This window comes from Agromyces molybdatiresistens, assembly GCF_052748445.2.
In genome coordinates this window covers 3,233,027-3,455,277 of the sequence record NZ_CM188258.1, presented here as the reverse complement: position 1 = coordinate 3,455,277, position 222,251 = coordinate 3,233,027, and the positions used below count along the sequence as shown (strand labels likewise).

Genomic DNA, 222,251 nt, shown 5'->3' with positions numbered 1-222,251 from the left:
CATCCGCTCGTCGCCCCACGCGAACTCGGCGCCGTCCAGTCCGCCGCGCGCGGCGTACTCCCACTCGGCCTCGGTCGGCAGGCGTCGCCCCGCCCACTCGGCGTAGGCCGCGGCATCGGCATAGGCGACGTGCACGACCGGATGGTCGGCCCGCCCCTCGAGGTCGGAATCGGGACCGAACGGATGGCGCCAGTCGGCGCCCGGCACCCATCGCCACCACTGGCGCCAGTCGCGCAGGTCCACGGGGCCGTCCGTCGGCGTGAACACCAGCGACCCGGGTGCCCGCTCGGCCTCGGGGACGTCTTCGAACTCGTCGGGATCGAGCGGGCGCTCGGCGGTGGTCGCATACCCCGTCGCCGCGACGAATTCCGCGAACTGCGCGTTCGTGACCGGGTGCCGCTCGATCGCGAAGGCCGCGATGCGCCGCTCGTGCTGCGGCGCCTCCTCGGGGTAGTGGACGTTGCTGCCCATGCGGAACGTGCCGCCGGGCAGTCCGACGAGGTCGGTGAGGGCCATCCGATCAGGCTACCCGCGCGGTGGGCGGGTAACCGAGCCATCCGTCCGCGGCACCGCCGGCCGCACCCGGGGAGCGGTGCCATACTTCGGGCATGGTGCGTCACGATCCGGCGGTCGACGCCTGGTTCGAGCAGTACGACAATCCGCAGCGCGACCTCGTGATGGCGGTGCGCGACGCGGTGCTCGAGGCCGACGACCGCGTGACCGAGGCGATCAAGTGGCAGGCGCCGACCTTCGTGTACCGCGGCAACATCGCCTCCTTCTACCCGAAGGCGAAGGCGCACGCGAGCCTGATGTTCCACCGCGGTGCCGAGCTTCCCGACCCCGACGGGCTCCTCGAGGGCGAGGGCGACACGTCGCGGGTGGCGAAGTTCGCCGACGCCGACGACCTCGAACGCAAGCGAGCCGCGCTGCAGTCGCTCGTCCGGGCCTGGGTCGCGGCCCGCGACGCCGGCTGATGACAGAGGGCGCGGCCCACCGGAGCCCGAGTCGGCGTGGATGCGCGCCCCGGCTGCCGCGCTGACCGCCTTCTCGGCATCCGCTGGGCAGAACCCGAGAGCCGCGCTCTCGACTTGCACCCCCCGCGGGGCCGCCGCCTACGCTGGTGAACTCCGACTCGGAGGGAGCCCCCGTGCCCGACGCACCCGCCTGGGAGACCACGCTCGTCTTCGCGATCGCGCTCGTGGTCGCGGTCGTGGCGACGTTCATCGTCTCCGCCATCGCCTCGATCATCGTCCGCGCCGTCGCTCGGCGCCGCGACTGGGCGGGCATCCTCATCCGCCGCGCGAGGTGGCCGTTCCGCACGGTCCTGCTCACTGCGGGGGTGTGGATCTCGATCGCCCTGGCCTTCCCCGACGCCGGTTGGCGTCCCGCGGTCGACCACGCGTTCCTCATCGCGTTGATCGCCGCGGGCGCGTGGCTCGTGGCGCAGCTCTTCCTCTTCCTCGCCGACGTGGGCGTCAGTCGATACCGCATGGATGTCGCCGACAACCGCGTCGCACGTCGCGTGCACACGCAGTTCCAGATCGTGCGCCGGCTCGTGGTCGTCGTCATCGTGATCATCGCGGTGGGCGCCATCCTGCTCACCTTCCCCGGCGTTCGCGCCGTGGGGGCGAGCGTGCTCGCGTCCGCCGGCATCGCGTCGATCGTCGCCGGCCTGGCGGCGCAGACCGTGCTCGCGAACATGTTCGCGGGCATCCAGATCGCCTTCAGCGAGGCCATCCGGGTCGACGATGTCGTGGTCGTCGAGGGCGAGTGGGGCCGGATCCGGGAGATCACGCTCACGTACGTCGTCGTCGTGACGTGGGACGAGCGGACCGTGGTGCTGCCGTGCACCTATTTCACGACCAAGCCCTTCCAGAACTGGACGAAGTACGGCAGTGCGCTCATCGGCTCGATCGAGCTCGACGTCGACTGGCGCATCTCGACCGATGCCATGCGCGAGGAGCTCGACCGGGTCCTCGACGGCGAGGAGCTCTTCGACGGTCGCACGAAGGTCCTGCAGGTGACCGAGGCGACCGGCGGCCTCGTGCGCGTCCGCGTGCTCGTCAGCGCCGCCGACTCCGCTGCACTGTGGGACCTCCGCTGCCTCGTGCGCGAGGACCTCGTGGAGTGGATCCGGGAGCAGGATGCCGCGGCGCTCCCGCAGCAGCGCGTGCTCGTCGGCGCGGAGCCGGCGGAGCGGGCCGAGCGGTCGGCCGAGGCCGAGCGCTCCGAGCCGGGCGGCGGCGGCCCGGCGGCGGACGGCCGGGCGACCGATGGCGCGGGCGAGCGCTCGCCGGAGCCGAAGCCGGTCACCGGCTCGACGTCCCGCGCGGGCCTGTTCTCGGGGAGCGCAGACGGCGAGCAGCGCGCGTCGGAGTTCACCCAGGCGATCCCCGTGCAGCGCGCGGACGAGGCCGACGCCGTCGACGGCGATGCGGCATCGGGGGACGTATCCGATCCGCGGGACGATCGGCGTGCGGTGGAGGAGGAAGCAGGGACGCGCGTCCCTTGAGGAGCGGAGCCGCTTCTCCGTAGGCTCGCAGCACGCTCACGGGAAAACCCATTCCGGGTGATCCCGGGGCCGTGCCGCCTTCACCGGCACGTCGCACGACAGGGGGAGACACCGATGTCCACAGGCCCGACGCCGACGCACCACCGATCCCGAACCGCCCGCACCACGACGTTCGCCGCCGCCGCGGCCCTCGCCGTCGCGGGTCCGCTCGTCGCCGGCGCACCGGCGATCGCCGACGCGAACTTCCCCTCCACCGAGGGGGAGACCAGCACCGCCAGCATCGCGACCTACTCGGATCTGATCGCCGAGCTCGAGCGGCTCGAGGACACCGCTCGCTTCGGCGTCGACGTCCGCACGCTCGCCGAGGTGGGCACGGCGGTGTCCACGTCCGAGTCGGGTCGCGACCTCTACGTCGCGACCGTCGGCGACGGCCCCGAGGCCGTCTGGCTCCAGGGCCGCATCCACGGCAACGAGCCCTACGGCACCGAGTCGCTCCTCGCGGTCCTCAAGGAGCTCGGCACGAACGGCTCGCCCGATTGGACGCTGCTCCGCGAGACGTACACCTTCCACGTGATCCCGATGTACAACCCCGACGGCTCGGAGCTCAACATCCGGCACACGATCCTGCAGGACGGCTCGGACGCGCGGATCGACCTGAACCGCGACTGGGGCGTGGGGAAGTTCGCGGCCGCCGAGTCGGAGGCGTTCTACGAGTACTGGACGATGGTCGACCCGGCGTTCGCGGTCGACATCCACCACCAGGGCCTGAAGCGCGAGTACGGCACGGGCGACGAGGTCACGCTCTCGCTCGGCATCTCGCTCGCGCCCGGCGGGCCGACGCTTCCGGGCGTCGAGGGCGGTGCGTACGACGTGCTCACCCGCCAGATGCACGTGCACGTCTACGACGAGCTGCAGCGCGCCGGGTACGTCAACATGGACCGCTACCAGGTCGGCGGGAGCCTCGAGATCGACATCAAGGGCGGCGTCGTGTCGGCCATGATGCTCGGCCTCGACCACGAGGGGCTGAACCCCGAGGGCCACAGCAACCCGGCGATCTTCTTCGAGACGAGCGGCAACACCAGCGACGGCAGTCTCGGGCAGAAGGCGCGCGGCAAGTCGATCAAGCAGAACGTCGTCGCCCTGAGCGAACTGCTCGTCGGCATGGCGACCGGCGAGGTCCAGGAGGAGGACCCGGCGCGCTGGGAGGAGATCCCGCACGCGCCGGTCACCGGCTACCAGACCGACACCGGGGTCATCCCGATTCCGTAGGTCGTGCCGGTGAGGGCCGGGTCGCCGATGGCGGCCCGGCCCTCATCGCAGCACGCGTGCCCGGAGCGCGCCGGTCGGGGACACGGCGATCTCGACGACGCCGGGTCGTTCGTCGTCGGGGATGCGCCAGAGTTGTTTTGAACCACTCAAAACAACTGCTACGGTGAACGCATGGACGCCGAGACCCGCCACGATGACGCCGTCGGGCGCCTCCGCGCGGCCGGCCTCAAGGTGACCGCCCAGCGCCTCGCGGTGCTCGACGCCGTCGGCGGCCACGGCCACCTCGACGCGGAGGCCGTGCACTCGCGCGTCACCGGCTCGCTTCCGGGCACGTCGCTCCAGTCGATCTACAACGTGCTCGGCGCGCTGACCGACGCCCGCCTGCTGCGGCGGATCGAGCCTGCCGAATCGCCGGCACTCTACGAGAGTCGCACGGGCGACAACCACCACCACGTCGTCTGCACGAGCTGCCGCGCCGTGGCCGATGTCGACTGCGTCGTGGGCGAGCCGCCGTGCCTCGCGCCGTCCGACGCATCCGGCTTCGCCATCCACACCGCCGAGGTCACCTTCTGGGGCCTCTGCGCCGACTGCCAGCGGGAGGTCGCCGGCTAGCCCGGCGGCATCCGCTCGCGCAGGCGCGCTCGCGCGCCGACCGCCCGGACGGGGCGGTGCTCGTCGTGCCCGCACGCCGGTGCATCGTCGCGGCCGCGGCATCCCACCCATCGAGAAGAAGAAGGACGAATGTCGAACCCTACGACCCCGCCCGTGACGACCACCCAGACCGGCACGCCCGTCGCCAGCGACGCCCACTCGCTCACGGTCGGCGCCGACGGCGCGACCGTGCTGCACGACCGCTACCTCGTCGAGAAGCTCGCGCAGTTCAACCGCGAGCGCATCCCCGAGCGGATCGTCCACGCCAAGGGCGGCGGCGCGTTCGGCCGCTTCGAGTCGACGCACGACGTGTCGGCGTACACGCGGGCCGCGGTCTTCCAGCCCGGCGCCGAGTCCGAGACGCTCCTGCGCTTCTCGTCGGTCGCCGGTGAGCAGGGCTCGCCCGACACGTGGCGCGACGTGCGAGGCTTCTCGCTGAAGTTCTACACGACCGAGGGCAACTACGACATCGTCGGCAACAACACCCCCGTGTTCTTCATCCGCGACGGCGCGAAGTTCCCCGACTTCATCCACTCGCAGAAGCGCCTGCCCGGCTCGGGCCTCCGCGACGCCGACATGCAGTGGGACTTCTGGACGCTCTCGCCGGAGTCGGCCCACCAGGTCACCTACCTCATGGGCGACCGCGGCCTGCCGAAGTCGTGGCGCGAGATGCAGGGCTACGGCTCGCACACCTACCAGTGGATCAACGCCGCCGGAGAGCGGTTCTGGGTCAAGTACCACTTCCGCTCGCAGCAGGGCGACCTGCACCTGGATGCCGCGACCGCCGAGGCCATCGCGGGCGCCGACGCCGACTTCTACCGCCGCGACCTCCACGAGGCGATCGAGCGAGGCGAGTTCCCGAAGTGGGACCTGCACGTGCAGGTCATGCCGTACGAGGACGCGAAGACCTACCGCTTCAACCCGTTCGACCTCACCAAGGTGTGGCCGCACTCGGACTACCCGCTGATCCCGGTCGGCACGCTCACGCTCGACCGCAACCCGCAGAACTTCTTCGCCGAGATCGAGCAGGCCGCGTTCTCGCCGGCCAACACGGTGCCCGGCATCGCGATCAGCCCCGACAAGATGCTCATGGCGCGCGTGTTCAGCTACCCCGACGCGCAGCGCTACCGGGTCGGCACGAACTACAACCAGCTCCCGGTGAACGCGCCGCACGCGGCGTCCGTGCACACCTACTCGCAGGACGGCGCCGCGCGGCACCACTTCAACGCGCCGACCGCGCCCGTGTACGCGCCGAACTCGTTCGGCGGCCCGGTCGCGTCTGCGGATGCCGCGGGCGAGGGCGGCTGGGAGGCCGACGGGTCGCTCGTGCGCACGGCCTACACGCTGCGCTCCGACGACTCCGACTTCGGCCAGGCCGGCACGCTCTACCGCGACGTGTTCTCGGCCGAGGCGAGGGCGCGCCTCCTCGAGACGCTCTCGGGCCAGGCGCACGCCATCTCGATCGACGACATCCGCGAGCGGTTCTTCCAGTACTGGACGAACGTCGACGGCGACCTCGGCGCGGCCCTGCGCGCGGCGTACGCGGCCGGCGTGAACGCCGACGTGCCGCAGCAGCCGGAGGCCGCGGAGCCCGAGGTCGCGGCCTAGCCGGACGCTCCGGGCATCGGCGGGCGTCCGGGTCGCGTGGCAGCGCGGCTCGGGCGCCGGCCGGGCCCCCGTGCGACCGTGACTACGCCGACGCGGCGCCGGCCGCCCGATCGAGCACGCTCCGGGCGTGATCCGCGCGGCGCGCGAACTCCGCGCGCTCGTGCGGGTCGTAGTCCGCCGCGGCGACGCTCGCGACCAGGCGGTCGAGCTGCAGCCGCAGCGCGGCGACGTGCTCCGACCGAGTCGCCCGACGACCGACGTCCTCGATGAGGGCGAACAGACGGCCGACGACGTCCGGGTCGTCCACCCCGTATCGCCGTGCCTGCTGCACGCCGACCTCGAGGAGATCCGCGAAGTCGTGGCCGACCGGGACGACCCGGGCCGCCCCATCCTCGTCGGCATAGGCACCGGGTGTCTCGGGCAGCTCGGCGAGGTCGCCCAGCACGGCGGCGATGTGGCTCAGCGCGTGCACCGCGGTCGTCGGGTCGTTGACACCCGGAGAGAGTGCCTTGCTCGCGATGTCCGCCATCTGGCGCAGGCCGAAGCCGATGTCCTGCGGCGAGGTGCGCTCGTAGCCGACGCGGTAGGCCTCGACGATCGCGCCCTCGAGCGCCGACCGCTCGGCGCGCGACATCCGATCGGCCGCGACGTCCGTCGCCGGCGTCGTCGCCACCGCCGGAACGGCCGTGCCGGCCGCGCCCGCCGTGCCGGCCGCGCCCGTCGTGCCGGGCGCATCCGACTCGTGCGCCGCGCCCTCCGGCCACCACTCGGCGAGCGGCGCGCCCTCGATGACGCTCGCACCCACGTGCCGGAGTTCGCGCACCACCACGCCGTGGCTCCGCGCGGCCTCGATCAGGCCGTCCCGGTCGATCCCGGTCACGAAACCCGAGCGGCGCGCGAACACCGTGCGGGCGTCGTCGGGTCGATCCGGCGCCGGCGCCTCTGGGCGATCGTCGCCGCCGACGAGCGCGATCGTCCGGCCGGTCTCGCGGTGCACGTCGCGCAGCATCGTCTCGACCCTGAGCAGGCTCGCAAGGTGTGCGAGGAACAGCACGAGCATGATCACGCTCGCCAGCGTCAGTGCGAACGCGACCGTGATGGCGATGCGCGGCACCTGGTCGCCGGTGTCCGACACCGTGCGCAGCACCGTCAGGGCGTAGGCGAACGTGCCGATGAACGTCGCGAGCGTCACGTGCACCATCCGGTCGGATGAGAACGTGCGCAGCAGCCGCGGCGATGCCTGGCTGCTCGCGAGCTGGAGCGCGACGACCGTGAGCGAGAAGGTCAGCGACGTCGCGGTGATGAGCGATCCCGCGATGGTGGTGAGGACGGCTCGCGCGGCATCCGTGCCGCCGCTGAAGAGGATCGCGCCGAGCCACGGCGGCAGGTCCTCGTCGACGGCCAGGTCGAGGATCGGCAGCGCGATGCCCGCGATGACGGCGGCGATGATGGCGGCCACGGGCAGCGGCCAGATCCGGGACGAGATGGCCTCGGACAGGGTCGCCCACGAGCGGCGGGTTCCGTCGGCGGTCGGCATCGGCACCTCCAGGGGCCCCAGCCTACGGGAGCAGATCGGTGCCCGATCCAGCGGATCCCGGGTCGGCGGACCCCCGGGCGTCCAGCTCTCGGACCAGCCGCGCGGGCGCGGTCGCCCGGTTACGCCTCGACGAGGGTGCGGCGGATGACGCTCGTGAAGAAGCCGAGCCCGTCGACGCCCGAGCGCATCGCGGCCGCGGTGTCGGGGCCGAAGCCCGGCTCGACCGCGTGCTCGGGGTGCGGCATGAGGCCGACGACGTTGCCCGCGGCGTTGGTGATGCCCGCGATGTCGCGCAGCGAGCCGTTCGGGTTGACCCCGACGTAGCGGAACGCCACGCGACCCTCGCCCTCGAGCCGGTCGAGCGTCTCCTCCGACGCGATGAAGCCGCCCTCGCCGTTCTTGAGCGGGATGGTGATCTCCTGGCCGGCCTCGAACTCGCCGGTCCACGCGGTCGACGCGTTCTCGACGCGGAGCACCTGGTCACGGCAGATGAACGAGCCGTGGTCGTTGCGGATCAGGCCCCCCTCGAGCAGGTGCGCCTCGGCGAGCATCTGGAACCCGTTGCAGATGCCGAGCACGGGCATGCCGTGGTTCGCCGCGTCGACCACCTCGGTCATGATCGGGCTGAGCGAGGCGATCGCGCCGGCGCGCAGGTAGTCGCCGTAGCTGAAGCCGCCGGGGAGGATCAGGGCGTCGACGGCCTCGAGGTCGTGCGAGCCGTGCCAGAGTGCGACGGGCTCGCCGCCGGCGAGGCGAACGGCGCGCTGGGCGTCGCGGTCGTCGAGCGAGCCGGGGAACGTGATCACGCCGATGCGCATGCGCGGTCTCCCCGGCCTCAGTGCGTCTCGCCCGCGGGGGCGTCGTAGCCGTCGTGGTGCTCCGCGGCCTCGGCGGCCGCCTCGACGTTGGACTGCTCGTAGTGGATGCCCACGACGTCCTCGATGACCGAGTTCGAGAGCACGTTCTCGGCGAGTGCGGCGACCTCGGCCCGCAGTGCGTCGTCGACGGGACCGTCGACGGTCAGCTCGAAGCGCTTGCCCACGCGGACCCCGCTGATGGAGCCGTGCCCGGTGCGGGAGAGCGCGCCGGCGACGGCCTTTCCCTGCGGGTCGAGCAGTTCGGCCTTGGGCATCACTTCGACGACGATGGTGGGCACCGCGGTTCTCCGTTCGGTGTCGAGGGCGTGGATGCCTCGATTCTATCCGTCGCCCGGATGACGCTCGTCGCGCGACGTAGACTGCGGCCGTGGGCAGCCCGACGGCGCGGCGGGAACGGCTCTCGCCGGCCGACGCGTCGAACATCGTGCTCGACGCGCCCGATCAGGTGAACGCGTTCCTGATGGCGGGCGTGCTCGGGCCCGGCGGCCCGGTGAGCGCGTCGGGTCAACCGGATGTCGCGGCGATCCGCTCGGCGATCGACGGGCTCGTCGGGGCGTTGCCGCGGCTGTCCCAGCGCGTCGTCGCCGAGGGAGGCGGGTTCGCCTGGGAGCCCACGACCCTCGACCTCGAGCGGCACGTACGGCTGGTCGACGCCGTCGACGGGTCCGCTGGCTTCGAGGCGTTGTGCGCGCGCCTGATGGTGACGCCGCTTCCCCTCGACCGTCCGCTGTGGGAGCTGCTGCTCGTGCCCGGGGTCGCGCCGGGTCGGGTCGGGATCGTGCTCCGCATCCAGCACGCGATGGCCGACGGGCTGGCCGCGGTCCGGCTCGTGGAGGCGCTGCTGCACCCGGGCGGGTCGGCGCCGGATGTCGCTGCGACGGCGACCCGAGGCGTTCCGCCGGCGCGGCGCGCGCGCCGCACGTTCCGCTCCACGCTCCGGACCTTCGCCTCGGGCTGGAAGCGCACGATCACGGTATTCCGCCCGGTCGTGCCGCGCACGATCCTGCTCGGTCGCATCGGGTCGCGCCGCGGGGTCGCGTTCGTCGACGTGCCGCTCGACGCGGTCGAGACCGGTGCCGCGTCAGCCGGGGCGACGGTGAACGACGCGCTCCTGTCCGCCGCGGTCGCGGCCGCCGAGGCCGCGCTTCGGGCGCGCGGCGAACCGGTGCCGCCGGTGCTGCCGGCCAGCGTGCCGGTGGCGCTCGCGGGGCGCGGACGTTCGGGCAACGCGGTCGGCGTGATGCTCGTGCCGCTGCCGACCGGCGAGCCCGACGCCTCGACGAGGCTCCGACGCATCGCGGCGCTCACGTCGGAGCGGAAGGCCGACGCTCGCTCGCGCGGTTCCTTCGAGCTCACGCGCACCCGCGTCGGCACCCTGCTCTTCCGCCGGGTCGTGCGGTACCAGCGGCTCGTCGCCATGTTCGTGACGAACGTCCCCGGGCCGCGCCATCCGCTCGCCCTCGCTGGCGCACCGCTCGAGCGCGTCTGGCCCGTGGCGGCGATCCAGGGGAACGTGCGGCTCGGCGTCGCCGCGCTCTCCTACGACGGGATGCTGCGCTGCGCCGTGCACTGCGACGCGGATGCGGTCGAGGCATCGGTGTTCGCCGCCGCGCTCCGCGACGAGTTCGCGCGGATCGCAGGGCTCACCCCACCCCGACACGACTGAGCCCGGGCGCCGCTGACGCAGCGCCCGGGCTCCGCTTCGCTCAGCTGCGGGCGATGGCCCGGACGATCGCGCCGATGCCGACGAGGATCGCCACCCCGGCGGCCGCCGCGAGCCCGAGCACGAGCGCCGGGTTCTCGCGGTACTTCTCCTGGATCCAGTCCGAGGCGTCGTCGATGAACTCGGCGGCGTCGTCCGCGGCGTCCGCGGCGAGCGCCTTGGCCTGGCTCGCGGCGTCCGACGCCGCGGCCGTCGCGCGGCCGATCGCCTCGTTCGCCGAGCTCGAGAGGTCGTCGAGCACGCCGGACGCCTGGTCGGAGGCGGCATCCGCCGCGGCCTTGGCTCGCCCCACCGCCTCCTCGACGCGGTCGTCGAGGTCCCTGTTGTCGCTGTTCGTGGCGTCCGTCATGGCACCTTCCCCTTCCATCCAGTCCGCATCCGACCCCATCATGCTCCGGGGGCCGCGCCGCGGTCGAGTCATGCGTCGCGATCGGTGTCCCGGATCGCGTCGTCCTGGGCCGCCTCGTGCGGCTCCGCTGCGTCGGCCACCTCGGTGTCCATCGACGTCACGGGCGCCTTCGGGTCGGTCATCGGGCGGTCCGGGTCGCCGTACGACCCGCTCATCGCCGCCCGATCGCACGGGCGATCGCGCCGAGCACCACCACACCTGCCACGGCGGCGCCGATGACGACACCCGGACGCTTGCGGTACTCCTCCTTGACGCGCTCGGTCCACTCGCCCGTGACCCGCTTGGCGTCCTCGGTCAGGCGGTCGAGGTCGGCGTTCTCGGCGGCTTCCCTCACCTTCGCGGCGGCCTGCCGGGCCACGTCGGACGCGGCATCGGCGACCTGTCGGGCGGCGCCGGCAGCGGCGTCCGCGGCGGCGGTCATCGGCGTCCCCGAGGTCGCCCCCACCGAGTCGACGGCCTCGCGCTCGCCGTCCGGCCCCGGACCGGCCGGGGCGGCGCCGCCGGACGCGCGCTCGGTGGCGGACGTGTCCGTGTCCGACCCGGTCGAGGCGCTCGTGGGCGTCGAGCCCGATCCGCCGGTCGTGCCGACGGCCTCGGCGCCGACGGGCGGCGTGGGGGGCATGGTGGACGTTCCGGGCGTGGTCGTCGGCTCGTCGCGGCTCGTGGACTGATCGCTCATCTTCGTCACTCCTCCTGTCGTGGGGCGCCCGCGTGCACGGTGGTGCCGCATCGGGTGCCAGCAGTCTCGTCGAGCCCCGCGTCGGCGTCGAGGGCGTTGACACGCGCGCCGAGCGCGCCTAGCACGCGCACGCGTGGCGCCGGCACCCGCGCGCGGACCCGGTCACGGCCGCGTGGCCCCGGCCATCCGCACCCTCGGGGCGGGGACAGCCCCGATGCGGACGCCGCGGGCCCGCACGATGATGCGCCCATGAGTCCCGTCGCCCAGGTCCTCGCCGCGCTCCAGGCACTGACGCTCGTCGCGATCGGCGTGCTGGAGACCTTCTTCTTCCGCAGTCCCGCACTGCACCCGATCTTCCTCATCGAGCCGGACGAGTACGACGCCGTCGCGCTCTGGACGCGCAACGTCGGGGTCTACAACATGTTGATGGGCGTCGCGATCGTCATCGCACTCGTCCTGGTCCACCGGGCGATGCTCGCCGAGGGACGTGCGATCATCCTCACGGTCTGCGCGATGCACGTGGTCCTCGGCGCGTCTCTCCTCATCACCGCGCCGGAGCTCTGGCTCTCCGCCGTGTTCGAGTCGGGCCTCTCGCTCGCGGTCATCCTCGCGATCGTGCTCGGCGACCGGAGGAGTCCGGATCGCGCGGCGGCCGCGGCCCCGCCGGCTGACGCTAGCCCAGCCCGGCCCGCTCCGCGATCACCTCGCGAAGCACCTCGCGCGTGACGTCCAGCCCGCGGTGCACCTCCTCGAAGCTCGTCGAGAGCGGCGCGAGCCCGATGCGGAGGCCTCCGACGTCGCGGTAGTCGGGGATGACGTCGCGCTGCCAGAGCCGCGCGGTGACCTCGCGCATGGCGTCGTGCTGCAGGATCACGTGCCCGCCGCGCTCCTCCGCGTCACGCGGTGAACCGACCGTGACCCCGAGCGGCGCGAGCCAGGCATCGGCGAGCTCGATCGCGTACTCGGTGAGCGCGACCGACTTCGCACGGACCGCCGCCATCCCGACGTCCTCGATCATCGCGAGCGTCTCCTGCATCGCGATCATCGCGGTGATCGGCGAGGTGCCGCTGACGAAGCGGCGGATGCCGGGCGCGGGCACGTACTCCGGCCCCATCGCGAACAGGTCGGCGGTGCCGAACCAGCCCTGGATCGGCTGCCGCAGGACGGAGTGCAGGTCGTCCCGAACGTATGCGAACGCGGGGGAGCCGGGCCCGCCGTTGAGGTACTTGTACGTGCAGCCCACCGCGAGGTCGAACTCCCACTGGTCCGCGTGCACCGGCACCGAGCCGGCCGAGTGGCACAGGTCCCACAGGATGAGGGCGCCCGCGTCGTGCGCGATGCGAGTGAGTTCGGGCGCGTCGGCCAGGTGTGCCGAGCGATAGGACACGTGGTTGACGACGACGAGCGCCGTCTGCGGGCCGGCCGCCTCCGCGAGCTGTTCCGGCGTGACGCCGCGCTCGAGGTCGACGTCGATCCAGCGGAGGCGGCATCCGGTCTCGTTCGCGATGCCCTCGAGCACGTAGCGGTCGGTCGGGAAGTTGTCGCGGTCGACCACGATCTCGCGCCGCTGCGGGTCGCGCGCGACCTGGGCATCGACCGCGGCACGAGCGAGCTTGTAGAGCAGCACCGTGGTCGAGTCGCCGATGACCGTCTGGCCGGCCTTCGCCTCGATCACCGCACGGCCGATCCGGTCCCCGATCTCGTACGGCAGCTGCAGCCAGGACTCGTCCCACCCGCGGATGAGCCGACCGCCCCACTCCTCGCGCATGAACCGCTCGACCCGCTCGACCGCGGAGATCGGCGGGCGCCCGAGCGAGTTGCCGTCGAAGTAGACGAGGTCGGTGTCGGCGCCGACGAAGCGCTTGCGCAGGTGCGCGAGGCCGTCGGCTCGGTCCTGGCGGCGGGCGTAGGCGAGCAGCGCGTCCATGGTCAGCAGGGCTCCAGTTCCTCGGTGGGCACGAGTCGCGCCGTCGCGAGCCATCGGGCGACGGCGTCGGGGTCGATCAGGTCGGCGGCGGCGGGGGCGGGGTCGGGCAGGAAGGTCGCGACGCCGGCGTCGGCCCAGCCGGGCGTCGTCTCGGGCCACGGGTCGGCGAGCGCGTCGATGACCTCGGATGCCGCGAGCCCGGCGCGCACGAGCGCGGCGACCTCGACGCGATTCACGCCCGGTTCGAGGTCGCCGTTGCCCGCATCGGTGCCGTAGAGCAGGCGCCCGCCCGCCGCGTGGAAGCGGCGGACGTTCTCGATCGCGGTCTCGGCGACGGATGCGTCGTCCCGGACGTGGATCGCGAGCGTCGGGATCCACGCCTGGCCGGCCGCGGCGGCGCGCGCGATCAGGTCGTCGTCGAGTCGTTCGCTGAAGGGAGCGTGCACGAGCACGTCGGCGCCGGCGTCGATCGCGAGCCGGGCCGCGCCGACGCCCTCGGCGTGCACGGCGACGGGCAGTCCGGCCGCGTGCGCGGCGGCGACGACCGCGTCGAGCGTCGCCCGGTCGAACACCGGTCCGGCGGCCGAGTTCAGCGCGACCTTGACGACGGATGCCCCGAACCGGCGCTGCTCGTCGACCGCCGCCTCGACGGGACCGGTGAGCGCGTGGTGCCGGCGTTCGCGAAGGTCGTCGGCCTCGCCGCCCACGGCGTCGAGTTCGCGGACGCATCCCGTCGGCGCCCACGGTCTCCCCGAGGGATAGCCGCCTCGCGCGGTGAGGAACGCCCCCGCGTAGCGCACGTGCGGCAGCCCGTCGGCACGGGCGATCGATGCGATCGCCCCCGGGTCCGCGCCGAGGTCGACGACGGCCGCGATCCCGCGGGCCACCGACGGGCCGGCGTCGGCCAGCTGGAGGTGCACGTGATGGTCGATGAACGGCGGCAGCATGGTGCCCGTCTCGCCGGGGTGGTCGCCGTTCAGCGAACGCCGCACGCGCCGCGCGAGCGGGCCGAGCGGTGCGTCGGCGCCGAGCGGTGCGTCGGCACCGAGCGGTGCGTCGGCACCGGGCGGTGCGTCGGCGCCGAACGTCACGTCCGAACCGGCCGGTCCACCCCGTTCCGTCGCTCGGGGTCCGGCCGTCGCGTCCGCGGCATCCGTCATCCCACTCACCCCGGGATCTCGGTGCGGACTGCGTACAGCTCGGGGAAGAAGGTCAACTCGAGCGCCCGCCTGAGGAACGGCGCCCCGCTCGACCCGCCGGTGCCCGTCTTCGAGCCGATGATGCGCTCGACGGTCTTCAGGTGCCGGAACCGCCAGAGCTGGAAGTTGTCCTCGAGGTCGACGAGCTCCTCGCAGGTCTCGTACGCGGCCCAGTTGTGCTCGGGGTCGGCGTAGATCGCCGCGAACACGGGCACGAGCTCCTCGTGGAACGTCCACGCCGTCGTGACGTCGCGCTCGAGCACCTCGGCGGGGATGTCGTACCCGGCCCGCGCGAGCAGCCGCAGGAACTCGTCGTACAGGCTCGGCGCCTCGAGCGCGCGGCGCACGATCGCGCTCGCCGCGGCGTCCGCCTCGAAGACCTGGAGCATCCTCGCGTTCTTGTTGCCCAGCGTGAACTCGACCGCGCGGTACTGGTACGACTGGAAGCCCGAGGCGTTGCCGAGCACGCCGCGGAACTGCGCGTACTCGCTCGGGGTGAGCGTCGCGAGCACCGACCACTGCTCGGTGAGCGTCTTCTGGATGTGCTTCACGCGCGCGATGCACTTCAGCGCGGGGGCGAGGTCGTCGGCGCGCATGAGCTCGCACGCGGTCGCCAGCTCGTGCAGCACGAGCTTCAGCCACAGCTCGGTGGTCTGGTGCTGGATGATGAACAGCAGCTCGTCGTGGTGCTCGGGCCGCGAGATCGGCCGCTGCGCGGCGAGCAGCGTGTCGAGGTCGAGGTAGCCGCCGTAGCTCATGCGGTCGCTGAAGTCGGTGACGACGGATGCCTCGATGCGCCGGGTGTTCGCTTCGACTTCCCGGTCGTCGGTCTCGATGGCTCGGTCGTCGTTCGGTGCTGCCACGCGGCCAGCCTAGCCATCGGGCCGGTCCGCACGTCAGGGTCGCGGGGACGATCCGGTCCGGGGACCCGGACGTGAACCTCGGGCCTCGGCGGCCCTCGACGGCCCGCCCGGTCGCGCCGACCGCCCGCGCCGGGCCATCCGGACACGAGCGGTCGGACGGGAGTGCGCGGGCACGCCGGCGTCGGGGGCCGGGCGTAGGGTCGGCGTATGCGCGAGGAGTACCGGTTCACCGCCGTCGTCTACCGGTGGGAGGAGCGGGCCGCGGACTCGTGGTTCTTCGTGGACGTGCCGGCCGACCTGTCCGACGAGATCCGCGATCGCCCGCGGATGCCTCGCGGCTTCGGGTCCGTCCGGGTGTCGGCGACGATCGGCGGCACCACCTGGCGCACCTCGATCTTCCCCGGCAGGGAGCGGTACGCGCTGCCGCTCAAGCGCGCGGTCCGCGACGCCGAGGGCATCGAGCCGGGGGAGCCGGTCGACGTCCACCTCGAGACCCTCGAGTAGCGCACGGAGTCGCGACGGCGCACCGCGCCGGGCCCGGTGCCGAGGTGGGTGCGGCGGGCATCCCCCAGAGCAGAGAACCACCCCGTCGCCCGCCGCACCGGCGCCCCTCCCCCGAGAGGGCGCGCGTCCTCCGCCTAGGGAAGCGGAGTCGACACTCCGAATACTAGCCGATCCGGACACCGTCCTGCATCGCGGGCGTACGCTGGACCCGTGACCACGACCGTGTCGTCGCGCCGCGACGCCCGACGCAACCATGAGCGCCTGCTCGTCGAGGCGCGGCGCCTCTTCGCCGAGCGCGGCATCGACGCGCCGCTGGACGAACTCGCCACCCGTGCCGAGGTCGGCGCCGGCACCGTGTACCGCCACTTCCCGACGCGCGACGCCCTGCTCCGCGAGCTCTACGACACCGGCGTCGACGACCTCCGCGCCTTCACCGCCGAGATCGTCGAGGCCGAGAGCGGATGGCACGCCATCGAGCTGTGGCTCGAGGGCCTGTCGGCGTGGCTCATCGAGCGCCCGTACCTGCCGGCGGTCATGCGGCGCGTCGCCGAGCTCGACCCCGATCATCGTCCCGGCACCGAGCTGCAGGCCGTCGCCGACGGCATCGTGGCCCGGGCCCAGGCCGAGGGCGCGCTGCGCCCCGACGTCACGGCCGTCGACCTCAGCGTGCTCGTGGACATGCTCGGCTCGCTCGGCCAGTACGGCGGAACATACCTGCCGTTCTGGCGACGACAGCTCGCGATCGTGCTCGACGGGCTGCGTGCCCGCCCCCGGACGACGGAGCTGCCGGGCGCCGCGCTCGACTTCGGCGAGTTCCACGACATGTCGCACCGGAAGCGCCCGGAGGACTGAGCCCGGCCCGTCGCGGCGCGCGCCGCGCTACTCGGCGGAGCGGACCTCGACGACGTTCGCCCACGGGTCGTCGAAGGCGATCGCACGGCCGTCGTCACGCGTCGGGACGCGGAAGTGCGCCATCCGCTCGCCCAGCTCGCCGAGGTCGTCGGCCGTCGGCACCAGGATCTCGACCTTGCCGAGTCCGAGGGCGAGCTGCCGACGCCCGGCGCCTCGGCTCTTCCACGTGTTCATGGCCATGTGGTGGTGGTACCCGCCGGCGCTGACGAAGAGCGCCTGGTCGCCGTAGGTCGCGGTCTGGTCGAAGCCGAGTCGGCCGACGTAGAACTCGCGCGCACTCGCGACGTCGCCGACCGACAGGTGGACGTGTCCGACGCCGGCGCTGCCGAGCCCGGTGCCCGCGGCCGCGGCATCCGCCCCTCGCTCGGTGAGGTGCTCGCGGAGGTAGCCGTTCGGGTCGAGGAAGATCGTGGCCATCTCGACCGAGCCGTGCGTCCAGCTCCACGTCGAGCGGTCGCGGTCGAAGTACAGCTCGACGCCGTTGCCCTCGGGGTCGTCGAAGTAGAACGCCTCGCTCACGAGGTGGTCGGCGCTGCCCGTGAACGTGCCCGGGTGCTTCGACGCGACGGAGAGCAGTGCCGTGGCGAGCGCCTCGCGCGTGTCGAACAGGATCGCGGTGTGGAAGAGTCCCGCGCTGCGGGGCGACGCGTGCCTCAGCTCGGGGGCGTGCTCGAGGATCACGGAGGGCACGCGGCCGCGGCCCAGCACGGCGACGGGCCCGTCGTGGCTGAGGAGCTCGAGGGTGACGCCGTCGCGGTAGTACCGGATCATGGCGTCGAGGTCGGCGACGCGGAGGGTCACCGGCCCCATCGCCGTGTCCGCGGCGAGACGGTCGGGGGCGGCGCCGGCTGCGGCATCCGAATCAGTTGTAAGCACAACCAATACAACCACAGCCCCTCGGCGGGTATTCCCGGACTCGCCCGCGCCTACAGGCCGAGCGTCAGCCGCTCCACCAGCGCCCGGTATCGCTCGGCCGTCTGCTCGACGACCTCCGAGGGCAGCGTCGGCGGCTCCTCGGTCTCGGACCGGTCCCAGTTCGCGGCGAGCCAGTCGCGCACGATCTGCTTGTCGAAGCTCGCCATCCGGATGTCGGGGGAGGCGCCGGTCAGGTATGCCTCGAGGTCCCAGTACCGGCTCGAATCGCTCGTCAGCACCTCGTCGGCGAGCGTCACGATGCCGAGCTCGCGGTCGGCGCCGAACTCGAACTTGGTGTCGGCCAGGATCAGCCCGCGCTCCTCGGCGACCTCCGATGCGTGCCGGAAGACCGAGAGCGAGATCGCGCGCAGCTGCCCGGCGACCGTCTCGCCCACGAGCTCGACCGTGCGTTCGTACGAGATGTTCTCGTCGTGCTCGCCCATCGGCGCCTTCCACGCGGGCGTGTAGACGGGCTCCGGCAGCCGGTCGCCGTCCTCGAGCCCCTCGGGCAGGGGAATGCCGCCGATGGCGCCGGTCGCGGCGTACTCTGCGTAGCCGCTGCCCGTGAGGTACCCGCGCACGACGCACTCGATCGGGAACATGTCGAGCGAGCGGCACAGCATCGCGCGCTCGGCGACCTCGGCCGGGATCTCGGGCAGGTCGGCGTAGCGGTCGTCCTCGGCGTAGGCGAGGTGGTTCGGCACCTCGGGGAGCTGGTCGAACCACCAGCGCGTGAGCGAGGTCAGCATGGCGCCCTTGCCGGGGATGGCCGGCTGGAGGACGTGGTCGAACGCGCTCACCCGGTCGCTCGCGACGACGAGCACGACGGGCGACAGGCTGAGCGGGTCGCCCGTCCAGCTGTCGTCGTCGGTCATCAGCGCCGTCGGCACGTAGAGGTCGCGCACCTTGCCCGAGTACACGTGGGTCCAGCCGTCGAGGTCGCCCGTGGCGGTCATCCTCGTCTCCTCTCGAAACTCGCCGCGTCAGTCGGCGACGCGCGCGGCGATGTCGGTGCGGTACTGCCCGCCGTCGAGGCGCAGCTGCCCGATCGCCTCGTACGCGCGGCGCCGCGCCTCGGCGAAGTCGTCGCCGAGCGCGACCACGTTGAGCACGCGTCCGCCCGTGGCGATGAGGTGCGGCTCGGCGTCGTCGCGGGTCGAGCCGACCGCCGTGGCCGCGTGCGCGAGGTGCACCCCCGTGACGGATGCCGCGGCATCCAGCCCGTCGATGCGGCGGCCGGTCTCGGGGGATTCGGGGTAGCCCTCGCTCGCGAGCACGACGGTGACGGCGGCGTCGGGGCGGAACTCCGGCCGCGGCAGCTCGCCGAGCCCGCCGGTCGCGGCGGCGTAGAGCAGGCCGGACAGCGGGGTCGCGAGCCGGGGGAGCACGACCTGCGTCTCGGGGTCGCCGAAGCGCGCGTTGAACTCGATGACGCGGATGCCGCGGCTGGTCAGGATGAGCCCCGCGTAGAGCAGGCCGATGAACGGCGTCTGCTCCTCGGCGAGCTGCTTGACCGTCGGCAGCGCGATGGTCTCGATGACCTCGTCGACGAAGGCCTCCTCGCTGCCGAACCGCTCGTCGAGCCACGGCAGCGGCGAGTAGGCGCCCATGCCGCCGGTGTTCGGGCCCTCGTCGCCGTCGCGCAGGCGCTTGTAGTCCTGAGCCGGCGAGAGCGGCAGCACGTTCGAACCGTCGGAGAGCAGGAACAGCGAGACCTCCTGGCCGTCGAGGAACTCCTCGACGAGCACCGGGCCCTGCTGCAGGTAGTGCGCGGCGTGCGCGAGGGCGGCCTCGCGGTCCTCCGTGACCAGCACGCCCTTGCCCGCGGCGAGGCCATCGGCCTTCACGACGTACGGGGCGCCGAACTCGTCGAGCACTTCGGTCACCTTCGGCAGCGAGTCGACGAGGCTCGCACGGCCGGTCGGCACGCCCGCCGACTCCATGACGCGCTTGGCGAAGGTCTTCGAGCCCTCGAGCGCCGCGGCCGCCTTGGCGGGGCCGAACACCGCGATGCCGCGCGTGCGGAGCGCGTCCGCGACGCCCGCGACGAGCGGCGCCTCGGGGCCGACGACGACGAGCTCGACGTCGTTGTCCATGGCGTAGTCCGCGACGATCACGGGGTCGGTCGGGTCGAGCGCGATGGTCTCGACGCTGCCGCGAGCCGACGACGTGGGGGAAGCCGCGATCCCGGCGTTGCCGGGCGCCGCCACGATCTCGTGGCCGGCCTCCTCGTCGAGCAGGGCGAGGATGATGGCGTGCTCGCGCGCGCCCGAGCCGAGGACGAGGATTCTCACCCGCTCAGGCTACCGGACCCCCTCGGAGCGGCACGGGTCGATGACGCCGTCCCCGGCGTGCGGGAGGATGGCAGGATGCCACGCAGGATCGGAGACGTCGAGGGGCGCGACGCCGTCGCGGCCGTCGTGCGAGCGGATGCCGCGGCATCCGTCGATCGGAACACCCTCGCGCTCGCGGTGCGATACACGCTCCAGCTGCTCGCCGAGCGCGCGCCCGGCGGCACCGTCGAGGTGCGCGTCCCGCCGTTCGGGGCGGTGCAGTGCATCGAGGGCCCGCGGCACACCCGCGGCACGCCGCCGAACGTCGTCGAGACGGATGCCGCGACCTGGCTCGGCCTCGCGACGGGCTCGCTCGCCTGGGCCGACGCGCGCGCCTCGGGCCGGGTGCACGCCTCCGGGCAGCGCGCGGACCTCGAGGGCGCGGTGCCCGTCATCGACGCCGCGCGCCTCGGCTGAGCGGCTGCGCCCCGCGTGCGGGAGAATGGGCGCGTGAGCGATGCGAACCGTCCCGATCCGGCCGACCACGACGACTCCGGCGAGATCGCGCCGAGCGCGGGCGGTGCGTCCTCCGCCGAGCCCGAGCCGTCGATGGCCCTCGGGGAGGCGCTCGAGCACGTCGTCGATCGCGATGGCGGCTCCACGGACGCCCCGGACGACTCGCCGAAGGTCGAGCGGATGGACGTCGACCCCGACACGGGCGAGCACCTCGAGACCGAGGTCTCGAGCGACGCCGTGACCGTGCGGCGCTCGCCGCGGTACGGCAGCTTCCTCCTGCTCGGCGCGGCGCTCGGCGTCCTGGTCGCGCTGATCCTGACGTTCGCGTTCCCCGAGAACGCGCAGTTCGATCGCGGGCAGGTGTTCGGGTTCCTGCTGCTCTGGTGCGGTGCCGGCGGGCTGGCGCTCGGCGGCGTCGTCGCGCTCGTCATCGACCGCGTGCTCGCGAAGCGCCGCGGCACGGCTGTCGCCGAGCACGCCTCGACGCACTACGTCGAGGACGACCCGGAGGCCTGATCGGCACGAGCGGCCAGGAGCAGCCGTTCGACGGCGTCGACTCGTCCCGCCGCGCGCTCGAGGTCGGCCCGTTCGAGCACCGGACGCCACGTGCCGTTCGCATCGCGACCGAGCACGACCGGCAGCCCCGTGCGCTCGACGACGACGGAGGCCGCGGCATCCGTCACCTCGTTGCGGTGCCGCAGGACGAACGGCACGCCGAGCCGCTCGACCATCTGGTCCCACTCGGGCTTGCGCCGCCAGGAATGGGTGATGTCGCAGAGCGCGCACTCCATGGTGCCGAGGAGATGACCGACGAGGTACGCGAGCTCGCCGCGGACGCCGCCGTCGGCGTCGTAGATCCCCAGGTACTCGACGTCGCCCATGGGGAAAGCGTGGCAGGACCGGCCGAGTGGCCGCTGGGAGCGCCGGCGCTGCACCGACCCGGACGGCGGATCAGCTCAGCTGCGTGCGCTCGACCCAGTCGAGGTACTCGGGCGTGACCGTGCCGGTCACGTACTCGCCGGTGAAGCACGACAGGTCGAGCTGCTCGATCGACGTGCCCTCGGTGATCGCCGCCTGCAGGTCCGCGACCTCCTGGTAGATCATGTGGTCGGCGCCGAGCTCACGGGCGATCTCGGGGATCTTCCGGTCGTGCGCGACGAGCTCGGCCCGGCTCGGCATGTTGATGCCGTACACGTGCGGGAAGCGCACGGGCGGTGCGGCCGAGGTGAACGTGACCTTGTTCGCCCCCGCGGCGCGGGCCATCTCGACGATCTGCTTCGAGGTCGTGCCGCGCACGATCGAGTCGTCGACGATGAGCACGTTCTTGCCCTTGAACTCGGTGCCCATCGCGTTCAGCTTCTGCCGCACCGAGCGCTTGCGCGCGGCCTGCCCGGGCATGATGAAGGTGCGGCCGACGTAGCGGTTCTTGTAGAAGCCCTCGCGGTACTCGATCCCGAGCTTCTGCGCGACCTGCATCGCGGCGGGCCGCGAGGAGTCGGGGATCGGCATGACGACGTCGATGTCGCCCTGGTCCATGTGCGTGGCGATCGTGTTCGCGAGCCGGTCGCCCATGCGCAGGCGCGCCTCGTAGACCGAGATGCCGTTCATGATCGAGTCGGGGCGGGCGAGGTAGACGTACTCGAACGAGCAGGGCACGAGGCGCGGGTTCGCGGCGCACTGCCGCGAGATCATCCGCCCGTCGAGGGTGATGAAGACGGCCTCGCCAGGTTCGACGTCGCGGACGATCTCGTAGTCGCCGTTCTCGAGCACGAGCGACTCGGATGCCACGATCCACTCGTCCGTGCCGGCATCCGTGGTCCGCTTGCCGAGGATGAGCGGTCGGATGCCGAACGGGTCGCGGAACGCGAGCAGGCCGTAGCCGGCGATCATCGCGATGACGGCGTAGGATCCCTCGACGCGCTCGTGCACGTGCGAGACGGCCTGGAAGACCTGGTCGGGGTCGAGCTCGAGTCCGGTGATCTGGCCCTGCAGCTCGGTGGCGAGCACGTTGAGCAGCATCTCGGTGTCGCTCGTGGAGTTCACGTGGCGGCGGTCGATGCGGAACAGGTCCTGCGAGAGCTCGCGCGTGTTCGTGAGGTTGCCGTTGTGGACGAGGATGATCCCGTACGGCGCGTTCACGTAGAACGGCTGGGCCTCCTCCTCGCGCTCCGCGGCGCCCTTGGTCGTGTAGCGCACGTGACCGAGGCCCATGTCGCCGAGCAGCGAGCGCATGTCGCGCGTGCGGAACGCCTCGCGCACCTGTCCGCGCGCCTTGTGGATGTGGAACACCGGGCCGTCGGCCGTCGCGATGCCCGTCGAGTCCTGCCCGCGGTGCTGCAGGAGGAGGAGGCTGTCGTAGATCTGCTGGTTGACGGGCTCGGTGGAGACGATGCCGACGATGCCGCACATGCGAGCTAGGGCTCCTCGGGAGGTGGGTGAAGCGTCCGAGCTGGACGATACATCCTCGCATACGCGCGCGTGTGAGCCGGCTGAACGGATGGCGCTGCTCACGTGAGCAGAAGGGCCGTCCGGCGTGCGGAGGGCGGGAACCGAGCCGGCCCGAGCCGAGCCGGCCCGAGCCGAGCCCGTCCGGGCCAAACGATGAACCTACCCCGGCTGCGCGTTCCGTGGGAAGCATTCTGCGGATCCCTCGCCCGACTTCTCGATTTCCCCGAAGGATGGCCCGGGCTCTCCCCCCGAACGGGGGCCGTGTGCCACGCTTCCCGGCATTCGATATCTGCGGTGACGGCGACCTTGGGGGGACCGCTGCCGCCTGCTCAGAAAGGGCTCACTCCATGAAGCTCACCTCCTTCCGCGCCGCGCTCGCCGGCGCGGCCCTCGTCGCCTGCGGGCTCCTCGTCGCGCCGACCGCCGCGTCGGCCGCGCCGCCCTCGGTGCCGCCCGGCATCGACCAGCGCGCGGTGCCGGCGGCCGAGCGCGCCGCGGCCGCCGGCTACTGGACCGCGGAGCGCATGCGCGCCGCCACGCCGGCCGACGTGCTCCTCGCCGGCAAGGCGGCCTCCACTCCGGCGTCCGACGTCGCCGCGGGCGCGCCGGTCACCTACGGCAAGCCCGCACCTGCGCCCGAGATCGAACCGATGGCCGCGAGCGAGGCGCCGGTGCCGAACATCGGCAAGGTGTTCTTCACGCTGAACGGCCGCAACTACGTGTGCTCGGGCAACTCGGTGAGCTCGTCGAACGGCAGCGTCGTCGCAACGGCGGCGCACTGCGTCCACTCGGGCAAGGGCAAGTACGCGACGAACTGGACGTTCGTTCCGGCCTACGAGAACGGCTCGGCGCCCTACGGCCAGTGGGTCGCGACCTCGCTCACGGCACCGCGCCAGTGGACGAAGGGCGGCGACATCACGTACGACACCGCATTCGCGACGGTCGGCTCACTCGCCGGCAAGACCCTGCAGGCCACGGTCGGGGGGACCGCGATCTCGTTCAACCAGGCGCGCGGCCTCTCGTACGAGGCGTTCGGCTACCCCGCCGCGGCGCCGTTCAACGGCCAGACCCTGAAGTCGTGCGCGGGCACCGCGACCGCCGACCCGTACGGCCAGACGCAGTCGCAGGGCATCCCGTGCGACATGACCGGCGGATCGTCGGGCGGGCCCTGGTTCCTCGGCAACGGCTCGCAGAACTCGGTGAACAGCTTCGGCTACAACAACATCCCGAACGTGATGTTCGGGCCGTACTACGGCTCGGTCGCCCAGGCGACCTACGCCACGGCGGCCGCCTCCTGATCGCTCGACGAGGCCGCTAGGCGGCCGCCCGATCGCGAAGCGCCTCGCACCGAGGGACCGGTGCGAGGCGCTTCGTCGTGCGCGTTCGATGAACAGCGGACTTGCTTTTCAACTTTGTTTAGTTCTAAATTAACCCTCGAGACCCGCAGGACGACCTGCTCAACGGACACAGAGGCATCGATGGCGATCCACCCCACCAACCGAACCGACGTCAACCGCTCGGCGATCCTCGCCCGGCTCGGCGCCGACGGCCCTGCCTCGCGTGCCGAGCTCGCCCGTGTCCTGGCACTCTCACCCGCCCTCATCACCCAGCTCGTGAAGGACCTGCTCGCCGATGGCCTCCTCGTCGAGCTCGACCAGGCGCCTTCGAGCGGCGGCCGTCCCGCGCGGATGCTGGGCCTCGCCGCCTCGGCCGGGCACGCCATCGGCGTCAAGGTCGTCGCCGACCACGTCGCGTTCGTCGAGGTCGGGGTCGACGGTCGCGTGGTCCGCTCCGCGAGCGAGCCGTTCGACGCGACCGCGAGCACGTTCATCGCCGAGCTCGTCGAACGGATCCGCGACTTCATCGCCGCGGGGGACGGGACCACGGTGCTCGGCCTCGGCGTCGGCGTCCCGGGCAGCGTCGACCGACTCGGCAACGGCGTCGTCGACTCGGCCCAGCTGGGCTGGACCGGCGTGGAACTCGGAGACGCGCTGCGGCGTGCCACCGGTCTCCCGGTCGTCGTCGAGAACAACGTCAACGCGCTCGCCGTCGCGGAGCGCCTGTTCGGACTGGGCCGCTCGCACGACAACTTCCTCGTCGTCACGATCGGCACGGGCGTCGGCGCGGGCATCGTCATCGACGGCAACGTGCTCCGAGGCGCCTCCGGGGGCGCGGGCGAGATCGGCCACATCCCGATCGCCGACGACGGGCCGCGGTGCGGCTGCGGGAACGACGGGTGCCTCGAGGCGCACATCGGCGAACGCGCGCTGGTCCGCAACGCTCGCGAACGCGGTGCGATCGCGCCGGACGGCGGTATCGACGACCTCCTCGCCGCCGCGGACGGGGGCGACCCCGCCGCGACGGCCGTCTACCGCGAGGCGGGTCGGCTGCTCGGGCGGACGCTCGCGGGCGTCGTGCACTCCGTCGATCCGGCGCTCGTCGTCGTCCTCGGAGAAGGCACCGCCGGATGGCGGCACTGGGCGCCCGGCTTCGAACCCGCGTTCCGCTCGCACCTCCTGCGCCACCGGCGGAGCCTGCCCGTCGAGATCGAGACCTGGCAGGACGAGAGCTGGGCACAGGGTGCCGCGGCGCTCGTGCTCGCGATGCCGTTCGACGCAGCCGGATCAGCCGGCGATCAGGGCAGGCTGATCCGGGCCAGGCTCGTCGGCCAGGCGGTCGTCCGATGACCGCGCTCATCGGCGAGGCCGCGGCCGAGGTCGGCGCCGACACCCCTCGGACCGCACCGGGACGCGGCGATTCGCGAACCTCGGGCCGGAAGACCCGTCGTGTCCGGTACGCGCTCACGGTGCTCGCCTTCCTGCTGCCGAGCGCCGTCCCGCTGCTGCTCTTCGTGCTCGGCCCGATGGTCGCCGCGGCGTGGATCAGCCTCACCGAGTGGAACCTGCTCGCCCCCGCCGAGTGGGTCGGCTTCGCGAACTACGCGAACCTGCTCACCGACCCCGAGACGGCCGACGTGTTCCTGCACACGCTGTACTACATCGTCGGCTACCTGCCGCTCGTGTACGTCGGCGGACTCGCCATCGCGCTCGCGCTGAACACCGCGCTGCGCGGCCGAACGGTCCTCCGCGGCGTGTACTTCCTCCCCGTCATCACGAGCTGGATCGTCGTCGCACTGGTCTGGCGGTGGTTGCTCAATCCGTCGAACGGCGTCGTGAACACCGTGCTCGCCTGGTTCGGCATCGACGGGCCGGGCTGGTGGACCGACCCCGCCTGGGCGATGCCCTCGATCATCCTCGCCTCGGCGTGGAAGGACCTCGGATTCGTCATGGTCATCCTGCTCGCGGGCCTCCAGGCGATCGATCCCGAGCTCCTCGACGCCGCGCGCGTCGACGGCGCCGGCCGGTGGCGGCGACTCTTCTCGGTCACGTTGCCGCTCCTCTCGCCGGCGACCTTCTTCGTGATCGTGATCTCGCTCATCAACGGGTTCCAGGTCTTCGACCAGGTGTACGCGATGACCGGAGGCGGACCGGGCGGGGCGACGCAGGTCGTCGTGCAGCAGATCTACGACCTGACGTTCCGGTACGGCAAGGCGGGCGAGGCGTCCGCGCTCTCGTGGCTCCTGTTCGTCGTGATCCTCGCCGTGACGGTCATCCAGATCCGCGGCCAGCGCAAGTGGGTGAACTATGGCTGAGACGATGCTCGCACCGACGACGGCTCGAGCCGGAGGCATCCGTCGCCGTACCGACGCCGCGCGCGCGGCGCTCGCCCGGAGCGTGCTGCTGCACGTCGTGATGGTCCTCGGCGCCCTGGCGATGTTCTTCCCCTTCTACTGGACGGTCGTGACCTCGCTGACCCCGGGCAGCGGCCTGAACTCCACGCCGTCGCTCATCCCGGCCGACGCGAGCCTCGAGGCGTACCAGCGGCTCTTCGCCGACCTGCCGTTCGCCCGGGTCGTCGGCAACAGCCTCCTGCTCGCGACGATCACCACGCTCGCTCAGCTCTTCACGAGCGCGACCGCGGCCTATGCGTTCAGCCGCCTGCCGTTCCGCGGACGCACGGTCGTCTTCGGCATCTACCTCGCGACGATGATGATCCCGCTGCAGGTGCTCGTCGTGCCGCTGTTCGCGGAACTGCGCGCGTGGGGCCTCGTCGACACCTACCTCGGCGCGCTGCTGCCGACGCTCGCCGCCGCGTTCGGCGTGTTCCTCCTCCGCCAGGCGATGAACCAGGTGCCGTTCGAGCTCGACGAGGCGGCGGCGCTCGACGGGGCCGGTCACTTCCGGATCTTCTGGACCGTGATCCTGCCGAACATACGGCCGGCGCTCGCGACCCTCGCGGTGTTCGCGTTCATGGGCAGCTGGAACAGCTTCCTGTGGCCGCTCGTCGTCCTGCGCTCACCTGAGTTGCAGACGCTGCCGGTCGCACTCGCGGGACTGCAGGGCCAGTACACGACCCAATGGGACATCGTCATGGCCGGCTCCGTCGTGAGCATCCTCCCGATGCTCGCCATCTACCTGTTCGCCCAGAAGTACGTCATCCAGGGGGTCGCGAACACCGGCCTCAAGTGACGCCGACGGACGCGCCCCGGGGACCCGGACGACCCACCCGCACCATCCACCAACGCCTCACCCCTATCGAAGGAGATACGCACCATGAGGACCACAGCACTGGCCGGCGTCGGCATCGTCGCCGCCACCGCACTCGCCCTGACCGGCTGCTCGGCCGGCGACTCGGCGGGCGAGGCCGACGGCCCCGTCACGATCACCTACACGAACTTCATCTCGAACGGCGGCAACGAGGAGAACCTCCAGGCCATCGTCGACGCGTTCGAGGAGGAGAACCCCGACATCACCGTCGAGGTCACGACGCTGCCCTACGCCGACTACGGCACGGCGCTGCAGACCGACCTCGCCGCGGGCACCGTGTCGGACGTGTTCGACATCGAGTACGCGAACTTCGCGCAGTACCAGGCGAACGGCGTGCTCGCCGAGCTCGACCCCGACGACCCGTCGGCCTACCGCGAGAGCGTGCTCGAGGCCTACCAGGCGGATGGCGCGCAGTACGCGCTGCCCAGCTCGTTCTCGACCGTCGTGCTCTTCTACAACGCCGACCTCTTCGAGGCCGCGGGCGTCGACACCCCGACCGACGACTGGACGTGGGCCGACGAGCAGGCCGCGGCGGAGCAGCTCACCGACGAGGGCGCGGGCGTGTGGGGCGACCACCAGCCGGTCAGCTTCTACGAGTACTACAAGGTGCTCGCGCAGAACGGCGGCGAGTTCCTGAACGAGGACGGCACCGCGGTCGCGTTCAACACGCCGGAGGGCGTCGAGGCGGCCGAGTGGCTCGTCGGCAAGAGCGGCACGGTGATGCCGACGATCGAGGATGGCCAGGGCACGCCCGACTTCGACACCAACCTGTTCCTCGGCGGTGAGCTGGCGATGCTGCACACCGGCATCTGGATGTTCGGCGCCTTCGCCGACGTGCCGTTCGGCTGGGACATCGCGGTCGAGCCGGGCAACACGCAGCAGGCGAGCGCGCTGTTCTCGAACGCCGTCGGCGTCTCAGCCGGCTCGGAGCACCAGGAGGCCGCCGCGGCGTTCGCCGAGTACCTCACCTCGAGCGACGTCATGGTCCAGACCCGCCTCGACGCGGGCTGGGAGCTGCCCGCGACCTCCGACGAGGCCGCGCTCGACAGCTACCTGACGCTCGGCGACCCCGAGAACCGCCAGGCCGTGTTCGACTCGCTCGAGAACGTCGCGCTTCCGCCCGTGGTCGCCGAGGGCCAGCAGGAGATGCAGGACATCATGACCGAGGAGCTCGTCGAGGCGCAGGCCGGTCGCAAGTCCGTGCAGGAGGCGCTCGACTCGGCCGAGGAGCGCATCAACGCCGCCATCGGCGGCTGACGGCTCGCACCATCCCCGGGGTCGGGCGCCCGCGCGCCCGGCCCCGCCCATCCGCCACCACCACGAAGGCAGCACCACGATGACCTCTCCCACGACCGCCCGGCCGGACGTCGCGGCCCTCGCGACCTCGAGCGCCGACCTGATCGCCTCGCTCCAGGACGAGAGCGGCGCCTACCCCGCGAGCCCCACGTTCTCGGCGTACGCCGGCTACAGCTGGTTCCGCGACGGCGCGTTCATCGCCGACGCGATGTCGGCGTACGGCCGGGCGGAGTCGGCGGAGCGGTTCTTCGACTGGTGCGCGCGGGTGCTCGAGGCGCGTCGCGCGGAGATCGACGCGATCGTCGCCGCATCGCGAGACGGTCAGCCGGTCGGCGATGCCCACATGCTCCCCACGCGCTTCACCTTCGACGGTCGTGCCGGTGACGACGAGTGGTGGGACTTCCAGCTCGACGGCTACGGCACCTGGGTGTGGGCCGTCGCCGAGCACGTGCGCCGTCACGGCGCGGACGCCGCGCGCTGGGCGCCGGCGGTCGCGCTCACGGTCGACTACCTCGCGGCCTCGTGGAAGCGCCCGTGCTTCGACTGGTGGGAGGAGCACGCCGAGCACGTGCACGTCTCCACGATCGGCTGCATCGCTGCCGGCCTGCGCGCCGCGGCGGAGCTCGGCGTGCTCGATGACGCGCGCACCGCGCTCGCCGCGTCCGCGCTCGCCGAGGCCGACGCGCTCATCCGGTCTGCGGGCGTCGCCGACGGGCATCTCTCGAAGTGGGTCGGCTCGGCGGCCGTCGACGCGAGCCTCGCCGCGATCGTCGGCGTCATGGACGTCGTGCCCGCGGCATCCGACCTCGGTTCCGCCACGATCGCCGCGATCGAGCGAGACCTCACGGTCGACGGCGGAGTGCACCGCTTCGTCGACGACACCTACTTCGGCGGCGGCCAGTGGCCCCTGCTCTCCTGCTTCCTCGGCCTCGCGCACGTTCGGGCCGGCGACCGCGACCGGGCGCGCGAGCTGCTCGCCTGGGCGGCGTCGACGGCCGGACCCGACGGATCGATGCCCGAGCAGGTCGAGCACCACCTGCTCGCCCCCACCCGGGTGGAGGAGTGGGTCGACCGCTGGGGCACGTCGGCCGACCCGCTGCTCTGGAGCCACGCCATGCTCATCCGCCTCGCCGTCGAGCTCGACGGCCCGCCCGTGGCCGCCACCGCGCGCCCGTCCGCACCCGTCCACGCATCCGCCTCGCAGGAGTCCCCAGCATGATCCGCCACCGCCCGCTCGGCTCCGGCCACCCGTACTCGATCGACACCGAGCAGCGCTGGCCGCTCGATCCCGTCGCCGGTGAGCCCCTGCGGCTCGGCGTCCGTGCGACGCCCGACATCGAGTCCGTCGAGGTCGAGCTCGAGACGACGGATGCCGCGGGCTCGCGCCGCACCGACCGCCTCCCGCTCTCGGGCGTCGCGCGCACCTCGCGCGGCCAGGCCATCGACGGCGGCCATCTCGCCTCGGCGCAGGCCCGGCTCGCCCGCAGCGCGGGCGGATGGGCGGTCGAGTTCCCGGCGCCCGAGGCGGGCAGCGCCATCCGCTACCGCTTCGTCGGCCGCACTGGCGGGGGCGCGGCGCAACGGACGCGGCGATTCGAGACCGCCGTGTCGGGCTGGTCGGACGCGCCCGACGGTCCGGTGGCGACCGTCGGCGCGAGCCGCGTCATCCCGGGCAGTGTGCGCGTGCTGACCGACGGAGCACGCGTCCGCCGCATCCGCTTCGCCCTGCCGCTCGCCGACCGCGAGCACGTCGCAGGATTCGGCGAGCGCTTCGACGCGCTCGACCACCGCGGCACCGCGCTCGACTCGGTCGTGTTCGAGCAGTACAAGTCGCAGGGCGCCGAGCGGAAGACCTACCTGCCGATGCCGTTCGCGCACGTCGTGGGCGGCGATGGCTGGGGCTTCCACGTTCGGACCTCACGCCGCGCGTGGTTCGACGTCGGAGCGAGAGAACCCGACCGCCTGATCGTCGAGGTCGAGACGGATGCCGCGGTGGGCGAGCCCGCGGTCGCCGTCGCGTTCTACGACGGCACGCCCACCGCCGTGCTCGACGCGTTCCTCGCCGAGGTCGGCCGGCCCGAGGAGCTGCCCGACTGGGTGTTCCGGCTGTGGGCGAGCGGCAACGAGTGGAACACGCAGGCCGAGGTGATGCGCCAGATGGACCTGCACCGCGAGCACGACGTGCCCGTCGGGTCGGTCGTCATCGAGGCGTGGAGCGACGAGCGCACCTTCACCGCGTTCCGCGACGCCCGGTACGACGTGACCGAGGACGGCGCGCCCCATCGGCTCGCCGACTTCGCGTTCCCGGCGGATGGCGCGTGGCCGGACCCGAAGGGCATGGTCGACGAGCTGCACGCGCGCGACATCCGCGTGCACCTCTGGCAGATCCCGTTGCTGAAGGCGCGCCCGCACCCGACCGCCCAGGCGAAGGCCGACGCGCTCGCCGCCGAACGCGAGGGCGTCCTCATCCGCGAGCCGGATGCGCGCGGCGGGCTGCGCCCCTACCGCAACCGCGGCTGGTGGTTCCCCCTCTCGACGATGCCCGACCTCACCGACGAGCGCGCCGCGCAGTGGTGGACGGAGAAGCGCCGGTACCTCGTCGAGGAGGTGGGCATCGACGGCTTCAAGACGGATGGCGGCGAGCACGCCTGGGGTCGTGAGCTCGCGTACCTCGACGGCACGCGCGGCGACGAGGGCAACAACCGGTTCCCCGTCGCATACGCCAAGGCGTACGGCGACCTGCTGCGCTCGGCCGGCAAGGCGCCGGTGACGTTCAGCCGCGCCGGGTACACCGGCTCGCAGGCGCACGGCGCGTTCTGGGCCGGCGACGAGAACTCGACCTGGGAGGCGTTCCGCTGGTCGATGTTCGCCGGGCTCTCGGCGGCCGCGAGCGGCATCCTCTACTGGGGCTGGGACCTCGCGGGATTCTCGGGGCCGTTGCCGACCCCCGAGCTCTACCTGCGCGCCACGGCCGCGTCGGCCTTCGTGCCGATCATGCAGTACCACTCCGAGTTCAACCACCACCGTCGACCGGTGCGCGACCGCACCCCGTGGAACATCGCCGAGCGGTCCGGCGACGATCGCGTGATCCCGGTGTTCCGCGCGTTCGCGCACCTGCGCGAGCGGCTCGTGCCGTACCTCGCGGCCGAGGCGGCCGAGAGCGTGCGCACGTCGGCGCCGCTCATGCGCCCGGTGTACTTCGACCACCCGGCGCTCGAGTCGGCCTGGACGCATCCGCTGCAGTGGTTCCTCGGGCGCGACCTGTTCGTCTCGCCCGTCCTGGCGGAGGGCGAGACCGCACACGATGTCGCACTGCCGCCGAAGGAGGACTGGGTCGACGCGTGGTCGGGCGAGCCGGTCGCGGGCGACGCGGTGCTCCGCGTGGACGTGCCGATCGACCGCATCCCCGTGTTCGTCCGGAGCGAGGCGTGGCCGCGCCTGCGCGAGGTGTTCGAGGCCGGGTCGTGACGAACGATCGGCGCACGGCGTTCGAGGCGTTCCTCACTCGCGTCGAGTCCGGCCTCGACGGCCGGGCGGGGGTCGTCGGCCTCGTCGGCATGGGGTCCACGGCCGAGCGCGACCGGGTCGACGAATGGTCGGATCACGATCTCGCGGTGATCACGCGCGACGGGTCGCAGGACGAGTTCCGTGCGGCGGCGGCGTGGCTTCCCGATCCCGAACGGATCGCCCTCGAGGTCCACGAGCACCATGGCGGTGCGAAGGTCGTCTACGACGACGGCCACGTGGTCGAGTACGGTGTCGCGAGCCTCGATGAGCTCACCGGCTGGGCGGCGAACGCGTACGAAGTCCGCCTGGACTGCGGAGGTGTCGTCGAAGCCATGGCGGTCGTCGCCGCGAAGCCCGTCCAGATCGCGCCGGACGTGCAGCGCGACCTGGGCGTTGTCCTCACCGTCGCACTGATCGGCGTCGGACGTGCGCGCCGGGGCGAGCGGCTCAGCGCGAACACCCTGATCCGCGGCGCCCTGGTCGACGCCCTCGTCCGGGCGATCACGGCGGGACTCGAGCCGAGCGATGGCTCGCGTCCGGACTCCCTCGACGCGGTCCGCCGGTTCGAATCCGCTCAGCCGGCCATCGCGAAGCGGATCGACCTGCTGCTCGCGAACCCTGTCGAGGAATGCGCACGTGGCTTGGTCGACCTGGCCGTCGAGACGTTCGGCGTCGGTGACGGAGGGGTCGACGGGCGAGCGTTGGCGGCTGTGCGTCGTCGGCTCGGCTGGATGCCGGCAGAGTAGGGCATCGGGAGAATCGCACCGCGGGGTTCGTCCGAGCCGGACGTGCTACCGCGCGTACCGCTCCACGAAGGTGCGCAGCATCCGGCTCGGTTCCGACACCGGCGCGCGCGCGGCTGCGGCGAGCGTGAGCTCGAGCTCGTCGGCCGCGAAGTAGCCGTAGCTCGCGTAGGCGCGGATCCGCACGAGGATGCCCTCGAGGTCGAGCTCGGGATGGAACTGCGTCGCGTAGACGTTCGCGCCGACGCGGAAGACCTGCACCGGGCAGGTCGGCGATGATCCGAGCAGCGTCGCCGACGGCGGCAGCACGCGGATCGCCTCCTTGTGCCCGACGAACGCGTTGAACGCCGGCGGCAGGCCGGCGAGGAGCGGGTCGGCGGCGCCGGCTTCCGTGAGCGTCACGGGCACCACGCCGATCTTCTCGGCGTAGTGCGCGTCGATGACCGCGCCCTGGTGCGCACCGAGCGTCCCGACGCCGTAGCAGGCGCCGAGGAACGGGAAGTCGCGCGCGACGACCTCGTCGAGCAGCGTCGCGAACTCGGCCTCGACACGGTGCTGCACGGCCGACTTGCGGTCCGGGGGATCGGAGGCGTTGAAGGGACCGCCGCCGACGAAGATGCCCGACAGTCCTTCGAGGTCGAGCTGCGGCATCGGCCCGGCCTCGAGCCGGATGCGGATGAGGTCGCGCTCCTCGAGCCCGCTGCCGCGGAGGAACAGCGCGTACTCCTCGTCGGCGGGCACGTCCTCGGCACGCGTGGCGAGGAGGACGAACGGCTTCACGCCGACCACGATATCCGCGACGGTGCGGGTGCGGGTGCGGGTGCGGGTGCGGGTCGGACGTGCTCGCACGTCGGCACGGGTGATGGCGGCGCTGTCACCATCGGAACTGCTCGAGCCCCGATGCGAGGCCACCGGCCCGGCGGTGGAGGCCTTCACCATCCTCGGCCTGTCGTGTTCCGTCGTTCCGTCGGATCGAGCCTGGCCGTGAGGCCGGTGCGGAGCGGATCAGTACTGCGACGGCGTCGCGAGCACGGCCATCGTGCAGCGCGACACGCAGACGAGCCTGCCGGCCTCGTCGGTGATGCGGATGTCCCACACCTGCGTCGTGCGCCCGCGGGTGATCGGCCGCGCCTCGCCGTGGACCCAGCCGTCGGAGACGGGGCGGGTGTGGTTCGCGTTGATCTCCATGCCCACGCAGTAGAACCGCTCGGGGTCGACCGTGAAGCTCGAGCCCCAGCTCGCGAGGGTCTCCGCGAGCAGCACCGACGCGCCGCCGTGCAGCACACCGCCCGGCTGGCGGGTGCGCTCGTCGACCGGCATCCGGCCCTTGAGGGAGTCGTCGGTGATCTCGGTCATCTCGATGCCGAGCGCTCGGATGGCGGTGCCCTCGCACCGCGCGTTCGCCCACTCGACGCTGGGCTCGCCGAACCAGATGCTCATGACCGTCGAGTCTGCCACGCGGTGCGGCTCCGACGCGTCCCGCTCGATCACCCGGCCGGTGCCTACGCGAGCTCGGCGATGATCGGGTGGATCGCATCGTCGAAGGCCGCGGCATCCGACCGCAGCGAGTCGGTGACGGCGACGGTCTTCTGCCCGATCCACCAGATCCCGGATGCCGCGAGCGGCAGCACCTCGACGTTCAGCTCGAACGAGTGCGCGCGTCGGCCCACCTCGCGCTCGTGCTCGGCGATCGAGCCGGCATAGGCGCGGTAGGTGTCGCCCGACCGGGCCGCGGACGCGCTGCGGTACCGCTCGTGCGCCCACTCGGCCCAGGCCAGCCCGGCCTCGGCGTGCGGGCGGATGGCGGCGGCGAGCGTCTCGGCACCCGAGACGGGCAGCGCGACGGCCGTGCCGAACTCGTCGACGAGCTCGAGCGGCACGGGCGACGGATGCGCCTCGGGCTCGACGGTCATCGACCACCACTCGCGCCACTGCTTCTCGAGGGTGTCGTGCGCGTCCATGTCGCGAGACGATTCGGGCCCGACGCGACCGATGTCGCGCAGGCGCGGCAACTCGGCCGGCGAGGCGATGCCGAGCACCTCGCGGAGGTAGAGGGCGAGCAGGACCCCGGTGCTCGCGTTCTCGCGAATCACCCACGACGGCGTGGCTCCCGCGTGCATGCACGGATTCTATCGCCGGGCGCCGACAGCGGGCCCGAGCGCCGCGCCCCGCGCGGGTACCCTTGACGGGTGAGCGCGAACTCGTCCTATGCCGCTGCCGGAGTCGACACCGCCGCCGGCGATCTCGCCGTCGAGTTGATGAAGGAGGCGGTCGCGAAGACCCACGGGCCGAACGTGCTCGGCGGCGTCGGCGGCTTCGCCGGGCTCTACGACCTCTCGTTCGCGAAGGACTACACGCGCCCCCTGCTCGCGACCTCGACCGACGGCGTCGGCACGAAGATCGCGATCGCGCAGGCGCTCGACGTGCACGACACCATCGGCCAGGACCTCGTCGGCATGGTCGTCGACGACATCGTCGTGGTCGGCGCGACGCCGCTCTTCATGACCGACTACATCGCCTGCGGCAGGGTCGTGCCCGACCGCATCGCGTCGATCGTGACCGGCATCGCGCGGGCGTGCGCCGAGACCGGCACCGCGCTCGTCGGCGGCGAGACCGCCGAGCACCCGGGCCTCATGGGCGTCGACGACTACGACGTCGCCGGTGCCGCGGTCGGCGTCGTCGAGGCCGACCGCGCCCTCGGCGCGGAGCGCGTGCAGCGCGGCGACGTGGTCCTCGCGATCGAGTCGAGCGGCCTGCACTCGAACGGGTACTCGCTCGTCCGGCACATCCTCTCGAACGCGAACCTCCGGTACGAGGATGCCTCGCCCGACCTCGGCACCACGTGGGGCGAGGCGCTCCTCGAACCCACGCGGCTCTACTCCGGCCCGCTCGTGAAGCTGCTCGCGCACGACGACCTCGGCCCGGCCGTGCACTCGCTCTCGCACGTCACCGGGGGCGGCATCGCCGCGAACCTCGCGCGCGTGCTGCCGCAGGGCTCGTGGGTCGAGGTCGATCGCTCGACGTGGTCGCCGCAGCCCGTCTTCCGCGTGCTGAACGGCCTCGCGGGCACGAGCCTCGAGTCCACCGAGGGGACGTGGAACCTCGGCATCGGCTTCTTCGCGGTCGTGGCAGCGGACGCCGCGGCATCCGTCATCGCCGAACTCGGCACGCTCGGCCTGCCCGCCTGGCAGGTCGGCACGGTCTCGACCGCGGAGCGCGACGCCGCGGCATCCGGTTGGGAGCAGGGCGCGAAGGGCGTCGACGGCGGCGCGGTCCGCCTCGTCGGAGCCTACGCGAGCTGATCGCATGCGCGCCGCGGTCTCGATCGGTCTGCCCGGTACCACCGAGCTCGCGACGTTGCGCGCACTCGCACCGCGCCTGGAGCGGCTCGGGTTCGACGCGCTCTGGCTGAACGACGTGCCCGGCGGCGACTCGCTCGCCGGCCTGCGGGCGGTCGCCGAGGTCACCGACCGGCTGGGGCTCGCGACGGGGGTCATCCCGGTCGATCGCCGTCCGGTCGCGAGCCTCGATCTGGCGGGCATCCCGGTCGACCGCACGACGCTCGGCATCGGGTCGGGCGGCGCCCGCCACCCCGTGACCGTGATCGCCGCGGAGATCGCGGAGCTGCGAGCCCGCACCGACGCGGCGATCGCCGTCGGCGCGCTCGGTCCGCGGATGCGCCGGCTCGCCGCCGAGCACGCCGATGCCGTCGTGCTCAACTGGCTCACGCCGGCGGCCGCGACCGAGGCCGTGGCCGACCTGCGACGCGACGCCGGCGACCGGGCCGACCGGGTCCGCGGCGTGCTCTACGTGCGCACGATCGCCGACGGCGCCGCGCGGGCGGCCCTGCAGAGGGAGGCCGACCGCTACGGCTCGTACGCGTCGTACGCGGCGAACTTCACCCGGCTGGGAATCAGTCCGATCGACGCGACCATGAATCGCGCCGACGCGCTCCGCGCGTACGACGTGGTCGACGAGATCGTGCTCCGCGCGATCACGGTCGGCGGCACGCTCGATGAGCTCGAGCGGTTCGCCGAGACCACGGCGGGGTGGCGCGCCGAACCGCAGGGCGCCTGACCCGATCGCCTCATCGGGCATCCGATCGCCCCGGCCGGGCGCCCGACCGCCGGCCTGAGGGACCATCGACCGGTCCGCGGACGGCCCGCCCGCCTACGTTCGTGGCATGGACGACGCGACCGCCGTGCGCGGCGATCCCGCCAGGGCGACCGACACCTTCCGCCTCGGCCGCTGGGTGACGGGCACGGCCGTCGGCGAGGGCGTCGGATTCCTCCTGCCCGTCACGGGCTTCGCGATCGCCGACGCGCTCGGTCTCGCCGGGTGGTCGCACTGGCTCCTGCTCGTCGGGATCGGCGCGGGCGAGGGGGCGCTCCTCGGCCTCGGCCAGTCGCTCGCGCTGCGGGGCGGACCTGCAGCCGTGCCGACCGGGCGGTGGGTCGCCGCGACGGCGGCCGCGGCATCCGCTGCCTGGGCCATCGGGATGCTGCCGTCGACCCTCGCCGATGCCGGCGTCGCGATCGACTGGGGGCGGCCGACGACGTGGGTGCTCGTCGCGCTCGCCGGCCTCGCACTGCTCGCGAGCATTCCGCTCGCGCAATGGCCCGTGCTCGCGGCGGCCGGCGTCCCGCGCGCGTGGCGGTGGGTTCCGCTCGGCATGGCGGCGTGGCTCGTCGGCCTGCCGTTCACGTTCGCACCGTCGCCGATCGTCGATGCGGGCACGCCCGCGCCGGTCGTGTTCGCCCTGTTCGCGGCATCCGGTGTGCTCATGGCCGTCACGATGGCGATCGTGACGGGCTTGGGGCTCAGGCGGATGCTGCGGGGTTGAGGCTGCGGGGTCGCCATCTCGCGCACCGCGACAGCGCGCACCACCGGGACGCGGTGCGGTCGTGCGGACACGCAGGAACCCCCCGCGCGGCGACCTCTCGGGGTGCGCCGCTCAGCCGGGGATGATCAGGAGCGGTGGGACCCGTCGTCGTGGACGTAGGAGTCGTCGTCGGCGTATTCCGCCCACTTCGACATCTCCTCGTCGGTGTGGTCAGGATGCGAAGCCGTGAGCTCGCGCTCGAGCGCGCTGTAGTCGGTGGCCGGGCTGAAGTACTTCAGCTCCCGGGCGACCTTGGTGTGCTTGGCTTTCTGACGGCCGCGCCCCATGCGTGACCCCCTTACGACGTCTGGCCGGATGGGATGGACGTCACCCGGCTCTTTGATATGAACAATCCCGGCTGGTAGTTTACCACCGCCTCGGGGCCGGTTCGGATGCCACGGCGGCACTGTGGAGGCACCGCGAAGGCCGCTCCGTGGCCCGGAGCACCCCTCCGGACGTGGTGGGATGGTGGGGTGGATACGATCCCCGACCGCGTGAAGGTCGCGGTGATCGGTGCCGGACAGGCGGGGCTGTCTGTCGCCTATTACCTGCGACGCTTCGAACTCGTCGCCGACGAGGACTTCGTCATGCTCGATCGCGCCCCCGGAGCGGGTGGCGCGTGGCAGCATCGTTGGTCGTCCCTGCGCCTGGGCTCGGCGCACAAGGTGAACGACCTGCCGGGCATGGGGGAGCTCGGCATCAGCTTCGAGACCGCCGATCGCGCGCTCCCCGCCAAGGAGGTCGTCGCGGACTACTACGGCAGGTTCGAGGAGCACTACCGGCTGAACGTGCATCGACCTGTCGACGTGCGACGCATCACCAACGACGGCGTCGACCTGCGCATCGAGTACGAGGACCTCAGCCCGCAACCCGCCGAGGAGTTGAAGGGCCGAGGGTTCTTCGGCCGGCGCCGCAGGACGTTCGAGGCGGCGGCGCCACCGCCCGCACCGCGGGGCGAACTGCGCGCGCAGTTCCTGGTGAACGCGACCGGCACGTGGGGCTCTCCGTTCGTGCCCTACTACCCGGGAATGGGCGACTTCCGCGGTCGGCACGTGCACACGTCCGACTTCACCTCGGCCGAGGAGTTCCGGGACCAGCACGTCGTGGTGGTCGGCGGCGGCACCTCGGCGATCGGGTTCATGCTCGAGCTCGACGGCGTGGCATCCGGTCTCACCTGGGTCTCACGTCGGCCGATCGACTGGCTCGACCGGCAGGAACTCGACCTCGAGGGCGCGTCGGCCGCAGTGTCGAAGCAGGACGAAGCCGCCCGCGCCGGGCGCGCGCTGCCGTCGATCGTGAGCGGCACGGGAGTGCCGAAGAACCGGCGGATCGCCGCCGGCATCGAGCGCGGTCTCCTCGTCGCGAAGCCGATGTTCGAGCGCATCGAGGCCGACCGCGTGGTCTGGGCCGACGGCAGCGAGGCGAAGGCCGACGCCATCATCTGGGCGACGGGCTTCCGACCCGAGCTGCGCCACCTCGCGCCGCTCAAGCTCCGCGAGAAGGCGGGCGGGGTGAGCGTCGGCCAGGGCGCGTCGTGGCACGATCCGCGCATCTTCCTCGCCGGGTACGGGCCGCAGGCATCGACGATCGGCGCGAACCGCGCGGGGCGCATGATCGCGCGTCAGATCATGGCGATGATCTAGGGCCGGCCTAGCCCCGGACGAGCAGGTACAGTCCGAACGCCGCGCCGATCCCGAGCGCCAGGGTGACGAGCACGTTGAGGATCGCCGCACGCCACCGCCCGCCGTCGGCCATCTCGATGGTCTCGACGCACCACGTGCTGAACGTCGTGAGGCCGCCGCAGAATCCGGTGACGAGCACGAGCCGCACGTCGTCCGAGACGGCGGCGCGTTCGGCGAGCCCGATGACCGCGCCGGCGATGGCGGAGCCGACGACGTTCACGACGAGGATGCCGCCGGGCAGGTGCCCCGGGCGGACCGGGTACGCCCTCGAGAGCAGGTAGCGGATGACGGCGCCGACGGCGCCTGCGACGAGCACGACCGCGACGACGAGCGCGCTCACAGGGTCGCCCCGTCGTCGGTGACCTCGGTCGGCATCGGACGGTGCGCGAGCGACGAGCCGAGCTTCAGCCCGGCGGCCGCGAGGGCGAGCCCGGCGACGAGCGAGACGCCGAGGTAGAGCGCGGCGATCCCGGTCGCCTCCTCGCGATCGAGGATCGCGACCGCTCCCATGACCGCGGAGAGCGTCGTGAACGAGCCGATGAGTCCCGAGCCGATGCCCGCCTTGAGCCACGACGGGGTCGACGGGCGTGTCCACAGCCCGCCCGCGAGCCAGCCGAGCACGAAGGTGCCGACGAGGTTCGCGATGAACGTCGACCACGGGAAGCCGTCGTCGGCGTGCGGCAGGGCCGTATCGAGCGCGAGGCGCAGGCCAGTGCCGGCGAGGCCGCCGACGAAGACCGCGAGGGAGGGAGGCACCCGTCGAGGCTACGCCGTGCCCGCCTCGGGCGCGGGGAGCACCCACACGTTCGACTCGAGCCAGGTGCCCTTCGGGTACTCGAACTCCTCGACGCCCTCGAGCACGAACCCGGCCCGGCGGCAGAGCGCGTTCGACGCCTCGTTGCCGACCCGCGGATAGGCGCCGATCGGACGGCTGGCGTCGGCGGCGTGCGCCGCCTCGATGAGCAGCGCGAGCGCCGCGTGCGCGTAGCCCCGGCCCTGGTACGGGGCCTGCACGGCCCAGCCGACCTCGTACATCGGGCGGTCGCCCTCGTCGCGGGGCCAGAAGCCGATCGCACCGACGCCCTCGGGGTGCTCGGGCGTCACGATGGCGTACATGTGCGACGAGCCGTCGCGCCATCCGCGCAGGTATCGCGCATGGCGCGCGACGAGCTTCTCGTCGCTCTCCGGACCGCCCAGGTGCTCCATGAGCTCCGGCGCGTTGTTGCGCACGAGGAGGCCGAGGTCGTCCCTGGCCCAGGGGCGCAGCGCCACATCCGTCATGTCCTCATGCAAGCGGATGCCGCCGACATCCGCGACCCCCCCCGGGGCCCGCGCTCAGCGCTGCGCGAGTTCGCGCAGCACCTCGGCGCGCACGTCGGCCAGGCGGGAGCGCAGGAGCGTCACGGTGTCGGTCGAGACCCGGCCGCGGTGCGCGCGCGCCCGGAGCTCGGTCCGAAGCTGTTGACGGAACTCGTTCAGCACGAGGTCGGCCTCGTGCACGGCGCGGTTCGAGTCCACGTGGAGGTTGACGGTCGCGTCGGTCTCGGTCGCGGCCTTCTTCGCCTCGCGTGCGGCGGTCGCGAGCTCGGCCCGGAGGCTCCGCATGGCGGAGTCGACCTCGGCGCGCACGCCCTCGGCGAGGCGGCGGACCGAGTCGGTCACGTCCTCCTCGATGGCGTCGAGCTCGTGCCGGCGCGCATCCAGCTCGGCCCGGCCGGCGTCGGTGATCTCGTAGACGGACTTGCGGCCGTCGGTGCGCTTGGCGACGAGCCCCTCCTCCTCGAGCTTGGCCAGTCGCGGGTAGATCGTGCCCGCGCTCGGGGAGTACGTGCCGCCGAACCGGTCGGAGAGCGCCTGGATGAGCTCGTACCCGTGACGCGGCCGCTCCTCGAGGAGCGCGAGCAGGTACAGGCGCAGGTTGCCGTGGGCGAAGACCGGCGGGGTCATGCGGATGCCTCGGAGCCGCCGTCGTCGGCGCCGGCGCTCGCTGCGGCGGACTGGCGTCGGATCACGGAGATGTCGCCCGAGACGCTGTTCGCGCCGAGGTCGAGCCAGACGCCCTCGAGCTCGCCGGTCACGCGCTCGAAGCCCTTGCCGAGCGTGCCCTTGATCTGGGTGTCGTCGAGGAGCAGCGAGCCGCTCACGGTGTTGACGCGGTAGCGCGCGCCGCTGCCGGCGTCGAAGCGGACGGTCAGGTCGCCCGAAACGGTGTTCGTGTCGATGCGCGACGGCGTGCCGCGCACGTCGAGGACCATGTCGCCCGACACGGTGTCGGCCTTGAACGAGGAGACCTCGCCCGTCACGGTGATGTCGCCCGACACCGAGTGCGCGGTGACGCGGCCCCGGTGGTCGCCGACCGAGACCTCGCCCGAGACGGTCGAGCACTCGACGTCGCCGGCGTGGTTGTCGATCACGAGGTCGCCGTTGACCGAGCTGAACCGGCCGTCGTCGTCGAAGCCGGAGACGAGCGCCTCGCCCGAGACGATGCCGAGCTTCATCACGACGTGCCGCGGGGCGAGGATCGACACCTCGGCGCGCGCCTGGCTGCGGAACCCCTTGAAGACCTCGAGGAAGTTGTCCCACCGCAGCTGCGGGTGGTCGATCTCGAGCGAGTCGCCGTCGATCTGGATCATGAGGTCCTTGCCGCTGACGCTCGCGATCTCGACGCGAGCGCCGGGCTCGTCGTGCGCGATGACGTCGACCTTGCCCCCGATGAGGCTGACCTTGAGCTTGCGGACGAGCTCGAGGTCGATGACCCGGGACTCGCCGGGGTTCACGACCCACTTCTCGATGGCCATGTGCGTGCTCCTTCTGCTGGGTGTGCAACTCACGATATATCGCGTTGAGGGGATGGTCAAGATATATCGCGTTTCGAGATCGGCCCTGCTCGCGCACTCCACCCCCTTGACTTTGACGCTACGTCAAGTTCTACCGTGGTCTTCGAACCGGGAACACGAGAGGAGGGCACCCATGGACGAGTCGAACACGGACTGGTCGATCCAGGAGATCGCGAAGCTCGCCGGCACGACGAGTCGCACGCTGCGACACTACGACGACATCGGGCTGCTGCCGCCGAGCCGCGTCGGCGGCAACGGCTACCGGTACTACGACCGTCCGGCGCTCGTGCGGCTGCAGCGCATCATGCTGCTCCGCGAGCTCGGGCTCGGCCTGCCGGCGATCGCCGACGTGCTCGCCGGGCAGACCGGCGAGGCGCGGGCGCTGGAGGGCCACCTCGCGTGGCTCCGCCACGAGCAGGACCGGCTGGCGCGCCAGGTCGCGTCGGTCGAGCGGACCATCGAGGCATTGGAGGGAGGTGAGGAGATCATGGCGAAGGACATGCTGGACGGCTTCGATCACACGCAGTACCGCGAGGAGGTCGAGCAGCGCTGGGGTCGCGACGCGTACGCCGCAGGCGACCGCTGGTGGCGCGGCATGGGCGACGAGGAGCGCGCCGCGTGGACGGAGCGCACCGCCGAGCTCGGTCGAGACTGGGCTGCGGCCGCCGAGTCGGGCGTCGCGCCGGACTCCGCGGAGGCGCAGGCGCTCGCGAAGCGCCACGTCGAGTGGCTGACGGGCATCCCGGGCACGCCCGCGGGCTCGCCGGGAGGCGACGTCAAGGCCTACGTGCTGGGGCTCGGCGACATGTACGTGACCGACGAGCGTTTCGCCGCCAACTACGGCGGTGAGCAGGGCGCGACGTTCGTGCGCGACGCGCTGCGGGCGTACGCCGAGGCGAACCTGTAGGCGCGGCGTCGGCCGAGCCGGCCGGCGAGACCGAAGCGACACGACGGATGCCGCGGGGCACGAGCCCCGCGGCATCCGCTCGTCTCGACCTCGAGCGTTCGGGCTCACTCGTCGGGATAGCAGTCCTCCCAATGGACGAACCAGCCGCCGATGATGGACCCGAAGCTGCCGACGCCGAAGCCCTTGATCTCGGCGACCCGCGCCGCGATCGCGCCCGGCTCGCCGACCGCCTGTGGCTGGAACACCTGCCCGACGCAGGAGGCGTTCGGGCTGGGCCCGCGTTCGGCCGCCGTGGCCGGAGCGGCCAGCCCGATCGAGCCGACGACCGCGAGGCCGGCAGCGCCGAGGATGATCGTTCGTGCGTGCATGTCGTCCCCCTCTGGACCGTCGCGGGGCTCGCACGAGGTGTGGAGGCCGCTCTCGCGACGCTTGGGCGCAACGCTAGACCGGCGGCCGACCGGAGCACAGGTGGCGGATCCGCCACCTGCCGGCGCGCCTCGGCGTGGGGCGCCGGCCGTGCGCGAGCCCGCGGGACCGTGGTGCCGTCAGGCCTGCGCGGGCGTGGCGCCCGTGGCGGGCCGCGGGATGTCCCGGCCCCGCGCCCCTCCACGCACGGGTCGGGCCGCGGCCGGGCCGCGCCGGACCGCGAAGAGCGGGATGGTCCAGCCGCAGAGCGGGCCGACGAGCACCGCGAAGGCGAGCGTGCCGATGCCGACGTTGCCGCCGAGGAGGAAGCCCGCGATGAGCACCGTCACCTCGATGCCGGTGCGGACGATCCAGATCCTCCAGCCGGTGCGTCGGTGCAGGCCGGTCATCAGCCCGTCTCGCGGGCCGGGGCCGAAGTGCGCGCCGATGTAGAGGCCGGTCGCGACGGCGAGTACGACGATGCCGCCGAAGAGCATGACGATGCGCAGCCACAGGTCGAGCCCGGTCGGGATCATCCAGAGCGACAGGTCGGCGAAGGGCCCGACGAGGAGCGCGTTCATGAGCGTGCCGAAGCCCGGCCTCTGGCGGATCGGGATCCAGAGCAGCAGCACGATGCCGCTCGTGATGACCGTGATGAGGCCGAACCCGAGCCCGGTCTGCTTCGCGATGCCCTGCGTCAGCACGTCCCAGGGGGCGACGCCGAGTTCGCCGCGCACGATGAGCGCGATGCCGAGGCCGTAGAGGTACAGCCCGACGAGGAGCTGCACGAGCCGACGCCCGAACACGGGCGCGGAGTCGGTGGTGCGAGGGAGTCGGAACGGCATGATGGCAATCCAATCCCCGAATTGGCCTTTCGGCAAGAAGCCAATTCGCCTAAAGTGGCTCAGACCATGGAAGCTGCACTGAGCGCCCGCGCCCTCGAGACCCTCCTCGGCGCCTGGCGCGGCGACGGCGGCAGCGCGTACCGCGCGCTCGCAGACCGCATCCGCCTGCTCGTCCTCGACGGGCGCATCCCCGTCGGCACCCGGCTGCCGGCCGAGCGCCACCTCGCCGAGCGACTCGGGCTCAGCCGGACGACCGTCACCGCCGCGTACCGCGAGCTCCGCGACCAGCACCTGCTCCGCAGCATCCGCGGCTCGGGCAGCGTCGCGCGCCTGCCCGGTGCGCCCGCCGTGCTGCCGGTGCCGCCCGCGGCCGACTACATCGACTTCTCCAAGGCCGCGCTGCCCGCGCTGCCATGGCTTCCGGATGTCGCGCGCGACGCGGTCGAGGCCCTGCCCGGGCATCTCGGCGATTCGGGCTTCGACCCGATCGGCATCCCGGAGCTGCGCACGGCGATCGCCGACCGGTACACCGCGCGCGGGCTGCCCACCGACCCCGAGCAGGTCATGGTGACGCTCGGGGCGCAGCACGCCATCGCGTTGCTCTCCCGCGCGCTCGTCGGCCGCGGCGACCGCGCCCTCATCGAGGCGCCGACCTACCCTCACGCCTACGAGGCGCTCCGGGTCGCGGGCGCCCGGCTCGCGACCGTCGCCACGGCGCCGCACGATGCCGGGCCCGAGGGCTTCGGCGCCGCCGACGAGGCGGGCGACCTCGTGCGCGCGATGGGTCACGCGAACCCCGTCGCCGCGTATCTCATGCCCGACTTCCACAACCCGACCGGGCGGTCGCTCGACGCCGCGGCCCGCGAACGCGTGCTCGACGCGGCCGCCCGCCAGGGCACGGTCGTCATCGCCGACGAGACGACCGCCGAGCTCGACATCGACCGCGGGCTCGACCTGAAGCCGCTCGCGGCGTACGGCCCCGCGGTCATGGTCGGCTCGGTCGGCAAGACCGTCTGGGGCGGCGTCCGGGTCGGCTGGATCCGCGCCGATCGGTCGCTGATCCGCCGGCTCCTCGCCGTGCGTTCGCCGGGCGACCTCGGCACGCCGATCCTGGAGCAGCTCATCGTGACCCGGTTGCTCGACCGCATGGACGACATCCTCGACCTGCGGCGCGAGCAGCTGCGCGCGGGCCGCGACCACCTCGAGCGACGGCTCGCGGAGGCGTTCCCCGCCTGGCACGTGCCCCACGTGGACGGCGGTATCGCCACGTGGGTCGGCCTCGGCGCCCCGGTCAGCTCGCAGCTGGCGCTCGCCGCGCGCACGCAGGGCCTCATCGTCGCCGCCGGCCCCCGCTTCGGGATCGACGGCGCCTTCGAGCGCTTCCTCCGACTGCCGATCTGCTACGACGCCGAGACGACGGATGCCGCGGTGCAGGCGCTCGCGCGCGCGTGGGGGTCGCTCGCCCGCACACCCGTACCCGACCAGAGCGTGCTCGCCGCGGTCGTGTGAGCCGGTTCGGACGGCGAGCGGGGTCGAACGTTCACCCGCGGGTCATCCGCGGTTCGCGGGGCGCGACGAGAGTGATCGTCGTCCCGTGTCCCCAGACCGAAGGTGATCCATGCTCTCCACCCGCTCCCGCATCCGGCGCGCCGCAGCGCCGATCCTCGTGGGTGCGATCGCCGCCGGCTGCCTCGCCGCAGCCCCGGCATCCGCACTCCCGATCCGCACCGCGATCGTCGACGCCCCGGCCGGGGTCGTCGCCGACGGTGCCGCGCTGACCCTGTCTCCCGTCGGCACCTACGAGACGGGCGTGTTCGACGAGTCGGCGGCCGAGATCGTCGCCGCGTACGACGGCCGGCTCTACGTCGTCAACGCGCAGGCCGGGCTCGTCGAGGTGCTCGACGCGAAGAAGCCGTCGAAGCCGAAGAAGGTCGGAGAGGTGCAGGGCGACGGCATCGCCAACTCCGTCGCGATCCGCGCCGACGGCCTCGGCGTCGTCGCGATCGAGGACGCGGATGACAAGACCGCGCCCGGCCGCATCCTCTTCTTCGACGCCACCGGGAAGAAGCCGCGAGTGCTCGGCTCGGTCGAGGTCGGTTCGCTGCCCGACATGGTCGCCCTGTCCGCGGACGGCACGCTCGCGGTCGTGGCGAACGAGGGCGAGCCGGCCGACGACTTCTCGAGCGACCCCGAGGGCTCGGTCGCGGTGATCGACCTGCCTGCGACGGTGTCGGCCGCGACCCAGGGCGACGTCCGCATCGCGGACTTCCACGAGTTCGAGGTCGGCGGTTCGAAGACGCTGCCCGACGACGTGCGCGTGTTCGGGCCGACGCCGGAGGCCGACCTTCCGGTGTCGCGCAACCTCGAGCCCGAGTACGTCGCGATCGACGGCGACGCCGCGTACGTGGCGCTGCAGGAGGCGAACGCGTTCGCCGTCGTCGACCTCGACACGGCCGCGGTCGAGGAGATCCTGCCGCTCGGGTTCGTCGACCACTCCGCGGCGGGCCACGGCATCGATGCGTCCGACCGCGACCCGCAGGGTGCGCCGACCTTCGGCATCCGCACGTTCGCGGGGCTGAAGGGCATGTACCTGCCCGACGGGCTCGTCGCGTACGAGGCGGCCGGCGAGACCTACCTCGTGTCGGCGAACGAGGGCGACGCGCGCGAGTGGGGCGACTACGTCGAGCCCGCCCGCGTGAAGGACCTCGGCGACGACGGCCTGGCGCCGATCTGCGGGACGAGCCCGGCCGCCGCGCTCACGGGTGATGCCGATCTCGGTCGGCTGAACGTCTCGACCGCGATGGGCCTCAGCCAGGACGGCACCTGCTACGAGGAGCTCTACGCGTTCGGTTCCCGGTCGTTCTCGATCTGGACGACCGGCGGGGAGCAGGTCTTCGACTCGGGCGAGGACTTCGAGCGCCTCACGCACGCGGCAGCACCCGACTCCTTCAACTCGAACCACTCCGAGTCGAACCTCGAGGGCCGCAGCGACGACAAGGGCCCCGAGCCCGAGAGTCTCGCGATCGGCGACGTCGACGGCCGCACCTACGCCTTCATCGGCTTCGAGCGCGTCGGCGGCGTGATCGTCTACGACATCACCGATCCCGCAGCATCCACGTTCGTCACCTACCTCAACAACCGGGACTTCTCGGTCTCGGTGGAGGATGACGGCGTCGAGACGCTGTCCTCGGCCGGCGACCTCGGCCCGGAGGGGCTGACCTTCATCCCGGCGTCGGCGAGCCCCACCGGTGAGCCGATGCTCGCCGTGGCGAACGAGGTGTCGGGGACCACGACGCTGTTCGCGATCGACGCGATCTCGTAGTCGCGCGCAGGGCGCGAAGGGACGGGGCGGTGGGAGGAATCCCCACCGCCCCGTCTGGTCGCGTTCCCCGGGCGCGACCGGCCGTGCCGCGGCCCGAGTGTGCGGCACGGAGGATCGTGTGGGCGGAGGTCTCCGCCGGCCGGCGGACCCGGCGCCGGTAGGGCGGCGCCGGGCCGTCACCGGATCAGCGGCGGAGTGCGAACCGCCGCACGCCGACGAGCACGGCGCCGGTCAGCAGCAGGAACAGCGCGAGCCGCTCCCAGAACCCGGTGTCGAGGCCGGTCGACGCGAGCGCGCCGGCACCGATCGCGAGCGGGGCCGAGCTCGTCGCGGCCACCGAGGTGTCCGCGCCGTCCGTGCCCGTGCTGCCCGAGTCGCCGCCGTCACCGGGGGTGCCGGGCGTCGTCGGGTCGGTCGGGTCGACCGGGTCGGTCGGGTCGACCGGGTCCGTCGGGTCGACCGGGTCGGTCGGGTCCGTCGGGTCCGTCGGGTCGACCGGCGTGACGACCGTGGTCGAGCCGTCGGTCGTGGCGTCCCCGATCACGGAGACGGCGTTGCCGCCGATGGTGATCGGCGCCGACAGGTCGGGCAGGATCTGGGTGCCGCCGAGGATGGAGTCCTCGCCGGAGGTCCAGGCGTCCGTTCCGGTGCCGGTTCCGGTTCCGGTGGTGACGACCGTGGTGGCGTCCTCGGAGTGCGAGTCGCCGATCACGGAGACGGCGTTGCCGCCGATGGTGATCGGCGCCGACAGGTCGGGCAGGATCTGGGTGCCGCCGAGGATGGAGTCCTCGCCGGAGGTCCAGGCGTCCGTTCCGGTGCCGGTTCCGGTTCCGGTGGTGACGACCGTGGTGGCGTCCTCGGAGTGCGAGTCGCCGATCACGGAGACGGCGTTGCCGCCGATGGTGATGGGGGCGTCGAGCCCGACGAGCGCCTGCGTGCCGCCGAGGATCGAGTCCTCACCCGACGTCGAGGCGCTGCTCGCGTCGTTCGGCCCGGATCCCGTCGACACCTCGGTGGTGGCGTCCTCGGAGTGCGAGTCGCCGATCACGGAGACGGCGTTGCCGCTGATCGTGATCGGTGCCGACACGTCGATGATCGCCTGGCTGCCCGAGCCGATGCCGCCATCGCCCGAGGTCACGGCCACGGGCTCCGAGGAGCCCGCGTCGTCGGTCGCGACCACGGTCGTGGCATCCGTCGACTCGGAGTCGCCGACGACCGACAGCGCGTTGCCGCCGATGGTGACGGGCAGGTCGATCGAGATCCCGAGCTGCGTGCCGGAGAGGACGCCGTCCTCGCCCGTCGTGTCCGCGGCGTGCGCCACGCCGGCGCCGAGGAGCATGAGCCCCCCGGTGAAGAGGGTCGCGTACAGCGCCCTCGAGACGTACTTCTTCATGGTTGTACTCCTGACTGGTTGGGTGTGATTCCGCTCCCGTGCGGGAAGCGGCGACCGTGTCCGCCTGCGGGCAGGCGGAACGGCACCCGTCAGTCAGGGGTGGTGTCGGTCTCGTACACCGGCGACGACGGAAGATCGTCGTCGACCGAGGCGAGCGCGAGCGACGCGAGCGCGTCGAGCTGGAGGGCGGCGAACGTCGCGTCGGACCCGGACGCCGTGCCGGCGCCGGACGCGCTGCCGCCTGCGGGCACACCGGAGGATCCGCTCGGCGCAGCGGGCGTCGGCACGCCGCCGTCGAGCGGCGCCGCGGCGGGCGCGGAGGGCGTCGATGCGCTCAGGAGCGCGCCGCCGTCGGGCGGTGGGGCGCCGGAGATCGCGGGCACGGCCGGTGCCGGGGCGGGCGGGCCGCCCTGCGGGGTCGCCGCTTCAGCAGTGGCCCCGGCGGGCGAGTCGGGGAGGCCCGTCGGAGGCTCGACTCCGGGACCCGCGGGGTCGGGCTCGAGGCCCGGGACGGACGGCACCAGGCCGTCGTCGGGCAGCGGCCCGAGTTCGCCGACCACCGCGTCGAGGGTGCCGTCGACCACGTCGACCACCGGCCCGAGGACACCGCCGAGCGTATCGTCGCCGAGCACCGAGCCGACGATCGGCAGTGCGCCGACGACGTCGTCGAACGTGTCGACGACCGGGGTCGTGATCGCGCCGACCGCTCCGGAACCGACGACGTCGGAGACGAGCCCGCCCGTCTCGGCCACGGCCTCGGTGACCGCGGCATCGACGGTGTCGACCGTGCCGGACGCGGCATCCGTCGTCGTCTCGACCAGGACGGGCACGGACTCGGTGACCGGCCGGACCACCGGGTCCAGCGGCTCGGGAACGACCGGGTCGACCGTGTCGACCACCGTGGAGGTGGTCGGTACGACGGCCGAGACCACGGGTTCGAGCACCGGCTCGACCACCTGGTCGACCACGCCGTCCAGCGTGTCGTCGACGACGCCGACGACCGAGCCGACCGTGCCGAGCAGGCCGTCGGGCCGCTCCTCGGCGGAGGCGCTCGACGGCGAGGCGACGAGGCTCACGACGACCCAGGCGGCGGCGAGGCCGGTGCCGAGCAGCAGGGCGCGCACGAGCGGAGCCGTGCGGTCCACCGCGGCCGTTCGCATCCGCACCCCCAGGCGTCTCGGAAAAGGCGTCGTGGTTCGGACCATACCCCGAACGGGGGCCGGGGGTCCAGCACCGTCGCCGGTGCTTCACAGCTTCCCGTTATCCGGACGGACCCGTCCGCTGCGAGAATCGACCCCATGTCCCTCCTCGCGAAGCTCAGCATGCGCAACCGCGCGCTCATCGCACTCGTCACCGTGGTCGTCGCGATCTTCGGCGGCATCGCGCTCAACGGGCTCAAGCAGGAGTTGGCCCCCTCGATCCAGCTGCCGCAGCTGTCGATCATCACGGCGTACCCGGGCGCGTCGCCCGACGTCGTGAACGCGGATGTCTCGACGCCCATCGAGACGGCCATCCAGGGCATCACCGGACTCGAGTCCACGTCGACAACGAGTTCGACGGGCGTGTCGCGCGTCGTCGCGAGCTTCACGTTCGGCACCGACCTCGCCTTCGCCGAGCAGAAGCTGCTGTCGTCGGTCAACCGCATCGCCCCCACGCTGCCCGACGACGTCGAGCCGCAGGTCGTCGCGTTCAGCTTCGACGACCTGCCGGTGGTGGCGGTCGCCGTGACCGGGGCGGACGACGTCTCGACGCTCTCCGACGAGATCACCCGCACCACGCTCCCGGAGTTGCGCGACATCGACGGGGTGCGCGACGCCGCGCTGATCGGCGACCGCGGCCAGCGGGTGGTCATCACCCCGGATGTCGCCGAGCTCGCGCGGTACGGGCTGACGACCCAGGCGATCCGCGACGCACTGCAGCAGAACGGCGTGCTCCTACCCGCCGGGCAGATCACCGAGGGCGACTCGACCTTCGCAGTGCAGGCGGGCACGCGCCTCGGCAGCGTCGAGGACCTCAGCGCCCTGCCGCTCATCGGCGCCGCCGAGCAGCAGCCGGTCGTCGACGAGACGCTGCCCGAGGGCACGCTGCCCGACGGCACGCTGCCGGACGGAACGACTCCGGACGGCACGCTGCCCGACGGCACGGGAACGGACGGCACCGGGACCGGCACCGACGGCACCGGGACCGGCACCGACGGCACCGGCACCGGGACCACGATCCCCGGCCCGGACGGAACGACGACCACCGTCGCCGTCCCCGTCGCCCTCACCATCGGCGACGTGGCATCCGTCGAGCTGACCGAGAACCCCGAGACGAGCATCTCCCGCGTCGACGGCGAGCCCGCGCTGGCGATCTCCGTCACCAAGCTGCCCTCGGCGAACACCGTCGAGGTCTCGAACGCCGTCGCGGCGGCGCTGCCCGACCTGCAGGCGTCGCTCGACACCACGAACCCCGGCACCGAGTTCACCGTGGTCTTCGACCAGGCGCCGTACATCGAGCAGTCGATCGAGTCGCTCGCGATCGAGGGCACGCTCGGGCTGATCTTCGCCGTGCTCGTGATCCTCGTGTTCCTGATGTCGGTGCGTGCCACGCTCGTGACCGCGATCTCCATCCCGACGTCGGTGCTCATCACGTTCATCGGACTGCAGGCGGCCGACTACACGCTGAACATCCTCACGCTCGGCGCGCTCACGATCTCGATCGGACGCGTGGTCGACGACTCGATCGTCGTCATCGAGAACATCAAGCGGCACCTCGTCGCGGGCGTCGACAAGGCCTCGACGATCGTGCACGCCGTGCGCGAGGTCGCGGGGGCGATCACCGCGTCGACGATCACCACGGTCGCCGTGTTCCTGCCGATCGCGCTGGTGGAGGGCGTCACGGGCGAACTGTTCCGGCCGTTCTCGCTCACGGTCACGATCGCGCTGCTCGCATCGCTGCTCGTCTCGCTCACGATCGTGCCCGTGCTCGCGTACTGGTTCCTGAAGCCCGCGAAGCCGCGCAAGGGCCAGACCGAGGCGGATGCCGCGGCGGAGGCCGCCTTCGTCGACGAGGTGCAGGTCGAGTCCGCGGCCCCGGTCGGCGCGCGCGCCGTCGCGCCGGCCCCGCTCGCGAGCGACGAGGTCTGGCTCGCGCCCGAGCTGCGCGACGCCGACGGATCGACGGGGCTGCGTCCTGGACCCGCGGTCGCCGCTGCGCCGACCGCACCCGGCGCCGTCGCGGTCGCCGACCCGTCCACGGTGGCGCCGGTGCGCTCCGGGGGACCGCAGGACGAGCTCGAACACCCCTCGCGGCTGCAGAAGGGCTTCCTGCCGATCCTCTCCTGGACCCTCAGGCACTCGATGGTCACGATCATCGTCGCGGTGCTCATCCTCGGCGGAACGATCGCCCTCGCCCCGCTCATGAAGACGAACTTCCTGGGCGACAGCGGCCAGAACACGTTCAGCGTCGCGCAGGAACTGCCCGTCGGCTCGAGCCTGGAGTACCTCGCCGCGAAGGCCGAGCCCGTCGAGGCGGCGATCAGCGGCGTGGAGGGCGTGGAGACCGTGCAGGTCTCCATCGGCACCTCGACCGGTGGCGGGGCGCTCGCCGCATTCGGCGGGTCGGGGAGCACCATCACCTACAACGTGACGACCGACGAGGACGCCGACCAGACGGCGCTCCAGGCGGAGGTCCGCGACGAGCTCGAGGCGCTCGAGGACGTCGGCGAGGTCACCCTCACGACCCAGAGCGGGTTCGGCGCCTCGAGCGACATCGAGGTCGACATCACGGCATCGAACGAGGAGGACCTGCGGGCGGCCACCGACGCGGTCGTCGAGGAGCTGTCGGGCCTCGACTCGCTGACGCAGGTCACCTCGAACCTCGAGTCGTCGCAGCCGTACGTCGCGATCGACGTCGACCGGGCGGCGGCGGCCGAGGCCGGATACTCGGAGGTCGCGCTCGGCGGCGTCGTCTCGGCCGCGATGCAGCCGCAGTCGGCCGGCTCGATCGTGATCGAGGAGCAGACCCTCACGATCTACCTCGCCTCCGACGAGCCGCCCACCTCGCTCGACGCGCTCCGCGCGCTCGAGGTGCCGACGCCGGCGGGCCCGGTGCGGCTCGACACGCTCGCAACCATCGAGCAGGTCGAGGGACCGTCATCCGTCACCACCGTGCAGGGGCTGCGCAGCGCGACCGTCGCGGCGACCCCGTCGAGCGACGACCTCGGCACCGCGAGCGCCGAGGTGCAGGCCGGGGTGGCCGCGGTCGACCTGCCCGAGGGCACGTCCGCGTCGCTCGGCGGCGTCACCGCCGACCAGCAGGAGTCGTTCGCGCAGCTCGGGCTGGCGCTGCTCGCCGCGATCCTGATCGTCTACGTGGTGATGGTCGCGACGTTCCGTTCGCTGCTCCAGCCGCTGCTGCTGCTCGTATCGGTGCCGTTCGCGGCGACGGGCGCCATCCTCCTGCAGGTCGTCACGGGCATCCCGCTCGGCGTCGCCTCGCTCGTCGGCGTGCTCATGCTCGTCGGCATCGTGGTGACCAACGCGATCGTGCTCATCGACCTCGTGAACCAGTACCGCGACCGGGGCATGACGGTGCGGGATGCGCTGCTGCACGGCGCATCCCGTCGTCTCCGCCCCATCCTGATGACGGCGCTCGCGACGATCTTCGCGCTGCTGCCGCTGGCCCTCGGCATCACGGGCAGCGGCGGGTTCATCTCGCAGCCGCTCGCGCTCGTCGTGATCGGCGGACTCCTGTCGTCGACCGTGCTGACGCTGCTCGTGCTTCCGGCGCTGTACGACCTGGTCGAGGGCGGTCGCGAGCGTCGGCGCGCGAAGCGCGACGCGAAGCGCGCGGAGGCGGATGAGGCGGCGATGGTTCCGGTCACCGTCGGGGCGGCGACGGCCGTGCAGGCGGACGCGGCCTCCGCCGAAGGCGCCACCGACCCCGGCGACGAGCCCGGAACCAGCCAGGACTCCGACCCGGACTCGGACTCCGACCCGGACTCGGACTCCGACCCGGACTCGGACTCGGACCCGGAGTCGGACTCGGACCCGCACGGCGGCGCGCGCCCGACGCCGCTCAGCTGACGCGCGGGCCCGCCGGCGGGCCCGGCGCCCGAGCCGCCGCCGGCTCGAGCCGCACGATGACGGCCTTCGAGACCGGGGTGTTGCTCTCCTCGGCGGCGCTCGCGAGCGGCACGAGCACGTTCGCCTCCGGGTAGTAGGCCGCCGCGCAGCCCCGCGCGGTCGGGTACGCGACGACGCGCTGGTTCGGCAGGCGCCGGTCGGCCTCACCCGGCCACTCGCTGACGACATCGACGCGGTCGCCGTCGTCGAGTCCGAGCTCGGCGAGGTCGTCGGGGTGCACGAACACCACGTCGCGCCCCTTCCGGATGCCGCGGTAGCGGTCGTCCAGGCTGTAGATCGTGGTATTGAACTGGTCGTGCGATCGCAGCGTCTGCAGGATGAGCCGGCCCGCGGGTCGCTCGAGGTGCTCGAGCTCGTTGACGGTGATCACCGCGCGTCCGGTCGGGGTGTCGAAGCGCCGCTCGTCGCGCGGGCCGTTCGGCAGGACGAAACCGCCCTTCCGGCGCACATCCTCGTTGAACGACTCGAAGCCGGGGACCACCCGCGCGATCCGCTCGCGGATCAGGTCGTAGTCCCGAGCGAACGCGCGCCACGGGATGCCGTGGCGGTCGCCGAGGGTCGCCTCGGCGAGCCGGCAGACGATGGCGACCTCCGAGAGGAGCCCGGCGGCGACCGGCGGCACGGCGCCGTGGCTGGCGTGCACCGCGCACACGCTGTCCTCGACCGACACGAACTGCGGCCGACCGTCCTGCAGGTCGACCTCGGTGCGACCGAGGGTCGGCAGGATGATCGCCTCCTCGCCCGTGACGACGTGCGACCGGTTGAGCTTGGTCGAGACCTGCACCGTGAGCTTCGCGCCCCGCATGGCCCGCTCCGCGGCATCCGTGTCGGAGATCGCGCCGACGAAGTTGCCGCCCATCGAGACGAACACGTCGATCTCGCCCCGCTGCAGGCCCTGCACGGCCTGCACGGCGTCGACGCCGTGCGCGCGCGGCACGGGGAAGCCGAACTCGGCCTCGAGTGCGGCGAGGAACCGCTCGGGCATCCGCTCCCAGATGCCCATCGTGCGGTCGCCCTGCACGTTGCTGTGACCGCGGATCGGGGACGCACCCGCGCCCGGCCTGCCGATGTTGCCGCGGAGCAGCAGCAGGTTCACGATCTCCCGGATGGTCGGGACGGCCTTGCGGTGCTGCGTGAGGCCCATGGCCCACGTGATGACGACGCGGTCGGCGGCGAGGTAGTCGGCGGCGAGCGCATCGATCTCCGCGACGTCGAGTCCGGTCGCCGCGAGCACCGCCGCCTCGTCGAGGTGAGCGAGGTGGTCGCGGAACGCCTCGAGCCCGATCGTGTGCCGTTCGAGGAACGCGTGGTCGAGGACGGTGCCGGGCGCGGCGGCCTCGGCATCGAGCACGCGTCGCGACACGGCCTGCAGCAGTGCCATGTCGCCGCCGGATCGGATCTGCAGGAAGCGGTCGGCGATCGCGGCCCCCCGCCCGAGGATGCCGCGCACCTTCTGCGGGTTCCGGTAGCGGATGAGTCCGGCCTCCGGGAGCACGTTGACGCTCACCACCCGGCCGCCGGCCCGCTTGGTCTCCTCGAGGGCGGTGAGCATGCGCGGGTGGTTCGTGCCCGGGTTCTGGCCCATGACGATGACGAGGTCGGCCTTCGCGAAGTCGTCGTAGTGCACGGTCGACTTGCCGATGCCGATGGTCGAGAGCAGCGCCGTCCCGGTCGACTCGTGGCACAGGTTCGAGCAGTCGGGCAGGTTGTTCGTGCCGAACGCACGGACGAGGAGCTGGTACAGGAACGCCGTCTCGTTCGCGGTGCGGCCGCTCGTGTAGAACGCGGCGCGGTCGGGCGAGTCGAGCGCGTTCAGCCGGTCGGCGATGATCCGGAACGCGTCGTCCCACGAGATCGGCTCGTAGTGGTCGGAGCCGGCGGGCTTGTGCACGGGCTCGGTGAGCCGGCCCTGCTGCCCGAGCCAGTACTCCCCGCGATCGAGCAGCGAGGTCAGCGAGTGCTCGGCCCAGAACGCGCGGGGCACGGTGATCGGCGTCGCCTCCCACGTCGTCGCCTTCATGCCGTTCTCGCAGAACTCGAGCGCGTTGCGGTGGCCGGGGTCGGGCCACGCGCAGCTCATGCAGTCGAAGCCGTCCTCCTGGTTGATGGCGAGCGCGAGCCGCGCGGTGCGGGAGAGGCCCATCCGCGCCAGCGCCGGTTCCATCGAGTGCAGGATCCCCGGGACGCCGACGGCCCAGTCCTTCGGGCGCCCGACCTCGAGGTCGGGGTAGGGGTCGGCGGCGGGTCCGCCGCTCCCGTCCGCCATCAGCTCGCCTCCGCGCGTCCGACCGACGGGACGAGCCCACGCGTCCCGTCGGTCGCCGGTACGGTCGGCGCGTCGATCCGCTCGTCGCCGGCGTAGACCACCATCGAGTCGCCGCGCAGGAATCCGACGAGCGTGAGACCGGACGCCGCGGCGTGATCGACCGCGAGCGAGGACGGCGCCGACACGGCCGCGAGCACCGGGATGCCGGCCATCGTCGCCTTCTGGGCGAGCTCGAAGCTCGCTCGGCCCGACACCTGGAGGACCGCGCCGCGCAGCGGCAGCAGCCCCTCGCGGGCGGCCCACCCGACGACCTTGTCGACGGCGTTGTGCCGCCCCACGTCCTCGCGGAGCACGAGCAGCTCGCCCGTGCGTCCGTCGAAGAGCGCCGCCGCGTGCAGGCCACCCGTGCGCTCGAAGATCGCCTGCCCGGCGCGGAGCCGGTCGGGCAAGCCCGCGAGGAGGGCCGGATCGAGCCGCAGGTCGTCGCCGGCGACGTCGTACGCCGACCGCGTGCGGACGGCGTCGATGCTCGCCTTGCCGCACACCCCGCACGAGCTCGTCACGGTGAAGTTCCGTTCGGTCGAGGCATCGGGTCCCGGCACCCCCGGGGCGAGCGCGAGGTCGAGGACGTTGTACGTGTTCTCGCCCGGCGCGCCGCAGTGGACCGCGGCCGCGACGTGGTCGCCGCGCGAGACGACCCCCTCGGAGACGAGGAAGCCCGTGGCGAGGTCGACGTCGTGGCCGGGCGTGCGCATCGTGACGGCGAGCCGGCGTCCGCCGACCCGGATCTCGAGCGGCTCCTCGACCGCGAGGAGGTCCTCGCGCCGAGATGCCGTGCCGCCGACGGTGACCCGTGTGACCCGCGTCCTCGCGGTGATCCTGCCCATGCCCCCTGCCTATCACGCCGTCCTGCGCGGCGGCGCGGGATCTACAGTGAACGCGTGGACAGTGAACCCGTTGTCGTGATCGGCGCGGTGATCCTCATGGGCGGTCGCGCCGAGCGGCTCGGCGGCATCGTGAAGGGCGACCTGCGCGTCGAGGGCCGGACGCTGCTCGAGCGGGTCGTGGCCGCAGCGGGCCCGGCTCGACGACGCGTCGTCGTCGGCGAGGTCGGCGGGTCGGAGCTGCCGCCCGACGTCGTCGTCGTCCGCGAGGAGCCCGCGTTCGCCGGGCCCGCGGCCGCGGTGGCGGCCGGAGTGGCCGCGCTGCCCCAGGTCGGTGCCGCCGCGCGGACCGACGACGAGGCATCCGCCGTGCTGCTGCTCGCGGGCGACCAGCCGTTCGTCGGGGAGGCGATCGACCCGCTCGTCGCGGCGCTCGTCGCGTCCGACCCCGAGCACGTCGACGGCGTTCAGGCCGTCGACGGCGCCGGCCGCGCGCAGTACCTGACCTCGCTCGTGCGGCGCCCGGCCCTCGATGCGGCGATCGCTGCGACCGTGCCGCTCGAGGGGGCGTCGATGCGCCGATTGGTCGCCGCGTTGCGGCTGGTCGACGTGCCGCTCCGCGGACGGGCCACCATGGACGTGGACACCTGGGCCGACGCCCGCGCCGCGGGCGCGACCGGCGCGACGGAAGGAATGACGACATGAGCGACGAGGCCGACCTCCACCGCGTCCTGGCCGAATGGGCCGACCGCGTGCGCGAGGAACTCGACATCGCGGGCGCGCCGCTCGACCTCGATCGCGTGCTCGGCGTCGCGGGCGTCGCCGCGCACGCCGTGATCCGGCCGGCGGCGCCGGTCACGACGTACCTCGCGGGCTATGCGGCCGGGCTCGCCGCGGCATCGGGGGCCGATCCGGATGCCGCTGCGGCCGACGCACTCGATCGCGTCCGCCGACTCGCCGGCTCGTGACCGGCGCCATCCCCTGGTCGGAGGCGCGCGTCAGGGCACGCGCCGCCGCTCCCGTCGCACGGAGCGAACGCGTACCGCTCGCCGCCGCGATCGGACGGGTGCTCGCCGAGCGGCTGGTGACCGCCATCCCGCTGCCGCACTTCGCGTCGGCCGCGATGGACGGCTGGGCCGTGCGCGGGCCGGCGCCGTGGCGCGTGCTCGACCGCGGCGACCCGGTCCTGGCGCTCGAACCGGGTGACGCGTTCGAGATCGCGACGGGCGCCCCGGTCCCGGATGGCGCGGACGCCGTGCTGCGCGTCGAGGCCGGGCGCGTCGCCGGCGGCATGCTGGAACCGGTCGGCGGGACCGGCCTCCACGATGTCCGGGGTCGTCGGCACGTCCGGCCGGCCGGTGTGGAGGCGGCGGCCGGTGACGTCGTGCTCGAGGCCGGCGCCGTCCTGACCCCGCCGCGCATCGCCCTCGCGGCGGCGACCGGCGTCGACGACCTCTCGGTCGTGCGACGTCCCAGGGTGGCGCTGGTCCTCACCGGCGACGAGGTCGTCGAGTCGGGCGTCCCCCTGGTCGGCCAGGTGCGCGACAGCTTCGGGGTCGCGCTGCCCGCGACGCTCGAGGCGCTCGGCGCGGAGGTCGTCGCGACCCACCGGATCGGCGACGACCAGCAGGCCACGCGGAGCGCGCTCACTGCGGATGACGTCGACCTCGTCGTCACGACGGGCGGCACCGGCCGCTCGAGCGCCGACCACGTGCGCGCCGCGCTCGCCGCCGAGGGCGCCGAGCTCATCGTGCCCGGCATGGCGACCCGGCCCGCCGGCCCGACGCTGCTCGCGCGCGCCTCCGATCGGCTGGTCCTCGGACTGCCGGGCAATCCGCTCGCGGCGATGCTCGGGCTCGTCGCACTCGGTGCGCCGCTCCTCGCCGCCTGGACCGGAACGGATGCCGTGCCCCGCACGGTCCTCGCGGGGGTGGACCTTCCCGGCCGCGCGGATTCGACCGGCCTCGTCCCCGCGACGCTGTCGGGTGCGGTGGAGCAGGTCGCCGCCCCCGTCGCCCACGTCGGGTCGGGCATGCTCCGCGGACTCGCCGCGACCGATGTCGTGCTCGTGGTCCCTCCCGAGGGCGTCGAGGCCGGATCCGCCGTCGAGGCGCTCACCCTGCCCTGGCGCGCCTGACGCAGCGCGTCATCCGGGATCACCCCTCCCGGACGTCCGCGGCCGGTGCCATGATCGGGACATGGAACGCACCGACCGTGACGTCGACGCCGTCCTCGCCGCGCTCGACGGCGAGCGCGCCGATGCGATCCGCGAGCTCGACCGGGTCGTCTCCGCCGAGTTCGCCGGGCTCGAGCGCGCGCTCTGGGAGGGCGTGTTCTGGGGCGGCACCGAGCAGGCGATCATCGGGTACGGCGCCGTCACGCAACCGCGCCCGAAGGGCGGCTCCGTCGACTGGTTCCTCGTCGGGCTCGCCGACCAGGCCAAGCACCTCAGCATCTACGTGAACGCCGCCGAGGACGGCGCGTACCTGGTCCAGCGGTTCGCGCCCGAGCTCGGTCGTGTGAAGGTCGGCTCCGCCGCGATCTCGGTCACGAGCCTCGACCGTCTCGACCTGGACGCGTTCGTCCGGCTGCTCCGGCGGGCCCGGGAGGTGACCCCGGGCGTGCGCTGAACCAGGCGCGAAGCGGCGCGGACCGCCGCGGACCGCCGCGCGATCGACCGGACCGACCGCCGCCGGGGCGGTTCGCCCGCGGTTCACCGAAGCTTCACCGTCCCGTCGCATCGTGCCCACCCCGAGGCCCACGCCCACTCCGTACGGTCGTTGCATGTCCACCGAGGTGCCGCTCCACGAGCGGGTGCACGACACCCTCCGCGAGCGCATCGGGCGCGGCGACTGGTCCGCGGGCATGCGCCTGCCGAGCGAGGCGGCGCTCTGCCGCGAGTTCGGCACGAGCCGCGGCCCGGTGCGCCGGGCGCTCGCCGTGCTGCGCGAGGAGGGGTACGTCGTCGGCGGCCGCGGGCGTCCGCCCCTCGTCGGGCGCGTCGTGCCGACCCAGCCCTTCTCGACGTTCACGTCCTTCACCGAGTGGGCGCGGGCGATCGGTCGCGAGCCCGGTCAGCGCACCCTCGAGGCGGGAATGCGCCCCGCGCCGTCGACCGTCGCGGGCTTCCTCGGGCTCGATGAGGGTGCCACGGTGACGCAGGTCGTCCGCGTCCGACTGCTCGACGGCGTGCCGACGATGGTGGAGCGCAGCTCCTTCCCACCCGAGATCGGCACCCTCCTCGACGACCTCGACTGCGACCGCGGGTCGCTGCACGCGCACCTCGTCGCCCGCGGGGTCGACCTGCGCCGGGCGCGGCACACGATCGACGCGGTCGCCGCCAACCCGCTCGACTCCGAGGTACTCGAGGTCGGCTCGGGCAGCCCGCTCCTCCGCGAGCGGCGCATCACCTTCGACTCCGCGCGTCGTCCGATCGCCTACGCCGACGACCGGTACCGCCCCGAGCTCGCGACCTTCACGATCGAGAACGAGGTCGACCGCCGCACGCCGCTGACCCGCTCGCACCCTGCCGGGGCCCGGCCGTGAGCGCCGGCCCGGGCCGCGGGCGCTGCGCCGCATCGGAGGCCGCTCGATGATCACCCTGGCCGTGCTGGCGTTCGAGGGCGCGGTGATCCGGCGGTCGACGGATGCCGCGGCGCCGCCGCTGCTCGTCCGCGGCGTGGAGGCGTCACTCGCCGAACTGCGCCGACGCGGCGTGCGCGTCGTGCTCGTGTGCGAGGGTTCGCACGACGCCGCGACCCGACTGCTGGGCCGGCTCGGCTGGTCGGTGTCCGACGACCTCCGCGCACCGCACACGGTCGACGCCGTCGTGGCCGTCGACGACGTGGCATCCGCCCCGCCCGCGCCCTTCGCGGTGCATCACGCGATGGAGCTCACCGGCACGCTCGACGTGCGGCAGGTGCTGGTGGCCGGCGACTCGATCGTCATGCTCGAGGCAGGTCGGGCTGCGGGGGCCGGATGGCTCGTCGGCGTGCTGAGCGGATCCGCCCGCCGACCCGAGCTCGCGTCGGTGCACCACGACGCGATCCTCTCGGACCTCAACGACCTCGTCGCGCTCGCAGTGCCTGCGGCGCCCGCGCGCTGAACTCGGCGCGTTCGCCGATCGACGTCGCATTGATCGGGGGCCCGGAGGAGACCGACCTCGCGCAGATGACGGAGGCGGTCCCCCAGGACGGTTACGCCATCATCCAGGAGTTCATCGACGGATCCAGGGACGGCGATGCCCGGATCTTCCTGCTGGAGGGCCGCCTCCTCGAGCGCGACGGCAGGCCGGCCGCCCTCCGACGCGTGCCCACCGGCAACGATCCGCGCGCCAACATCAGCACCGGCGGTCGATCGGTGCCCCTCGAGGTCGGCGAGGCCGAGCTCGGCATCGTCGAGGCGATCGGCGACAAGCTCGTCGCCGATGGCATGTTCTTCGTCGGCATCGACGTGATCGACAGCACGGTGGTGGAGATCAACGCGGAAAGTCCGGGCGGGTTCCAGAGCGTCGAGCGGCTCTACGACATCGACATCGCCGAGACCGTCATCGAAGCCCTGGAGCGCCGTGCGACCCCGGCGTCCTGAGGTCCGAACGATCCCAGGTCAGCCGATGCGCGGCCCGAGGGGCGTGCCCTGGTGGAAGAGCATCCGCGGGCGGTCGCCGCTGATCCGCCAGAGCGAACTGCGCCGGCTGCGCATGCCGTCGGCGTCGAGCGTGTAGGTGAGCAGGGCGAGGTCGGATGCCACGAGCTCGACGTGCTCGCCCGTGACGACGGCCGACTGCACGTCGACGGCGTCGGGCCCGGTCATCACGTCGATGAGCTCGTCGCGCGTCCACAGCCGGCCGCTCCGGCCGATCTCGCGGAACGACTCGTCGAGCAGGTCCTCGAGCGCGCTCGGGTCGCGCCTGGTCTCGGGCTCGAGCAGTCGGCGTTCGGCCCCGGTCACGAGCACGGCGATGGACTCGTCTTCCATGACCGCGAGCCTACGCCGTCGTGCGGCTCGAGGGACGGGTCCGGCGGTCGACCGCCGGACCCGGTGCGGGCGTGCGCCTCACGCCCGCTCGAGCACCGCCTGCGTGGACGCCTCGGGCCGGAGGTCGAGCCGGCGCAGCAGCTGCGCGTTGGCCGCGACGATCACGGTCGACAGCGACATCAGGATGGCGCCGACCGACATCGGGAGGACGAACCCGATCGGGGCGAGCACGCCCGCCGCGAGGGGCACCGAGACGAGGTTGTAGCCGGCCGCCCACCAGAGGTTCTGCTTCATCTTGCGGTACGACGCCCGCGAGAGCTCGATGACCGAGAGCACGGACCGCGGGTCGCTCGAGGCGAGGATGACGCCGGCGGACGCGATCGCGACATCCGTTCCCGCGCCGATGGCGATGCCGACGTCGGCCTGGGCGAGCGCAGGCGCGTCGTTCACGCCGTCGCCGACCATGGCGACCGAGAGGCCCTCGCGCTGCAGCTCCTGCACCTTCGCGGCCTTGTCCTCCGGGCGCACTCCCGCAAACACCCGGTCGATGCCGAGCTCCTCGGCGACCGTGCGTGCGACGGGCTCGGCATCGCCCGTGATCATGACGACCTGGATGTCGAGCGCGTGCAGCGCCTCGACCGCCTCGCGGGACTCGGGCCGCACCTCGTCGGCGAGCGCGATCGCACCCGCGACCTCGTCGCCCACGACGACGTGCAGCACGGTCGACCCGCGCTCGGCCCAGTCGCGGGACCCGGGGAGCGGCTCGAGGCCCTCGCGCTCGAGCATGCCGGGACCGCCCACGTGCACCTCGCGGCCGTCGACCCGTGCGGTCACGCCGATCGCGGCGGACGCGGCGAAGTCCGACGCGGGCCGGAGGGCGAGTCCGCGGCGCTCGGCGTCGGCCACGATCGCCTTCGCGAGCGGGTGCTCCGAGTCGTGCTCCGCGGCTGCCGCGAGCCCGAGCACCTCGTCGAGGTCGTGTCCCGGCGAGGCCGCGGCATCCGTCACCGTCGGCTCGCCCCTGGTCAGGGTGCCGGTCTTGTCGAACAGGACCGCGCCGACCGTGCGCATCGTCTCGAGGGCGAGGCGGTCGGTGACGAGCACCCCGCCGCGCGCCGCGCGCTCGGTCGAGATCTGCACGACGAGGGGGATCGCGAGCCCGAGCGCGTGGGGGCAGGCGATCACGAGCACGGTGACGGTGTGGATGACGCCCTCGTCGGGCAGCCCGACGAGCGCCCAGACGATGCCGGTGATCGCCGCGGCGATGAGTGCGAACCAGAACAGCCACCCGGCCGCGCGGTCGGCGAGGCGCTGCGCGCGCGTGCTCGACGACTGGGCCTGGGCCACCAGGCGCTGGATGCCGGCGAGCGCGGTGTCGTCGCCGACCGCGCCGACGCGGACGCGGATCGCGGTGTCGGTCGCGACCGTTCCGGCCACGACGTGCTCGCCCGGGCCGCGGCTCACGGTGCGGGACTCGCCCGTGATCATCGACTCGTCCATCGCGGCGGTGCCGTCGACGACCTCGCCGTCGGCGGGGACCCGGCCGCCGGGGCGCACGATGACCGTGTCGCCGAGGGCGAGGTCGGCGGGCGAGACGGTCTCGACGCCCGCCTCGGTCACGCGTTCGGCCTCGTCGGGCAGCAGCGCCGCGAGCGCGTCGAGCGCCGACGACGTCGCGGCGAGCGAGCGCATCTCGATCCAGTGGCCGAGCAGCATGATGACGATGAGGAGCGCGAGCTCCCACCAGAAGTCGAGGTGGTGGGGGAGGAGGCCGAGGCTCGCGCCGAGCGAGGCTCCGTAGGCGACCGTGATCGCCAGGCCGATGAGCAGCATCATGCCGGGCGTGCGGGCCTTCAGCTCGGACCACGCTCCGGTGAGGAACGGCGAACCGCCCCAGACGTACATGACCGTGCCGAGCACCGGCGAGACCCAGGCGACCCAGGCGGCGTCGGGCAGCTGGTACCCGATGAGGTCGGCGAACATGCCGCTGAAGGCGATCGTCGGGATCGCGATGACCAGCATGATCCAGAAGAGGCGGCGGAACCGGCCGACGTGATCGCCGTGGCCGCCGTGCCCGCCGTGGCCCGACATGTCGTTGCCCGACATGTCGTGCCCCGTCATGTCGTGGCCGGCGTGCGCGCCGTGCGCTGTCGCGGAGGGGTGCTCGGAGTGCGCCGCCATCCGGAGGTCCTCGGCCGTCCCAGCGGCATCGTGCTCCTGCTCGTCGTGCCCGTGCCCGTGCCCGTGCACGTCGTGCCCTCGGTCCGTCTCACGTCCTGCGCGCATCTCAGGCCTCCCCGTTTCCGTCACCATACCCCTATGGGGTATCCACTACAACGCCCGAGCCCCGAATCCATTCCCCGCGTGCCCGCCCCGTCCACGCTTCACGGGCCGATCGCCCGTTGCGACCCGCCGTCGCCCGTGCACACGATGGACGCATGCCGACGCCTCGCGACCTCGACCCCGCCTGCGAGGATCCCGCCGACGTCGCCGGGCGCCTCGGCGTCGACCCGGAGACCGGACTCGCCGCCGCCGACGTCGACGAGCGGCTGCGCAGCCACGGCGCCAACGAGCTCAGGCCGGCCCGTCGCGTGCCCGTCTGGCGGCGGGTCCTCGCACAGCTCGCCGACCCGCTCATCCTGCTCCTCCTCGCCGCGGTCGTCGTCTCGGTCGTCGCCTGGATCGTCGAGGGGGCGCACGGCTGGCCCATCGATGCGCTCGTGATCCTCGCGATCATCGCGCTGAACGCCGTCCTGGGCCTCGTGCAGGAGTCCCGCGCCGAGCGGGCCGTGGCGGCGCTCGCCGTGATGACGCGCGCCCACTCGACGGTACTCCGCGACGGCGGGCTCCGCACCGTGCCGAGCGACGAGCTCGTGCCCGGCGACGTGCTCGCGCTCGCCGAGGGCGACCGGGTGGGGGCCGACGCGCGGCTCGTCCGGGCGAACGCCCTGCGCGTCGCCGAGGCGTCCCTCACGGGCGAGAGCGAGGCCGTGGAGAAGGACCCGGCGACGCTCGAGCATCGCGTGCCGCTCGGAGACCGCCGCGACATGGTGTTCGCGGGCACGGCCGTCAGCCGCGGCACCGGGCGCGCCATCGTCACCGGGACCGGCATGGCGACCGAGATGGGCACGATCGCGACCATGCTCGACGAGACGATCGAGGAGCCGACGCCGCTCCAGGTCGAGGTCGATCACCTGGGTCGGATGCTCGGCCGCATCGTCGTCGGGATCGCGATCGTCGTGATGCTGACGGTGACGATCGTCCAGGGGGTCGACACGGCCGAGGACTTCGTGACCGTGCTCCTGCTCGGCGTCTCGCTCGCCGTGGCCGCGGTGCCCGAGGGCCTCCCCGCGATCATGTCGCTCGTCCTCGCACTCGGCGTGCAGCGGATGGCGCGCCGCAACGCGGTCGTGAAGCAGCTCTCGAGCGTGGAGACGCTCGGGTCGGCATCCGTCATCTGCACCGACAAGACCGGAACGCTGACGACCAACGAGATGACGATCCAGCGCGTCGTCACGGCCTCGGGCACCGTCGACCTCGGCGGGGTCGGCTACGCGCCCGTCGGCGACGCGACCGCGACGGGCCGCGAACTCGCGGAGGGACCGCTCCTCTCCGAGGCGCGGCTCGTGCTCGGCGCCGGATCGCTCGTCAACGACGCGCAGCTCGCCCAGCACGACGGCCGCTGGGAGATCGAGGGCGACCCGACCGAGGCCGCCTTCCTCGTCGCGGCGCGCAAGGTCGCGGGCGCGGCCGAGGAGGCCGCGCAGTACGGCCGCGTGGGCGAGGTTCCCTTCAGCTCGGAGCGCAAGATGATGTCGACCGCGCACCGGCGCGAGGGCGGAGACCTCGTCGTGCTCAGCAAGGGCGCGCCCGACGTGCTCCTGCAGCACTGCACGCGCGTGCAGGTCGGCGACGGCGTCGTTCCGCTCGACCCCGTCCGACGCGCCCGCGCGCTCGCCGAAGTCGAGACGCTGTCGGAGGAGGCGTTCCGCACCCTCGCGGTCGCGTACCGGCCGGCGCCCGAACTGGCGGGCGGCGACGGGCGGCCGGATGCCGCGGGGTTCGACGAGGACGCGGAGGAGGATCTCGTCTACGCGGGGGTCGTGGGCATCATCGACCCGCCGCGGCCCGAGGTGCGGTCGGCCATCGCGGACGCGCACGCCGCCGGCATCCGCGTCGTCATGATCACCGGCGATCACCCGGCGACCGCGGCGCGCATCGCGCGCGACCTCGGGATCATCGGCGAGGACGGCATCGCCCTGCCCGGTGCACGCCTGGACGGCATGACCGACCGGCAGCTGCGCGACGCGGTCCGCACGGTCTCGGTCTTCGCTCGTGTCGCGCCCGAGCACAAGCTCCGGATCGTCGACGCGCTCCAGGCGGAGGGGCTCGTGGTCGCGATGACCGGCGACGGCGTGAACGACGCGCCCGCGCTGAAGTCGGCCGACATCGGCATCGCCATGGGCATCACGGGCACCGAGGTCACCAAGGAGGCGGCGAAGATGGTGCTCGCCGACGACGACTTCGCGACCATCGTGCACGCCGTGCGCGAGGGCCGGGTGATCTTCGACAACATCCGGAAGTTCCTCCGCTACCTGCTCTACTCGAACATGGGCGAGGTGCTCACGGTCTTCCTCGGCGTCGTCTTCGCGGGGGTCCTCGGCTTCGCCGGCGCCTCCGACGAGGCGGTCGTGCTGCCGCTGCTCGCGACGCAGATCCTCTGGATCAACCTCGTCACCGACTCCGGTCCCGCGCTCGCGATGGGCGTCGACCCCGAGGTCGACGACGTCATGGCGCGACCGCCGCGGGGCCTGCACGACCGGGCGATCGACCTCGGCATGTGGATCGGCATCGCGACCACGGGCATCGTGATCGCGATCGCGACGCTGATCACGATGGACGCCTTCCTGCCGGGCGGACTGATCCCGGGCGGCGCCGACACGTTCGAGGTCGCGAGGACGGCCGGGTTCACCACCCTCGTGTTCGCCGGGCTGTTCACCGCGTTCAATGCCCGCTCCGCGACGTCGAGCGCGTTCCGGTCCGTGTTCGCGAACCGCTGGCTGTGGGGCGCGGTCGCACTCGCCGTGCTGCTGCAGGTCGCCGTCGTCTCGTGGGCGCCCCTGCAGGTGGCCTTCGGCACGGCGTCGCTGGATGCCGCGCACTGGGCGGTGTGCGTCGCGATGGCGTCGTCGGTGCTCTGGGTCGAGGAGCTCCGCAAGCTCGGCATCCGGCTGGCCGGGCGTCGGCGGGCGGATTCCGCGTCCCCGCGGGTTCGCGCTGCGTGAACACGCGCCCGCCGTCGGATCGGGCGTGCTCTGATGGGCGCATGGACCTCCTCATCCTCGGCGGGACGCAGTGGCTCGGGCGCATGATCGCGACGGAGGCGCTGGCGCGAGGGCATCTCGTGACGTGTCTCGCACGCGGTGAGGCGGGCGCGGCGGCACCGGGCGCCGATCTCGTCGTCGCCGATCGCGACGCACCTGGCGACGTGGCCTACGCCTCGGTGGTCGACCGGGACTGGGACGCCGTGGTCGACCTCACTCGCCAGCCGGGCCATGCCCGCCGCGCCGCCGCCGTCCTCGGCCAGCGGGCGCGCAGGGTCGTGTTCGTGTCGTCCTGCAGCGTCTACGCGCGCCACGACGTGCGCGGCGCCGACGAATCGGCCGAGCTGCTGCCCGCGCTCGCCGGTGACGAGTCCACGCCCGAGACCTACGGCGAGGGCAAGGTCGCGTGCGAGGCGGCATGGCGCGCGGCGGTGCCCGAGGCCCGCCTGCTGGTGGTGCGGCCGGGGCTGATCGCCGGGCCCGGCGATCCGTCGGACCGCGCCGGATACTGGGTCGCCCGAGCTGCGCGCGACGACGAGCCCATGCTCGTGCCGGACATCCCGGATGCCGCGGTGCAGGCCGTCGACGTCCGCGACCTCGTCCGGTTCGTCCTCGACGGCGTCGAGCGCGGGCTCGCGGGCACGTTCGACGTGGTCGGCGAACGCACGACGTTCGCCGAGTGGCTCGCGATCTCGCGGGAGCTCGGCGGACATCGGGGCGACATGGTCGCGGTCGCACCCGACCGCCTCGCCGACCTCGGGATCGCCGAGTGGGCCGGACCGGACTCGATGCCGCTCTGGATCGCCGATCCGACCTGGGGCGCCTTCCTCGACCGCTCGAACGCGGCGGCCCGTGGCGAGGGGCTCGGCCTGCGCTCGTACCGCGAGCTGCTCGCCGACGTGCTCGCCTGGGAGCGCGAGGCGGGACTCGCTCGCGAGCGACGGGCGGGGCTCGCCCCGCCGCGGGAACGCGCGTTCCTCGAGGCCCTGGCGCGCTGAGGGCTGCGATTCCGCGATCCCGCCCGTGCGTCGGCGCGGGTACGTCCGGGATCGCAGACGGATCGCGTCGCGCGACCTGCCGCCGCGGCATCCGCTTCACTAGCGTCGAACCATGACGCTCTCGCGCGACCCGCTCTGGCCCCGGGCGGGCGGATGGCCCGGCTTCCACGATCTCGCCGCCGGCGCCCGCGTCGACCTCGCGATCCTCGGCGTACCCGCCTGGCGCACCTCGCTCTCGCCGACCGCGGCGCACGCGACGCCGGCGGCGATCCGCGACGCGCTGCGTCGGTACAGCGCGACGCTCGTGCCCGACCGCTCCAGGGACCCGTTCCGGGACCCCGCCGCCTCCGGGGCGCGGCCGCCGGGCGTCGTCGACCTCGGTGAACTCGCGATCGTGGATGCGGGCGACATCGACGAGCCGGACGGCGAGGCGGGCGAGGCGCGCACGCGCGCGCGGGTCGCCGAGGTGCTGGGGCACACCGGGGCGCCGGACGCGACGGGATCACCCGCTCACGCGGCCGCACTCGTGGCCCTCGGCGGCGACAACTCGGTGACGGTCGCGACCGCCCTCGGTGCGTGGGGCGCAGATCTCGGCACGGCCGGACTCGTGACGATCGACGCGCACTACGACCTGCGCGACGGCGTCTCGAACGGCTCGCCCGTGCGCCGCCTGATCGAGGCGGGGCTCGACCCGAGCCGCATCGTGCAGATCGGCATCCAGGACTTCGCGAACTCCGCCGCGTACGCGCGCCGCGCCGCCGACCTCGGGATCACCGTCATCCACCGCGACGAGCTGCACCACCGCCCGCCGCACCTCGTCATGGCGGAGGCGCTCGAGATCGCGGGCGCCGCCGGCGGACCGGTGCACCTCGACGTCGACGTCGATGCGTGCGATCGCTCGGTCGTGCCGGCGTGCCCCGCGTCGGTGCCGGGGGGCCTCGCGGCGTGGGAGCTCCGCGCGCTCGTGCGTGAAGCGGCCGGCGACCCCCGCGTCCGGAGCGCCGACCTCGTCGAGATCGACGCGACCGCGGATGCCGCCGACGGACGCACGGTCCGCCTCGCCGCGCTCTGCGTGCTCGAGTTCGCGGCGGGCCTCACGCGTCGGCTTGCGCCGGAGCCAGAGGAGCCGTCGGCCGCCGGCACGGCGTAGCCCGGCGCCGATCGCCGGACGGCGCTCCGGCCCATCGACTCCCCGCAGGCGCAGTGGCAGACTCGGGCCCATGAAGACGCTCGTGCTCGTGCGCCACGCGAAGTCGGCGTGGGGCGACCCGACGCTCGCCGACCACGACCGCCCGCTGAACGAGCGCGGCCGACGCGACGCACCCGAGATGGCGCGGCGCCTCCGTGACCGCGGCGTCGTCCCCGACGCCGTCCGCGCGAGCACCGCCCTCCGGGCGCGGACCACGGCCGAGGCGATGATCGCCGAGCTCGACCTGCCCGGCCAGTCGCTCGTGCTCGACGAGCGGCTCTACGGCGCGGGACCCGACCTGATCCTCGGGGTCGTCGGCGAGCTCGGCGAGGAGGTCGGCACCGCGATGGTCGTGGCACACGACCCGGGCATGTCCGATCTCGCCTACCGGCTGTCGGGCGAGATCGAGCACATGCCGACGTGCGCGGTCGCGGAGTTCCGGTTCGCGGTGTGGTCGTGGTCCGAGGTCGTGGAGGCCGACGCCGTCGAGGTCCACTTCGACACGCCGCGCTGAATCGGCATCCCTCGAGCGCGGCGCCCGCGCGCCGGATCACTCGGCCGGCGTCGCGAGCATCCGCCGCACGTACGCCGTGGCGGGCGCCGCGGCCAGGTCCTCGAGCGTGCCCCGCTGCGTCACGCGGCCGTCCTCGAGCACGAGCACGTGATCGGCGAGGGTCGCGGCATCCGCCCGGCTGTGGGTGACGACCACGGTCGCGCCGCCGAACTCGCGCACGTGCTGCGCGAGTTCGGCGCGCATGTCGTGCCGCACCTCGACGTCGAGCGCCGACATCGGCTCGTCGAGCAGGAGCACCTCGGGCTCGGCCGCGAGCGCCCGCGCGAGGGCGACGCGCTGCGCCTGTCCGCCGGAGAGCTCGCCGGGCAGCCGGTCGGCGAGCGGCGCCAGCCCGTACCGCTCGAGCCAGGGATCCGCGGACGCGCGGGCCGCCTGCCGCGATCCGCGCATGCGCGCCGCGAACGCGACGTTGTCGCGCACCGTGAGGTGCGGGAAGAGCACGTAGTCCTGGAACAGCACGCCGATCCGCCGCCGCTCGGGCGGGAGGCGGTCCACCTCGCGATCGCCGATCCGCACGTGCCCCGCGTCGACGGGAACGAGGCCGGCGATCGCGGCGAGCAGGGTCGACTTGCCGGCCCCGTTGGGGCCGAGGACGGCGAGCGGATGTCCCGGCCGGACGTCGAACGCGGCCTCGACGTGATGCGTGCCCCGCGTGACGGAGACGTCGGCGTGGAGCTCGGGGCGAGCGCGCGCGCCGATCACCCGCGCACCCCGGGCAGCCACCGGTCGCGGAGCAGCAGCAGCACGCCGACCGACACCGCGAGCAGCAGCAGCGCGAGCGCGATCGCCTCGTCGGGGTCGGTCTGCATCGCCAGGTAGCTCGCGATCGGGAGCGTGCGCGTCACCCCTGGCAGCGAACCGGCGAACGTGATCGTGGCGCCGAACTCGCCGAGCGCCCGCGTGAAGCACAGGACGGCCCCGGCGGCGACCCCCGGCGCGACGAGCGGGAGCGTGACGTGCCGGAACACCTGCCAGCGCGATGCGCCGAGCGTGGCCGCCGCCAGCTCGGTGCGCCGATCGGTCGAGCGCAGGGCGCCCTCGACGGCGAACACGAGGAACGGCAGCGCGACGAACACCTGCGCGAGCACCACCGCGCCGGTCGTGAAGGGGATCGTGATGCCGAACAGGTCGTCGAGGATGCCGCCGAGGATCCCGCGCCGGCCGAGCAGGAGCAGCAGCGCGATGCCCCCGACCACCGGCGGGAGCACGAGCGGCACCGTCACCGCCGCACGGAGCAACCGGCGGGCGGGCGTCGGCCAGGCCGCCGCTCGGGCGAGCAGTGCCGCGAGCGGCACGCCGAGCACGAGGCACGCGCCCGTCGCGATGATCGCCGTGCCGAGCGAGAGCACGAGCGCCTCGAGCACCGACTCGCGCGCGAGCAGCTCGCCGAGCTCGCCCCACGGCGCCCGCCCGACGAGCGCGACGAGCGGCAGCACGAGCACCGCGAGCCCGAGGGCGGCGAGCACGGCGACCGGCCAGGCGAGCCCGCCGTGCGGACGCGGCGCGCCCCGACGGGAGGTGCCCGGCCGGGTACCGCCTCGCCCGTCCGCGATGCCGGGCGACCCCGGCGCGCTCACGGCGCGCCGAATCCGAGTCGATCGAGCACGTCGCGGCCGTCGGGACCGGTGACGAACTCCGCGAACGCGTCGGCCGCGACGGGGTGCGGTGCGCCATCGAGGACGGCGATCGGGTAGCGGTTGACGACGGATGCCGCGGTGGCGACCTCCACGCCCTCGACCTGCGAGCCGGCTGCACGGACGTCGGTCCGGTAGACGAGCCCCGCGTCGACCTCGCCGAGCGCGACCTTGGTCAGCACGGCCTTCACGTCGGACTCGAGGGTGTCGGGAGCCGCGTCGACGCCCTCCAGTGCGAGGAGTTCGACGGCGGCCGAGCCGCACGGCACGCGCTCGTCGCAGAGCGCGATGCGGAGTTCGTCCCGCGCGAGGTCGTCGAGCCCGGCGATGCCGGCGGGATTGCCCGCGGGCACCGCGAGCTGGAGCGTGTTCGTCGCGAACACCGTCGCGTCGGCGGCCAGGCCGGCGTCGGCGAGGTCCGCCATCGGCGCCTCGGCCGCCGCCGCGAACACGTCCGCCGGAGCGCCGGCGATCACCTGCTGCGCGAGGGCGGCGCTGCCGCCGTGGTTCAGCACCACCTCGACCTCGGGGTGTCGTGCCTCGAACCGCTCGGCGAGCTCCTCGAACGCCTCGGTGAGCGACGCCGCCGCGAAGACCGTGAGCGTGCCCGACTCGAGCACGCCCGTCGACGGCGTTCCCCGCGCGCTCGCCTCCGCCGCCGCGCCACCCGCATCGCCCGTGCCGCCCGAGCACCCGGCGAGTGCGGCGATCGCGGCGACGGCGAGCCCGGCGCGCGCGGCGCGAGCACGCGGCATCCGCCTCACCCCTCGACGCCCGCGGGCAGCTCGATCGAGACGACCGTCGCCTTCGCACTCGCCGCGGCGAGCATTCCGGGCTCGAGCCCGAGCTCGTCGGCCGCCTCGCGACTCATGAGCGAGACGATCCGGAACGGGCCCGCGCGCAGCTCGACCTGGGCCATCACGCCGTCGCGCCGCACGGCCGTGACGAGCCCCACGAAGCGGTTGCGTGCCGACGCGCGAGCGAGCGGGAACGCCTCGGCGAGGGCGCCGCCCCCCGGCTCGTCGCCGAGCACGCGGACGATCTCGGTGCCGTCGACCATGCGCATGCCGTTGGGGCCGCGTTCGAGTTCGATCCGGCCGGCCTCCGCCCACCGGCGCACCGTGTCATCGCTCACGCCGAGCAGCGCCGCGGCCTCACTGATGCGGAACGACGTCACGATGCGATCCGCGAATGCGTTTCCATACTGCGAATCTATCCGCGGAAGCGGATGCGGTCCAGTGGGCGAGGGACTGCCGCGCCCGGCGTCACCGCGCGTGCAGCTCCCGGAAGCGTTCCGCATCAAGTGCCATGATCCGCGTCGTCCCGTCGTTCGAGACCTCGCGGAAGCCGAGCCGTTCCGCCAGCGCCTTCGACGCGGCGTTGCCGACCGTCATGTGCGCCTCGACCACCGCCGCGTCGAGGTCGTCGAAGGCCAGCCGGAGCATCGCGAGGCCGGCCTCGGCGGCGTACCCCTTGCCCTGCCACTTCGGTCCGATCACCCAGCCCACCTCGAGGCGACGGGCACCGGGATCGAGGGTCCGCAGGTGCAGCGATGCGTCGCCGATGAGGTGGTCGCCCTGGACCACCGCCAGCGCGAGGAAGTCGTCCTTCTGCTCGAGCCGGTTGTGGCGGGTCCGGTTGAGCAGGTGCACGAACGACTCGGCACGGGTCCGGAGCGGCCAGGAGAGATGCTCGACGACGGCCGGATCGGACTGGAGCTCGTACCAGGTCTCGGCGTCGGCGAGGCGGTGGGGCCTGAGGCGCAGGCGCTCGGTGACGATCACCGGGGCGCGGATGCCGTCCGGGATGCGCGGGCCGCGCAGGAATCGGGGGCGTTGCGGGATGAGGTCGCGGACCAGGCGCACGATGTCGGTCGACGCCCGGTCACCGGCGCCGGGCGGTGCTCCTGTCGTTCGGCTCATCGAGGCCCCCTCATCACGCTTCCGCATTCATCCGCGTCGCGCAAGCACTCGTGGATCGGTGCTCCGCGGCGGCGGACCGCAGCACGTCCCACCATGGCCCGTGTTCGACGGTAGGCGGCGTAGCTGTGAAGACGGCAGGGATTGCCTGGGCCGGGCCGATCGGGTAGCCGTGCTGCGAGAATCGAGCCATGCCCATCGATCCGGATTCCCCGCGATACGCACGTCAGCGTGTGCTCCCCGGTGTCGGCGGGGACGGCCAGCGCCGGCTCGCGGAGTCCCATGTGGTCGTCCTCGGCGCCGGCGGGCTCGGCAGCGCCGTCATCCCGGTGCTCGCCGCAGCGGGCGTCGGGCGGCTCACGCTCGTCGACGACGACGTGGTCGAGCCCACCAACCTGCACCGCCAGACCCTGCACCACGACGCCGACGTCGGTCGTGCGAAGGTCGAGTCCGCGACGGATGCCGCGGCGCTCCTCGCACCCGATGCGACGGTGCACGGGGTCCGCGCGCGGTTCGACGAGGGCAACGCCGGCGAGCTGCTCGCCGACGCCGACCTCGTGGTCGACGGCACGGACGACATCCTGACGCGCTACGTCGCCGACGCCGCCGCCGCGCGTGCGGGCATCCCGCTGGTCTGGGGGTCGGCGGCGCGGTTCTCCGGGCAGGTCGGGGTGTCGTGGGAGGCCCGCGGCGTCTCGTACCGCGACCTCTTCCCGGAGCCGCCGGCCGACGCGGGCCTGAGCTGCGAGATCGACGGCATCCTGCCCTCCGTCTGCACGGTCACCGGCGGACTCATGGCCGGCGAGGTGCTGAAGCTCATCACCGGCGTCGGCGAGCCGATGCTCGGCCGCGTCGCGGTGTACGACGCGCTCACCGGGCGCACGCGCGAGATCGCATATGCGCGGGCGACGGATGCGACGGATGCGACGGATGAGACGGCGACGTCGGCGCGGTCCGCCGCGCACGGCGCTGCCGTGGCGTCGGCACGCACCGCTCCCGAGCCACCGACCCGGCCCGCCGTGCCCGCCGTGCCCGCGGAGGTCGAGCCGGCCGCGCTCGCCGCGGAGCTCGCCTCCGACCACCCGCCGCTCCTGCTCGACGTCCGCGAGCCGTGGGAGGCCGACCTCGTCGCGATCTCCGGGTCGACGTTGATCCCCCTGCACGAGCTCGGCGGCCGCACGCGGGAGCTCGACCCCGCGACATCCGTGGTCGTGTACTGCCACCTCGGCGTGCGGTCGCGCATGGCCGCCGAGCACCTGATCGCCTCGGGATTCGCCGACGTGCGGAACCTGGCCGGCGGCATCGACGCGTGGGCGCTCGACGTGGACCCCGGATCGACGAGGTACTGATGACGCGCATCCCGTTCGACGAGCACGCCCGGTTCGTCCGGTCCCTCCTCGCCTCGCTCGGCGCCCGGCCGACCGAGCGGGTCGCGGTCGCCGACGCACTCGGTCGCCTCACCGCCTCGCCCGTGGAGTCCCCCATCGACCTGCCGCCGTTCCGGAACGCCCAGATGGACGGCTTCGCGGTGCGGGCGTCGGAGCTCGCCGGGGCTCCCGTCGAACTTCCGGTCGTCGGCGAGTCGGCGGCGGCGCCCGGCACCCCCGCGCCGCTCGCGGCGGGAACCGCCGTGCGGATCATGACCGGCGCGCCCGTGCCCGACGGCGCCGATGCGGTGGTCCCGGTCGAGGACACCGAGCCGGGCGCCGAGCCCGATCGCGTCCGCGTCCTCCGCGCCCGCACCGCGGGCGAGTACGTGCGCGAGGCCGGGTCGGATCTCGCCGCCGGCGACGACGTGCTGCCGGCCGGCATCCGCCTCGCGCCCCGCCACCTCGCGGCCGCAGCGGCCTCGGGCCTCACGGAGCTGCTGGTGCGCGAGCGCGTGCGGGTCGCGGTGATCAGCACGGGCAGCGAGCTCGTCGAGCCGGGCGCGCCGCTCGGTCCGGGCGAGCTGCCGGACGCGAACGGCGTCGCGCTGCGGTCCGCCGTCGCAGCCTGCGGTGCCGTCGTCGTGCACGCCGGGCGCGTCCGCGACGACGTCGAGCGGCTTCGCGCGGAGCTCGACACGGCGGTCGACGCGGGCGCCGAGCTCATCCTCACGAGCGGCGGGATCTCCCAGGGCGCCTACGAGGTCGTGCGCGAGCTCGTCGAGCCGCTCGGCGCGTGGGTCGGGTCGGTCGCGATGCAGCCGGGCGGGCCGCAGGCCACGGCCGTGTACCGCGGGGTCCCGCTCATCGGCTTCCCCGGCAATCCCGTGAGCGCGCAGCTCTCGTTCGCGCTCTTCGTCGCGCCGTCGCTCCGCGCGATCGCCGGGCTCCCGGCCGCGCCGACCGAGCGGATGCCGCTCGCCGAGCCCGTGCGCTCCGTCCCGGGGAAGCGTCAGTTCCTCCGCGGGCGCCGAACCGACGGCGGGCTCGCGCTCGCGGTGGGCGGACCCGGTTCGCACCTGGTCGCATCGCTCGCGGCATCCGAACTGCTCATCGTGATCCCGGAGACGGTCGAGGCGCTGGCGGCCGGCGACGAGGTCGATACCGTGTTCCTATGAGCGAGCGTCCCATGAGCGAACTCACGCACCTCGACGACGACGGTCGCGCACGCATGGTCGACGTCGGCGGCAAGCCCGTGACGCGCCGCGTCGCGATCGCCGAGGGTCGCCTCGACACGACCGAGGAGGTCGTCGGGCTCGTCCGCTCGGACGGACTGAAGAAGGCCGACGTGCTGCCGACCGCCCGCATCGCGGGGATCTCGGCGGCCAAGCGGACGAGCGAACTCATCCCGCTCGCGCACATCGTGCCGCTCGACGCGGTGTCGATCGACTTCGGCTTCGATGGCGCCGCGGTCACCATCCGTGCCACCGCGTCCACGACGGGCCGAACCGGTGTCGAGATGGAGGCCCTCACCGCGGTCGCCGTCGCGGGCCTGACGCTGCACGACATGGTCAAGGCCGTCGATCCGGCGGCGCGGCTCGGCGGCATCCGCCTCGTCGAGAAGCGCGGCGGCAAGCGCGGGCTGTGGCGAGCGGATGACGCCGGGCCGGCGCTCCAGGCGGACGCGGTGTCGCACGAGGTGTCCGGGGCGGTCCGCGCGCCCGGGCACGACGCGAGCGCCGAAGCGACGGATGCCGCGGCCTCGCGTCGTGCGATCGTGCTCGTCGCCTCGACCCGCGCGGCGGCGGGCGCCGCCGAGGACACGACCGGTCCGGTGATGGTCGAATGGCTCGGCTCGCGCGGCTTCGCGGTCGGGGCGCCGCGCGTGGTCGCGGACGCCGACATCGCGACCGCGCTGCGCGGGGCGGTCGAGGAAGGACCTGCCGTCGTCCTCACGACGGGCGGGACGGGCGTGAGCCCCACCGACCGCACCCCTGAGGCGACGCTCGCGCTGCTCGATCGCGAGCTGCCCGGAGTGGCCGAGGCGATCCGCGCGGCGGGTCGGGCCGCCACGCCCACCGCGGCGCTGAGCCGCGCGCTCGCCGGGGTCGCCGGTGGGACCGTCGTGGTCAACCTGCCCGGCTCGCGCGGCGGCGTCGCCGACGGGCTCGCCGTTCTCGACGACCTGCTGCCGCACCTCGTCGACCAGGTCGCGGGCGGGGATCATGCGCCGCGCGGGAGCCACGGGGACGACATGGTCCACGCGGGCGACACGGCCCACGCGGGCGACACGGCCCACGCTGGTGGCACCGCCCACGCGGGTGGCATCGCCCGAGCTGGTGGCGCGGTCCACTCGGCTGGCACGGCCCACGCGGGTCACGCCACCCACCCGCGCCACGGCGACCTCGACACCAGCGCCGCGCACGGCGCAGTAGGGGATCGCGGGCACGGCGCGACGGGCACGGCCGCACCGGAGGGTATGGACACCGGCGAAGCCGATCGCCTCGAGCACGGAGGCGCACCGCATGCCTGAACCCGACCACATCCCCGCACCGCCCGCCGACGGCGCACCCACCGTCTACGCGGTCGTCACCGAGGCACCGCTCGACCGCGTCGCCGTCGAGGCCTTCGTCCTGTCGCAGCGCGACGGCGCGCTCGTGACCTTCGAGGGCGTCATCCGCGACCACGACCACGGCGATCCGGTCTCGGCGCTCGACTACTCGGCGCACCCCGACGCGGAACGCTTCCTCCGCGCGACCTGCCTCGAGGTGGCTCGTGAGACCGGGCTGACCGTCGCCGCCGCGCACCGCGTCGGCGCGCTCGGTATCGGGGATGTCGCGCTCGTGGCATCCGTCGCCGCCCCGCACCGCGCGGAGGCGTTCGCCGCCTGCGCACTGCTCGTCGACCGCATCAAGGAACGCACGCCGATCTGGAAGCGGCAGCACCTCGCGGGCGGCACGACGGAATGGGTCAACCTCTGACGTGCTGGTGTCGCCCCTTGCAGGGTCGCGTGCCGATCACGGATCGACGGGTGACGGGGTGACGGGCTGACGGATCGTCCGGAGCAGTCCGGTCAGCCGCCCGCGAACGGCGGCAGCACGTCGACCTGCTCGCCCACGAGCGCAGCCCGGTCGCGCCGAACCACGCCGTCGACCAGGAACGACCCGTTCGCCGCGACCCGGGCCATCGCCGGCCCGTAGCGCGCGACGAGCAGGTCGGCGAGCGCGCCGACCGTCGCAGCGTCACCGCCGTCGCCGGTGATCTCGATCAGCTCCTCCTCGAGGCCGGCCGCCTCGGCGGCCGCCGCGAAGTACCGCACGAGCACCGTGCGCCCCGGTGCCGTCGACTCGGGCGCCGTCGGCACGGCCGGCGTCGGCTCGGCAGCCGTGGCCATGGGCGCCGTCGGCGCGCCTGCCGTCACGTCCGTCGACGCCGCCGCATCCGTCGACGTCTCAGCCACCGATGCCCCCCATCGTCCTGACCGGTCGCACGAAGTCGATGTCGTCGATGCCGTGGCCGGCCTTCTTCGCCCACATCGCCGCACGCCAGACGTCGGCGATCTCGTCGTCGCCCGCGCCCGCGCGGAGCAGTCCGCGCAGGTCGGTCTCGTCGTCCCCGAAGAGGCACGAGCGCACGGCCCCTTCCGCGGTCAGGCGCGTCCGGTCGCACGCGCCGCAGAACGGACGTGTGACCGACGCGATGACGCCGACGGTCGCGGGCCCGCCGTCGACGAGCCATTCCTCGGCAGGCGCAGCGGGATCCTCGCGGCCGACGGGAGTCAGCGCGAAGCGCGTGCGCAGCACGGCGAGCAGTTCCTCGGCGTCGACCATGTGGTCGCGGCGCCACGCCTCGTCGGCGTCGAGCGGCATCTGCTCGATGAAGCGGAGCCGGCACCCGTGCTCGATCGCCCAGGCGAGGAGCGCCGGAGCGTCGTGCAGGGTCTCGCGCATGAGCACGGCGTTGACCTTGAGCGGTCCGAGACCGGCCCGATGCGCCCCCGCGATGCCGGCGAGCACCGCGGGCAGCCGGTCGCGGCGGGTCAGCCGTGCGAAGTGCTCGCGGTCGAGCGTGTCGAGCGAGACATTGACGCGCGTCAGGCCCGCGTCGCGCAGGGCGTCGGCGCGCTTGTCGAGCCCGATGCCGTTCGTGGTCAGGGCGAGCGGGGTGCCGGGAGCGGCCTCGGCGCTCCGCCGCACGATCTCGACGAGGTCGCCGCGCGTCAACGGCTCCCCACCGGTGAAGCGCACCTCGCGGATCCCCAGGTCGCGCACGGCGATGCCGACGAGACGGCCGATCTCGGCCGCCGACAGGAGCTCGTCCCGCGGGATCACCGGCAGGCCCTCGGCGGGCATGCAGTACGTGCAGCGCAGCGAGCAGGCCGACGTGATGGACACCCTGAGGTCGTGCGCGATGCGCCCGTAGCGGTCGACGAGACCCGCGACATCCGGCCTGCCGTCGACGGACGGCGCGTCGGAAGGCGCCCGACGGACGGCCGGGATGCCGAGCGCGATGGCAGCCATGACCCAACCCTACGCAGCGCACGGGCGGTCCGCGCCCGTCGGACGTTTCGTGAAGGTGACGGTTTCCGGCGAGGTTCCCGGGGACACCGCGCGCGCCGCGGCGGATGACGCCGCATCGAGTGGGACACGAGCCGTCGACCGATCGGATGCCGCGTTCGGATCGACCGGTGACATCGGCCCTTCGCGTCACTATCGTGAGACCGTCGGGAGGGGGCGCCATGTCGTTCATCACCAGGGGGTTCACGGGTCGCGGTCGCGAGCGGGACGACCGATTGCCGCCCGGTCAGACCCTCGTCGGCGACTTCCCGGTGCTCTCGGCCGGGCCGACGCCCGACATCGACACGGCGGACTGGGAGTTCACCATCCGCACAGAGTCGGGCGAGCAGCACTCCTGGAACTGGGACCAGCTGATGGCGCTGCCGATCGAGGACGTCACGACCGACATCCACTGCGTGACGCACTGGTCGAAGCTGGGCACCGGATGGCGCGGAGTCGCCCTGGACACCCTCTTCGAGGGCGTCGACACCGAGTACTCGTACACGATGGCGCACAGCTACGGCGGTTACACGACGAACGTGCCGCTCGAGGACCTGCTCGACGGCAAGGCCTGGATCGCATTCGAGTTCGACGGCGAGCCGCTCGATCCCGAGCACGGCGGCCCGGCGCGGCTGCTGGTGCCGCACCTGTACTTCTGGAAGAGCGCGAAATGGGTGCGGGGCCTGGTGATGATGGAGGACGACGAGCCCGGCTTCTGGGAGCAGAACGGGTACCACCTCCGCGGGGACCCGTGGAAGGAGGAGCGGTACTGGTGAGCGACGCGCCGGTGCCGCCCGCCGCCGCGGGCTCGACGGGCGAACCGTCGGTCGTCGGTTCCGCCGCGCCGCCGGCGGGTCCGCCCCGCGTCGCGGTCCCGCGTGCCGGATGGCACGTGGCGACGGTCGCCCGCACGCGGCGTGAGACGCCGAGTGCCGCCCGTCTCGAGCTCGACGTCGACAAGTGGCCCGGCAACGCCGCCGGGCAGCACCTCGACGTGCGGTTGACGGCCGAGGACGGCTACACGGCGACGCGCTCGTACTCGATCGCCTCCTCGGGTGCGGGCTCACGGGTCGTGCTCGCGGTCGACGAGTTGCCCGACGGCGAGGTCTCGCCCTTCCTCGTCGAAGCGGTGCGGGCGGGCGACATGCTCGAGGTGCACGGTCCGCTCGGCGCGTTCTTCGTGTGGCGGCCGCAGGACGAGGGTGGTGACTCGCGTCCGGTGCAGCTCATCGCGGGAGGTTCGGGCGTCGTGCCGCTGTTCGCGATGGCCCGGGCGCATGCGGATGCCGACGACCCGACGCCGTTCCGGTTGCTCTACGCGGTTCGGACGCCGGAGGACGTGTACTTCGCCGACGAGCTCGCGGCGCTCGCCGCCGCGCGAGCGCCGTTCCGGCTCGACCTCGTGTACTCCCGGCGTGTCCCGGACGGCTGGTCGACCCCGCCCGGGCGGATCACCCGCGAGCAGTTGGAGGCCGCTGCCATCCCCTCGGCGGACCGGCCGATCGTGTACGTCTGCGGCTCGACCGGCTTCGTGGAGCGGGTCGCCTCGTGGCTCATCGAGCTCGGGCACGATCCTCGCGACATCCGCACCGAGCGTTTCGGAGGAACCTGATGACCGGACACGTCGACGGCAACGCGATCGCCGGACCGCTCGCCGACTTCTTCTCGTTCGACGTGACGACGGCGACGGGTCGCTGCCGTGCGTGCGGCACGATGGCCGAGCTCGCTCGGGCGATGGTCTACATGAGTGGTGCCGGCACCGTCGTGCGGTGCGCGACCTGCGATCACGTGCTCGCAGTGCTCGTCGACACTGGGGAGCGCGCCTGGATCGACCTGGGCGGCGTGACCGCGATCGAGGTGCGGCGCTGAGCTGACTGGACCGGCGCTTGCGCCGTCGGTCCGGCCCACCGGCCGTCGGCCCGGCCCGCACGCCGTCGGCCCGAGGAAGCCGGAGGGGTGCAGCCGTCCGCGGCCGCGTCGGTCCCACCGCCTGCGATATCAGGGCGCCGGCTTCGCGCAGGGCATCGCCCCGTTCCGATCAGAAGGGTGGCGCATCGTCCTTCGCCGAGGCGGCTGCGCGTGGTGGAGCACCGTCGGTCCGCCGTGGGTCGGTTGCGCCCTTCTCGCTTCGAGGGTCGCGACGCGACCGGTCCGGCGAGGGTGTCTGTGTCTGTGTCGGTGTTGGTGTCGGTGTCGGTGTCGGTGTCGGTGTCGCCGTGGGCGTGGGTGGTCGGAGCCGACTGGTCGCCGTCGGCTCCGAGGGCGCGACCGCTGGTGTCGCCGCTCCGACTCGCGCCCCGGCGACGGGAATACGCACCGCCGGCTCGGTGACGTGAACTCGCCCCGCGGGAGATCGCCACTCGAGCGCGCCGTCCGCTCGATGTCGAAGCGACCAGGACGTCTGGTGCTTGAGGTGGTGGTGCGCCGGGCACAGGTGGGCGAGGTTGTGGAACGCGGTGGGATTGCCGTCGGCCCAGTCCTCGGAGTGATCGATGTCGCACCCGACCGCGGCCCGGTTGCAGCCGGGGAACCGGCACGTCTGGTCGCGCACGCGCAGCCAGCGCGCGAGATCGGCGGGCGGACGATACGTCGTGCGGTCGACGTCGAGCACCGTGCCCGAAACCGGGTGCGTGAGAAGCCGGGTGAACGACGGCGCGTGCGCCGCGAGTTCGCGGGCGACGTCGGGCGAGATCGGCCCGTACCCGTCGAGCCCACCGGGCGAGAGGTCGTGACCGAGGAGTGTCATGACGGGAACGGTCACGTGCACCGTCGGCCGGATGGTCGCGGCTGCGACGTGGAACGCGTCGCCGACAGGAGGGACGCCGTTCAGCAGGAGGTCGCGCACGATATCGGCGCGCAGCTGATCTGGCGTGCGCGGGTCAGCATCGCTCGCCGTCCCGGCCTCTGAGCCGTCGACGGCCTCGACGCCGACATCCGATCGACCGGACGACGTCGTCGACCGACCGGATGCCTCGGCCGCGACTCGCACGAGGCGGTTGCGGATGAGATGGGCGTCTTCGGCCGGGAGGTAGACGTGCAACCACGCCATGCCGTCTCGGGCGGGTTCGAGCTCGACCCGGCGCTCAGCCCGGGCTCGGGCATGTCGTGACGCGAGCGTCTCGGCGAGCACCTGCTCGCGAAGGCGGCGAGCCGTGCGGCGCAGCGTCGGGGCGGTGACGGTCTCGGCACGCGTCGCGAGTTCCGCATCGAGCCGCGAGAGTGCCTCGGGGTCGTCGAGATCAGTGGTCTCGTCGACGACCACCCGCGCATGCGCCTCGTCCAGACGCCCCGAGCGGAGCGCGTCGAGCGTCGCGGGCAGTCGAGTCGACAGCGTCCACGCCTCCGAGACGAGTCTCGTCATCGTTCGCTCCGGAAGCCGGAGGGCGGTCGCCAGTTCGGCGATGACCGCCCGCCGCGCCATCTCGCGCCGCCCATCTGCATCGAGTCGAGAAGACGTGAACGCCACGGCGTTGCTCATGGCAACGTCGACGGCGAGGTTGATCACGTCGACGCGCATCGCCGCCTGCATCGCCTCGATTCGCCGCGTCGTCACGGCGGCGTCGACGAGGTCGGCGAGGCTCTGCTGGGCGCGCGCGTACGGGGAGAACTCCGGCGCGTGGGCCGCCGACTCGAGCTGATCGGCGAGTGCGGTGGCCATGCATCGAGCCTACCGAGATTCGAACATATGTTCTCGTGTTGTGGAGAACTCGCTGCACCAGGACCAGTCCGGGCTGCAGGCGAGTCGAACGTGCGACTGCCGACGGCCGCATGGTCGTGGAAGGCTGAAGGAGTGTGGATCGCATGGATCGAGTTCGACCTCCTCCTCGGCGACGTGCACTCGCTCAAGCAGAAGCGCTCGGTGCTCCGGCCGCTCATCGCGGAGCTGCGGCGGGTGACCGAGGCATCCGTCGCGGAAGTCGGCAGCCATGACCTGCATCGCCGCGCCGCCGTCGGGCTCGCGGTCGTCTCCGGCGATGCCGGCCACGCGACCGACGTGCTCGACCGTGCGGAGCGTCAGGTCGCCGCGCACCCCGAACTGACGTTGCTGTCCGCGCGGCGCCGGATTCGGCGCAGCGACGACGACTGACCACGGGCAGTGTCGACGAGTGGTGCGATACCGAAACCCGGATGTCGCGGCTCACGCCACGCGCATCCCGTCCTTCCACGTCTCGGCGACGAGCGGGACACCGGGTCGATACGCGAGATGGACGTGCGAGGGCGCATCGAGCACCGCGAGATCGGCGCGCGAACCCGGTCGCAGCGCGCCGACATCCGTTCGCCGGAGTGCTGCCGCACCGCCCGCCGTCGCGGCCCGCAGCGCCTCGGCCGGCGTCATCCCCATGTCGCGGACCGCGACGGCGATGCAGAACGGCATCGAGCTCGTGAAGCTCGAACCCGGGTTGCAGTCGCTCGCGAGCGCGACGGTCGCGCCGGCGTCGATGAGGCGCCGCGCGTCCGGGTAGGGCTGGCGGGTCGAGAACTCGACGCCCGGAAGCAGGGTCGCGACGGTCGACGACCCGGCGAGCGCCGCGACGTCCGCGTCGGTCAGGTAGGTGCAGTGGTCGACGGATGCCGCGTCGAGCTCGACCGCCAGCCGGACCCCCGGCCCGTCGCCGAGCTGGTTGCCGTGCACGCGCACGCCGAGGCCGGCGGCGCGGCCCGCCTCGAGGACCCGCCGCGACTGCGCCTCCGTGAACGCGCCGCGCTCGCAGAACGCATCGACCCAGCGGGCGTGCGGAGCGCACGCCTCGAGCATCTCGCCGACGACGAGGTCGACGTAGGCGTCGGCACCGGGCCCCTCGGGCTCGCGGAACTCGAACGGCACGACGTGCGCACCCAGGAACGTGACCTCGTCGGTGACCTCGGCCGCGAGGCGCGCGAGGCGCTCCTCGTCGGCCACGCTCAACCCGTAGCCCGTCTTGACCTCGAACGTCGTGGTGCCCTGGCGGTGCAGTTCGGCGACGAAGCCGGCGAGACGCGCCCGCAGGTCGGCATCGCTCGCCGCGCGCGTCGCCGCGACCGTCGACCGGATGCCGCCCGCCTCGTAGGCGCGCCCGGCCATGCGGGCGGCGAACTCCTCGGCCCGGTCGCCGCCGAACACCAGGTGCGTGTGACTGTCGACGAAGCCCGGGATGACGGCGCGGCCGCCGAGGTCGATCAGCTCGACGTCGGCGTCCCAGAGCGACCGGTGCTCCTCGCCATCGCGTCGGTGCTCGCGCTCGTGGCGCAGCTCGTCCTCGTGCGAGGGCACGTGCGCCTCGCGCCCGATCCACGCGATTCGTCCGTCCTCGACGAGCACGGCCGCATCCCGCACGATGCCGAGCGGCCCGCCCTCACGATCGGGAGCCGGGTCGTTCGTCACGAGTTCGCCGACGTTCGTCAGCAGCATCCGTCGCACCGCACCGCCGTCGCTCATGCGCGCCGCCTCCTGCATCGAGTCATGATTCCGATCGTTGCGGCGCCGGCCCCGGCCCGACTGCTCATGCCTCCATCATGGGCACGTTCAGCCCGCGCTCGCGCGCGACCTCTACGGCGCGGTCGTAGCCCGCGTCGACGTGGCGCATCACGCCGGTGCCCGGATCGTTCACGAGCACGCGCGCGATCTTCTCCGCCGCGAGATCGGTGCCGTCGGCGACGACGACCTGTCCCGCGTGGATCGACCGGCCGATGCCCACGCCGCCGCCGTGGTGGATCGACACCCAGGTCGCGCCCGACGCGGTGTTCAGCAGCGCGTTGAGCAGCGGCCAGTCGGCGATCGCGTCGGACCCGTCGGCCATCGACTCGGTCTCGCGGTACGGCGACGCGACCGAACCCGAGTCGAGGTGGTCGCGGCCGATCGCGACGGGCGCGGACAGCTCGCCCGAGGCGACCATCTCGTTGAACTTCAGTCCCGCGAGGTGCCGCTCCTGGTAGCCGAGCCAGCAGATGCGGGCCGGGAGGCCCTCGAAGTGGACCTTCTCGCCGGCCTGCGCGATCCAGCGCGCGAGCCCGGCGTCGTCAGGGAACAGTTCCATCACGGCGCGGTCGGTCTTCGCGATGTCCTCCGGGTCCCCCGAGAGCGCGGCCCACCGGAACGGGCCGCGACCCTCGGCGAACTGCGGCCGGATGTACGCCGGGACGAACCCGGGGAACTCGAAGGCACGGTCGAAGCCCCCGAGCTCCGCCTCGGCGCGGATCGAGTTGCCGTAGTCGAACACCTCGGCGCCGGCATCCTGGAAGCCGACCATCGCGGCGACGTGCTTGGCCATGCTGCCGCGGGCGCGGGCGGTGAAGCCCTCCGGGTCGCGCTCGGCCTCGGCGTGCCAGTCCTCGAAGGCGACGCCGACCGGGAGGTAGGAGAGCGGGTCGTGGGCGCTCGTCTGGTCCGTCACGATGTCGACGTGCAGGTCGCCCGCCTGATGGCGGAGCAGCAGCTCGCCGAACACCACCGCGGCGTTGCCGACGACGCCGACCGATCGGGCCACGCCGGCGTCCTTCGCCTCGACGACCCGGGCGATCGCGGCGTCGAGATCGGCGGCGACCTCGTCGAGGTAGCCATGCTCGACGCGACGACGGAGCCGCGTCTCGTCGACGTCGACGATGAGCACGGCGCCGCCGTTCATGGTCACCGCGAGCGGCTGCGCGCCGCCCATGCCGCCGCAGCCCGCCGTGAGCGTGAGCGTGCCCGCGAGCGTCGCGGTCGCGGCATCCGCCCCTCGCTTCTCGGCGAGCGACCGCGCCACTGCCGCGAACGTCTCGTAGGTGCCCTGCAGGATGCCCTGCGTGCCGATGTAGATCCATGAGCCGGCCGTCATCTGGCCGTACATCGTGAGGCCGAGCTGCTCGAGCCGGCGGAACTCGGGCCACGTCGCCCAGTCGCCGACGAGGTTCGAGTTCGCGATGAGCACGCGCGGTGCCCACTCGTGGGTGCGGAAGACGCCGACGGGCTTGCCCGACTGGACGAGCAGCGTCTCGTCGGACTCGAGGCCCTCGAGCGTGCGGACGATCGCGTCGAACGCCTCCCAGTTGCGGGCGGCCTTGCCGGTGCCGCCGTAGACGATGAGCTCCTCGGGGCGCTCGGCGACCTCGGGGTCGAGGTTGTTCATGAGCATGCGCAGCGGCGCCTCGGTCTGCCAGCTCTTCGCGCTGAGCTCGGTGCCGCGCGCGGCGCGGACGGTGCGGGGGCCGGCGACGGCGTCGGCCTCGGTGGGTGCGGCGGTGGTCATGTTCCGATCCCACACCCTCGGCGGCCGGTCGACAACGGATGCCGCGGGGCTCGCGTCCGGGATACCGGACTGGACGACCGGTGGGAGGTCGTGCCCGTGGCGGAGCAGCTGACGAGGAACGGTGCGCGAGCGGGGGGATGCGCGAGCGGGGGATGCGCGGGCGGGGGACGCGCGGGCGGTGGACGCGCGGGACGTCGATACGCGTGAGGGCGACGCGTGGGAGCTCGAGGCTCCGGCGCCGTGCGACGGGACCTCGTTCAGCCGAGGCTGACGCCGCGCGCGGCCATGAACGGGATCGCGTCGGTCGCGGTGCCGTCGAGCCGCACCTCGAAGTGCAGGTGGCACCCGGTGGAGGCGCCCGTGCTGCCGACCGCGCCGATGAGGTCGCCGGCGGCGACGACCTGACCCTCGGCGACGAGGATGCCGCCGTCTCGGAGGTGCGCGTAGCCCGTCGTGACGCCGTCGCCGTGGTCGATGAGGACCCAGTTGCCGTAGGTGCCGTTCGGGCCGGCCGCGACCACGACGCCGTCGGTCGCGGCGAAGACGCCGGTTCCGCACTGCGCGGCGACGTCGGTGCCGCGGTGGAACTCGTTCACGCCGGGGAGCGGCTTGTCGGGCCGAGGCCCGAAACCGTCGGAGACAGACCCGAAGACCGGCGACGCCCACCCCTGGTCGCTCAGCTGCCCGCCGTCGACCGGGATGTTCGCGAAGGTCGAGATCACGTCGGAGGAGGCGAGCCGCGTCTGCGCGCCGTTCAGCGCGGCGCGCGCGGCGGCGACGACGCCCTCGGCGACGACGACGTCGTTCTCGAACCGGTCGATCGGGATGGCGTCGACCGCCTCCCACGCGGCGGCCGCGCGATCCTCGGCCGCGGTCGCGTCGGCGTCGCGGCGCTCGGCGATCGCCCGCAGGCGCTCGGAGTCGCCGGCCAGCTTCTGCACGCGGTCCATGCCGGCGAGGCCGGCGAGCAGGTCCTTGCCCGAACCCATCGCGGCGGCCATCGACCGCATCGCGGCGCCGTCGCCCTCGACCGCGTCGAGGTAGACGCTCGCGGCCGTCTCGGCGGTGTGCCGGGCGTCGGCCGCCTGCTCATCGAGACGCTCGGCGACGGCGCGGGCGACGGCCCGCGTGCTCCGGGCGGACGCCAGCGCGGACTCGGCGCTGCGCAGTTCGGTCATCGCGCGGTCGAGCTTCGTCCGCAAACCGGCGAGCGATGCGGTTCGCGAGTCGGCGGTGCCGACCGTGGTCACCTGGACCATCTGCGCGACGGGTCCGTCGCCGACGAGCACGAACGGTGCCGAGACGCCGGGCGCGTACGGCGTGGACGTGGGCGTCGGGCTCGGAGTCGGCGTCGGGGTGGGCGTCGGCGTCGGCGTGGGAGTCGGCGTCGGGGTGGGAGTCGGCGTCGGCGTCGGGGTCGGGGTCGGCTCGGGAGTCGGCGTCGGCTCAGGTGTGGGCGTGGGCGTGGGCGTCGGCTCGGGAGTCGGAGTCGGAGTCGGAGTCGGCTCGGGCGAGGGCTCGGTCGCCGGCTCCTCGGTCGCCGGCGGATCGGTCGGCTCGGTGTCGTCGGAGGTGGTGGCATCCGGCGTCGGCTCGGCAGTCGGCTCGGACGTCGCGGTCGTGGCCTCGGCCTCGGTCGAGACGGAGCCCGTGCCGATCTCCTCGGCACCCGCGGGGGCGATGGCGGACATGCCGAACAGCAGGCCACCGGCGATCGCTGCGACCGCGGCGGGGCACCTCCGGGCGGGCCTCGCTCGGAACGGGTCTCGCTCGTCGACGTCTCGGGTGTGGAACATAGGGCTTCCTGGGCCGGCAACCGCGCCGGCACCCCCCAAGTCTGCCCTGTTCCCCGAACTGCGCACAAGCACCGGATCGGCCGGGGTGGTCCCCCGTTCGGGGCGCAGCGTGCGGACGCGTCAGGCGACGGCCACGACGTCCGAGGCGCGACGCAGGACGTCGCCCCCGCGGACCGCCGCGACGACGCGCTCGATCTCCGGCGACAGGAAGCGGTCCTCGCCGGGAACGGCGCCGCTCGCCGCGACGAGCTCGACGACCGCGGCGGTCGCGGCACCCGGCTCGAGCGGAGCCCGGAGCGCGAGGCCACGGGCGGCCGTCATGACCTCGATCGCGACGACCCTCGCGAGGCCGTCGAGGGCACGACGGAGCTTCCGTGCGGCCGCCCAGCCCATCGAGACGTGATCCTCCTGCATGGCCGACGACGGGATCGAGTCGACCGAGGCGGGAACCGCGAGGCGCTTGAGCTCCGAGACGATCCCGGCCGCGGTGTACTGCGCGATCATCAGACCGGAGTCCACCCCGACCTCATGGGCGAGGAACGGCGGCAGCCCGTGGTTGCGGGCCTGGTCGAGGAACCGGTCGGTGCGCCGCTCGCTCATCGACGCGACATCCGCCACCGCGATCGCGAGGAAGTCGAGCACGTAGGCGACGGGCGCGCCGTGGAAGTTGCCGTTCGACTCGACGCGGCCGTCGGGCGTGAGCACGGGGTTGTCGACCGCGCTCGCGAGCTCGGCCTCGGCGACGGATGCCGCGTGCGCGAGCGTGTCGCGTGCGGCGCCGTGCACCTGCGGCGCGCAGCGCAGCGAGTACGCGTCCTGCACGCGCGTGCACTCCGGTCCCTTGTGGCTCGCGACGATCGGCGAACCTGCGAGCAGGTTGCGGAGGTTCGCGGCCGAGACGGCTTGTCCGCGCTGCGGCCGGAGCGCGTGGAGGTCGGCCGCGAAGACCGCGTCGGTTCCCAGGAGCCCCTCGACGCTCATCGCGGCGGCGATGTCGGCGGTGGCGAGCAGCGACTGCAGGTCGTGGATGGCGAGCGCCAGCATCCCGAGCATGCCGTCGGTGCCGTTGATCAGGGCGAGGCCCTCCTTCTCGCCGAGCTGCAGCGGCGTGATGCCGGCGGCGGCGAGGGCGGAGGCGGCATCCGCGACGCCCGCGCCTCCGTCGGTCGAGCCCATCGCGACGCGCACCTCGCCCTCGCCCATGGCGACGAGCGCGCAGTGCGCGAGCGGTGCGAGGTCGCCCGAGCAGCCGAGCGAGCCGTACTCGCGGACGACGGGGGTGATGCCCGCGTTGAGGATGGCGGCGTAGGTCTCCGCGGTCTCTCGGCGCACGCCCGTGCGGCCGGTCATGAGCGTCGAGAGGCGCAGCAGCATGAGCGCCCGCACGACCTCGCGCTCGACCTCGGGGCCGGAGCCCGCGGCGTGCGATCGGACCAGGCTCGCCTGCAGCTGCGCGCGGCGGTCCTCCGCGATGAACGTCGTCGCGAGTGCGCCGAAGCCCGTCGAGATGCCGTAGTGCGGCTGCGGGTCGGCGGCCAGGTCCTCGATGATCGAGCGGCTCGCGGCGACCGCGTCGAGCGCGGCCGGGTCGAGCTCGACGACCGCGTCGTGGCGGGCGACGGCGACGACGTCGTCGATCGAGAGCGGTCCGGTGCCGACGGTGACGGATGCCGCGGTGCGGGCGGCGGCGGGCGCGATGGTGCTCATGGTCCGATTCCACACGGTCCGCGTGCGTGCCGGAACACGGGGGAGTACGCTGCCGTCCGGGATACCGGACGGGTGTCGCCGAGACGGCGGCCGGGCCGGACCCGAGCGCAGCTGAGGGAAGGAGCCCGCGGATGTCGGACGCGTCGAAGGTGCCCGCCGCCGACCAGGTGCTGCGGATGCTCAGCCACCTCGCAGCGCAACGCGGGCCGGTGCCGGCCGCGTCGATCGCGACCGCGCTCGGGCTGCCGCGCTCGACGACGTACCACCTGCTCGGCGTGCTGCAGGAGCGCGGCTTCGTCGTGCACCTGCCCGAGGAGCGCCGCTACGGCCTCGGCGTCGCCGCGTTCGAGCTGTCGAGCGGGTTCAGCCGCCAGCAGCCGCTCACCCGCCTCGGCCGCCCCCTGGTCGCCGCGCTCGTCGACCGGCTCGGCGAGTCCGGCCACCTCGCGGTCCTGCACGGACGCGACGTGCTCTACCTCGTCGAGGAGCGCGCGCCGCGGCGGCCCTCGCTCGTATCCGACGTCGGCGTGCGACTGCCCGCTCACCTCACCGCCTCGGGCCGGGCGATGCTGCAGGCGCTGCCGCCCGCGCAGCTCCGCGCGCTCTACCCCGACCGGGCCGCATTCGCGGACCTGCCCTCGACGACGGAGGCCGCGCCGTGGACGTACTCGCGGCTGAAGTCGGTGCTCGCCGAGGCCCGGACGACGGGCGTCGCGAGCGAGCACGGCGAGGTCACGCGCGGGCTCGCCTCCGTCGGCGCACCGGTGCTCGACCACCTCGGATGGCCCGCCGCGGCGATCGCCGTCACCTTCGCGGAGGATGCGCCCGCCGAGCTCGTCGAGGCGGCGACCGCGGGGGTGCAGGATGCCGCGGCGACGCTGTCGCGGCGGATCGGGGCGCGCTGAGCGGGGCGCGCTGAGCGGCGCGCTGAGCGGGGCCCGGCTTCGGCGTCGAGTCGGTCGGCGACCCCGATCAGCCCGCCCGCGACGGGACCAGCCAGCCCCGCAGCATCCGGGTCACCCGGGGCAGCACCCAGTAGGTCATGATCGGCGTGAGCACGAGGGTCGTGATGAGCACCCGGAGTGCGAGCGGGACGTCCTCCCACCACGGCGCGAACGCGATGAGCAGCGAGAAGGCGAGGTTCACCGGGAAGAAGCCGAGCCAGATGCTCACGGCCTGCTTCCACCGCGGCGGTGCGGGCGGCAGTGCCGGATCCCCCTGCCCCGGGGCATCCGTCACCGCCGGCACCGACCCCGTCGCCGGATCGTCGAACCAGCCCTCGATGCCCGTGCGGCGCTTCGCGCGCTCGGCGCGAACGAAGTCGCGACCCATCTCGAGCCACCACGTGCGCTCGGGCGAGCGCTCCCACGCCTCGAGGGTCTCCTCGTTCGCGAAGCGGTAGAGCATGTGCCACACGTCGGAGTCCTCGCCGGCGCGCACCCACCCCGAGCCGAGGAAGCCCGGGTAGCGGTTGGCGAGGTTCACGCCGGTCTGCACCCAGACCGTCGCCTCGGCGATGCGGGCGGGGTCGACCTCGCGGCGGATCGACACGGTGATCGGTTCGGCGGCCATGCCTCCATCACAGCGCATGCGCGTGTCGGGGAGGTTGCCGTCGAGGGTCCCGGGTCAGCCGAGGTGCGCGTGCAGGAAGGCCGCGACCCTCTCGCGGAGCGCCTCGTCGAGGATGCCGATCGAGTGCGCATCGCCCGGCACGACCGCGAGCTCGACCTCGACCGCCGACGCGCCGAGGGTGTCGGCCAGGCGCTGCGACTGCGCGAGCGGGATGATCTCGGACTCGGCGTGCCCGATGAAGAACGGCGGGTCGGTCGGGTCCACCCACGCCGTCGGGGACGCGTCGATCGCCTGCGGGCAGGATTCGTCGGGCATGCCCGGCTCGCAGGCGAGGAAGTCGCCGACGATGCCGCGGAACCAGTCGGACGCGGCGTCCGCATCGAGCTCGGGCAGGCCGAGGCCAACCGGGCCCGACAGCTCGGCGACCGCGGCCACGCGCGACCCGACGTCGAGCGGCCCTTCGCCGAGCGTGCCGAGGAGTGCGGCGAGGTGCCCGCCGGCCGAGCCGCCGAACACGCCGATGCGAGCCGGGTCGACGTCGAACCGAGCGAGCTGCCCGGGCTCGCGCAGCCACGCGACGGCGGCGGCGACGTCCTCGATCTGCGCCGGGTGCACCGCGTCGGGCACGAGCCGGTAGTTGACGGATGCCGCGACGAAGCCCTCGCTCGCGAGCCACAGGCAGACGTTCCGCCAGTCGGCGTTCGCCTTGTCGCCGCGCGCCCAACTGCCGCCGTGCACCGAGACGACGGCCGCGCTCGTGCCCGCGATGGCCGATGCGGCGGGGCGGCAGACGTCGAGGGTCAGGATCGTGCCGTCCTCCGCCACCGCGTACTCGAGGTCGGTGTCGACGCGAAGGTCGGCCGGAGCCTCGAAGGTGCGGATGCCGATGATCTCGTTGCCCGCGACCTCGCTCGAGGCCTGCCGCGCGTTCGGGTCGAGCTCGCGGAGCGGCTGGTGGAACGCGGAGGCCACGGCGGCGACCGCGAGCGCTGCGCTCACGGCGAGGGCGATCCGCACGGACCGGCGACGCCGGCTGCCGCGGATGCCGGAGAGTCGGGTCATGGGTGGGGGCTCCGGGTCGGGGGTGAGGTGATGCTACCTCACGACCGTCGTGGCACGGACACCGGACCGAACGGTGTCAACGCGCTCGCGTTCCGGCGGCGCGTTCCGTTCGTGCGTTCCGTTCGTGATCGATCAGTCCATCGGCTCGCCCGTTGCGGGATCGATGAGCACGGCGGCGTCCTCGTACGGGGCGCCGAGCAGGACGAGGACGCGGATCCGGCGCTCGCCGGAGTCGTCCGCGACGGGCGAGCGCTCGACCGACACGATCACCGAATCGGGGTCGGCGATGCCCGCGACCTGCTGCGCGGTGTCGATGAACTCCGGGATCCGCGAGAAGTCGACGTCGTCGACGTCGAAGAGCGCGGCGGCCGGGTCCTCGGGCTGGATCGGCTCCGGGTCGCCGTGCGAGGTGCGGTCCCAGCGGTACTCGTAGCCGTCGATCGTGAGCGCGCCCGGCGAGCTCGGCGCGGAGGCGAGCGCGTAGTCGGCGTAGAACCCGATGCGCACGAACTCCGTTCCGCCGGTCTCGAGCGCGAGCGCGTCGACGATCTCCCGGTGCCGGTCGCCGAGCACGACGCCGGCGGTCGACAGGTCGCCCGAGGCGACGGCGCGGGTGAGCCGGCCGATCGAGTCGAACGCCGGCACGAGCACTGCGACGGCCGCGGCGACGACCACGAGGGCGAGGAGGGCGGTGCGCCACGGGCGCGGGGCGCCCGAGCGCGATGCGGCCACGGATGCCGGCGGGGTGCCGCTTCCCGAAGCGGGACGACCCGTGCGTGCGCCCGTGCCACCGCCCGTGCCACCGCCCGTGCCACTGCCCGGGCTCGTGCCACCGCCGTCCGCCGGATCGCTCCACCTCGGCGCGTCCGCGGCCAGGGGCACGGTGCGCTCGCTGCCGCTGCGCAGCCGCTCGGCGTCGCGCAGGCGCGCCCAGTCGGGCTGGGGCGCGAGATCGAGGACGACGCCGGGCGCCGCGGCGTCCGGTCGGCGCACCACGATGATCGAACCGGGCTGGAGGTCGTCGAGGTCCGACGGCGCGACCGTCGCCCGGAGGGACGTGGCGTAGGCGGCTCGGTCGAGCGGTGCGACGGTCAGCTCGAGGTCGACGGGCGAGGGTGCACCGGATGCCGCGGTGCGCCGCTGCATCCGCTCGACCCGCGCGAGCGCCGGATCGCCCGCCGGCGACGCTGCGGCGGAGGCCCCGGCGCGGCCCGTCTCGCGGAACGACCGGCTCGCGCTCCGGAGACCGGCGAACACGGCGGCGACGATCGAGATCGGCAGCGCGAACGACCAGGCGATGACGTAGCGCGGATCGCCGGTCGCGATCGCGCCGATCACGCCGCCGATCGTGACGCCGGCCGCGACCGCGGCGAGCAGGGCGAGCATGCGGGGACCTCCCGGTTCTGGTGCGATCAGCATGCCCGGTCGGGCCCGCCCGGCGCACCCACCCGATCGGAGGGCATGCGGGCGGGTCGTCGTCGCAGCTCGTCGATCGCCGACCGGGGGGCTTCCCGACGGAGGAGCCCTCTCCGGCGCGCGCTACTCGCCGACGGCGAGCGGACGGTCGTCGAGGAGGTCGGCGCCGAAGCCGACGAGCGACTTGGCCATGCAGATGCTCGCGGGCACGCCGACGTACCGTCCGAACGGCTCGACCCGCCGGTACCCGTGCTTGGCGTAGAGCGCCTGTGCGGGAAGGTGCTGGGTGCCGGTCTGCAGCACCAGTTCGCGGATGCCGCGGGCGCAGGCATCCGTCTCGACGTGCTGGAGCAGCAGGCCCGCGACGCCGGTGCCGCGCGCGGACTCGTCGACGTACATGCGGGCGATCTCGGCCCGACCGGGTCCGTGCCCGTCGTCCTCGATCAGCGCGACCATGCCGACCGCGGTGCCGTCGCCGTCACGGGCGACGAAGACGCTGACCCCCGGTCGCGCGAGTTCCGCCGCGTCGAGCTGGACGCACCCGGCTCCGGCGGGATAGAGCCCGCGGGCGTAGGAGGAGCCCGCCTCGAGCAGGCGCGCGATGCCGGCCGCGTGCGGCGGCTCGACGGAGATCGACGGCGGTGTGGTCACGACGAGAGCGTACGTCAGGTGCGTTACCGCTCCGTTACGTTCCCGTGGCGGAATGCGACCGTGCGGCGGATTCACAGGAGGGTGTCCGGTATCGTTGAACGGTCGGTTCTGGACACCGTGCGCGATGCACGGATGGGTTTGTGAGTCCTGAGGGCCGGTTCCCCGCGCAGTCCGCGCGTGGATAGTCACCGTATGTGAACGGCCCCGGTCGACGAAGCTCCCGGGTTCTCAGTCGTGCCGCGCTCGCGCGGCCGGTTGCCATGTACACGCAATGCAACCCAGGAAGCACCGATGCCCAAGAACAAGAAGCCCGCAGGCGGCCGCCCCGCCAAGAACTTCGACCCCTCGTATGCGAAGAGCTCGCGCCGCAGCACTCCGCGCGCCGGCGGCGCGCAGAAGCCCGGCTCGCGGAGCCCGGGCCACCGCGGCCACCGCCCCGAGGAGGCGGAAGCCCCCAAGGCTCGGTGGAGCCGCGAGGAGCGCGTCGCGAGCGGCCGGGCGCCGCATCGCGCCGAGCGCGCCGGACGCGATGAGCGCGCTTCCGATGGTCGGGGAGCACCGCGGAGCGGCTCGTACCGGGACCGTGACGACCGTCCTTCGCGTCCGCACGATCGCGCCGAGGGCCGCGCACGTTCGTACGATCGTCCGGAGCGCCCTGCGCGTTCGTTCGACCGGGACGACCGGGGCCCCCGCCGGTTCGACCGGGACGACCGCCCTGCGCGTTCGCACGATCGGGACGACCGGGGCCCCCGCCGGTTCGATCGCGAGGACCGCCCTGCGCGTTCGTTCGACCGCGACGGCCGCGCGCCCCGCCGATACGACCGGGAGGACCGCCCCGCTCGCTCGTACGACCGTTCCGAGCGCCCTGCGCGGTCGTTCGACGACGACCGCGGCCCCCGACGGTTCGACCGTGACGAGCGCGCCCCGCGCCGGTACGACCGTGACGAGCGTCCCGCTCGCTCGAAGGACCGCGACGACCGTGGCGCGCGTGCACACGACCGCGACGCGCGCCCTGCGCGGTCGTTCGACCGCGACGACCGTGGTCAGCGCCGCAGCCGCGAGTTCGACCGTCCCGGCTTCCGCGACTCCGAGCGCCGGCCCTCGTCGTTCTACCCGGCCGGTGCCCGAGGCCCGCAGAACGACCGTGCCGGCCGCTTCGGTCCGGCCGACGACGTCGTGCTCGAGCGCCTCGAGGCCGACGCCATCGTGGCCGAGGAGGTCGACGGCGTCCGCTTCGCCGACCTCGGCCTCGGCGGCAACATCGTCCGCGCGCTGAGCGACCTCGGCGCCGAGTCGCCGTTCCCGATCCAGGCCGCGACGATCCCCGTCGTGCTCGAGGGCCGTGACGTCCTCGGCCGCGGCCGCACCGGCTCGGGCAAGACGATCGCCTTCGGCGCCCCGACCGTCGAGCGGCTCATGCAGGACTGGGCGATCTCGGGCCGGTCCGGCGGCAAGCGCCAGATGGGCCGCAAGCCCCGTGCGCTGATCCTCGCCCCGACCCGCGAGCTCGCCCTGCAGATCGACCGCACCGTGCAGCCGATCGCGCAGAGCGTCGGACTCTTCACGACCCAGATCTACGGCGGCGTCCCGCAGGGCCGTCAGGTCGGCGCCCTCCAGCGCGGCGTCGACATCGTGATCGGCACGCCCGGCCGGATCGAGGACCTCATCGAGCAGGGCCGCCTCGACCTCTCGGAGGTCATGGTCACCGTGCTCGACGAGGCCGACCACATGTGCGACCTCGGGTTCCTCGAGCCGGTGCAGCGCATCCTCCGCCGCACGCCCGAGGGCAGCCAGCGGCTGCTCTTCTCCGCGACGCTCGACACCGGCGTGGCCGCGCTCGTCGACGAGTTCCTCGTGAACCCCGCGGTCCACGAGGTCGCCGGCGAGGACCAGGCCTCGAGCACGATCGAGCACCGCGTGTTCGTCATCGACAACCGCGACAAGCGCGACATCGTGGCCCGGCTCGCCGACCGCAACGGCAAGACGCTCGTCTTCTCGCGCACGCGCGCCTTCGCCGAGGACCTCACCCTGCATCTCGAGGACGCCGGCATCTTCGCCGTCGCCCTGCACGGCGACCTCAACCAGGCCAAGCGCACGCGCAACCTCCAGCAGCTGACCAGCGGCCGGGTCGACGTGCTCGTCGCGACGGATGTCGCGGCCCGCGGCATCCACGTCGACGACATCGACCTCGTCATCCAGGCCGACGCGCCCGACGAGTACAAGACGTACCTGCACCGCGCCGGCCGCACCGGCCGCGCCGGTCGCGAGGGCCGCGTCGTCACGCTGATCCCCCGGAACCGCCAGCGTCGCCTGTCCGAGCTGCTCGGCCGCGCCGAGATCGAGGTCGACTTCGAGGACGTGCGCCTCGGCGACGAGCTCCTCGCCGACCTCGGCCCGATCCGCACCGCGGCGCCCGCGGCCGACGCTGCGCCGACCGCCGAGGCGATCCCGGCCGCGGACGGCGAGCCGGTCGAGTAAGCGCGCCGCCCCCGCGGCATCCGCCTGCCCCCACCGCGCGAAGGCCCCGATCATCCGATCGGGGCCTTCGTGCGCTCGTGCGCCCGGAGCAGGCGCTCCCCTGCGTGCGGGACCAAAGGCGCGTGTCCGGCTCACCGCGACGCAGTAGCCTCGCGGCGACACGCCGAGGCGGCCCGCTGCGGCGGTCGGGATGAGGGGTTGGCAGCATGAGCGACGATCACGTGCCGAGCGGTGACCGGCCGACGAACGACGACCGGGTGCCGTCGGGCGACGGACCGGCGGGTCCCCCTCCGGCCGCCGGCCCCGGCCGCGGATGGTTCATCGGGTTCGGCGCCGCGATCGTGGTCCTCTCGTTCGTCGCGGCATTCCTGGGCGCGTGGCTCGCGCGCTCGGCCCAGACCGTCGAGGCCGAGCCGGCACCCACCGAGACCGCGGCGGCGGTGGACTACGAGGAGGCGCTCGAGGAGATCCTTCCCGCCGGTTCGGCAGTGCGCGCGGGTACCGGAGCTCCCGAATCGGGCAAGGGCTACGAAGGCGACGTGTACATCGACATCGCGAGCGCCGACCTCTACCTCTTCCAGGAGGACTGGGTGCTCGTCGGCAACATCCGCGAGGCGGCGGCCGAGAACCTGACCGGCGAGCAGGGCGAGCAGGGCGAGCAGGGCGAACAGGGCGAGCAGGGCGAGGCAGGCGAGCAGGGGGAGCAGGGCGAGCAGGGCGAGGCGGGCACGCAGGTCACGCTCGGTGTCGGTGCCCCCGACCAGGAGCGCTGCGAGGCCGACGGGGATCTCTACATCGACACCGAGTCGCTCGAGTTCTACGAATGCGCGTCGGGTGACTGGGTGCGCTTCGGGCCCGACGAGTCGTCGACGACGACACCGGAGCCGACGACGGGAGCGACCGCGGAACCCGGCCCGGTGGCGACCGAGGAGCCTGACGAGGGCTGAGGCCCGGGCCCGCCGCGTGGCGGGACGCGACGGCTCCGACTGGCGGATGTCGCGCCGGTTCGGCATACTTACTGACTGAACGGTCGGTTGTGAAAGCAACCGGACACGGATGACGCGGACGCCGCCCGGCAGCGTGCGACGGTCCCGACAACGCGGTCAGGAGCAGGACATGGCGGAGGCGTATCTCGTCGGCGGAGTGCGGACCCCGGTGGGTCGATACGGGGGAGCGCTCGCGAGCGTGCGACCCGACGACCTCGCGAGCCTCGTCGTCGGCGAGGCCATCCGCCGTGCCGGACTCGAGTTCGACGCGCTCGAGGAGGGCGCGATCGACGAGGTCATCCTCGGCGCCGCGAATCAGGCCGGCGAGGACAACCGGAACGTCGCCCGGATGTCGGTGCTGCTGGCCGGGCTGCCGGACTCGGTGCCGGGCATCACCGTGAACCGGCTCTGCGCGTCGGGCATGTCGGCCATCACCATGGCGGCGCAGGCGATCCGCGCGGGCGACGCCGACCTCATCGTCGCGGGCGGCGTCGAGTCGATGACCCGTGCGCCGTGGGTGCAGGCCAAGCCCGAGAGGCCGTGGGCCAAGCCCGGCGACGCCTACGACACGTCGATCGGCTGGCGCTTCCCGAACCCGAAGCTCCTCGCGCGCGCCAAGGCGACCTTCTCGATGCCCGAGACCGCCGAGGAGGTCGCGCGCATCGACGGCATCACGCGCGAGGACGCCGACGCGTTCGCCCTCCGCAGCCAGCAGCGCGCCGCCGCGGCCATCGACGCCGGCCGGTTCGAGGCCGAGATCGTCGGCGTGCCGACCGCGCGCGGCGACGTGCTCGTCGACGAGGGTCCGCGGAGGGACACCTCGCTCGAGGTGCTCGCGGGACTTCGCCCGGTCGTGAAGGGCGGCTCGGTCGTGACCGCCGGCAACTCGAGCTCGCTGAACGACGGCGCGAGCGCGATCGTCGTCGCGAGCGCGGCGGCCGTCGAGCGCTACGGCCTGACGCCGCGCGCCCGCGTCGTCGTCGGCACGTCGGCCGGGCTCGCGCCCGAGATCATGGGGCTCGGTCCCGTGCCCGCGACCGAGAAGGCGCTCGAGCGCTCGGGCATCTCGCTCGACGAGATCGGTTCGATCGAGCTCAACGAGGCGTTCGCGACCCAGTCGCTCGCGAGCATGCGACGGCTCGGACTCGACCCCGACCGGGTCAACGCCGACGGCGGCGCGATCGCACTGGGCCATCCGCTCGGGTCGTCGGGCGCGCGCCTCGTCGTGACGCTCCTCGGCCGCATGGAGCGCGAGGGCTCGCGCTACGGTCTCGCGACGATGTGCGTCGGGGTCGGCCAGGGCAGCGCGATGATCGTCGAGGGGGTGTCATGACCGACGTGCAGCGCGCCGACGACGGGCGCGTCGACCAGCGGACGAGCGAGCAGGGAGCGGATGCCGCGGCCGGGCCGCTCCTCGTCGAGCGCCGCGCCGACCGCGTCGTCGCGACCCTGAACCGGCCGGACAAGCGCAATGCGATCGACCAGGCCACGATCGACGCGATCCACGCACTGTGCGCGGAGCTCGAGGCCGAGCCGCGCCTGCTCATCATCACGGGCACCGACGGCGTCTTCGCCTCCGGCGCCGATATCGCGCAGATGCGCGAGCGCACCGCAGCCGACGCGCGTGCCGGCATCAACGCGAACGCGTTCATCCGGATCAACGAGCTGCCGATGCCCGTGATCGCCGCGGTCGACGGCTGGGCGCTCGGCGGCGGTGCCGAGCTCGCGTTCGCCGCCGACATCCGCATCGCCACGCCCGACGCGAAGTTCGGCAATCCCGAGACCGGCCTCGGCATCATCCCCGCCGCGGGCGCCACGTGGCGGCTGAAGGAGATCGTCGGCGCCGCGCGCGCCGCCGAACTGCTGCTCACCGGACGTATCGTCGACGCCGCCGAGGCGCTCTCGATCGGGCTGATCACGGCCGTGCACCCGACGGGCGACCTCCTCGCCGAGGCGCACGCGATCGCCGACCGCATCGCGAAGAACGACCCCGCCGCGACCATGGCGACCAAGCGCGTGCTGCGCGCACCGCGCGCCGACCACCCGCACGTCGACCTCGAGGAGCAGGCCGTGCTCTTCGACAGCCCCGAGAAGCACCGCCGCATGACCGAGTTCCTCGAGCGGCGATCGAAGAGGAGTGCCGGATGACCGAGTCCAGCGAGACCACCGCGCCCGAGCGGGTCGGCGTCCTCGGCGGGGGCCGCATGGGCGCGGGCATCGCGCACGCGTTCCTGCTGGCCGGGTCGCGGGTCGTCGTCGTCGAGCGCGATGCGGATGCCTCGGAGGCGGCCCGCACGCGCGTGCTCGACTCCGTCGCGGCATCCGTCGACCGCGGCACGACCGACGAGACCGCCGACGCGCTCGGCGCCCGGCTCGCCGTCGCGACCGACGTCGCCGAGTTCGCGGACGCCGACCTCGTCGTGGAGGCCGTCCCGGAGGACCTCGACCTGAAGGTCGACGCGCTGACCCGCGTCGAGGCGGTCCTGGGTGCGGACGCCGCACTCGCGTCGAACACGTCGTCGATCTCGATCGACGAGCTCGCCGGACGGCTCGATCGGCCCGAACGGTTCCTCGGCCTGCACTTCTTCAACCCCGTTCCCGCGTCGGCGCTCGTCGAGATCGTGCGCGGCTCGTCGACCGACGGCGCGCTCGTCGAGGAGGCCCGCGGCTGGGTGGAGGCGATCGGGAAGGCGCCGATCGTCGTGCACGATGCGCCGGGCTTCGCGTCGAGCCGGCTCGGCGTCGCGCTCGGGCTCGAGGCGATCCGCATGCTCGAGGAGGGCGTCGCCTCCGCCGAGGACATCGACGCCGCCATGGTGCTCGGCTACAAGCACCCGGTGGGTCCGCTGCGGCTCACCGACCTCGTCGGACTCGACGTCCGGCTCGGCATCGCCGAGTACCTGGCGGGCGAGCTCGGCGAGCGATTCGAACCGCCCGCGCTGCTGCGCCGCATGGTCGCCGAGGGCAAGCTCGGCCGCAAGACCGGCGAGGGCTTCCACCTGTGGGACGCGCAGTGACGCGCGTCGCCGCCACGACCACGGCCGCCACGGCCACGACCGAGGAGAACCACATGACCGGCATCCTGCCCAGCTACGTCCGCGACGCGTGGTGGACGCCCGGCGACGCCGCGGCGGCATCCGCGACCGAGGTGCGCGACGCGTCGACCGGCGAGGTCGTCGCGCGCGTCTCGACCGAGGGCCTCGACCTCGCCGGGGTGCTCGAACACGCCCGCACGGTCGGGCAGCGCTCGCTCGGCGAGCTCACGTTCCACCAGCGCGCGGTGCTGCTCAAGCAGATGGCGCTCGTGCTCACCGAGCGGAAGGCCGAGCTGTACGAGGTCTCCGCGCGCGCCGGCGCGACCAAGCGCGACTCGTGGGTCGACATCGACGGCGGCATCGGCGTGCTCTTCACCTACTCGTCGAAGGGGCGCCGCGAGCTGCCGAACGCGAAGGTCGTCGTCGACGGCCCGGTCGAGCCGCTCTCGAAGGACGGCTCCTTCATCGGGCGCCACGTCTACACGCGCCTGCCCGGTGTCGCCGTGCAGATCAACGCGTTCAACTTCCCCGTATGGGGCTCGCTCGAGAAGTTCGCGCCCGCGTTCCTCGCCGGCGTCCCGACCGTCGTCAAGCCCGCGACCCCGACCGGCTACCTCGCCGAGGCGTTCGTGCGCATCCTCGCGGAGTCCGGCCTGCTGCCCGCCGGCTCGCTGCAGCTCGTGTCGGGGAGCGTCCCCGACCTGTTCGACCACCTCCGCGTCGGCGATCTCGTCGGGTTCACCGGGTCGGCCTCGACGGCCGAGCGCCTGCGGGCGCACGACTCGGTGCAGACCGGCGGCGTGCGCTTCACGAGCGAGACCGACTCGATCAACGCCTCCGTGCTCGGCACCGACGCCGAGCCCGGCACGCCCGAGTTCGACGCGTACGTCGCGCAGCTCGTCGTCGAGATGACCTCGAAGGCGGGGCAGAAGTGCACGGCCATCCGTCGCGCGATCGTGCCCGCGGCATCCGTCGATGCCGTCGTCGACGCCGTGCGGGCGCGCCTGGCCGACAAGGTCGTGGTCGGCGACCCGCGCACCGAGGGCGTCACGATGGGCCCGCTCGCCTCGCTCGCCCAGCGCGACGAGGTGCTCCGTCAGGTGCGGAAGCTGCAGGATGCCGGTGGCGAGCTCGTCATCGGGTCCGCAGAGGCGCCCGAGGGCGTCGACGCCGACGGCGCGTTCGTCCAGCCCATGCTCCTGAAGTTCGCGGATGCCACGGCTGACGCGGTGCACGAGGTCGAGGCGTTCGGCCCCGTGGCATCCGTCATCGCCTACGACTCCCTCGACCAGGCGGTCGACCTCGTCGCCCGCGGCGGCGGCTCGCTCGTGACGAGCGTCGCCACGCATGATCCGGATGTCGCGGTCGCACTCGCGTCCGGCATCGCGGCGATGAACGGCCGCCTCCTCTTCCTCGATCGCGACGACGCGCGCACGTCGACCGGCCACGGTTCGCCCGTGCCGCACCTCGTGCACGGCGGCCCCGGCCGCGCCGGCGGCGGCGAGGAGCTCGGCGGCATCCGCGCCGTGTACCACCACATGCAGCGCACCGCGGTCCAGGGCTCGCCCGCCATGCTCACCGCCCTCACCGGCGTGTGGCACGCGGGCGCCGCGGCCCGGCCCTACGCGGAGACCGGCGAGGCGCACCCGTTCCGGAAGTCGCTCGCGGAGCTCCGGATCGGCGACCAGGTCGCATCGCCGTCGCGCACCGTGACGCTCGAGGACATCGAGACGTTCGCGAACTTCACGGGCGACACGTTCTACGCGCACATGGACGAGGCGGCTGCAGCGGCGAACCCCTTCTTCCCCGGCCGCGTCGCGCACGGGTACCTGCTGGTGTCGTGGGCGGCTGGGCTGTTCGTCGACGCCGCGCCGGGGCCGGTGCTCGCGAACTCGGGCCTCGAGAACCTGCGGTTCATCACGCCCGTCTCGCCGGGCGACGAGATCCGCGTGGAGCTCACGGCCAAGCAGATCACGCCGCGCGAGACCGACGAGTACGGCGAGGTGCGCTGGGACGCGGTCCTGAAGAACCAGCGCGACGAGCTCGTGGCGACGTACGACGTGCTCACGCTCGTGGCGAAGGAGCGGGCGGCGGTGCCGGTCGGGTAGCCCGGACCTCAGCCGCGCAGCGCGAGCGCGAACGGCAGCACGCCGGTCGCGCCCGCCTGCCGGAGCGTGCGGGCCGCCACCGTGAGGGTCCAGCGGCTGTCGGCGAGGTCGTCGACGAGCAGGACGCCACCTTCGGGGACGTCGAGGCCGTCGGCCGAGAACCGGCCCCAGACGCCCGCGAGCCGGAACGCGCTGTTGCCTCCAGGACCGCCCGTCGGGCCGCCGTCGACCGGCGAGAGGGAGCCGAGGTAGGGGAGTCGACCGACCTCGGCGAGTCCGCGCGCGAGCGAGTCGACGAGCTGCGGGCGCGAGCGCGAGGGGACGGATGCCACGGCCACGGGCCGTTCCGACCACCCCCACTCGGCGAGCACGCGAACGCACGCGTCGAGCACGCGCGGCGGCACCGGGGCGTCGGGTGCGTTCGGCGCGAACAGCTCGCGGAGCGTCGACCCCCAGCCGAGGTCGGTGAGCCGCGCGAGCGCGCGGCCCTCGGCGGCCTGTTCGGCGGGCGCGATGCGACCCTTCACGGGCACCCCGAGCCGGTCGGCACCGGTCGGCCACGCACGGCGCGGCTCGATCGGCACGCCGACCCGGTCGAGGGCGCTCGCGGCGGCGGCCGCGGCATCCGCATCGACCTCGCCCGGGTACCACGCGCCCGCGCATCGGTCGCAGCGACCGCACGGCGCCGCCGTGCCGTCGTCGAGGGAACGCTGGAGGAAGGCCATGCGGCATCCGTCGGTCGCCTCGTACTCGAGCATGTGGCGCTGCTCGGCCTCGCGTTCCTCGGCGATGCGGCGGTAGCGCTCGGCGTCGTACGTCCATGACGCTCCGGTCGCCACCCACCCGCCCTGCACGCGGCGCACGGCGCCGTCGACGTCGAGCACCTTGAGCAGCAGCTCGAGCGGCGTGCGCCGGATGTCGACCCGCGCCTCGAGCGCGGGGGTGGAGAGCGGCACGTCGGAGAGCTCGTCGATGACCCGTCGTGCGCGCTCCTCGTCGGGCATCGACGCGGTCGCGAAGTAGTGCCAGATCGCCGGGTCCTCGCGGCCCGGAAGGAGCAGCACGTCGGCGTTCTCGCTGGCGCGGCCCGCACGACCGACCTGCTGGTAGTAGGCGACGGGCGACGACGGCGCCCCGAGGTGCACGACGAAGCCGAGGTCGGGCTTGTCGAAGCCCATGCCGAGCGCGCTCGTGGCGATGAGCGCCTTCACCTCGTTGCGCTTGAGCAGCCCCTCGGACTCCTCGCGCTCCTCGGGGTCGGTCTGGCCCGTGTACGCGCGCACGTCGTGGCCGCGCTCTCGGAGCACGCGCGCAGTGTCGACCGCCGCCGCGACCGTGAGCGCGTAGACGATGCCCGAGCCCGGCAGGTCGTCGAGGTGGTCGATGAGCCACGCGAGCCGGCCCGTCGAGTCCGGCAGGCGCAGCACGCCGAGCCGGAGGGAGGACCTCGCAAGCGGGCCGCGGATCGTCAGCACGTCGGTGCCGAGCTGCTCCGCGACATCCGCCACGACCCGGCTGTTCGCCGTCGCGGTCGTCGCGAGCACGGGCACGTCGGCCGGGATTTCGGCGATGAGGTCGCGGAGCCGCCGGTAGTCGGGGCGGAAGTCGTGCCCCCAGTCGCTGATGCAGTGCGCCTCGTCGACGACGAGCATGCCGAGCCGGCGCACGAGCGAGGGCAGCTGCTGCTCGCGGAACGACGGGTTGTTCAGGCGTTCGGGCGAGACGAGCAGCACGTCGACCTCGTCGGCGTCGAGGCGGGCGAGCACCTCCTGCCACTCGTGCGCGTTGGCGGAGTTGATCGACACCGCGCGCACGCCCGCGCGCTCGGCCGCGGCGACCTGGTCGCGCATGAGCGCGAGCAGCGGCGAGACGAGGATGGTCGGGCCACCGCCCCGACGGCGGAGCAGGAGCGTCGCGACGAAGTACACCGCCGACTTGCCCCAGCCGGTGCGCTGGACGACGAGCGCGCGCCGGTGGCCCGCGACGAGCGCCTCGATCGCCTCGAACTGGCCCTCGTGGAACTCGGCGTCGTCGCGGCCGACCAGCTCGCGGAGCGCGGCGAGGGCGTCGGCGCGGAGGTCGCCGGCGATGGCGCCTGCGCCGGCACCCTCGTCGGCGCGCGCGGCGTGCGGGTGGGAATCGGGCATGAGCCCAGCCTCGCGCATGCGGCCGACAGTCGGCTGCGCGTCGCGGTCCCGCCCGATGCCCGGGGCACGCGCCCCCCGGCGGGCGTGAGCGGGTTCGCGCGGTGCGTCAACCCCTCCCCTCCGGGGGATCCGAGCGTAGGCTTGAGCACATCATGATCCCCCAGACCATGGGACGACGACCGGGAAAGGGGACGACATGACGCAACGGATCCGATACGGCGGCGCGGAGTTCCTGGCCACGGATGCCACAGCGGATGCCGTCCTCGATTACGCGGACGGCCTGGCGAGCGGCAACTCGGTCGCGATCGCCGACATCCACGCACGTCGGAGGGACGGCTCGACCGGGCGGGTCAGGATGCTGATCGGCGCGGGGATCCCGATCTCCGTCGAGGCGGTGACCGACGATGTCCCGCCGGTGGAGGAGCCGGAGGCGTCCGGCGGGCCGGCGACGATCGAGCGCTTCCGCGGCCTCGCGGCGGTCTTCCGGCGGCGGCCGCTGCCGGACGGGGACGGTCGACCCGACGTTCGGGCCTACGGCCCGTGGGACGAGCTCTGAGCCGCAACCCTCGGCGGGCCGGCATGGAGAGGCCGCGCCGGTCCGCGCGACTCCGAGGCCGCGGCATCCGACGTTCTCGACTGCCGTGAACGTGTCGCCGGAAGGCCCGCGTCCGATCTCCTCGGAGGTCGGCCGAGGGCGCCCGGACGCCGGATGTCCGGATGCGGCCCGGTGATTCGGCGACATCGCGCGTCTGGGTTACCCTTGCTCCTTCACCGCCGATTCCGACGATTCCACCCCCCGGTCACGGGATCGTCCCCGTCCCAAAGGGCAGAGATGTCACCCACCTCGACGCGGCTCCATGCCCTCGACGGACTTCGCGGGGTCGCCGCGGTCATCGTCCTCGTGCATCACTCGCTGCTGACCGTTCCGGCGCTCGCTGCACCGTACTACTCGATCCACGTCGACGGATTCGCCGCGATCCTCGCGTACACGCCGCTCCACCTCCTGTGGGCCGGCACCGAGGCGGTCTATCTCTTCTTCGTCCTGTCGGGGCTCGTGCTCGCACTCTCGGTCGGATCTCCGAGGTTCAGCTGGGCCGCCTACTTCCCCTCGCGACTCGTGCGGCTGTACCTTCCCGTCATCGCCGCCGTGGCCTTCGCCGCCGTGGTGTTCGCGGTCTTCCCCCGAGACCTGGGAGCCGAGAGCATCTGGATCGAGCGTCGGCCGGACACGATGACCTGGGCCGCAGCGCTCTCGGACGTCACGCTCCTCGGCGGGGTCTCCGGGACGGTGAGCCCGCTCTGGTCGCTGCAGTGGGAGGTCCTCTTCTCGCTGCTGCTCCCGCTCTACATCTACCTCGCCCGGCGCACGCCTGCGTGGGTGCAGCTCGTCGCGTACGCGCTCCTGTCCACCGCCGGCGTGCTCGGCCAGAACGGGGCGCTCACGTTCCTCCCGATGTTCGGGATCGGTGTCGCGCTCGCCGGGGTCTGGGACGCGCTCGGCGAACGCATCCAGGCGGCAGGACCCCGCCGGCGGATCGGCTTCGCCGTCTCAGCGACGACGGCCGCCGTGCTCCTCACGAGTTCCTACTGGATGCTCCTCCCGGTTCTCGGCGCGAGCGCGCGGGCGGTGACCCTGGTGCCGACCCTCGCCGGCGTCACGATCGTGATCATCGCGGCGGCTCACGTTCCCGCGATGACGAAGATCCTGACGATGCGGCCGGTGCTCTGGCTCGGTGCGATCTCGTTCAGCCTCTACCTCATCCACGAGCCGATCGTCATCGCGATCGGGGTCCTGCTCGAACGCCCGGCATTCACCGTGCTCCTGGCCGTGCCGATCGCCATCGCCGCTGCGGCGCTGTTCCACCGATTGGTCGAGCGTCCGGCTCACTCGCTGTCGCGGCGCGTGCGGGCGGATGCCGCCGAGCGACTCGTCCTCGTCGCCTGAGCCGCGCCCGGGGCCCACGTCCGCATCAGGGGAGGTGCGCTTGGAGCGCCGCGGCGAATCGCGCCGCGAGGTACGCGTGACCCGCGTCGTTCACGTGGAGTCCGTCGCCCGAGTCGAATCGCGCTGAGTTGCGCTGGGTGAACCACGGCGAGGGCGACGCGGGATCGATGTAGACGGCATCCGACTCCTCGGCTCCCTCGCGGACGGCATCGGCGCGTGCACTGTGGCGGACTCCTCCGCCGAGCGGCTCGACGGGTCCGAAGATCACGATCGCCGCGTCGGGCCAGTGCTCGCGTGCCGCCTCGACCGCGCCGACGACCGTTGCGACCTCCGCCCGGTGCGGAACGAAGTAGTCGTTGAGACCGCCCTGGAGGACCACGAGATCGAAGTCGCGGTCCGAGGCACGGTGCGCGTCCATCCGCTGACGGAACGCGAGATCGGTGCGACCGTTCGCGATCGTTCCCTGCGCGAACCCGGTGCCGCCGACCGCGTCGATCGTGATGTTCCAGGAGAGCGTCTCCGCGACGATCCGCACCCAGCCTCGATCGGGCCGGGAGGCGCCGATGCCCTCGGTGTAGGAGTCCCCGATGACCAGCACGGCCGGTTCGGAGGGCAGGCCCGCGAGCGGGTTCACGCTCCGAAGATCCTCATCGGCGAGCTCGCTGGACGCGAGTGGATCCGGCGCCAGCACGACGCTGCCCGCGCCACCGAGAACCGCGCCGAGCACGATCGCGGCGGCGATCCTGGCGAGGGTCCGGGTGCGCGAGCGGACTGTACGAGACGCGTCGAGCACGTGTCGATGCTACGGGACGCTGCACGCGCCGTCCGACCTCTGCTGCGGGGACGGTGGATGCGATCCGCGGGAAGCGCAGGCAGGAGGCGCGTCCTCTCGCGCGTGCTTGCGGTGCGCAATGTTAGTGACTAACATTTCGGCATGGCCACACTTCCTCTCACGGGCCGGGGCGCGCGCACGCGGCAGCGCCTCATCGATGCCGGCCTCGAGCTCATCGAGCGGCAGGGCTATGACGAGACCCCGGTGTCCGAGATCGCGGCAGCCGCCGGCGTCACGGAGATGACGTTCTTCCGTCACTTCGCCGCGAAGGAGCAGCTCGTCCTCGAGGACCCCTACGATCCGATCCTCGCCGAGGGAATCGGCGACGAGCCGCGCGAGCTGCCGCCGCTGCAGCGCGCCGCGCGAGGCATCCGATCGGCGTGGCGAGCCCTGCCCGTGACCGAGCATCCCGAGATCCGCCTTCGGGTGCGGATCGCCTCGCGCACGCCCTCGTTGCGCGGTGCGATGTGGCGCAGCACCGGCAACACCGAATCGGCGATCGTGGAGCGGCTCGTCGCCGACGGTGCGCCGCCGTTCGAGGCGCGGGTCGCGGCGTCCGCCGTGATCGCCGCGCTCGTCACCGGCACGTATGCGTGGGCCGACGGCGAGATCGACACGCTCGACGCCGCGATCGAACGCGCGCTCGACGTGATCGAGGTGACCGCGTGAGCACGGCGCGCACAGCGGTGCCCCGCTTCGAGGCGCGGAAGGTCTCGCGGAGCTTCCGCGGCGGCGCCGGCGTGCACGGCATCGACCTCGACGTCGCCGCGGGCGAGATCCACGCGATCGTCGGGCTCAACGGCGCGGGCAAGACCACGCTCATGCGGGTGCTGCTCGGCATGCTGCGGCCCGACGCCGGCACGGTCCGCGTGCGCGGCGTCGACGTGGTCGAGGCGGATGCCGCGACCTGGGCGCGCGTCGGGCAACTCGTCGAGCACCCGCTCGCCTACGCCGAGCTGACGGGGCACGCGAACCTGGAGGTCGCCGCGCGCCTGCACGGCGTCGAGCGCGGCCGCGTCCGATCGGTCGTGGACCGAGCGATCCACGAGTTCGACCTCGGGCGCTACGCGGGCGTGCGCGCGAGCCGGCTCTCGCTCGGCAACCGCCAGCGGGTCGGAATCGCCGGTGCGCTGCTGCACGATCCCGACGCGATCGTGCTCGACGAGCCGACGAACGGCCTGGACCCCGCCGGGGTGATCGTGCTGCGCGAATCGCTGCTCCGGCGCGCTGCGGCGGGCGCCGGCATCCTCGTCTCGAGCCATCACCTGGACGAGGTCGCGCGTGTCGCCGACCGGATCACGGTCGTCAACGACGGGCGGGTCATCGGCGCCCTCGACCCCGGCGGCTTCGACCTCGAGCGCGCGTTCTTCGCGCTCGTGCACGCCGACGACGAGGCACGGAGGGCCGCGGCATGAGCGGCCCACGCGCCGGCGACCGGGTCCCGGGTCCCCGGGCCGCGGCCAACCGGCCCGAAGGCCCGTGGGGCACGGGCCTGCACATCGCGATCGCCGTCGAGGCGCGCAAGGCGATCGCCTCCCGCGTCATGGCCTCGATCACGGTGCTCCTCGTCATCGGCGTCGGCGTGCTCGCCCTCGGGATGCTGCTGGCCGCGGCATCCGGCGACGCCCAGGTGCTCGCCAAGCTCGGGCCCCTCGCCGGCGTGCCGGGCTGGGCCGGGCTCGTCGGCGTCGTGCTGCAGATCACCGCCGCGGCCGGCGTGCTCGCATTCGGCGTCGCCCTCAGCTGGATGTTCGGCCGTGAGTTCGCCGACGGCACCGTCGCCGCGCTCTTCGGCCTGCCGGTCTCGCGACCCGCGATCGCGTTCGGCAAGCTCGCCGTCTACCTCGCGTGGTCGGTGGTGGTCGCGGCCGCCCTCACCGGCGTCGTCGCGATCGCCGGGCTCGCGCTCGGTCTCGGGGCGACGGATGCCGCGGGCGTCGGCTCCCTCGCCCGGATCCCGGTGCTCGTGGTGCTCTCCGCTCTCATCGCGACGCCGGCCGCCTGGGTCGCGACGCTCGGGCGGGGACTGCTGCCCGGCATCGCCGCGACCGTGGTGGTCATCGTGGTCGCGCAGGTCGCCGCGATCGCCGACGTCGGGGCGTGGGTGCCGTTCGTCGCCCCGGCGCTCTGGGCGATCGCGCCCGGCACCGTGCCGGCGGCCGCGCTCCTCACGGTGCCGACCGTGCCGCTCGCGTCCGGCGCGCTGTGTGCGCTCGCGTGGTCGCGACTGCAGCTCGATCGCTGAGGGCGTCGGCCGCGACTTGACCGCCCGGACGCGGCCGGTCACGCTGGACCGCATGCCCCACCAGCACCCGCTCCACGCCGACGTCGACGTGCCGTGCCTCTGCTGCGGGAGTGTGCAGCGCTTCCGGTTCGCCTCGGCGTCCGACCAGGTGGTGTGCAGTCACTGCCGGTCGCATCTCGGCCCCGAGCGGGCGGAGCAGCGCGACCGGGAGCACATCGTGCTCTGGCGGGGCATCCTCGAGGCGCACGACCGCGACGCGCGCGGCGCGGCCGAGGCGGCGGTGGCGGCCGCCTCGGACTCGGCCGAACTCGTGGCCCGGCTCACGGCGGAGCGCGACCAGCTGCGGGCGGGCGCCATCGACACCGCGAGCGAGGTCGGTGCAGCGCTCCAGGACCAGCTGCGCGATGACCGAGTGCGGCGCGCCGAGCGCGCGACGCAGCTCACCGCGAAGCGGGTCGACACGGCGATGGTCGCCCTCTGGCGACTGCAGGCGTTCCATCACCCGGACCCGAAGAAGCCGGGAACGTGCACCTGCGGACGACCACTGCCCGCCTGCGGCGAGAGCCGGATCCTCGAGGGCGTGCGCCAGGAGATGCTCGACTGGGAGCGGCGCAACCTCGAGCTGCTCCGCGCGGGGAAGCGGCACGGGCTGCCGCCCGAGCACCCCGACGTCGCGGGCGCCGCGGGCCGTCGCTGAGCGCCGGTCGTCCTCGGTCCTCCTCGGTCGTCGTCACCATCGGCGGGTGCACGGCCGCCGTGACCCGACGATCCTGGCGACGACCGGGCGCGGCGCGGACGGATCAGGCGCGCGAAGCGCCGGACGGCACCCGCAGCCCGTCGAGCGCGACCGCGACGACGTCGTCGGCCAGCCGCGCGGCATCCTCCCGGCCGCCGGGCCGGTACCACTCGACGATCGAGTTGATCATTCCGAACAGCAGCCGCTCCACGATCCGCACGTCGATGTCGGAGCGGAGCGATCCCTCGGCCTGCGCCTCGGCGACGAGCGCCGTGACGCGCTTGTCGAACGCGCGCCGTCGCGCGAGCGCGCGCCGCTCGACCTCGGTGTTGCCGCGCACACGCAGCAGCAGCGTCACGTACGGCAGTTCGGCGACGAGCACCCCGACGGCGCCGCGCAGCACGGCGTCGAGCCGGTCGGCGGCGCTGCCGCCGGCGGCCTCGGTCTTGTCGAGCACGCCCTCGAGCGAGCCGAGCGCCTGGTCGAGCGCGCGCTCGAGGATCTCGTCCTTCGAGGTGAAGTGGTGGTAGATCGCGGACTTCGACAGGCCGAGCCGGTCGGCGAGCACGCCCATGGAGGTCGCGTCGTAGCCGTACTCGTTGAACGCGGCGACGGCGACCTGCAGGATGCCCTGCTGGTCGTAGCCGGGGCGTCCCCGTCGGAGCGTCGTGTTCCCTGACATCCGCTTCAGTCTGTCACCCGCGCGGGCCGCGACTCAGCGCGGCTCGCGCAGGTCGTAGACCCGCTTGTACTTGCCCTCGCTGCGCGGCAGCGTGCCCGGCTCCTCGAGGCGCACCACGACGGACGAACCGATGAACTCCTTGATGCGTCCGGCGAGCACGACCGTCGCGGCCTGGCAGACGTCGACCTCGAGGTCGGGGTGGCGCTCGATCCGCACGGTCAGGTCGTCCATGTGGCCGGTGCGCGTCAGCTCCAGGATGAAGTGGGGCGTCAGGTGCTCGATGCCGAGCACGAGCTCCTCGATCTGCGTCGGGAAGAGGTTCACCCCGCGCAGGATGATCATGTCGTCGTTGCGGCCCGTGATCTTCTCGATGCGGCGCATGCCGGGGCGCGCGGTGCCGGGCAGCAGCCGCGTCAGGTCGCGCGTGCGGTAGCGGATGACCGGGAAGGCCTCCTTCGTCAGCGACGTGAAGACCAGCTCGCCCTTCTCGCCGTCGGGCAGCTGCTCGCCGGTGTTCCCGTCGATGACCTCGGGGAGGAAGTGGTCCTCCCAGATGTGCGGGCCGTCCTTCGTCTCGACGCACTCGTTGGCGACCCCGGGCCCCATGACCTCGCTGAGGCCGAAGATGTCGACCGCGTCGATGCCGAGGCGCTCCTCGATGCGGCGGCGCATCTCGTTGGTCCACGGCTCGGCGCCGAGGATCGCGACCTTGAGGCTCGTCGAGCGCGGGTCGATGCCCGCCTCCTCCATGGCGTCGGCGATCGTGAGCAGGTAGCTCGGCGTGCACATGATCGCGTCGGGCTCGAAGTCGCGGATGAGCTGCACCTGGCGGGCGGTCTGGCCGCCCGACATCGGGATCACCGTCGCACCGAGCTTCTCGATGCCGGCGTGCGCGCCGAGGCCGCCCGTGAAGAGGCCGTAGCCGTAGGCGTTGTGCACCTTCATGCCCGGCCGCACGCCGCTCGCGCGGAGGCAGCGCGCGACGAGCGTCGCCCAGCGGTCGAGGTCGTCGTGCGTGTAGCCCACGACGGTCGGGCGCCCGGTGGTGCCCGACGACGCGTGGATGCGCGCGACACGCTCCATCGGCACGGCGAACATGCCGAACGGGTAGGTGTCGCGCAGGTCGGCCTTGGTGGTGAACGGCAGCTTCGCGACATCCGCGAGGCTCCGGATGTCGTCGGGGTGCACGCCGTGCTCGTCGAACTTGCGCGTGTAGAGCGGCACGTTCTCGTAGGCGTGGCGCACGGTCCACTGCAGGCGCTCGAGCTGCAGCGCCTCGACCTCGGCGCGCGTCAGGCGCTCCTCGGGGTCGAGCTCGTCGGCGGTCGCGGGCACGAGGCCGGAGACGGTGGGCCGGAGCTCGGCGGGGTTCTGCGGAAGGGTCGTCGTCGACACGGTGGCTCCCGGGGGTCAGATGGTGCGGTTGGTGGAGATCGAGCGGCCGCGGAACTCGGCGACCGCGTCGCCCTGCTCGTCGACGACCGTCACGTCGTAGAGGCCCGTGCGGCCGCTGCGGGTGCGGCGCACGGCGGTCGCGGTGAGCGTCTGCCCCGCGACCGTGGACTTCAGGAAGGTGATGTCGGCGCCCGCGGCGACGGTGACCCGGTGGTCCTCGTTGCAGGCGATCGCGAAGGCCGTGTCGGCCAGCGTGAAGACGAGCCCGCCGTGGGTGATGGCGAACCCGTTGGTCATGTCCTCGCGGACGCGCATCGACACGACGGCGTGACCGGGATCGTCGCGCTCGACGACCATGCCGAGCATCGCCGAGGCGAGGTCGCGCTGCATCATCGCGCGGTTGAGGCGGTCGGATGCCGCGGCATCCGCCTGCTCGTCAGTGGCTCCGCCCGCGTCGTGGCGTCCGGTCGCGACATCCGTCATGCGCTGCTCCTCATCGAGTGCGGGGGGAGTCGTCGCGGGAGTCGTTGCCGCGACGCTGGACCTCAGCATATACTAACTGAACGATCGGTTGGTAAAGTGGTCCCGGCACCGCGAACCGCACCGGTCCCGAGAGCATTGGAGTCGACGATGACCGCACCCGCTGACCTGAGCGTGGTCGAAGACCAGGCCGCGCAGGCCCGCTTCGACGACCTCATCGCCCAGGACTCGCGCATCGAGCCGCGCGACTGGATGCCCGAGGCGTACCGCAAGACGCTCATCCGGCAGATCAGCCAGCACGCGCACTCCGAGATCATCGGCATGCAGCCCGAGTCCAACTGGATCTCGCGGGCGCCGAGCCTCAAGCGCAAGGCCATCCTCATGGCCAAGGTGCAGGACGAGGCCGGCCACGGTCTCTACCTCTACTCCGCTGCGCAGACGCTCGGCATCGGGCGCGAGGAGATGACGCAGCAGCTCATCGAGGGCAAGGCGCGCTACTCCTCGATCTTCAACTACACGACCCCGACGTGGGCCGACATGGGGGCCATCGGATGGCTCGTCGACGGCGCCGCGATCTGCAACCAGGTGCCGCTCTGCCGTGCCTCCTACGGCCCGTACGGCCGCGCCATGGTGCGCATCTGCAAGGAGGAGTCGTTCCACCAGCGCCAGGGCTTCGAGATCCTGCTCGAGCTCATGCAGGGCACCGAGGCGCAGCGCGAGATGGCGCAGGACGCCGTGAACCGCTGGTACTGGCCGAGCCTGATGATGTTCGGGCCGCCCGACGACCAGTCGCCGAACTCGGCCCAGTCGATGGCGTGGAACATCAAGCGCTTCTCCAACGACGACCTGCGCCAGCGCTTCGTCGGCATGCTCGTGCCCCAGGCCGAGGTCATGGGCGTGACCCTGCCCGACCCGAACCTGAAGTGGAACGAGGCCGAGCAGCGCTACGACATGAGCGAGATCGACTGGACCGAGTTCCACGAGGTCCTCGCCGGCCGCGGTCCCGCCAACGCCGAGCGGCTGCGCCGCCGGCGCGAGGCCCACGAGGAGGGCGCGTGGGTCCGCGAGGCAGCCGCCGAGTACGCCCGCAAGCAGGCACTGAAGCAGAAGGCGGTGGCGTGATGAGCACCCCGGGTGAGACCGGCACCGAGGCCTGGCCCCTCTGGGAGGTCTTCGTCCGCGCGAACCGCGGACTGAGCCACGTGCACGTGGGGTCGCTGCACGCGCCCGACGCCGACATGGCCGTCCGCAACGCGCGCGACCTCTACACGCGCCGCAACGAGGGCGTCTCGATCTGGGTCGTGCCCGCCGACGCGGTCACGACGAGCGATCCCGACGCGAAGGGCGCGTTCTTCGAGAGCCCCGCGGGCAAGAACTACCGGCACGCGGTGTACTACACGAAGTCCGAAGGGGTGAAGCACCTGTGAGCGACCTCGATCCCCACGGCGCGGCCGACCTCGATCCCCACGGCGACGTCACCGTCGACCGCGTCGCGCTCGCCGAGGAGTACGCCGGCGAGTCGGCCGGCGCCGGCCACGCGGCATCCGCCGACGTCGCCGAGTACGCGCTGCGCCTCGGCGACGACGCGCTCGTGCTCAGCCAGCGGCTCGGCGACTGGATCAGCCGCGCGCCCGAGCTCGAGGAGGACGTCGCGCTCGGGAACATCGCCCTCGACCTGCTCGGCCACGCGCGCTCGCTGCTGCACTACGCCGGCACGCACGACGGCCGCAGCGAGGACGACCTCGCCTACTTCCGCGACGAGCCCGACTTCCGCAACGCCTGGCTCTTCGAGCAGCCCAACGGCGACTTCGCGCACACCATCGCCCGGCAGCTGTTCGTGTCGACGTACCTCGTCGAGCTGTACCGTCGGCTCGAGCAGTCGACGGATGCCACGCTCGCCGCGGTCGCGGCGAAGGCCTCCAAGGAGGTCGACTACCACCGCGACCACGCCGCGCAGTGGACCCTGCGCCTCGCGGGCGGCACCGACGAGTCGCGCCGCCGCATGCTCCGCGCGGTCGAGCAGACGTGGCCGTACGTCGACGAGCTGTTCCACGACGACGCGCTCGTCGAGCGGCTCGCCGCCGACGGCGTCGCCGTCCTGCCGTCCTCGCTCCGGCCGGCGTTCGACGCCGTCGTCGACCAGGTCTTCGCCGAGGCCGAGCTCGCCCGGCCCGAGGGGCGGCTCGCGTTCGTCGCGTCCGGCGGCGGACGTGAGGGCAAGCACACCGAGCACCTCGGTCCGATGCTCGCCGAGATGCAGGTCCTCGCCCGCGCGCACCCGGGAGCGTCGTGGTGACCGCCGCCGACGTGCGGACCGGCACGACGGGCGAAGCGGATGCCGCGGCATCCGTCGCACGCCCCGTGCCGTCCGACCCCGCCTCGCGCGCCGCGTGGGACGTCGCAGCGACCGTGACCGACCCCGAGGTGCCCGTGCTCACCATCGAGGACCTCGGGGTGCTGCGCTCCGTGGCCGTCGACGACGCCGGCGTGCACGTCGAGCTCACCCCGACCTACAGCGGATGCCCCGCGATGGACGCCATGCGGGACGACGTCGTGCTCGCACTCACGCACGCCGGGTACGACGAGGTCGACGTGCGGATGGTGCTCTCGCCCGCGTGGACGACCGACTGGATGAGCGAGTCCGGCAAGGAGAAGCTCCGCACGTACGGCATCCAGGCGCCCTCGGGCCACGCGCCAGTGCGCGATGCCGGGCCGATCCGCCTGCAGATGGCGGTCAAGTGCCCGCGCTGCGACTCCCTGAACACCCGCGAACTCGCCCGCTTCGGCTCGACCTCGTGCAAGGCGCTCTACGAGTGCCGCGACTGCCTCGAGCCCTTCGACTACTTCAAGGTGCTCTGATGGCCGCGATCAATCTGGGCTCCACGGGGGCCCCGACCACCGGTGCCGCCGTCGGCGCGCTCGAGACGGATGCCGCGATCGCCGACGCGTTCCTCGCGAGCGCGGTCGGCGGCGACACCGCCCCGAAGCGGCGGCGCGCGCGCTTCCACTCGCTCGAGGTCGCCGAGGTGCGCCCGCTCACCGACGACGCCGTCGAGGTGACCTTCGCGGTGCCCGACGAGCTCGCCGACGACTACGCGTACCTGCCCGGCCAGTACGTCGCGCTGCGCCGCGACTTCGACGGCCACGAGCTGCGCCGGTCGTACTCGATCTGCCGGCCGCCGGTGCGCGGCAGCGTCTCGGTCGCGATCAAGCGCGACCTCGGCGGGCGCTTCTCGACGTGGGCGAACACCGAGCTCGCGGCGGGCGACCGCATCGACGTCATGAGCCCGCAGGGCACGTTCACGTCGGGGCTCGACTCGCTCGACGGCAAGCACGTCGTCGGCATCGCCGCCGGCTCGGGCATCACGCCGCTCATGGCGCTCGCGCACACCGTGCTCGCCCGGTCCGACGACGCGCGCTTCACGCTCGTTTACACGAACCGGTCGACGCGCGACGTGATGTTCCTCGAGGAGCTCGCCGAGCTGAAGGACCGCTACCCGTCCCGGCTCGCGCTGCACCACGTGCTCTCGCGCGAGCAGCGCACCGCGCCGCTGCTCTCCGGCCGCATCGACGCCGAGAAGCTCGAGCGCATGCTCGACGCCCTCATCCCGCCGGCGACGGTCGACGAGTGGTTCCTGTGCGGGCCCTTCGAGCTCGTGCAGCTCGCGCGCGACACGCTCGAGGCGCGCGACGTGCCGGCAGGCCGGGTGCGCTACGAGCTCTTCACGACCGACGCCGACCGCGCGACCGAGCCCCGGCACGGCCGACCCGTCACGGTCGAACGCGGCGAGCCCACGGTCGCGATCGAGTTCACGCTCGACGGCCTCTCGTCGACGGTGGACAGCCCGGTCAGCGCGAACGAGTCGATCCTCAACGCGGCGCTCCGCGTGCGCTCCGACGTGCCGTTCGCGTGCGCGGGCGGCGTGTGCGGCACCTGCCGGGCCCGCCTGGTCGACGGGAGCGTCAACATGACCGAGAACTACGCGCTCGAGCCCGAGGAGCTGGAGCGCGGATACGTGCTCACCTGCCAGTCGCACGCGACCTCCGACCGCGTCGTGGTCGACTACGACGTGTAGGACCGGGGCAGAGGGTTGCCCCCGAGTGCGCAGTATCGCGACGAGTGCGCACCTCGGAGCCTGCGCGCTCGTCGCGTATTCGCGCACTCGATGAGGAGAGGACCGAAATGATCGAGCTCGAGATCCACGACGACGTGGCCGAGGTCACGCTGAACGCACCGGGCAAGCTCAACGCGCTGGACGAGCAGGCGCTCGCCGAGCTCGGCGACGCCTACGACAACGCCGAGTACGCCGGCGTGCGCGCGCTCGTGCTGCGCGGCGAGGGTCGGGCGTTCTGCGCCGGCCGGGACATCACCGGCGTCGACCCGAGGGACGACGACGTGCTCGGCTACCTCGGCGGGCGCGTCGAGCCGTTGCTGAAGCGGATGGCGCGCTTCCCGGCGCCGACGTTCGCCGTCGCCCACGGCGCGTGCCTCGGCGTGGGCCTCGGCCTCCTCATCGCGAGCGACATCGTGTACGTCGCCGACACCGCGAAGATCGGCTCGCCGTTCAAGAACCTCGGCGCGACCCTCGACTCCGGCGGGCACGCGCTCTTCGTCGAGCGCCTCGGCGCGCACCGCACGATGGACCTCATCGTGACCGGCCGCCTCATGTCGGGCGACGAGGCCGTCGCCGCCGGGCTCTTCTCGCGGGTGCTCCCCGCCGACGACGTGCTCGCGGCCGCGCGCGCCGCGGCGCGGGACGCGGCATCCGGGCCCACCCAGGCCTTCATCGCCTCGAAGCGGCTCGTCGCCGACCTGCGCGATCACCGGCACGGGCTCTGGGCGTCGATGTCGGACGAGAACCGCGCCCAGGCCGCGCTCTGCGACACCGACGACTACCGCGAGGGGTTCGCCGCGTTCCAGGAGAAGCGCACGCCGCAGTTCACCGGCCGCGGCTGAGCGGGCGCGTGCCCGATGGCACGTTCAGCGCGCCGGGTCGTCGTCGCGGTCGCGCGCGTCCTCGTGCTCGGCGATGTCGCGGCCCAGGTCGTCCTCGATGAGCAGGTCGCGACGCAGCGCGTCGGTGCGGTAGGCCGCGCGGCCGAGCATGTGCGCGGTCATCGGCTGGGTGAGCAGCTGGAAGGTCATGATGAGGACGACCGTCGTCACCACGCCCCACGCGGGGACGCGGAGGACGATCGCGAGGAGCACGACGGCGAGGCCGAGCACCTGCGGCTTGGTCGCGGCGTGGAGTCGCGTGAGCACGTCGGGGAAGCGCAGCGCGCCGACGCCGGCGGCCATCGAGAGGAAGGCGCTCAGCAGGATGAGGCCGCCGATGCCGATCTCGGCGAGGTTCACGATTCGTCCTCCTTCCCGATGAAGCGCGCGATCGCGATCGAGCCGACGATCGCGAACAGCGCGAGCACGAGCAGCACCACGAGCGTGTCGGTGTGGCGGTTGACCGCCATCTCGGCGGCGAGGCCGCACATCGCGATCGCGAGCAGCACGTCGGTCGCGAGCGCGCGGTCCAGGATGGTCGGTCCGAGGACGATGCGCACGATCGCGGCGATCGCGCCGACGCCGAACATCACGCCCGCGGCGAGCCCCATCACGTCGAGCGCGCTCATGCGTCGTCCTCCCGTTCGGCGAGCTCCCCGGGGTCGGGCCGGACGGCGGTGATCGGGTGGCCGGTCTCGCGCCGATGCCGTCGAGCCGCCCGGACCGCCTGCGCCTGCTCGTGCGTGCCGATCGCGAGCACGATGCGCTCCTCGGTCGCGAGCACGTGCCGGCGGGCCTCGTCGATGTCGGCCTCGGTCCGCGTGCCGAGCGCGTGCAGGTACAGCAGTCCGCGCTCCCGATCGATGTCGACGACGACGGTGCCCGGCACGACCGTGATCGCCTCGGCCGTGAGCGTGGTGACCAGATCGGAGCGCGTGAGCAGCTGCACGGCGATGATCGCGTTCATGGGCTTCCAGCCCGGCCAGACCGCACGCGTCGCGACCTGGACGGAGGCGACGGCGACGTCGCACATCATCCAGAGCCCGAGCACCAGTCCGCGCCACGGGTTGAACCGTCCGCTGAGCAGCACGGGCGGTAGGTAGAACGCCCGCGTCACCGCGACCGCGAGCACGACTCCGGTCGTCACGGTGAGCACGTCGACGTGGTCCCAGAGGAAGACCCAGAGGGCGACGAGGCCCGCGAGCAGCGGCAGCTGCCGCCACACCGCCTGCCAGCGGGTCAGGTCGGCGGCGGAGGCCGGGACCGGGGGGTCGGGAACCGGCGGAGCGGGCGGTCGATCCGTGGCATCCGTCATCGCACACCCCCCGGGAACACGAGCGAGACGTACACGCTCGCATCGCGCAGGTTCTCGGCCGCACGGCTCGACAGGTCGAACAGCGGGCCGGCGAAGACGGTGAGCGCGATCGTGAGCACGACGAGCGCGGACGTCGCCGCGAGCATGAGCACGGGCGTGGTGCGCGTCGCGATGACGGTCGCGCCAGGCGCCTCCTGCACCGAGTCGATGAGCCGCGAACGGTACCCCTCGAGCTCGGCCTTCGGCCGCCAGAACGCGAGGTTCCAGAACCGCGCCAGGGCGTAGAGCGTGACGAGCGAGGTCGCGGCGCCGATCGCGACGACCGTCCAGATCAGCCAGTCGGGGCCGGGGGAGGACGTGCCGAGCGTCTCGGTCGACGGGGTCGCGCCGCCCGCGGCATCCGCCCCGGACACGAACAGGCCCACCTTGCCGAGGAAGCCCGAGAACGGCGGGATGCCGCCGAGGTTCATCGCCGGCACGAAGAACAGCACCGCCAGCATGGGCGAGGCGCGCCGCAGCCCGCCCAGGCGCGTGATCGACGTCGAGCCGCCGAAGCGCTCGATGAGCCCGGTCGTGAGGAACAGCGTCGTCTGCACGCTGATGTGGTGGATGACGTAGTAGATCGTCGCCGCGAGGCCCGCCACGCTCGCGAGCCCGATGCCGAAGATCATGTAGCCGATGTGGCTCACGAGCGTGAACGAGAGCAGGCGCTTGATGTCGGCCTGCGTCAGCGCGCCGAGGATGCCGATCGCGAGGGTCAGCCCCCCGATCACGAGGAACAGTATCGACAGGTCGGATTCGGTGAACAGGACCGTCTCGGTGCGGATGATGGCGTAGACGCCGACCTTCGTGAGCAGGCCCGCGAACACCGCCGTGACCGGCGCGGGCGCGGTCGGGTACGAGTCCGGCAGCCAGAACGACAGCGGGAAGACCGCGGCCTTGATGCCGAACGCGATGAGCAGCAGCAGGTGCAGGATCAGCTGGATGTCCTGCGGGAGTTCCGCGAGGCGCACCGAGAGCTGCGCGATGTTCGCGGTGCCCGTCGCACCGTAGACGAGGGCGATCGCACTGAGGAAGAACAGCGACGACACGAGGCTCACGATGATGTACGTCACGCCCGCCCGGATGCGCTCGCCCGTTCCGCCGAGCGTCAGCAGCACGTAGCTCGCCGACAGCAGGATCTCGAAGCCGACGTAGAGGTTGAACAGGTCGCCCGCGATGAACGCGTTGAACACGCCCGCCGAGAGGATCAGGTAGGTCGGGTGGAAGATCGACACCGGCGTCTCGCGGTGCTGGTCGGCGATGCCCTGGCCGACGGCGTACACGAGGACGCCGAGCAGCATCAGCGACGAGATGATGATCATGATCGCCGAGAGCCGGTCGACGACGAGCATGATGCCGAACGGCGGTGCCCACCCGCCGACCGCGACCGCGATCCCCGAGCCCGACTCGTCGACGCGCGCGAGGAGCACCGCGGCGATCGCCGCGACCGCGGCGAGCACGAGGGTCGACACGAGCATCTGCGCGCGGAAGCGGCGGCCGAGCATGAGCGCCACGGCGGCGCCGATGAGCGGCAGCAGCACCATCAGGGGAACGAGCGCGTCGGTCATCCGCGGCCCCCGTCCTCGTCGCTCGCCTCGAGCACGGCCTGCACGGCCCGGTCGTCCTCCTCGGAGCTGCGGTACAGGTCCGCGGTCTCCTCGGCGTCCTCGGCCATCTCGTCCTCGTCGACGATGAGGTCGCCGCGCTCGCCGAGCTGTGCGAGCCACCAGCTGCGGTAGATGAGCGCGAGCATGAACGCGGTGATGCCGAGGTTGATCACGATCGCGGTGAGCACGAAGGCCTGCGGCAGCGGGTCGGAGATCGCGTCCTCGTCGACGCCCTCGCCGAGGATCGGTGCGAGCCCGGTCATCCCGCCCATCAGGAACATGAACAGGTTCACGCCGTTGCCGACGAGCAGGAAGCCGATGAGCACGCGCGTGAGGCTCCGCTCCAGCATGACGGTGATGCCCGTGCCGAAGAGCACGGCGGCGACGATCACGAGCGTGAGCGATGCGGTCATGCGCGCACCTCCGCGGGGTCGGCGGGCACGGCGTCGGGGCCGGCCTCGTCGATCTGGCGGTCGATCTCGGCGCCGAGGGTGCGGAGGATGTCGAGCACGAGGCCCACCACCACGAGGTACACGCCGATGTCGAAGAGGGTCGACGTGCCGATCGAGAGCGTGCCGAGCACGGGCACCTCGGTCTCGAACCAGGTCGACTCGAACACGGTGAGGCCGAAGACGAGCGAGGATGCCGCGGTGCCGGCGGCCACGAGCAGGCCCGTGCCGAGCAGCAGCCCCGCATCGATCGGCGCGGCCTCGCCGAGCTCGTAGCGTCCGCCCGCGAGGTAGCGCGCGACGAGCGCGAGGCCCGCGAGGAGGCCGCCCGCGAAGCCGCCGCCCGGTGCGTTGTGCCCGACGAACAGGAGGTAGACCGAGACCACGATGGCCGGGTGGAAGAGCAGGCGGACGAGCACCTCGATGAGGATCGAGCGGTTGCGCGGCGAGAGCGTGCGGCCGGCCAGCAGCCAGGTCTGGCGGGTGGCGGCCGCCTCGGCCGCGGCATCCGTCTCGTGCTCGACGTCGGCGAGCCGGCGTCGCGCGGCGCGGATGCTGTCCGCCTGCTCGGGCACGGGCAGGAAGCGCTCGCGGCGGTCGACGTCGGCCAGCCGTGGCGCGCCGCCCATGCGACCGGACACGAAGATGAGGCTCGCGACGCCCGTCGCGACGGCGACGAGCACCGAGATCTCGCCGAGCGTGTCCCACGCGCGGATGTCGACGAGCAGGGCGTTCACGAGGTTCTTCGCGTGCGCCTCCTCGGCGAGGGCGGGGATGCCCTCGGCGATGCTCGGCCGCATGCGGGCGCCGAGCGCGACGATGCCGACCACGGCCATCACGATGCCGGCGAGCGCGCCGAGCGCGACGCGCAGCGGCGCGCGGACGACGGCGCGTCGCCCGGTCACGCGGCGCGGCAGGCGGCGGAGCACGAGCACCACGACGACGATCGTGAGGGTCTCGACGAGCGCCTGCGTGAGCGCGAGGTCGGGCGCGCCGCCCATGCCGAAGATGAGCACCAGGCCGTAGCCGGTCGCGCCGACGAGGAGCACCGCGGTCAGGCGCTGCCGGATGACGACCGCGGCCGAGGCGGCGAGGACCATGGCGAGGCCGATCACGGGCTGCGACGGACCGTCGGCGAGGCGGATGCCCTCGGGCCACGTGCCGTTCGCCGCGGCCGCGCCGCCGAGGCCCAGGATGAACACCGCGACGATCACGGCGAGGTAGCCGGGGAGGCCGCCCGACTGGATCAGGGTCGTCACGCGCGCGGCGCCCCGGTCGACGGCCCCCACGACGCGGAGGTACCCGCGCTCGGCGTCGATCGTGTCGGGCACGGCGGCCTGCGCGCGGCCGACGGCCTCGCGCCGCCAGACGAGCAGCACGCCGACCCCGATGACCAGCGCCGAGATCGCGAGGGCCGGCTCGAGTCCGTGCCAGAGCGCGAGGTGGTACTCGGTCGGCCCCGGCAGCGTCGCCGCGTAGGCGTCGAGCAGCGGTTCGATGAGCGGCAGCGCGAACGCGGTCGCGAGCGAGGCGGCGGCGAGGACCCCCGGGGCGAACGACATGAGCGCGGGCTCCCGGTGCAGCGGCGTCGGCTCGGCGCCGGGGCGCGACCCGAACGCGCCGGAGACGAAGCGCCAGCTGTAGGCGAAGGTGAGCATCGAACCGATCACCGCGGCCGCGAGCGCGACCCCGGCCCAGGCCGAGCCGGGTTCGCCGGATGCCGCGGCCTCGAGCTGCGCGGTGAACACGGCCTCCTTGGCCACGAAGCCGAGGAGCGGCGGCAGCCCCGCCATCGACGCCGCCGCGACCGTCGCGAACGCCGCGAGCCACGGCATCCGCCGCCCGAGGCCCGACAGCCTGCGCTTGTCGCGCGTGCCCGCGGCGTGGTCGACGATGCCGATCGTGAGGAACAGGGCGGCCTTGAACAGCGCGTGCGCGAGCAGCAGCGCCGTGCCCGCGAGCGCCGCGTCGCGCGTGCCCTGGCCGACGACGAGGATCAGGAAGCCGAGCTGGCTCACCGTGCCGTAGGCGAGCACGAGCTTGAGGTCGGTCTGCCGGAGCGCGCGCCATCCGCCCACCAGCATCGTGAAGCCGCCGATGCCGATCACGATCGGATGCCACACCGCCAGCTCGGCGTACCCGGGCGCGAGCACGGCGACGAGGTACACGCCCGCCTTCACCATCGCGGCCGCGTGGAGGTACGCGGACACGGGCGTCGGGGCCGCCATCGCGGCGGGGAGCCAGAAGTGGAACGGCACGAGGGCGCTCTTGGAGATCGCGCCGACGAGCACGAGCGCGACGCCGACCTCTGCGGCGACGCCCGTCACGGGATCGGCGACGAGCTCGTGGAGCGAGGTCGTGCCGCCCGCGACCGTGAGCACGACGAGTCCCACGAGCATCGAGAGCCCGCCGAAGGTGGTCACGGTGAGCGCCTGCAGCGCGGCGCCGCGCGCCTCGCGCCTGGCCGCGTCGTGCCCGATCAGCAGGTAGGAGAGCACGCTCGTGGCCTCCCAGAACGTGAACAGCACGAACACGTCGTCGGAGGTGACGAGGCCGAGCATCACGCCCGCGAACCCGAGGAGCAGCGCCGCGAAGCGGTTGAGCGACGGCTCGTCGTCGCGGAAGTACCACGTGCAGTAGAGCAGGACGAGCGCGCCGATGCCGGTCACGACGAGCGCGAGCAGCAGGGAGAGCGGGTCGAGGCGGAACGAGAGCGCGATGTCGAGGGCGCGGATCCACTCGATGCGCTCGACGAGGACCTCGCCGCCCGCGACGGCCGGCACGAGCGTCAGGAGCCATGCGAACACGGCCGTCGGCACGAGCGCGATGACCGGGAAGATGCGGCGACCCATGACCCCTGCGGCGAACGGCGTGACCAGGGCCACCGCGGCGAACGCCACGAGGGAGAGGATCATCCGTGCTCCCCCCGCGTGCGTTCCGACCGTCCGACCAGTCTACCGAGGGGGCGGAGGCGGCCCCGCGGCGCGGATGCCGTGGCCCGGCCGGGCTGGGAGGATGGGCGCATGCCGATCCTCATCGACCCCGCCGACCTCGCCGCGCGGCTCGAGCGCGAGTGGGACGCCCCGGTCGGCGCGCCACGGACGAGGGTGCTCGACGTCCGCTGGACGCTCGCCGAACCCGACGGCAGCGGTGCATACCGCGATGGGCATGTTCCCGGAGCGGTCTACGTGGACCTCGACGGCGAGCTCGCCGACCACGCCGCGGTCGGCGAGGGGCGTCATCCGCTGCCGTCCGAGGCCGCGTTCCAGCGGGCGATGCGGCGCTGGGGCCTGCGCGACGGAGACACCGCGGTGGCCATGGACGACGCGTCCGGCATGTCCGCGGCCCGGGCGTGGTGGCTGCTCCGGCACGCGGGCTTCGGCGACGTCCGGATCCTCGACGGCGGACTCGCCGCATGGCGTGCGGCCGGGCTCCCGCTCGAGCGGGGCGACGTGGTGGCCGAGCCGGGTGACGCGACCGCGCGGTTCGGCGCGATGCCCGTCGTCGACCTCGATGAGGCGGACGCGCTGGGCGCCGCCGGCGGCGGCGTGCTGCTCGACGCGCGTGCCGGGGAGCGGTACCGCGGCGAGGTCGAGCCGATCGACCCGCGCGCCGGGCACATCCCGGGCGCCGTGTCGGCGCCCACCGCCGAGAACCTCGACGGCGGGGGGCGCTTCCTCCCGGCCGCGGCGCTGCGCGCCCGTTTCGCCGCGCTCGGCGTCGACGGGGCCCGCCCCGTCGCCGTCTACTGCGGCTCGGGCGTCACCGCCGCGCACGAGGTGGCCGCGCTCGAGCTCGCGGGCGTCGAGGCCGCGCTGTACCCGGGCTCGTTCAGCCAGTGGTCCAACCGCTTCGAGCGACCGGTCGCGACCGGTGGCGCGCCGGGCGGCGACGCGTAGCGGCTCAGGTGTCCGCGGCCGCGGCCTCCGGCTCGGCGTCGTTCTCCGGCTCGGCCTCGGCCTCCCGCTCGGCCTCGCCCGCCGGCTCGGCCTCGCCCTCGGTCTCCGGTCGTCGGCCGACCGCGACGAGCGTCGTGATGTCGACGGTGGCCACGCCGCGCTCCTCGATCGCCGAGAGGTACCGCCCGCGCACCCCCTCGATCGCCTCGTCGTCGAGGTCGCCCAGCATCGCCCGCATGCCCGTGCCGATCACGAGTGCCCACGCGATCTCGGGCGTCAGGTCGAGGTGGCGCGGAACGGCCTCCGCGCGCACGTCGGCGAGTCCGCGCTCGGAGAGCCAGTGCGCGAACCCGCCCGCCGTGCCCGCGCCGGGCACCACCGGGCCGTCGTCCTCGTCGAGGCTCGGAACGCGTTCGTCGTCGGGCAGCACCGACGCGAGCAGTCCGGGAAGCGGCTCGAGCGCGCCATCCGCCCACACGGTCAGGACGACCCGACCGCCCGGCCGTGCGCACTGCACGAGGTGCGCGACGCCCGCCGCGACATCCTCGAAGAAGAACACCCCGAGCACGCACTGCACGAGGTCGTAGCCCGTGTACGGCCACGTCGTCGCGTCGGCCTCGTGCACGCGGAGCCACGGGACGTGCGCACCCGCGCGCTCGCGCAGCGTGTCGAGCATCGCGCTCGAGCGGTCGACCGCGTCGACGACGCCGCCCGGGCCGACCAGCTCGGCGGTCGGCAGCGCCGAGGCGCCGGCGCCCGCGCACGCGTCGAGCACGCGTTCGTCGAACTGCGGGACCGCCCGCAGCACCGTCGCCCGCGAGATCGGATCCCACAGCACCTCGTCGAGCTCCGTGAACGTCCCGGCCGCGTCGGTGAACACGCTCGCGACGTCGGGCTGGATCCCCGTTTCCCCCATGCGCACATTGTCGCCCGGTCGCGCGCGTTCGGGAAGACTCAGGGAATCGAGACATCCGGCGTGCAGACTTGTGGTTCACGTCTGCATTCCGACCCTGAATCGAGTACCCCTCCATGAACCGTGCCCTGCGTCGTGGCGCGCCCATCGCACTCGCATCCGTGTCCGTCCTCCTGCTCGTCGGCTGCGCGGGCGGCGGCGAGGAGACGCCCGAACCCACGTCGACGGATGCCGCGGCGGCGTGCCTCGAGGTCGAGGCGGGCGAGCAGAGCGACGCCATCGAGGTGTCCGGCGACTTCGGCGGCACGCCGACCGCGACGTTCGACGCGCCGCTCGAGGCCGAGGAGCTGCAGCGCACCATCGTGACCGAGGGCGACGGCGACGACACCGCGCCCGGCGACCAGGTGAGCGCCCAGGTGACCGCGTTCTCCGGCACGACCGGTGAGCAGCTCTTCTCGCAGCCGGCCACGCTCGAGCTCGCCGAGGGCACGCTCTACGACGGCTTCCGCGCCGGTGCGGACTGCGTGGCCCTCGGATCGCGCGTCGTCACCGTCGCGCCCGCGTCGTCGATCTACGGCGACGAGGGCAACGAGGGCATCGGCGTCGAGCCGGGCGAGACCCTGGTCATCGTGACCGACGTGCAGGAGCTCGTCGAGCTGCCCGTGCCCGGCGAGTGGACGGAGGACGTCCCGACCGTCGAGTACGCCGAGGACGGCACGCCGACCGTGACCATCCCCGACGCCGAGCCGTCGGACGAGCTGCTCGTCGCCGTCCTCGAGGAGGGCGACGGCGACGTCGTCACCGAGGACGACACGGTGACCGTCGACTACCAGGGCGTCGTGTGGGAGACCGGAGAGGTCTTCGACCAGAGCTTCGGCAACGCGCCCGTGCCGTTCTCGATCTCGGGCGTCATCCCGGGCTTCGGCGCCTCGCTCGTCGGCCAGCCGGTCGGCACGAAGCTGCTCGTGACCATCCCGCCGGCCCTCGGCTACGGCGAGGAGGAGTCCTCGAACGGCCTCGGCGGCCAGACCCTCGTCTTCTACGTCGAGATCACGGAGACCCGCACCGACGGCTGATCCGTCGGGCGGCATCCCCGCAGCTCACGTCGCGCCCGCGGCATCCCCCATCGAGGGCGGATGTCGCGGGCGCGGCGGTTCCGGCATCGGGCGGGGCGCCCCGGCGCGGGTGACCGGCGGCCCCGCTCCCGGCTCCCGGCTGCCGGCTCCCGGCTCCCGGCTCCCGCGGGTCAGCGAGCCGGCTCTGTGCTCCGCCGTGCGGCGACCAGCGCATCGAGCTCGTCGGCGATGATCGCCGCGGTGTCGTACCGGGCGATGCGGCGGGCCATCTCCTCCGACCGCTCGCGGAACGACGGCTCGGAGAGCAGCCGGTCGACCGCGGCCCCGACCGCAGCCGGCGTCGGCGTCCCCGTCCGCAGGGTGAGGCCGGTGCCGCTCCACTGGACGCGCATCGCGACGTCGGGCTTGTCCTCGGTATCGCCCGCGGCGACGATCGGCACGCCGTGGCTGAGGGCGTACTGCGTGCCGCCGAATCCGGCGTTCGTGACGAACACGTCGGTCTTCGGCAGGAGCAGGTCGTACGGCAGGAACTCGGCGGCGCGGGCGTTCTCCGGCAGCGGCCCGAGCCCCGCGACGGGTCGGCCGCCCGTCGCGGCGACCACGAGCACGTCGCGGTCGGCGAGCGCGTCGAGGGTCGGGCGGATGAGCCGGCCGAAGTCCTTGTTGTCGATCGTGCCCTGGCTGACGTGCACGACCGGGCGGTCGCCGTCGAGCTCGTGCCACCAGTCGGGCAGCTCGGTCGGGCCCGGCGAGGCCGGGAGGACGGTCCCGACGAAGCGGACGTTCGGAGCGAGGTCGCTGCGCGGGTACTCGAACTCGGCGGGCGAGAGCTGCAGGAAGCGGTCGCACAGCTCGGTCGCGTCGAACAGGAACTGCGGGAGCGCGGGCCGGCCGAGCTCGCGCAGCGTGCGGTCGGCGAGCGCCTGGGTCTTCCGGAACACCACCTTCGTGATGACGGCGTTGAGCACGCGGTTCCGGAGCCGGCCCAGGGCACCGGAGCGCGGCGCCATCCCGAGCCCGCCCGGTGCGGTGTCGACGCTCTGCTGCGAGAGCGGGATGACCCCGACCGCGATGATCGGCGGCCGGGAGGCCGGATCGTCGAGCAGCATCGGCAGAACGCCCATGAACGCGGCCTCGACGAGGACCGCGTCGGGCGCGAGCTCCTCCACGAGGGCCTCGAGCGCACGGAACTGGGCGGCGAGCGGGTGGACGAAGATCCGCTGGACGTCGTACTCGACCTTGGCGATGCCGCGGTATCGGTCGCGGTCGGGCAGGTGGTCCTGGATCACCCGGTCGTCGAAGTCGGCGATGCCCGGCAGTGAGCGGTGCCGGGCGCCCGCGGCCTCGACGGAATCGCGGAAGCGCGAGCCCGTGAGCACGGTGACCTCGTGGCCGCGGGCGACGAGGTCGCGCGCGATGGCGATGACGGGGGCAGCGTGGCCCTGGATGGGGTTCGCGCAGAGCAGGTAGGCGGACATGGATCGGCGGTTCTCCCGGAACGAGGGGATTGCCCGGCTGGGGCGAGCGCCGACATGGTCGTCGGCTCCCGGCCGACGCTACGGACGCGCGCACGGCGAAGGATCAGGGAGAGCCATGGAGATCCACAGGGTCAGCACCGAGGCTGGGGAATGCCCCGGTCAGCACGGATGTTGTACCTGTATCCGGAACCCCTGTCCGGAACGGAATGGAGGACGAGTGGGCATCAGCTACGTCGAGTTCGAAGACGATGCCGGCATCCTGCGCCGCTACCGCAAGCACGTCAACGGTCGCGGCCTCGTGGCGACGACCGCGAAGGTGGATGCGTCGGCGTTCGTCGACCCGACCGCATACGTCGATCCCGGCGCCGAGGTGCAGCGGGGCGCGACCCTGTCGCACGGCGCCTGGGTGGAACAGGACGCGATCGTCGCCGAGAACGCGACGATCGGCGTCAACGCCCGTGTCGGCCGCGGCGCGGTCGTCGGCCGCTTCGCCGTCGTCGGACCGTACGCGGCCGTCGGCGCGGGGGCCCGCGTGCAGAACGGTGCGCGCGTGCCGCGCGAGGCGACGGTCGCCGCGGGGTCGGAGCACCGCGCCTCCGGCGACGACCTGCGGCGCCTGGGCCTCGCGGCCTGAGCCCGCTTCGACGACTCGCAGCAACCGGATGCCCCGGGCGGATGCCCGGGGCATCGTCGTGTCGCACGGCATCCCGGGGCCCGCTGCGCAACCCGGGACGCGCGCGTCCACCCCGTGACGCCGCGCGAACATCCTGCGAGGATCGGGGCATGGCGAACGAACGCGAGCCCAGGCATCCGTCGACCGCCCCGGACTGGTGGAAGTCCGCAGTGGTCTACCAGGTCTACCCACGGAGCTTCCAGGACTCCGACGGAGACGGCATCGGCGACCTCCGCGGCATCCTGCAGCGCCTCGACCACCTCGAACGGCTCGGCGTCGACGTCGTCTGGCTGTCGCCGATCTACCGGTCGCCGCAGGCCGACAACGGGTACGACATCAGCGACTACCGCGACATCGACCCGACGTTCGGCACCCTCGACGACTTCGACGAGCTGCTCGCGGCCATGCACGCGCGGGGCATCCGGCTCGTCATGGACCTCGTCGTGAACCACACGTCGGACGAGCATCCGTGGTTCGTGGAATCGCGGTCGAGCCGTGACGACCCGAAGCGCGACTGGTACTGGTGGCGCCCCCCGCGGGAGGGCCTGGCCGGCGGCGCGCCCGGCGCGGAGCCGACGAACTGGCGGTCCTTCTTCTCCGGCCCCACGTGGGAGTGGGACGAGGCGACGGGCGAGTACTACCTGCACCTCTTCGACGTCAAGCAGCCCGACCTCAACTGGGAGAACCCCGAGGTCCGGCAGGCGGTCTACGAGATGATGCGCTGGTGGCTCGACCGCGGCGTCGACGGCTTCCGGATGGACGTGATCAACCTCATCTCGAAGCACCCGCACCTGCCCGACGGACCCGTCCGCGACGGGCGCGAGTTCGGCGACGGCGGCGCGTTCTACACCAACGGTCCGCGGCTGCACGAGTTCATGCAGGAGATGCACCGCGAGGTGTTCGACGGGCGCGACGGCCTCATCACCGTGGGCGAGACCCCCGGGGTCACGGTGGACGAGGCGCTCCTGTTCACCGACCCCGCACGGCGCGAGGTCGACATGGTCTTCCAGTTCGAGCACGTCGGGCTCGACCACGGCGTCAGCAAGTTCCACCCGCGCCGGCTCGAACCCGGCGAGCTCGCGGCATCCCTCGCCAAGTGGCAGGAGGGCCTCGAGGAGGTGGGCTGGAACAGCCTCTACCTCGAGAACCACGACCAGGCCCGCTCGGTGAGCCGATTCGGCGACGCGGAGGAGCACTGGTACAGCTCGGCCACCGCGCTGGCGACCATGCTCCACCTGCTTCGCGGCACGCCGTACGTCTACCAGGGGCAGGAGCTCGGGATGACGAACGCGCCGTTCGCCGACATCGGCGACTACCGCGACGTCGAGTCGCTGAACGCCTACGCCGAGGAGGTGGCGAGCGGCACGGCGGCGGCCGACGCCCTGTACGGCCTGAGCCTGATGAGCCGCGACCACGCAAGGACGCCGATGCAGTGGGACGCCACGCCTGATGCGGGCTTCACGACCGGCGTGCCGTGGCTCGAGGTGAACCCGAACCACGCGACCATCAACGCGGCCGCGCAGGTCGGCGACCCGGGGTCGGTGTTCGAGTACTTCCGGCAGCTCATCGCGCTGCGGCACGAACGGCCCGTGGTCGCCCACGGGTCCTTCGAGCGGGTGGATGCCGGCCACCCCGCGATCTTCGCGTTCGAGCGCGTGCTCGACGACGACCGGCTGCTCGTCGTGGTGAACCTCGCGTCGACGGAGCACGACCCGGTGTTCCCGCCGGGGTTCGCGGACCGGTGGCGCGACTCGCTGCCGGTGCTCACGAACACGCTGCCCGACGCGCCCGGCGCCTTCGACGCGCCGCTCGCCCCGTGGGAGGCCCGCGTCTCGTCGCTCGCCCCCTGAGCGCGCGGCGCGCCCGCGCCGCCCGCTCCCGCGCGCTCCCGCCCGCCCCCGCGCCCGCGGGCGCGCGCGCGATGGAGTGCGATTTCTGCGGTGGAGTACGCGGGAACCCGTACTCGTACGCAGAAACCGCGCTCCAACGAGTCGGCATCAGCCGCGCGGATCGGACGATGAGGTCAGTCGTCGTCGCCGTCCGCGTCATCCGCGTCATCCGCGTCGTCGTCCTCGACCGCGACCACGCCGAAGTCCTCGTCGAGCGAGACCTCGACGTACGTGCCGGAGTCGAGCTTCACGTCGACCTCGTAGGCGACGACGCGGTCGCCCTCGCGGTCGTCCTCGCGCTCGGCCTCGACGACCTCGCCCTCGCCGGCCTCCGCCAGTGCGGCATCCGTCGCCTGCTCGAGGTCGGCACCGGTGAGCTGCTCGTTCGCCTCGTCCTCGGTTCCGGATTCCTGCGACGAGCCGGCCGGGTCCTCCGCCTCGAAGCCGTCGGTCGCGGCGTACGCGATCGCGGTGCCGCCGAGGGCGAGCACTCCGGCGGCCGCGGCGGACGTGATCCAGATGGTGCGCTTCTTCATGGTCGTGCCTCCCGTTCGTTCGGTTCGACACCAGACTCGCCGGGGTGCGCTGAAGCCAGCCTGAAGCGTCCTGAACGCGGTTTCAGCGAACCGCGGGCGCGCGGGGTCGCGTCCCGGCGCATCGGTGCGTCAGCGAGCGGATGCCGCGGCCGGCAGCTCCACGCGGAGGCGTGCGCCGCCCGACGGCGCGTCCTCGACGCGGGCCTCGCCGCCGTGTGCGCGCGCGATCTCGCGCACGATCGCCAGTCCCAGGCCGCTGCCGCCGGTGTCACGGGCCCGCGAGTCGTCGAGTCGGACGAAGCGCTCGAACACGTGCTCGCGTTCGCCGGGCGGGATGCCGTCACCGTCGTCGTCGATCGTGATCACGGCGCCGCTCGCATCTCCGCCGCTCGCGCGGTCAGTTCGGCCGGGCTCCGGGTCGACCGCGAGCACGATCCCGGAGCGCGCATGGCGGGCGGCGTTGTCGACGAGGTTGCGGACGAGCTGCGCGAGCAGCGCGGCATCCCCGCGCACCCTCGTCGCGTGCACGCTCGACGTGTCGACCGCGACCGCGCCGCCACCACGGATCCGGGCCGCCTCGGCGAGCAGCAGGTCGTCGAGGTCGACCTCCGCGGGATCGGGGCGCAACGCGCCCTCGTCGGCGCGGGCGAGCACGAGCATCCCCTGCACGAGGCGTTCGAGCCGATCGCCCTCGGCGAGGACCACCTCGCCGAGCTCCCCGTCGCGGACCCGCTCCGGGTGGGCGCGAGCGAGTTCGGCGTACTGCCGGATCGTCGCGAGCGGCGACTTCAGCTCGTGCGACGCGTCCGAGATGAATCGCCGCTGCGTCGCCTGCGCCGACTCGAGCCGGCCGAGCATGCCGTTCAGCGTCTGCGCGAGGCGCGCGATCTCGTCGCCGGTCGCCGGTTCGTCGAGCCGGTCGGCGAGCGTGGTCGCGGTCACCGCGTCGACCTGCCGCCGCATCCGCTCGACGGGGGCGAGCGCACGCCCGACCACGATCCAGGCCGTGAGCGCGACGAGCGCCACCAGGAGGGGCACGGAGACGGCGAGCAGTCGCGCCACGGTGCCGAGGGTCTCGTCCACCGACTCGGTGCTGCGACCCACGATCACGGCGACCTCGTCGTCGCCCCCGTCGGCGTCGCTCTCGGCGTCCTCGCGGGCGAGGACGTAGGTCTCGTCGTCGACGCGGACGCTCGCGCCGTCGCGCAGGCCCGCCGCGGTAGCGGGCGCCTCCTCGCTCGCGGCGACGATCGCGCCGCCGGCGACGACCAGCACGATGCGGTCGTCGTCGAGCTCGCCGAGGTCGCCGAGCGACGTCGCGCCGCCCGCCTCGACCTGCGCCGCCAGCGCCGCGGCATCCTGCTCGGCCGAGGCCCGCACGCCCTCGAGGAGCGACGCGCGCAGCACGATCCAGAAGATCACGGCGCCGATCACGAGCGCCAGGGCGACGACGGATGCCGCAGCGAGCGTGATGCGGCCGCGGACACCGGTGCGGTGCCGGCGGGGCCTGCCCGCGGCATCCGCTCGGCCGGCCGCCTCAGCCACCGTCGGCCGCCAGCCGGTAGCCCGCACCACGGAGCGTCTGGATGCCGTCGCGCCCGAACGGACGGTCGACCTTGTTGCGCAGGTGCCGGATGTAGACCTCGACGATGTTCGGGTCGCCGTCGAAGTCGAAGTCCCAGACGCCCTCGAGGATCTCGCGCTTGGACACCACCTCACCGGGTCGGCGCAGGAGGAACTCGAGCACCGCGAACTCGCGGGCGGTGAGATCGACGGCGGTGCCGCCGCGGCGGACGGCGCGCGAGGCGGGGTCGAGTTCGAGGTCGCCCGCCGAGAGCACCGCCGGGCGAGGAGCGGCGCCGCGCCGGATGAGCGCCCGCACGCGCGCGACGAGCACCGCGAACGAGAACGGCTTCGTCAGGTAGTCGTCGGCACCCGTGTCGAGCGCCTCGACCTGGTCCCACTCGCCGTCCTTCGCGGTGAGCATGAGCACGGGCGTCCAGTCGTCGGCCTCGCGGAGCGCGCGGCAGACGAGGTAGCCGTTCAGTCCCGGGAGCATGATGTCGAGGAGGATCGCCGCGTAGCGGTTCTCGCGGGCGAGCCACAGTCCGTCGGTGCCGTTCGCGGCGACGTCGACCGCGAAGCCCTCGGCCTCGAGCCCGCGCTTCAGTCCCTCGGCGAGGCGCGTCTCGTCCTCGACCACCAGCAGCCGCATCGATCACCGTCCTCCGTCGGGCCCATCCTCCCGGATGCGCGCTGAAGCGGGGCTGAAGCTCGCGGCGGCGGCGGCGCGTGCCTCGACGGAGTGCGATCTCTGCGGTGGAGTGCGCGGACAATCGCACTCGCACGCAGAAACCGCACTCGCACGCAGAAACCGCACTCGCACGCAGAAACCGCACTCGAACGGGTCGGCGGCTCCTCGCGCTAGGCGGCGAGGCGGTCGGCGAGCAGCTCGAGGGTCCGCACGCGGCCCGGCGAGGCATCAGCCGGCTCGTCGGCACGGCTGCCCGCGACGGGCGCGAGCATGACCTCGTCGATGCCGTGCCGCTCGGCCAGCGTGCGAACGGCGGATGCCGCGGCATCCGCCTCGCCGATCACCCAACGCGCGCGCATGCGCGAGACGACCTCGTCGGCGTCGGAGTCGCGCGGGGCCGCCTCGGCCTCCTCGACGGTCTCGAGCGGGCGCATCGGGCGATTCAGCCGCAGTCGCGCCATCGCGTGCAGCTGCGGCAGCGCGCGGGCCTCGGCTTCGTCGGTCGTGTCGGCGACGATCGCGTTCAGGGTGAGGATCGTCTGCGGCGACGGATGCCGCTCGCTCGGGCGGTACCCCGACCGGTAGAGCTCGAGCGCCTGCTCGAGGCCCTCGCCCGAGAAGTGGTTCGCGAACACGTACGGCAGTCCCAGCTCGGCGGCCAGCTTCGCGGAGTAGTCGGAGCTGCCGAGCAGCCACAGCGTGGGCACGTCCGTCGCGGCCGGCGTCGCCTGGATCGGGTACTCGCGCCCGCTCGTCAGGCGCAGCGTCGCGCCATCCGGTGACAGCAGGCTCAGGATGTCGGCGACGTGATCGGGGAACCGGTCGACGTCGGCCGTCGGGCCGGAGATCCTCAGGAGCTGCGTGATCACCGGGTCGCTGCCCGGTGCGCGCCCGATGCCGAGGTCGATGCGGCCCGGCGCGAGCGCCTCGAGCGCCGCGAACTGCTCGGCCACGACGAGCGGCGCGTGGTTCGGCAGCATCACGCCCCCCGAGCCGACGCGGATGCGCTCGGTGCGCGCGGCGGTCGCCGCGATCAGCACGGGCGGGGTCGTGGACGCGACCGACGGCATGTTGTGGTGCTCGGCGAACCAGTAGCGGGTGAAGCCCAGGCGGTCGGCGGCCTGCGCGAGGGCGACGGATGCCGCGAGCGCCTCTGACGAGGACTGGCCGTTCCGGACGGGGACGAGATCGAGGACCGAGAGGCGTGGCGAGAGAGACATCCCCTGCTGCAACCGGGGCCCCGAGAGCGCTATTCCGCGGAGGTCCCGGCCTGCGGTCCGACCGGCCGGTCGCGTCGGATGCTCGGGATAACCCTGAGTGGATCGGCGGGATCGTCCTGATCTCCGGCGTCGACGCAGGCCGTTGTATGGGAGTCGCGTCGTGAGCGCCCCCGGTGATCCGGGCGGCCGTCGGACCAGGCCGCAACGGCCGCCGCCCGGCCCGCGACCATCACCCCGTGAAAGGACCACCAGTGAACCCGCTCGCCTCCGAGACCGTCGCGGCAGAGACCGCGGCGGCCACCGATCCCACCACCACGGCGCCGTCGGCCGCTCCGGCCGAGAGCGCTGCGCCGGCCGCCATGTCGCTCCGCGAGTCGTTCGCGATCCTCGCCGAACGCCTCGACGGACGGCTCTCCCTGCCGGGCGACCCCGACTACGACGCCGACCGGCTCGCCTGGAACCTCGCGGTCGACCAGCACCCCGCCGCGGTCGTCGTCGCGGCATCCGTCGCCGACGTCGCCCGCACCGTCCGCGCCGCCCGCGAGCTCGGACTCGCGGTCGCGCCGCAGGCGACCGGCCACAACGCCGGCCCGCTGGCCGAGGGGCGCGGCCTCGCCGACGCCGTCCTCCTCCGCACGCACGAGCTGCGCGCGATCGAGGTCCGGCCGACCCAGCGCATCGCGCGCGTCGAGCCGGGCGTGCTCTGGGGCGACGTCGTCGCCGCGGCGGCGCCGCACGGCCTCGCCGCGCTCGCCGGATCGAGCCACGACGTGGGCGTGGTCGGCTACACGCTGGGCGGCGGCGTCTCGTTCCTCGGACGCGCGCACGGCCTCGCCGCCAACCACGTCACCGCGGTCGAGCTCGTGACCGCCGACGGCGAGTTCCGTCGCGTCGACGCGCAGCACGATCCCGAGCTGTTCTGGGCCGTCCGCGGCGGCGGCGGCGACTTCGGCATCGTCACGGCGCTCGAGTTCGCGCTGTTCGAGATCGAGCAGGTCGTCGCCGGGGCCCTGTTCTTCCCCATCGAGCGCACCGAGGAGGTGCTGCAGGCGTGGGCCGAGTGGACGCGCTCGGTGCCCGACACCGTCACCTCGGTCGGACGCGTGCTGCGCTTCCCGCCGATGCCGGAGCTCCCGCCATTCCTCTCCGGGAAGTCGTTCGTGCTCGTCGAGGCCGTCATCCAGGAGGAGCCCGCGCGCGCCGACGCGCTGCTCGCGCCGCTCCGCGCCCTGGAGCCGGCCATGGACACCGTGCACCCGCAGGCCCCCGCCGAGCTGCTCCAGCTGCACATGGACCCGCCCGGCCCGACGCCCGGTCACGGCGACGGCATGATGCTCGCCGAGCTGCCGGCCGAGGCGGTCCGCGCGTTCGTCGCCGCCGTCGGCCCCGGCGCCGACACGGCGCTGCTGTCCGCGGAGATCCGCCACCTCGGCGGCGCGTTCTCACCGTCGGCCGCGCTCGAGGTCGCCGCCGACCGCGGACTGCCCATCCCGGGCGCCGTCGGCGGGCTCGAGGCCGAGTACCTGGTGTACGCCGTCGGCATCGCCGTGCCCGAGACGCTCCAGGCGGTCGTCGCCTCGCTCGGGCGCCTGCTCTCGCGCATCGAGCCGTGGCGTGCCTCCGTCGAGTACCTGAACTTCGCGGAGCGCCAGACGACGGGCTCGCGGTTCTTCGGCGACGACGGCCGGCTCGCGCGACTGCGCGCGGTCAAGCAGGCCGTCGACCCCACGGGGGTCATCCGCTCGAACCACCCCGTCGGCCGCTGAGGCGGCGACGCATCCCGACGGGCCCGGCGACCGCGCCGGGCCCGTCGCGCTGCGGGCCGCGGGCCTGGCTTGCATCCGTCGACCTCACTCGCGCCGGGACGTCTGCCGAATGGGTCTGTCGGTTCGGCCTCGAGGTTCCTAGGCTGGGGGACACGCGACGACGTCGTCGCCGGACCTGGGGGAGGGACGTATGACGGTTCACCACGAGCTGCCCACCACGACCGATTTCGCGACTCTGGCGGGTGAGCACCACCCCGCGATCACCATCTACGCGGCCACGTCACCGGTCGTCAGTGAGCGAGAACGCGCCGAGGTCGCCGTCAAGAGCCTCTTCGACGAGGCCATCGACCGCATCCGCTCCGGCGGCGCCGAGACCTCCGAGGTCGACGCACTCAAGGTCGAGCGCGACGCCGTGCTCGGCGACCGTTCGCTGTGGGCCGGGCTCTCCCGCTCCCTGGCGATCTTCGTCGCGCCGGGCTTCACCGACGTCTACGTGCTGCCGAACCGCCTCGACGACGCGGTGCACGCGGGCTCGCACTTCGTGCTCGGGCAGCTGCTCCGAGCACCGAGCCAGGATCAGGAGGCGTTCGCCGTCACACTGTCCTCGAACGAGTGGGCGCTCTGGCACGCGCTCCCGACCGCCCGCGCCGAGCAGATGCCGCTCGACCCCGACCTGCCCCGTAACCTCGACGACGCCGCGAACCGCGAAGCCGGCGAGGGCTTGCGTCGCCGCGGCGGCGGACACGGCGATCGGGGTACGAACGAGGGCGACCGACGCCCCGAGATCCACGACATCTACGCCAAGCGCGTCGCCGATGCCGTCTGGCACGAGCTCCAGGAGCACGACCCCGATGCGAGGGTGCCCCTGTTCGTGTTCGCGGCCGAGCCGCTGCTCAGCTCGTTCCTCGACCGGGCGCACAACGGGCGCCGCGTGGTCGGTGTGCAGGGCGGTCCCGACCGGCTCGGCGCCGCCGAGATCGACGGCGAGCTCCGCCAGCAGCTCGCGCAGCTCAACGTGAACGAGGCGAAGACCGCACTCACGGGCCTCGCCGACGGCAGCGCCGGGCGCGTCGAGCGCGACCTCGCCGCGATCGGGCGACTCGCCGCCGACGGCGCCGTCGAGTGCCTGTGGTTCGACTTCACGACGTCGGTCAACGGCACGCTCGACCACGAGTCGGGTGCGATCGAGTTCGCGACCGACCACGGCAACGGCGACGCGCTCTCCGACGGCCGGCACGCCGGCGACCTCTTGCCCGAGCTCGCGATGCTCGTCATCGCCCGCGGCGGCAAAGTCGTCACGGTGCGGGGTGACGACCTCGAGGATTCCGTCTGGGACGGGCCTGCGATGGCCGAGCTGAGGTTCGCGCTCACCTGATCAGGGGCTGCGGCGCCGGCCTGCCCGGTCGGCGCCGGGCGGCGCCAAGCGGCGCGGTCGACGCGGCCGACGCGGAGCCGCGCGGCGCGGCCGGCGCGGTGCGGTGCGGTGCGCCCGCCGGACCCTGCGTCAGACCGCCACCGCGAACCGGGGCGTGACGCCCGAGAACGCGTCGCGCAGTGCGCCGAACGCGCGACGCGCGGCATCCGCCATCGAATGCGCACCCACGGGCAGCGCGCGACGGGCGACCTCGGAGCGCCGGCGCGTGGTCGCCCGCGCGCCCGCGCCGAACGAGTCGTCGGCCTCGAGGACGGGGAGCACGACGGCGGGCTGGCACTCGAGGTGCACCTCCACCTCGTGCGTGCGCTCGTCCTCGATGATCGCCTCGAACGGGACGCGGACGTGCCGGAACCGACCGCGACGGCGCGGCGCGGCGGATTTCAGGCCGATCGTGAGACGGCCCGGGCTGGTGCCGCCGAACGGCGTGCGGCCGACCGCGACGACGTCGACGCGCCACAGCTCGCTCGGGCAGGTCGCCACACCCGAGAGATGGATGACGCGGATGCCGCCGGACGTGACCGCGACGGCGGCGAGGTCGTCGACGAGGACGTGCGCGTGATCGATCGTGTGGGCCATGTTCGCCGACGCTACGGATGTCAAGGCCGGGCGACATCAGTGCTGACGCTGAGATCGCGACCGTAGGCTGGCGGGATGCGATTCGGATTCTTCGTACCCCAAGGATGGCGCCACGACCTCGTCGGCATCGAGCCGGCCGACCACTGGTCGACGATGCACGGCCTCGCCGAGTTCGCCGACCGCGACGGCTCGCCGTGGGAGTCGATCTGGGTCTACGACCACTTCCACACCGTGCCCGTGCCGAGCGAGTCGGAGGCGACGCACGAGGCATGGTCGCTCATGGCCGCGTACGCGGCGTCGACCTCACGGGTGCGCCTCGGGCAGATGTGCACGTGCATTGCCTACCGCAACCCGGTCTACCTCGCGAAGGTCGCGGCGACGGTCGACGTGATCTCCGGTGGGCGGCTCGAGATGGGCATCGGCGCCGGATGGTACGAGCACGAGTGGCGCGCGTACGGATACGGGTTCCCCCACGCCCCCGAGCGACTGCGGATGCTGCGCGAGGGCGTCGAGATCATGCACCAGGCGTGGACGACGGGCCGCGCGAGCCTCGACGGCGAGTTCACCCGGGTCGACGGAGCGATCGTGCAGCCGCAGCCGCTGCAGGCCGGCGGCGTCCCCTTGTGGGTCGCCGGCGGCGGCGAGAAGGTGACGCTGAAGATCGCGGCGAAGTACGCCTCGTACACGAACTTCTACGGCAGCCCCGAGGAGTTCAGCCACAAGAGCGAGGTGCTGCGCGGGCACACCGACCGGCTCGGTCGCGACTTCTCCTCGATCGTGCGGAGTGCGAACTTCAACACGGTCATCGGCGAGACCGAGGTCGACGTCGAGCGACGACTCGAGGCCATCGAGGCGCGGGTCGCGGGTTCGGCGGGCGAGAAGGCCGCGGCGAAGTTCATGCACGACTTCCGTTCGGACGAGGCGATCGCCGTGGGCACGCCGTCGCAGGTCGTGGACAAGCTGCTCGACATGCGCTCGCGCGGCCTCGGCTACGCGATCCACTACTTCCCGGAGGCGGCCTACGACCGCTCCGGTCTCGAGCTCTACGAGCGCGAGGTCATCCCCGCCCTCGCCTGACGCCCTCGCGGGATCCCGTTCCCGGAACTTCTCGCCGATCGCCACCGTTCTCAGGAGGGCGCGCCGCGGTCTCCGGCGACACGCCGAAGGACCCCTGAGAACGGTGACGAGGGTCAGGCGGCGGCGACGGTCAGGCCGCGGCGACCGTCAGGCGGCGTCGCTCTCGGCGGCGAGCGCGGCGTCGAGCTTCGCGGCCAGTTCGTGGTCGGTGGGCTCGGTGAAGTGCGTGCCGTCGGGGAAGACGACCACGGGGATGTTCGTGCGACCCGAGATCGCCTTCGCGCGGTCGGCGCCGTCGGCGACGGTCATCAGGTCGATGTACTCGTAGTCCACGCCGCGCCGGTCGAGCAGGGCCTTCGAGCGGCGGCAGTCGCCGCACCACTCGGCGCCGTACATGGTGATGCGGGCGGGGTTCAGGTCGGTGGGGGAGGTCATGCAGATAACCTACGTGGGTATCCTGTGCCGTATTCCCAGAGAGCGAGCGGATGCCGCGTCGCGGGGTTCCGCGCAGCCTCGACTGGTGCGAGGCTCGGGAGCATGCAGTTCGAGACCACGATGTTCCAGTCGGGGAACAACACCGGCATCGAGGTTCCGGCCGAGGTCGTCGAGGCGCTCGGCGGTGGGCGGCGCGCACCCGTCGTCGTGCGGGTCAACGGCTACGAGTACCGCAGCACGCTCGCCGTCATGGGCGGCCGTCACCTGATCCCGTTCAGCTCGGACAAGCGCGCGGCGACCGGGATCTCCGGCGGCGACGCGATCTCGGTGGAGCTCGAGCTCGACACCGCCCCGCGGACGGTCGAGCCGCCCGAGGACTTCGCGGCCGCGCTGGACGCGACGCCCGGCGCGCGTGCGGCGTTCGACCGACTGGCCCCGAGCCACCAGAAGGCGCACGTGACGGCGATCACCGAGGCGAAGACCCCCGAGACCCGGGCGCGACGCATCGCGAAGGCCGTCGAGAAGCTGGTCGGCGGCTGACGCGCGCTACCCGACGGGCTCCCGCTCCCACGCCGGGAGCTCGATGCCGACCAGTCGCGCGAACGCACTGAGCTGGGCGACTCCCTGCGGCGTGCGAGGCAGCGCGTCGAGCAGCCCCGGCGAGTGGACCAGGTAGGCGGCGACCTGCGCTCGCGAGATCGCGACGTTCAGCCGGTTCTTCAGCAGCAGGAACTCGACTCCCCGCGGCGCGGCGGCCGCCGACGACGCGGCGAGCGACACGATCGCGACCGCGGCCTCCTGCCCCTGGAACTTGTCGACGGTGCCGACCGGCACTGCCGCGAACCCGGCACGGTCGAGCGCGTCGCGGACGACCGCGAGCTGCGCGTTGTACGGCGTCACCACGATGAGGTCGCGCTGTTCCAGCGGGCGCGGGACGGCTCGAACCGGTTCGCCGTCGCCGGGCACGATGTCGGTGAAGGCCCGCCCGAGCAGCGATCCGACGATCCGGACGACCTCGGCGGCCTCCTCGACGGATTCGGTCGTGTTGCCCTCGTGCTCGATCGGCACGGGCGTGAGTCCCGGTTCGACCCCGTCGATCGCGCGCAGCGCGGCGCAGTCGTGCGACGCGAGTTCACCCTCGTACGAGAGGGCCGAGACGGACGCCGCGAGCGCCGGGTGCATGCGCCGGCTCTCGGCGAGGAAGTAGCCGAACTCGCCGGGCAGCACGTCGTGCCCGTCGGCGATCCAGCCGAGCGCCGACATGTCGACCGGCTCGGGATGGGTGCCCTGGCTCACCTGCGGCAACTGCTGGGGGTCGCCGAGGAGCAGCAGGCGCCGGGCGGCCACCGACGCGGCGATCGTCGAGGCGAGCGAGAACTGCCCGGCCTCGTCGACGACCAGCACGTCGAGCGCGCGCCGGCCGACCCGGTCGGCGTTCGCGAAGTCCCACGCCGTACCGCCGACGACGAAGCCGGCATCGCGGTTGGCCGAGATGAACGCGGACATGCCGTCCTTGTCGATGGGGGTCCATCCGCGCACGACGCCGTCGTCGCGGTTCTTCGGCGCCTTCGCGATGCGCCGCGGGTCGAGCCCGGCGCCCACCACCGCGTCGAGCAGGTGCTCGACGACCGCGTGCGACTGCGCGACGACCCCGACCTTCCAGCCGTGGTGGCCCACGAGCCGAGCGATGACGTGCGCCGCGACGTAGGTCTTGCCGGTGCCGGGCGGCCCCTGCACCGCGAGGTAGGAGTCGTCGAGGTCGCCGAGCGAGCGCACGACCGCGCCGACGTACTCGTGATCGGGCAGCGGCGCGAGCGTGCCCGACCGCGTGCGCGGCGGGATGCGCCGCAGCAGGTCGACCGCGGCGTCCTTCGGCCACGCCGGGTGACGATCGACGATCGGCCGCGCCCACTCGGCGATCGCCGCCTTCTGCCGCCCCGCGGGCGGCGGGTTGCCCGGCACGAGCGCGAACGGCAGGTCTCGCCAGGTCTCGTCGACGGTCGAGCGTTCCTCGATGCGCACGCCGTCGGGCGTCGACTCGATCACCGTCGCCTTCGCCCATGCGCGCGAACCGGGGCGCCGTGAGAACGAGGGGAACGGCGCGGGCCAGTCGTAGAGCAGGTACAGGTCGGCGCCCGCGCTGAACCGGGAGCCGGGCGCGATGCGGCCCCGGAGCAGCAGCTCGCGTCGATCGAACTGCTGCCGGCCCTCGCGGTACCAGTCGTGCAGCACGACCGTGCGCGCCGGGTCGACGACGAGCACGTCGCGATGATCCTCCCAGGCCTCGAGCGGCTGCTCGACGCGGAAGAAGTGGCCCCACCAGAACGTCTTGAGCTCGCGCTCGTGGTAGTCGATCGCGGCGGCCGCGAGCGCGAGCGCGGTGCGATCGGGGTCGCCGCGGCGTTCGTCGGCGCCGCCCGCGAGTGCGGACAGCTCGGTCGCGAGCGGGCTCGCCGCGTACTGCTTGGCGGTCGGTTCGACGAGGAGCAGCGCGGGCACCGGCTCGACGCCGTGCGACCGCGCCAGGCCGAGCAGCCAGTCGCGCAGGCGAAGCGTCGACACGCAGTCGTACTCGTTGTACTCGGCGAGGTCGTCGAGCACGAGCCGCGCGCCGGCGGCGTCGCCCGTGGCGGCCAGCTCGCGGGCGCGCACGTACTCGAGGATCGAGTCGCCGCCCGACTTCACGTCGGCCTTGCGCAGCCGCTCGCCCATGTACAGCGGCTCGAGCTTCTTGATCGAGTACGAGCGGCTGCCGACGCGCACCGCGCGCTTGACGATCGGGTAGAGGTCGACGAGCACGCCGTCGGCGAGCAGCTGGTCGACCTCGGCCTCGCCGACGCCGTGGCGTGCCGCGATCGAGGTGAGGTGCGTCCGCTCGTAGCTCGCGTAGTGGTAGATGTGCAGGTTCGGATGCCGCTCGCGGCGCTCCTTCACGAATGCGAGGAACTGCACGAGCGCCTGGCGCTCCTCCGCGAAGCTGTGCGCCCAGATGGGCGTGAAGCGCTCGTCGACGTCGATCATGCCGAACAGGTAGTCGAGGCCCCACTCGGTCGCCGCGCCCTCGGTGTAGAGCGGGTCGCCCTCGAAGTCGAAGAACAGGTCGCCCGCATCGGGCTCGGGGATCGCCGCGAGGGCGCCCGGCTCGCGCACCTCCACGGGCGGCGGCATCGGCGGATCGTCGGGCGAGCGGTCACCGGACGCCTCGGCCGCGCGCAGCTCGGCCTCGGCGACGAGCTGCAGCCGCGCCTGCACCCGCAGGCCCTCGAGCGTCGCCTCCATCACGCCGTCGACGGGGCCGGCGGATGCCGCGAGCTCGTCGATCGTCGTGATGCCGGCGGCATGGAAGTGCGCGCGCTGCGTGATGCGCAGGCCGGCGACGAGGAGCAGGTCGCGGTTCGCCTGCACCTCGAGGTCGCACGTCGGGCAGCGCCCGTCGAGGGCGTAGCGCGGGTCGCCCCACGCGACGGGCCGATCGTCGGCGACGCGCTCCTCGACGATCTGCCGGAGGCGCTCGCGTCGCAGCAGGAACACCGGCTCGATGTCCTCCAGGCGATGCGAACTCGTCGTGCCGTCGCCGAGCAGGAGTTCGACGGTGTCGGCGCGCGGCACGCCGATGCGGTCGAGCTGCGCTGCGTAGGCCGCGAGCTGCAGCAGCGCCGTCACCCGAGCGCGGCGCGCGAGCTTGGAGTCCTGAACGAGGTAGCGGCCGTCGGGCTGCCGCACGATGAAGTCGGCGAAGCCGACGAACCCGTCGTCGACGAAGGTCGCCTGGAACACGACGGGCGCGCCCGACTCGAACGCCTCCCGCGTCGCGGCGACGGCCGCCTCGAGCTGGTCGGGGTCGCGCAGGTCGGGTCGTTCGATCTCGACGACGCCGTCGCCGAACTCGGAGCGGTAGCGCTCGAGCACCCGGATCTCGTGCGCATCGCCGAGCCGGCCCGCGCGCTCGAGCATGGCGTCGGCCACGGGCTCGAACAGCGTCTCGCGGCCGAGCTTGACGTCGAGTTCGCGCAGGAACGCGAACTCGCAGTCGGACGCCTTCTTGAGGTCGCTCGCGCTCGTGACCACCGTGCCGCCGGCCAGGTACATCGGGCTCCCTCCGCTGTTCCGTCGAGACCACGCTAGCCGCGGCATCCGACATCGCCGCCGGGGCGCGGTGCATCGCGGCCCGGCGGGTCGGCCCGGCCCCGCCCCGTCCGCCCGGCCCCGCCCCGCCCGCCCCCGTCCGCCCGGCCCGCCCGCGCCGGTCCCGCCCGGCCTCAGCGCACTAGCACGACCTTCCCGATGCTCCGCCCGGACGCCACGAGCGCGTGCGCCTCGCGGAGCCCCGCGGCGTCGATCCCGGCGATCTCGCGCGCGAGCGTCGAGCGCAGCCGCCCGTCCTCGAACATCGCGGATGCCTCGTCGAGCAGCTCGTGCTGGCGGATCATGTCGGGCGTCTCGAAGACCCCGCGCGTGAACATGGACTCCCAGAGCCACGCGATGCTCTTGGACTTCAGCACCCGGGCGTCCATATCGGGGTCCTCGTCGATCGCGACGATCTCGCCGAAGGGTCGCAGGACGTCGGCGTAGAGGGGGAGCCGGCCGGCCGTCGACGGCGTGAAGACCCGGTCGATGCCGTCGGGTGCGATCTCGCGCACGGCCGCGGCGAGGTCGCCGTGGTGGTCGACGACGTGCGCGGCGCCCATGCCGCGCACCCAGTCGCGCGTCTCGGGCCGCGACGCCGTGCCGATCACGCTGACGCCGGTGAGCGTCGCGGCGAGCTGCGTGAGGATCGAGCCCACGCCGCCGGCCGCGGCGACCGCGAGCAGCGTGCCCCCGCTCGACGCGTCGAGCCGGAACCGGTCGAAGAGCGACTCCCACGCCGTGATCGTGGTGAGCGGCATCGCGGCGGCCTCGGCCATCGACAGGTTCGCGGGCTTCCGGCCGACGAGGCGCTCGTCGACCGCGTGGAACTCCGCGTTCGTGCCCTGCCGGGTGATGACGCCCGCGTGGTAGACCTCGTCGCCGGGGGCGAACAGCGTCACCTCGGAGCCGACGCCCACGACGGTGCCCGCGGCGTCGTAGCCGAGCACGATCCGCGGGGCGTCGGCGGGGCGACGCATCCGCGTCTTGACGTCGACCGGGTTCACCGACACCGCGGCGACTTCGACGAGCACGTCGCGCGGGCGGAGCTCGGGAAGCGGCAGGTCGACGTCGGCGAGCGCGCGCTCGTCGTCGAGGGGGACGGATCCGGTTGCGGCGACCGCGCGCATGGTGTTCGGCAGCAGGCTCATACGAGAGGCCAACGGCACGAGCCGGTCGGGTGTTCCTTGCGACTCGAGCGCCGGCGCGCGCTGGGACGCCGCTCAGCCGGGCACCCGGCGCCGCGCACCGGAGCCTCGCCGCGCAACCTGGACCGGCGTAGGGTGTGCCGCGTGATCGGGTGGGACGAGGTGCGCGGGGTGGCGATGGCGATGCCCGGGGCGACCGAGGCGGTCAGCTTCGGGGTGCCGCACTGGCGCGTCCGGAACACGGGATTCGTGTGGGAACGGCCGCTCCGGCGCGCCGACCTCGCGTTCCTCGGCATCGACGAGCAGCCGTGGCCCGTCCTCGGCGCACGCGTCGAGGACGAGGCCGTGAAGTTCGCGCTCGTCGAGGACGACCCCGACGTCTTCTTCACGACCCCGCACTTCGACGGCTGGTCGGCGATCCTCGTTCGGCTCGACACGATCTCCCGCCGCCGGCTCGACGAGGTCGTCGCCGACGCATGGCTCGCCGTCGCTCCGAAGCGACTCGCGGAGGAGTACCTGCGCACCTTCGGCGACTGAGCGGCGGCTCGGCGCGCGGATGTCGCGCGGTCAGCGTCCGCCGGCGAGCGCCCCGCGCTCGAGCCCGAGCATGCCCTCGACGGCGCCGTGGATCATCGACCCGCGCGCGCTCGCGTCGCCCCAGCGCACGAGCGCCTGCGCGTTGAGGCCGTCGATCATGCCGAGGAGCTGCCAGGCGGCGGCCGCGGCATCCGTCGTCTGGAAGCCCGCGGTGGCCGATCCGTCTTCGATGACGCCCTGGACGACCGCCTGCCAGGCGTCCATCTGCTCGCGGACGGATGCCGCGAGCGCCTCGTTGCGCCGGCCGAGCGCCCACGCCTCGACCCACACGATCGTGACGTCGTCGCGCGTGCCGTCGAGGAGGGTGTCGAGCAGCGTGCCGAGGCGTTCGCGGGGGCCGGGGAGCGCGGCGAGGAGGTCGGCGACCTCTTCGATCTCCTCGGCCACGACCGTCGCGAAGGCGTCGGCGACGAGGGTCTCCATGCTCGGGTGGTAGTGCGCCACGAGGGCCGGCGCGACGCCGGCGTGGGCGGCGATGGAGCGGAGCGTCACCGCTGCGAGGCCCTGCTCGAGCGCGATCCGGCGCGCGGCCTCGGCGATCTCGGCGGATCGCTCGGCGGGGCTCTTGCGTGCGGCGCGCGTGCGGACGGGTGTTGACATCGTGCAGACAGTCTAGGTAGTCTTCCACGTTATTGATCGCATGATCAATAATATCGATCGGGTCGATCGAACATCCCGCCGTTGAACGATGAGGTTCCGCACATGAGCATCCAGACCCCCGAGGAGACGCGCGTCGCCGCGAGGTCCTCCCGCGCGCCCGGCGCGCCCGCGACATCCGCCCCGGCCGCCCCGGCCGCCCCGGCCGCCCAGCCCGCCCACGCCGCCCCGGCCGCCGACCGCGTCGGCCACGTCGAGCAGCACGGCACCGAGCACGTCCCCGCCTCCGAACGGCACGGCCGCCCGTCGAGCCTCTTCTGGGTGTGGATGTCGGCGAACGTCGGATACCTCTACTTCGTCGTGGGCGGTGTGCTCATGCTCCTCGGCCTGCCGCTGTGGGAGGCGCTCGCGATCACCGTCGTCGGCAACCTCTGGTGGGCGCTCGTGGGCTGGCTCGCGGTCAGCGGTCCCGCCTCGGGCTCGCCGAGCGTGTCGATCATGCGCGCGATGTTCGGCATCCGCGGCAACAAGGTCTTCGGCGCCGGGCTCGGCGTGCTCATCGGCCTGTTCTACGAGATCATCAACGTGGCGTTCGCCACGCTCGGCGCGATCGCCCTGCTGGCGCAGTTCGGCATCGGCCTGCCGTCCGGCGGCGAATGGGTCGTGCTCCTCGTCGTCGGCGTGCTGAGCTTCGTCATCGGCGTCTACGGCCACGCGACGATCCTCGCGCTCGCCCCGTGGTTCTCGGCCGCGCTCGCCGTCGTGTTCGTCGTGCTCGCCGTGTTCGTGTTCGGCGCCGCGGACTGGACGTACGAGGTCGCCCCCATGCCCGTGGCCGAGCACTGGGCCCTCGTCATGCTCGGCTTCGCGATCGTCGCCTCGAGCCCGCTGTCGTGGGGCATCGGGGCCGACTACGCGCGATACCTGCCGGCGGATGTCTCCAAGAAGGCCGTCGCCTGGTACACCGCGCTCGGCGGCTTCGTGCCCGCCGTGCTGATCGGCGCGCTCGGCGTCATCGCCGGCACGGCGATCGACATGACCGACCCCGAGCTCACCATCGGCGAGATCGTGCCGGCCTGGTTCACGCCCATCTTCCTCGGCATGATCGTGCTCTCGAGCATCACCAACAACGTGCTCGTCGCCTACTCCACCGGCTTCTACGCGCAGGCGCTGGCCCAGCGCATCTCGCGCGCGGCGACGACGATCGTCACCGGCATCGTCGCGACGGCGGCCGCCGGGTGGGTGCTGTTCCTGTCCCCGAGCTTCCTCGACGCGCTGAGCGCCTCGCTCGAACTCGCCGTCACCGTCTTCGGCCCGCTCGTGTCGATCTACGCGATCGACATCGTGCTCCGCCGCAACCGCTACGACGGCGCCGCCCTCGACGACACGCGCCCCGGCGGCCCGTTCTGGTACCGCGGCGGCGTGTTCCTCCCGGGCGTCGTCGCGATGGTCGCAGCCATCACGATCGCGGTGCTCTCGGCGAACACGACCCTCTACGTCGGCCCGATCTCGAACGCCCTCGGCGGCGCCGACCTGTCGGCCATCGTCGGGCCAGTGCTCGGCGCCGGCATCTACGCGATCCTCTGGCTGACCACCAGCCCGTACCGGGACCCTGCGAAGCGGCCGGGCGCGGCATCCGGTTCGTCCGTGGCATCCGCCTCGGCCGAGGCATCCGCTGCCATCATCGAGACGGATGCCGCGGCATCCGCCCGCACGAACGGAGACCCCGCATGACCTGGCGCATGCCCGCCGAGACCGCTCCGCACGAACGCACCTGGATGGCGTTCCCCCGCGAGGGCCTGACCCTCGGCGAGGGCGACGCGCACCGCGAGGGGGGCTACGCGGCCTGGACGGCGGTCGCCCACGCGGTCGCCGAGTTCGAGTCCGTGACGATGGTCGTCGACCCGTCCGAGCTCGCGCGAGCCCGGCGGATGCTCGGCACCGACTCCGGCATCGAGATCGTCGAGGCGCCCCTCGACGAGTTCTGGATGCGCGACTTCGGCCCCACCTTCGTCGTCGACGACGAGCGCCCCGGCGTTCTCGGTGCGGTCGACTGGATCTTCAACGGCTGGGGTGCGCCCGAGTGGGCCGAGTGGAAGGTCTCCGCCGGGATCGCCCGGTTCGCGGCCGCGCACGTCGGCGCCGAGCTCGTCAGCTCGGTGCTCGTGAACGAGGGCGGCGGCATCCACGTCGACGGCGAGGGCACCGTGCTCCTCACCGAGACCGTGCAGCTCGACCCGCGCCGCAATCCGTACGCCGACCGCGCCCGCGTCGAGGCCGAGATGGCCCGCACGATCGGCGCGTCCAAGGCGATCTGGCTGCCCCGCGGCCTGACCCGCGACTACGACGACTTCGGCACGAACGGCCACGTCGACATCGTCGCGACGTTCGCCGCGCCGGGCCGCGTGCTGCTCCACCACCAAGCGGATGCCGCGCACCCCGACTTCGAGGTCACGCGCGCGCTGCGCGCCCAGCTCGAGGGCGAGACGGATGCCGCGGGCCGCCCGCTCGAGATCGTCGACCTGCCCGCGCCCGCGACCCTCCGCGACGACGAGGGGTTCGTCGACTGGAGCTACGTGAACCACCTCGTCGTGAACGACGGCGTCGTCGCGTGCGGCTTCGGCGAGCCCGAGGCCGACGCCCGTGCGGCGGAGGTCCTCGGCGAGGCGTACCCCGGACGCCGCGTCGTGACCGTCGATGCGCGACCGATCTTCGCGCGCGGCGGCGGCATCCACTGCATCACCCAGCAGCAGCCCGCGCTGGAGGTCGTGCGATGAGCCCGGCCCGTCTCCAGCGCCATCCGCGGTTCACAGGAGGATCGGCGATCCGCAGGACGGAACCCGGCCTCGTCATCCTGTGCATCGACGGATCTCCTGTGCACGGAATCGACGGAGTCGCACGATGAGCCCGCAGCCCGCCGCATCCGACCGGCCGTTCGACGTCGTCGAGGCGTCGATCGCCGACCTCCGGGCCGCGCTAGAGGACGGCCGCACGACCGCGGTCGAGCTCGTCGGGGCGTACCTCGCGCGCATCGACGCCTACGACGGGCCCGACACGGAGACCGCGTTGAACGCGGTCGTCGTCCGGAACCCCGACGCGCTCGCCGAGGCCCGCGCCTCCGACGAACGCCGCGCGCGCGGCGAGGTGCTGGGGCCGCTCGACGGCATCCCGTACACCGCGAAGGACTCGTACCTCGTGAAGGGGCTCACCGCGGCATCCGGGAGCCCGGCCTTCGCCGGACTCGTCGCGCAGCGCGACGCGTTCACGATCGAGCGCCTGCGCGGCGCGGGCGCGATCTGCCTCGGCCTCACGAACATGCCGCCCATGGCGAACGGCGGCATGCAGCGCGGCGTCTACGGCCGCGCCGAGAGCCCGTACAACGCCGCCTACCTCACGGCCGCGTTCGGCTCGGGCTCGTCGAACGGGTCGGGCACGGCGACGGCGGCGAGCTTCGCGGCGTTCGGCCTCGGCGAGGAGACCTGGTCGTCGGGCCGGGCCCCCGCGTCGAACAACGCGCTCTGCGCGTACACGCCGAGCCGCGGCGTCATCTCGACGCGCGGCAACTGGCCGCTCGTGCCCACCATGGACGTCGTCGTGCCGCAGACGCGCACCATGGCCGACCTGCTCGAGGTGCTCGACGTCATCGTCGCCGACGACGCCGAGACGCGCGGCGACTTCTGGCGTGCGCAGCCGTGGATCGCGCTGCCCGCGGCATCCGCCGTCCGCCCGCCCTCCTACCGGGCGCTCCTCCCCGAGGCATCCGCTCCGGGGGTCGGTCCGCGTCATCCGGCACCGACCGAGCCCACGCAGGTGGCGCAGAACGACCCCCGGGGCGGGGGCGACGCCGCACTCGCGGGCAAGCGGATCGGCGTGCCGCGCATGTACGTCAACGCCGACCCCGGGGCGGGGACGGCCGAGCCCGGCGGCACGGTCGGCATCGGCGGGTCGACGGGGCAGCGCATCGAGACGCGCGACACCGTGATCGAGCTGTGGGAGGCCGCGCGTCGCGACCTCGAGGCGGCGGGCGCCGAGGTCGTGCTCGTCGACTTCCCGGTCGTGTCGAACTACGAGGGCGACCGCCCGGGCGCGCCGACCATCGCGACGCGCGGGCTCGTGAGCCCCGAGTACCTGAGGCGCGAGATCGTCGACCTGTCGGCGTGGGCGTGGGAGGACTTCCTGCGGGACAACGGCGACCCGGCGCTGCCGTCACTGGCCGGCGTCGACGGGTCGCGCATCTTCCCGCAGCCCGAGGGCGCGCTGCCCGATCGGTACACGGGCTTCGACGACGACATCGCCGAGTACCCCGAGTGGGTGCGCGCGCATCCGGATGCGAGCTGGGACGACATGCCCGAGCTCGAGGGCGGCCTGCGCGGCCTCGAGGAGACCCGCCGCGTCGACCTCGAGCAGTGGATGGACGACCTCGGCCTCGACGCGGTCGCGTTCCCGGCGGTCGCCGACGTGGGCCCCGCCGACATGGACGTGAACCCCGACTCCGCCGACCTCGGCTGGCGGAACGGCGTGTGGGTCGCGAACGGCAACCTGGTGCCGCGGCACCTCGGCATCCCGACCGTGACGGTGCCCATGGGGCTCATGCGCGACATCCGGATGCCGGCGGGCCTCACGTTCGCCGGACGCGCCCACGACGACACGGCCCTGCTGGCCCTCGCCGCCGCGTTCGAGGCGCTCGCGCCCAGGCGTGCCGCGCCGCCGCGCACCCCGGCGTTGTGACCCGGACCTGAGGTCGGCCGGGGCTACGCTGGCGCCATGGCGGCCAGCCGGACCCGCTCGGCGGTGTACTCGCGACGACGGAAGCGTCGGATGGCGCGCGTCACGCACGACCTCGACGCCGCGCAGTGGGACGCGCTCACGGCGGAGTGGGGCGGGTGCGCCTACTGCGGCTCGACCGGCCGGGCGCTGCAGCGCGACTGCGTCCTGCCGATCTCGCGCGGCGGCCGCTACACGCTCGAGAACGTGGTGCCGGCGTGCGGGTCGTGCAACGCGAGCAAGTGCAACGACGAGGTCACGTCGTGGCTCCGGCGCAAGAAGCTCGACGAGCGCGCCTTCCTGCTGCGTCACCGCGAGATCGCGGTCGCGCTCGCCGCGCGATTCGCCGACCCGGACGGCGGGACGAGCTGATCCGAGCCCGAGGACCGGGCGCTCAGCCGACGTCGAACGTGCGCTCGTGCAGGCCGGTCGCGCCGTCGGGCGCGACCGGCGCGCGTTCGGCAGTCTGCACCTCGCCGTCGGCGGAGATCGCGCGAACGCGCACGGTGTGCGAGCCGGGTGCAGCGTCCCACTCGTATCGCCACTGCACCCACGTGTCGGCGTTGATCGCCGTCGCGAGCGTCGCCGGCCGCCACGGCCCGCCGTCGACCTGGACCTCGACGGCGGCGACGCCCGTGTGCTGGTGCCAGGCGACGCCCGCGACGATGACGGCGCCCGCGGAGACGCCCTGCCCGGCGCGCGGCACGTCGATGCGCGAGGAGAGCTTGACGGGGCCGCGCTCGCTCCAGCCGCGATCCGACCAGTAGGCGCGTTCACGGTCGAACCGGGTCACCTCGAGCTCGGTGACCCACTTCGTCGCCGACACGTACCCGTACAGCCCGGGCACGACCATGCGCACCGGGAATCCGTGCTCGACGGGCAGGGGCGTGCCGTTCATGCCCACCGCGAGCACCGCCTCCCGACCCGGGTCGGTGAGCACCTCGAGCGGAGTCGACGCCGTGAAGCCGTCGATGCTGCGGGAGAGCACCATGTCGGCGTCGGCACCGGGCACGGCACGCGCGAGCAGCTCGCGGATCGGGTACCCGAGCCACACCGCGGTGCCGATGAGGTCGCCGCCGACCTCGTTGGACACGCAGGCGAGCGTCGTCACGCTCTCGCCGAGCGGCAGGGCGAGGAGCTCGTCCCACGTGAGCTCGACCTCTCGCTCGACCATGCCGTGGATCCGCAGCCGCCAGTCGGCCGGGTCGACCTGCGGCACGGTGAGCGCCGTGTCGATCCGGTAGAACTCGGCGTTCGGCGTGATGACCGGCGCGAGGCCGTCGATGCCGAGCTCCGCGGATGCCGGCACTCGCGCCGACGTCGCGGGCGCCGGCAGCCGCAGCGCCTCGCGCACCGCGCTCACCGCGCGCGAACCCGCCGACAGTGCGGTGGACGCGACCGCGGCGAGCACGCCGACCGCGGCGGTGCCGCCGACCCAGGCGAGGAAACGGCGCCGGTCGACCTCGGCGATCGACCCGGTCGACGCGGATGCCGCGGGCGTCCGTGCCTCGACGTCCCGCTCCGCGGGCGGCCGCTCCGCGGGCAGCCGCGCGAGCAGCATCGACAGCGCGGCCATCGCCGCGAGCGCGCCGATCGACGCGGGCAGGATCGCGAGCAGCGACGCGTTCGCCCGGGTCGCGGCGGCGAGCGCGCCGAACACGCCGAGGAGCGCGAAGATCCCGCGGCCCCAGCGCGGATGCCGCGCCTCGACCACCCCGGCGAGGGCCCCGACCGCGACGAGCACCACGCCGACGCCGATGAGCAGGGCGAGCTTGTCGCCGGTGCCGAAGAGGGCGATCGCGGCATCCTTCGCCCACGGCGGTGCGAGATCGATGAGCAGGCCGCCGATCGACGCGAACGGCGAGGCGGTGGGCGCGATGATCGCCGCGGCGAGCTCGCCCGCACCGGCGCCGAACGCCGCGGCCGCGACGCCCGCGAGCGCGGGTCGCAGCCGCCGAACGGGCGGGCGGTCGGTCGGCATGACCTCAGGCTACGTCCGGCGGCGCGGCGCGGCGCCCTCGCGGTGGGGAGCGTAAGCGGTTCGTAAGGGTGCCGCATCGTTCCTCAGGACTCAAGGCCCGGCACGACCCGGCAGCCTCTGCCTACGGTGGGAGGGCGTGGCGACAGGCGGTACGCGCCATCCGTCACCGGATCGAAACGCAGGCGAGGAGAGGGAACATGGCAACCTACGACGTGTCCGACCGATCGGCGATCGTGACCGGAGCCGGCAGCGGCATCGGGCGTTCGATCGCCCTGCTCCTCGCCGCGAGCGGGGCTTCGGTGATCGTGAACGACCTCGACGGCGAGCACGCGACGTCCGTCGTCGAGGAGATCCGCGCGGCGGGCGGGACCGCGGAGGCGTCGGTCGGCGACGTCACCGACGCCGACTGGATCGCGGCCTCCCTCGACGCGGCGAACGCGCTGGCACCGCTGAAGCTCGCCGTGAACAACGCCGGCATCGGCGGTGCGGTGGCGCTCATCGGCGACTACCCCGTCGACAGCTGGGACAAGGTCATCTCGGTGAACCTCAGCTCGATCTTCCTCAACATGCGCGCGCAACTGCCCGCGATCGCCGCGAACGGCGGAGGCTCGATCGTGAACATCGCCTCGATCCTCGGGTCGGTGGGCTTCGCGAACTCGTCGGCCTATGTCAGCGCCAAGCACGGACTCGTCGGCCTCACCAAGAACGCCGCGATCGAGTACGCCGCCCAGGGCGTCCGCGTCACCTCGGTCGGCCCGGCGTTCATCAAGACCCCCTTGATCGACGCCAGCCTCGATGAGGCGACGCAGCAGGCCCTCGTGGGCCTCCACCCGATCGGCCGTCTCGGCGAGCCCGAGGAGGTCGCCTCGCTCGTCGCGTTCCTCGGCAGCGACGCGGCGAGCTTCATCACCGGCAGCTACCACCTCGTCGACGGCGGCTACACGGCGATGTGACGACACCGTCGCCCGGCCGGCTCGCGCCGGCCGGGCGGCATCCGCCCCTACGTCCAGGGCAGCGCCGGGAGCAGCTGGTCGGTCAGGAATGCGAACGACTGGGAGACGGCGGTCGCGACCCAGCCGAGCAGGATCCCGACCGCGGTCACGATCCAGGCGATCGTCTGCTCCTGGCGGGTTCCGATCACGCGCCTGCCGTCGGCGTCCTTCGCGGTATTCGTGAGCGTCAGCACCAGGTCGACGAGCCACCAGATGCCGAAGCCGCCGACCGTGAGCAGCTTCAGGATGCCGGTGCCGACCTTGCCGAGGTAGAAGCGGTCGACGCCGAGCACGCCGAGCAGCCAGGCGAAGAGCCATGTCGCGATGAACGAGCGGTCCGAGGTGGCGGCCTGCGCGGCCCGCGCGACCTGCGGGTTCGGGCCGGGCGCCGGCTCGGGCTGGTAGGCGGTCATGACGTTCCCCCTTCGTCACCGGCCACGATGCCGGGCGTCGCGGCTCGTGGGCGGGGTCCTAGGTCCCTCGGCTGCGGGACAGGGCGGCGTCGGGTGCGACGGCGCCGGACGGCGCGTGGCCGGTGCGCGCCCGTTCCGCATCCGGTCAGTCGTGCGCTGCGACGAACTCCGCGACGCGGGGCGCGAGGCCGGCGCCCACCTCGGCGGCGGGGCGCTTCGCACCCTTCACCTCGAGCGAGTGGTTCCCGCCCTCGATCCAGTCGAGCACCGCCGACGGCGCGAGCCCGGCGACGAGCCGGTCGAGCTGCTCGTTCGGGATCGCGAACGGGTCGTTGCGCCCCTGCAGGAAGAGCATCGGCACGCCCGCGAGTGCGGGGAAGTGCTCGTCGCGCGACGTCTCGGGGCGCCCAGGCGGATGCAGCGGGTAGCCGAGGAGCACGAGCCCCGCGGCATCCATGCCCTCGGCGACGGCCATCGACGCCATCCGCCCGCCGAACGACTTCCCGGAGGCCCAGACGGGCTCGCCGTCGGCGGCCCGGGTGCGCGCGGCGTCCATGACCGCGCGCCACGTGGCGATGGCCACCGGCGGACGGTCGGGGAAGCGGCGCCCCGCCGCGCGGTAGGGGAAGTCGAATCGCACGGTCGCGACGCCGAGCTCGCCGAGCGCACGGCAGAACCCCGTGAGGAAGGGGTGGTCCTTGCCCGCACCGGCGCCGTGCGCAACGACGATCGTGGCGGTCGCGCCGTCCGGCCGTCGCAGCACCGCGGGGACCTCGCCGACGCCCTCGCCGACGTCGATCGTGAGGGCCTGCTCGTCGCTCATGCGTTCCATCGTGCACGACGAGACGGGGCCGGGACGACCCGAAACGTCCCGGCCCCGCGTGCTGCGCCCCCGCGCAGCATCCGTCACCCCGTCCCGGCGGCCCCCGCCTGCCGGTCGCCGCGCGCGGAGCGGATCGCCCCGATGCGCGCCACGAGGGTGACCAGGAGTACGACGGCCGCGGCGATCGCCGCGGCGATGCCCGTCGCCGTCGACGACGGCTCGTCGGTGAGGCGCCCGACGGCGACCCACGCGAGCCCCCACGACAACGACAGCGCCGGCGCGATGCGCCCCCGGCCCCAGATCGCGAGCGCGATGCCGACGAGCGCCGCGGCGGAGATCACGCCGATCGCCCACGCCTCGGCGGGCAGCCCCCAGCCCTCGAACCCGGCGGCCTGCAGCACCGCGGTCGCGTTCGCGGCCGTCGCCACGATCACCCAGCCGAGGTAGAGCCCGATCGACCCGTCGGTCACGACCGCGTCGACCACGCCGCTCGGCGGCATGCGTCGCAGCTGCACGAACAGCCACGCGAGGACGACCAGGAGGACGACGATCACGGGCAGGCTGAGCCAGAGCAGGTCGAGCTGCACGACGCCGATCCAGACGGCGTTCAGCACCAGTGAGGCGGCGACGGCGTAGCCGATGCGGCGGTGCCGCGCGCTGGTCCGCTGCGCGGGAAGCACCTGCCAGATCGCGTACGCGAGCATGCCCGTGTAGATCACGCTCCAGATGCCGAACGCGGAGCGCGCCGGCGCGATGAGCGTGGAGTCGGCATCGAGCCAGCCGCCGGCGGCGTCCTGGATCGGCGTGCCGCCTGCGGCGCCCGACCCGATGAAGGCCGCGACGATCGCGAGGAGGGAGGTGACGAGCACGACCGCCTGTCGGGTCGTGTCGGCGGCGCCGCCGCGCCGGGTCGAATCGGTTCGGGCTTCGGTGCTCGGGTCGGTCGTCGAGGTCATCGGATGGCTCCTCCGGTCTCGTCCGTCGTACGGGGTCCCGCTTCGGCGTGCTGCCGTGCCGTCAGCGTACGAACCTCGCCCGACGGCCACGTCAACCGTTCGATTGAATCCGTCCGGAGTCGTCGGTGGAGCCGCGCAGGGAGGGGTCGGTGCGACCGATGAGCCCGGGGTGCGCGGCGCGGACCGCGGGACCGGAATGGCCGCCGTGCCCGGCCGCGCCGCCTCGGCCTCCCGGCCCCCCGTGCCCGCTGTGCGGCGCGTGCCGCCCGCCCGAACCCGCGGTCGTGCTGGGACGCGCCGTGATCGTCGCGGCGAACAGCCGTCGGAGGCCGGCGATCCCGGCGCGGTTCCAGGCGGCGAGCTGCCGCGCCGCGCCGGTCCCGTCGCGAAGCAGCCCGCCGATGAGCTCGTGCACGAGCTCGCGGTCGCCGGCACGCTCGAGCGGCTCGGCGAGGTACCGTTCGAGCCCGCGGACGACCTCGGCTGCCGGCGCGAGCCGACCCGTCTCGGGGTCGAACGCACCGCCCGACAGGCCCGCGTGCGCGGCGTGGAGCGTCGCCGCGCTGAGCAGTTCCGGCGGCACGTCGGGATCGGGATCGGGGTCGTCGACCGAGCGCAGCGGCCGGACGGCGCCGGGGTCGGCGCCGTACCGGGCGTACTCGTCGACGGCCCGCACGACGAGCGCCCGGCAGAGCGCCGCGACGAGCAGGGTGTCGTCCGCGGTGAGCTGGGCGTCCGCCATCCGGAACTCGATGGTCGGCAGGTGCTCGGAGAGCCGCACGTTCCAGGCGATGAGCGCGAGGTCGGCGAGGCCGCCGACGCCGAGCATCTGACGCGTGCGGCGGTCGTAGTCGGCGGCGTCGGCGAACCGGGGCGGGCAGCCCGCCGTCGTCCAGCGGCGCAGCTGCACGGTGCGCCAGCTCTCGTACCCGGTGAGGTACCCCCGCCAGAGCGGCGAGTTGCCGGTCATGGCCGTGAGCAGCGGCAGCCACGGCCGCACCGCGTTCAGCGCGGCCACCCCGTGCTCGCGGCTCGGGATGCCGACGTGCACGTGCAGGCCGCTCATCTGGTGGTCGGCGATGATGCCGGCCATGTCGCGCACGATGCGGTGGTAGCGATCGGTGTCGGTGATCGACGGGAACGGATGCGCGTCGGGCGACGTGCCGACGCTCGCGACGCAGACGGCGTGGCGGCCGGCGTCGGCGTCGACCTCGCGCCGGAACGCCAGGAGCCGGTCGGCGGCCTCGCCGAGGTCCTCGAACACGGGCGACGCGTACTCGACCTGCGAGGCGAGGAACTCGGGATGGACGTGCTCGCCCCAGGCCGGGTCGGCGGCGAGCCGACTCCGGACGTCGGCCGCGACATCCGCCGGCAGCATCGTCTCGGGGTCGAGGAAGATGAACTCCTCCTCGATGCCGAAGGTCGTCATCGTCGCTCCTGCCCCGGGCCGGTGGTCCGAGGTGGGTCCCGGCGCCTCATGATCGCAGCGTGCGCCGCCCGCGCGGCGGTGTCAAGGGCTACCGCAGGGGGCCCGCGTGTGCGTGCCGTGCGTCGCGCACGTCGCTCGTCGCAGTGGCCCGGGGCTCACCCGGACGCCGTCGCCTCGAACACCTCCACGGGCTCGGCCAGCCCTTTCAGGACGAGGGCGCCGGCCGGGCGGAACGACAGCGCGGGGTCCTCGTTCAGCTCGACGACCGCCCGCGTGACGAGGGTCTGCCCGGCCGAGGCCGCGCCGGAGATCCGCGAGGCGAGGTTCACGGCGCGTCCGAAGTAATCGCCGTCCTGCATGACCACCGGGCCGGCGGCGATTCCCGCGTGGGCGGGCAGGCCGATCGTCGGTGCCGCGTCCACCATCTCGAGGGTCGCACGCACCGCGCGTTCCGGCTGGCGGAAGTGCACCATGACGCCGTCGCCGAGCCACTTGACCGGAGTACCCGCGTGGTCGGCGACGACCCGCTCCACCATCGCGCTCAACTCCCGGGCGAGGCGCGCACCGGTGGCGTCGCCCTGCGCGTCCGTGGCGCTCGTGTAGCCGGCGAGGTCGATGAAGACGAACGCCGGCGGATGCGCCGGTGCGGCGTGCGGCAGGGTCGTCTCGATCGCCCGCTCGATGCCCTCGACGATTCCAGCGGTCCATCCCCGCTCCTGCTGTCGGCGGTAGAGCGTCAGCACCATCTGCTCCATGAGCGGGGTGAGCTCCGCGCCGAGGTGCGCCGCCTCCTCGAGCGCCTCCCCGAACTCCAGCCCCGATCTCATCAGTCCGCCGACGATGTACGTCTGGAACAGCTCGTTCTCGGCCTCGGTGACCCGTCGCATCCCGTCGACGTACACCCGGCCGATGCGGACCATCGCGTCGATGTCCGCAAGCGCCGCGACCATCCCGATCAGGCGGAAGATCGACTCGTCGTCCCGTCGTGACCGGTCGTCGGGCTCGAGTCGCCGGCCGATGAGGGCGCTGCTGGTCTCGCGGATCACGTCGAAGGGGATCCCGAGCCGTGCGGCCAGCCGTCCGTACGTCTCGGTGCCGAGCTCGGCCCAGGACCGGTACTGCGGGGCGTCCATGAACGTCAGCGGCAGCCGACCCGCCGAGACCGCCGCACCGATCGTCTCGGCGTCGAGGCCGGCGCGATCGCAGGCCTCGATGAGCCGTACCCGCTGGACGTCGCTCGGGCTGAACGTGCCGTCGACGGCGGGCGCGACCACCCCGAACGTCAGCAGCCGCTCGACGAACTCGCGGCCCACGCCGGAGCGCTCGACGAGCTCGTCGAGGGTGTACCGACCGATCGAGCCGTCCACGCGGCCGAGCCTATTCCCCGCCCGGGGCGGCCGGCAGTGCCGCGTCGGGGGGGCGGGCGCCGCTCGCGGCCCCGCCGATCACCAGCCCCCGCCGATCACCAGCCCCCGCCGATCACCAGCCCTCGGCGAGCACCCGGTCGAGCATCGCGACGAAGAAGTCCGCGCTCTCGCGCGTGACGACGAGCGGCGGCTTCACCTTGAGCACGTTCCGGTGGTCGCCCGTCGGCTGCATGATGACGCCGAGCTCGAGCAGCCGGTCGCAGATCGCCGCCGTCTCCTCCGTCGCCGGCTCGAGGGTCGCGCGGTCGCGGACGAACTCGACGCCGAGGTACAGCCCGAGGCCGTGCACGATGCCGATGAGCGGATGCCGCTCGGCCAGCGCCTCGAGCCGGCCCTTCAGGTACGCGCCCGTGTCGGCCGCCTGCTGCTGGAGCCCCTCGTCGCGGAACGCGTCGAGCACCGTCAGCCCGGCGACGCTCGACGCCGGGCTGCCGCCCGTGGAGGAGAAGAAGTACCCGCCCGTGCGGTACCGCTCGGCGATCTCGCGCGTCGTGATGACGGCGCCCAGCGGGTAGCCGTTGCCGGCGGCCTTCGCGACCGCGATGACGTCGGGCACGACGCCCTGCTGCTCGAAGCCCCAGAACCACTCGCCGAGCCGGCCGTAGCCGGCCTGCACCTCGTCGGAGACCGCCAGCCCGCCGACCTCGCGGACGGCAGCGTAGACCTCGGCCAGGTAGCCGTCGGGCAGCGGGATGCCTCCGGCGTTGCCGGCGAAGCTCTCCGAGATGAACGCCGCGGGCGGGCGGCCGGATGCCGCGAGCTCGCGGATCCTCGCGGCCGCCTCGGGCCCGTAGTTCCGCGCGTCCACGCCGCGATGCCGGCCGCGGAACGGGTTCGGCGCGTCGACCGGATGCACCCAGTCGGGACGGGTCGCGAGGGCGTTCGGGTTGTCGGCGACCGACGTGCTCACCGCGTCGGACGCGTACGTCCAGCCGTGGTAGGCCTCGAGCAGCGAGACGACCTCGCGTCGCCCGGTCGCCAGCATCGCGACGCGGATCGCCAGGTCGGTCGCCTCCGAGCCCGAGTTGACGAGGAACACGGTGTCGAGCGGGTGGGGTGCGAGCGCCGCGAGGCGCTCGGAGAACTCGACGACCGCGCCGTAGTTGAAGCGCGAGTTGGTGTTGAGCGTGCGCAACTGCTTCGCGACGGCCGCGGCGAGCCCCGGGTGCCCGTGCCCGAGCGGGGTCACGTTGTTGACCATGTCGAGGAAGACGCGGCCGTCGGTGCCGACGAGGTGCTCGCGCCAGCCGCGTTCGATGCGCGGGGGAGCGTCGTAGTAGTGCTCCTGCACGTCGGCGAACGAGCGGTCGCGCCGCGCGACGAGGTCTGCGGCGTCGCGCGCGGGGTCGGCGGGCGGGTCGCCGCCTCCGTCGGACGCGTCGGCGCGCAGCGGCGCATCGGGACCGGCCCCGCGCAGCCCCATCGCCGTCGCCGGATCGATCGTGACCGCGAGCCATCCCCGTGCCACCTCGGGCCGCACGAGGTGCGGCACGTGGTGCGGCGCGTCGGACGCCTCGAGCCGGATCCGAGCGCGCGTGCGCGCCGGGATCGTGCCGTCGAGGATCGTCATGCCGTCGGCGGCCTCGACCACGAGTCGGGGCGCGCCCTCGGTGTCGCCGCGTCCGGCGCCGCTCGCCGAGAGCCGCGTCGCCGACGCGAACCACACGTCGATCCCCGTCGGCACGGTCGCCGCCGACTCGGCCGAGTGCGTGCGGCTCCGCGTGAGCCGGGGCGTCGCGCGTTCGAGCCAGGCCATCGGCGCGCCCGCGTCGAGCGCGGCGAGCGCGAGGCGCTCCTCGAGGCCGGGGTCGAGCCAGGCGCCCGAGTCGACGTCGTCCGACGTGATCGAGACGTCGATGCGGGCGGCGGCCGAGAGGTCGATCGCCGGGGCGGTCCCGATACGCGTCGCCTCCGGCGGCGCACCTCGACCACCGAGGTCGACGCCGAGTGCGTCGGCGATGAGGTGCGTCATCACGACGGAGCGCACCGAGACGGCCTGCTCGAAGATCCGCCACTCCCGTTCGACGCCCTCGGCCGCGTAGGCGTTCGCGCCGCCGTCGATCTGCACCTGCTGCTCGCCGCTCACGACGAGCACCGCGCCCCGCAGCACGACGAGGGGCCACAGGGCCCGCACCTCGGCGGGCGAGAGCGGCCGCAGCGCGTGGAACGCCCGCACGGCGGGCAGCACCGACCACGGTTCGGCGCCCGCGTGGTGCAGCACCGACGAGATCGTGATCGCGAGCTCGGCGACCGCCCAGCTCCGGGTCACGTCGCCGAAGTCGATCATGCCGTCGGGCATCCGGGTGCCGCGCCCGGTCGTGCACACGACGTTGTCGTCGGTGAGGTCGAGGTGCACGGCCTGGAGCGGCAGCCCGTCGGCGACGGCCTGCACGTCCGCCCAGGCGCGAGCCGCGGCATCCGTCACCTGCTCGCGCTTCGCCGGATCGGGGTGGACGTGCGCGAGCAGATCCACGACGCGGTCGGCGTGGCGCGGATCCCACTGGAGCACGCGGTCGAGCCCGGGATGGTCGAAGTCCGCGAGTGCGAGGCTCGCGTGCGCGGCGATCTCGCCCAGGCGAGCGACCACGGCGGGCGAGAGGTGCGCCGGCCCGGTGAGCGTGCCGCCCGGGAGGTACTCGAGCACACGGATGGCGAGTTCGCCCTCGCTCGTCTCGGCGACGACCGAGCGCGGGGTGCCGTCGTCGGCACGGCTCGTGGTCGCGATGCGCAGGTGCGGGGCCATGGCGGAGATCCGGGAGGCGGCGTGGTCCTGCGCGTCGACCTCGTCGGCCGTGAACGCGGGATTCGCGATCTTCACGACGCCGATCGGCGTGCCGACCTCGCGCGCTGCGCCGCGCTCGCCGCGGCTCCGCGCGAGGAAGTTCTGGTCCTGCTGGCTGCCGAGCGGGTCGAGGTGGACGTCGAGTGCCCACCGCTCGCGCACGATCGCGGCGACCTCGTCGGCGGGCAGGGCCGGCGCGGGCAGTTCGCCCGCCGAGAAGAAGTCGAATCCACGGAGGTTCCCGGGCTGGCTCATGTGCGCCCCTTTCCGCCTCGACCATAGCCAGAGCGGATGCCGCGGGCCGAGCGCCGCCGTGTCGATCGCAGCGCCGATCGTCCACCGGTCGGGCGACGCGCGGCCCGCCTGACACGGATGTCGGCGGCCCCTCGTACCGTGATGGCCATGACGAACCAGCCGCTTCCGACGCTCGAGCCCGACGTGCTCGACGAGCCCTGCCTGCGCTGCGGCTCCGCCGCGGTGCGAGTCATCGTGTACGGCCCGCTCGACCTCGAGGTCGAGGCCGATGCCACGGCCGCCGGTCTCTCCGACGAGGCGCCGATCTTCGACTGCCGCGACTGCGGCTTCGAATGGGGCGAGGCGATCCGCGACCTGCTCTCCTGAGCGCCGCTCCGCACGCGTGCTGGGGCGCTAGCGGGTTCCTCGATCGATGCGATCGGCTCGCAGCAGCCGGACCGCGGCGAGGGCGACGAAGGCGGCCCAGGCGAGGAGGCCGAGGAGCTTCGCCCCGTCCTCGACGAGGACCGACGCCCGGGTGGGCGGGTCGACGAGCAGGTCGACGAACGCCGAGACGCCGAGGCCGGCGAACATCCCGGCCAGGAGCATCGGGTCGAGCCGCTCGAGGATCAGCTCGTGGAACCGGCCGACGTACGCGAGGAAGCCGAGGCCGTACGCGGCGACGAGCACCATGCCCGAGATCGGGCCGAACGCGCTCGCCTCGTGGAGCAGGAACAGGTCGTCCGCCGCGACGACGAGGCTCAGCACCGCGGCCCAGACGAGCAGTCGACGGCCGTCGTGGTCAGCTCGGACGACCGCGGAGGCCGCGAGCGCAGCGCCGGCGGCGAGGACCATGGCCATCACGCCGAGATTCGAGACGAGCCCGTAGGCGGGGCTCGCGTCTCCCCGCGTCGCGGCGACGACCTGGGCGTCCCGGACGAGATCCGTCGGCGAGAGCCAGGGCTGCGTGACCACGACCGCCATCACCACGGCGACCGCTGCGGCGATCATCGCGGGAAGCCAGTCGGGCGTGCGACGGAATGCGTCTCGGGTCCGGTGCGGCGTGCGGGTCTCGGTCGTCGCGGTGATCGTGGGCTCCTCCCGGCGCCGCGGTCGCGGCGCCTCGATCACGTGAGCGTAGACGCGGCGGCCGCGAGGCCCCAGTCCTTGACAGATGCGCCGTTCGACGGCAACGCGCGGGCGCGAGCCGGGCTCGGGCGCCCTCAGGAGGGCGGGCCGGTGTCGACCTCGTCGGAGAGGAGCTCCTCTCGGATGCGGCGGAGGTCCTCGAGGAGGGATCCCAGAAGGATCCAGTGCTCGGACTTCGGGGCGGCGACCTGGAGCGGCGCCGTGAGCGCCGGGATGACCGAGGTCAGGGGCTCGGGGTCCACCTCGGCGAGGTGCACCGCCAGGCGGATGTCGTGCGCGACGCGATGCAGCTGCTCCGCGATCGCACGGACCGTGGGTTCGCCCGCGAGGCCGTCGTCGTAGTGATCGACGAAGGCACGGGTCATCCCACCGACCTGCGTGACGATCGGGCTGAGGCGCATCAGCAGCCGGCGCTGCTCGGCCAGGTCGCCGCGGTGCGCCGAACGGCGCGGGTTGAGCGTGAGCGACTCCTCGGCGTCGCTGATCGCCGCGCCCGCGGCATCCCGCATCGGGCGCATGAGCCGGACCTCGAGCATGAGCTCGGTCAGGTCGGCCGGGCTCTGGGGTGCGAGCAGTGCGTCCCCGAGGCGGTCGACGGATGACGCGAGCTCGCTGCCGAGGCGCGAGAGCTGCTCCCGCGCCGGCGCGGTGAGGACCGGCGGCACGATGAGGGCGTTCACGACGATGCCGATGACGGCGCCGATGAGGGTCTCGAGCACGCGATCGAGCGCGTACTCGGGCGACGTGCCGCCGAGCGCGAGCACGAGCATCGCACTGATCGCGACCTGGTTGGCGGTCGGGGCGGTCATCCGGGCGGCCCATGCGGCCAGCAGCGCCACGAGGATCGCCGCGAGGATGACCCAGCTGTTGGGGCCGAATACGAGCCCGAGCGTCGACGCGATCACGACGCCCGCGATGACGCCGATGCTTCGCTCGATGGCCTTGCCGAGCGACTGGTTCACGCTCGGCTGCACCACGAGCAGTGCGGCGATCGCGGCGAAGACCGGCAGCGGGCCGGGGATCAGCCACCCGGCGATCAGCCACGCGGCGACCGTCGCCACGGCCGACTTCAGCACCTGCAGGATCGGCGCCCGCCGGGTGGCGCGGAACCGCTCGGAGAACCGCATGCGCCCCACGCTAGCGGGCGCGCATCCGCTCGACCTCGGCGCGGTTGACGTCGGCCGCCCGTGCGAGCAGGTCGTTGGCGAAGGCGAGCTGCTCGTCGGAGAGCGAGTCGAGCACCTCACCCCATCGCTCGGTCACCCCCGCGTACGCGGGGCCGACCGCGGCCGCGATCGCATCGGCGTCGGCGGTGACGAGCACCCGGCGACGGTCCTGCGGATCGCGCGAGCGGGAGACGAAGCCGGCACGCTCCAGTCGGTCGACGACGGCCGTGATCGCTCCGCCTGCGGTGAGTCCCGTGCGCGCCGCGAGCTCGCCCGGCGTCGCCGGCCCGCTCGAGAGGAGGAGCCCGACCGCCTGCAGGTCGGTGCCGTTGAGGCCGGCGGAGCGCGCCACCGCGTCCTGGAAGAGCACGGCATGGGCCATGAAGTCGCGCATGACCTCGGCGTTGCGCGCCAGGAGGGCGCGACGGGTTGACGGTGAACGCGGCATCCGATATTCTCTCGATCTTAGAGAGACTCGGATATCGAGACTCTCGTTGTCGGTATCAGTCTATCGCCCGCCTCACGGGTGGAAGGAGGAGCGCCATGCCCACCGCGCTCATCGTCGGCGGCGGCGTGGTCGGGCCAGCTCTCGGCATGTTCCTCGCCCGCGCGGGCTGGCAGGCCCGCATCCTCGAGGCGTCACCGGCGAGGAACGCCGACGAGGGGGCCTTCCTCAACCTCGCGACGAACGGGCTCGACGTGCTCGACCAGCTCGGACTCCGCGACGCGATCCTCGCAGAAGGGCATCGCGCCGGTCGCATGGTCATGCTGAGCGGTCGCGGGCGAGAGCTCGGGGTGGTCCCCAACGGTCCGGCCGGCGACCTCGAGCGGGGCGGCGTGGTCGTCCGTCGCTCGCACCTGCACGCGGTGCTCCGCGACGGCGCGGCGAAGGCCGGCGTGCCGATCGAGTACGACGCTCGCGTGACCGGCATCCGCTCGTCGCGCGATGCCGCGACCGCAACGCTCGCCGGCTCCCGCGAGCTGCGCGCAGACGTGGTCATCGGCGCCGACGGCATCGGGTCGCTCACGCGAACCTGGATCGATCCCGGCGCGCCCGCGCCGACCTACACCGGTCTGGTCGGCCTGGGCGGATTCGCCAGGGTTCCCGGCATCGCGCCCACTCCTGAGACGCAGGTGATGGTCTTCGGCGCGCGGGCGTTCTTCGGGTACCTCGTGCGCGATGACGGACTCGGGTACTGGTTCGCGAACCTCACGAGCCCCGAGCCGGATCGCCGCGCACTCGGCGCGATCCCGACCGCGTCCTGGCTCGCCCGACTCGCCGAGCTGCATCGCGATGATCCGTTCCCCGTCCGGGAACTCGTCGCGCACACGGTCGGCGCGGTCAGCGCGTACCCGATCCACGCGCTCCCGAACGTGCCGCACTGGCATCGCGACCGCGTCGTCGCACTCGGCGACGCGGTGCACGCCACGAGTCCGAGCGCCGGTCAGGGGGCGTCACTCGCCCTCGAGGATGCGATCACGCTCGCGCGCGCACTCCGCGATGCACCCGACCACACCACGGCGTTCGACGCCTTCGTGCGGATGCGCCGTCCGCGCGTGGAACGCATCGTCGGCTACGCCCGGGCCGTCGACCGCAACAAGCGCGTCACGCGGTCGCGCGTCGGCATCGCCATCCGCGACGCCATGCTGCCCCGCTTCCTGGCCCGCGCGATGGACGACCATCGCAACGACGACCTGTACGCATACCGCGTCGACTGGAATGCCGAGGGCGTGCCCGTCGGGTGACGGACACGCCCGTTCATGCTGCGACGAGTGTCAGCTCGCGGCGGACTCGGCCCCGGCGTTGCGCTTCGGCAGCTTCCAGTCCGGGCGCACGAAGTGGCACGTGTAGCCCCACGGCATGCGCTGCAGGTAGTCCTGGTGCTCCGGCTCGGCCTCCCAGAAGGCACCCGCGGGCGCGACCTCGGTGACGACCGGGCCGGGCCAGATGCCCGAGGCGTCCACGTCGGCGATGGTCTCGATCGCGGTGTCGTACTGGGCGTCGCTCGTCGGGTAGATCGCCGAACGGTAGCTCGTGCCGATGTCGTTGCCCTGGCGGTTCTTCGTCGTCGGGTCGTGGACCTGGAAGAAGAACTCGAGCAGGTCGCGGTAGCTCAGCTTCTCGGGGTCGAAGACGACCTCGAGTGCCTCGGCGTGCGAACCGTGGTTGCGGTAGGTCGCGTACTCGACGTCGCCGCCGCTGTACCCGACGCGCGTGTCGATCACGCCCGGGAGCTTGCGGACGAGATCCTCCATGCCCCAGAAACAGCCGCCCGCGAGGACCGCGGTCTCGGCTCCGGGAACGGTGGTGATGGCGCCTGGCGTGGTCATGCGGTCTCCTCGGTGGTGGTGGTGGCGAACAGGTGGCGGTACTCGCCGTAGCCCTCGGCCTCGAGGTCGTCGAGGTGCACGAAGCGCAGCGCGGCCGAGTTGATGCAGTAGCGGAGGCCGCCGGCATCCGCGGGTCCGTCGTCGAAGACGTGGCCCAGGTGGCTGTCGGCACCCGCGGACCGGACCTCGACGCGCTTCATGAAGAACGAGCGGTCGACCTTCTCGGTGACGGCGGTCTCATCGATCGGGCGCGTGAAGCTCGGCCAGCCGGAACGGCTGTCGTACTTGTGCACGCTCGCGAAGAGCGGCTGCCCGGAGACGACGTCGACGTAGAGGCCCGGATCGTGGTTGTTCCAGTACTCGTTGCGGAACGCCGGCTCGGTCGCGTCGTCCTGCGTGACCTTGCGCTGCAGCGGGGTGAGGCGGTCGACCGCCTCGGGAGTCCTGCGATAGTCGTGTGACACGGTTGCTCCTTCTCCGGCGGCTCCGGCTGGGCCGCCCGGACGGTGTCACCGGCTGGGCCGGTTACATATTCATCCATGAAGAAGAACCGCCGAGCGGCGGCGGATGTTCCGCAGGATGCGCCCGCCCGCTGTGGGTTCGCTGTGAGCGGCCGGAGTGCCGTCGTCGGGCGGTGGTGGGAGGATCGGCGCATGGCCGATCGACTGATGCTCCTCGACACCGCGTCGCTCTACTTCCGGGCGTTCTACGGCGTGCCCGACTCGCTGAAGCGCGCCGACGGCACGCCCGTGAACGCGGTGCGGGGGCTCCTCGACATGATCGCCCGCCTCGTCGCCGAGTTCGAGCCCACGCACGTCGTCGCATGCTGGGACGACGACTGGCGCCCGCACTGGCGCGTCGAGCTCATCCCGAGCTACAAGGCCCACCGCGTCGAGCAGGTCGTGCCCGCCGGGCCCGACATCGAGGAGGTGCCCGACCCGCTCGAGGCGCAGCTCCCGATGATCCGCGAGACGCTCGGGCTCCTCGGCATCCCGATCGTCGGCGTCGCGGCGCACGAGGCCGACGACGTCATCGGCACCCTCGCCACGCACGCGACCATGCCGGTCGACGTCGTCTCGGGCGACCGCGACCTGTTCCAGCTCGTCGACGACGACCGCGGCGTGCGCGTCATCTACACCGCGCGCGGCATGAACCGGCTCGAGCTCGTCACGAACGAGTGGGTCGTCGCCAAGTACGGCATCGAGGCGTCGCAGTACGCCGACTTCGCCACGCTCCGCGGCGACACCTCCGACGGGCTGCCGGGCGTCGCCGGGGTCGGCGAGAAGACCGCCGCGGGCCTGCTCGGCGACTTCGGCTCGCTCGATGCGATGCTCGCGGTCGCCTCGGGCGATCAGGATGCCGCGGCCGCCGCGCCCGCGACGATGTCGGCGTCGATGCGCGCGAAGCTGACGGGCGCCCACGACTACCTCGCCGTCGCACCGACGGTCGTGAACGTGGTGCGCGACCTCGACCTGCCGTCGGCGGAGGAGCTCGGGGCACGGCTCGCGCCCGTCACGGGCGCTCGTCGCGAGACGCTCGAGGACCTCGCGGAGGAGTGGAACCTCGGCGGGTCGGTGCCGCGCGTGCTCGCGTCGCTGGACCGGGTCCCCGCGGGCTGAAGCGAAGCGGCTTCAGCGGCGCGCTTCGGGTGCGAGATGAGCGTCAACGTCGGACTCTCGCACTACCGCCCTCCTGTCACGCGCAGCCGCGGCCTCGCGCGTCGACCAACGCACTATCGCCAGGGCGGCGACAGTCGCGATGATCGAGACTCCGATGCCCGCCAGGAAGAAGCTCCACTCCCTCCACCGCAGCCCCGAGAGATCTTCGAAGTAGAGCCGGAATCCGTCGTCCGTGATGACTGGTCGGGCGGTCGTCCAGCTTTCCCTTCGCGATTCGAAGCGCGAGTTGCCCGCCGGCGTGTCGGTCGAGACTCCCTCTGCGTACACGAGATCCATATACGGGGCGACCAGGATCTGCGCGCGGCGCGTGCTTTCGAGCACTGAAGCCGCGTCATCGGCCGACGCGCTCGACGCCGCCAGGGCGGGGAAGGCGAACACTTGGCGAGTTCCCAGATCCGTCCAGAAAGGAATCGACGAGAACTGACAGGTGACGTAGTTGTACCATCCGCCGATCTGCCGATTCTCGGAAGCATCGCTTGTCACTTCCCAGGTCGAGTCGTAGGCGTACAGTTCTGTCGGCTGGATCACGGTGTAGTCGAGGGTCGACGCCAGCGCCACCGAGTCCGCAGGAACCACATCATCAGCCGTGACGAAGTCGGAGGCTTCCGCAATTTCTGCACGAGTATCGCTCGCGCGCAGGTATTCGACTACGGCTTTCTTCTCGAGGTTCGACAACGAATCGAAAGCCATTTCCTCAACGACGGCGAACCTCGGATCGTTGCAGCTGACCAAGGCTGACGCCACAGGCCCGGCGAGGACGATCGAGATACCTTCAGGGGCTCCTCCATCGGGAGGCTGAACCTGATCCGCCAACTGGACAGGCGTGCCGGAGGAAGCCTCCTCGACGTGTGGGGGATTGGTCGGCTCGGGCTCGGAATGAATGGGCTCAATCGTTCGTGTTCCCCCGGCGAGCGCCTCTGTCCCGAAGCTGAAACTGAAGTACATTCCGAGATTCGCGGATGGATCGTTCGGATCGACATCGAGGATCTGCGCGGTGATCACCGCGCCTTCGACCTCGTCGTGTACGGCGAATGCGACGAGAGAGGTGCGAGGAGGAACCTGACTGTCGCCCCACAGTTCCGCCAGCGCGAGCCAGACGAATACAACTCCGATGGCGGCAGCTGTCAGATAGCCGGCCATGGCCCATCTGCTACTGATCATCTTGGGCGCTCACCTTCATGCGCGGGCGGGACGTCACCGTGTCGATGATCGCCGGTATGAGTGCGATCAGGATGCTCGCGAGAAATCCGATGGCCACGAACCGCACTTGACGGAAATCGTCGACCGACGCCGAAGTGAAAGCCGCGCGGAGTTCGCTCACGGCAACGGCGCGTCGTGTCGGGTAGTCCCATGCCCCCCATTGATCAGCAAATGCGAGGGCGTCCGCGTTCGATGTGGTCGGCACGACGCTCGAGAAGTTCATCGCGAAGTCGGGGTCCGGGGCGAAGGTCACACGCCGGTCCGCATACACGTACGCCTCTTCGCCGGCGGACCCGTCGAACACGCCGCGCGCCACGATCAGATCGGGGAACGTGAACACTTCGTCGTCGCCCCAACCTTGCCAGAACACCGCCGGCTCGAATGCGCAGGTGAGCGTAGCGTTCCGAACCGAGGAGTACGTGCGTTCGTCGTCGTCGAGGCGTATCGTGCGTTGTCCGGGCTCGCTCCAGACTGTCGGCACCGCGACGACGAACTTCAGCTCGCTGATCTCATTGTCGACGGCTTCGCGCGACGCCGTCCGGCTTTCTTCGTGGTACTCGACTGCACCTGTCATGGGCGCAACGAGCAGATAGTCGCGCACACCATTCGCCTGTGCCTCGGAAAGCTTCGAAGCGGGCAGCGTTGCGAGATCCCACCCGTCGCCGTAGCAGGAGGGTTCGGCAAGCGCGGCGTCGCCACCGATCAGCACCGATACTCCAGCGGTGATCGTGGAGGCCACCGTGAAGCGCACCTCGATCGGTCGATCGCTGTTCACCGCGATGGGCTCGTCCACAATCGCCCAGCCCAACATCGCACCTTCGGAAGTGTTGGACGCGAACATGAACAGGCCGTTGTTCGCTGCAGGAGCGGCAGACGGCGGTTGCGAACTGAGAGTCTGCGTGATCAGAGTAGTGAGTGGGACGACCGCCGCCACGCACGCGACGACGGGGAGCAACCAACGCCGTCGGTGGCTCGCCCATTTCGATGCCGAGCGCGTCGCCTCGCGGAGCTGGCCGATGACTGTGTTCATGCGAATCTCGCTGCGCTTCGTTCGCGACGGCGCAGGAGGTTCGGAGGGCCTGCGTCGATCGCATGCGCAGTCCAGCCGCGGCCTAGGTCATCTGCTTGCTGCCCCATATCGTCCCCTACCCCCGCGCCCTTATCTATCACATGGAGGGGTCGGCATTGTTACCTTCGTCGAAGGAAGGGCAATTCCTGACGTTTGTCACCCGGCGCGCCTCATCCCACCAATTCGCGAGTACCGCGAGAACATTCACGTGACAGGGCAGATGAATGCTGGTAGCCCCTTCTTCGTGTGATCCTTCATGACCGTCATTGCGTGTGCACGTTCGTGGGGGCATCGGTATGCGACGACGGTCAAGCGCTGTCTGAATTCACTCTTCGTCCCGATGGTTTCGCTTCCTCTGGCAGGGCGTGCCACCGGACTGATTCGCGGTCAGTGATGCGCATCCTTGGATCCCTGGGTCGGGCACCCCGCAGAAAGGCGGTCCGGCGTCGGTTGACGCGTCAGCAGCCGGGGCCGTCGGGCACTGCGGCGCAGTCGCCGGTGACGAGGACGGTGTCGAACTCGCCGACGAGCACGCTGAGTTGCGGCGCCGGGAGGCTGAGCGTCCCGTCGATCCAGCGCCAGGCGGAGCCGTCGAACCGGTACTCGGCGACGTAGACCACGGTCGGCTCGACCGTGTAGCGGCCGGATGCGGCGTACGTGTGACTCGTCAGCGTCGGGGTGAACTCGGCGAGGCCGAGCTGCTCCCACGTGGCGCCGGGGTCCGCGGCGTGGACGAGGGTGCCGTCGGAGTGCCGCCACTGGTACGCGACGGGGTGGAAGCGCACCTCGGCCGGCCGGCCGAGCAGCGTGCCCGATCGGGTCTCGACGGATGCTGCGCCTATGAAGTTCGCTGGAAGGTCGACGACGGCCCATCCGTCGGGCTGCATCTGTCCTGACGGCACGCTCGGCCGGAACGACGCGATGTCGCGAAGGGTGACGGTCGGCTCGCCCGGTGCGACAGGCTCGGGCTCGGCGCCCTCGAATGCGCACACCGTGGGGTTCTCGGGGTTGCAGACGTCGCGCGGGGGAGCGACGGGGCGGGCGGGTTCTGCGGCGGAGATCGTCTTGGGGTCGGGGGTGTGGCCGTCGGCGGAGGAGTCGTGGGTGGACTTCCCCGCTCGAATCAGCTCAGCGATGATTTCTACGGTGTCGACTGGATCTGTTCCGGAGCCCGGAAGGATTATGCCGGCGAGGTCGGTGTCGGACGGTGTTGCATCGGTCGAGTGAGGTGCGGCCGCGACCGCGGCCACGGTGATTAGCAGAAGGAATCGTCCGACCATCGCTCGATCTCGCTAACGAGTAGTTGCCTTGGTTCGCCAGCCTCGAAGTGCGCGAGGATCGGTTGCACGATCTGGCGACCTTCCGGAGTCACGTCGTTCCCATCGGAATCGACGACGCGTGTCGCGGAGATGTCCCGGCAGAAATAGACCGAGACTATCGGGCTCTGCTCCGGCGAATATTGTGCGAGCTCCCCGCCGGAGACGGTCGCCGCGCCCTCGATATGTAGGCCAGCATCGTGTAGAGCTTCGAATTCAGCCTCCACCTGCGAATACAGGTCTGGGGTAACAAGGTCGCTCAGGCGCTCAGGTTGGGCGCCACCCTCATACCCCACCGCAGTCGAGGTGACGCTGTACGCCTCATACGCCTCGACCGCCGCCGCCAGCGCCTCCTCGTCGCTGTCGAACAGCGGCGGCTCCGCGACATCCGTCGTCGGGGTCGGCTCGGGCGCGGGGTCGGCTGTCGCGCACGCGGTGAGGCCCGCCAGCGTCACGCCGGCGAGGGCGAGCGCAGCGAGGCGACGGGGGAGGGCTCGGGGCATGCGGTCCAAGGTAGGGGATGAGTGCGAGGGGGAGCGCCGTCATCCACAGGCGGATGCGCAGAATGGGAGGCGGCGGCATCGGTCGACGAAGGAGGAAGCGCATGGGCGAGCTCGACCGTATCGAAGACGGCGACCTGGCGTGGCTGCGGCGCTGCGTCGATCTGGCGTGGGCGGCGCGCGAGCGCGGCGACCATCCGTTCGGGTCGGTGGTCGTCACCGCCGACGGGCGCAGCGTCGAGGGGATGAACACCGTGGTGACGCGGCGCGATCCGACCGGGCACGCCGAGACGAACGTCGTGCGGGCGGCGGCCGAGGTGCTCGACGAGTCCGAGCTCGCGGGCGCGACGCTCTACACGAGCACCGAGCCGTGCGCGATGTGCTCGGGCGCCATCTACTGGAGCGGCATCCCTCGCGTCGTGTTCGCGCTGTCGGAGGCGGGCCTGCGCGGGATCGTCGCCGAGCAGGAGGGCGTGCCGACGCTCAGCCTGCCGTCCCGGGAGGTGTTCGCGCGCGGCGGGCGCCCGGTGACGGTCGTCGGCCCGACCGAGCTGCCCGAGGCGGCCTCGGTGCACGACGGCTTCTGGACCTGAGGCCCGGCGATCGGACCGGGGCCGACCGAGTCTCAGCCGACGCGACCGCTGACCGCCCACGCCCGGGCGACGAGCGCGATGGAACCGTCGGGCCGGGTCGCCGCGTCCGTCGCCTCACGCATGCTCTCGCGGATCGCGCCGCGCGCGGCATCCGTCACCGACGCCAGGTAGGACGGCGCGGGACCCTGGCCGCCGAGGAACGGCGACCACAGGTCGTCGAAGTCGGCGAACACCGTGTCGACGTCGATGGGTTCGACGCCGACGGATGCCGCGTCCATGCCGGGCGCGCCCGACCAGAGCTCCACGAGCGGCTCGGGTCGGCAGATCGGGAAGCGCCGCCCCTCATCGAGCGCGGCCGCGTCGGCGTCGACCGACGCGGCGGCATCCCAGAAGATCCGCAGCAGCCGCATCCCCTCGACGTAGTCCCACACGTAGGCCGCGACGAGCGCGCCGGGAGCAGCGACCCGTACGGCCTCCGCGAGGGCGGCTGCCGGGTCGGGCACGAAGTTGAGGACGAGCCCCGAGACGACGGCGTCCGCGCTGTCGTCGGGCAACGGGAGGTGCTGCGCATCGCCCACGAGGAAGCGGGCCCCCGCACGGCCGGCGACGCCGGGACGCTCGCTCGCCACCGCGAGGAACCCCTCCGACGGGTCGACGCCGACGATCGTCGCCGGAGCCCACCGCGCGATCGCGGCAGCGGTGAGGGCACCCGTGCCGCAGCCCACATCGACCCAGCGGGCGCCGGGTTCGAGCGGGAGCCCGTCGACGAACCGTTCGGCGACGAGCCGACTCCAGCGGCCGATGTATCGCTCGTACGGCGCGCCCTCGTGCCAGCGGTCGGTCACGGCCATGGGGGTGTGTCTACGCCCATCGGTCTCGCACGGCAACCGGGTGCGAGTCAGGGCGAGCCCTGTCCCGGGTCGTCGATGCCCCGGATACGCTCCAGCTATGCACCCGAATCCGGCCACGCGCGCGCGTCCGGCCACGCACCCGAGTCCGCGAAGCGCGGCATCCGTCGCCCTCACCGTCCTCGCGCTCGCGGCGGCCGGCCTGCTCGCCGGTTGCGCGCCGGCCGGCCCGGTGGCACCCGCCGCGTCCGAGCCCGCAGCCACGACAGCGGCGCCGGAGCCGACCGAGAGCGCCATGCCGCCGGCGTCGGACGAGCCGATCGAGGCCGACGCCGACCGGCCGCTCGAGGCCATCGACGCGTACGCGCTGTGCCGCGCGCAGACGTACGCGTACTACCCGGGTGACTTCGCGCTGCTCGAGTACGCGCCGTTCGCCGACGCGACCGTGCTGATGCGCGACGACGGGCTGTGGTTCGTCTACATCGAGGTCGACGACGGCAACCGCCCGGCCGACCTCGTCGACTCGGGCGCGAGCAACTGCATCCTCGGCGGCACGATCGGGGAGCCGCAGTGGGAGCTGTTCGGCGTCGTGACGCGTGGGCAGGACGTCATCGACGACTACAACGCGCCGCTGCCCACCGCCTGACCGGGCCCGGCGACGGGGCGGATGCCGCGGCTCAGGTCGGCACTCCCGGCGCGGCCGGGCCGGTCGGCGCGAGCCAGTGCCCGGGGGCGGGGAGCATGACGCCGGCACTCGCCGCCGCGATCACGGCGAACGCGTAGATCGCGACGCCGATCGCGAGCCCGCCGAGCACCATCGCGAGCGGAACCGCCCACGTCACGCGAACGCCGGCCCGCCGGTACCGCGAGGGCGCCATCCCCGCGACCCAGATCGCCGCCGCGCCGAACCCCGCGATCCACACGGTGCGGAGGGCCTCGCCCTCGAGCGGCGCGAACAGCGCGATGCCGAGCGCGCCGACGCCGAGGAGCACCGCTGCCCACGCGAACAGTCGGCCCATGCCGAGCCCGCCGACGTCGTACTGGTCGCCGAACCACGGCGCCGGCGGCTCGCCGGTCGGGACGGCGCGGTCGTCGGGATCCTCGGGTTCGATGGGCTCGCGCGCGGGTCCGGTCATGCGTCGATCGTACGTGCGCCGCGCGCCGCGCCATCCGCTCGTGCTGCCTCGCCCGGTCGCGTTGCTCTGTTGCTCGCTTCTCCGGAGGATTCCGGCGTGTCGCCGGGATCCGCGGCGTGGCGTCCTGAGATGCCATGCGGTTCCGGCAGCGGGCCGTGAGAAACGTGTGCAACGGGTGTCGATCGTGGCGAGGGTGGATCGTCATCATGTCGACGGGCCGGACGTGCTCGGTACAGTGACCGCTGATGGCTGGAAGGAGACCTCCATGCGCTACACCCTGCTCATGCACTACCCCGAGGTGGCCGACGAACTCGACCCCGCGGCGATCGAGGAGGCGCAGCGCGCCTTCGCCAGCTACACGGAGACGCTCGAGGCCGCCGGCGCGCTCGTGTCCGCCGAGGTGCTGCAGCCGTCGTCGAACACCACGACGCTGCGCCTCGCGGATGGCGCGCTGCAGGTCCAGGACGGGCCCTTCGCCGACACCAAGGACCAGCTCGGCGGCACCATCGTGCTCGACGTCGCCGACCTCGACGCCGCGATCGAGTGGGCGCGCCAGGCGCCGCCGCTCCAGTGGGGCGCGATCGAGATCCGTCCGGGCGCCGTGTACACCGTCGCGGGCGCGTGGACGCCGAACGCCTGAACGCCCCCGCCCCGGACGGGGACGGGCATGCGGCGGACGCGGCCGGCGACGGGCGGGGCGCGGGCGACTCCGCGGGGGCCGGTGCCGCCGTCGCCCGCGCCGCGGCCGACGCCGCCGCGGCCCGCGCCGCGCGCGAGTCGTACGGTCGTCTCGTCGCGCTGCTCGCGGCATCCACCGGCGACCTCGCGCTCGCCGAGGACGCGCTCGCCGACGCCTTCGAGCGTGCACTGCGCGCGTGGCCGGATGCCGGCGTGCCAGCCAACCCCGACGGATGGTTGCTCACCGTGGCCAGGAACCGAGAACGCGACGAGTGGAAGTCCGCCGCCCGCCGCCGCGCCGCGCCGCTGCCGGAGAACGACGACCCGCGCCCCGCGCGGAACGACGGAACGCCGGAGTTCGCACACGACCCGATCGCCGACGTCGACCCCGACCGCATCCCCGACCGGCGGCTCGAGCTCCTCTTCACGTGCGCGCATCCGGCGATCGACCCGGCCGTGCGCACGCCGCTCATGCTCCAGGCCGTGCTCGGCTTCGAGGCGGTCGAGGTCGCTCGCGCCTTCGCCGTGCCGCCCGCCACGATGGCGCAACGGCTCGTGCGCGCGAAGCGTCGCATCCGCGACGCGCGGATCCCGTTCGCGGTGCCGGATCGCGGCGCGATGCCCGAGCGCCTGCCCGCCGTGCTCGAGGCGATCTACGGATGTCTCGCGCTCGACTCGCGCGGCGACGCCGAGTCGCTCGCGGGCGAGGCGCAGTACCTCGCCGTGGTGCTCGCCGGTCTCCTCGAGCACGAGCCGGAGGCGTGGGCCCTCGCGTCGCTGACGACGCTCGTACTCGCACGGCGTGGGGCGGATGCCACGGGGTTCGTGCCGCTCGACGAGCAGGATCCGGCGACGTGGGATGCCGACCTCCTCGACGAGGGCGAGGTCTACCTGCGCCGCGCGGCGCGGGAACGCGGCCGCGCACCGGGCGACACCGGCCCCGGCCCGGGCTCCGGCCCCGGCCCCGGCCACGGGGCGGCCCCGGGTCCCGGGCGGTTCGAGCTGGAGGCGGCCATCCAGTCGGTGCACGCCGGCCGCCGTCGCACCGGACGGACCGACTGGGCGGCGCTCCGGACCCTGTACGACGCGCTGCGCGTCGTCGCCCCGAGCCTCGGCGCGGAGGTGGCGCGTGCGGTCGTCATCGGCCGGCTCGACGGGCCCGACGCCGGAATCGAGGCGATGCCCGACGAGGCATCCGCGTTCCAGCCCTGGTGGGCCGCCCGGGCGCACCTGCTCGCTCGCGCGGGGCGGCCGGGCGACGCGGCCGACGCGTTCCGGCGGGCCGCGGGCCTGGCGACCGACCCCGGCGTCCGCGCGTACCTCATCGGGCGTGCCGAGCGGCTGGACGCCGACGCGCACCCCGGTTGACGCGCGGTCGGCGGCGCACGGCAGGATGGAACGGTCGGACCAACGAAGGGAACGCCCATGTCGATGCGGATCTGCGTGACCGGAGCCTCGGGGCTGGCGGGTCGCGCCGTCGTGGCCGACCTGCTCGATCACGGCTACGAGGTGCTCGCGACGGATGTCGTGCCGCCGTCGCCCCTGCTGCCCGCGCGCTGGTCGCGGCCCGACCTCGTGTATACGCAGGCCGACCTGACCGACTTCGGCGACACCGTCGAGGTGCTCTCCGGCGTCGACGCGGTCGCGCACCTGGCGGCCATCCCGGCGCCGACGATCTTCACGCCCGCGCGCACGCTGAACGTCAACAACGCGATGAACTCGAACGTGTTCCTCGCGGCTGCCCAGCTCGGCCTCGAGAAGGTCGTGTGGGCCTCGAGCGAGACGACCCTCGGGCTCGACTTCGGGCCCGACGCGCAGCCCGACTACCTGCCGCTCGACGAGGACCACTACCCGAAGCCGACGTCGACCTACTCGCTGTCGAAGGTGCTCGGCGAGACGATGGCCGAGCAGATCTCCGGATGGACGGGCATCCCGTTCGTGGCGCTGCGCTTCTCGAACGTCATCGACCCGACGCGGTACGGGGCGTTCCCGGGCTTCGAGAGCGACCCGACCTCGCGGCTCTTCAACGCCTTCGGCTACATCGACGTGCGCGACGCCGCGCAGTCGGTGCGCCGGGCGGTCGAGGCGGAGGTCTCCGGAGCCCGTGCCCACGTCATCGCCAACGCCGACACGGTCATGACCCGGCCGACGCGCGCGCTCATCGAGGAGTTCTTCCCGCACGTGCCGTTGAAGGCCGAGTTCGACGGCAACGCGTCGTTGTTCTCGATCGAGCGGGCGCGCGAGGAGCTCGGGTTCGAGCCCGAGCACGGCTGGCGGTGAGCCGGGCGCGCTCCGCGCGCCGACCGCCGCGGACCGCGCGCCGACCGCCGCGGACCGCGCGCCGACCGCTGCGGACCGCGCGCCGACCGCCGTCCCGGCCGGCTGGGGTCAGCCGGCGCCGGCGCCGGCCGGCATGAGCAGCGCGGGGAGCACCGAGATCGCGACGATCGCGAGGGCGCCGATGCCGAGCCAGATGCCGGCGATCGCGGCGGTCGAGGGGCGTTCGCCGACGCGTCGGGCCCGTGCCCGCGAGATCAGGCCGAGCGTCGAGGCGAACAGCGCGAGCGCCGCGAGGATCCCCGAGACGAGCGTCTCGCGGAGGGGCGTCGCGAACGCGATCGCGACGGTCGCGATGCCGAGCCCGAGCGCGGCGGCGCCGAGTGTGCGACCCCGCGTGCCGGGGCGCGGCGGTGTCACGACGGGGCCCGTGGTCAGGCGTCCGTCGTGAGACGGGCGTGATTCGGCTGCCGACATTGCGCTCCCCCCACACAGCTCGCGATCGATGTCACACAGCATCCTCCCGCGGCCCGGAACCGCATGACGCCGGATCTCGCCCTGTCGACGTTGCGATCCGATCACGACGGTTGCGATCCGGTCACGGTGGTTTCGACCGGGTCACGAATCGAGCGGGCCCTCCGTTTCGGAGGTCGGGTGCATCAGCGCGTGACGAGCCCGAGCGCGATGAGGCTCTCCGCCGACGCGAGGATCGCCTCCTCGCGCGAGCGGGGCGTCCAGCCGAGCATGCGCGTCGCCTTCTCGTGCGAGGCGTCCATCTTCCGGCCGAGTTCGGAGGCGACGGCGCGCACGTCGGGCACGAAGGGGGCGAGCACGCGCACGACCCAATCGGGCATCGTCCGCCTCGGGATCCGCGGCGCGCGATCGCCGAGCTCGGCGCGAAGCATCGCCGCCATCTCGGGGAAGCTGATCGAGTCGCCCGACACGGCGAGGAATCGTTCGCCCGCGGCATCCGGATGTCGCATCGCGAGCAGGTGCAGGTCGGCGACGTCGCGGGCATCGACGGCGTTGGTGCGTCCGTTGGGGAGCGCCGGCGCCACCCCGTTGAGCATGCTGAGGAGGAGGACGAGCGAGGTCGAGAGGTCGTCCCCGATGGCCGGACCGAAGACCGCGACCGGGTTCACCACCGCCAGCTCGAGACCGCCGCCGTCGCCGTCGACGTAGTCCCAGGCCGCACGCTCGGCCAGGGTCTTCGACCGCACGTACGGGCGGACGCCGGGCGCGTCGGGGTCGGTCCAATCGGCCTCGGTGAAGCGGTGCCCCGCGCTGTGGCGGTGCCCGTAGCCGATGGCCGCGAAGGACGAGGTCTGCACCACCCGGCGCACGCCCGCGTCGCGGGCCGCCCGGAGCACGCGGAGCGTGCCCTCGCGCGCCGGGCGGATCAGCTCGTCGTGGTCCTTCGGATCCTGCGCGGGGAAGGGGGAGGCCACGTGCAGCACGTGCGTGGCGCCGCGGGCGGCGGCGTCCCATCCGGCGTCGTCGAGCAGGTTGGCCGCGACGACGTCGACCTGCGACGGGTCGCCGCCGCCGAGCCGGACGAGCGCTCGCAGGTCGTCGGCGCGCGCCAGGTCGCGCACCGTCGCGCGCACGCGCGTGCCCTCGGCCAGCAGCCGGACGATGCAGTGCACGCCGACGAATCCCGTGCCTCCGGTGACGAGCACCAGGTCCTCGTCCATCAGGGCCTCCCGGGTCGGACTCTACCCGGACGGTCGGTCGCCGGTCCCGGAGGGGGACGCACGGCGTGCCGGGCCGGCGGCGCGGGACCGCCTCGGGACGGCGTGCCCGATCCTTGCGCTCGGTGGCATCCTTGCCATGGGAGGTGCGGATGGCGCGCAGGAACCACCGGGTGGCCGTGCTCGTGCTCGAGGGCGCGAAGCCGCTCGACGTCGGCATCCCGGCGCAGATCTTCACGACCCGGGCGAGCATGCCGTACGAGGTCCGCGTGTGCGGCGCACAGCCCGGGCCGGTGACCGGCGGGGACGGGCTCTCGTACCACGTGGCCGACGGGCTCGAGGCGTTCGAGTGGGCCGAGACGGTCTTCATCCCGGGGTACCGGCACCCCGACCGCGACGATCCGCCCGCCGCGGTCGTCGACGCGCTGCGCGAAGCGCACGAACGCGGAGCGCGCCTCGCGGCGATCTCGACGGGGGCGTTCGCGCTCGCCGCGACGGGGCTGCTCGACGGGCGCCGGGCCACGACGCACTGGCACTACACGCGCGCGTTGCAGGCGCGGCATCCGCTCGTCAGGGTCGACGAGAACGTGCTGTTCGTCGACGAGGGGCAGGTGCTGACGTCGGCGGGCGCGGCATCCGGCATCGACCTCTGCCTGCACCTCGTCCGCCGCGACCACGGCGTCGCGGTCTCGAACCACGCCGCGCGGCGGCTCGTCGCGGCGCCCTACCGGAGCGGCGGGCAGGCGCAGTACGTGCCGCGCGCATTGCCCGAGCCGCTCGGCGAGGTGTTCGCCGCGACCCGCCAGTGGGCGATGGAGCACGTGCAGGATCCGCTCACGCTCGCCGACCTCGCGCGGAACGCGAACGTGTCGCCGCGCACGTTCTCGCGGCGGTTCGTCGAGGACACGGGCTACACGCCCATGCAGTGGATCCTGCGCGCGCGCATCGACCTCGCGCGCGAGCTGCTCGAGCGCACCGACCTCGGCGTCGAGCAGATCGCCGACCGTGTCGGGCTCGGCACGGGCGCGAACCTGCGGCTGCACTTCCACCGCATCCTCGGCACCTCCCCGAGCGAGTACCGCCACACCTTCTCCGCCTGACGCGTGGTTCCGTTCTCAGGAGAATCTCGGCGTGTCGCGGGAATCGGGGTGTGTCGTCCTGAGGACGGTGCGGTTTCGCGGAGCGCTCCTGAGGAACGAGTCGGCCGCGGCGCGCGAGCGGGCGGGGCGGGCGGGCGGGCGACGGGTCAGCGGATGCCGCGGCCGGCGGCCGAGCGGTCCGCCGACGCCGAGCGTGGGGGAGCGGGCGGCGCGCTGCTCGCGGCCGACCCCCGGGCGCCCGAGCCGGGGCGGACCGGGATGCTGCCGGTCGACGTGAAGGTCGACAGGGGGCCCGTCGGGGTGCGGGCGACGGAGCGGGCGAGCGCCGCGCGGCGGCGGGCGCGGAGCGCGTTCGGGATGCCGGCGATCGCATCGGAGATGCGCGCGATCAGGATGCCGATGACGGCGCCGAGCGAGTTCGCGACGAGGTCGCGCGGGTCGGAGATCCGATCGGCCATCGGGATCTGCGCGATCTCGATGAGCAACGCGAATCCGGCCGCCATCGCGGCGGGCACGATCGGCGGCGCGCCCCGCACGGCGAACGCGAGCAGGGCGCCGAACGGCACGAAGAGCAGCACGTTCAACTCGAACTCGGTCCGCGAGCCGATCGCCCAGGTGTCGGCGTCGAACCAGATGCCCGGGTCGAGCACACCCCCGGGCGCCTGGTTCCCGTACACCGCGCCGGGGGCAGGGCCGAGCGTCAGCCACATGACGACGACGGCGTACGCGAAGAGCAGTACGGCGGCGGCTCGGGACGGGCGCATCCCCCGATCGTCCCGGCCGAACCTTTGTCGTTCCTGTGCGCCGGGTGGGAGGTCCGGCCCAGTCGGATGCCGACGCGAGGTTCGTCGTTCTGCGAGCACGAGTTGGCGAGATCCTTTCGCATGCTGTCGCTCCGGCCACTGCCGGGACATCCGTCACACCATGATGCTGGAACGTGCAACAGAGGAAAGGACCCCTGACGTCATGACCCGCATCGCCGTCAACGGATTCGGCCGCATCGGCCGCAACGTCGTCCGCGCGCTCATCGAGCGCGACGCCGACTTCGAACTGGTCGCCGTGAACGACCTCACCGAGCCCGCGGCGCTGGCGCGCCTGCTGAAGTACGACACGGTCGGCGGCCGCTTCGGTCGCACCGTCGAGGTGGACGGCGACGTCCTCGTGATCGACGGTCACCGCGTGAAGGTGCTCGCCGAGCGCGACCCCGCGAAGCTGCCCTGGGGCGAGCTCGGCGTCGACATCGTGCTCGAGTCGACCGGCCGCTTCACCGACGCCGAGGCCGCGAAGGCGCATCTCACGGCCGGCGCGAAGAAGGTGCTCGTGAGCGCCCCGTCGAAGGGCGCCGACGTGACGCTCGCCTACGGCGTGAACACGGATGCCTACGACCCCGCGTCGCACACGATCGTCTCGAACGCGTCGTGCACGACCAACGCGCTCGCGCCCCTCGCGAAGGTCCTCGACGACCTCGCCGGCATCGAGCACGGCTTCATGACCACGATCCACGCGTACACGCAGGACCAGAACCTGCAGGACGCCCCGCACTCCGATGCGCGTCGCGCCCGTGCGGCCGCCGAGAACATCGTGCCGAGCTCGACCGGTGCCGCGAAGGCCATCGGCCTCGTGCTGCCCGGTCTCGACGGCAAGCTCAACGGCGACTCGATGCGCGTGCCGGTGCCGGTCGGCTCGATCGTCGAGCTCAACGCGACCGTGTCGAAGGACGTCACCCGCGACGAGGTGCTCGCCGCGTACCGCGCCGCCGCCGAGGGCCCGCTGAAGGGCGTGCTCGAGTACTCCGAGGAGCCGCTCGTCTCGAGCGACATCGTCGGCAACCCGCACTCGTCGATCTTCGACGCCGCGCTCACCCGCGTCGACGGCAAGCACATCAAGGTCGTGGCCTGGTACGACAACGAGTGGGGCTTCTCGAACCGCGTGATCGACTCGCTCGGGCTGCTCGCCGCGGCCTGATCGCAACCGACTCCGGTCGGCCCGGGACCACGCTCGCCGGGTCGGCCGGCCCCGACATCGCGTCGGCGGGGGAGTGGAGCCCCCGCCGGCGCGATTTCGCGTCTGCCGGCGGGCGGGCGAGCCCGGCTCCTGCGAGCCGACCGGCGCGGACGGGCCGTCGCGGCCCGTCGCTACGTGCTGCCGCCGCCGGCGCGCGAGTACCGGGCGCCGGGCGGCAGCTTCTCGCGCGCCGCGCGGAGGATGGGCCGCGGCATCCGCTCGGCGTTGGCGACGAGGAAGGCCACGAGGCCGTCCGGGTCCACCGGACCCAGGTGCCGGAGCGCGATGCCCACCGGCTTCCAGACGACCGGATCGGGGTCCTCGAGCAGCACGCCGGCGAGCCGGAACACGTCGGCCCTCGCCTCGCCATCGCCCCGGCGCAGGAACCCGAGCGGTGCCGTCATCGCCGTGCGTCGCCGCAGCGGGTCGGATGCCGCGGCCAGCTCGAACAGGGGCTCGCGCGATCGGGTCGCGAGGTACTCCCCGATCACGCGCGGCGCCGCGCGATCGACCATGTCCCACGAGTCGATGCGGTCGTGCCGTCGGAGGTAGAGCTCGTACCGCTCGCGTCGCAGCGCCTCGTCGCGCGAGCCGCGCACCGAGAAGTCCATGACGCAGAACGCCGCGAGCCGAGGCTCGTACGCGGGCTCGTCGAGAAGCCGCTCGATCTCGTCGAGCGGCATGCGCGAGTGGCGCTTCGCGATGTCGAACAGCGTGCCCATCCGGAGCCCGAGCACGTCGGCGCCGCCGTGGTAGTGCCGTTGGGGGCGCTCGTCGGGCCGCGCTCCGGCGCGCAGCTCGGCGAGCAGGGAGGCGGCGGTCGGCGTGGCGGTGGCGGCCATGGCCCTCACGCTAGAGCCTGCGAGTGACATCGGGACGGAACCCCGGCGCGGTGGCGGCTCGCGAGCATCGACGTGCGCGTCCTCGCGGCGGCGACTGAAGCTGAGAATTCCTCCGAAACGGAGATCCGCATGCGTGCGCCGATGTAGCCTGAAACGAGGCGGGACCGGCAGGCGCCGGATGGCGACGACAGGAGTTCCGCCGGCGCACCGCCGGTGCGGGGAAGCAGGTCGTCATGACCGGAATCGTCGAGGTCGCGACCAGGAACACCTCCGCCCGCGGCGCCCCGACCAACAGCGACTTCACGGACCTTGCGCGACTGGTCAAGTCCGAGGGCCTGATGCGACGGCGATACGGCTACTACTGGACGAAGCTCGTCGCGGTGCCGGTGTCGTTCGCGGTCGCGATCGCCGTGTTCGTCTGGATCGGCGACACCTGGTGGCAGCTGTTCACCGCGGTGGGATTCGCGGTGCTGTTCACGCAGACCGCGTTCCTCGGGCACGATGCCGCGCACCGGCAGATCTTCCGATCCGGCAAGTGGAACGACTGGATCTCCCTCGTCATCGGCGACCTCTTCATCGGCATGAGCTACGGGTGGTGGCAGCACAAGCACACCCGACATCACGCGAATCCGAACGTGCTCGGCGTCGACCCCGACATCGACCTCCCCGTCATCGCCGTCACGCCCGATCGCGCCGCCCGGGCACGGACGCGGGTGACCAAGTGGATCATGTCGCATCAGGGCGTCTTCTTCTTCCCGATCCTGCTGCTCGAGGGGCTCTCGCTGCACGCCTCCAGCGTTCGCCGCGTGCTCGCGCGCGACCCCGTCGCCCGGCGCCCCGTCGAGATCGCGTTCCTCGCCATCCGGCTGGCCGGGTGGGTGACACTCGTGTTCCTCGTGCTCTCGCCGGGGGTTGCGGCCGCCTTCCTCGCCCTGCAGCTCGGGCTGTTCGGCGTGTACATGGGCATGTCGTTCGCACCGAACCACAAGGGCATGCCCCTCGTGCCGAAGGGTGCCCGACTCGACTTCCTCCGTCGGCAGGTGCTGATGAGCCGCAACATCCGCGGCAGTCGCCTGCTCGATATCGCGATGGGCGGTCTCAACTACCAGATCGAGCACCACCTCTTCCCATCGATGCCACGCCCGCACCTGCGCCGCGCCGCGCCGCTGATCGCCGAGTACTGCCGAGAGCGCGGGGTGCGATACACCGTGACCGGGCTGTGGCAGAGCTACGGCATCGTGCTGCGGTACATCAACCGGGTCGGTCTCGGCGAGCGGGACCCGTTCGCCTGCCCGCTCGTGGAGCAGCGGGCGAGCCTGACACCCTGAACGGCGCCCCGCGGTGCCGCGCACCAGGTGATCCTCTCCCTCCGGAAGGTGGTGGCGAGGTGTTCGCGGTACACCGTGCCACCTCGTTCCACGGATGAACGGCGTCGCCGGTCGCGCCACGCCCCCGTGGTCTCGCCGACACCGATCGCCCGCGACACGGATCGCCCGCGACACGGATCGCCCGCGACACCGATCGCCCGCGTCACCGATTCCGCCCGGATGTCGATCGCGCCCCGGCTCGTTCGACGTCCAGAATGAGACGGAATTCACCGCCTCGCCCGAACCGAGCAAAGGACGACCCATGCGCACCCTCATCGTGACCGAGTTCATCACCCTCGACGGCATCGTCGACTCGCCCGGCGGCGGCGACCACCCGCGCGCGGGCTGGACCTTCAAGGAGGTGCCGTTCGTCGAGGAGGCCTACGAGATCAAGGGCCGCGAGCAGCTCGAGGCGGGAGCGATGCTCATGGGCCGCGTCAGCTACGACGAGTTCGCGCCGGTCTGGCCGAGCATGACCGACGAGTTCGCCGAGTACAACGCGATGCCGAAGTACGTCGTCTCCTCGACGCTCCAGGACCCCGAGTGGAACAACACCACCGTGCTGCGCTCGCTCGACGAGGTCGCCGAGCTCAAGGAGGGGGACGGCGCCCCGATCATCGTGCACGGCAGCGCGACGCTCGCGAAGGGGCTCGCCGCGGCCGGCCTCGTCGACCGCTACCACCTGCTCGTCTTCCCGGTCGCGCTCGGCGAGGGCAAGCGCCTCTTCGACGGCGACGAGCAGGGCACCCTGAAGCTCGTCGAGCACGAGGCGTACTCGAACGGCGTCGTGAAGCACGTCTTCGACGTGGTTCGCTGAGCCGGGGCGAGCGGATGCCGCGGGGCGGGCGAGACGACGAGGCGATCGAGGATGCCGCGGTGGCGGCCGCGAGCGGCGAGCCCGCGCCATCCGCCTCACTGACGGTCGGCGACGCCGACCCGGTGACGGATGCCGCGCGGCGGCCGTGGTGGCGACGACGCCCGCCGGCCGACCACGACCGGCTCGCCCGCGGCATCTGGTGGGCCGGCCACGTGCAGCTCTTCATCGCGCTCGCGCTGCTCGTCGGATGCGGCGCGCTGGTCATCGCCGGCATCGCGCGCGGCGACCAGGGGCTGTCGTTCTCGGTGCTCGGCCTCGCGATGGCCGGCCCGTTCGCCATGTCCGGCCGCATGCTGCGGGCGAGCAGCGCATGGCGCACCTACTGGGGCCCGACCGATCGGCGGAACTGGGCGCCGCGAGCGGCCGTGCTCGTGGCGACGGTCGTCGGCATCGCGATCCTGTCGATCGTCGCCACGACCGTGATCGCGTACCTGATGCTTCCGTTCATCTGGTCCTGGTCGTCGTGACGACGCGGTCCGCGCCGTGCGGGCGTCCATCCGCACCGCCTGCCTGAACGTTCGTGCAGAGATCCCGCCGACGGGGAACAGCGCGGCCGCGGCATCCGTTGGCCCTCACCATGACCACTCTCGGAATCATCGGAGCAGGACACATCGGCAGCCAGGTCGCGCGCGCGGCGGTGGCGAACGGCTACGAGGTCGTGATCGCGAACTCGCGGGGACCGGAGACCCTGGCAGGACTCGTCGACGAACTCGGTCCGGCGGCGCGCGCCGCGACGGCGGCCGAGGCCGCCGAGGCGGGTGACGTCGTCGTCGTGACGGTGCCGTTCAAGGCGTACGCCTCGATCCCGGTCGCACCGCTCGCCGGCAAGATCGTCATCGACACGAACAACTACTACTGGGAGCGCGACGGCCGCGTGCCGGCGCTCGACGAGGGCCGCGCGACGGTGTCCGGCATGCTGCAGGAGCACCTGCCGGAGAGCCGCGTCGCGAAGGGCTTCAACCACATCCGCTCGGCGGAGATCACCAGCGACGCCCGGCCGGCGGGCGACCCGGGGCGCCGGGCGTTGGCGACCTCGAGCGACTTCGAGGATGCCGCGGCGTTCGTCACCCGTCTGTACGACGAGTTCGGGTTCGACACCGTGAACGTCGGGCCGCTCGACGAGAGCTGGCGCGTGGAGCGCGACCAGCCGGCGTACGGCCTGCCGCAGACGCGCGACGAGCTCGTCGCGAACCTCGCGCGCGCCGAGCGACCGCAGGCCGCCGCCTGAGGCGCCGGCCGCGGAACGAGATCTCGTCCGGGTGACGCGATCCGCGTGACGGACGCGCTCCGGACAGTCCCTGCGGGTCAGGGCGTGCCGTGACCCGCCACGACTGTCCTGACACTCCCCGACCGTGCCGTTCGAGTGACCGGACGGCGCGGGCGGGGCGTCGCAGTGTGACGGCGACACCTCCACCTTCCGCTTTGCGGTGAGGGCGGTTCGCGGTATCTTCCTCTGCACCGGTTGACGACGACGTCATGATCGCTCCGACGACCGAGAAGAGGAGACCATGATCTACGAAGACCGGGACCGCCTGAAGCGCGCCCTGCAGGCCAGCGCAGAGGGAACCAGCCGACAGCTCGAACTCGACGAGGCCGCACGCGAGTGCGCCGAGGCGCTGATCACGGGCGCGATCGACCTGGCTCAGGTCCACGCACAGCGCTACTCCGAGCTGAAGGGCGAGCCCGCCCCGGCCTGAGGCGACGGATGCCGCGTGCTCGCGCCGCGGTGCGGGAGGCGGATGCCGCGCGCTCGCGCCGCGGTGCGGGAGGCGGATGCCGCGTGCTCGCGCCGCGAACGCCGGCGCTTGCCGCGTGCTCGCGCGACCGCCGGCCGAAAACCGCGCGAAACGCGCCGGGTGCATACTGATCCCGAGCGCCGGGCCGCCCCCTCCCGAACCGGACCCCGGCGGGTGAGGAGACTCGGCATGAACCGATCCGTGCGCTTCGACGACATCCGCGCCCTGCTCGTCTGCCACGTCGACAACGCGGGCATCTCGCGCGTGAAGGTGCTGCCGCACCGGCGGCTGCTGTCGGCGAGCACGCACGGCGTCACGATCTCGCACAGCGCGGGCGTGCTGTTCTCGGTCGACGACCACCTCAACTCGACGCCCGACGTCGACCCCGTCGTGGGCGACCTGCGCGGCATCGCCGACACCTCGTCGATGGCCATGCTCGACCGCGAGGCGCGGCTCGCGTGGGCGCCGGCCGACCTCTTCTCGCTCGACGGCACGCCGCACCCGACGTGCCAGCGCACCGCGCTGCGGCGCGTGGTCGACGACGCCGAGGACGCCCGGGTGACCTTCACCGTCGGGTTCGAGCTCGAGTGCACGGTGTTCCGCCCGGCGGACGAGCCCGGCCGGCCGCCGGTGCCGGCGACCACCGGGCCGGCCTATTCGACGCGGGCCCTCCTCGAGGTGGAGGCGTTCGCGTTCGCGGCGCTCGAGGCGCTCGATGTCGCTGGCGTCCCGGTCGACCAGATGCATCCGGAGTTCGGCAGCGGCCAGCTGGAGTTCGCGTTCGCGCCGCGCGACCCGATGGCGGCGGTCGACGACCTCGTGCTCGCGCGAGTCGTGCTGACACGGCTCGCGCAGCGCCACGGCCTGCTCGTCTCCTTCGCGCCCGTGCCGATCCCGGGCGGTTCGACGAACGGATGCCACGTGCACCTGTCGGCGCGACGCGACGGCCGCAACGTCTTCGCCGACCCGAAGGCGAAGCTCGGGGTCACGCCGCTCGGTGCGAACATGATCGCCGGCATCCTCGACCGCCTCGAGGAGGGCGTCGCGCTCCTCGGAGGCAGCGTGCTCTCGTTCGCCCGGCTGCGACCGCACGCGTGGGCCGGCGCCGACGTCTGCTGGGGGCCCGGCAACCGCGAGGCGGCGATCCGATTCGTGCCCGGCCAGGCGGGCATGGGCGCCGAGCAGTCCAACATCGAGGTCAAGCCGGTGGATGGCGCGGCGAACCCCTACCTGGCGCTCGCGGCCATCCTCGCTGCCGCGCTCGACGGCGTCGCGCGCGACGCGGCGCCCCCGAAGCCCGTGCACGTCGATCCCTCGACGCTGACGGCCGCGCAACGCCGGAGCGCCGGCATCCGCCCCCTGCCCGCCGACCTCGGCTCGGCGCTGCACCGCCTCGAGTCGAGCGAGTTCTACCGCGGCGTCTTCGGCGACGTGCTCGTCGACGCGTACGTCGCGGTCCGCCAGCACGAGTGGGAGGCCTACGGCGAGCACGTGCCGGAGGACGTGGCGGACCTCGTGCGCTGGCGGTACTGAGTCGGGCGGGTCCTCCCTGCCGAGCGCTCGCCGGCGACGAGCGGCGGCCGGCGCCGGCGCCCGTCAGCCTGACGGCGTCGGGGTGGTGCCGAGATCTCCCGTCACGCGGGCGTGCGCGCCGAGCGGGCCCGTGAGCGCGAGCTCGAAGTGCGTGCCGTCGACGACCGCCGCGTAGTACACGCGGGTTCCGCGCGGCAGCTCGGCGAGTTCCGCCCCGTCGAGCGTGAGCAGGAGGTCCTCGTCGGTCGACACGGCGAGTTCTGCGGGGAAGGCCGCCGCGCTCCCGAGACCCGAATCGGCGTAGGAGCGCAGTCGACCGGCGGCGAGCGCCGCGGCATCCTCGAGTTCGCGCTCCTCGGACACGACCGCGAGGGCACTCGCTCGCGGCGATTCGGGCGCCGACCCGACGTCGAGGCGTTCCGCGAGCACGGTGATCGCGAGCGTCGGGACGGCGCCGAGCACCAGCGCGATCGCGCCGATCCAGATGCCGGCGATCGCCATCGGCGACGTCGTGCGCCGCGCGCGGCGCTCCCACCGCCGGGCGTACACCCCCAGCGCGACGGCGGCGATGCCCGGCAGGGCGAGCAGGATCGCGGTGGAGACGTCGCGGAACGGATTCGTCACGAGCTGCAGGCCGGCAAGGGCGCCGAGCAGCATCGAGAGCACTGCGGCGAGCCGGACCCGGGTCGGTTCGAGCGGACCGGGTGGGGTCGGTGCGGGCGTGACGGCGGTCTCGCTCGGCGCGTCGGTCCCACCGTCCGGCGTCGTCATGCGCGTTCCCCCTCACGTGCGGCGACGGTGCATCGTGGCCATCATCCTCGCGCGAGGTCACGTTTCAGGAGCGAGACGATTGCGATCCGGTCACGGCGCGTCGGCGGGTCTGCGCGTCGTCCGCGGCGCCTGTGCCGGATCCCCGGCTCGCCCCCCTCGGTCGCGACTCAGGTGACGATCGCGACGGCCAGGCCGTCCCACCCCTTCGCACCGATGGTCTGGAGCGCAGTCGCCTCGAAGCGAGGATCGGACCCGAGCAGGTCGAGGGCGCGCCGCGAGCCCTGCACCATCGGGTCGGCGGATGCCGCGTCGGCGACGTCGCCCGCGCGCACGACGTTGTCGACGACGACCACCGTGCCGGGACGTCCGAGCCGGGCCGCCCAGTCGAGGTAGGTCGCGTTCGACTCCTTGTCGGCGTCGATGAACACGAGGTCGAACGGCTGCTCGCCGCGCTCGGCCATCCGCGCGAGCGACTCCGACGCGGGCCCGACGCGGATCTCGACCTTGTCGCCGACCCCCGCCCGTTCGAGGTTCGCGCGCGCGACGTCCGCGTGCCGCTGCTCCAGCTCGAGCGTGACGACGCGACCGTCGGCCGGGATGCCGCGGGCGAGCCAGGTCGTCGAGTAGCCGCCGAGCGTGCCGATCTCGAGCACGCGTCGCGCTCCCGTCATCCGTGCGATGAGGTGCAGCAGCTTCCCGGCGAGGGGCGTGACCTCGATCGCCGGGAGGCCGGCGGTCGCGGCATCGGCCAGGCCCTGTTCGAGCGCCGGATCGTCGCCGACGAGGGTGTCGGCGAGGTAGCGGTCGACGCGTCGCTGGTTCTCGTGGGTGGGCTCGGCCATGGGGCCAGCCTCCGCCCGCGACGCCGTCGCGTCAATGCCGAGCCCCTCGTCGCGCGCCGCAGCCCGGGCCTCGGACCCTCAGCCGCGTCGCCCCGCGGAGGCGCCCCCGCCCCTGCGGACGAGGCGCGCGACGGCGGCGCGCAGGCCGATCTCGGTGCGTTGCGGGGGAGCCGATTCGAAGCCGTCGTGAAGGTGGACGGGACCGGTGAAGGCCATCGCCCCGCTCCATCCGGGGTCGGCCCACGGGGCGGAGCCGCCGTGCTGAGGTGTCACGTGGATTCCGGTGGCAGCGCTCATGTCATCCTCCTGAGGTGTCGTCATCGACGATCGGATCGCGCCGACGCTGCCCGCCCATTCTCCTCCTGTCACGGCGCGGCCGCATCGGGGATCGCGCGAGCCGCGGCATCCGGTCGGCAGCCGCGGGCCTTGCCGGGTGTCGGCGGACCCCGCGAGCATGGGTCGCATGGTTGACGCAGCCGCGCCGGATGGCGCCGAGCCCGAACCCGAACTCGATTCCGAAGTCGACCCCGCGCCCGGGCTCGACCCCGCGCCCATCCCCGCCCCGCCGCGTGCCATCTCGCCGGAGCAGTTCCACGACGCCGACGGGGTCGACGACTGGCGCGTGCTCTACTGGGGCGCGCACGCGTTCTTCCGGGCCTCGTCGTACGCCGCAGCGGCCCGGTTCGTGGCGGCGATCACGGCCCTCGACGAGGTCGTCGCGCACGAGCCCGACGTCGACCTGCGCCACGAGGGCGTGGCAGTGAAGCTGATCAGCCGCGACCTCCGCGACCTCAGCACGCGCGATGTCGAGGTCGCGCGCATCATCTCGCGCGTCGCGCGCGAGCAGGGCCTGACGGCGGATGTCTCGGTGCTGCAGGTCGTGCAGACGGCCGTCGCCTCGCCGCCCTCGGCCGACGTCACCCCGTTCTGGACGGCCGTGCTGGGGTACGTGCGGCCGAACGACACGCACCTCGTGGACCCGCTGCGCCGCGGGTCGTCCGTGTTCCTGCAGCCCGCGGAGCGGGTCGGCCCGCAGCGCGGGCGCATGCACGTCGACGTCTGCGTGCCGCACGACCAGGTGCACGCGCGCATCGAGGCCGCGCTCGCCGCGGGCGGCCGGATCGCCGACGACTCGTTCGCCCCCGAGTGGTGGACGCTCGCCGACTCGGAGAACCACGGCGTCGACCTCACGACATGGTGGGGCCGCGAGTCGACGCGCCTCGAGGAGGAGCGGCCCGGCGGCTGAGGCGGGCCGGCGAGATGCCCTCCGCCGGTTCGGTCCCCCGGCGGAGTGCCTCGCGAAGCGACGCCTCGCTCGCCCGATCGTTCATCGGGGCCCTTCCCGGTCGGGCCAGATCGCGATGTCGACCTTGTTGCCCGACGCGTCGGCCAGCGTCCACCATCCACCGTCCTCGGAGCCCGCGGCGATCCGGCCGCCGGCGCGGAGCGCCGCGTCGACGCGAGCCCGGCCCACGGCGCGCGGCACCGAGACGTCGAGGTGGAACGCGTGCTCGAGCGACTTCTCGGGCGGGAGTCCCTGGAACCACAGGCTCGGACCGCGGCCGTCGAGGTCGATGAGATCCTCCTCGCCGTGCTCGGCGTAGGCGAAGAGCTCGCGCCAGAAGGGTCGCACCGGGACTCCGGGTTTCGCGGCGATCGCGATCTGCACGGTCTGCACCTTCGACGGGTCCGGCTGCATGCCGAACGCCCGCGCCGCCGCCGAGACGCGGCGCGCGAGGTCGAGGTCGGCCTCGACGAGCTCGGTGACGTCGCGCGCGAGCCGGACGGCGAGCCCGTCGGCGCGCAGGTCGAGGTGCAGCCGGTCGGCGCCGTCCAGCTCGGCGAGTTCGGCCGCCAGCGCCGCGCTCCGCGCGAGCGACTCCGCGTCGAACCACGCGGTCGGCCCCCAGAAGACGACCGGCCAATCGTCGAGGTCGGATGCCTCGCGGAACGCCCCGAACATCGCTTCGCCGTGCTCGAGCTCGGCGGGCCCGGCGGCGACGATCGGTCGCGTTCGCGGTGCGGTCGCGGCATCCGTCGCCGAGGCGGCCGCATCGCCGGCCTCGGGCAGCGCGGAGGCCCCGTCCCACTCGCCCGTCGAGTGGTCGGCACCGGCGCCGTCGGCACCGGCCCGCCCGAGGCGCAGGACCTCGAGCGACGCGGGCTCGTCCTCGGGCACGGGGAGGTCGGGCCAGGTGACGAGGTCGACCTTGTTGCCGGCGGCGTCGGCGCACGTCCAGTACTGCGGCGCCTCGCGGTCGAACGCGAGGCGCCCGCCCGCGTCGAGTGCTGCGGTCAGACGCGTCGCGGCGACCTCGCGAGGCAGGGCGAGGTCGAGGTGCATCGCGTGCCGCAGCGGCCGCTCGGGGTCGAGCGGCTGGAACCACACCGACGGCGCGCGCCCACGCGGGTCGACGAGGTCGTCGCCGACGTGATCGTCGTAGCCGAGCACGGCCCGCCAGAACGGCAGCACCTCGTCGACGGGCCGGCTCGTCGCGATCGCGACCTGCACGTCCTGCGTGCGCTGCGGCTGCGGGGTGAGCCCGTGTGCGCGGGCGACCGCCGAGATCGCCCGTGCCCGCCCGGCGGCGCCGTCGTCGAGGTCGATGAGATCGCGCACGACGCGCACGATCACGCCGTCCGGCCGGACGTCGATGAGCGCCGGATGCTCCGCCAGCGCCTCGATCGCCGCGATGTCGGTCGCGAACGCCGTGCCGGCACGCACCGACCCGGTCGCGAAGCGCGCGACGGGCCCGCAGTACGCGACCCGCCAGTCGTCGAGCCCGTCCTCGGCGAGGAAGGCGAGCCGCTGCTCCTGGCCCATGCGTCCTCCGTCCCTGGGCGTCGCGCCCGACGCGCCGAAGATAGCGGAACATCGGCGGATCCGGAAGCCCGCCTCCGCCCGCGTCGGCGCCCGCGCCTGGGGCGGCGCCCGCGCCCGGGGCGGCGCCCGGGACGGCGCGCGGCAGGCGCGAGCCGGAGGCATCCGCTCGCCACCTCGACCGTGACGGACATCGGTGTCTCGTCCGACGCCCCCGCCCGCTTCTCGACCGTGACGGATGTGGGTGTCTCGTCCGACGCCCCCGCCCGCTTCTCGACCGTGCCGGACGTCGGTGTCTCGTCCGACGCCCCCGCCCGCTTCTCGACCGTGACGGATGTGGGTGTCTAGTCCGACGCCCCCGCCCGCTTCTCGACCTCGCGCGCGTAGTCGGGCACGGAGTTCGTCCACTGGCGGGGCGGGCGCTCGTAGCCGGCCGACGGCGGGCGCTCGGGGATCTCGATCGGGTCCTGCGGCACCGGCTCCCACGGCACCTTCGAGAGGATGTGCGCCATCACGTTGATGCGCGAGCGCCGCTTGTCGTCGCTCTCGATCTCGTACCAAGGGGCCTCGGCGATGTCGGTGTGCAGGAACATCGTGTCCTTGGCGCGCGAGTAGTCCTCCCACTTGGTGATCGAGCTGAGGTCGGTCGGCGAGAGCTTCCAGCGGCGCATCGGGTCGTTCAGGCGGGAGCGGAAGCGCTCCTCCTGCACGACGTCGGACACGCTGAACCAGTACTTCAGCAGGATGATGCCGTCCTCGACGAGCATCCGCTCGAAGATCGGCGCCTGGTGCAGGAACCGCTGGTACTCCTCGTTCGTGCAGTAGCCCATCACGCGCTCGACGCCGGCGCGGTTGTACCAGGACCGGTCCATGAGCACGATCTCGCCACCGGCCGGCAGGTGCGGCACGTAGCGCTGGAAGTACCAGCGCGTCGTGTCGCGCTCGCTGGGCGCCGGCAGCGCGACGATGCGCGTCTGGCGGGGGTTCATGTACTCCGAAACGCGCTTGATCGCGGAGCCCTTGCCCGCGGCATCCCGCCCCTCGAAGATGACCACGACGCGGGCGCCCGACTGCTGCACCCATTTCTGCATCTCGACGAGCCGCGCCTGCAGGGTCTTCAGCTCCTGCTCGTACAGCGGCTTCGGCATCCTCTTGCCCATCGCGGCACCCCTGCACCGAAGCCTAGAGCGGATGCCGCACTCCGCGGCCGAGTTGAGCGTTGAGTCGCGCCGCCTGCCGGGTGAGGTGGTCGCGCTCCGGGATCGTGGGCGCCGCCCGTGCGGCCTCGGCGTAGAGGCGCGCGGCCCTGGCCGGGTCGCCGTCGCGCTCGTGCAGCCACGCGGCGACCGCGTCGTAGCGCGGGAGCGCCGGATCGAGCTCGGCGAGGGCCGCGAGGCCCGCGCGCGCGCCATCCGCCTGCCCCACGGCGACGGCCCGGTTCAGGCGCGCGACCGGGCTGTCGGTGAGATGCACCAGCTCGTCGTACCACTCGACGATCTGCACCCAGTCGGTCTCGTCGGCCGTGGGCGCGTCGGCGTGCAGCGCTGCGATCGCCGCCTGCGCCTGGTACTCGCCGAGTCGGTCGCGGGCGAGGGCGGCCTGCAGCACGGCGACGCCCTCGGCGATGCGCCGGGTGTCCCAGCGCGACCGGTCCTGCGCCTCGAGCGGCACGAGTCGGCCCTCGGCGTCGGTGCGCGCCGGGCGTCGGGCGTCGTGCAGGAGCATGAGCGCGAGCAGGCCCGCAGCCTCCTCGTGCCGGGTCATGGCGGCGAGCTGCCTGGTCAGGCGGATCGCCTCGTCGGCCAGGTCGACGTCGCCCGAGTAGCCCTCGTTGAACACGAGGTAGAGCACGCGCAGCACCGTCGCGACATCCCCCGGCTCGGTCAGGCGCACGCCCGCGATCGTGCGCTTCGCCCGGCTGATGCGCTGCGCCATCGTCGCCTCGGGCACGAGGTAGGCGTCGGCGATCTGCCGGGTGGTGAGACCGCCGACGGCGCGCAGCGTCAGCGCGATCGCCGAGCCCGCGCTCAGCGACGGATGCGCGCAGAGGAAGTAGAGCTGCAACGTGTCATCCGTCGACGGCACCGGCCCGGGCGCCGGCTCGCGGTCGACCAGCTCCTCACGCGTTCGCCGCGACGTCTCGGCGCGGGCGGCGTCGAGGAACTTCCGCCACGCGACCGTGACGAGCCAGGCCTTCGGATCCCGCGGCGGGTCGTCGGGCCACACGCGGAGCGCCTCGACGAGCGCCTCCTGCACGGCGTCCTCCGCCGCCGGGAAGTCGGCTCCCCGGCGGCAGAGCACCGCGATGGCCTCGGGGATGAGGCCGCGCAGGACCGCGTCGTCCATCGGCGTCACTCGGTGACTGCGGGTGCCTCGTCGGCGAGGAAGGGACGCAGCTCGAGCCATTCGTGGATCGGGCGCCCGTCCTTGCCGGGCGCGGCCGAGAGTTCGCCGGCCAGCTCGAGGGCGCGCTCGTGCGAGTCGACGTCGATGATCATCCATCCCGCGATGAGGTCCTTGGTCTCGGCGAATGGGCCGTCGGTGACGGGCGGACGGCCGGGGCCGTCGTACCGCACCCATTCGCCCGTGGGGGCGAGGGCGTCGGCGCCGACGAACTCGCCGGTGCCCTCGAGCCGCTTCATGAAGTCGCGCATGTACTGCATGTGCGCGTCGAACTCGTCGGGCGTCCATTCCTCGAGCGGGACGTCGTTCACCCCGGCCGGCGCGCCTCGGTAGTGCTTGAGCAGCAGGTACTTCGCCATCGTGTCCTCCTTCGTGCCCTCCGGCCATTGTGGCCGGATCGGGTCGTTCACGTCTGGGACGGAGCGGGGCGTGCATTCTCGACATCCGCCTGCAACGTCTCGTCGTCCCGTCGTCTCGTCGTCTGGCACGGGATCGAGATGCCACTTGCGTCGGGAATGTCTTGCCGGATGGCGCCTCACGTGGCATCTCGGCGTGCGGCCCTCGGCGTGTGGGGTGCGGGTGCGGGTGCGGGTGAGACATCCGTTCTCGCCTGCGCGGTGCTGGTCGCGCGCGACCGCACCGGAGTACGCTCGCGCTCAGCGACCGTGGCGAGCGGATGGCGCGGCCGGCGCCACGAGGAGGCGGAGATGACGGTCCCCGAGATCAACTACTGGGCGGTACTGCTCGCGACCCTGTCGAGCATGGTCGTCGGCACGATCTGGTACGCGAAGGGCGTGTTCGGCACGCGCTGGTCGAAGCTCGCGAACGTCGACATGGACCAGGCCGCGTCGACCGCGGCGGGCGCCATCATCGTGACCGTGCTGGTGAGCTTCGTGACCGCGTGGGTGCTCGCCGGCGCCTCGACGATCGCGTGGCACTTCTACGGCGGCAGCTACCTCGTGGCGTCGCTGTTCACCGCGCTCATCCTCTGGGCGGGCTTCACCGCGGCGCGGTTCATCACGCACGACGCGTTCGAGCGTCGACCGTCGTCGTTGACGATCCTGAACATCGCGCACGAGCTCGTCACGCTCATCGTGATGGCGCTGATCATCGGGCTCTGGCCGCCGGCCGGCACGGTCTGAGACGCGGGCGCCGCTGGGCGCCCGACGCGTCGAGCGTGGCATGCGCCGGGCTCGCGGCGAGCGAGGGTGGCGTGTGCTGCGCGCCAGGGCCGCACGAGTCCCGGCATGCTCGCGGCATCCGCCCACCCTGCCGACCGTAGGATCGGAGAATGGCCGGATTCTGGGGCAAGCGCAAGCGCGAGGAGCTGCAGGCGCAGCAGGAGATGCAGGCCCAGGACGTCGACCTCGCGAAGCGGGCGCGCTCGGAACTCGTGGAGGCCGATGAGCGCATCCGGGTCACGACCGACGAGCTCGACTTCGCCGAGGCCGAGCTCGGCGCCGACGCGACATCCGCTCTGCGCGAAGCGATCGTCGCGGTGCGCACGCACCTCGGCGAGGCGTTCCGGCTGCACCAGCTCAACCACGACGAGATCCCCGACACGGCCGAGGAGCTCCGGGCCCGCAACTCGCGCATCGTGCAGCTCTGCGAGTGGGCGGAGGACGTGCTCGACGAGCACACGTCGGCGCTCGCCGAGCGCATCGCCCGCGCGCGGCGCGCGCCCGAGATCATCGCCGGCGTGCGGGGCGACGTCGCGCGGCTCCGCCAGCGCGTCCCGCACGCGCGCGAGACCGTCGACCGGCTCGCGGCGCGGTACTCGGACGAGGCCCTCGCCCAGGTCGAGGCGAATCCGGCCGAGGCCGAGCAGCTGCTCGGGTTCGCCGAACACGGCGTGGGTGTCGCCGAGCGGCGGCGCGAGGCCGGGCAGCGGGAGCAGGCGAACCTCGCCCTCGAGGCGGCCGTCGAATCGGTGCGCCGCGCCGCGACCCTGCTCGACGCGGTGGAGACGTTCGAGGTCGAGGCGCTGCGCGCCGAGTCGACGCTCGCCGCGATCGTCGAGGACTCGCGCGAGGACATCGTCGTCGCGCTCCGCGAGCCCCACTCGCCGACCGTCGCCGCGGCCATCGCCGAGCTGCAGACCGCGCTCGCCGCGCTGCCGGCCGCGGGCGTCAACACCGACCCCTTCTCGCAGCTGAGCCGCCTGCGCGAGGCGAACGCGGGGCTGGATGCCGCGATCGCCGCCGCGCGCGAACGTGCGGCTCGCCCGATCCCGCCGCTCGAGCATGTGCGGCACGCGATCGACGACGCCGACCGCCAGCTCGCCGTCGCGCGCGACGTGATCGCCGGCCACCGCGGTTGGATCGGCGCCGATGCCCGCACCCGGCTCGCCGAGGCCGAGCGCGTGCGCCTCGACCTCGACCGCTACCTCGGCCTGCCGGCCGCGACCGTGCCGGCCATCGGCGAGGACCACCGCGAGCCCGCGATGACCATGGCCCGCCGCGCCGCCTACCTCGCTGGCGAGGCCCTGCAGCTGGCCAAGCGCGACATCGACTCGTCGCGTCCGCAGGATCCGGGCCAGTGGGGCGGACCGGGCGGGCCGGGCTGGGGCGGCGGACGCCGCGGTGGCGGCGGCGACATGATGGGCGGCATCCTCGGCGGCCTCGTCATCGGCAGCATCCTCGACGGCATCTTCGACTAGCGGCGCCTGCCGCTGGCGCTGCGAGCGGCATCCTCGGCGGCCTCGTCATCGGCGGCATCGTCGACGGCATCTTCGACGGCATCTTCGATTAGCGGCGCCTGCCGCTGGTGCTGCGAGCGGCTGACGGCGTCGGCCTCGTCATCGGCGGCATCGTCGACGGCATCTTCGACGGCATCTTCGACGGCATCTTCGATTAGCGGCGCCCGCCGCTGGTGCTGCGAGCGGCTGACGGCGTCGGCCTCGTCATCGGCAGCATCTTCGACGGCATCTTCGACGAGCGGCGCCTGCCGCTGGCGCTGCGAGCGGCTGACGGCGTCGGCGTCGGTCTCGGCGGCGGCGTCGGCGGCGCGGGCTCGGCTGCGTCGGGCCCGTCGACCCACCCGTCCCCGACCGTCCCAGGCCCGCGCTCTTCATGGTGCCCTTCCAGCTCGGCTCGTAGAATTCATGCATGGCCGGGTTCTGGGCCGGGCGCCGACGCGGTGCTTCGGAACTCGAGGCCCGCGGCGCCGAGGCGAAGCGGGTCGGGTCGGCCCTGTTCGCCGCCGACGAGCGCATCCGGCTCGCCGCCGAGGAGCTCGGCTTCGCCGAGGCCGAGCTGGGGGCGGATGCCGCGACCGCGCGCACGGCGGCGATGCTCGTCGTCGCGCGCGACCGCCTGAACGAGGCGTTCCGGCTCAACCGCCTGAACCGCGACGCGATGCCCGCCGCGGCCGACGAGGTGCGTGCGCGCACCGTGCGCATCCTGGAGCTGTGCGAGTGGATCGAGCGGGCGCTCGACGAGCAGACCTCTGCGCTGGCCGAGCGGATGGCGCGTGGGCGCCGGGCACCCGAGGCGATCACCGGGCTGCGGGTCGACGTGGAGCGCCTGCGCGCCCGCATCCCGCCCGCCCGTGACACCCTCGCCCGGCTCGCGGCGCGCTATGCGCGCGAGGCGCTGGCCGACGTGGCATCCGGCCCCGCCGAGGCGGCCCGTTACCTCGGCTTCGCCGAGCACACGCTCGTCGTGGCCGGGCGGCGACTCGAGACCGGCGAGCGCGAGGCGATGATGGTGGCGCTCGAGGCATCCGCTCGTTCGGTGCGTCGCGCCGAGACGCTGCTCGATGCCGTCGACGGCTTCGAGATCGCGGCGCTGCGCGCCGAGACGGAGCTCGGCGAGCTCGCCGCGGACGCTCGCCGCGACCTCGCCGCCGCGCTCGCGGAGCTTCGCGCCCGTGGGGTCGCCCCATCGGGTTCGCCCGCCCTCGCCGCCGCGTCCGTCGCTGCGCCCGTCGGATCCCGCACACGGGCCATCGCCGATGCGGTCGTCGGGCTCGAGGCGGCGCTCGCCGCCCTGCCCGCGGCGGGGGTCGACACCGACCCGATCGGGCACCTCGATCGGCTCCGCGAGGCGCACGCCGCGCTGGGTGCCGCGGTCGCGGCGGGCCGCGAACGAGCCTCGCATCCGGCGCCCCCCGCGCGCCACGTGCATCACGCGGTGGCGGACGCCGACCGTCAGCTCGACCTCGCGCGCGACGCGATGGCGGCGCACCCGGGTCGCATCGGCGCCGCCGCGTTCGCACGGCTGGCCGAGTCGGAGCACCTCCGCATCGACCTCGGGCACTACCTGGGCAGCTCCGCATCGGAGGTCTCGGTCGTCGATCTCGATCATCGCGAGCGCGTGATCGAAGTGGCCCGTCGAGCCGCCGCGCTCGCGGCGGAGGCCCTGCAGCTGGCGCGGCACGATCTCGAGGGGGATCGGCGCCGCGGGCGGAGCTACGTCGAGGCGGTGCGCTGAGGGTCGCTGCGGGATTTCCCTCCGTCACCGCCGGCCGCGCTGCGCGCTCAGCCCACGCCCGCCAGGAGCTCGTCGAACACCTCGCCCGCGTCATCCCGCATTGCGAGTCGCCCGGACTGTCCCATCCACAGGGCCTGCAGGTCTCCGCGCCCCTGTCGCACGGCCTCGGCGCGGAATCGGCCGGTGATCCAGTTCTGCATCGGGAACGGCGCGGTCCCGCCGGCCGCCGACAGCTCGCGCACGGCCCGGTTGGCGGCGCCCCGCGCCATCCGCCCGCTCATCACCCGCGTGAGCACGGTGTCTTCAGCGGCGGTCGCCGCGATCGCCTCGCGGTGCGCGTCCGTCGTGGCCGATTGCCGCGTGCGCAGGAACGCCGAGCCGACCTGCACGCCCGCCGCCCCGAGTGCGAGCGCGGCCGCGACGCCGCGCCGGTCGGCGATGCCGCCCGCGGCGATCACGGGCACGTCGACCGCGTCGACGACCTGCGGGATCAGCGAGATCGACCCGACGAGCGCCTGCTCGGGTTCGCGGAGGAACGCGACCCGGTGCCCGCCCGCCTCGAGCCCGGTCGCGACGACCGCGTCGACTCCGCCCGTTTCGAGTGCGACGGCCTCCTCGACCGTGGTCGCGGTGGCCAACAGTCGGATGCCGCGCTCCCGGGCGCTCTCGACCACCCCTGCGGGCGGCACCCCGAACACGAAGCTCGCCACCGCCGGTCGCACCTCGAGCACCGCCGCCCACTGCTCCTCGAACGTCGGCAGGAACCGCTCGGGCGCCGCCTCCGGCACCGGCATGCCGAGCTCGTCGAAGAACGGGCGAGCGGATGCCACGGCCCGCTCGAACGCGCCCGGTTCGGGCGTGGCATCCGTCGCCATCGGCAACCAGAGGTTGAGCGCGATCGGGCGGTCGGTCGCGGCGCGCAGCGCCGCCGCCGTCTCCGTGATGCGGTCGGCGTCGTACCCGTAGAGCCCGAATGAGCCGAGGCCGCCGCGCTCGCTCACGGTCGCGGTCAGCTCGACCGACGACAGTCCGCCGAACGGTCCGAGCACGATCGGGTGGCGGATGCCGAGTCGCTCGGTGAGCCGCCTGGTCGCGTCGGTCATGGTCCTCCTCGGGTGTCGCGGCCGACTGCCGCGCTCGTCTGAATCCTCGCGCTCTCCGTGGTGCTCTCCGTCGCGCCGGGCGCCGCAGTTCCAGCACGTGCCGCTCTCGACGAGCGCTCCGCACTCCGTGCACGTGTCGGCGAGCCAGCACACGTCGCCGGTGACGCCATCATGGTCACGTTCCGGCTGCTCGAGGTCGCCGGATCTCGCCCCCGCGTCAGTCACGTGCCCATTGTCCCGCCGTCTCGATGGAGCCGCACCCGCGCGAGGTCGTCGGTGGCTTCGCACCGTGGCGGTGACGGCGGTGACGGCGGTGCCGGCGGTGCCGCACCGTGGCGGTGACGGCGGTGCCGCACCGTGCGGACGGCGGTGCCGAACCTGCTCGGGGTCGCAGAATGGCCTCGCGCGCGAGGTTGCTCATGCGGCCGACCGATCCGCGGGCTGCGCGAAGCGCGCGCGGCCGCCGAGTCGGGGTGTGCGGGCGGGGTCGACGTGCGGGGGAGGGATGAACCAGACCTCGGATCGGGTGGCCCGGATGTCCCACCCTCGCGGTGGATGCGGTGGTGGCAGAAGGAGCACAACATCACTCCGTTCGACAGATCGGTGTGGCCGGCGTCGCGTTCCCACCAACGGATGTGGTGCGCGTCGACGTAGGCGACGTTCTCGCCGCAGGATGCGCAGCCGCCGTCGCGTTCGGCGAGCGCGAGGCGCTGCGCCCGGCTGAAGAGCCGCGCCGACCGGCCGAGGTCGAGCGGCACGCTCTCCCGGCCGAAGACCGCGGGGATCAGTTCGGCGTCGGCGGCCATGCGCCGGGCGGTCGAGGCGGAGATCGGCTGCTCGAGGCCGTCGACCCGTGCATGACCGAGCCCGTCGACGAGGGTCTCGTGATCGAGGCGCACCACGACCGTCACCTTCGCGAGCGGGGCGAGTGTCTGCTCGCAGCCCAGCACGTGTCGTGCGATGGCGGCGAGCGCGTCGGCCTGGATCTGAGGGATCGTCCGTGTGTCGGCGACGATCGGGCGCGTGCGCGAAGAGTCGAAGGACTCGTCGACCGAATCTGCAGCGCCGGGATCGGCAGCACGCGTGTGAACTCCGGCCGGATGCGCGGTGGTCGCGCACGCTGCTCCCGAAGCGACGGCACCCGCCTGCGCACCCGCGTGCAGCGTTCCCGACCCCGCCGCCGCCTCGCGCCGCCGGAGCACGTCACTGACGAGCGTCTCGACCGCGGCCTTGATCGGCGCCGCGCTCTCGGGGTCGAGCCGTGCGTGGAGGTGGACCATGCCCGAGCGATCCTCGCGGATCGTGAGCGAACGCTCTTCGCGCAGCTGCTCTTCGCGCGGTTCGACGCCATCGCGGTCGAGCCGGGCCTCCGCCTCGCGGACGCCGCGCATGAGCAGGTCGAGCGACACGTCGCCCGCGAGCTGGACCAAGGCCGCCTCAGTGCGCCCCGCGAGCTCGGGGTCGGCGCGCACGCGCACCCGGTCGAGCATCGACGTGATCGCCGACGCCGCGTCGACGCCGATGCGACCGGACTCGAGCGCCGCCGCGACGTGCGGACGCCGCGCCGCCCCACGCTCGCCACCGAAGGTCTGCCGTTCGGCGGTCGCCGTGCCGACCGCGATGAGCTTCGCCGCGTCGTTCCGCGAGGCGCCGGTGGCGGCGGCGATCATGCGCACCGGATTGTGGAACCCCTGCGACCGCGCGAGGCCCGCCTGGCCGAGCTCCGCGTTCGACCGCTTCGACACCTCGGCGGCGACCTGCGCGAGCAGCGTCTCGGCGTCACGACGCAGGCGGGCGAGCGCGTCGGTCACGCGCACGAGCCCCGCGTCGCTCATGCGTTCGAGCTCGACCCGCCCCGCGGCATCCGTCGCCCCTGACCGCGGCAGCGCCGGCAGCGCAGGCAGCGCAGGCAGCGCCGGCAGCGCGCCCTGCCACGCCGCGCGCAACGCCTCGACATCGCGGTCGAGGGTGCGCAGCGGCTGTTCCATGACTCCATGCTGCACCGACCCACTGACATTCGAGGCTCGCGAAAATCACGCCTGATCAGCGAAATCGCCTGTGGAGAACGTCAGCGACGAGCTGCCTGTGGAGGACGAGTGGAACGACAGCCGGCGAGAAGATCCGAGCCCGTCGCGCCATGTGTTCGTTCCGTTCTCGTACCACTCCCGCCCGGGTGGGCAGGGTGGGAGCGGGATGGGAACCGGCGTCATGCGGGGGAGTCTGGCATGGTGTGCCGACATCCGCGCCGGCTCAGCTGCCGAGCAGCATCTGCATCCAGGCCGACCACGCCGCGTACGCGCCCAGCGGGATGGTCATCACGACCGCGAGCTGCCACAGCACCCGCCGCCGCCCAGCCCGCCCGACCTCGGCCCGAAGCCGCTCGAACGCGTCATGAACCACGACCTCGGCCGGCGCCATCCGCCCCCACGCCGCCGGCTCCGCCGCGACCTCCGCAACCCGCCCCACTACCTCCGCCGACAGCACCACCGCCCGCCGCCGCAGCCACCGCACCAGCTCCACCTCGCGGAGCACGACGACCTCCGACGGACGCTCGCGCACCGTCATCCGCTTCGCCCCGACGATCGCGACGATCGGCGTCACCTCCACGGGCATGCGCGCGGCGGAAGTGAGCAGCTTCGACGTGCGCCTCGCCTCGTGGGCGGCGTTGCGGAGGTGGTCGGTGCGCTGGCCGTTCACGAGGATGCGCTTCGCGCCGACCCACACGTGCTGCCGGCGGTGGTGCTTCGTGTTGATCGTGAACACGCCCGCAGGCCCGATCACGAGGTGGTCGAGGTCGCTCGACCCGGATCCGACGGGCACCGAGTGCTGCACGACCCACTCCGGCCCGAGCGCGCCGAGCCGCCGCGCGACCTCGAGCTCGCCGAACTGCACCGAAGTGGTGACGTCCGTCGAGTCGGCTTGGTGACGCTCGACCGCCGAGCCGCGGATCGGCGAGCTCGAGGCCCTCGCCGAGGCGAAGGGGTTCGACCCGGCCCGCTATCGGAGCGACTGGCGGCTGCAGCTGGGGTCGCTCGGCAGTGGCAACCACTTCATCGAGGTCTCGCTCGACGAGGCGGATGCCGTGTGGCTGTTCCTGCACTCCGGAAGCCGGGGTGTGGGCAACACGATCGCGCAGCACCACATCCGGGTCGCGCAGGAGCTCGCCCGCAAGTGGTGGATCGACCTGCCCGACAAGGACCTCGCGTACCTCGTCGAGGGCACGCCGGAGTTCACCCGGTACATCGCCGAGCTGCGGTGGGCGCAGCACTTCGCGCTGCTGAACCGCGAGGAGATGATGGACCGGGTCATCCGGCAGGTCTCGGAGTGGGTCGGCGCGGCGGTGGAGGAGCGGGAGCGGATCAACTGCCACCACAACTTCACCGAGAGCGAGGAGCACTTCGGCAAGCGGGTGTGGGTGTCGCGGAAGGGCGCGATCAAGGCCGACGCCGGCCGTCCGGGGCTGATTCCCGGCTCGATGGGCACGGCGTCGTACGTGGTCGAGGGCCTGGGTGATCGGATGTCGCTGAACTCCTCGCCGCACGGTGCGGGCCGGACGTACTCGCGCTCCGCCGCCCGGCGGACGTTCACGCAGGATCAGCTGCGGGAGGCGATGGCCGGCATCGAGTTCCGCGACACCGGCGCGTTCATCGACGAGATCCCGGCGGCGTACAAGCCGATCGACCGGGTGATGGCGGATGCCGCTCCGCTCGTGTCGATCCGGCACACGCTGCGGCAGATCGTGAACGTGAAGGGCGACTGATCTGTCGTGCCGGGGGACGGCGGCGATGATCTCATCGTCGCGACCGGGGAAAAGGTATCCGCGGGATACCTTTCCCCCGGGTTCGCGGACGTCTGCCGAGCCCGCGTCTCTCTCCGGGTGCGAGGGCGCGAGGGCGCGGGAGGCGGCGGCCCGCCTCAGAACGGCCAGATGACCGGAACCCACAGCACCGCGATGAGCACGTAGGCCAGGGCGAGCGGGGTGCCGAGGCGCCAGTAGTCGCCGAACCGGTACCCGCCCGGCTCCATCACCATGAGGTTCACGGGCGTGGCGATCGGAGTGAAGAAGGCGGCAGCGCCGACGACGGTGAGGGCCATCATGAAGGGCTGCACCGAGGCGTCCAGGGTGGCGGCGACCGAGACGGCGATCGGGATCATGACGAGCACCGTCGCCGCGTTGCTGATCACCTGCCCGAGCGCGAGCGTGAGCAGGCAGATCGCCAGCAGCGCGAGGTGCGGACTCGCCGTGCCGACGAGGCCGATCAGCCACCCGGCCACCAGTTCGGCCGCACCGGTCTCGATGAACGCCGTCGACAGCGGGATCAGCCCGGCGATGAGCACGACCGTGCTCCACTGGATCGACCGCCACACCTGCGGCAGGTCGAGCACGCGCAGGAGCACGATGGCACCCGCTGCGAGGAGGCCGGCGACGACCGGCGGCACGAGTCCCGACGCGAGCAGCACGACCATGGCGACGAGGACGCCGATGGCGCGTTTGGCGCCGCGACCGAGCGGCACGGCCCGGCGCAGCGACTGGGGCGCGGTGACCGGGATGATGCCGGGCAGTCGCACGTATCGCTCGAGGGCATCCCACGGGCCGCGCACGAGCAGCGAGTCGCCGGCGCGCAGCGCCTCCGGGTCGTCCTGCTCGGTTGCCGACGGATGGCGCTCGCCGTTCCGCTTGACCGCGATGATCACCAGGTTCTCGCGCAGGGTGGTCATGCCGGGAAACACCTTGCGGCCGATGTACACCGACCGCGGGGTGATCATCACCTCGGCGACGCCCTCGTCGGGCGTGTAGAAGGTGCCGGTGTCGAGGCTCACGTCGTAGTGGCGGCGGAACTCCCGAGCCATGGCCTCGGGGTCGGCGGGAGCGGTGTCGGTCAGCTGGTCGGCCTTCCGGTCGGGCAGGAGCCGGTCGCCGAACGCGACGAGGATCGCGATGCTGAGCGCGAGCAGCGGGAGCCCCGCCAACGCGAATTCGAAGTACCCGAACCTCTCGCCGCCGGCGCTGGCCGCGGCATCCGACACCAGGACGTTCACCGGGGTGCCGGTCAGCGCGAGCAGGGACCCGGCGTGCGACGAGAAGGCGAGCGGGAGAAGCAGCCGCGACGGGGCGATGCCCGCGTTGAGCGCGACCACGACGACGACGGGCAGCAGCGCGGCGACGGCGCCGTTCAGGCTGATGAAGGCGCTCAGCACCGCCACCATCAGGGCGATCACGACGGTGAGCTGCCGTCGTCCGGTGCCGGCCCGCTCGATCACCTGCTGGCCGGCCCACGCGGTCACGCCCGTGGCATCCAGCGCCTCGCTCACGACGAACAGCGTCGCGATGAAGATGACCGTCGAGTCGCCGAAGCCGGCCAGCGCCTGGGGGAGGGTGATCACGCCGGTCGCCCACAGCGCGAGCGCCACGCCGACGGCGACGAGCGCGATCGGGACGCGGCCGCTCACGAACCCGACCATCGCGAGCGCCAGGATGACGAACGTCGCGACGATCGGGTCGACCATGGCTCGACGCTAGTCGGAGCGGGGCGTCGCCGCACTGCGGATCTCCGCGCGCGGGTCGACGCTCATTCCGAGCGCTGGGCCCGCAGTTCCAACCGGTGCCGCCCTCGATGGCGCCCCGCACTCGGGGCAAGTCGCGGCGAGCCAGCACACGTGCCGGTGGGGGGCAGACGACGAGCCGGTCGACGTCGCGTCGGTCGACCTCGGTCTCGAACTCCGACAGGACGGTCGGATCGTCCGCGACCCTGGAAGCGAAGTCGTCGATTCGGCCGGCGATCTCGCCCTGGCTGGAGCCGAGAACTCACGGATTCGCAGCCGAGAACTCACGGATTCGCAGCCCAGAACTCACGGAATCGCACCGCTGAACTCACGGATTCGCAGTCCACGGTCTCGGTCGCATCTCGGCGATTCACAGGGTGACACATGGGCATCGATCTTGTTACCCTAGTGTCATGCCATACGGAGTCGCTGAATACGCCGCGAAGCTCGGGGTCTCCCGCGCTGCGGCGTACAAGCGCGTCCGAAGCGGTGCCGTCGGGGCGTATCGGGTGGGCTCGCAATGGGTCGTGCCCGAGCTGGCCCTGGCCGCGCCGCGACCGTCGGCGCGGCCGATGTCCGCTGCGAACGCCGAGATGCTGCTCGCGGCGATCTCGAGTGGTCGCGTCGCCGCATCCGACCCGGTGGTCCGACGGAGGATCGCCGAGAAGGTGGGCCTCGTGCGGTCGGGCGACGTCGACGCGCAGCGGTTCTGGAGTTGGGTCAGGGCGCGCTCGCCCCGACTGGCGCTCAGCGCGAGCGCGGCGGACCTGCCCGACCTGCTCGACGACCCCCGTCTCGTGCGGTCGGGGTTCTCCGACCCGCGCGCCGGCCTCGCGGCATCCGCTGTCGCCGAAGGCTACGTGTCGCCCGCGGATGTCGACGCCCTCGTCAAGGACTACCTGCTCGTCGAGAGCGACCGCCCGAACGTCTGGCTGCACGTGGCCGACATCGCGCTCGACGATGAGGGCCGCGCTCCGATCGGCTTCGTCATCGCCGACCTGCTCGACCACAGCGGCGCGCGCGAGCGCGGGCAGGCGGAGCAGCTGTTGAACGAGCTTCGCCGGTGAGCGAAGATCCGCCGCTCGTCGTCCTTCCGCCGCTGGCCGGCGCCGCTGACGAGTCCTGGGCCGGGATCCTCGATCTCGCCGACGAGGTGCCCGACGGGTGGTGCCTGATCGGCGGGTTCATGGTGCTGCTGCACCGTCTCGAGCGGGGCGCGGTGCCGACCTGGCCCACCGATGACGGCGATGCGGTCGTCGACGTCCGCGCGCGTCCGACGATGCTGCGGGACCTCACCGGGGCGCTGGTACGTCTTGGATTCGCGGCGGACGTGATCACCGCCGAGGGACACCAGCACCGATGGATGCGCGGGGCCGCGCCGATCGACGTCCTGCTTCCTGACGGGATCGGTCAGCGGGCCGGACGGGCGACCGGCGTCGGCGGCGCGACCACCCTCCAAGCACCGGGAACCACGTAGGCGCTCGATCGCGCGAATCCCGTCCGCGTGCAGCACGGGGATCGCGTCGGCAGGATCCGGCGCCCCGACCTGCTCGGGGCGCTCGTCGCGAAGGCGGCGGCAGTCAGCATTCCGGACGGCATTCGCGGGCAGCGTCACATCAGCGACTTCTGCAACCTCGCGCCGCTCGTCGGCGCCCGCGATCTTCGCGGACTGACGGTCAAGGATCGCCGACGGCTTCGAATCATGCTCGCGAAGGCCGAGGCGCATCCCGAGCTCGTCGCCGCCGTCGACAGCGCGGCCGAGGAACTGAAGCGAATTGCGCTCGCGATCGAGTAGCGGGAGCGGATCAACTGCCACCACAACTTCACCGAGAGCGAGGAGCACTTCGGCAAGCGGGTGTGGGTGTCGCGGAAGGGCGCGATCCAAGCCGATGCCGGCCGGCCGGGCCTGATCCCGGGTTCGATGGGTACCGCGTCGTACGTGGTCGAGGGCCTGGGGAATCGGATGTCGCTGAACTCCTCGCCGCACGGCGCGGGCCGGACGTACTCGCGCTCCGCCGCCCGGCGGACGTTCACCCAGGATCAGCTGCGGGAGGCGATGGCCGGCATCGAGTTCCGCGACACTGACGCGTTCATCGACGAGATCCCGGCGGCGTACAAGCCGATCGACCGGGTGATGGCGGATGCCGCGTCGCTCGCCGGGTGCGGCACACGCTGCGCCAGGCGGTGAACGTGAAGGGGGACTGACGGGTCGCACGCCTGCATCTCGGGGTGACGGATGCCGCGGCTCGCGCCCGCTCGGAGAGGGGCGGGTGCGAGTTGCGGCGGACCAGCTTTCACGAGCGATGTGTCGCCGATCGAGGGTCTTCAGACGGCGTACCAACGGGGTCCCTGGGCGAGAGACCTGCGGCACCATAGGCCTGTGACGCCACCACGTGGACTGAGAGTCGGGCATCGGCGCTAGCGGTCACCCGCTCCATAATCGAGTCCTCGAAGGGTCTTGGTCGGTTTGCGGGAGATCGGCCACGGCAACAGCTCGCGACCTGCGCCCGAATCCGGGTCCTATCGTTCGTCAGCCTTCATGGCCACGAGGTCGAGCCGCGGAGAACTCAAGCTGGTCGATCGGTCGTGAGGAACGCTCGATGGTCCGCCACTCTGATGCACACGTCCAGCGTGCCGAGGTCGGTGCCAGGTCCAGTCTCGTGCCAGTCGAAGTGAGAGGTGGAGACTGACTCGCGAATGCTGATTGGCCATGTTACGAGTGCTGCAAGCTACTCCCGCTTCCGTACCGGCCCGAATGGCGGTGTCCCTGTCGGACCGAGTCGCGTCTGGTCAGGCTGTCGCCTCTGTGCTGCCGCCCAGTGCCAAGCCAGCGAGACCTAGCCGCCTTGGATCTCTCGAAGAACATAGCGAGCAGCCGGGTTGCCTGTCTGGCGAGCTTCCGATAGCCACTGGATCAACGCATCGGTGCCGATGATGGCACCGAGTGCGAACGCCGCTGGACCGTGGCCCGCGTCTGCAGCCCTCCGATACCAAGAGGCGGCCTGTTCCTCGTTGTTGGCTGCCCGCATCATGTCCCCAAGGGTCGCCATCGAGTTTGCGTCACCTGCCGTCGCCGATGTGAGTACCTGGTGAACGGCGGCCGCTTCGTGAGCGCCGCCCGCCTTGGCCAGACCGAACCAGCGCAACGATTCGTCCACCTGTCCACGCTGGAGGCACTCGCCGGCCATCTTCACTGCCGCGTCTGCATCCCCGGCTTCGGCAGCACGGGTGTACCAGCGCGCAGCTTCGTGATGATCTCCGATGTTCACATACTGGTTGCCGAGGTTGTACATTGCATCGCGGCTGCCGGCCTCCGCTGACTCGAGATAGAACTGGATCGCGCGATTGGCGTCGCCGCGGCCGCCGTACAGGATGCCAAGCCTGAAGCTGGCGCCTTCATGACCGTGTTCTCGGGCTCTCTGGTGCCAGTCGATCGCTTCGTCGGACTGGGACAGGGACTCCTTAAGGAGTCCAAGCTGGTACATGGAGTCCGCATCACCGTTGTCCGCGGATTCCGTCATGACGCCGGTGAGTAGATCCTGTCGCGCCTCGGGCGTCATGCCAGCAACGAGCTGGTTAGGCTCCACCGAGTGCTTCTTTCGCCAACGTTCAAGCCAACCCAACGGAGTGCTCCCTTTCTTGCGGGCCTCGATTTGGCACCGAACTGAATTCTCCCATTCAGCGCACCCTTATCTGCTATCTCGGGCGCGCTCACCCCACTTCTGGGGTACGCCGCACGCCCCGGGTGACGTGATCGTGTCGGCTTCCGCAAGCGGATGCGGCGGCGGCACCGCCTCGCCATGCGTCTGTGGCTCGGCTGCTCGCGCTCAAGAACTCTCGCTGTAGTAGCGTGCCTACTCGAGTGTCGATCTCTGCAGGCGGAACGCCGATATGGGCGTTCGGCCGGGCACGCACATTCGCCGGTACCAATTGGTTCGCAACCGCTACGACAGGGCGTCGGGCAGAGGGAAGTGTGGTCGATCCGTGAAGTTGGTTCTGGGTGCACTCGCAGTGATGCTGGTCGGTACCGCATTCGGCTTCATTCTTCGGCCGTTCGCGGCGACCGCGCTCCTCGGAGATGAGACTTCGGATCGTGACGCCCAGGTCATCACGGCCATCTCCAAGTCCGAGGAGGTCGTGCTCATGAGCCTCGGAATCCAAGGAATCGCTGAACGCGAGACGAACAGCGAGCTCTGGGGAGTGGACGTTCCGTGGAGCGACCGGGCGACGTTCATGCAGTACGGCTTCACTGCGAAGCTGGGCATCGATGGTGCTGATGTGGTCATCACGCAGACCGGCGCGGGCACCTACCTCATCTCGATTCCGGAGTTCGTCTTCGTCGGGCACGACGAAGAGACGTTCGAGGTCGTGGTTGAGGACAATGGAGCCCTCAGTTGGATCACTCCTGAAGTCGACACCGCCGACATGATCACCAAGATCCTCAACTCCGACGCCGAGGCCAAGTACATCGAGGCCAATGAATGGGTCCTGCGCGATCAGGCGACGACCTTCTATGAGGGAATCGTGGCTGGCATCGATCCGGACCTCACCGTTGAGTTCGAATTCCGCGACTGACACCTGCAGCCGGTAGAGATCGCCGGCCACGAAAAGGAACGGAGCCCCACTTGTCGAACGACACCACCCTGCTCTTCCTGCACGGCGTCGGAACAGGCGATCAGGCCGACCTCTGGAAGAGTCGCCTCGCCGCGTCCCTGGCACGCCTGGGTTACCCCGAGCTCGATTCCGTGCGCGTGATCGCACCGAAGTACGCTCACGCGCTGAAGGACTGGGACGAGCGTGAGGAGCTTCCGGGACTGACGGTCAAGCACCCTTCCGGCGACGCGGCCAAGAGGAATCGCCGCGACTTCGAGCGCAGGGTCGGGGCCGTCGAGTATCGGCTCGGACGGCATGATCGAGGTGGAAGCCTCCCGGGCGGCGACGCACTGGTCGACCTCGCCCTCGGACATCCTGCGTTCGCGCAGGCGCGCAACTACGTGCAAGACCGTCAGATCCGAGCTCAGGTGCTGAACCGGATCCTCTCAAAGCTCCCGACGTCCGGCCGGCTCGTCGTCATCGGCCACAGTCTGGGTTCGGTCATCGCGGCCGACCTCGTGCGTCGGCTACCGGTCGAGGTCGAAATCACCGGGATGGTCACGATCGGCAGCCCTCTCGCGAACGCCGGCTTCGGCGTCGACAACCTTCGGGAGGTCCTGAAGGAACCGCCGGTCAATCTCTCTTGGTGGGTGAACTTCTGGAACTGGCACGATCCCGTCTGTGGGCGGCGTGGCGTGTCATCCGTCTTCCCGTGGATGATGGACCTGCGCGTCCGGACTGACCTCGGTCCTGATGTGCACAGCGCGGCGAACTATCTCGCCGCCGACGTCGTGGCAGACGCCATCGGTTTCGCGCTGTTCGGGTCCAGGTCCAAGGAACTCGAGACGATCGACCGTGGCCTCGACATCCCGCTCGACTCGACCGAACAACTCGCAGTCCTGGCGCTGCGGTACGGCCATCTGATCAAGAGCCAGCTCGGTGGGGATCAACGGGATCGTTTCGAGGGCGCCCTCCGTCAGGTGCAGGCGGCGGCTGTCGAAAGCATTATGAAGCGCAACGCAGACGCCAGCCGCGGTACCCCTTCGGCGATCGCTCGCCTCGCATTCGATTACTCGGATGCCGGAGCGTCGGTGCCGGAGCCTCTCCCCGCTCGCCACCTGACGAAGGACGATGCCGTCGTCCCGTTGACGGTATTCGCGGCCGAGAACATGATCCGTCCATTCGAGATCGCCGTGCCTGTGAACAAGCGTCAGAACGCGATGAGAGAACTCACCGCCGAGATGGGGCTCGGGAGTCAGTTCGGTGCCGACGTCTTTGATGCAGCCAAGCGCGCACATGAGGTCCTCAGCGGCGGGCGCGGGGTGGACTGGATCAAGTGGGGGGCGCTGGGCGTCGGTGCTGCGGCTCTTGCCGTGGCGACGGGTGGCCTGGTGCTGGCGGCCGGCGCGGGTCTGGCCGGTGCTGCCGCGATCACCAGCGCGCTTGCCGCGTTCGGTCCCGGCGGAATGCTCGGTGGCCTCCTGACGGCCGGCTCGCTCGTCGCTGCCGGCGGCGGCGGCATCGCGTACGGTCTCGCCAGCCCGGGGACGTCGGCGGAGACGCTGGAAACCGTTGTCGCGCGTCAGTTGGCAGCTGAGATCCTGCGTAAGCAGCACCGCCTCGATCCTGACCCCGCGGTGTGGAGGAACCTGGCGGAGACCGAGATCGAGGTCCGTCGCGCGTACGAGCGGCTCGATGAGTTCTCAGATGAATCCGCGCCGTCGTTGAAAGAGATGAAGCGAAAGATCGTGGCTCTCGAGCGTGCGCTCAAGTATCTGCGGGAGCAGAACCTCGAGCCGGGGGCTTCGGACGCCGCTCATGCAGGGGCGGAGTCAGTCGCGTAGCACCGGCTCAAGGTCGGGGCGTGTGACCCGCGCCTGCAGATGGCGGTTCGAACACTCGCTCACGCGCTCTCCCACAGGTGCCCCCAGCCTCGCGTGCTGGGGAGCGCCGCGCGCACGGCCGAGCGGGCCTCGTTGTGGCTTGCGCCGAGCAGCCGTGCGTAGGCGACCGCGACCGTCGGCGTCCGCTGCTCGGCGGCGACGCAGTGGACGAAGACCGTCTTGCCCTCGTCACGCAGCTGCCTGATCGCCCGCGCCGTGTCGGTGAGCACGAACGCCAGGTTCGGGTTCTTCGCCGGGTCGTCCTTGTCGATGAGCCAGACGTCGACCTGGTCTTCGCGCGCGACCTGCGCCGCGCGACGGCGCCCCCGCCGGCAGAGGGTCACGACCGCGTCGCATCCGTGATCTGGTGTGTTGATCGTGCCGAGCAGCACCCCCGAGTCCATGGGGTGCGGAACCGCCATCGCGCGTGACCAGCCGTGGTAGCCGTGATCGTCGGCGGCCGGCCATCCGCGCTCGTCGGGTTCCCCGCCTCGAGCGGTGAGGACCGCGAGCCGCACGAGGTCGGTGGCCTCGAGGTCGGGCCAGCCGTGGATCATCCGGCGGTAGCGGGCCGGGACGGCTGAAGCGCCCCAGCGAGCGCCAAGCAGCGCACCCGCGATCGCAGCCACGGTGTCGGTGTCGTGGCCCGCGTGCACCGCGGCGAGGAGCGCATCCCGCAGGTGGTCGCACTCGAACTCGCGGCGGTCGCCCAGTGTGGCGGTGATGGCGGCCCACGCGGTCAGGAGTGCGGGAACGCTCCCGCCATTCCGTCCGATGGAGGCAGGGTCCGCACCGGTGGCCGCGTCGATCCCCGCGGTCCACCGCGCCCGCCGCTCCGGGGGGATGAGGTCGAGTCCTCCCGAGACGTCGAACCTTCCCTCGAGAACGGCGACCCGGATGGCCTCGCACCAGAGCACGCACGAATCGCCCGCCAGCGGCTCCGCGTGCGTGAGCTCGCAGACCGCTCGAGCCGCGCGAGCGGTGTGCTCGCGATCGTCCAACGAGGCGAGCGCGACGATGCCGGTGCGCATGAGTCCGCCGTTGCCACCGCCGAGGCGGCTCCGCACGAAGACGCGGGCGGCGCTCTCCGCGAGTCGCGCCCCCGAGCCGGGGCCGGGCTCGACGCCGCAGAGCGCACTCGCCGTCGACGTGCCGATGTCGGTCGCGCCGTTCCGGAACCACCCGATGAACCGGTCCGCGATCGCATCCAGTGCCTCGGCGTCGGTCAGGTCGGCGCCGGTCGCCGCGACCTCGGCGATGCAGACGGCCATCTGCGTGTCATCCGAGTACTCACCCGGCGCGTAGGGCCCGAGCCCGCCGCCCATCATCTTCGGCTCGCTTTCGAAGCGCGGAGCGAACTCGTACGGCACCCCGAGCGCGTCGCCGGTGGCGGCAGCCAGGAGCACGCCGGCCGCGCGGTCGAGTTGCGCGGCCTTGAGGTCGACCTGGCGAGTGCGAGTGCGAGTGCCGGTCCGGGTGTTCTGCTGGTCCATGTGTCCTCCTGAAGAGAGAGATGAGAGAGCCGGGAGATCGGCGCGACTCAGGCCGCGAGCACGAGCTCGTGGCGCGGGTTGGTGAGCAGGGTGTGCAGCTCGTGGTCGTGCCAGCGGATGGCCGTGACATCCGCGTATTCGCTGCGACCGGCGATCGAGAGGCCGAGACCCGCCCGGCCGACGGGCGTGGGCTCGACCAGTGCCGCTCGGTTGATGAAGCGGATGGCACGCCGCGCGGGCGTCGCGACGGGCGGCTGTCCGAGCGCATCCATCGCTGCGGCCCGGACGATCTCGTCGAACTGCTTGGCGAGCATGCGCGGTGAGTCGAAGATCTCCGCCGTGAGCGGCTGCCCGGCGACGCCGATCAGCACGCCCACCTGGCCGGGAAAGGCGCGGAACCCCTTGGTGAGTTCCCGCAGGCGCGGCGCCGCGTGCTCGGCGTACTCGACGTACGACGACGTCGCGTTCGCGCCTACATCGGCTGCGTACGCGTTGACCCGGGCCCAGACCTCGCCTTGCTGGCTCTCGCTGCGGAGCGCGGCGCGCACCCGGGCTGATGCCCGTCGACCCCGCGTCGCGTGCTCGGCCGCACCGCTCCACCGTCCCTGCTCGACGCAGACCACGTCGAGCGGCGCTTCGGCGCCGGGTGCCAGCAGGATGCTGCGCGCGATCATCCGGTGCTGCATGCCGCCTTCCAGAAGCTGCCCCTCGAGCAGGAGCAACGGCAGGCCCGCGGTGTTCGCGACCGAGAGAGAGCCGACGTTGGGCCTGCCGGGGCGCTCGCCGACGCGAGCCTGGGTGGCGTCGATCGTGTACGAGACCGGGTGGATGTGCTCGGCCCAGATCGGGAAGACCGTCAGAGGCCCGCGGTTCGCGCCTCGTCCGACGTGGAACTCGTTCATGGCTGTCTCCTCACGCTTACTTATTGTTGACATGACAAGAATATGCCGTGGGTCGATTTATTGTCAAGAGCACATTTAGAATGGCGCCATGACGGATGCCACGCAGTACCCGCCGTTCGGCGTGACCGCAGATCTCGTGATCCTCACGATGCGCAACGACGAACTCTGCGTGGCCCTCATCGAGCGCAGGGCCGAGCCCTACAAGGGGCAGCTCGCGCTTCCCGGTGGGTTTGTGAGCCGCCACGGCGCGGATCGCACGCTCGAGGACACGGCGCTCCGCGAACTGCGTGAGGAGACCGGCATCGAACCTCACGAGGTTCACCTCGAGCAGCTCAAGACGTACTGGACCCTCGGCCGTGACCCGCGTCAGGAGGTCGTCACCGTCGCCTGGCTCGCACTGGGTCCGATTCAGGGTGAGCTGCAGAGCGGTTCGGATGCCGCGCGCGCCGACTGGCACACGATCGACGCCGCACTTGGTCAACGGCTCGCCTTCGACCACAACCAGATCCTCCGCGACGGTATCGAGCGGGCCCGGGCCAAGCTCGAGTACACGGATGTCGCGGCCACATTCCTGCCGCGGCAGTTCGCCATCGCCGACGTCCGTCGCGTCTACGAGGAGGTGTGGGGAGTCGAGCTCGACCCCGGCAACTTCCAGCGCAAGATGACCGGCGTGTTCGAGCGCGTGCAGGACGCCGAGCCCCGCAACGTCGGACGGGGGAGACCAGCTGCGCTCTACATGCGCAAGGCTCGCGAGTATCGGGATGCCTCCGGTCTCGTACCGATCGAGCCGCCGTTCCGGCGGATGGATGCCGCTCGCTGACATTCCACGCGAGATGCTCGGCGGCGTGGCACGATGACCACATGTCACCGACGAGTCCGCTCAACGACGACGCGACCGGGCATTACGCGCCATACGAGTACAGGATCGAGAGCTGGGAAGATCTGCAGGCCGCGATCAACCGGTTGGGCGAGGCGTACCGGGGCGAACGGTTCGTCTGGCGCGGCCACGCCGACGGTCGATGGGGCCTATCCAGCTCGCTCTATCGCGTGGTCGCGGAACAACTCGGTCGTATCCCCGTCGAGGACGACCTCGTCGATACCGAGAAGCGACTGTTGAAGCTGGCCCGCACCGAGTGGCGCCTCGACGGCGTCCCCGCCCTGCAGCTCTTCGCCCATATGCAACATGTCGGCGTGCCGACGCGTTTGCTCGATGCGACGCTCAACCCGCTCATCGCCGCGTGGTTCGCAGTCGATGCGACATCGCCCACACGCGATGAGGACGGACGCCTGTTGGCCTTCACTGTGAGGGAGCAGTTCCAGCTGAACTCCCGCTGGAACGGCAACACCCCACGATGGCACCCGGGCCACCTTCGACCGAGCGAGTGGGGAACGGGCCTCGGCCGCCGCGTCTGGCAGCCGCCGGCGTTGCACAGTCGGATTCCCGCGCAGAGCGCGGTCTTCCTGGTGGACGGTGTGCCGATCGACGGACCGCCGCACGCGTTGAGCCGTGTTCACCCCGACGAGGCGTCCACCTGGACCGCCGCCGAGCTGCGCACGATCGCGTCGATTCCCGTCCGGCTCGGCAGGATCAGCCCGCGGCCGCTCTCTGAATCGAAGGGCATCGTCTTCACCTACCGCATCACCGCACGGGCGAAGGCGTCGATCAGGCACCAGCTCGAGAATCGCTTCGGCTACAGCTTCGCCACGATCTACGCCGACATCGAGGGGCTCGCACGGTACCTCCAGCTGCGCCCCGGCATGCTGGTCGCCGAGGGGTCGACGAGCACGATCGATCGGCACGTCGGGGACCAGTGATCGTGCTTGGAATCAGTGGACTCGACTGGCATGACCGCGGTCGGCCGTCCCTCACTCGAATGGCGGCGCGCCGTGGCCGACCGGTAGGTCAGTGACTGGACGTCACGATGCTGCTCCGAGGTTGCGCGCGCGAATCGGCAATCGGGTCTGAGTGTCCGGCCGAGCGCGCAGTGGTCGCGGGTGGCTGCCGAGCGCAACCAGTGGGCCGCTACAGCCCGCGCCGCGCGGGGAGGCCGAGGACGACTTCGGCGGAAGTTTGGGTGATCTTGGCCGGGGTCGCAACGAAGTGGTACCCCGCCCGAGGGCGCAGCCGGACTGTGAAGCGGGTGTCACAGGTCGTGCCACTGTTCTTGCCTGCGTGTTCTGACTTCCGCCGGCATTGCTCGCCATGTGAGCACTGCCGCCGGTCACTGCGCCGCAATCGCGCGGGACGGGCAGGGAACCGCGCGGATCCTATTCGTCGCTGTAGGGCGCACCGGAGACCCCTCGCTCGCGAAGCGCAACGACGACTCGGTCGAGAGTCGGGCGAACAGCATTCCGCAGCGGCCGACCGCCCACGCGTATGGCCAGGGGGCTCAGCACGTAGTAGAGCCGCACGGCCAAGCGGCCGGGCCCACTCCCGAGCAGAGTCTGATCGCGGAACCGCCGAAGTACCCGGACCTCTTCGCAGTCGTACGAACCGTAAACGGCTGTCGCGACGTAACAGCCGCCGCTGCTCGGTGCCGGGGCTCTCTGCGACGTCGTCGGCAACGGCGAGATGAGGGACCGGGCATAGGCGAGTTCGTCCAGCCACCCCAGACGCCCCGCGGCTTCAACCAGCTTCGAGCCAACCATGTTCTGGGTTTGCCCTGCGGAAGGCCCATCTGTCCAGACCTTTGTGAAGAGGACGCGCCAGAGCTGCTTGTCCGGGTGCGGAGCGGTGTAGAAGTAGGCGTGAACCGCCTTCACACCGTCGATCTGGCTGCGCCCCATCTCCGCGAAATCGTGGGGATCAGCCGCCACAAAGCGGTCGATGGCCGCAATCACTGCTCGGCGCGGGTCCACGGTGCTCTCAGCGGTGCGGGTTGCCGGTGGCGAACCACCTGTATCGAAACGCCGTCCGTACACGGCCGCGTACGGATCCGGTCCCCTCCTGCCGAGAGACGGGAGGTAGTAGCCGTCATCCTCCCAGGCGACGAACTCCGATGTGTAATCCAGCGGGGCTCTGAGCTGCTGATAACCGTTCTTTCCCCATGCCACGACCGTGCCATCCGCGCAGAGAGCCAGTGAGTGATCGTTGCCGGCAGCCACCGACTCCACCGCCCGGAGCCCCGCGGGAACGGTGTGCCGAACCGGGCTGTTTCCCCAGCCGATCACCACACCGTCTCTCCGAAGCGCGAGGGCGTGCATCTCTCCGGCTGCGACTTGAGTCACGTCGTACAACTGATGACGGGGCGCCTCTCCGAAGGCCCCGTTGACCTTGACCGATCCATCTGTCTCTGTCGCCACCCAAGACGGAAGGGGGCCGCCTCCACCATCAATTCCGACGAACCTAGCTTTCATCGGCACCTTCGGAACACCGAACTGCGTCTCGCCCCAAGCGGCGACAGTGCCGTCGGAACGGATCGCGAAACAGCACTCCCAGCCTGACGCGACCGACACGACGTCGGCGAGGTCTGCTGGGGGATGGACGGTTCCGAACCCCATCTGTCCCCATACGACGACCGAACCGTCGCGCCTCACCGCGGCTGAGTGCCCTCCCCCTCCAGAGATGGCCACGACATCGTGGAGATCCGAGGGAACGTTCGTCGCGCCACGCGAATTGTTGCCCCACGCCACCACCGTGCCGTCCCTGAGAAGCGCGAGGCTGTGGGAGTAGCCGGCAGCGATCGCCACCACTTCGCCCAGCCCGGACGGTACATCAGTCTGTCCACGCTCATTGCTGCCCGACGCGAGCACCTTGCCGCCCGCCGTCAGAATCAGATTGTGCTGACCTCCCGCCGCGACCTGAATCACCCGGTTCGGAAAAGACCAGATGGCGGCCCCGGCAGTCACGCGCGGGTCGAGATGGATGGACACCATGCCGTCAGAAATCACTTCACTCCGATGTGCCGAGCTCATACGTACAT

General features: G+C 72.8%; 214 protein-coding genes and 2 pseudogenes (1 of these 216 cut by a window edge). 109 read left to right on the top strand and 107 right to left on the bottom strand.

Going from position 1 to position 222,251, the window contains the following annotated elements; all coding sequences use genetic code 11:
• Window positions 1–516 carry the 5' portion of a formylglycine-generating enzyme family protein gene (locus tag ACULK2_RS15965; RefSeq protein ID WP_445968156.1) on the bottom strand. 393 nt of this gene lie to the left of the window's left edge, so the window shows 516 of its 909 coding nt (coding positions 1–516); it begins with the start codon at window positions 514–516; its stop codon lies beyond the left edge, outside the window.
• A 92-nt stretch (window positions 517–608) separates the two neighbouring features.
• Here ACULK2_RS15965 and ACULK2_RS15960 point away from each other — a divergent pair, with 92 nt between their 5' ends.
• From ACULK2_RS15960 to ACULK2_RS15940, 5 genes are all read left to right on the top strand, one after another.
• Window positions 609–974, top strand: a complete 366-nt coding sequence (locus ACULK2_RS15960; RefSeq protein ID WP_445968157.1) for a DUF1801 domain-containing protein — start codon at window positions 609–611, stop codon at window positions 972–974.
• 173 nt (window positions 975–1,147) lie between these two features.
• On the top strand, window positions 1,148–2,512 hold the full coding sequence (locus ACULK2_RS15955; RefSeq protein WP_445968158.1) for a mechanosensitive ion channel family protein: 1,365 nt from the start codon (window positions 1,148–1,150) through the stop codon (window positions 2,510–2,512).
• Window positions 2,513–2,626: 114 nt separating this feature from the next.
• Window positions 2,627–3,781, top strand: coding sequence for a M14 family zinc carboxypeptidase (locus tag ACULK2_RS15950; RefSeq protein WP_445968159.1), 1,155 nt, complete (start codon window positions 2,627–2,629; stop codon window positions 3,779–3,781).
• A 171-nt stretch (window positions 3,782–3,952) separates the two neighbouring features.
• Window positions 3,953–4,393, top strand: coding sequence for a Fur family transcriptional regulator (locus ACULK2_RS15945; protein WP_445968160.1), 441 nt, complete (start codon window positions 3,953–3,955; stop codon window positions 4,391–4,393).
• 129 nt (window positions 4,394–4,522) lie between these two features.
• Window positions 4,523–6,040 carry a catalase gene (locus ACULK2_RS15940; protein ID WP_445968161.1) on the top strand — a complete coding sequence of 506 codons (1,518 nt, stop codon included), beginning with the start codon at window positions 4,523–4,525 and terminating at the stop codon, window positions 6,038–6,040.
• Window positions 6,041–6,122: 82 nt separating this feature from the next.
• Here ACULK2_RS15940 and ACULK2_RS15935 read toward each other — a convergent pair whose 3' ends face one another.
• The 3 genes from ACULK2_RS15935 to purS form a co-directional block, all read right to left on the bottom strand.
• Window positions 6,123–7,577 (bottom strand): DUF2254 domain-containing protein, encoded by a 1,455-nt coding sequence (locus ACULK2_RS15935; protein ID WP_445968162.1) that lies wholly within the window; start codon window positions 7,575–7,577, stop codon window positions 6,123–6,125.
• A gap of 119 nt (window positions 7,578–7,696) precedes the next feature.
• Entirely contained in the window at window positions 7,697–8,395 is a 699-nt protein-coding gene (gene purQ, locus ACULK2_RS15930) for a phosphoribosylformylglycinamidine synthase subunit PurQ (RefSeq protein WP_445968163.1), read from the bottom strand.
• 17 nt (window positions 8,396–8,412) lie between these two features.
• A complete protein-coding gene (gene purS / locus ACULK2_RS15925) occupies window positions 8,413–8,733 on the bottom strand; it encodes a phosphoribosylformylglycinamidine synthase subunit PurS (RefSeq protein WP_445968164.1) in 321 nt (106 codons plus the stop codon).
• Between the two features lie 89 nt (window positions 8,734–8,822).
• On the opposite strand from purS, the gene ACULK2_RS15920 reads away from it, so the two are divergent.
• A complete protein-coding gene (locus ACULK2_RS15920) occupies window positions 8,823–10,121 on the top strand; it encodes a wax ester/triacylglycerol synthase domain-containing protein (protein ID WP_445968165.1) in 1,299 nt (432 codons plus the stop codon).
• A gap of 40 nt (window positions 10,122–10,161) precedes the next feature.
• Here ACULK2_RS15920 and ACULK2_RS15915 read toward each other — a convergent pair whose 3' ends face one another.
• Both ACULK2_RS15915 and ACULK2_RS15910 read right to left on the bottom strand, forming a co-directional pair.
• Window positions 10,162–10,527 carry a hypothetical protein gene (locus tag ACULK2_RS15915; RefSeq protein ID WP_445968166.1) on the bottom strand — a complete coding sequence of 122 codons (366 nt, stop codon included), beginning with the start codon at window positions 10,525–10,527 and terminating at the stop codon, window positions 10,162–10,164.
• A gap of 211 nt (window positions 10,528–10,738) precedes the next feature.
• Window positions 10,739–11,266: a hypothetical protein gene (locus ACULK2_RS15910; protein ID WP_445968168.1), complete on the bottom strand. Its 528-nt coding sequence runs from the start codon at window positions 11,264–11,266 to the stop codon at window positions 10,739–10,741.
• A 249-nt stretch (window positions 11,267–11,515) separates the two neighbouring features.
• Between ACULK2_RS15910 and ACULK2_RS15905 the strand changes: the two genes are divergently transcribed.
• Window positions 11,516–11,992: a DUF1304 family protein gene (locus ACULK2_RS15905; RefSeq protein WP_445968169.1), complete on the top strand. Its 477-nt coding sequence runs from the start codon at window positions 11,516–11,518 to the stop codon at window positions 11,990–11,992.
• Here the strand turns inward: ACULK2_RS15905 and ACULK2_RS15900 are convergent.
• The 3 genes from ACULK2_RS15900 to kynA are packed head-to-tail and all read right to left on the bottom strand — an operon-like array spanning window position 11,940 to window position 15,255.
• Window positions 11,940–13,193 carry a kynureninase gene (locus tag ACULK2_RS15900; RefSeq protein ID WP_445968170.1) on the bottom strand — a complete coding sequence of 418 codons (1,254 nt, stop codon included), beginning with the start codon at window positions 13,191–13,193 and terminating at the stop codon, window positions 11,940–11,942. The genes ACULK2_RS15905 and ACULK2_RS15900 overlap by 53 nt on opposite strands.
• A 2-nt stretch (window positions 13,194–13,195) precedes the next feature.
• Window positions 13,196–14,353 (bottom strand): amidohydrolase family protein, encoded by a 1,158-nt coding sequence (locus ACULK2_RS15895; protein WP_445968171.1) that lies wholly within the window; start codon window positions 14,351–14,353, stop codon window positions 13,196–13,198.
• Between the two features lie 5 nt (window positions 14,354–14,358).
• A complete protein-coding gene (kynA, locus tag ACULK2_RS15890; RefSeq protein WP_445968172.1) occupies window positions 14,359–15,255 on the bottom strand; it encodes a tryptophan 2,3-dioxygenase in 897 nt (298 codons plus the stop codon).
• 207 nt (window positions 15,256–15,462) lie between these two features.
• Here kynA and ACULK2_RS15885 point away from each other — a divergent pair, with 207 nt between their 5' ends.
• A complete protein-coding gene (locus ACULK2_RS15885; protein WP_445968173.1) occupies window positions 15,463–15,759 on the top strand; it encodes a DUF1905 domain-containing protein in 297 nt (98 codons plus the stop codon).
• A 210-nt stretch (window positions 15,760–15,969) separates the two neighbouring features.
• Window positions 15,970–16,611 (top strand): TetR/AcrR family transcriptional regulator, encoded by a 642-nt coding sequence (locus ACULK2_RS15880; RefSeq protein WP_445968174.1) that lies wholly within the window; start codon window positions 15,970–15,972, stop codon window positions 16,609–16,611.
• 27 nt (window positions 16,612–16,638) lie between these two features.
• Here the strand turns inward: ACULK2_RS15880 and ACULK2_RS15875 are convergent, their stop codons facing one another.
• The 3 genes from ACULK2_RS15875 to purD all read right to left on the bottom strand — a co-directional run bounded on the left by ACULK2_RS15875 (window position 16,639) and on the right by purD (window position 19,880).
• Window positions 16,639–17,481, bottom strand: a complete 843-nt coding sequence (locus ACULK2_RS15875) for a VOC family protein (protein ID WP_445968175.1) — start codon at window positions 17,479–17,481, stop codon at window positions 16,639–16,641.
• A 116-nt stretch (window positions 17,482–17,597) separates the two neighbouring features.
• Window positions 17,598–18,542, bottom strand: a complete 945-nt coding sequence (locus ACULK2_RS15870) for a phosphoribosylaminoimidazolesuccinocarboxamide synthase (RefSeq protein WP_445968176.1) — start codon at window positions 18,540–18,542, stop codon at window positions 17,598–17,600.
• A gap of 27 nt (window positions 18,543–18,569) precedes the next feature.
• Window positions 18,570–19,880 carry a phosphoribosylamine--glycine ligase gene (gene purD / locus ACULK2_RS15865; protein ID WP_445968177.1) on the bottom strand — a complete coding sequence of 437 codons (1,311 nt, stop codon included), beginning with the start codon at window positions 19,878–19,880 and terminating at the stop codon, window positions 18,570–18,572.
• Window positions 19,881–19,955: 75 nt separating this feature from the next.
• Here purD and ACULK2_RS15860 point away from each other — a divergent pair, with 75 nt between their 5' ends.
• Both ACULK2_RS15860 and ACULK2_RS15855 read left to right on the top strand, forming a co-directional pair.
• Entirely contained in the window at window positions 19,956–20,336 is a 381-nt protein-coding gene (locus tag ACULK2_RS15860; RefSeq protein ID WP_445968178.1) for a sterol carrier family protein, read from the top strand.
• A 33-nt stretch (window positions 20,337–20,369) separates the two neighbouring features.
• Window positions 20,370–20,891 (top strand): hypothetical protein, encoded by a 522-nt coding sequence (locus tag ACULK2_RS15855; protein ID WP_445968179.1) that lies wholly within the window; start codon window positions 20,370–20,372, stop codon window positions 20,889–20,891.
• Here the strand turns inward: ACULK2_RS15855 and ACULK2_RS15850 are convergent.
• Window positions 20,864–21,256, bottom strand: coding sequence for a hypothetical protein (locus ACULK2_RS15850; RefSeq protein ID WP_445968180.1), 393 nt, complete (start codon window positions 21,254–21,256; stop codon window positions 20,864–20,866). The two genes, ACULK2_RS15855 and ACULK2_RS15850, sit on opposite strands and share 28 nt — an antisense overlap.
• Before the next feature lie 70 nt (window positions 21,257–21,326).
• Window positions 21,327–22,784 carry an amidophosphoribosyltransferase gene (gene purF, locus ACULK2_RS15845; RefSeq protein ID WP_445968181.1) on the bottom strand — a complete coding sequence of 486 codons (1,458 nt, stop codon included), beginning with the start codon at window positions 22,782–22,784 and terminating at the stop codon, window positions 21,327–21,329.
• Between the two features lie 386 nt (window positions 22,785–23,170).
• Here purF and ACULK2_RS15840 point away from each other — a divergent pair, with 386 nt between their 5' ends.
• From ACULK2_RS15840 to ACULK2_RS15805, 8 genes are all read left to right on the top strand, one after another.
• The gene (locus tag ACULK2_RS15840) at window positions 23,171–24,121 is read left to right on the top strand and encodes a trypsin-like serine peptidase (RefSeq protein WP_445968182.1); all 951 of its coding nucleotides are present in this window, start codon (window positions 23,171–23,173) and stop codon (window positions 24,119–24,121) included.
• A 180-nt stretch (window positions 24,122–24,301) separates the two neighbouring features.
• On the top strand, window positions 24,302–25,510 hold the full coding sequence (locus ACULK2_RS15835; protein WP_445968183.1) for an ROK family protein: 1,209 nt from the start codon (window positions 24,302–24,304) through the stop codon (window positions 25,508–25,510).
• On the top strand, window positions 25,507–26,475 hold the full coding sequence (locus ACULK2_RS15830; protein WP_445968184.1) for a carbohydrate ABC transporter permease: 969 nt from the start codon (window positions 25,507–25,509) through the stop codon (window positions 26,473–26,475). Before ACULK2_RS15835 ends, ACULK2_RS15830 begins: the two co-directional genes overlap by 4 nt.
• Window positions 26,468–27,352 carry a carbohydrate ABC transporter permease gene (locus tag ACULK2_RS15825; RefSeq protein ID WP_445968185.1) on the top strand — a complete coding sequence of 295 codons (885 nt, stop codon included), beginning with the start codon at window positions 26,468–26,470 and terminating at the stop codon, window positions 27,350–27,352. Before ACULK2_RS15830 ends, ACULK2_RS15825 begins: the two co-directional genes overlap by 8 nt.
• Window positions 27,353–27,436: 84 nt before the next feature.
• Window positions 27,437–28,687 (top strand): ABC transporter substrate-binding protein, encoded by a 1,251-nt coding sequence (locus ACULK2_RS15820; protein ID WP_445968186.1) that lies wholly within the window; start codon window positions 27,437–27,439, stop codon window positions 28,685–28,687.
• Between the two features lie 79 nt (window positions 28,688–28,766).
• On the top strand, window positions 28,767–29,945 hold the full coding sequence (locus ACULK2_RS15815) for a glycoside hydrolase family 15 protein (RefSeq protein ID WP_445968187.1): 1,179 nt from the start codon (window positions 28,767–28,769) through the stop codon (window positions 29,943–29,945).
• Window positions 29,942–32,194 (top strand): glycoside hydrolase family 31 protein, encoded by a 2,253-nt coding sequence (locus ACULK2_RS15810; protein ID WP_445968188.1) that lies wholly within the window; start codon window positions 29,942–29,944, stop codon window positions 32,192–32,194. The genes ACULK2_RS15815 and ACULK2_RS15810 overlap by 4 nt, the downstream gene beginning before the upstream one ends.
• Window positions 32,191–32,979, top strand: coding sequence for a hypothetical protein (locus tag ACULK2_RS15805; RefSeq protein WP_445968189.1), 789 nt, complete (start codon window positions 32,191–32,193; stop codon window positions 32,977–32,979). The genes ACULK2_RS15810 and ACULK2_RS15805 overlap by 4 nt, the downstream gene beginning before the upstream one ends.
• 45 nt (window positions 32,980–33,024) lie before the next feature.
• Here the strand turns inward: ACULK2_RS15805 and ACULK2_RS15800 are convergent, their stop codons facing one another.
• From ACULK2_RS15800 to ACULK2_RS15790, 3 genes are all read right to left on the bottom strand, one after another.
• The gene (locus tag ACULK2_RS15800) at window positions 33,025–33,756 is read right to left on the bottom strand and encodes a glutamine amidotransferase (protein ID WP_445968190.1); all 732 of its coding nucleotides are present in this window, start codon (window positions 33,754–33,756) and stop codon (window positions 33,025–33,027) included.
• A gap of 225 nt (window positions 33,757–33,981) precedes the next feature.
• Window positions 33,982–34,416 (bottom strand): hotdog fold thioesterase, encoded by a 435-nt coding sequence (locus ACULK2_RS15795; RefSeq protein WP_445968191.1) that lies wholly within the window; start codon window positions 34,414–34,416, stop codon window positions 33,982–33,984.
• A gap of 62 nt (window positions 34,417–34,478) precedes the next feature.
• Window positions 34,479–35,096, bottom strand: a complete 618-nt coding sequence (locus ACULK2_RS15790) for a zinc-binding alcohol dehydrogenase (RefSeq protein WP_445968192.1) — start codon at window positions 35,094–35,096, stop codon at window positions 34,479–34,481.
• Between the two features lie 69 nt (window positions 35,097–35,165).
• Between ACULK2_RS15790 and purM the strand changes: the two genes are divergently transcribed.
• The 3 genes from purM (at window position 35,166) to ACULK2_RS15775 (ending at window position 37,819) form a co-directional block, all read left to right on the top strand.
• Window positions 35,166–36,278 carry a phosphoribosylformylglycinamidine cyclo-ligase gene (purM, locus tag ACULK2_RS15785; RefSeq protein WP_445968193.1) on the top strand — a complete coding sequence of 371 codons (1,113 nt, stop codon included), beginning with the start codon at window positions 35,166–35,168 and terminating at the stop codon, window positions 36,276–36,278.
• Between the two features lie 4 nt (window positions 36,279–36,282).
• Window positions 36,283–37,053, top strand: a complete 771-nt coding sequence (locus ACULK2_RS15780) for an LLM class flavin-dependent oxidoreductase (protein WP_445968194.1) — start codon at window positions 36,283–36,285, stop codon at window positions 37,051–37,053.
• A 106-nt stretch (window positions 37,054–37,159) separates the two neighbouring features.
• Window positions 37,160–37,819: a hypothetical protein gene (locus tag ACULK2_RS15775; protein WP_445968195.1), complete on the top strand. Its 660-nt coding sequence runs from the start codon at window positions 37,160–37,162 to the stop codon at window positions 37,817–37,819.
• A 125-nt stretch (window positions 37,820–37,944) separates the two neighbouring features.
• Here the strand turns inward: ACULK2_RS15775 and ACULK2_RS15770 are convergent, their stop codons facing one another.
• Window positions 37,945–38,145, bottom strand: a complete 201-nt coding sequence (locus tag ACULK2_RS15770; protein ID WP_430647292.1) for a DUF3073 domain-containing protein — start codon at window positions 38,143–38,145, stop codon at window positions 37,945–37,947.
• Between the two features lie 186 nt (window positions 38,146–38,331).
• On the opposite strand from ACULK2_RS15770, the gene ACULK2_RS15765 reads away from it, so the two are divergent.
• Entirely contained in the window at window positions 38,332–39,501 is a 1,170-nt protein-coding gene (locus ACULK2_RS15765; RefSeq protein WP_445968196.1) for an NAD(P)-binding domain-containing protein, read from the top strand.
• A gap of 7 nt (window positions 39,502–39,508) precedes the next feature.
• Here ACULK2_RS15765 and crcB read toward each other — a convergent pair whose 3' ends face one another.
• From crcB to ACULK2_RS15740, 5 genes are read right to left on the bottom strand one after another with little or no spacing between them, the layout of a single operon-like run.
• A complete protein-coding gene (gene crcB / locus ACULK2_RS15760; protein WP_445968197.1) occupies window positions 39,509–39,880 on the bottom strand; it encodes a fluoride efflux transporter CrcB in 372 nt (123 codons plus the stop codon).
• Window positions 39,877–40,296, bottom strand: coding sequence for a FluC/FEX family fluoride channel (locus tag ACULK2_RS15755; RefSeq protein WP_445968198.1), 420 nt, complete (start codon window positions 40,294–40,296; stop codon window positions 39,877–39,879). Before ACULK2_RS15755 ends, crcB begins: the two co-directional genes overlap by 4 nt.
• Before the next feature lie 9 nt (window positions 40,297–40,305).
• Window positions 40,306–40,821 (bottom strand): GNAT family N-acetyltransferase, encoded by a 516-nt coding sequence (locus ACULK2_RS15750; protein WP_445968199.1) that lies wholly within the window; start codon window positions 40,819–40,821, stop codon window positions 40,306–40,308.
• 54 nt (window positions 40,822–40,875) lie between these two features.
• Complete coding sequence (locus tag ACULK2_RS15745; protein ID WP_445968200.1) at window positions 40,876–41,487, bottom strand: PadR family transcriptional regulator; 612 nt, start codon at window positions 41,485–41,487, stop codon at window positions 40,876–40,878.
• Window positions 41,484–42,338 carry a DUF4097 family beta strand repeat-containing protein gene (locus tag ACULK2_RS15740; protein ID WP_445968201.1) on the bottom strand — a complete coding sequence of 285 codons (855 nt, stop codon included), beginning with the start codon at window positions 42,336–42,338 and terminating at the stop codon, window positions 41,484–41,486. Before ACULK2_RS15740 ends, ACULK2_RS15745 begins: the two co-directional genes overlap by 4 nt.
• A gap of 172 nt (window positions 42,339–42,510) precedes the next feature.
• On the opposite strand from ACULK2_RS15740, the gene ACULK2_RS15735 reads away from it, so the two are divergent.
• The gene (locus tag ACULK2_RS15735; protein ID WP_445968202.1) at window positions 42,511–43,284 is read left to right on the top strand and encodes a MerR family transcriptional regulator; all 774 of its coding nucleotides are present in this window, start codon (window positions 42,511–42,513) and stop codon (window positions 43,282–43,284) included.
• Between the two features lie 104 nt (window positions 43,285–43,388).
• Here the strand turns inward: ACULK2_RS15735 and ACULK2_RS15730 are convergent, their stop codons facing one another.
• Window positions 43,389–43,652 carry a hypothetical protein gene (locus ACULK2_RS15730; RefSeq protein WP_445968203.1) on the bottom strand — a complete coding sequence of 88 codons (264 nt, stop codon included), beginning with the start codon at window positions 43,650–43,652 and terminating at the stop codon, window positions 43,389–43,391.
• A 177-nt stretch (window positions 43,653–43,829) separates the two neighbouring features.
• Complete coding sequence (gene yczE, locus ACULK2_RS15725) at window positions 43,830–44,534, bottom strand: membrane protein YczE (protein ID WP_445968204.1); 705 nt, start codon at window positions 44,532–44,534, stop codon at window positions 43,830–43,832.
• A gap of 66 nt (window positions 44,535–44,600) precedes the next feature.
• Here yczE and yczR point away from each other — a divergent pair, with 66 nt between their 5' ends.
• Both yczR and ACULK2_RS15715 read left to right on the top strand, forming a co-directional pair.
• A complete protein-coding gene (gene yczR / locus ACULK2_RS15720; protein WP_445968205.1) occupies window positions 44,601–46,043 on the top strand; it encodes a MocR-like transcription factor YczR in 1,443 nt (480 codons plus the stop codon).
• A 109-nt stretch (window positions 46,044–46,152) separates the two neighbouring features.
• Complete coding sequence (locus ACULK2_RS15715) at window positions 46,153–47,856, top strand: choice-of-anchor I family protein (protein ID WP_445968206.1); 1,704 nt, start codon at window positions 46,153–46,155, stop codon at window positions 47,854–47,856.
• 184 nt (window positions 47,857–48,040) lie between these two features.
• Here ACULK2_RS15715 and ACULK2_RS15710 read toward each other — a convergent pair whose 3' ends face one another.
• A complete protein-coding gene (locus tag ACULK2_RS15710) occupies window positions 48,041–49,249 on the bottom strand; it encodes a hypothetical protein (protein ID WP_501044936.1) in 1,209 nt (402 codons plus the stop codon).
• An 89-nt stretch (window positions 49,250–49,338) separates the two neighbouring features.
• On the bottom strand, window positions 49,339–50,409 hold the full coding sequence (locus ACULK2_RS15705) for a hypothetical protein (protein ID WP_445969992.1): 1,071 nt from the start codon (window positions 50,407–50,409) through the stop codon (window positions 49,339–49,341).
• 138 nt (window positions 50,410–50,547) lie between these two features.
• Between ACULK2_RS15705 and ACULK2_RS15700 the strand changes: the two genes are divergently transcribed.
• Complete coding sequence (locus ACULK2_RS15700) at window positions 50,548–54,318, top strand: efflux RND transporter permease subunit (RefSeq protein WP_445969991.1); 3,771 nt, start codon at window positions 50,548–50,550, stop codon at window positions 54,316–54,318.
• Here ACULK2_RS15700 and ACULK2_RS15695 read toward each other — a convergent pair.
• Complete coding sequence (locus ACULK2_RS15695; RefSeq protein ID WP_445969990.1) at window positions 54,311–56,644, bottom strand: FdhF/YdeP family oxidoreductase; 2,334 nt, start codon at window positions 56,642–56,644, stop codon at window positions 54,311–54,313. The genes ACULK2_RS15700 and ACULK2_RS15695 overlap by 8 nt on opposite strands.
• Window positions 56,644–57,531 carry a formate dehydrogenase accessory sulfurtransferase FdhD gene (gene fdhD / locus ACULK2_RS15690; protein WP_445969989.1) on the bottom strand — a complete coding sequence of 296 codons (888 nt, stop codon included), beginning with the start codon at window positions 57,529–57,531 and terminating at the stop codon, window positions 56,644–56,646. Before fdhD ends, ACULK2_RS15695 begins: the two co-directional genes overlap by 1 nt.
• A 54-nt stretch (window positions 57,532–57,585) precedes the next feature.
• Here fdhD and mobA point away from each other — a divergent pair, with 54 nt between their 5' ends.
• From mobA to ACULK2_RS15655, 7 genes are all read left to right on the top strand, one after another.
• The gene (gene mobA, locus ACULK2_RS15685; protein ID WP_445969988.1) at window positions 57,586–58,233 is read left to right on the top strand and encodes a molybdenum cofactor guanylyltransferase; all 648 of its coding nucleotides are present in this window, start codon (window positions 57,586–57,588) and stop codon (window positions 58,231–58,233) included.
• Window positions 58,230–58,496: a DUF6457 domain-containing protein gene (locus tag ACULK2_RS15680; RefSeq protein ID WP_445969987.1), complete on the top strand. Its 267-nt coding sequence runs from the start codon at window positions 58,230–58,232 to the stop codon at window positions 58,494–58,496. Before mobA ends, ACULK2_RS15680 begins: the two co-directional genes overlap by 4 nt.
• Window positions 58,493–59,665 (top strand): molybdopterin molybdotransferase MoeA, encoded by a 1,173-nt coding sequence (locus ACULK2_RS15675; protein ID WP_445969986.1) that lies wholly within the window; start codon window positions 58,493–58,495, stop codon window positions 59,663–59,665. The genes ACULK2_RS15680 and ACULK2_RS15675 overlap by 4 nt, the downstream gene beginning before the upstream one ends.
• Window positions 59,666–59,726: 61 nt before the next feature.
• On the top strand, window positions 59,727–60,158 hold the full coding sequence (locus tag ACULK2_RS15670) for a hypothetical protein (protein WP_445969985.1): 432 nt from the start codon (window positions 59,727–59,729) through the stop codon (window positions 60,156–60,158).
• Window positions 60,159–60,312: 154 nt separating this feature from the next.
• A complete protein-coding gene (locus ACULK2_RS15665; RefSeq protein ID WP_445969984.1) occupies window positions 60,313–61,074 on the top strand; it encodes a GntR family transcriptional regulator in 762 nt (253 codons plus the stop codon).
• A gap of 46 nt (window positions 61,075–61,120) precedes the next feature.
• Entirely contained in the window at window positions 61,121–61,633 is a 513-nt protein-coding gene (locus tag ACULK2_RS15660; protein WP_445969983.1) for an HAD family hydrolase, read from the top strand.
• Between the two features lie 29 nt (window positions 61,634–61,662).
• The gene (locus tag ACULK2_RS15655) at window positions 61,663–62,115 is read left to right on the top strand and encodes an ATP-grasp domain-containing protein (protein WP_445969982.1); all 453 of its coding nucleotides are present in this window, start codon (window positions 61,663–61,665) and stop codon (window positions 62,113–62,115) included.
• 18 nt (window positions 62,116–62,133) lie between these two features.
• On the opposite strand, the gene ACULK2_RS15650 is transcribed toward ACULK2_RS15655, so the two are convergent.
• Window positions 62,134–62,505, bottom strand: a complete 372-nt coding sequence (locus ACULK2_RS15650; protein ID WP_445969981.1) for a nuclear transport factor 2 family protein — start codon at window positions 62,503–62,505, stop codon at window positions 62,134–62,136.
• 78 nt (window positions 62,506–62,583) lie between these two features.
• A complete protein-coding gene (locus tag ACULK2_RS15645) occupies window positions 62,584–64,791 on the bottom strand; it encodes a copper-translocating P-type ATPase (RefSeq protein ID WP_445969980.1) in 2,208 nt (735 codons plus the stop codon).
• Between the two features lie 152 nt (window positions 64,792–64,943).
• Here ACULK2_RS15645 and ACULK2_RS15640 point away from each other — a divergent pair, with 152 nt between their 5' ends.
• The 4 genes from ACULK2_RS15640 to ACULK2_RS15625 all read left to right on the top strand — a co-directional run bounded on the left by ACULK2_RS15640 (window position 64,944) and on the right by ACULK2_RS15625 (window position 70,530).
• Complete coding sequence (locus tag ACULK2_RS15640) at window positions 64,944–67,790, top strand: cation-translocating P-type ATPase (protein WP_445969979.1); 2,847 nt, start codon at window positions 64,944–64,946, stop codon at window positions 67,788–67,790.
• Between the two features lie 41 nt (window positions 67,791–67,831).
• Complete coding sequence (locus ACULK2_RS15635) at window positions 67,832–68,827, top strand: NAD-dependent epimerase/dehydratase family protein (RefSeq protein ID WP_445969978.1); 996 nt, start codon at window positions 67,832–67,834, stop codon at window positions 68,825–68,827.
• Between the two features lie 112 nt (window positions 68,828–68,939).
• On the top strand, window positions 68,940–69,977 hold the full coding sequence (locus ACULK2_RS15630) for an arginase family protein (protein ID WP_445969977.1): 1,038 nt from the start codon (window positions 68,940–68,942) through the stop codon (window positions 69,975–69,977).
• A 70-nt stretch (window positions 69,978–70,047) separates the two neighbouring features.
• On the top strand, window positions 70,048–70,530 hold the full coding sequence (locus ACULK2_RS15625) for a SixA phosphatase family protein (protein WP_445969976.1): 483 nt from the start codon (window positions 70,048–70,050) through the stop codon (window positions 70,528–70,530).
• Between the two features lie 36 nt (window positions 70,531–70,566).
• Here ACULK2_RS15625 and ACULK2_RS15620 read toward each other — a convergent pair whose 3' ends face one another.
• From ACULK2_RS15620 to ACULK2_RS15600, 5 genes are all read right to left on the bottom strand, one after another.
• Window positions 70,567–71,292, bottom strand: a complete 726-nt coding sequence (locus ACULK2_RS15620; protein WP_445969975.1) for an ABC transporter ATP-binding protein — start codon at window positions 71,290–71,292, stop codon at window positions 70,567–70,569.
• A complete protein-coding gene (locus ACULK2_RS15615; protein WP_445969974.1) occupies window positions 71,289–72,167 on the bottom strand; it encodes an ABC transporter permease in 879 nt (292 codons plus the stop codon). The genes ACULK2_RS15620 and ACULK2_RS15615 overlap by 4 nt, the downstream gene beginning before the upstream one ends.
• Window positions 72,164–72,979: a molybdate ABC transporter substrate-binding protein gene (gene modA / locus ACULK2_RS15610; protein ID WP_445969973.1), complete on the bottom strand. Its 816-nt coding sequence runs from the start codon at window positions 72,977–72,979 to the stop codon at window positions 72,164–72,166. The genes ACULK2_RS15615 and modA overlap by 4 nt, the downstream gene beginning before the upstream one ends.
• A 5-nt stretch (window positions 72,980–72,984) precedes the next feature.
• Window positions 72,985–73,401 carry a TOBE domain-containing protein gene (locus ACULK2_RS15605; protein WP_445969972.1) on the bottom strand — a complete coding sequence of 139 codons (417 nt, stop codon included), beginning with the start codon at window positions 73,399–73,401 and terminating at the stop codon, window positions 72,985–72,987.
• 88 nt (window positions 73,402–73,489) lie between these two features.
• On the bottom strand, window positions 73,490–74,146 hold the full coding sequence (locus ACULK2_RS15600) for a GNAT family N-acetyltransferase (protein ID WP_445969971.1): 657 nt from the start codon (window positions 74,144–74,146) through the stop codon (window positions 73,490–73,492).
• 188 nt (window positions 74,147–74,334) lie between these two features.
• On the opposite strand from ACULK2_RS15600, the gene ACULK2_RS15595 reads away from it, so the two are divergent.
• The 4 genes from ACULK2_RS15595 to ACULK2_RS15580 are packed head-to-tail and all read left to right on the top strand — an operon-like array spanning window position 74,335 to window position 78,491.
• Window positions 74,335–75,492, top strand: a complete 1,158-nt coding sequence (locus tag ACULK2_RS15595) for a ThiF family adenylyltransferase (protein ID WP_445969970.1) — start codon at window positions 74,335–74,337, stop codon at window positions 75,490–75,492.
• Window positions 75,492–76,688: a molybdopterin molybdotransferase MoeA gene (locus ACULK2_RS15590; protein ID WP_445969969.1), complete on the top strand. Its 1,197-nt coding sequence runs from the start codon at window positions 75,492–75,494 to the stop codon at window positions 76,686–76,688. The genes ACULK2_RS15595 and ACULK2_RS15590 overlap by 1 nt, the downstream gene beginning before the upstream one ends.
• Entirely contained in the window at window positions 76,685–78,043 is a 1,359-nt protein-coding gene (gene moaCB, locus ACULK2_RS15585; RefSeq protein WP_445969968.1) for a bifunctional molybdenum cofactor biosynthesis protein MoaC/MoaB, read from the top strand. Before ACULK2_RS15590 ends, moaCB begins: the two co-directional genes overlap by 4 nt.
• A complete protein-coding gene (locus ACULK2_RS15580) occupies window positions 78,036–78,491 on the top strand; it encodes a molybdenum cofactor biosynthesis protein MoaE (RefSeq protein WP_445969967.1) in 456 nt (151 codons plus the stop codon). Before moaCB ends, ACULK2_RS15580 begins: the two co-directional genes overlap by 8 nt.
• A gap of 92 nt (window positions 78,492–78,583) precedes the next feature.
• Here ACULK2_RS15580 and ACULK2_RS15575 read toward each other — a convergent pair whose 3' ends face one another.
• Window positions 78,584–78,970 (bottom strand): MoaD/ThiS family protein, encoded by a 387-nt coding sequence (locus tag ACULK2_RS15575; protein ID WP_445969966.1) that lies wholly within the window; start codon window positions 78,968–78,970, stop codon window positions 78,584–78,586.
• Window positions 78,963–80,030: a GTP 3',8-cyclase MoaA gene (gene moaA / locus ACULK2_RS15570; protein ID WP_445969965.1), complete on the bottom strand. Its 1,068-nt coding sequence runs from the start codon at window positions 80,028–80,030 to the stop codon at window positions 78,963–78,965. Before moaA ends, ACULK2_RS15575 begins: the two co-directional genes overlap by 8 nt.
• A 218-nt stretch (window positions 80,031–80,248) precedes the next feature.
• On the opposite strand from moaA, the gene ACULK2_RS15565 reads away from it, so the two are divergent.
• Genes ACULK2_RS15565 through ACULK2_RS15555 form a run of 3 tightly spaced genes read left to right on the top strand, consistent with a single transcriptional unit; the run spans window position 80,249 to window position 81,935 of the window.
• The gene (locus tag ACULK2_RS15565) at window positions 80,249–80,842 is read left to right on the top strand and encodes a sulfite oxidase-like oxidoreductase (protein WP_445969964.1); all 594 of its coding nucleotides are present in this window, start codon (window positions 80,249–80,251) and stop codon (window positions 80,840–80,842) included.
• Entirely contained in the window at window positions 80,839–81,678 is an 840-nt protein-coding gene (locus tag ACULK2_RS15560; RefSeq protein WP_445969963.1) for a ferredoxin reductase, read from the top strand. Before ACULK2_RS15565 ends, ACULK2_RS15560 begins: the two co-directional genes overlap by 4 nt.
• The gene (locus ACULK2_RS15555; RefSeq protein ID WP_445969962.1) at window positions 81,678–81,935 is read left to right on the top strand and encodes a DUF6510 family protein; all 258 of its coding nucleotides are present in this window, start codon (window positions 81,678–81,680) and stop codon (window positions 81,933–81,935) included. The genes ACULK2_RS15560 and ACULK2_RS15555 overlap by 1 nt, the downstream gene beginning before the upstream one ends.
• A gap of 169 nt (window positions 81,936–82,104) precedes the next feature.
• On the opposite strand, the gene ACULK2_RS15550 is transcribed toward ACULK2_RS15555, so the two are convergent.
• Window positions 82,105–83,724, bottom strand: coding sequence for an HNH endonuclease signature motif containing protein (locus tag ACULK2_RS15550; RefSeq protein ID WP_445969961.1), 1,620 nt, complete (start codon window positions 83,722–83,724; stop codon window positions 82,105–82,107).
• Between the two features lie 132 nt (window positions 83,725–83,856).
• On the opposite strand from ACULK2_RS15550, the gene ACULK2_RS15545 reads away from it, so the two are divergent.
• On the top strand, window positions 83,857–84,153 hold the full coding sequence (locus ACULK2_RS15545) for a DUF503 domain-containing protein (protein WP_445969960.1): 297 nt from the start codon (window positions 83,857–83,859) through the stop codon (window positions 84,151–84,153).
• Window positions 84,154–84,204: 51 nt separating this feature from the next.
• Here ACULK2_RS15545 and hutI read toward each other — a convergent pair whose 3' ends face one another.
• The 4 genes from hutI to hutH form a co-directional block, all read right to left on the bottom strand.
• Window positions 84,205–85,482, bottom strand: coding sequence for an imidazolonepropionase (gene hutI, locus ACULK2_RS15540; protein WP_445969959.1), 1,278 nt, complete (start codon window positions 85,480–85,482; stop codon window positions 84,205–84,207).
• Between the two features lie 64 nt (window positions 85,483–85,546).
• A complete protein-coding gene (gene hutU, locus ACULK2_RS15535; RefSeq protein WP_445969958.1) occupies window positions 85,547–87,271 on the bottom strand; it encodes a urocanate hydratase in 1,725 nt (574 codons plus the stop codon).
• Window positions 87,272–87,528: 257 nt separating this feature from the next.
• Window positions 87,529–89,067, bottom strand: coding sequence for a M23 family metallopeptidase (locus ACULK2_RS15530; RefSeq protein WP_445969957.1), 1,539 nt, complete (start codon window positions 89,065–89,067; stop codon window positions 87,529–87,531).
• A 120-nt stretch (window positions 89,068–89,187) separates the two neighbouring features.
• On the bottom strand, window positions 89,188–90,774 hold the full coding sequence (hutH, locus tag ACULK2_RS15525) for a histidine ammonia-lyase (protein WP_445969956.1): 1,587 nt from the start codon (window positions 90,772–90,774) through the stop codon (window positions 89,188–89,190).
• A gap of 131 nt (window positions 90,775–90,905) precedes the next feature.
• On the opposite strand from hutH, the gene ACULK2_RS15520 reads away from it, so the two are divergent.
• Window positions 90,906–91,679, top strand: coding sequence for an IclR family transcriptional regulator (locus ACULK2_RS15520; RefSeq protein WP_445969955.1), 774 nt, complete (start codon window positions 90,906–90,908; stop codon window positions 91,677–91,679).
• 67 nt (window positions 91,680–91,746) lie between these two features.
• Here the strand turns inward: ACULK2_RS15520 and ACULK2_RS15515 are convergent, their stop codons facing one another.
• The 4 genes from ACULK2_RS15515 to ACULK2_RS15500 all read right to left on the bottom strand — a co-directional run bounded on the left by ACULK2_RS15515 (window position 91,747) and on the right by ACULK2_RS15500 (window position 95,475).
• Window positions 91,747–92,346, bottom strand: a complete 600-nt coding sequence (locus ACULK2_RS15515) for an antibiotic biosynthesis monooxygenase (protein WP_445969954.1) — start codon at window positions 92,344–92,346, stop codon at window positions 91,747–91,749.
• A 54-nt stretch (window positions 92,347–92,400) separates the two neighbouring features.
• On the bottom strand, window positions 92,401–93,408 hold the full coding sequence (locus tag ACULK2_RS15510) for an alpha/beta hydrolase fold domain-containing protein (RefSeq protein ID WP_445969953.1): 1,008 nt from the start codon (window positions 93,406–93,408) through the stop codon (window positions 92,401–92,403).
• A 132-nt stretch (window positions 93,409–93,540) separates the two neighbouring features.
• Window positions 93,541–94,794, bottom strand: a complete 1,254-nt coding sequence (locus ACULK2_RS15505) for a hypothetical protein (protein WP_445969952.1) — start codon at window positions 94,792–94,794, stop codon at window positions 93,541–93,543.
• A 153-nt stretch (window positions 94,795–94,947) separates the two neighbouring features.
• Window positions 94,948–95,475, bottom strand: coding sequence for a GNAT family N-acetyltransferase (locus tag ACULK2_RS15500; RefSeq protein ID WP_445969951.1), 528 nt, complete (start codon window positions 95,473–95,475; stop codon window positions 94,948–94,950).
• Window positions 95,476–95,766: 291 nt separating this feature from the next.
• Between ACULK2_RS15500 and ACULK2_RS15495 the strand changes: the two genes are divergently transcribed.
• From ACULK2_RS15495 to paaZ, 6 genes are all read left to right on the top strand, one after another.
• Window positions 95,767–97,953 (top strand): DEAD/DEAH box helicase, encoded by a 2,187-nt coding sequence (locus ACULK2_RS15495; protein WP_445969950.1) that lies wholly within the window; start codon window positions 95,767–95,769, stop codon window positions 97,951–97,953.
• A gap of 206 nt (window positions 97,954–98,159) precedes the next feature.
• Window positions 98,160–98,900: a hypothetical protein gene (locus ACULK2_RS15490; protein WP_445969949.1), complete on the top strand. Its 741-nt coding sequence runs from the start codon at window positions 98,160–98,162 to the stop codon at window positions 98,898–98,900.
• Between the two features lie 169 nt (window positions 98,901–99,069).
• On the top strand, window positions 99,070–100,272 hold the full coding sequence (locus ACULK2_RS15485; protein ID WP_445969948.1) for an acetyl-CoA C-acyltransferase: 1,203 nt from the start codon (window positions 99,070–99,072) through the stop codon (window positions 100,270–100,272).
• Window positions 100,269–101,087: an enoyl-CoA hydratase/isomerase family protein gene (locus ACULK2_RS15480; protein ID WP_445969947.1), complete on the top strand. Its 819-nt coding sequence runs from the start codon at window positions 100,269–100,271 to the stop codon at window positions 101,085–101,087. Before ACULK2_RS15485 ends, ACULK2_RS15480 begins: the two co-directional genes overlap by 4 nt.
• Complete coding sequence (locus ACULK2_RS15475; protein ID WP_445969946.1) at window positions 101,084–101,956, top strand: 3-hydroxyacyl-CoA dehydrogenase family protein; 873 nt, start codon at window positions 101,084–101,086, stop codon at window positions 101,954–101,956. The genes ACULK2_RS15480 and ACULK2_RS15475 overlap by 4 nt, the downstream gene beginning before the upstream one ends.
• A 53-nt stretch (window positions 101,957–102,009) precedes the next feature.
• Window positions 102,010–104,082 carry a phenylacetic acid degradation bifunctional protein PaaZ gene (paaZ, locus tag ACULK2_RS15470; RefSeq protein WP_445969996.1) on the top strand — a complete coding sequence of 691 codons (2,073 nt, stop codon included), beginning with the start codon at window positions 102,010–102,012 and terminating at the stop codon, window positions 104,080–104,082.
• Between the two features lie 8 nt (window positions 104,083–104,090).
• Here the strand turns inward: paaZ and ACULK2_RS15465 are convergent, their stop codons facing one another.
• Window positions 104,091–106,229, bottom strand: coding sequence for a RecQ family ATP-dependent DNA helicase (locus ACULK2_RS15465; protein ID WP_445969945.1), 2,139 nt, complete (start codon window positions 106,227–106,229; stop codon window positions 104,091–104,093).
• Between the two features lie 196 nt (window positions 106,230–106,425).
• Between ACULK2_RS15465 and ACULK2_RS15460 the strand changes: the two genes are divergently transcribed.
• Both ACULK2_RS15460 and ACULK2_RS15455 read left to right on the top strand, forming a co-directional pair.
• Window positions 106,426–106,785 (top strand): hypothetical protein, encoded by a 360-nt coding sequence (locus ACULK2_RS15460; RefSeq protein ID WP_445969944.1) that lies wholly within the window; start codon window positions 106,426–106,428, stop codon window positions 106,783–106,785.
• A 276-nt stretch (window positions 106,786–107,061) separates the two neighbouring features.
• Window positions 107,062–108,174: an acyltransferase family protein gene (locus ACULK2_RS15455; protein ID WP_445969943.1), complete on the top strand. Its 1,113-nt coding sequence runs from the start codon at window positions 107,062–107,064 to the stop codon at window positions 108,172–108,174.
• A 25-nt stretch (window positions 108,175–108,199) separates the two neighbouring features.
• Here the strand turns inward: ACULK2_RS15455 and ACULK2_RS15450 are convergent, their stop codons facing one another.
• The gene (locus tag ACULK2_RS15450) at window positions 108,200–108,967 is read right to left on the bottom strand and encodes an SGNH/GDSL hydrolase family protein (protein ID WP_445969942.1); all 768 of its coding nucleotides are present in this window, start codon (window positions 108,965–108,967) and stop codon (window positions 108,200–108,202) included.
• Between the two features lie 141 nt (window positions 108,968–109,108).
• Here ACULK2_RS15450 and ACULK2_RS15445 point away from each other — a divergent pair, with 141 nt between their 5' ends.
• The 4 genes from ACULK2_RS15445 to ACULK2_RS15430 are packed head-to-tail and all read left to right on the top strand — an operon-like array spanning window position 109,109 to window position 111,948.
• Window positions 109,109–109,675 (top strand): TetR/AcrR family transcriptional regulator, encoded by a 567-nt coding sequence (locus ACULK2_RS15445; RefSeq protein WP_445969941.1) that lies wholly within the window; start codon window positions 109,109–109,111, stop codon window positions 109,673–109,675.
• On the top strand, window positions 109,672–110,421 hold the full coding sequence (locus tag ACULK2_RS15440) for an ABC transporter ATP-binding protein (RefSeq protein WP_445969940.1): 750 nt from the start codon (window positions 109,672–109,674) through the stop codon (window positions 110,419–110,421). The genes ACULK2_RS15445 and ACULK2_RS15440 overlap by 4 nt, the downstream gene beginning before the upstream one ends.
• Window positions 110,418–111,251 (top strand): ABC transporter permease, encoded by an 834-nt coding sequence (locus tag ACULK2_RS15435; RefSeq protein ID WP_445969939.1) that lies wholly within the window; start codon window positions 110,418–110,420, stop codon window positions 111,249–111,251. Before ACULK2_RS15440 ends, ACULK2_RS15435 begins: the two co-directional genes overlap by 4 nt.
• 52 nt (window positions 111,252–111,303) lie before the next feature.
• Window positions 111,304–111,948 carry a hypothetical protein gene (locus tag ACULK2_RS15430; protein WP_445969938.1) on the top strand — a complete coding sequence of 215 codons (645 nt, stop codon included), beginning with the start codon at window positions 111,304–111,306 and terminating at the stop codon, window positions 111,946–111,948.
• A 103-nt stretch (window positions 111,949–112,051) separates the two neighbouring features.
• Here ACULK2_RS15430 and ACULK2_RS15425 read toward each other — a convergent pair whose 3' ends face one another.
• From ACULK2_RS15425 to paaI, 3 genes are all read right to left on the bottom strand, one after another.
• Window positions 112,052–112,669 (bottom strand): TetR/AcrR family transcriptional regulator, encoded by a 618-nt coding sequence (locus ACULK2_RS15425; RefSeq protein ID WP_445969937.1) that lies wholly within the window; start codon window positions 112,667–112,669, stop codon window positions 112,052–112,054.
• 33 nt (window positions 112,670–112,702) lie between these two features.
• The gene (paaK, locus tag ACULK2_RS15420; protein WP_445969995.1) at window positions 112,703–114,004 is read right to left on the bottom strand and encodes a phenylacetate--CoA ligase PaaK; all 1,302 of its coding nucleotides are present in this window, start codon (window positions 114,002–114,004) and stop codon (window positions 112,703–112,705) included.
• Window positions 114,005–114,079: 75 nt separating this feature from the next.
• The gene (paaI, locus tag ACULK2_RS15415) at window positions 114,080–114,547 is read right to left on the bottom strand and encodes a hydroxyphenylacetyl-CoA thioesterase PaaI (protein WP_445969936.1); all 468 of its coding nucleotides are present in this window, start codon (window positions 114,545–114,547) and stop codon (window positions 114,080–114,082) included.
• A gap of 147 nt (window positions 114,548–114,694) precedes the next feature.
• Between paaI and paaA the strand changes: the two genes are divergently transcribed.
• From paaA to ACULK2_RS15385, 6 genes are all read left to right on the top strand, one after another.
• On the top strand, window positions 114,695–115,666 hold the full coding sequence (paaA, locus tag ACULK2_RS15410) for a 1,2-phenylacetyl-CoA epoxidase subunit PaaA (RefSeq protein ID WP_445969935.1): 972 nt from the start codon (window positions 114,695–114,697) through the stop codon (window positions 115,664–115,666).
• Window positions 115,666–115,971 (top strand): 1,2-phenylacetyl-CoA epoxidase subunit PaaB, encoded by a 306-nt coding sequence (gene paaB, locus ACULK2_RS15405; protein WP_067948099.1) that lies wholly within the window; start codon window positions 115,666–115,668, stop codon window positions 115,969–115,971. Before paaA ends, paaB begins: the two co-directional genes overlap by 1 nt.
• A complete protein-coding gene (gene paaC, locus ACULK2_RS15400; RefSeq protein ID WP_445969934.1) occupies window positions 115,968–116,840 on the top strand; it encodes a 1,2-phenylacetyl-CoA epoxidase subunit PaaC in 873 nt (290 codons plus the stop codon). The genes paaB and paaC overlap by 4 nt, the downstream gene beginning before the upstream one ends.
• A gap of 65 nt (window positions 116,841–116,905) precedes the next feature.
• The gene (gene paaD / locus ACULK2_RS15395) at window positions 116,906–117,403 is read left to right on the top strand and encodes a 1,2-phenylacetyl-CoA epoxidase subunit PaaD (RefSeq protein WP_445969994.1); all 498 of its coding nucleotides are present in this window, start codon (window positions 116,906–116,908) and stop codon (window positions 117,401–117,403) included.
• Entirely contained in the window at window positions 117,403–118,620 is a 1,218-nt protein-coding gene (paaE, locus tag ACULK2_RS15390; RefSeq protein ID WP_445969933.1) for a 1,2-phenylacetyl-CoA epoxidase subunit PaaE, read from the top strand. Before paaD ends, paaE begins: the two co-directional genes overlap by 1 nt.
• A gap of 107 nt (window positions 118,621–118,727) precedes the next feature.
• The gene (locus ACULK2_RS15385; RefSeq protein ID WP_445969932.1) at window positions 118,728–119,501 is read left to right on the top strand and encodes an enoyl-CoA hydratase/isomerase family protein; all 774 of its coding nucleotides are present in this window, start codon (window positions 118,728–118,730) and stop codon (window positions 119,499–119,501) included.
• A gap of 24 nt (window positions 119,502–119,525) precedes the next feature.
• Here the strand turns inward: ACULK2_RS15385 and mnhG are convergent, their stop codons facing one another.
• The 6 genes from mnhG to ACULK2_RS15355 are packed head-to-tail and all read right to left on the bottom strand — an operon-like array spanning window position 119,526 to window position 125,868.
• Window positions 119,526–119,900: a monovalent cation/H(+) antiporter subunit G gene (gene mnhG / locus ACULK2_RS15380; RefSeq protein ID WP_445969931.1), complete on the bottom strand. Its 375-nt coding sequence runs from the start codon at window positions 119,898–119,900 to the stop codon at window positions 119,526–119,528.
• A complete protein-coding gene (locus tag ACULK2_RS15375) occupies window positions 119,897–120,169 on the bottom strand; it encodes an MrpF/PhaF family protein (RefSeq protein ID WP_445969930.1) in 273 nt (90 codons plus the stop codon). The genes mnhG and ACULK2_RS15375 overlap by 4 nt, the downstream gene beginning before the upstream one ends.
• Entirely contained in the window at window positions 120,166–120,855 is a 690-nt protein-coding gene (locus tag ACULK2_RS15370) for a Na+/H+ antiporter subunit E (protein ID WP_445969929.1), read from the bottom strand. The genes ACULK2_RS15375 and ACULK2_RS15370 overlap by 4 nt, the downstream gene beginning before the upstream one ends.
• Window positions 120,852–122,465, bottom strand: a complete 1,614-nt coding sequence (locus ACULK2_RS15365; protein ID WP_445969928.1) for a Na+/H+ antiporter subunit D — start codon at window positions 122,463–122,465, stop codon at window positions 120,852–120,854. The genes ACULK2_RS15370 and ACULK2_RS15365 overlap by 4 nt, the downstream gene beginning before the upstream one ends.
• Complete coding sequence (locus ACULK2_RS15360; protein WP_445969927.1) at window positions 122,462–122,917, bottom strand: NADH-quinone oxidoreductase subunit K; 456 nt, start codon at window positions 122,915–122,917, stop codon at window positions 122,462–122,464. The genes ACULK2_RS15365 and ACULK2_RS15360 overlap by 4 nt, the downstream gene beginning before the upstream one ends.
• Window positions 122,914–125,868 carry a Na+/H+ antiporter subunit A gene (locus tag ACULK2_RS15355; RefSeq protein WP_445969926.1) on the bottom strand — a complete coding sequence of 985 codons (2,955 nt, stop codon included), beginning with the start codon at window positions 125,866–125,868 and terminating at the stop codon, window positions 122,914–122,916. The genes ACULK2_RS15360 and ACULK2_RS15355 overlap by 4 nt, the downstream gene beginning before the upstream one ends.
• Window positions 125,869–125,976: 108 nt before the next feature.
• Between ACULK2_RS15355 and ACULK2_RS15350 the strand changes: the two genes are divergently transcribed.
• Window positions 125,977–126,852, top strand: coding sequence for a sulfurtransferase (locus tag ACULK2_RS15350; RefSeq protein ID WP_445969925.1), 876 nt, complete (start codon window positions 125,977–125,979; stop codon window positions 126,850–126,852).
• A 4-nt stretch (window positions 126,853–126,856) separates the two neighbouring features.
• Here the strand turns inward: ACULK2_RS15350 and ACULK2_RS15345 are convergent, their stop codons facing one another.
• Window positions 126,857–127,768 carry a class I SAM-dependent methyltransferase gene (locus ACULK2_RS15345; RefSeq protein WP_445969924.1) on the bottom strand — a complete coding sequence of 304 codons (912 nt, stop codon included), beginning with the start codon at window positions 127,766–127,768 and terminating at the stop codon, window positions 126,857–126,859.
• A 113-nt stretch (window positions 127,769–127,881) separates the two neighbouring features.
• Between ACULK2_RS15345 and ACULK2_RS15340 the strand changes: the two genes are divergently transcribed.
• Window positions 127,882–128,841, top strand: coding sequence for an FKBP-type peptidyl-prolyl cis-trans isomerase (locus ACULK2_RS15340; protein WP_445969923.1), 960 nt, complete (start codon window positions 127,882–127,884; stop codon window positions 128,839–128,841).
• 170 nt (window positions 128,842–129,011) lie between these two features.
• Here the strand turns inward: ACULK2_RS15340 and ACULK2_RS15335 are convergent, their stop codons facing one another.
• Window positions 129,012–130,319, bottom strand: coding sequence for a glycosyltransferase (locus tag ACULK2_RS15335; protein WP_445969922.1), 1,308 nt, complete (start codon window positions 130,317–130,319; stop codon window positions 129,012–129,014).
• A 217-nt stretch (window positions 130,320–130,536) separates the two neighbouring features.
• On the opposite strand from ACULK2_RS15335, the gene ACULK2_RS15330 reads away from it, so the two are divergent.
• Together ACULK2_RS15330 and ACULK2_RS15325 are read left to right on the top strand one after the other, a co-directional pair.
• Window positions 130,537–130,953 carry a transferase gene (locus tag ACULK2_RS15330; RefSeq protein ID WP_445969921.1) on the top strand — a complete coding sequence of 139 codons (417 nt, stop codon included), beginning with the start codon at window positions 130,537–130,539 and terminating at the stop codon, window positions 130,951–130,953.
• 149 nt (window positions 130,954–131,102) lie between these two features.
• Window positions 131,103–132,842: an alpha-glucosidase gene (locus ACULK2_RS15325; protein WP_445969920.1), complete on the top strand. Its 1,740-nt coding sequence runs from the start codon at window positions 131,103–131,105 to the stop codon at window positions 132,840–132,842.
• 173 nt (window positions 132,843–133,015) lie between these two features.
• On the opposite strand, the gene ACULK2_RS15320 is transcribed toward ACULK2_RS15325, so the two are convergent.
• The 4 genes from ACULK2_RS15320 to ACULK2_RS15305 all read right to left on the bottom strand — a co-directional run bounded on the left by ACULK2_RS15320 (window position 133,016) and on the right by ACULK2_RS15305 (window position 136,891).
• Complete coding sequence (locus tag ACULK2_RS15320; protein WP_445969919.1) at window positions 133,016–133,417, bottom strand: hypothetical protein; 402 nt, start codon at window positions 133,415–133,417, stop codon at window positions 133,016–133,018.
• A 129-nt stretch (window positions 133,418–133,546) separates the two neighbouring features.
• Window positions 133,547–134,962: a sensor histidine kinase gene (locus tag ACULK2_RS15315; protein WP_445969918.1), complete on the bottom strand. Its 1,416-nt coding sequence runs from the start codon at window positions 134,960–134,962 to the stop codon at window positions 133,547–133,549.
• On the bottom strand, window positions 134,955–135,632 hold the full coding sequence (locus ACULK2_RS15310; RefSeq protein WP_445969917.1) for a response regulator transcription factor: 678 nt from the start codon (window positions 135,630–135,632) through the stop codon (window positions 134,955–134,957). Before ACULK2_RS15310 ends, ACULK2_RS15315 begins: the two co-directional genes overlap by 8 nt.
• Window positions 135,633–135,841: 209 nt before the next feature.
• A complete protein-coding gene (locus ACULK2_RS15305; RefSeq protein WP_445969916.1) occupies window positions 135,842–136,891 on the bottom strand; it encodes an LLM class flavin-dependent oxidoreductase in 1,050 nt (349 codons plus the stop codon).
• Window positions 136,892–137,127: 236 nt separating this feature from the next.
• Between ACULK2_RS15305 and ACULK2_RS15300 the strand changes: the two genes are divergently transcribed.
• The gene (locus tag ACULK2_RS15300) at window positions 137,128–138,657 is read left to right on the top strand and encodes an FAD-binding oxidoreductase (protein WP_445969915.1); all 1,530 of its coding nucleotides are present in this window, start codon (window positions 137,128–137,130) and stop codon (window positions 138,655–138,657) included.
• A gap of 190 nt (window positions 138,658–138,847) precedes the next feature.
• Entirely contained in the window at window positions 138,848–140,032 is a 1,185-nt protein-coding gene (locus tag ACULK2_RS15295; RefSeq protein ID WP_445969914.1) for a hypothetical protein, read from the top strand.
• Window positions 140,033–140,161: 129 nt separating this feature from the next.
• Here the strand turns inward: ACULK2_RS15295 and ACULK2_RS15290 are convergent, their stop codons facing one another.
• The gene (locus ACULK2_RS15290) at window positions 140,162–140,668 is read right to left on the bottom strand and encodes a hypothetical protein (protein ID WP_445969913.1); all 507 of its coding nucleotides are present in this window, start codon (window positions 140,666–140,668) and stop codon (window positions 140,162–140,164) included.
• Window positions 140,669–140,743: 75 nt separating this feature from the next.
• On the opposite strand from ACULK2_RS15290, the gene ACULK2_RS15285 reads away from it, so the two are divergent.
• Window positions 140,744–141,745: an LLM class F420-dependent oxidoreductase gene (locus ACULK2_RS15285; protein WP_445969912.1), complete on the top strand. Its 1,002-nt coding sequence runs from the start codon at window positions 140,744–140,746 to the stop codon at window positions 141,743–141,745.
• 147 nt (window positions 141,746–141,892) lie between these two features.
• Here ACULK2_RS15285 and ACULK2_RS15280 read toward each other — a convergent pair whose 3' ends face one another.
• On the bottom strand, window positions 141,893–142,180 hold the full coding sequence (locus ACULK2_RS15280; RefSeq protein ID WP_445969911.1) for a glutaredoxin family protein: 288 nt from the start codon (window positions 142,178–142,180) through the stop codon (window positions 141,893–141,895).
• 102 nt (window positions 142,181–142,282) lie between these two features.
• Between ACULK2_RS15280 and ACULK2_RS15275 the strand changes: the two genes are divergently transcribed.
• On the top strand, window positions 142,283–142,720 hold the full coding sequence (locus ACULK2_RS15275; RefSeq protein WP_445969910.1) for a YdeI/OmpD-associated family protein: 438 nt from the start codon (window positions 142,283–142,285) through the stop codon (window positions 142,718–142,720).
• 6 nt (window positions 142,721–142,726) lie between these two features.
• On the opposite strand, the gene ACULK2_RS15270 is transcribed toward ACULK2_RS15275, so the two are convergent.
• Both ACULK2_RS15270 and ACULK2_RS15265 read right to left on the bottom strand, forming a co-directional pair.
• On the bottom strand, window positions 142,727–146,269 hold the full coding sequence (locus ACULK2_RS15270) for a TM0106 family RecB-like putative nuclease (protein WP_445969909.1): 3,543 nt from the start codon (window positions 146,267–146,269) through the stop codon (window positions 142,727–142,729).
• 170 nt (window positions 146,270–146,439) lie between these two features.
• Complete coding sequence (locus ACULK2_RS15265; protein ID WP_445969908.1) at window positions 146,440–147,456, bottom strand: zinc-binding alcohol dehydrogenase family protein; 1,017 nt, start codon at window positions 147,454–147,456, stop codon at window positions 146,440–146,442.
• Between the two features lie 141 nt (window positions 147,457–147,597).
• Here ACULK2_RS15265 and ACULK2_RS15260 point away from each other — a divergent pair, with 141 nt between their 5' ends.
• Window positions 147,598–147,990, top strand: a complete 393-nt coding sequence (locus ACULK2_RS15260) for an MmcQ/YjbR family DNA-binding protein (RefSeq protein ID WP_445969907.1) — start codon at window positions 147,598–147,600, stop codon at window positions 147,988–147,990.
• Window positions 147,991–148,020: 30 nt separating this feature from the next.
• On the opposite strand, the gene ACULK2_RS15255 is transcribed toward ACULK2_RS15260, so the two are convergent.
• On the bottom strand, window positions 148,021–148,650 hold the full coding sequence (locus ACULK2_RS15255; protein ID WP_445969906.1) for a TetR/AcrR family transcriptional regulator: 630 nt from the start codon (window positions 148,648–148,650) through the stop codon (window positions 148,021–148,023).
• Window positions 148,651–148,752: 102 nt separating this feature from the next.
• Between ACULK2_RS15255 and ACULK2_RS15250 the strand changes: the two genes are divergently transcribed.
• The 4 genes from ACULK2_RS15250 (at window position 148,753) to ACULK2_RS15235 (ending at window position 153,783) form a co-directional block, all read left to right on the top strand.
• On the top strand, window positions 148,753–150,381 hold the full coding sequence (locus ACULK2_RS15250; protein ID WP_445969905.1) for a purine-cytosine permease family protein: 1,629 nt from the start codon (window positions 148,753–148,755) through the stop codon (window positions 150,379–150,381).
• Window positions 150,378–151,424 carry an agmatine deiminase family protein gene (locus ACULK2_RS15245; RefSeq protein WP_445969904.1) on the top strand — a complete coding sequence of 349 codons (1,047 nt, stop codon included), beginning with the start codon at window positions 150,378–150,380 and terminating at the stop codon, window positions 151,422–151,424. The genes ACULK2_RS15250 and ACULK2_RS15245 overlap by 4 nt, the downstream gene beginning before the upstream one ends.
• A 124-nt stretch (window positions 151,425–151,548) precedes the next feature.
• A complete protein-coding gene (locus ACULK2_RS15240) occupies window positions 151,549–153,375 on the top strand; it encodes an amidase (RefSeq protein ID WP_445969903.1) in 1,827 nt (608 codons plus the stop codon).
• 36 nt (window positions 153,376–153,411) lie between these two features.
• A complete protein-coding gene (locus tag ACULK2_RS15235; RefSeq protein WP_445969902.1) occupies window positions 153,412–153,783 on the top strand; it encodes an HNH endonuclease in 372 nt (123 codons plus the stop codon).
• A 22-nt stretch (window positions 153,784–153,805) separates the two neighbouring features.
• Here the strand turns inward: ACULK2_RS15235 and ACULK2_RS15230 are convergent, their stop codons facing one another.
• Entirely contained in the window at window positions 153,806–155,392 is a 1,587-nt protein-coding gene (locus tag ACULK2_RS15230) for a molybdopterin-dependent oxidoreductase (protein ID WP_445969901.1), read from the bottom strand.
• Between the two features lie 197 nt (window positions 155,393–155,589).
• On the opposite strand from ACULK2_RS15230, the gene ACULK2_RS15225 reads away from it, so the two are divergent.
• Window positions 155,590–156,345, top strand: coding sequence for an SDR family NAD(P)-dependent oxidoreductase (locus ACULK2_RS15225; RefSeq protein WP_445969900.1), 756 nt, complete (start codon window positions 155,590–155,592; stop codon window positions 156,343–156,345).
• Window positions 156,346–156,392: 47 nt separating this feature from the next.
• Here the strand turns inward: ACULK2_RS15225 and ACULK2_RS15220 are convergent, their stop codons facing one another.
• The 6 genes from ACULK2_RS15220 to ACULK2_RS15195 all read right to left on the bottom strand — a co-directional run bounded on the left by ACULK2_RS15220 (window position 156,393) and on the right by ACULK2_RS15195 (window position 164,469).
• Entirely contained in the window at window positions 156,393–156,797 is a 405-nt protein-coding gene (locus ACULK2_RS15220) for a TM2 domain-containing protein (RefSeq protein WP_445969899.1), read from the bottom strand.
• 145 nt (window positions 156,798–156,942) lie between these two features.
• Window positions 156,943–157,620 carry an alpha/beta hydrolase family protein gene (locus ACULK2_RS15215; protein WP_445969898.1) on the bottom strand — a complete coding sequence of 226 codons (678 nt, stop codon included), beginning with the start codon at window positions 157,618–157,620 and terminating at the stop codon, window positions 156,943–156,945.
• Between the two features lie 83 nt (window positions 157,621–157,703).
• Window positions 157,704–158,576: a TspO-related membrane protein gene (locus tag ACULK2_RS15210; protein WP_445969897.1), complete on the bottom strand. Its 873-nt coding sequence runs from the start codon at window positions 158,574–158,576 to the stop codon at window positions 157,704–157,706.
• A 91-nt stretch (window positions 158,577–158,667) separates the two neighbouring features.
• On the bottom strand, window positions 158,668–160,005 hold the full coding sequence (locus tag ACULK2_RS15205) for a carboxylate-amine ligase (RefSeq protein ID WP_445969896.1): 1,338 nt from the start codon (window positions 160,003–160,005) through the stop codon (window positions 158,668–158,670).
• Window positions 160,006–160,160: 155 nt separating this feature from the next.
• Window positions 160,161–161,372: an adenylate/guanylate cyclase domain-containing protein gene (locus ACULK2_RS15200; protein WP_445969895.1), complete on the bottom strand. Its 1,212-nt coding sequence runs from the start codon at window positions 161,370–161,372 to the stop codon at window positions 160,161–160,163.
• Window positions 161,373–161,484: 112 nt separating this feature from the next.
• Window positions 161,485–164,469, bottom strand: coding sequence for an aminotransferase (locus tag ACULK2_RS15195; protein ID WP_445969894.1), 2,985 nt, complete (start codon window positions 164,467–164,469; stop codon window positions 161,485–161,487).
• A 147-nt stretch (window positions 164,470–164,616) separates the two neighbouring features.
• On the opposite strand from ACULK2_RS15195, the gene ACULK2_RS15190 reads away from it, so the two are divergent.
• A complete protein-coding gene (locus ACULK2_RS15190) occupies window positions 164,617–164,835 on the top strand; it encodes a hypothetical protein (protein ID WP_445969893.1) in 219 nt (72 codons plus the stop codon).
• Window positions 164,836–164,862: 27 nt separating this feature from the next.
• Here ACULK2_RS15190 and ACULK2_RS15185 read toward each other — a convergent pair whose 3' ends face one another.
• The 3 genes from ACULK2_RS15185 to ACULK2_RS15175 all read right to left on the bottom strand — a co-directional run bounded on the left by ACULK2_RS15185 (window position 164,863) and on the right by ACULK2_RS15175 (window position 167,211).
• Window positions 164,863–165,579 (bottom strand): DUF8692 domain-containing protein, encoded by a 717-nt coding sequence (locus ACULK2_RS15185; RefSeq protein ID WP_445969892.1) that lies wholly within the window; start codon window positions 165,577–165,579, stop codon window positions 164,863–164,865.
• A 92-nt stretch (window positions 165,580–165,671) separates the two neighbouring features.
• Window positions 165,672–166,724, bottom strand: coding sequence for an FUSC family protein (locus tag ACULK2_RS15180; RefSeq protein ID WP_445969891.1), 1,053 nt, complete (start codon window positions 166,722–166,724; stop codon window positions 165,672–165,674).
• A gap of 10 nt (window positions 166,725–166,734) precedes the next feature.
• A complete protein-coding gene (locus ACULK2_RS15175) occupies window positions 166,735–167,211 on the bottom strand; it encodes a MarR family winged helix-turn-helix transcriptional regulator (protein WP_445969890.1) in 477 nt (158 codons plus the stop codon).
• Window positions 167,212–167,306: 95 nt separating this feature from the next.
• Here ACULK2_RS15175 and ACULK2_RS15170 point away from each other — a divergent pair, with 95 nt between their 5' ends.
• Entirely contained in the window at window positions 167,307–168,509 is a 1,203-nt protein-coding gene (locus tag ACULK2_RS15170; protein ID WP_445969889.1) for an FAD-dependent oxidoreductase, read from the top strand.
• Window positions 168,510–168,539: 30 nt separating this feature from the next.
• Here the strand turns inward: ACULK2_RS15170 and msrA are convergent, their stop codons facing one another.
• Window positions 168,540–169,094, bottom strand: a complete 555-nt coding sequence (msrA, locus tag ACULK2_RS15165) for a peptide-methionine (S)-S-oxide reductase MsrA (protein ID WP_445969888.1) — start codon at window positions 169,092–169,094, stop codon at window positions 168,540–168,542.
• A complete protein-coding gene (msrB, locus tag ACULK2_RS15160; RefSeq protein WP_445969887.1) occupies window positions 169,091–169,558 on the bottom strand; it encodes a peptide-methionine (R)-S-oxide reductase MsrB in 468 nt (155 codons plus the stop codon). Before msrB ends, msrA begins: the two co-directional genes overlap by 4 nt.
• 189 nt (window positions 169,559–169,747) lie before the next feature.
• Between msrB and ACULK2_RS15155 the strand changes: the two genes are divergently transcribed.
• Window positions 169,748–170,713 carry a 5'-3' exonuclease gene (locus tag ACULK2_RS15155; protein ID WP_445969886.1) on the top strand — a complete coding sequence of 322 codons (966 nt, stop codon included), beginning with the start codon at window positions 169,748–169,750 and terminating at the stop codon, window positions 170,711–170,713.
• Window positions 170,714–170,725: 12 nt separating this feature from the next.
• On the opposite strand, the gene ACULK2_RS15150 is transcribed toward ACULK2_RS15155, so the two are convergent.
• The 4 genes from ACULK2_RS15150 to ACULK2_RS15135 all read right to left on the bottom strand — a co-directional run bounded on the left by ACULK2_RS15150 (window position 170,726) and on the right by ACULK2_RS15135 (window position 174,861).
• On the bottom strand, window positions 170,726–171,913 hold the full coding sequence (locus ACULK2_RS15150) for a hypothetical protein (protein WP_445969885.1): 1,188 nt from the start codon (window positions 171,911–171,913) through the stop codon (window positions 170,726–170,728).
• 10 nt (window positions 171,914–171,923) lie between these two features.
• Window positions 171,924–173,003: a hypothetical protein gene (locus ACULK2_RS15145; protein WP_445969884.1), complete on the bottom strand. Its 1,080-nt coding sequence runs from the start codon at window positions 173,001–173,003 to the stop codon at window positions 171,924–171,926.
• Window positions 173,004–173,500: 497 nt separating this feature from the next.
• On the bottom strand, window positions 173,501–174,292 hold the full coding sequence (locus ACULK2_RS15140; RefSeq protein ID WP_445969883.1) for a hypothetical protein: 792 nt from the start codon (window positions 174,290–174,292) through the stop codon (window positions 173,501–173,503).
• A 5-nt stretch (window positions 174,293–174,297) separates the two neighbouring features.
• Complete coding sequence (locus ACULK2_RS15135; RefSeq protein ID WP_445969882.1) at window positions 174,298–174,861, bottom strand: hypothetical protein; 564 nt, start codon at window positions 174,859–174,861, stop codon at window positions 174,298–174,300.
• Window positions 174,862–174,962: 101 nt separating this feature from the next.
• On the opposite strand from ACULK2_RS15135, the gene ACULK2_RS15130 reads away from it, so the two are divergent.
• Window positions 174,963–175,451, top strand: coding sequence for a nucleoside deaminase (locus ACULK2_RS15130; protein ID WP_445969881.1), 489 nt, complete (start codon window positions 174,963–174,965; stop codon window positions 175,449–175,451).
• A 32-nt stretch (window positions 175,452–175,483) separates the two neighbouring features.
• On the opposite strand, the gene ACULK2_RS15125 is transcribed toward ACULK2_RS15130, so the two are convergent.
• A complete protein-coding gene (locus ACULK2_RS15125; RefSeq protein ID WP_445969880.1) occupies window positions 175,484–176,302 on the bottom strand; it encodes a class I SAM-dependent methyltransferase in 819 nt (272 codons plus the stop codon).
• Window positions 176,303–176,399: 97 nt separating this feature from the next.
• Here ACULK2_RS15125 and ACULK2_RS15120 point away from each other — a divergent pair, with 97 nt between their 5' ends.
• Window positions 176,400–176,945, top strand: a complete 546-nt coding sequence (locus ACULK2_RS15120) for a hypothetical protein (protein ID WP_445969879.1) — start codon at window positions 176,400–176,402, stop codon at window positions 176,943–176,945.
• Between the two features lie 31 nt (window positions 176,946–176,976).
• Here ACULK2_RS15120 and ACULK2_RS15115 read toward each other — a convergent pair whose 3' ends face one another.
• Window positions 176,977–177,435 (bottom strand): hypothetical protein, encoded by a 459-nt coding sequence (locus ACULK2_RS15115; RefSeq protein WP_445969878.1) that lies wholly within the window; start codon window positions 177,433–177,435, stop codon window positions 176,977–176,979.
• Between the two features lie 265 nt (window positions 177,436–177,700).
• Here ACULK2_RS15115 and ACULK2_RS15110 point away from each other — a divergent pair, with 265 nt between their 5' ends.
• The 3 genes from ACULK2_RS15110 to ACULK2_RS15100 are packed head-to-tail and all read left to right on the top strand — an operon-like array spanning window position 177,701 to window position 180,393.
• Window positions 177,701–178,075: a YciI family protein gene (locus ACULK2_RS15110; RefSeq protein WP_445969877.1), complete on the top strand. Its 375-nt coding sequence runs from the start codon at window positions 177,701–177,703 to the stop codon at window positions 178,073–178,075.
• A complete protein-coding gene (locus tag ACULK2_RS15105; protein WP_445969876.1) occupies window positions 178,057–179,481 on the top strand; it encodes an RNA polymerase sigma factor in 1,425 nt (474 codons plus the stop codon). The genes ACULK2_RS15110 and ACULK2_RS15105 overlap by 19 nt, the downstream gene beginning before the upstream one ends.
• A gap of 57 nt (window positions 179,482–179,538) precedes the next feature.
• Window positions 179,539–180,393 (top strand): NAD-dependent epimerase/dehydratase family protein, encoded by an 855-nt coding sequence (locus ACULK2_RS15100; protein WP_445969875.1) that lies wholly within the window; start codon window positions 179,539–179,541, stop codon window positions 180,391–180,393.
• Between the two features lie 108 nt (window positions 180,394–180,501).
• Here the strand turns inward: ACULK2_RS15100 and ACULK2_RS15095 are convergent, their stop codons facing one another.
• Both ACULK2_RS15095 and ACULK2_RS15090 read right to left on the bottom strand, forming a co-directional pair.
• Window positions 180,502–180,810, bottom strand: coding sequence for a hypothetical protein (locus ACULK2_RS15095; protein ID WP_445969874.1), 309 nt, complete (start codon window positions 180,808–180,810; stop codon window positions 180,502–180,504).
• A gap of 239 nt (window positions 180,811–181,049) precedes the next feature.
• A complete protein-coding gene (locus ACULK2_RS15090; protein WP_445969873.1) occupies window positions 181,050–182,084 on the bottom strand; it encodes an SDR family oxidoreductase in 1,035 nt (344 codons plus the stop codon).
• A gap of 149 nt (window positions 182,085–182,233) precedes the next feature.
• On the opposite strand from ACULK2_RS15090, the gene ACULK2_RS15085 reads away from it, so the two are divergent.
• Window positions 182,234–183,181, top strand: a complete 948-nt coding sequence (locus tag ACULK2_RS15085; RefSeq protein ID WP_445969872.1) for a GlxA family transcriptional regulator — start codon at window positions 182,234–182,236, stop codon at window positions 183,179–183,181.
• Between the two features lie 146 nt (window positions 183,182–183,327).
• Here ACULK2_RS15085 and ACULK2_RS15080 read toward each other — a convergent pair whose 3' ends face one another.
• Window positions 183,328–183,945: a VanZ family protein gene (locus ACULK2_RS15080; protein ID WP_445969871.1), complete on the bottom strand. Its 618-nt coding sequence runs from the start codon at window positions 183,943–183,945 to the stop codon at window positions 183,328–183,330.
• Window positions 183,946–184,147: 202 nt separating this feature from the next.
• On the opposite strand from ACULK2_RS15080, the gene gap reads away from it, so the two are divergent.
• On the top strand, window positions 184,148–185,146 hold the full coding sequence (gene gap / locus ACULK2_RS15075; protein ID WP_445969870.1) for a type I glyceraldehyde-3-phosphate dehydrogenase: 999 nt from the start codon (window positions 184,148–184,150) through the stop codon (window positions 185,144–185,146).
• A gap of 170 nt (window positions 185,147–185,316) precedes the next feature.
• On the opposite strand, the gene ACULK2_RS15070 is transcribed toward gap, so the two are convergent.
• The gene (locus ACULK2_RS15070; RefSeq protein WP_445969869.1) at window positions 185,317–186,027 is read right to left on the bottom strand and encodes a DNA alkylation repair protein; all 711 of its coding nucleotides are present in this window, start codon (window positions 186,025–186,027) and stop codon (window positions 185,317–185,319) included.
• 233 nt (window positions 186,028–186,260) lie between these two features.
• Between ACULK2_RS15070 and ACULK2_RS15065 the strand changes: the two genes are divergently transcribed.
• The 6 genes from ACULK2_RS15065 to ACULK2_RS15040 all read left to right on the top strand — a co-directional run bounded on the left by ACULK2_RS15065 (window position 186,261) and on the right by ACULK2_RS15040 (window position 191,540).
• Window positions 186,261–187,355 carry a fatty acid desaturase family protein gene (locus ACULK2_RS15065; RefSeq protein WP_445969868.1) on the top strand — a complete coding sequence of 365 codons (1,095 nt, stop codon included), beginning with the start codon at window positions 186,261–186,263 and terminating at the stop codon, window positions 187,353–187,355.
• Between the two features lie 301 nt (window positions 187,356–187,656).
• On the top strand, window positions 187,657–188,211 hold the full coding sequence (locus ACULK2_RS15060; protein ID WP_445969867.1) for a dihydrofolate reductase family protein: 555 nt from the start codon (window positions 187,657–187,659) through the stop codon (window positions 188,209–188,211).
• Window positions 188,212–188,270: 59 nt separating this feature from the next.
• Entirely contained in the window at window positions 188,271–188,738 is a 468-nt protein-coding gene (locus ACULK2_RS15055; RefSeq protein WP_445969866.1) for a hypothetical protein, read from the top strand.
• A gap of 110 nt (window positions 188,739–188,848) precedes the next feature.
• Window positions 188,849–189,499 (top strand): NAD(P)-binding domain-containing protein, encoded by a 651-nt coding sequence (locus ACULK2_RS15050; protein WP_501044935.1) that lies wholly within the window; start codon window positions 188,849–188,851, stop codon window positions 189,497–189,499.
• Between the two features lie 280 nt (window positions 189,500–189,779).
• A complete protein-coding gene (locus ACULK2_RS15045) occupies window positions 189,780–189,968 on the top strand; it encodes a hypothetical protein (RefSeq protein ID WP_445969864.1) in 189 nt (62 codons plus the stop codon).
• A gap of 228 nt (window positions 189,969–190,196) precedes the next feature.
• Window positions 190,197–191,540, top strand: coding sequence for a type I glutamate--ammonia ligase (locus ACULK2_RS15040; protein WP_445969863.1), 1,344 nt, complete (start codon window positions 190,197–190,199; stop codon window positions 191,538–191,540).
• Between the two features lie 63 nt (window positions 191,541–191,603).
• On the opposite strand, the gene ACULK2_RS15035 is transcribed toward ACULK2_RS15040, so the two are convergent.
• From ACULK2_RS15035 to ACULK2_RS15025, 3 genes are all read right to left on the bottom strand, one after another.
• Window positions 191,604–192,311, bottom strand: a complete 708-nt coding sequence (locus ACULK2_RS15035) for a hypothetical protein (protein ID WP_445969862.1) — start codon at window positions 192,309–192,311, stop codon at window positions 191,604–191,606.
• 167 nt (window positions 192,312–192,478) lie between these two features.
• Complete coding sequence (locus tag ACULK2_RS15030; protein WP_445969861.1) at window positions 192,479–193,153, bottom strand: O-methyltransferase; 675 nt, start codon at window positions 193,151–193,153, stop codon at window positions 192,479–192,481.
• Window positions 193,154–193,231: 78 nt separating this feature from the next.
• Window positions 193,232–193,450, bottom strand: a complete 219-nt coding sequence (locus ACULK2_RS15025) for a hypothetical protein (protein ID WP_445969860.1) — start codon at window positions 193,448–193,450, stop codon at window positions 193,232–193,234.
• A 166-nt stretch (window positions 193,451–193,616) separates the two neighbouring features.
• On the opposite strand from ACULK2_RS15025, the gene ACULK2_RS15020 reads away from it, so the two are divergent.
• Window positions 193,617–194,399 carry a VOC family protein gene (locus tag ACULK2_RS15020; protein ID WP_445969859.1) on the top strand — a complete coding sequence of 261 codons (783 nt, stop codon included), beginning with the start codon at window positions 193,617–193,619 and terminating at the stop codon, window positions 194,397–194,399.
• 81 nt (window positions 194,400–194,480) lie between these two features.
• On the opposite strand, the gene ACULK2_RS15015 is transcribed toward ACULK2_RS15020, so the two are convergent.
• Window positions 194,481–195,977 (bottom strand): VOC family protein, encoded by a 1,497-nt coding sequence (locus ACULK2_RS15015; RefSeq protein ID WP_445969858.1) that lies wholly within the window; start codon window positions 195,975–195,977, stop codon window positions 194,481–194,483.
• A gap of 180 nt (window positions 195,978–196,157) precedes the next feature.
• Between ACULK2_RS15015 and ACULK2_RS15010 the strand changes: the two genes are divergently transcribed.
• The gene (locus ACULK2_RS15010; RefSeq protein ID WP_501044934.1) at window positions 196,158–196,322 is read left to right on the top strand and encodes a hypothetical protein; all 165 of its coding nucleotides are present in this window, start codon (window positions 196,158–196,160) and stop codon (window positions 196,320–196,322) included.
• Here the strand turns inward: ACULK2_RS15010 and ppk2 are convergent.
• Genes ppk2 through ACULK2_RS14995 form a run of 3 tightly spaced genes read right to left on the bottom strand, consistent with a single transcriptional unit; the run spans window position 196,319 to window position 198,736 of the window.
• Complete coding sequence (gene ppk2 / locus ACULK2_RS15005) at window positions 196,319–197,134, bottom strand: polyphosphate kinase 2 (RefSeq protein ID WP_445968639.1); 816 nt, start codon at window positions 197,132–197,134, stop codon at window positions 196,319–196,321. The genes ACULK2_RS15010 and ppk2 overlap by 4 nt on opposite strands.
• A 22-nt stretch (window positions 197,135–197,156) precedes the next feature.
• Window positions 197,157–198,320, bottom strand: coding sequence for an RNA polymerase sigma factor (locus ACULK2_RS15000; RefSeq protein ID WP_445968638.1), 1,164 nt, complete (start codon window positions 198,318–198,320; stop codon window positions 197,157–197,159).
• Between the two features lie 5 nt (window positions 198,321–198,325).
• Window positions 198,326–198,736: a YciI family protein gene (locus ACULK2_RS14995; protein WP_445968637.1), complete on the bottom strand. Its 411-nt coding sequence runs from the start codon at window positions 198,734–198,736 to the stop codon at window positions 198,326–198,328.
• 348 nt (window positions 198,737–199,084) lie between these two features.
• Here ACULK2_RS14995 and ACULK2_RS14990 point away from each other — a divergent pair, with 348 nt between their 5' ends.
• Window positions 199,085–199,519: a DUF1761 domain-containing protein gene (locus ACULK2_RS14990; protein ID WP_445968636.1), complete on the top strand. Its 435-nt coding sequence runs from the start codon at window positions 199,085–199,087 to the stop codon at window positions 199,517–199,519.
• A 149-nt stretch (window positions 199,520–199,668) separates the two neighbouring features.
• Window positions 199,669–201,036 (top strand): coiled-coil domain-containing protein, encoded by a 1,368-nt coding sequence (locus ACULK2_RS14985; RefSeq protein ID WP_445968635.1) that lies wholly within the window; start codon window positions 199,669–199,671, stop codon window positions 201,034–201,036.
• Here ACULK2_RS14985 and ACULK2_RS14980 read toward each other — a convergent pair.
• The gene (locus ACULK2_RS14980) at window positions 201,033–201,416 is read right to left on the bottom strand and encodes a hypothetical protein (protein ID WP_445968634.1); all 384 of its coding nucleotides are present in this window, start codon (window positions 201,414–201,416) and stop codon (window positions 201,033–201,035) included. The genes ACULK2_RS14985 and ACULK2_RS14980 overlap by 4 nt on opposite strands.
• A 68-nt stretch (window positions 201,417–201,484) precedes the next feature.
• Here ACULK2_RS14980 and ACULK2_RS14975 point away from each other — a divergent pair, with 68 nt between their 5' ends.
• On the top strand, window positions 201,485–202,810 hold the full coding sequence (locus ACULK2_RS14975; protein ID WP_445968633.1) for a hypothetical protein: 1,326 nt from the start codon (window positions 201,485–201,487) through the stop codon (window positions 202,808–202,810).
• 47 nt (window positions 202,811–202,857) lie between these two features.
• Here the strand turns inward: ACULK2_RS14975 and ACULK2_RS14970 are convergent, their stop codons facing one another.
• From ACULK2_RS14970 to ACULK2_RS14960, 3 genes are all read right to left on the bottom strand, one after another.
• A complete protein-coding gene (locus ACULK2_RS14970) occupies window positions 202,858–203,913 on the bottom strand; it encodes an NAD(P)H-dependent flavin oxidoreductase (RefSeq protein ID WP_445968632.1) in 1,056 nt (351 codons plus the stop codon).
• Window positions 203,914–204,134: 221 nt separating this feature from the next.
• Window positions 204,135–205,901, bottom strand: coding sequence for an HNH endonuclease signature motif containing protein (locus tag ACULK2_RS14965; RefSeq protein ID WP_445968631.1), 1,767 nt, complete (start codon window positions 205,899–205,901; stop codon window positions 204,135–204,137).
• A gap of 262 nt (window positions 205,902–206,163) precedes the next feature.
• Window positions 206,164–206,805: a nuclease-related domain-containing protein gene (locus tag ACULK2_RS14960; RefSeq protein ID WP_445968630.1), complete on the bottom strand. Its 642-nt coding sequence runs from the start codon at window positions 206,803–206,805 to the stop codon at window positions 206,164–206,166.
• A 37-nt stretch (window positions 206,806–206,842) separates the two neighbouring features.
• Here ACULK2_RS14960 and ACULK2_RS14955 point away from each other — a divergent pair.
• Window positions 206,843–207,673 (top strand): annotated as a pseudogene (locus tag ACULK2_RS14955) (RtcB family protein); the annotation flags it as partial.
• Window positions 207,674–207,828: 155 nt separating this feature from the next.
• On the opposite strand, the gene ACULK2_RS14950 reads toward ACULK2_RS14955, so the two are convergent.
• On the bottom strand, window positions 207,829–209,421 hold the full coding sequence (locus ACULK2_RS14950) for an SLC13 family permease (RefSeq protein WP_445968629.1): 1,593 nt from the start codon (window positions 209,419–209,421) through the stop codon (window positions 207,829–207,831).
• 449 nt (window positions 209,422–209,870) lie between these two features.
• On the opposite strand from ACULK2_RS14950, the gene ACULK2_RS14945 reads away from it, so the two are divergent.
• The 4 genes and pseudogenes from ACULK2_RS14945 to ACULK2_RS14930 form a co-directional block, all read left to right on the top strand.
• Window positions 209,871–210,524, top strand: coding sequence for a helix-turn-helix domain-containing protein (locus ACULK2_RS14945; RefSeq protein ID WP_445968628.1), 654 nt, complete (start codon window positions 209,871–209,873; stop codon window positions 210,522–210,524).
• Window positions 210,521–210,934, top strand: a complete 414-nt coding sequence (locus ACULK2_RS14940) for a hypothetical protein (protein WP_445968627.1) — start codon at window positions 210,521–210,523, stop codon at window positions 210,932–210,934. Before ACULK2_RS14945 ends, ACULK2_RS14940 begins: the two co-directional genes overlap by 4 nt.
• A 27-nt stretch (window positions 210,935–210,961) precedes the next feature.
• Window positions 210,962–211,252: a hypothetical protein gene (locus tag ACULK2_RS14935; protein WP_445968626.1), complete on the top strand. Its 291-nt coding sequence runs from the start codon at window positions 210,962–210,964 to the stop codon at window positions 211,250–211,252.
• Window positions 211,253–211,255: 3 nt separating this feature from the next.
• Window positions 211,256–211,662, top strand: a pseudogene (locus ACULK2_RS14930) (RtcB family protein); the annotation flags it as partial.
• Window positions 211,663–212,294: 632 nt separating this feature from the next.
• Here ACULK2_RS14930 and ACULK2_RS14925 read toward each other — a convergent pair.
• Complete coding sequence (locus tag ACULK2_RS14925) at window positions 212,295–213,044, bottom strand: tetratricopeptide repeat protein (protein WP_445968625.1); 750 nt, start codon at window positions 213,042–213,044, stop codon at window positions 212,295–212,297.
• 397 nt (window positions 213,045–213,441) lie between these two features.
• Here ACULK2_RS14925 and ACULK2_RS14920 point away from each other — a divergent pair, with 397 nt between their 5' ends.
• Entirely contained in the window at window positions 213,442–214,032 is a 591-nt protein-coding gene (locus tag ACULK2_RS14920) for a hypothetical protein (protein WP_445968624.1), read from the top strand.
• Between the two features lie 50 nt (window positions 214,033–214,082).
• A complete protein-coding gene (locus tag ACULK2_RS14915) occupies window positions 214,083–215,894 on the top strand; it encodes an alpha/beta hydrolase family protein (protein WP_445968623.1) in 1,812 nt (603 codons plus the stop codon).
• A gap of 59 nt (window positions 215,895–215,953) precedes the next feature.
• Here ACULK2_RS14915 and ACULK2_RS14910 read toward each other — a convergent pair whose 3' ends face one another.
• On the bottom strand, window positions 215,954–217,426 hold the full coding sequence (locus ACULK2_RS14910; protein ID WP_445968622.1) for an ADP-ribosylglycohydrolase family protein: 1,473 nt from the start codon (window positions 217,424–217,426) through the stop codon (window positions 215,954–215,956).
• Window positions 217,427–217,473: 47 nt separating this feature from the next.
• The gene (locus ACULK2_RS14905) at window positions 217,474–218,328 is read right to left on the bottom strand and encodes an ARPP-1 family domain-containing protein (RefSeq protein ID WP_445968621.1); all 855 of its coding nucleotides are present in this window, start codon (window positions 218,326–218,328) and stop codon (window positions 217,474–217,476) included.
• A gap of 88 nt (window positions 218,329–218,416) precedes the next feature.
• On the opposite strand from ACULK2_RS14905, the gene ACULK2_RS14900 reads away from it, so the two are divergent.
• Window positions 218,417–219,148, top strand: coding sequence for an NUDIX hydrolase (locus ACULK2_RS14900; protein WP_445968620.1), 732 nt, complete (start codon window positions 218,417–218,419; stop codon window positions 219,146–219,148).
• Between the two features lie 41 nt (window positions 219,149–219,189).
• Entirely contained in the window at window positions 219,190–220,143 is a 954-nt protein-coding gene (locus ACULK2_RS14895) for an FRG domain-containing protein (protein ID WP_445968619.1), read from the top strand.
• Between the two features lie 453 nt (window positions 220,144–220,596).
• Here the strand turns inward: ACULK2_RS14895 and ACULK2_RS14890 are convergent, their stop codons facing one another.
• Entirely contained in the window at window positions 220,597–222,243 is a 1,647-nt protein-coding gene (locus tag ACULK2_RS14890; protein ID WP_445968618.1) for an RCC1 domain-containing protein, read from the bottom strand.
• Window positions 222,244–222,251 lie beyond the last annotated feature (8 nt).

Excerpts from the sequence above, each read along its gene's own strand:
- ACULK2_RS15020 (WP_445969859.1), top strand. The coding sequence starts at position 193,617 with ATGGTTGACGCAGCCGCGCCGGATGGCGCCGAGCCCGAACCCGAACTC.
- ACULK2_RS15750 (WP_445968199.1), bottom strand. The coding sequence starts at position 40,821 with ATGACGGATGTGGCGCTGCGCCCCTGGGCCAGGGACGACCTCGGCCTC.
- ACULK2_RS15825 (WP_445968185.1), top strand. The coding sequence starts at position 26,468 with ATGGCTGAGACGATGCTCGCACCGACGACGGCTCGAGCCGGAGGCATC.
- ACULK2_RS15170 (WP_445969889.1), top strand. The coding sequence starts at position 167,307 with ATGCCCACCGCGCTCATCGTCGGCGGCGGCGTGGTCGGGCCAGCTCTC.
- ACULK2_RS15900 (WP_445968170.1), bottom strand. The coding sequence starts at position 13,193 with ATGGACGCGCTGCTCGCCTACGCCCGCCGCCAGGACCGAGCCGACGGC.
- ACULK2_RS14975 (WP_445968633.1), top strand. The coding sequence starts at position 201,485 with ATGGCCGGGTTCTGGGCCGGGCGCCGACGCGGTGCTTCGGAACTCGAG.
- paaA (WP_445969935.1), top strand. The coding sequence starts at position 114,695 with ATGACCGCACCCGCTGACCTGAGCGTGGTCGAAGACCAGGCCGCGCAG.
- ACULK2_RS15345 (WP_445969924.1), bottom strand. The coding sequence starts at position 127,768 with ATGGGGGAAACGGGGATCCAGCCCGACGTCGCGAGCGTGTTCACCGAC.
- yczE (WP_445968204.1), bottom strand. The coding sequence starts at position 44,534 with ATGCCGTTCCGACTCCCTCGCACCACCGACTCCGCGCCCGTGTTCGGG.
- ACULK2_RS15175 (WP_445969890.1), bottom strand. The coding sequence starts at position 167,211 with ATGCCGCGTTCACCGTCAACCCGTCGCGCCCTCCTGGCGCGCAACGCC.
- ACULK2_RS15715 (WP_445968206.1), top strand. The coding sequence starts at position 46,153 with ATGCTCTCCACCCGCTCCCGCATCCGGCGCGCCGCAGCGCCGATCCTC.
- ACULK2_RS14900 (WP_445968620.1), top strand. The coding sequence starts at position 218,417 with ATGACGGATGCCACGCAGTACCCGCCGTTCGGCGTGACCGCAGATCTC.
- ACULK2_RS15015 (WP_445969858.1), bottom strand. The coding sequence starts at position 195,977 with ATGGGCCAGGAGCAGCGGCTCGCCTTCCTCGCCGAGGACGGGCTCGAC.
- ACULK2_RS15235 (WP_445969902.1), top strand. The coding sequence starts at position 153,412 with ATGGCGGCCAGCCGGACCCGCTCGGCGGTGTACTCGCGACGACGGAAG.
- ACULK2_RS14990 (WP_445968636.1), top strand. The coding sequence starts at position 199,085 with ATGACGGTCCCCGAGATCAACTACTGGGCGGTACTGCTCGCGACCCTG.
- ACULK2_RS15650 (WP_445969981.1), bottom strand. The coding sequence starts at position 62,505 with ATGGAAGACGAGTCCATCGCCGTGCTCGTGACCGGGGCCGAACGCCGA.
- ACULK2_RS15270 (WP_445969909.1), bottom strand. The coding sequence starts at position 146,269 with ATGTACCTGGCCGGCGGCACGGTGGTCACGAGCGCGAGCGACCTCAAG.
- ACULK2_RS15385 (WP_445969932.1), top strand. The coding sequence starts at position 118,728 with ATGATCGAGCTCGAGATCCACGACGACGTGGCCGAGGTCACGCTGAAC.
- ACULK2_RS15125 (WP_445969880.1), bottom strand. The coding sequence starts at position 176,302 with ATGGCCGTGACCGACCGCTGGCACGAGGGCGCGCCGTACGAGCGATAC.
- ACULK2_RS15475 (WP_445969946.1), top strand. The coding sequence starts at position 101,084 with ATGACCGAGTCCAGCGAGACCACCGCGCCCGAGCGGGTCGGCGTCCTC.
- ACULK2_RS15150 (WP_445969885.1), bottom strand. The coding sequence starts at position 171,913 with ATGGCCGGCTATCTGACAGCTGCCGCCATCGGAGTTGTATTCGTCTGG.
- ACULK2_RS15195 (WP_445969894.1), bottom strand. The coding sequence starts at position 164,469 with ATGAGCCAGCCCGGGAACCTCCGTGGATTCGACTTCTTCTCGGCGGGC.
- ACULK2_RS15215 (WP_445969898.1), bottom strand. The coding sequence starts at position 157,620 with ATGAGCGACGAGCAGGCCCTCACGATCGACGTCGGCGAGGGCGTCGGC.
- ACULK2_RS14945 (WP_445968628.1), top strand. The coding sequence starts at position 209,871 with ATGCCATACGGAGTCGCTGAATACGCCGCGAAGCTCGGGGTCTCCCGC.
- ACULK2_RS15280 (WP_445969911.1), bottom strand. The coding sequence starts at position 142,180 with ATGACCTCCCCCACCGACCTGAACCCCGCCCGCATCACCATGTACGGC.
- ACULK2_RS15820 (WP_445968186.1), top strand. The coding sequence starts at position 27,437 with ATGAGGACCACAGCACTGGCCGGCGTCGGCATCGTCGCCGCCACCGCA.
- ACULK2_RS15275 (WP_445969910.1), top strand. The coding sequence starts at position 142,283 with ATGCAGTTCGAGACCACGATGTTCCAGTCGGGGAACAACACCGGCATC.
- ACULK2_RS15600 (WP_445969971.1), bottom strand. The coding sequence starts at position 74,146 with ATGAGCCGAACGACAGGAGCACCGCCCGGCGCCGGTGACCGGGCGTCG.
- ACULK2_RS15790 (WP_445968192.1), bottom strand. The coding sequence starts at position 35,096 with ATGCACGCGGGAGCCACGCCGTCGTGGGTGATTCGCGAGAACGCGAGC.
- ACULK2_RS14910 (WP_445968622.1), bottom strand. The coding sequence starts at position 217,426 with ATGGACCAGCAGAACACCCGGACCGGCACTCGCACTCGCACTCGCCAG.
- ACULK2_RS15325 (WP_445969920.1), top strand. The coding sequence starts at position 131,103 with ATGGCGAACGAACGCGAGCCCAGGCATCCGTCGACCGCCCCGGACTGG.
- paaI (WP_445969936.1), bottom strand. The coding sequence starts at position 114,547 with ATGACGGATGTCGCGACCGGACGCCACGACGCGGGCGGAGCCACTGAC.
- ACULK2_RS15735 (WP_445968202.1), top strand. The coding sequence starts at position 42,511 with ATGGACGAGTCGAACACGGACTGGTCGATCCAGGAGATCGCGAAGCTC.
- ppk2 (WP_445968639.1), bottom strand. The coding sequence starts at position 197,134 with ATGGGCAAGAGGATGCCGAAGCCGCTGTACGAGCAGGAGCTGAAGACC.
- ACULK2_RS15435 (WP_445969939.1), top strand. The coding sequence starts at position 110,418 with ATGAGCGGCCCACGCGCCGGCGACCGGGTCCCGGGTCCCCGGGCCGCG.
- paaZ (WP_445969996.1), top strand. The coding sequence starts at position 102,010 with ATGACCGGCATCCTGCCCAGCTACGTCCGCGACGCGTGGTGGACGCCC.
- ACULK2_RS15425 (WP_445969937.1), bottom strand. The coding sequence starts at position 112,669 with ATGTCAGGGAACACGACGCTCCGACGGGGACGCCCCGGCTACGACCAG.
- ACULK2_RS15730 (WP_445968203.1), bottom strand. The coding sequence starts at position 43,652 with ATGCACGCACGAACGATCATCCTCGGCGCTGCCGGCCTCGCGGTCGTC.
- ACULK2_RS15495 (WP_445969950.1), top strand. The coding sequence starts at position 95,767 with ATGCCCAAGAACAAGAAGCCCGCAGGCGGCCGCCCCGCCAAGAACTTC.
- ACULK2_RS15520 (WP_445969955.1), top strand. The coding sequence starts at position 90,906 with ATGTCGGACGCGTCGAAGGTGCCCGCCGCCGACCAGGTGCTGCGGATG.
- hutH (WP_445969956.1), bottom strand. The coding sequence starts at position 90,774 with ATGAGCACCATCGCGCCCGCCGCCGCCCGCACCGCGGCATCCGTCACC.
- ACULK2_RS15070 (WP_445969869.1), bottom strand. The coding sequence starts at position 186,027 with ATGGCCGCCACCGCCACGCCGACCGCCGCCTCCCTGCTCGCCGAGCTG.
- ACULK2_RS15040 (WP_445969863.1), top strand. The coding sequence starts at position 190,197 with ATGAACCGATCCGTGCGCTTCGACGACATCCGCGCCCTGCTCGTCTGC.
- ACULK2_RS15960 (WP_445968157.1), top strand. The coding sequence starts at position 609 with ATGGTGCGTCACGATCCGGCGGTCGACGCCTGGTTCGAGCAGTACGAC.
- ACULK2_RS15120 (WP_445969879.1), top strand. The coding sequence starts at position 176,400 with ATGCACCCGAATCCGGCCACGCGCGCGCGTCCGGCCACGCACCCGAGT.
- ACULK2_RS15060 (WP_445969867.1), top strand. The coding sequence starts at position 187,657 with ATGCGCACCCTCATCGTGACCGAGTTCATCACCCTCGACGGCATCGTC.
- ACULK2_RS15645 (WP_445969980.1), bottom strand. The coding sequence starts at position 64,791 with ATGCGCGCAGGACGTGAGACGGACCGAGGGCACGACGTGCACGGGCAC.
- ACULK2_RS14890 (WP_445968618.1), bottom strand. The coding sequence starts at position 222,243 with ATGAGCTCGGCACATCGGAGTGAAGTGATTTCTGACGGCATGGTGTCC.
- ACULK2_RS15595 (WP_445969970.1), top strand. The coding sequence starts at position 74,335 with ATGCCCATCGATCCGGATTCCCCGCGATACGCACGTCAGCGTGTGCTC.
- ACULK2_RS15485 (WP_445969948.1), top strand. The coding sequence starts at position 99,070 with ATGGCGGAGGCGTATCTCGTCGGCGGAGTGCGGACCCCGGTGGGTCGA.
- ACULK2_RS15840 (WP_445968182.1), top strand. The coding sequence starts at position 23,171 with ATGAAGCTCACCTCCTTCCGCGCCGCGCTCGCCGGCGCGGCCCTCGTC.
- ACULK2_RS15915 (WP_445968166.1), bottom strand. The coding sequence starts at position 10,527 with ATGACGGACGCCACGAACAGCGACAACAGGGACCTCGACGACCGCGTC.
- ACULK2_RS15895 (WP_445968171.1), bottom strand. The coding sequence starts at position 14,353 with ATGACGGATGCCGCGGACGCGACGGCCGGACCCCGAGCGACGGAACGG.
- ACULK2_RS15830 (WP_445968184.1), top strand. The coding sequence starts at position 25,507 with ATGACCGCGCTCATCGGCGAGGCCGCGGCCGAGGTCGGCGCCGACACC.
- ACULK2_RS15910 (WP_445968168.1), bottom strand. The coding sequence starts at position 11,266 with ATGAGCGATCAGTCCACGAGCCGCGACGAGCCGACGACCACGCCCGGA.
- ACULK2_RS15490 (WP_445969949.1), top strand. The coding sequence starts at position 98,160 with ATGAGCGACGATCACGTGCCGAGCGGTGACCGGCCGACGAACGACGAC.
- ACULK2_RS15460 (WP_445969944.1), top strand. The coding sequence starts at position 106,426 with ATGACGCAACGGATCCGATACGGCGGCGCGGAGTTCCTGGCCACGGAT.
- ACULK2_RS15665 (WP_445969984.1), top strand. The coding sequence starts at position 60,313 with ATGTCCACCGAGGTGCCGCTCCACGAGCGGGTGCACGACACCCTCCGC.
- ACULK2_RS14965 (WP_445968631.1), bottom strand. The coding sequence starts at position 205,901 with ATGGAACAGCCGCTGCGCACCCTCGACCGCGATGTCGAGGCGTTGCGC.
- hutU (WP_445969958.1), bottom strand. The coding sequence starts at position 87,271 with ATGACCACCGCCGCACCCACCGAGGCCGACGCCGTCGCCGGCCCCCGC.
- ACULK2_RS15220 (WP_445969899.1), bottom strand. The coding sequence starts at position 156,797 with ATGACCGCCTACCAGCCCGAGCCGGCGCCCGGCCCGAACCCGCAGGTC.
- ACULK2_RS15625 (WP_445969976.1), top strand. The coding sequence starts at position 70,048 with ATGAAGACGCTCGTGCTCGTGCGCCACGCGAAGTCGGCGTGGGGCGAC.
- ACULK2_RS15145 (WP_445969884.1), bottom strand. The coding sequence starts at position 173,003 with ATGAACACAGTCATCGGCCAGCTCCGCGAGGCGACGCGCTCGGCATCG.
- ACULK2_RS15640 (WP_445969979.1), top strand. The coding sequence starts at position 64,944 with ATGCCGACGCCTCGCGACCTCGACCCCGCCTGCGAGGATCCCGCCGAC.
- ACULK2_RS15320 (WP_445969919.1), bottom strand. The coding sequence starts at position 133,417 with ATGAAGAAGCGCACCATCTGGATCACGTCCGCCGCGGCCGCCGGAGTG.
- ACULK2_RS15090 (WP_445969873.1), bottom strand. The coding sequence starts at position 182,084 with ATGGACGAGGACCTGGTGCTCGTCACCGGAGGCACGGGATTCGTCGGC.
- purQ (WP_445968163.1), bottom strand. The coding sequence starts at position 8,395 with ATGCGCATCGGCGTGATCACGTTCCCCGGCTCGCTCGACGACCGCGAC.
- ACULK2_RS15745 (WP_445968200.1), bottom strand. The coding sequence starts at position 41,487 with ATGACCCCGCCGGTCTTCGCCCACGGCAACCTGCGCCTGTACCTGCTC.
- ACULK2_RS15035 (WP_445969862.1), bottom strand. The coding sequence starts at position 192,311 with ATGACGACGCCGGACGGTGGGACCGACGCGCCGAGCGAGACCGCCGTC.
- ACULK2_RS15660 (WP_445969983.1), top strand. The coding sequence starts at position 61,121 with ATGATCACCCTGGCCGTGCTGGCGTTCGAGGGCGCGGTGATCCGGCGG.
- ACULK2_RS15180 (WP_445969891.1), bottom strand. The coding sequence starts at position 166,724 with ATGCGGTTCTCCGAGCGGTTCCGCGCCACCCGGCGGGCGCCGATCCTG.
- ACULK2_RS15365 (WP_445969928.1), bottom strand. The coding sequence starts at position 122,465 with ATGACCGACGCGCTCGTTCCCCTGATGGTGCTGCTGCCGCTCATCGGC.
- fdhD (WP_445969989.1), bottom strand. The coding sequence starts at position 57,531 with ATGGGCAGGATCACCGCGAGGACGCGGGTCACACGGGTCACCGTCGGC.
- ACULK2_RS15870 (WP_445968176.1), bottom strand. The coding sequence starts at position 18,542 with ATGACCGCCACGGGCGACCTCGACGGCTGGACCCACGTGTACTCGGGC.
- ACULK2_RS15780 (WP_445968194.1), top strand. The coding sequence starts at position 36,283 with ATGCGCGCCGCGGTCTCGATCGGTCTGCCCGGTACCACCGAGCTCGCG.
- hutI (WP_445969959.1), bottom strand. The coding sequence starts at position 85,482 with ATGAGCGACGGCGGTGCGGTGCGACGGATGCTGCTGACGAACGTCGGC.
- ACULK2_RS15210 (WP_445969897.1), bottom strand. The coding sequence starts at position 158,576 with ATGACCTCGACGACCGACCCGAGCACCGAAGCCCGAACCGATTCGACC.
- ACULK2_RS15905 (WP_445968169.1), top strand. The coding sequence starts at position 11,516 with ATGAGTCCCGTCGCCCAGGTCCTCGCCGCGCTCCAGGCACTGACGCTC.
- ACULK2_RS15705 (WP_445969992.1), bottom strand. The coding sequence starts at position 50,409 with ATGCGAACGGCCGCGGTGGACCGCACGGCTCCGCTCGTGCGCGCCCTG.
- ACULK2_RS15775 (WP_445968195.1), top strand. The coding sequence starts at position 37,160 with ATGGACGACGCGACCGCCGTGCGCGGCGATCCCGCCAGGGCGACCGAC.
- ACULK2_RS15030 (WP_445969861.1), bottom strand. The coding sequence starts at position 193,153 with ATGGCCGAGCCCACCCACGAGAACCAGCGACGCGTCGACCGCTACCTC.
- ACULK2_RS15770 (WP_430647292.1), bottom strand. The coding sequence starts at position 38,145 with ATGGGGCGCGGCCGTCAGAAAGCCAAGCACACCAAGGTCGCCCGGGAG.
- ACULK2_RS15050 (WP_501044935.1), top strand. The coding sequence starts at position 188,849 with ATGACCACTCTCGGAATCATCGGAGCAGGACACATCGGCAGCCAGGTC.
- ACULK2_RS15835 (WP_445968183.1), top strand. The coding sequence starts at position 24,302 with ATGGCGATCCACCCCACCAACCGAACCGACGTCAACCGCTCGGCGATC.
- ACULK2_RS15940 (WP_445968161.1), top strand. The coding sequence starts at position 4,523 with ATGTCGAACCCTACGACCCCGCCCGTGACGACCACCCAGACCGGCACG.
- ACULK2_RS15530 (WP_445969957.1), bottom strand. The coding sequence starts at position 89,067 with ATGTTCCACACCCGAGACGTCGACGAGCGAGACCCGTTCCGAGCGAGG.
- ACULK2_RS15290 (WP_445969913.1), bottom strand. The coding sequence starts at position 140,668 with ATGGCCCACACGATCGATCACGCGCACGTCCTCGTCGACGACCTCGCC.
- ACULK2_RS15740 (WP_445968201.1), bottom strand. The coding sequence starts at position 42,338 with ATGGCCATCGAGAAGTGGGTCGTGAACCCCGGCGAGTCCCGGGTCATC.
- ACULK2_RS15250 (WP_445969905.1), top strand. The coding sequence starts at position 148,753 with ATGAGCATCCAGACCCCCGAGGAGACGCGCGTCGCCGCGAGGTCCTCC.
- ACULK2_RS15550 (WP_445969961.1), bottom strand. The coding sequence starts at position 83,724 with ATGGCCACCGCACTCGCCGATCAGCTCGAGTCGGCGGCCCACGCGCCG.
- moaA (WP_445969965.1), bottom strand. The coding sequence starts at position 80,030 with ATGGCTGCCATCGCGCTCGGCATCCCGGCCGTCCGTCGGGCGCCTTCC.
- ACULK2_RS15555 (WP_445969962.1), top strand. The coding sequence starts at position 81,678 with ATGACCGGACACGTCGACGGCAACGCGATCGCCGGACCGCTCGCCGAC.
- ACULK2_RS15810 (WP_445968188.1), top strand. The coding sequence starts at position 29,942 with ATGATCCGCCACCGCCCGCTCGGCTCCGGCCACCCGTACTCGATCGAC.
- ACULK2_RS14950 (WP_445968629.1), bottom strand. The coding sequence starts at position 209,421 with ATGGTCGACCCGATCGTCGCGACGTTCGTCATCCTGGCGCTCGCGATG.
- msrA (WP_445969888.1), bottom strand. The coding sequence starts at position 169,094 with ATGACCACGCCAGGCGCCATCACCACCGTTCCCGGAGCCGAGACCGCG.
- ACULK2_RS15945 (WP_445968160.1), top strand. The coding sequence starts at position 3,953 with ATGGACGCCGAGACCCGCCACGATGACGCCGTCGGGCGCCTCCGCGCG.
- ACULK2_RS14905 (WP_445968621.1), bottom strand. The coding sequence starts at position 218,328 with ATGAACGAGTTCCACGTCGGACGAGGCGCGAACCGCGGGCCTCTGACG.
- ACULK2_RS15135 (WP_445969882.1), bottom strand. The coding sequence starts at position 174,861 with ATGCCCCGAGCCCTCCCCCGTCGCCTCGCTGCGCTCGCCCTCGCCGGC.
- ACULK2_RS15305 (WP_445969916.1), bottom strand. The coding sequence starts at position 136,891 with ATGTCTCTCTCGCCACGCCTCTCGGTCCTCGATCTCGTCCCCGTCCGG.
- ACULK2_RS15360 (WP_445969927.1), bottom strand. The coding sequence starts at position 122,917 with ATGACCGCATCGCTCACGCTCGTGATCGTCGCCGCCGTGCTCTTCGGC.
- ACULK2_RS15265 (WP_445969908.1), bottom strand. The coding sequence starts at position 147,456 with ATGAGCCTGCTGCCGAACACCATGCGCGCGGTCGCCGCAACCGGATCC.
- ACULK2_RS15565 (WP_445969964.1), top strand. The coding sequence starts at position 80,249 with ATGTCGTTCATCACCAGGGGGTTCACGGGTCGCGGTCGCGAGCGGGAC.
- ACULK2_RS15130 (WP_445969881.1), top strand. The coding sequence starts at position 174,963 with ATGGGCGAGCTCGACCGTATCGAAGACGGCGACCTGGCGTGGCTGCGG.
- paaB (WP_067948099.1), top strand. The coding sequence starts at position 115,666 with ATGAGCACCCCGGGTGAGACCGGCACCGAGGCCTGGCCCCTCTGGGAG.
- ACULK2_RS15335 (WP_445969922.1), bottom strand. The coding sequence starts at position 130,319 with ATGTCCGCCTACCTGCTCTGCGCGAACCCCATCCAGGGCCACGCTGCC.
- ACULK2_RS15815 (WP_445968187.1), top strand. The coding sequence starts at position 28,767 with ATGACCTCTCCCACGACCGCCCGGCCGGACGTCGCGGCCCTCGCGACC.
- ACULK2_RS15245 (WP_445969904.1), top strand. The coding sequence starts at position 150,378 with ATGACCTGGCGCATGCCCGCCGAGACCGCTCCGCACGAACGCACCTGG.
- ACULK2_RS15375 (WP_445969930.1), bottom strand. The coding sequence starts at position 120,169 with ATGAGCGCGCTCGACGTGATGGGGCTCGCCGCGGGCGTGATGTTCGGC.
- ACULK2_RS15505 (WP_445969952.1), bottom strand. The coding sequence starts at position 94,794 with ATGCTCGCCCTGCTCGCCGCGGTCGCGGCCGGCGTCACGATCGGCGGC.
- ACULK2_RS15355 (WP_445969926.1), bottom strand. The coding sequence starts at position 125,868 with ATGATCCTCTCCCTCGTGGCGTTCGCCGCGGTGGCCCTGGTCACGCCG.
- ACULK2_RS15510 (WP_445969953.1), bottom strand. The coding sequence starts at position 93,408 with ATGACCCGACTCTCCGGCATCCGCGGCAGCCGGCGTCGCCGGTCCGTG.
- ACULK2_RS15580 (WP_445969967.1), top strand. The coding sequence starts at position 78,036 with ATGCCTGAACCCGACCACATCCCCGCACCGCCCGCCGACGGCGCACCC.
- ACULK2_RS15680 (WP_445969987.1), top strand. The coding sequence starts at position 58,230 with ATGAGCGACGAGGCCGACCTCCACCGCGTCCTGGCCGAATGGGCCGAC.
- ACULK2_RS14995 (WP_445968637.1), bottom strand. The coding sequence starts at position 198,736 with ATGGCGAAGTACCTGCTGCTCAAGCACTACCGAGGCGCGCCGGCCGGG.
- ACULK2_RS15695 (WP_445969990.1), bottom strand. The coding sequence starts at position 56,644 with ATGGCGGACGGGAGCGGCGGACCCGCCGCCGACCCCTACCCCGACCTC.
- modA (WP_445969973.1), bottom strand. The coding sequence starts at position 72,979 with ATGCCGCGTGCTCGCGCCGCGCGCGCCGGGCTCGCCGTCGCCGCGATC.
- ACULK2_RS15455 (WP_445969943.1), top strand. The coding sequence starts at position 107,062 with ATGTCACCCACCTCGACGCGGCTCCATGCCCTCGACGGACTTCGCGGG.
- ACULK2_RS14985 (WP_445968635.1), top strand. The coding sequence starts at position 199,669 with ATGGCCGGATTCTGGGGCAAGCGCAAGCGCGAGGAGCTGCAGGCGCAG.
- ACULK2_RS15085 (WP_445969872.1), top strand. The coding sequence starts at position 182,234 with ATGGCGCGCAGGAACCACCGGGTGGCCGTGCTCGTGCTCGAGGGCGCG.
- ACULK2_RS15850 (WP_445968180.1), bottom strand. The coding sequence starts at position 21,256 with ATGGGCGACGTCGAGTACCTGGGGATCTACGACGCCGACGGCGGCGTC.
- ACULK2_RS15465 (WP_445969945.1), bottom strand. The coding sequence starts at position 106,229 with ATGCCCGATTCCCACCCGCACGCCGCGCGCGCCGACGAGGGTGCCGGC.
- ACULK2_RS15670 (WP_445969985.1), top strand. The coding sequence starts at position 59,727 with ATGGAACGCACCGACCGTGACGTCGACGCCGTCCTCGCCGCGCTCGAC.
- ACULK2_RS15255 (WP_445969906.1), bottom strand. The coding sequence starts at position 148,650 with ATGTCAACACCCGTCCGCACGCGCGCCGCACGCAAGAGCCCCGCCGAG.
- ACULK2_RS15225 (WP_445969900.1), top strand. The coding sequence starts at position 155,590 with ATGGCAACCTACGACGTGTCCGACCGATCGGCGATCGTGACCGGAGCC.
- ACULK2_RS15025 (WP_445969860.1), bottom strand. The coding sequence starts at position 193,450 with ATGAGCGCTGCCACCGGAATCCACGTGACACCTCAGCACGGCGGCTCC.
- ACULK2_RS14895 (WP_445968619.1), top strand. The coding sequence starts at position 219,190 with ATGTCACCGACGAGTCCGCTCAACGACGACGCGACCGGGCATTACGCG.
- ACULK2_RS15000 (WP_445968638.1), bottom strand. The coding sequence starts at position 198,320 with ATGGACGACGCGGTCCTGCGCGGCCTCATCCCCGAGGCCATCGCGGTG.
- moaCB (WP_445969968.1), top strand. The coding sequence starts at position 76,685 with ATGAGCGAGCGTCCCATGAGCGAACTCACGCACCTCGACGACGACGGT.
- ACULK2_RS15795 (WP_445968191.1), bottom strand. The coding sequence starts at position 34,416 with ATGAGCATCTGGTTCGGCGAGCCCAGCGTCGAGTGGGCGAACGCGCGG.
- ACULK2_RS15370 (WP_445969929.1), bottom strand. The coding sequence starts at position 120,855 with ATGACGGATGCCACGGATCGACCGCCCGCTCCGCCGGTTCCCGACCCC.
- ACULK2_RS15635 (WP_445969978.1), top strand. The coding sequence starts at position 67,832 with ATGGACCTCCTCATCCTCGGCGGGACGCAGTGGCTCGGGCGCATGATC.
- ACULK2_RS15700 (WP_445969991.1), top strand. The coding sequence starts at position 50,548 with ATGTCCCTCCTCGCGAAGCTCAGCATGCGCAACCGCGCGCTCATCGCA.
- ACULK2_RS15340 (WP_445969923.1), top strand. The coding sequence starts at position 127,882 with ATGAACCGTGCCCTGCGTCGTGGCGCGCCCATCGCACTCGCATCCGTG.
- gap (WP_445969870.1), top strand. The coding sequence starts at position 184,148 with ATGACCCGCATCGCCGTCAACGGATTCGGCCGCATCGGCCGCAACGTC.
- ACULK2_RS15950 (WP_445968159.1), top strand. The coding sequence starts at position 2,627 with ATGTCCACAGGCCCGACGCCGACGCACCACCGATCCCGAACCGCCCGC.
- ACULK2_RS15240 (WP_445969903.1), top strand. The coding sequence starts at position 151,549 with ATGAGCCCGCAGCCCGCCGCATCCGACCGGCCGTTCGACGTCGTCGAG.
- ACULK2_RS15295 (WP_445969914.1), top strand. The coding sequence starts at position 138,848 with ATGACGGTTCACCACGAGCTGCCCACCACGACCGATTTCGCGACTCTG.
- ACULK2_RS15935 (WP_445968162.1), bottom strand. The coding sequence starts at position 7,577 with ATGCCGACCGCCGACGGAACCCGCCGCTCGTGGGCGACCCTGTCCGAG.
- ACULK2_RS15065 (WP_445969868.1), top strand. The coding sequence starts at position 186,261 with ATGACCGGAATCGTCGAGGTCGCGACCAGGAACACCTCCGCCCGCGGC.
- ACULK2_RS15860 (WP_445968178.1), top strand. The coding sequence starts at position 19,956 with ATGCCACGCAGGATCGGAGACGTCGAGGGGCGCGACGCCGTCGCGGCC.
- ACULK2_RS15515 (WP_445969954.1), bottom strand. The coding sequence starts at position 92,346 with ATGGCCGCCGAACCGATCACCGTGTCGATCCGCCGCGAGGTCGACCCC.
- ACULK2_RS15080 (WP_445969871.1), bottom strand. The coding sequence starts at position 183,945 with ATGCGCCCGTCCCGAGCCGCCGCCGTACTGCTCTTCGCGTACGCCGTC.
- ACULK2_RS15190 (WP_445969893.1), top strand. The coding sequence starts at position 164,617 with ATGACGAACCAGCCGCTTCCGACGCTCGAGCCCGACGTGCTCGACGAG.
- ACULK2_RS14970 (WP_445968632.1), bottom strand. The coding sequence starts at position 203,913 with ATGACCGACGCGACCAGGCGGCTCACCGAGCGACTCGGCATCCGCCAC.
- ACULK2_RS15310 (WP_445969917.1), bottom strand. The coding sequence starts at position 135,632 with ATGCGGCTGCTGGTGGTCGAGGACGAGACGCGCCTCGCCGAGGGACTG.
- ACULK2_RS15110 (WP_445969877.1), top strand. The coding sequence starts at position 177,701 with ATGCGCTACACCCTGCTCATGCACTACCCCGAGGTGGCCGACGAACTC.
- ACULK2_RS15350 (WP_445969925.1), top strand. The coding sequence starts at position 125,977 with ATGCCGATCCTCATCGACCCCGCCGACCTCGCCGCGCGGCTCGAGCGC.
- ACULK2_RS15100 (WP_445969875.1), top strand. The coding sequence starts at position 179,539 with ATGTCGATGCGGATCTGCGTGACCGGAGCCTCGGGGCTGGCGGGTCGC.
- ACULK2_RS15710 (WP_501044936.1), bottom strand. The coding sequence starts at position 49,249 with ATGAAGAAGTACGTCTCGAGGGCGCTGTACGCGACCCTCTTCACCGGG.
- ACULK2_RS15630 (WP_445969977.1), top strand. The coding sequence starts at position 68,940 with ATGACGCTCTCGCGCGACCCGCTCTGGCCCCGGGCGGGCGGATGGCCC.
- ACULK2_RS15445 (WP_445969941.1), top strand. The coding sequence starts at position 109,109 with ATGGCCACACTTCCTCTCACGGGCCGGGGCGCGCGCACGCGGCAGCGC.
- ACULK2_RS15285 (WP_445969912.1), top strand. The coding sequence starts at position 140,744 with ATGCGATTCGGATTCTTCGTACCCCAAGGATGGCGCCACGACCTCGTC.
- ACULK2_RS15885 (WP_445968173.1), top strand. The coding sequence starts at position 15,463 with ATGCGCGAGGAGTACCGGTTCACCGCCGTCGTCTACCGGTGGGAGGAG.
- ACULK2_RS15155 (WP_445969886.1), top strand. The coding sequence starts at position 169,748 with ATGGCCGATCGACTGATGCTCCTCGACACCGCGTCGCTCTACTTCCGG.
- ACULK2_RS15480 (WP_445969947.1), top strand. The coding sequence starts at position 100,269 with ATGACCGACGTGCAGCGCGCCGACGACGGGCGCGTCGACCAGCGGACG.
- yczR (WP_445968205.1), top strand. The coding sequence starts at position 44,601 with ATGGAAGCTGCACTGAGCGCCCGCGCCCTCGAGACCCTCCTCGGCGCC.
- ACULK2_RS15230 (WP_445969901.1), bottom strand. The coding sequence starts at position 155,392 with ATGCCGACCGACCGCCCGCCCGTTCGGCGGCTGCGACCCGCGCTCGCG.
- purF (WP_445968181.1), bottom strand. The coding sequence starts at position 22,784 with ATGTGCGGCATCGTCGGCATCGTCTCCACCGAGCCCGTCAACCAGCAG.
- ACULK2_RS15045 (WP_445969864.1), top strand. The coding sequence starts at position 189,780 with ATGATCTACGAAGACCGGGACCGCCTGAAGCGCGCCCTGCAGGCCAGC.
- ACULK2_RS15430 (WP_445969938.1), top strand. The coding sequence starts at position 111,304 with ATGCCCCACCAGCACCCGCTCCACGCCGACGTCGACGTGCCGTGCCTC.
- ACULK2_RS15590 (WP_445969969.1), top strand. The coding sequence starts at position 75,492 with ATGACGCGCATCCCGTTCGACGAGCACGCCCGGTTCGTCCGGTCCCTC.
- ACULK2_RS15205 (WP_445969896.1), bottom strand. The coding sequence starts at position 160,005 with ATGACGACCTTCGGCATCGAGGAGGAGTTCATCTTCCTCGACCCCGAG.
- ACULK2_RS15875 (WP_445968175.1), bottom strand. The coding sequence starts at position 17,481 with ATGGGGCCGGTGACCCTCCGCGTCGCCGACCTCGACGCCATGATCCGG.
- paaE (WP_445969933.1), top strand. The coding sequence starts at position 117,403 with ATGGCCGCGATCAATCTGGGCTCCACGGGGGCCCCGACCACCGGTGCC.
- ACULK2_RS15115 (WP_445969878.1), bottom strand. The coding sequence starts at position 177,435 with ATGACCGGACCCGCGCGCGAGCCCATCGAACCCGAGGATCCCGACGAC.